Annotated in this window: 215 protein-coding genes, 1 tRNA gene, 2 other RNA genes and 8 pseudogenes (2 of these 226 running past the window's edge); 90 read left to right on the forward strand and 136 right to left on the reverse strand. The window is 37.5% G+C overall.

Features of this window, described 5'->3' with window-relative positions; all coding sequences use genetic code 11:
- The 12 genes and pseudogenes from rpmI to IPP64_07680 form a co-directional block, all read right to left on the reverse strand.
- Positions 1–65, reverse strand: partial view of a 50S ribosomal protein L35 gene (gene rpmI, locus IPP64_07625; protein ID MBL0329274.1) — the start only. Its footprint begins 136 nt before the window's first position; the window shows 65 of its 201 coding nt (coding positions 1–65); its start codon is at positions 63–65; its stop codon lies beyond the left edge, outside the window.
- Between the two features lie 53 nt (positions 66–118).
- Positions 119–610, reverse strand: a complete 492-nt coding sequence (locus tag IPP64_07630) for a translation initiation factor IF-3 (protein ID MBL0329275.1) — start codon at positions 608–610, stop codon at positions 119–121.
- A 191-nt stretch (positions 611–801) separates the two neighbouring features.
- Positions 802–2,740 (reverse strand): annotated as a pseudogene (gene thrS / locus IPP64_07635) (threonine--tRNA ligase).
- Positions 2,741–2,918: 178 nt separating this feature from the next.
- Entirely contained in the window at positions 2,919–3,368 is a 450-nt protein-coding gene (locus tag IPP64_07640) for a hypothetical protein (GenBank protein ID MBL0329276.1), read from the reverse strand.
- 4 nt (positions 3,369–3,372) lie between these two features.
- Positions 3,373–3,762: a hypothetical protein gene (locus IPP64_07645; GenBank protein MBL0329277.1), complete on the reverse strand. Its 390-nt coding sequence runs from the start codon at positions 3,760–3,762 to the stop codon at positions 3,373–3,375.
- A gap of 104 nt (positions 3,763–3,866) precedes the next feature.
- Positions 3,867–4,376, reverse strand: coding sequence for a hypothetical protein (locus IPP64_07650; GenBank protein ID MBL0329278.1), 510 nt, complete (start codon positions 4,374–4,376; stop codon positions 3,867–3,869).
- A 33-nt stretch (positions 4,377–4,409) separates the two neighbouring features.
- Positions 4,410–5,288 (reverse strand): hypothetical protein, encoded by an 879-nt coding sequence (locus tag IPP64_07655; GenBank protein MBL0329279.1) that lies wholly within the window; start codon positions 5,286–5,288, stop codon positions 4,410–4,412.
- A gap of 104 nt (positions 5,289–5,392) precedes the next feature.
- The gene (locus IPP64_07660; GenBank protein ID MBL0329280.1) at positions 5,393–6,175 is read right to left on the reverse strand and encodes an amidohydrolase family protein; all 783 of its coding nucleotides are present in this window, start codon (positions 6,173–6,175) and stop codon (positions 5,393–5,395) included.
- Complete coding sequence (locus IPP64_07665; GenBank protein MBL0329281.1) at positions 6,144–6,665, reverse strand: hypothetical protein; 522 nt, start codon at positions 6,663–6,665, stop codon at positions 6,144–6,146. Before IPP64_07665 ends, IPP64_07660 begins: the two co-directional genes overlap by 32 nt.
- A 35-nt stretch (positions 6,666–6,700) precedes the next feature.
- The gene (locus IPP64_07670) at positions 6,701–8,755 is read right to left on the reverse strand and encodes a BatA and WFA domain-containing protein (GenBank protein ID MBL0329282.1); all 2,055 of its coding nucleotides are present in this window, start codon (positions 8,753–8,755) and stop codon (positions 6,701–6,703) included.
- A gap of 38 nt (positions 8,756–8,793) precedes the next feature.
- Complete coding sequence (locus IPP64_07675) at positions 8,794–9,570, reverse strand: TIGR02757 family protein (protein MBL0329283.1); 777 nt, start codon at positions 9,568–9,570, stop codon at positions 8,794–8,796.
- Entirely contained in the window at positions 9,563–10,600 is a 1,038-nt protein-coding gene (locus IPP64_07680) for a helix-turn-helix transcriptional regulator (GenBank protein MBL0329284.1), read from the reverse strand. Before IPP64_07680 ends, IPP64_07675 begins: the two co-directional genes overlap by 8 nt.
- 223 nt (positions 10,601–10,823) lie before the next feature.
- On the opposite strand from IPP64_07680, the gene IPP64_07685 reads away from it, so the two are divergent.
- Genes IPP64_07685 through IPP64_07700 form a run of 4 tightly spaced genes read left to right on the forward strand, consistent with a single transcriptional unit; the run spans position 10,824 to position 13,319 of the window.
- Positions 10,824–11,144, forward strand: a complete 321-nt coding sequence (locus IPP64_07685) for a hypothetical protein (GenBank protein MBL0329285.1) — start codon at positions 10,824–10,826, stop codon at positions 11,142–11,144.
- An 18-nt stretch (positions 11,145–11,162) separates the two neighbouring features.
- Positions 11,163–11,303, forward strand: coding sequence for a hypothetical protein (locus IPP64_07690; protein MBL0329286.1), 141 nt, complete (start codon positions 11,163–11,165; stop codon positions 11,301–11,303).
- Between the two features lie 23 nt (positions 11,304–11,326).
- A complete protein-coding gene (locus IPP64_07695; GenBank protein MBL0329287.1) occupies positions 11,327–12,016 on the forward strand; it encodes a hypothetical protein in 690 nt (229 codons plus the stop codon).
- 34 nt (positions 12,017–12,050) lie between these two features.
- The gene (locus IPP64_07700; protein ID MBL0329288.1) at positions 12,051–13,319 is read left to right on the forward strand and encodes a hypothetical protein; all 1,269 of its coding nucleotides are present in this window, start codon (positions 12,051–12,053) and stop codon (positions 13,317–13,319) included.
- A gap of 48 nt (positions 13,320–13,367) precedes the next feature.
- Here the strand turns inward: IPP64_07700 and IPP64_07705 are convergent, their stop codons facing one another.
- A complete protein-coding gene (locus IPP64_07705; protein ID MBL0329289.1) occupies positions 13,368–14,618 on the reverse strand; it encodes an MFS transporter in 1,251 nt (416 codons plus the stop codon).
- 52 nt (positions 14,619–14,670) lie between these two features.
- Here IPP64_07705 and IPP64_07710 point away from each other — a divergent pair, with 52 nt between their 5' ends.
- Positions 14,671–15,189: a PepSY-like domain-containing protein gene (locus tag IPP64_07710; protein MBL0329290.1), complete on the forward strand. Its 519-nt coding sequence runs from the start codon at positions 14,671–14,673 to the stop codon at positions 15,187–15,189.
- On the opposite strand, the gene IPP64_07715 is transcribed toward IPP64_07710, so the two are convergent.
- Positions 15,179–15,775, reverse strand: coding sequence for a hypothetical protein (locus IPP64_07715; protein ID MBL0329291.1), 597 nt, complete (start codon positions 15,773–15,775; stop codon positions 15,179–15,181). The two genes, IPP64_07710 and IPP64_07715, sit on opposite strands and share 11 nt — an antisense overlap.
- A 146-nt stretch (positions 15,776–15,921) precedes the next feature.
- Entirely contained in the window at positions 15,922–18,456 is a 2,535-nt protein-coding gene (locus IPP64_07720; GenBank protein MBL0329292.1) for an ATP-dependent Clp protease ATP-binding subunit, read from the reverse strand.
- Positions 18,457–18,794: 338 nt separating this feature from the next.
- Between IPP64_07720 and gyrA the strand changes: the two genes are divergently transcribed.
- Positions 18,795–21,368, forward strand: coding sequence for a DNA gyrase subunit A (gyrA, locus tag IPP64_07725; GenBank protein ID MBL0329293.1), 2,574 nt, complete (start codon positions 18,795–18,797; stop codon positions 21,366–21,368).
- A gap of 66 nt (positions 21,369–21,434) precedes the next feature.
- Positions 21,435–22,694: a tetratricopeptide repeat protein gene (locus IPP64_07730; protein MBL0329294.1), complete on the forward strand. Its 1,260-nt coding sequence runs from the start codon at positions 21,435–21,437 to the stop codon at positions 22,692–22,694.
- Positions 22,695–22,929: 235 nt separating this feature from the next.
- Here IPP64_07730 and IPP64_07735 read toward each other — a convergent pair whose 3' ends face one another.
- The 3 genes from IPP64_07735 to IPP64_07745 all read right to left on the reverse strand — a co-directional run bounded on the left by IPP64_07735 (position 22,930) and on the right by IPP64_07745 (position 28,956).
- On the reverse strand, positions 22,930–24,465 hold the full coding sequence (locus tag IPP64_07735) for a DEAD/DEAH box helicase family protein (GenBank protein MBL0329295.1): 1,536 nt from the start codon (positions 24,463–24,465) through the stop codon (positions 22,930–22,932).
- Positions 24,466–24,636: 171 nt separating this feature from the next.
- Complete coding sequence (locus IPP64_07740) at positions 24,637–27,654, reverse strand: T9SS type A sorting domain-containing protein (protein ID MBL0329296.1); 3,018 nt, start codon at positions 27,652–27,654, stop codon at positions 24,637–24,639.
- Positions 27,655–27,690: 36 nt separating this feature from the next.
- Positions 27,691–28,956 (reverse strand): hypothetical protein, encoded by a 1,266-nt coding sequence (locus IPP64_07745; protein ID MBL0329297.1) that lies wholly within the window; start codon positions 28,954–28,956, stop codon positions 27,691–27,693.
- Between the two features lie 178 nt (positions 28,957–29,134).
- On the opposite strand from IPP64_07745, the gene IPP64_07750 reads away from it, so the two are divergent.
- The 3 genes from IPP64_07750 (at position 29,135) to IPP64_07760 (ending at position 32,943) form a co-directional block, all read left to right on the forward strand.
- A complete protein-coding gene (locus IPP64_07750) occupies positions 29,135–30,232 on the forward strand; it encodes a hypothetical protein (GenBank protein ID MBL0329298.1) in 1,098 nt (365 codons plus the stop codon).
- A gap of 128 nt (positions 30,233–30,360) precedes the next feature.
- Positions 30,361–32,055 carry a histidine kinase gene (locus tag IPP64_07755; protein MBL0329299.1) on the forward strand — a complete coding sequence of 565 codons (1,695 nt, stop codon included), beginning with the start codon at positions 30,361–30,363 and terminating at the stop codon, positions 32,053–32,055.
- Between the two features lie 141 nt (positions 32,056–32,196).
- Positions 32,197–32,943, forward strand: a complete 747-nt coding sequence (locus IPP64_07760; GenBank protein ID MBL0329300.1) for a response regulator transcription factor — start codon at positions 32,197–32,199, stop codon at positions 32,941–32,943.
- A 20-nt stretch (positions 32,944–32,963) separates the two neighbouring features.
- Here the strand turns inward: IPP64_07760 and IPP64_07765 are convergent, their stop codons facing one another.
- Both IPP64_07765 and IPP64_07770 read right to left on the reverse strand, forming a co-directional pair.
- Complete coding sequence (locus IPP64_07765; protein ID MBL0329301.1) at positions 32,964–33,836, reverse strand: T9SS type A sorting domain-containing protein; 873 nt, start codon at positions 33,834–33,836, stop codon at positions 32,964–32,966.
- Between the two features lie 46 nt (positions 33,837–33,882).
- Complete coding sequence (locus IPP64_07770) at positions 33,883–35,007, reverse strand: DEAD/DEAH box helicase (GenBank protein MBL0329302.1); 1,125 nt, start codon at positions 35,005–35,007, stop codon at positions 33,883–33,885.
- 186 nt (positions 35,008–35,193) lie between these two features.
- Between IPP64_07770 and IPP64_07775 the strand changes: the two genes are divergently transcribed.
- The gene (locus IPP64_07775; GenBank protein MBL0329303.1) at positions 35,194–37,887 is read left to right on the forward strand and encodes a T9SS type A sorting domain-containing protein; all 2,694 of its coding nucleotides are present in this window, start codon (positions 35,194–35,196) and stop codon (positions 37,885–37,887) included.
- 72 nt (positions 37,888–37,959) lie between these two features.
- On the opposite strand, the gene IPP64_07780 is transcribed toward IPP64_07775, so the two are convergent.
- The 5 genes from IPP64_07780 to IPP64_07800 form a co-directional block, all read right to left on the reverse strand.
- Positions 37,960–38,382 (reverse strand): hypothetical protein, encoded by a 423-nt coding sequence (locus IPP64_07780; protein MBL0329304.1) that lies wholly within the window; start codon positions 38,380–38,382, stop codon positions 37,960–37,962.
- 116 nt (positions 38,383–38,498) lie between these two features.
- Positions 38,499–38,954 (reverse strand): 3-oxoacyl-ACP synthase, encoded by a 456-nt coding sequence (locus IPP64_07785; GenBank protein ID MBL0329305.1) that lies wholly within the window; start codon positions 38,952–38,954, stop codon positions 38,499–38,501.
- A 7-nt stretch (positions 38,955–38,961) separates the two neighbouring features.
- Positions 38,962–39,690: a YfiR family protein gene (locus tag IPP64_07790; protein ID MBL0329306.1), complete on the reverse strand. Its 729-nt coding sequence runs from the start codon at positions 39,688–39,690 to the stop codon at positions 38,962–38,964.
- A 57-nt stretch (positions 39,691–39,747) separates the two neighbouring features.
- Entirely contained in the window at positions 39,748–40,458 is a 711-nt protein-coding gene (locus tag IPP64_07795) for a hypothetical protein (GenBank protein MBL0329307.1), read from the reverse strand.
- A 393-nt stretch (positions 40,459–40,851) separates the two neighbouring features.
- Positions 40,852–40,925 (reverse strand) — tRNA-Arg (locus tag IPP64_07800).
- 145 nt (positions 40,926–41,070) lie between these two features.
- Between IPP64_07800 and IPP64_07805 the strand changes: the two genes are divergently transcribed.
- From IPP64_07805 to IPP64_07815, 3 genes are all read left to right on the forward strand, one after another.
- Positions 41,071–42,012: an SPFH domain-containing protein gene (locus IPP64_07805; protein MBL0329308.1), complete on the forward strand. Its 942-nt coding sequence runs from the start codon at positions 41,071–41,073 to the stop codon at positions 42,010–42,012.
- A 448-nt stretch (positions 42,013–42,460) separates the two neighbouring features.
- On the forward strand, positions 42,461–43,015 hold the full coding sequence (locus IPP64_07810) for a hypothetical protein (protein ID MBL0329309.1): 555 nt from the start codon (positions 42,461–42,463) through the stop codon (positions 43,013–43,015).
- Positions 42,937–43,515, forward strand: coding sequence for a gliding motility-associated C-terminal domain-containing protein (locus tag IPP64_07815; protein MBL0329310.1), 579 nt, complete (start codon positions 42,937–42,939; stop codon positions 43,513–43,515). Before IPP64_07810 ends, IPP64_07815 begins: the two co-directional genes overlap by 79 nt.
- 101 nt (positions 43,516–43,616) lie before the next feature.
- Here the strand turns inward: IPP64_07815 and IPP64_07820 are convergent.
- The 4 genes and pseudogenes from IPP64_07820 to IPP64_07835 form a co-directional block, all read right to left on the reverse strand.
- Positions 43,617–45,576, reverse strand: a pseudogene (locus IPP64_07820) (DEAD/DEAH box helicase).
- A gap of 436 nt (positions 45,577–46,012) precedes the next feature.
- Complete coding sequence (locus IPP64_07825) at positions 46,013–46,570, reverse strand: hypothetical protein (GenBank protein MBL0329311.1); 558 nt, start codon at positions 46,568–46,570, stop codon at positions 46,013–46,015.
- Positions 46,571–46,592: 22 nt separating this feature from the next.
- Positions 46,593–46,939: RNase P RNA component class A (rnpB, locus tag IPP64_07830), an RNA gene on the reverse strand.
- 87 nt (positions 46,940–47,026) lie between these two features.
- Positions 47,027–47,584: a Smr/MutS family protein gene (locus tag IPP64_07835; protein ID MBL0329312.1), complete on the reverse strand. Its 558-nt coding sequence runs from the start codon at positions 47,582–47,584 to the stop codon at positions 47,027–47,029.
- Between the two features lie 49 nt (positions 47,585–47,633).
- On the opposite strand from IPP64_07835, the gene IPP64_07840 reads away from it, so the two are divergent.
- Positions 47,634–48,584, forward strand: a complete 951-nt coding sequence (locus IPP64_07840; GenBank protein ID MBL0329313.1) for a sulfatase-like hydrolase/transferase — start codon at positions 47,634–47,636, stop codon at positions 48,582–48,584.
- Here IPP64_07840 and IPP64_07845 read toward each other — a convergent pair.
- The gene (locus IPP64_07845; protein MBL0329314.1) at positions 48,574–50,712 is read right to left on the reverse strand and encodes a ComEC family competence protein; all 2,139 of its coding nucleotides are present in this window, start codon (positions 50,710–50,712) and stop codon (positions 48,574–48,576) included. The two genes, IPP64_07840 and IPP64_07845, sit on opposite strands and share 11 nt — an antisense overlap.
- Positions 50,713–50,911: 199 nt before the next feature.
- Between IPP64_07845 and IPP64_07850 the strand changes: the two genes are divergently transcribed.
- Entirely contained in the window at positions 50,912–51,343 is a 432-nt protein-coding gene (locus tag IPP64_07850; GenBank protein ID MBL0329315.1) for a YbjN domain-containing protein, read from the forward strand.
- 34 nt (positions 51,344–51,377) lie between these two features.
- Here the strand turns inward: IPP64_07850 and IPP64_07855 are convergent, their stop codons facing one another.
- The 11 genes from IPP64_07855 to IPP64_07905 form a co-directional block, all read right to left on the reverse strand.
- Positions 51,378–51,755, reverse strand: a complete 378-nt coding sequence (locus IPP64_07855) for a rhodanese-like domain-containing protein (GenBank protein MBL0329316.1) — start codon at positions 51,753–51,755, stop codon at positions 51,378–51,380.
- 22 nt (positions 51,756–51,777) lie between these two features.
- Positions 51,778–52,104: a hypothetical protein gene (locus tag IPP64_07860; GenBank protein ID MBL0329317.1), complete on the reverse strand. Its 327-nt coding sequence runs from the start codon at positions 52,102–52,104 to the stop codon at positions 51,778–51,780.
- Between the two features lie 88 nt (positions 52,105–52,192).
- A complete protein-coding gene (locus IPP64_07865) occupies positions 52,193–52,921 on the reverse strand; it encodes a hypothetical protein (GenBank protein ID MBL0329318.1) in 729 nt (242 codons plus the stop codon).
- A gap of 30 nt (positions 52,922–52,951) precedes the next feature.
- A complete protein-coding gene (gene plsY, locus IPP64_07870; protein MBL0329319.1) occupies positions 52,952–53,626 on the reverse strand; it encodes a glycerol-3-phosphate 1-O-acyltransferase PlsY in 675 nt (224 codons plus the stop codon).
- Positions 53,616–58,103, reverse strand: a complete 4,488-nt coding sequence (locus IPP64_07875) for a hypothetical protein (GenBank protein MBL0329320.1) — start codon at positions 58,101–58,103, stop codon at positions 53,616–53,618. The genes plsY and IPP64_07875 overlap by 11 nt, the downstream gene beginning before the upstream one ends.
- A 10-nt stretch (positions 58,104–58,113) precedes the next feature.
- On the reverse strand, positions 58,114–58,944 hold the full coding sequence (gene prmA / locus IPP64_07880; GenBank protein ID MBL0329321.1) for a 50S ribosomal protein L11 methyltransferase: 831 nt from the start codon (positions 58,942–58,944) through the stop codon (positions 58,114–58,116).
- 58 nt (positions 58,945–59,002) lie between these two features.
- On the reverse strand, positions 59,003–59,755 hold the full coding sequence (locus tag IPP64_07885) for a triose-phosphate isomerase (protein MBL0329322.1): 753 nt from the start codon (positions 59,753–59,755) through the stop codon (positions 59,003–59,005).
- Positions 59,756–59,779: 24 nt separating this feature from the next.
- Positions 59,780–60,754, reverse strand: a complete 975-nt coding sequence (locus tag IPP64_07890; protein ID MBL0329323.1) for a hypothetical protein — start codon at positions 60,752–60,754, stop codon at positions 59,780–59,782.
- A gap of 26 nt (positions 60,755–60,780) precedes the next feature.
- Positions 60,781–61,860, reverse strand: coding sequence for an ABC transporter permease (locus tag IPP64_07895; protein MBL0329324.1), 1,080 nt, complete (start codon positions 61,858–61,860; stop codon positions 60,781–60,783).
- A 4-nt stretch (positions 61,861–61,864) separates the two neighbouring features.
- The gene (locus tag IPP64_07900; GenBank protein MBL0329325.1) at positions 61,865–62,977 is read right to left on the reverse strand and encodes a DoxX family protein; all 1,113 of its coding nucleotides are present in this window, start codon (positions 62,975–62,977) and stop codon (positions 61,865–61,867) included.
- 97 nt (positions 62,978–63,074) lie between these two features.
- Positions 63,075–63,620, reverse strand: a complete 546-nt coding sequence (locus tag IPP64_07905; GenBank protein MBL0329326.1) for a DUF1599 domain-containing protein — start codon at positions 63,618–63,620, stop codon at positions 63,075–63,077.
- Positions 63,621–63,730: 110 nt separating this feature from the next.
- Between IPP64_07905 and folP the strand changes: the two genes are divergently transcribed.
- Positions 63,731–64,573 (forward strand): dihydropteroate synthase, encoded by an 843-nt coding sequence (folP, locus tag IPP64_07910; protein MBL0329327.1) that lies wholly within the window; start codon positions 63,731–63,733, stop codon positions 64,571–64,573.
- A gap of 9 nt (positions 64,574–64,582) precedes the next feature.
- Here the strand turns inward: folP and IPP64_07915 are convergent, their stop codons facing one another.
- The 23 genes from IPP64_07915 to IPP64_08025 form a co-directional block, all read right to left on the reverse strand.
- Entirely contained in the window at positions 64,583–64,888 is a 306-nt protein-coding gene (locus tag IPP64_07915; protein ID MBL0329328.1) for a helix-turn-helix transcriptional regulator, read from the reverse strand.
- Positions 64,872–65,228 carry a type II toxin-antitoxin system RelE/ParE family toxin gene (locus IPP64_07920; GenBank protein MBL0329329.1) on the reverse strand — a complete coding sequence of 119 codons (357 nt, stop codon included), beginning with the start codon at positions 65,226–65,228 and terminating at the stop codon, positions 64,872–64,874. Before IPP64_07920 ends, IPP64_07915 begins: the two co-directional genes overlap by 17 nt.
- Before the next feature lie 132 nt (positions 65,229–65,360).
- A complete protein-coding gene (locus tag IPP64_07925) occupies positions 65,361–65,792 on the reverse strand; it encodes a PH domain-containing protein (GenBank protein MBL0329330.1) in 432 nt (143 codons plus the stop codon).
- A 23-nt stretch (positions 65,793–65,815) separates the two neighbouring features.
- Positions 65,816–66,262 (reverse strand): hypothetical protein, encoded by a 447-nt coding sequence (locus IPP64_07930; GenBank protein MBL0329331.1) that lies wholly within the window; start codon positions 66,260–66,262, stop codon positions 65,816–65,818.
- Between the two features lie 64 nt (positions 66,263–66,326).
- Positions 66,327–66,836 (reverse strand): MepB family protein, encoded by a 510-nt coding sequence (locus IPP64_07935; GenBank protein MBL0329332.1) that lies wholly within the window; start codon positions 66,834–66,836, stop codon positions 66,327–66,329.
- 13 nt (positions 66,837–66,849) lie between these two features.
- On the reverse strand, positions 66,850–67,713 hold the full coding sequence (locus IPP64_07940; GenBank protein ID MBL0329333.1) for a hypothetical protein: 864 nt from the start codon (positions 67,711–67,713) through the stop codon (positions 66,850–66,852).
- Positions 67,714–67,735: 22 nt separating this feature from the next.
- A complete protein-coding gene (locus IPP64_07945; protein MBL0329334.1) occupies positions 67,736–68,299 on the reverse strand; it encodes a hypothetical protein in 564 nt (187 codons plus the stop codon).
- A gap of 42 nt (positions 68,300–68,341) precedes the next feature.
- On the reverse strand, positions 68,342–68,722 hold the full coding sequence (locus IPP64_07950) for a hypothetical protein (protein MBL0329335.1): 381 nt from the start codon (positions 68,720–68,722) through the stop codon (positions 68,342–68,344).
- 550 nt (positions 68,723–69,272) lie between these two features.
- Positions 69,273–69,770, reverse strand: a complete 498-nt coding sequence (locus IPP64_07955) for an SRPBCC domain-containing protein (protein ID MBL0329336.1) — start codon at positions 69,768–69,770, stop codon at positions 69,273–69,275.
- Complete coding sequence (locus tag IPP64_07960) at positions 69,767–70,093, reverse strand: winged helix-turn-helix transcriptional regulator (GenBank protein MBL0329337.1); 327 nt, start codon at positions 70,091–70,093, stop codon at positions 69,767–69,769. Before IPP64_07960 ends, IPP64_07955 begins: the two co-directional genes overlap by 4 nt.
- A 220-nt stretch (positions 70,094–70,313) precedes the next feature.
- Positions 70,314–70,721, reverse strand: a complete 408-nt coding sequence (locus IPP64_07965) for a lipocalin family protein (GenBank protein MBL0329338.1) — start codon at positions 70,719–70,721, stop codon at positions 70,314–70,316.
- A 74-nt stretch (positions 70,722–70,795) separates the two neighbouring features.
- Positions 70,796–72,196: a hypothetical protein gene (locus IPP64_07970; GenBank protein ID MBL0329339.1), complete on the reverse strand. Its 1,401-nt coding sequence runs from the start codon at positions 72,194–72,196 to the stop codon at positions 70,796–70,798.
- Positions 72,197–72,470: 274 nt separating this feature from the next.
- Positions 72,471–72,902, reverse strand: coding sequence for a hypothetical protein (locus IPP64_07975; GenBank protein MBL0329340.1), 432 nt, complete (start codon positions 72,900–72,902; stop codon positions 72,471–72,473).
- 45 nt (positions 72,903–72,947) lie between these two features.
- Positions 72,948–73,220, reverse strand: a complete 273-nt coding sequence (locus tag IPP64_07980) for a hypothetical protein (GenBank protein MBL0329341.1) — start codon at positions 73,218–73,220, stop codon at positions 72,948–72,950.
- 272 nt (positions 73,221–73,492) lie between these two features.
- Positions 73,493–75,757 carry a tetratricopeptide repeat protein gene (locus IPP64_07985; GenBank protein ID MBL0329342.1) on the reverse strand — a complete coding sequence of 755 codons (2,265 nt, stop codon included), beginning with the start codon at positions 75,755–75,757 and terminating at the stop codon, positions 73,493–73,495.
- A gap of 158 nt (positions 75,758–75,915) precedes the next feature.
- The gene (locus tag IPP64_07990) at positions 75,916–76,743 is read right to left on the reverse strand and encodes a tetratricopeptide repeat protein (GenBank protein MBL0329343.1); all 828 of its coding nucleotides are present in this window, start codon (positions 76,741–76,743) and stop codon (positions 75,916–75,918) included.
- A 124-nt stretch (positions 76,744–76,867) separates the two neighbouring features.
- Positions 76,868–77,404, reverse strand: a complete 537-nt coding sequence (locus IPP64_07995; protein ID MBL0329344.1) for a GNAT family N-acetyltransferase — start codon at positions 77,402–77,404, stop codon at positions 76,868–76,870.
- 119 nt (positions 77,405–77,523) lie between these two features.
- Entirely contained in the window at positions 77,524–78,024 is a 501-nt protein-coding gene (locus IPP64_08000) for a hypothetical protein (protein ID MBL0329345.1), read from the reverse strand.
- 600 nt (positions 78,025–78,624) lie between these two features.
- A complete protein-coding gene (locus tag IPP64_08005) occupies positions 78,625–81,168 on the reverse strand; it encodes a T9SS type A sorting domain-containing protein (protein MBL0329346.1) in 2,544 nt (847 codons plus the stop codon).
- 65 nt (positions 81,169–81,233) lie between these two features.
- A complete protein-coding gene (locus IPP64_08010; GenBank protein MBL0329347.1) occupies positions 81,234–81,614 on the reverse strand; it encodes a hypothetical protein in 381 nt (126 codons plus the stop codon).
- Positions 81,615–81,780: 166 nt separating this feature from the next.
- Positions 81,781–82,620, reverse strand: a complete 840-nt coding sequence (locus tag IPP64_08015) for a T9SS type A sorting domain-containing protein (protein ID MBL0329348.1) — start codon at positions 82,618–82,620, stop codon at positions 81,781–81,783.
- 68 nt (positions 82,621–82,688) lie between these two features.
- Entirely contained in the window at positions 82,689–83,558 is an 870-nt protein-coding gene (locus IPP64_08020) for a helix-turn-helix domain-containing protein (protein ID MBL0329349.1), read from the reverse strand.
- 1 nt (position 83,559) lies between these two features.
- Positions 83,560–84,321 carry an MBL fold metallo-hydrolase gene (locus tag IPP64_08025; protein MBL0329350.1) on the reverse strand — a complete coding sequence of 254 codons (762 nt, stop codon included), beginning with the start codon at positions 84,319–84,321 and terminating at the stop codon, positions 83,560–83,562.
- A 112-nt stretch (positions 84,322–84,433) separates the two neighbouring features.
- Between IPP64_08025 and IPP64_08030 the strand changes: the two genes are divergently transcribed.
- A complete protein-coding gene (locus IPP64_08030; protein ID MBL0329351.1) occupies positions 84,434–85,678 on the forward strand; it encodes an ATP-binding protein in 1,245 nt (414 codons plus the stop codon).
- Positions 85,679–85,731: 53 nt separating this feature from the next.
- Here the strand turns inward: IPP64_08030 and IPP64_08035 are convergent, their stop codons facing one another.
- Together IPP64_08035 and glmM are read right to left on the reverse strand one after the other, a co-directional pair.
- Positions 85,732–86,877: a cysteine desulfurase gene (locus tag IPP64_08035; protein ID MBL0329352.1), complete on the reverse strand. Its 1,146-nt coding sequence runs from the start codon at positions 86,875–86,877 to the stop codon at positions 85,732–85,734.
- A 72-nt stretch (positions 86,878–86,949) separates the two neighbouring features.
- Positions 86,950–88,383 (reverse strand): phosphoglucosamine mutase, encoded by a 1,434-nt coding sequence (glmM, locus tag IPP64_08040; GenBank protein ID MBL0329353.1) that lies wholly within the window; start codon positions 88,381–88,383, stop codon positions 86,950–86,952.
- Positions 88,384–88,577: 194 nt separating this feature from the next.
- Between glmM and IPP64_08045 the strand changes: the two genes are divergently transcribed.
- From IPP64_08045 to IPP64_08090, 10 genes and pseudogenes are all read left to right on the forward strand, one after another.
- Complete coding sequence (locus IPP64_08045) at positions 88,578–89,990, forward strand: DUF3808 domain-containing protein (GenBank protein ID MBL0329354.1); 1,413 nt, start codon at positions 88,578–88,580, stop codon at positions 89,988–89,990.
- A gap of 81 nt (positions 89,991–90,071) precedes the next feature.
- A complete protein-coding gene (locus IPP64_08050) occupies positions 90,072–90,854 on the forward strand; it encodes a phosphosulfolactate synthase (protein MBL0329355.1) in 783 nt (260 codons plus the stop codon).
- A gap of 22 nt (positions 90,855–90,876) precedes the next feature.
- A complete protein-coding gene (locus tag IPP64_08055; protein ID MBL0329356.1) occupies positions 90,877–91,191 on the forward strand; it encodes a rhodanese-like domain-containing protein in 315 nt (104 codons plus the stop codon).
- A complete protein-coding gene (locus IPP64_08060; GenBank protein MBL0329357.1) occupies positions 91,191–91,850 on the forward strand; it encodes a VTT domain-containing protein in 660 nt (219 codons plus the stop codon). Before IPP64_08055 ends, IPP64_08060 begins: the two co-directional genes overlap by 1 nt.
- Before the next feature lie 77 nt (positions 91,851–91,927).
- Positions 91,928–93,073, forward strand: coding sequence for an ATP-binding protein (locus IPP64_08065; protein MBL0329358.1), 1,146 nt, complete (start codon positions 91,928–91,930; stop codon positions 93,071–93,073).
- Positions 93,073–93,840: a shikimate dehydrogenase gene (locus IPP64_08070; GenBank protein MBL0329359.1), complete on the forward strand. Its 768-nt coding sequence runs from the start codon at positions 93,073–93,075 to the stop codon at positions 93,838–93,840. The genes IPP64_08065 and IPP64_08070 overlap by 1 nt, the downstream gene beginning before the upstream one ends.
- A gap of 140 nt (positions 93,841–93,980) precedes the next feature.
- A pseudogene (uvrB, locus tag IPP64_08075) lies at positions 93,981–96,004 on the forward strand (excinuclease ABC subunit UvrB).
- A gap of 95 nt (positions 96,005–96,099) precedes the next feature.
- Positions 96,100–96,558, forward strand: a complete 459-nt coding sequence (locus tag IPP64_08080) for a hypothetical protein (protein MBL0329360.1) — start codon at positions 96,100–96,102, stop codon at positions 96,556–96,558.
- A 77-nt stretch (positions 96,559–96,635) separates the two neighbouring features.
- A complete protein-coding gene (locus IPP64_08085; protein MBL0329361.1) occupies positions 96,636–98,543 on the forward strand; it encodes a RecQ family ATP-dependent DNA helicase in 1,908 nt (635 codons plus the stop codon).
- Between the two features lie 164 nt (positions 98,544–98,707).
- Positions 98,708–99,790: pseudogene (locus tag IPP64_08090) on the forward strand (class I SAM-dependent rRNA methyltransferase).
- 35 nt (positions 99,791–99,825) lie between these two features.
- Here the strand turns inward: IPP64_08090 and IPP64_08095 are convergent.
- From IPP64_08095 to IPP64_08135, 9 genes are all read right to left on the reverse strand, one after another.
- Positions 99,826–102,210, reverse strand: coding sequence for a TonB-dependent receptor (locus IPP64_08095; GenBank protein MBL0329362.1), 2,385 nt, complete (start codon positions 102,208–102,210; stop codon positions 99,826–99,828).
- A 55-nt stretch (positions 102,211–102,265) separates the two neighbouring features.
- On the reverse strand, positions 102,266–103,000 hold the full coding sequence (locus tag IPP64_08100) for a DUF1275 domain-containing protein (protein MBL0329363.1): 735 nt from the start codon (positions 102,998–103,000) through the stop codon (positions 102,266–102,268).
- A 52-nt stretch (positions 103,001–103,052) separates the two neighbouring features.
- Positions 103,053–104,459, reverse strand: a complete 1,407-nt coding sequence (locus tag IPP64_08105; GenBank protein ID MBL0329364.1) for a phosphoglucomutase/phosphomannomutase family protein — start codon at positions 104,457–104,459, stop codon at positions 103,053–103,055.
- Positions 104,460–104,535: 76 nt separating this feature from the next.
- Positions 104,536–105,591: an endolytic transglycosylase MltG gene (gene mltG / locus IPP64_08110; GenBank protein MBL0329365.1), complete on the reverse strand. Its 1,056-nt coding sequence runs from the start codon at positions 105,589–105,591 to the stop codon at positions 104,536–104,538.
- Positions 105,592–105,618: 27 nt separating this feature from the next.
- Positions 105,619–107,649 carry a tetratricopeptide repeat protein gene (locus tag IPP64_08115; GenBank protein ID MBL0329366.1) on the reverse strand — a complete coding sequence of 677 codons (2,031 nt, stop codon included), beginning with the start codon at positions 107,647–107,649 and terminating at the stop codon, positions 105,619–105,621.
- Between the two features lie 5 nt (positions 107,650–107,654).
- On the reverse strand, positions 107,655–108,179 hold the full coding sequence (locus IPP64_08120) for a GNAT family N-acetyltransferase (protein MBL0329367.1): 525 nt from the start codon (positions 108,177–108,179) through the stop codon (positions 107,655–107,657).
- Positions 108,176–108,733: a hypothetical protein gene (locus IPP64_08125; protein MBL0329368.1), complete on the reverse strand. Its 558-nt coding sequence runs from the start codon at positions 108,731–108,733 to the stop codon at positions 108,176–108,178. Before IPP64_08125 ends, IPP64_08120 begins: the two co-directional genes overlap by 4 nt.
- On the reverse strand, positions 108,730–109,515 hold the full coding sequence (locus tag IPP64_08130) for a diaminopimelate epimerase (protein MBL0329369.1): 786 nt from the start codon (positions 109,513–109,515) through the stop codon (positions 108,730–108,732). Before IPP64_08130 ends, IPP64_08125 begins: the two co-directional genes overlap by 4 nt.
- Position 109,516: 1 nt before the next feature.
- Positions 109,517–110,224: a hypothetical protein gene (locus tag IPP64_08135; GenBank protein MBL0329370.1), complete on the reverse strand. Its 708-nt coding sequence runs from the start codon at positions 110,222–110,224 to the stop codon at positions 109,517–109,519.
- Positions 110,225–110,406: 182 nt separating this feature from the next.
- Here IPP64_08135 and IPP64_08140 point away from each other — a divergent pair, with 182 nt between their 5' ends.
- From IPP64_08140 to IPP64_08160, 5 genes are all read left to right on the forward strand, one after another.
- A complete protein-coding gene (locus IPP64_08140; GenBank protein ID MBL0329371.1) occupies positions 110,407–111,864 on the forward strand; it encodes a trypsin-like peptidase domain-containing protein in 1,458 nt (485 codons plus the stop codon).
- A 349-nt stretch (positions 111,865–112,213) separates the two neighbouring features.
- Complete coding sequence (locus IPP64_08145) at positions 112,214–113,077, forward strand: RNA polymerase sigma factor RpoD/SigA (GenBank protein ID MBL0329372.1); 864 nt, start codon at positions 112,214–112,216, stop codon at positions 113,075–113,077.
- A gap of 283 nt (positions 113,078–113,360) precedes the next feature.
- Entirely contained in the window at positions 113,361–114,824 is a 1,464-nt protein-coding gene (locus IPP64_08150) for a glyceraldehyde-3-phosphate dehydrogenase (GenBank protein MBL0329373.1), read from the forward strand.
- Positions 114,825–115,289: 465 nt separating this feature from the next.
- Positions 115,290–116,321, forward strand: a complete 1,032-nt coding sequence (locus IPP64_08155; protein MBL0329374.1) for a gliding motility-associated C-terminal domain-containing protein — start codon at positions 115,290–115,292, stop codon at positions 116,319–116,321.
- A gap of 13 nt (positions 116,322–116,334) precedes the next feature.
- Positions 116,335–119,481: a tail fiber domain-containing protein gene (locus tag IPP64_08160; GenBank protein MBL0329375.1), complete on the forward strand. Its 3,147-nt coding sequence runs from the start codon at positions 116,335–116,337 to the stop codon at positions 119,479–119,481.
- A gap of 66 nt (positions 119,482–119,547) precedes the next feature.
- On the opposite strand, the gene IPP64_08165 is transcribed toward IPP64_08160, so the two are convergent.
- A complete protein-coding gene (locus IPP64_08165; protein ID MBL0329376.1) occupies positions 119,548–120,438 on the reverse strand; it encodes a 4-hydroxy-tetrahydrodipicolinate synthase in 891 nt (296 codons plus the stop codon).
- A 367-nt stretch (positions 120,439–120,805) separates the two neighbouring features.
- Between IPP64_08165 and IPP64_08170 the strand changes: the two genes are divergently transcribed.
- Genes IPP64_08170 through IPP64_08185 form a run of 4 tightly spaced genes read left to right on the forward strand, consistent with a single transcriptional unit; the run spans position 120,806 to position 124,628 of the window.
- Positions 120,806–122,446 carry a carbohydrate binding family 9 domain-containing protein gene (locus tag IPP64_08170; protein ID MBL0329377.1) on the forward strand — a complete coding sequence of 547 codons (1,641 nt, stop codon included), beginning with the start codon at positions 120,806–120,808 and terminating at the stop codon, positions 122,444–122,446.
- Positions 122,436–123,272: a hypothetical protein gene (locus IPP64_08175; protein MBL0329378.1), complete on the forward strand. Its 837-nt coding sequence runs from the start codon at positions 122,436–122,438 to the stop codon at positions 123,270–123,272. Before IPP64_08170 ends, IPP64_08175 begins: the two co-directional genes overlap by 11 nt.
- A gap of 1 nt (position 123,273) precedes the next feature.
- Positions 123,274–123,924 (forward strand): ABC transporter ATP-binding protein, encoded by a 651-nt coding sequence (locus IPP64_08180; GenBank protein MBL0329379.1) that lies wholly within the window; start codon positions 123,274–123,276, stop codon positions 123,922–123,924.
- A 32-nt stretch (positions 123,925–123,956) separates the two neighbouring features.
- On the forward strand, positions 123,957–124,628 hold the full coding sequence (locus IPP64_08185; protein ID MBL0329380.1) for a hypothetical protein: 672 nt from the start codon (positions 123,957–123,959) through the stop codon (positions 124,626–124,628).
- A 66-nt stretch (positions 124,629–124,694) separates the two neighbouring features.
- Here the strand turns inward: IPP64_08185 and IPP64_08190 are convergent, their stop codons facing one another.
- The 6 genes from IPP64_08190 to IPP64_08215 all read right to left on the reverse strand — a co-directional run bounded on the left by IPP64_08190 (position 124,695) and on the right by IPP64_08215 (position 128,875).
- Complete coding sequence (locus IPP64_08190) at positions 124,695–126,290, reverse strand: T9SS type A sorting domain-containing protein (GenBank protein ID MBL0329381.1); 1,596 nt, start codon at positions 126,288–126,290, stop codon at positions 124,695–124,697.
- A 149-nt stretch (positions 126,291–126,439) separates the two neighbouring features.
- Entirely contained in the window at positions 126,440–126,829 is a 390-nt protein-coding gene (locus tag IPP64_08195; GenBank protein ID MBL0329382.1) for an arsenate reductase ArsC, read from the reverse strand.
- A gap of 55 nt (positions 126,830–126,884) precedes the next feature.
- A complete protein-coding gene (locus IPP64_08200) occupies positions 126,885–127,514 on the reverse strand; it encodes an aquaporin (GenBank protein ID MBL0329383.1) in 630 nt (209 codons plus the stop codon).
- A gap of 25 nt (positions 127,515–127,539) precedes the next feature.
- Positions 127,540–128,019: a hypothetical protein gene (locus tag IPP64_08205; protein MBL0329384.1), complete on the reverse strand. Its 480-nt coding sequence runs from the start codon at positions 128,017–128,019 to the stop codon at positions 127,540–127,542.
- Between the two features lie 39 nt (positions 128,020–128,058).
- Positions 128,059–128,394, reverse strand: coding sequence for a winged helix-turn-helix transcriptional regulator (locus IPP64_08210; protein ID MBL0329385.1), 336 nt, complete (start codon positions 128,392–128,394; stop codon positions 128,059–128,061).
- Positions 128,395–128,470: 76 nt separating this feature from the next.
- A complete protein-coding gene (locus tag IPP64_08215; GenBank protein ID MBL0329386.1) occupies positions 128,471–128,875 on the reverse strand; it encodes an acyl-CoA thioesterase in 405 nt (134 codons plus the stop codon).
- Positions 128,876–129,004: 129 nt separating this feature from the next.
- On the opposite strand from IPP64_08215, the gene IPP64_08220 reads away from it, so the two are divergent.
- The 8 genes from IPP64_08220 (at position 129,005) to IPP64_08255 (ending at position 136,603) form a co-directional block, all read left to right on the forward strand.
- Entirely contained in the window at positions 129,005–129,799 is a 795-nt protein-coding gene (locus IPP64_08220; GenBank protein ID MBL0329387.1) for a 5'-nucleotidase C-terminal domain-containing protein, read from the forward strand.
- Positions 129,777–130,730: a metallophosphoesterase gene (locus IPP64_08225; protein MBL0329388.1), complete on the forward strand. Its 954-nt coding sequence runs from the start codon at positions 129,777–129,779 to the stop codon at positions 130,728–130,730. The genes IPP64_08220 and IPP64_08225 overlap by 23 nt, the downstream gene beginning before the upstream one ends.
- A 139-nt stretch (positions 130,731–130,869) precedes the next feature.
- The gene (gene dnaA / locus IPP64_08230; protein ID MBL0329389.1) at positions 130,870–132,303 is read left to right on the forward strand and encodes a chromosomal replication initiator protein DnaA; all 1,434 of its coding nucleotides are present in this window, start codon (positions 130,870–130,872) and stop codon (positions 132,301–132,303) included.
- An 82-nt stretch (positions 132,304–132,385) separates the two neighbouring features.
- Positions 132,386–133,048, forward strand: coding sequence for a hypothetical protein (locus IPP64_08235; GenBank protein MBL0329390.1), 663 nt, complete (start codon positions 132,386–132,388; stop codon positions 133,046–133,048).
- Between the two features lie 60 nt (positions 133,049–133,108).
- The gene (locus tag IPP64_08240) at positions 133,109–135,022 is read left to right on the forward strand and encodes a hypothetical protein (GenBank protein MBL0329391.1); all 1,914 of its coding nucleotides are present in this window, start codon (positions 133,109–133,111) and stop codon (positions 135,020–135,022) included.
- 2 nt (positions 135,023–135,024) lie between these two features.
- Positions 135,025–135,417, forward strand: a complete 393-nt coding sequence (locus IPP64_08245; protein MBL0329392.1) for a sensor histidine kinase — start codon at positions 135,025–135,027, stop codon at positions 135,415–135,417.
- Between the two features lie 6 nt (positions 135,418–135,423).
- Positions 135,424–135,888, forward strand: a complete 465-nt coding sequence (locus tag IPP64_08250; protein ID MBL0329393.1) for a low molecular weight phosphotyrosine protein phosphatase — start codon at positions 135,424–135,426, stop codon at positions 135,886–135,888.
- A 1-nt stretch (position 135,889) separates the two neighbouring features.
- A complete protein-coding gene (locus IPP64_08255) occupies positions 135,890–136,603 on the forward strand; it encodes an SAM-dependent methyltransferase (protein ID MBL0329394.1) in 714 nt (237 codons plus the stop codon).
- A gap of 1 nt (position 136,604) precedes the next feature.
- Here the strand turns inward: IPP64_08255 and IPP64_08260 are convergent, their stop codons facing one another.
- From IPP64_08260 to IPP64_08285, 6 genes are all read right to left on the reverse strand, one after another.
- Positions 136,605–137,849: a glycosyltransferase family 2 protein gene (locus IPP64_08260; protein ID MBL0329395.1), complete on the reverse strand. Its 1,245-nt coding sequence runs from the start codon at positions 137,847–137,849 to the stop codon at positions 136,605–136,607.
- 68 nt (positions 137,850–137,917) lie between these two features.
- A complete protein-coding gene (locus IPP64_08265) occupies positions 137,918–139,339 on the reverse strand; it encodes a hypothetical protein (protein MBL0329396.1) in 1,422 nt (473 codons plus the stop codon).
- A gap of 14 nt (positions 139,340–139,353) precedes the next feature.
- Positions 139,354–140,436 (reverse strand): hypothetical protein, encoded by a 1,083-nt coding sequence (locus tag IPP64_08270; protein MBL0329397.1) that lies wholly within the window; start codon positions 140,434–140,436, stop codon positions 139,354–139,356.
- A 12-nt stretch (positions 140,437–140,448) separates the two neighbouring features.
- Positions 140,449–142,002, reverse strand: a complete 1,554-nt coding sequence (locus IPP64_08275; GenBank protein MBL0329398.1) for a hypothetical protein — start codon at positions 142,000–142,002, stop codon at positions 140,449–140,451.
- A gap of 269 nt (positions 142,003–142,271) precedes the next feature.
- Entirely contained in the window at positions 142,272–142,508 is a 237-nt protein-coding gene (locus tag IPP64_08280; protein MBL0329399.1) for a hypothetical protein, read from the reverse strand.
- 146 nt (positions 142,509–142,654) lie between these two features.
- Entirely contained in the window at positions 142,655–143,617 is a 963-nt protein-coding gene (locus tag IPP64_08285; protein MBL0329400.1) for a glycosyltransferase family 2 protein, read from the reverse strand.
- Positions 143,618–143,821: 204 nt separating this feature from the next.
- On the opposite strand from IPP64_08285, the gene ffs reads away from it, so the two are divergent.
- The 5 genes and pseudogenes from ffs to IPP64_08310 all read left to right on the forward strand — a co-directional run bounded on the left by ffs (position 143,822) and on the right by IPP64_08310 (position 147,244).
- Positions 143,822–143,918: signal recognition particle sRNA small type (gene ffs, locus IPP64_08290), an RNA gene on the forward strand.
- Positions 143,919–144,088: 170 nt separating this feature from the next.
- Positions 144,089–144,735 (forward strand): annotated as a pseudogene (gene fsa / locus IPP64_08295) (fructose-6-phosphate aldolase).
- Between the two features lie 70 nt (positions 144,736–144,805).
- A complete protein-coding gene (locus tag IPP64_08300; GenBank protein MBL0329401.1) occupies positions 144,806–145,426 on the forward strand; it encodes a threonylcarbamoyl-AMP synthase in 621 nt (206 codons plus the stop codon).
- Between the two features lie 78 nt (positions 145,427–145,504).
- Positions 145,505–146,512, forward strand: coding sequence for a hypothetical protein (locus tag IPP64_08305; protein ID MBL0329402.1), 1,008 nt, complete (start codon positions 145,505–145,507; stop codon positions 146,510–146,512).
- 66 nt (positions 146,513–146,578) lie between these two features.
- Positions 146,579–147,244 carry a hypothetical protein gene (locus tag IPP64_08310; protein MBL0329403.1) on the forward strand — a complete coding sequence of 222 codons (666 nt, stop codon included), beginning with the start codon at positions 146,579–146,581 and terminating at the stop codon, positions 147,242–147,244.
- A gap of 6 nt (positions 147,245–147,250) precedes the next feature.
- Here the strand turns inward: IPP64_08310 and IPP64_08315 are convergent, their stop codons facing one another.
- The 4 genes from IPP64_08315 to bshC form a co-directional block, all read right to left on the reverse strand.
- Positions 147,251–147,676 carry a rhodanese-like domain-containing protein gene (locus tag IPP64_08315; protein ID MBL0329404.1) on the reverse strand — a complete coding sequence of 142 codons (426 nt, stop codon included), beginning with the start codon at positions 147,674–147,676 and terminating at the stop codon, positions 147,251–147,253.
- A 134-nt stretch (positions 147,677–147,810) separates the two neighbouring features.
- Complete coding sequence (locus tag IPP64_08320; GenBank protein ID MBL0329405.1) at positions 147,811–149,763, reverse strand: PD40 domain-containing protein; 1,953 nt, start codon at positions 149,761–149,763, stop codon at positions 147,811–147,813.
- A 60-nt stretch (positions 149,764–149,823) separates the two neighbouring features.
- A complete protein-coding gene (locus IPP64_08325; GenBank protein MBL0329406.1) occupies positions 149,824–150,405 on the reverse strand; it encodes a 7-carboxy-7-deazaguanine synthase QueE in 582 nt (193 codons plus the stop codon).
- 168 nt (positions 150,406–150,573) lie between these two features.
- Positions 150,574–152,115: a bacillithiol biosynthesis cysteine-adding enzyme BshC gene (gene bshC / locus IPP64_08330; GenBank protein ID MBL0329407.1), complete on the reverse strand. Its 1,542-nt coding sequence runs from the start codon at positions 152,113–152,115 to the stop codon at positions 150,574–150,576.
- A 115-nt stretch (positions 152,116–152,230) separates the two neighbouring features.
- On the opposite strand from bshC, the gene IPP64_08335 reads away from it, so the two are divergent.
- The gene (locus IPP64_08335; GenBank protein ID MBL0329408.1) at positions 152,231–152,791 is read left to right on the forward strand and encodes an NUDIX hydrolase; all 561 of its coding nucleotides are present in this window, start codon (positions 152,231–152,233) and stop codon (positions 152,789–152,791) included.
- On the opposite strand, the gene IPP64_08340 is transcribed toward IPP64_08335, so the two are convergent.
- From IPP64_08340 to IPP64_08420, 17 genes and pseudogenes are all read right to left on the reverse strand, one after another.
- On the reverse strand, positions 152,788–153,177 hold the full coding sequence (locus IPP64_08340) for a DUF1987 domain-containing protein (protein MBL0329409.1): 390 nt from the start codon (positions 153,175–153,177) through the stop codon (positions 152,788–152,790). The two genes, IPP64_08335 and IPP64_08340, sit on opposite strands and share 4 nt — an antisense overlap.
- Before the next feature lie 50 nt (positions 153,178–153,227).
- Positions 153,228–154,538 (reverse strand): 30S ribosomal protein S12 methylthiotransferase RimO, encoded by a 1,311-nt coding sequence (rimO, locus tag IPP64_08345; GenBank protein ID MBL0329410.1) that lies wholly within the window; start codon positions 154,536–154,538, stop codon positions 153,228–153,230.
- 210 nt (positions 154,539–154,748) lie between these two features.
- Complete coding sequence (locus IPP64_08350; GenBank protein ID MBL0329411.1) at positions 154,749–155,636, reverse strand: AI-2E family transporter; 888 nt, start codon at positions 155,634–155,636, stop codon at positions 154,749–154,751.
- Positions 155,637–155,685: 49 nt separating this feature from the next.
- Positions 155,686–156,639: a signal recognition particle-docking protein FtsY gene (gene ftsY, locus IPP64_08355; protein ID MBL0329412.1), complete on the reverse strand. Its 954-nt coding sequence runs from the start codon at positions 156,637–156,639 to the stop codon at positions 155,686–155,688.
- 118 nt (positions 156,640–156,757) lie between these two features.
- Positions 156,758–156,913, reverse strand: coding sequence for a DUF4295 domain-containing protein (locus IPP64_08360; protein MBL0329413.1), 156 nt, complete (start codon positions 156,911–156,913; stop codon positions 156,758–156,760).
- A gap of 72 nt (positions 156,914–156,985) precedes the next feature.
- Positions 156,986–157,168 (reverse strand): 50S ribosomal protein L33, encoded by a 183-nt coding sequence (rpmG, locus tag IPP64_08365; GenBank protein MBL0329414.1) that lies wholly within the window; start codon positions 157,166–157,168, stop codon positions 156,986–156,988.
- Positions 157,169–157,277: 109 nt separating this feature from the next.
- Positions 157,278–157,649 (reverse strand): M24 family metallopeptidase, encoded by a 372-nt coding sequence (locus tag IPP64_08370; GenBank protein MBL0329415.1) that lies wholly within the window; start codon positions 157,647–157,649, stop codon positions 157,278–157,280.
- A gap of 1,168 nt (positions 157,650–158,817) precedes the next feature.
- A complete protein-coding gene (locus IPP64_08375) occupies positions 158,818–159,057 on the reverse strand; it encodes a 50S ribosomal protein L28 (GenBank protein MBL0329416.1) in 240 nt (79 codons plus the stop codon).
- Positions 159,058–159,147: 90 nt separating this feature from the next.
- A complete protein-coding gene (locus tag IPP64_08380) occupies positions 159,148–160,626 on the reverse strand; it encodes an MBOAT family protein (protein MBL0329417.1) in 1,479 nt (492 codons plus the stop codon).
- A 3-nt stretch (positions 160,627–160,629) separates the two neighbouring features.
- Positions 160,630–161,898: a hypothetical protein gene (locus IPP64_08385; GenBank protein ID MBL0329418.1), complete on the reverse strand. Its 1,269-nt coding sequence runs from the start codon at positions 161,896–161,898 to the stop codon at positions 160,630–160,632.
- Entirely contained in the window at positions 161,895–163,343 is a 1,449-nt protein-coding gene (locus IPP64_08390; GenBank protein MBL0329419.1) for a hypothetical protein, read from the reverse strand. The genes IPP64_08385 and IPP64_08390 overlap by 4 nt, the downstream gene beginning before the upstream one ends.
- 125 nt (positions 163,344–163,468) lie before the next feature.
- Positions 163,469–164,692 (reverse strand): FKBP-type peptidyl-prolyl cis-trans isomerase, encoded by a 1,224-nt coding sequence (locus tag IPP64_08395; protein MBL0329420.1) that lies wholly within the window; start codon positions 164,690–164,692, stop codon positions 163,469–163,471.
- Between the two features lie 24 nt (positions 164,693–164,716).
- Positions 164,717–165,406: an FKBP-type peptidyl-prolyl cis-trans isomerase gene (locus tag IPP64_08400; protein MBL0329421.1), complete on the reverse strand. Its 690-nt coding sequence runs from the start codon at positions 165,404–165,406 to the stop codon at positions 164,717–164,719.
- 315 nt (positions 165,407–165,721) lie between these two features.
- On the reverse strand, positions 165,722–165,997 hold the full coding sequence (locus IPP64_08405; GenBank protein MBL0329422.1) for an FKBP-type peptidyl-prolyl cis-trans isomerase: 276 nt from the start codon (positions 165,995–165,997) through the stop codon (positions 165,722–165,724).
- Positions 165,990–166,616 carry a hypothetical protein gene (locus tag IPP64_08410; protein ID MBL0329423.1) on the reverse strand — a complete coding sequence of 209 codons (627 nt, stop codon included), beginning with the start codon at positions 166,614–166,616 and terminating at the stop codon, positions 165,990–165,992. The genes IPP64_08405 and IPP64_08410 overlap by 8 nt, the downstream gene beginning before the upstream one ends.
- A 4-nt stretch (positions 166,617–166,620) precedes the next feature.
- Positions 166,621–167,163: an FKBP-type peptidyl-prolyl cis-trans isomerase gene (locus tag IPP64_08415; protein MBL0329424.1), complete on the reverse strand. Its 543-nt coding sequence runs from the start codon at positions 167,161–167,163 to the stop codon at positions 166,621–166,623.
- 4 nt (positions 167,164–167,167) lie between these two features.
- A pseudogene (locus tag IPP64_08420) lies at positions 167,168–168,182 on the reverse strand (DHH family phosphoesterase).
- A gap of 245 nt (positions 168,183–168,427) precedes the next feature.
- On the opposite strand from IPP64_08420, the gene IPP64_08425 reads away from it, so the two are divergent.
- Positions 168,428–168,847, forward strand: a complete 420-nt coding sequence (locus IPP64_08425; protein MBL0329425.1) for a nucleoside-diphosphate kinase — start codon at positions 168,428–168,430, stop codon at positions 168,845–168,847.
- A gap of 53 nt (positions 168,848–168,900) precedes the next feature.
- Here IPP64_08425 and IPP64_08430 read toward each other — a convergent pair whose 3' ends face one another.
- Positions 168,901–169,479, reverse strand: coding sequence for a DUF2779 domain-containing protein (locus IPP64_08430; GenBank protein ID MBL0329426.1), 579 nt, complete (start codon positions 169,477–169,479; stop codon positions 168,901–168,903).
- Positions 169,394–170,380, reverse strand: coding sequence for a DUF2779 domain-containing protein (locus tag IPP64_08435; GenBank protein ID MBL0329427.1), 987 nt, complete (start codon positions 170,378–170,380; stop codon positions 169,394–169,396). The genes IPP64_08430 and IPP64_08435 overlap by 86 nt, the downstream gene beginning before the upstream one ends.
- Before the next feature lie 154 nt (positions 170,381–170,534).
- On the opposite strand from IPP64_08435, the gene IPP64_08440 reads away from it, so the two are divergent.
- Genes IPP64_08440 through IPP64_08450 form a run of 3 tightly spaced genes read left to right on the forward strand, consistent with a single transcriptional unit; the run spans position 170,535 to position 172,560 of the window.
- The gene (locus tag IPP64_08440) at positions 170,535–171,596 is read left to right on the forward strand and encodes a gliding motility-associated C-terminal domain-containing protein (GenBank protein MBL0329428.1); all 1,062 of its coding nucleotides are present in this window, start codon (positions 170,535–170,537) and stop codon (positions 171,594–171,596) included.
- A 2-nt stretch (positions 171,597–171,598) separates the two neighbouring features.
- Positions 171,599–172,384: a PorP/SprF family type IX secretion system membrane protein gene (locus tag IPP64_08445; protein MBL0329429.1), complete on the forward strand. Its 786-nt coding sequence runs from the start codon at positions 171,599–171,601 to the stop codon at positions 172,382–172,384.
- Positions 172,351–172,560, forward strand: coding sequence for a type IX secretion system membrane protein PorP/SprF (locus IPP64_08450; protein MBL0329430.1), 210 nt, complete (start codon positions 172,351–172,353; stop codon positions 172,558–172,560). The genes IPP64_08445 and IPP64_08450 overlap by 34 nt, the downstream gene beginning before the upstream one ends.
- Before the next feature lie 10 nt (positions 172,561–172,570).
- On the opposite strand, the gene IPP64_08455 is transcribed toward IPP64_08450, so the two are convergent.
- Positions 172,571–173,368: a M15 family metallopeptidase gene (locus tag IPP64_08455; GenBank protein ID MBL0329431.1), complete on the reverse strand. Its 798-nt coding sequence runs from the start codon at positions 173,366–173,368 to the stop codon at positions 172,571–172,573.
- Positions 173,369–173,415: 47 nt separating this feature from the next.
- Here IPP64_08455 and IPP64_08460 point away from each other — a divergent pair, with 47 nt between their 5' ends.
- Together IPP64_08460 and IPP64_08465 are read left to right on the forward strand one after the other, a co-directional pair.
- Positions 173,416–174,150, forward strand: coding sequence for an amidinotransferase (locus IPP64_08460; GenBank protein ID MBL0329432.1), 735 nt, complete (start codon positions 173,416–173,418; stop codon positions 174,148–174,150).
- A 66-nt stretch (positions 174,151–174,216) separates the two neighbouring features.
- Entirely contained in the window at positions 174,217–174,708 is a 492-nt protein-coding gene (locus tag IPP64_08465; protein MBL0329433.1) for a YajQ family cyclic di-GMP-binding protein, read from the forward strand.
- A 49-nt stretch (positions 174,709–174,757) separates the two neighbouring features.
- Here the strand turns inward: IPP64_08465 and IPP64_08470 are convergent, their stop codons facing one another.
- The 12 genes and pseudogenes from IPP64_08470 to IPP64_08525 all read right to left on the reverse strand — a co-directional run bounded on the left by IPP64_08470 (position 174,758) and on the right by IPP64_08525 (position 184,260).
- The gene (locus tag IPP64_08470) at positions 174,758–175,129 is read right to left on the reverse strand and encodes a hypothetical protein (protein MBL0329434.1); all 372 of its coding nucleotides are present in this window, start codon (positions 175,127–175,129) and stop codon (positions 174,758–174,760) included.
- Between the two features lie 30 nt (positions 175,130–175,159).
- Positions 175,160–175,531, reverse strand: coding sequence for a diacylglycerol kinase family protein (locus tag IPP64_08475; protein MBL0329435.1), 372 nt, complete (start codon positions 175,529–175,531; stop codon positions 175,160–175,162).
- Positions 175,518–176,171, reverse strand: coding sequence for a DUF1361 domain-containing protein (locus IPP64_08480; GenBank protein MBL0329436.1), 654 nt, complete (start codon positions 176,169–176,171; stop codon positions 175,518–175,520). The genes IPP64_08475 and IPP64_08480 overlap by 14 nt, the downstream gene beginning before the upstream one ends.
- 44 nt (positions 176,172–176,215) lie before the next feature.
- Positions 176,216–176,842, reverse strand: a complete 627-nt coding sequence (locus IPP64_08485; GenBank protein ID MBL0329437.1) for a hypothetical protein — start codon at positions 176,840–176,842, stop codon at positions 176,216–176,218.
- An 85-nt stretch (positions 176,843–176,927) separates the two neighbouring features.
- Positions 176,928–178,874 carry a DUF4173 domain-containing protein gene (locus IPP64_08490; GenBank protein ID MBL0329438.1) on the reverse strand — a complete coding sequence of 649 codons (1,947 nt, stop codon included), beginning with the start codon at positions 178,872–178,874 and terminating at the stop codon, positions 176,928–176,930.
- 47 nt (positions 178,875–178,921) lie between these two features.
- Positions 178,922–179,409 (reverse strand): annotated as a pseudogene (locus tag IPP64_08495) (hypothetical protein).
- Positions 179,403–179,768 (reverse strand): hypothetical protein, encoded by a 366-nt coding sequence (locus IPP64_08500; GenBank protein MBL0329439.1) that lies wholly within the window; start codon positions 179,766–179,768, stop codon positions 179,403–179,405. Before IPP64_08500 ends, IPP64_08495 begins: the two are co-directional and overlap by 7 nt.
- Before the next feature lie 103 nt (positions 179,769–179,871).
- The gene (locus tag IPP64_08505; GenBank protein MBL0329440.1) at positions 179,872–180,600 is read right to left on the reverse strand and encodes a hypothetical protein; all 729 of its coding nucleotides are present in this window, start codon (positions 180,598–180,600) and stop codon (positions 179,872–179,874) included.
- Positions 180,601–180,660: 60 nt separating this feature from the next.
- A complete protein-coding gene (locus IPP64_08510) occupies positions 180,661–181,233 on the reverse strand; it encodes a hypothetical protein (protein MBL0329441.1) in 573 nt (190 codons plus the stop codon).
- Positions 181,234–181,237: 4 nt separating this feature from the next.
- Entirely contained in the window at positions 181,238–181,537 is a 300-nt protein-coding gene (locus IPP64_08515) for a transcriptional regulator (GenBank protein MBL0329442.1), read from the reverse strand.
- A gap of 46 nt (positions 181,538–181,583) precedes the next feature.
- Positions 181,584–182,207 carry a hypothetical protein gene (locus tag IPP64_08520; protein ID MBL0329443.1) on the reverse strand — a complete coding sequence of 208 codons (624 nt, stop codon included), beginning with the start codon at positions 182,205–182,207 and terminating at the stop codon, positions 181,584–181,586.
- Between the two features lie 88 nt (positions 182,208–182,295).
- Positions 182,296–184,260: a tetratricopeptide repeat protein gene (locus tag IPP64_08525; GenBank protein ID MBL0329444.1), complete on the reverse strand. Its 1,965-nt coding sequence runs from the start codon at positions 184,258–184,260 to the stop codon at positions 182,296–182,298.
- 100 nt (positions 184,261–184,360) lie between these two features.
- Here IPP64_08525 and IPP64_08530 point away from each other — a divergent pair, with 100 nt between their 5' ends.
- Positions 184,361–184,693, forward strand: a complete 333-nt coding sequence (locus IPP64_08530) for a hypothetical protein (GenBank protein ID MBL0329445.1) — start codon at positions 184,361–184,363, stop codon at positions 184,691–184,693.
- A gap of 67 nt (positions 184,694–184,760) precedes the next feature.
- The gene (locus IPP64_08535) at positions 184,761–185,159 is read left to right on the forward strand and encodes a DNA integrity scanning protein DisA nucleotide-binding domain protein (GenBank protein MBL0329446.1); all 399 of its coding nucleotides are present in this window, start codon (positions 184,761–184,763) and stop codon (positions 185,157–185,159) included.
- Positions 185,160–185,161: 2 nt separating this feature from the next.
- On the opposite strand, the gene IPP64_08540 is transcribed toward IPP64_08535, so the two are convergent.
- The 3 genes from IPP64_08540 to ruvX all read right to left on the reverse strand — a co-directional run bounded on the left by IPP64_08540 (position 185,162) and on the right by ruvX (position 186,821).
- Complete coding sequence (locus IPP64_08540) at positions 185,162–185,719, reverse strand: tetratricopeptide repeat protein (GenBank protein MBL0329447.1); 558 nt, start codon at positions 185,717–185,719, stop codon at positions 185,162–185,164.
- Between the two features lie 4 nt (positions 185,720–185,723).
- Positions 185,724–186,323 (reverse strand): peptide deformylase, encoded by a 600-nt coding sequence (locus IPP64_08545; protein ID MBL0329448.1) that lies wholly within the window; start codon positions 186,321–186,323, stop codon positions 185,724–185,726.
- Positions 186,324–186,407: 84 nt separating this feature from the next.
- Positions 186,408–186,821, reverse strand: coding sequence for a Holliday junction resolvase RuvX (gene ruvX, locus IPP64_08550; protein MBL0329449.1), 414 nt, complete (start codon positions 186,819–186,821; stop codon positions 186,408–186,410).
- Between the two features lie 121 nt (positions 186,822–186,942).
- Here ruvX and IPP64_08555 point away from each other — a divergent pair, with 121 nt between their 5' ends.
- The 7 genes from IPP64_08555 (at position 186,943) to IPP64_08585 (ending at position 194,114) form a co-directional block, all read left to right on the forward strand.
- Positions 186,943–187,752 carry a 2,3,4,5-tetrahydropyridine-2,6-dicarboxylate N-succinyltransferase gene (locus IPP64_08555; protein ID MBL0329450.1) on the forward strand — a complete coding sequence of 270 codons (810 nt, stop codon included), beginning with the start codon at positions 186,943–186,945 and terminating at the stop codon, positions 187,750–187,752.
- Positions 187,753–187,818: 66 nt separating this feature from the next.
- Positions 187,819–188,805 carry a glycosyltransferase family 9 protein gene (locus IPP64_08560; protein ID MBL0329451.1) on the forward strand — a complete coding sequence of 329 codons (987 nt, stop codon included), beginning with the start codon at positions 187,819–187,821 and terminating at the stop codon, positions 188,803–188,805.
- 220 nt (positions 188,806–189,025) lie between these two features.
- Positions 189,026–189,589 carry a threonylcarbamoyl-AMP synthase gene (locus IPP64_08565; GenBank protein ID MBL0329452.1) on the forward strand — a complete coding sequence of 188 codons (564 nt, stop codon included), beginning with the start codon at positions 189,026–189,028 and terminating at the stop codon, positions 189,587–189,589.
- An 80-nt stretch (positions 189,590–189,669) separates the two neighbouring features.
- On the forward strand, positions 189,670–191,100 hold the full coding sequence (locus IPP64_08570; protein ID MBL0329453.1) for an HD domain-containing protein: 1,431 nt from the start codon (positions 189,670–189,672) through the stop codon (positions 191,098–191,100).
- Between the two features lie 148 nt (positions 191,101–191,248).
- Positions 191,249–191,899 (forward strand): hypothetical protein, encoded by a 651-nt coding sequence (locus IPP64_08575; GenBank protein ID MBL0329454.1) that lies wholly within the window; start codon positions 191,249–191,251, stop codon positions 191,897–191,899.
- A 9-nt stretch (positions 191,900–191,908) separates the two neighbouring features.
- Positions 191,909–192,820: a tRNA (adenosine(37)-N6)-dimethylallyltransferase MiaA gene (gene miaA / locus IPP64_08580; protein MBL0329455.1), complete on the forward strand. Its 912-nt coding sequence runs from the start codon at positions 191,909–191,911 to the stop codon at positions 192,818–192,820.
- 46 nt (positions 192,821–192,866) lie between these two features.
- Entirely contained in the window at positions 192,867–194,114 is a 1,248-nt protein-coding gene (locus tag IPP64_08585; GenBank protein ID MBL0329456.1) for an MFS transporter, read from the forward strand.
- Here IPP64_08585 and IPP64_08590 read toward each other — a convergent pair whose 3' ends face one another.
- On the reverse strand, positions 194,115–195,464 hold the full coding sequence (locus IPP64_08590) for a hypothetical protein (protein ID MBL0329457.1): 1,350 nt from the start codon (positions 195,462–195,464) through the stop codon (positions 194,115–194,117).
- 269 nt (positions 195,465–195,733) lie between these two features.
- On the opposite strand from IPP64_08590, the gene IPP64_08595 reads away from it, so the two are divergent.
- Positions 195,734–196,012, forward strand: coding sequence for a hypothetical protein (locus IPP64_08595; GenBank protein MBL0329458.1), 279 nt, complete (start codon positions 195,734–195,736; stop codon positions 196,010–196,012).
- A 671-nt stretch (positions 196,013–196,683) separates the two neighbouring features.
- Here IPP64_08595 and IPP64_08600 read toward each other — a convergent pair.
- Positions 196,684–197,754, reverse strand: coding sequence for an acyl-CoA reductase (locus tag IPP64_08600; protein ID MBL0329459.1), 1,071 nt, complete (start codon positions 197,752–197,754; stop codon positions 196,684–196,686).
- Positions 197,755–197,820: 66 nt separating this feature from the next.
- On the opposite strand from IPP64_08600, the gene IPP64_08605 reads away from it, so the two are divergent.
- From IPP64_08605 to serC, 4 genes and pseudogenes are all read left to right on the forward strand, one after another.
- Complete coding sequence (locus IPP64_08605; GenBank protein MBL0329460.1) at positions 197,821–198,168, forward strand: 4Fe-4S dicluster domain-containing protein; 348 nt, start codon at positions 197,821–197,823, stop codon at positions 198,166–198,168.
- Positions 198,169–198,359: 191 nt separating this feature from the next.
- Entirely contained in the window at positions 198,360–198,635 is a 276-nt protein-coding gene (locus tag IPP64_08610; protein ID MBL0329461.1) for a hypothetical protein, read from the forward strand.
- Between the two features lie 134 nt (positions 198,636–198,769).
- The gene (locus tag IPP64_08615) at positions 198,770–199,339 is read left to right on the forward strand and encodes a hypothetical protein (protein MBL0329462.1); all 570 of its coding nucleotides are present in this window, start codon (positions 198,770–198,772) and stop codon (positions 199,337–199,339) included.
- 167 nt (positions 199,340–199,506) lie between these two features.
- Positions 199,507–200,579, forward strand: a pseudogene (serC, locus tag IPP64_08620) (3-phosphoserine/phosphohydroxythreonine transaminase).
- Positions 200,580–200,770: 191 nt separating this feature from the next.
- Here serC and IPP64_08625 read toward each other — a convergent pair.
- Positions 200,771–201,292, reverse strand: coding sequence for an NAD(P)H-dependent oxidoreductase (locus IPP64_08625; protein MBL0329463.1), 522 nt, complete (start codon positions 201,290–201,292; stop codon positions 200,771–200,773).
- 123 nt (positions 201,293–201,415) lie between these two features.
- Here IPP64_08625 and IPP64_08630 point away from each other — a divergent pair, with 123 nt between their 5' ends.
- The 15 genes from IPP64_08630 (at position 201,416) to IPP64_08700 (ending at position 214,993) form a co-directional block, all read left to right on the forward strand.
- Entirely contained in the window at positions 201,416–202,102 is a 687-nt protein-coding gene (locus tag IPP64_08630) for a metal-dependent hydrolase (protein MBL0329464.1), read from the forward strand.
- A 112-nt stretch (positions 202,103–202,214) separates the two neighbouring features.
- A complete protein-coding gene (locus IPP64_08635; GenBank protein MBL0329465.1) occupies positions 202,215–203,030 on the forward strand; it encodes a ParA family protein in 816 nt (271 codons plus the stop codon).
- Positions 203,031–203,103: 73 nt separating this feature from the next.
- Positions 203,104–204,015 carry a ParB/RepB/Spo0J family partition protein gene (locus IPP64_08640; GenBank protein ID MBL0329466.1) on the forward strand — a complete coding sequence of 304 codons (912 nt, stop codon included), beginning with the start codon at positions 203,104–203,106 and terminating at the stop codon, positions 204,013–204,015.
- A 19-nt stretch (positions 204,016–204,034) separates the two neighbouring features.
- Positions 204,035–204,700, forward strand: a complete 666-nt coding sequence (locus IPP64_08645; GenBank protein MBL0329467.1) for a hypothetical protein — start codon at positions 204,035–204,037, stop codon at positions 204,698–204,700.
- Positions 204,701–204,851: 151 nt separating this feature from the next.
- Positions 204,852–205,574 (forward strand): 4-hydroxy-tetrahydrodipicolinate reductase, encoded by a 723-nt coding sequence (gene dapB / locus IPP64_08650; protein MBL0329468.1) that lies wholly within the window; start codon positions 204,852–204,854, stop codon positions 205,572–205,574.
- An 87-nt stretch (positions 205,575–205,661) separates the two neighbouring features.
- On the forward strand, positions 205,662–207,428 hold the full coding sequence (locus IPP64_08655; protein ID MBL0329469.1) for a S26 family signal peptidase: 1,767 nt from the start codon (positions 205,662–205,664) through the stop codon (positions 207,426–207,428).
- Positions 207,429–207,431: 3 nt separating this feature from the next.
- Positions 207,432–208,487: a signal peptidase I gene (gene lepB / locus IPP64_08660; GenBank protein ID MBL0329470.1), complete on the forward strand. Its 1,056-nt coding sequence runs from the start codon at positions 207,432–207,434 to the stop codon at positions 208,485–208,487.
- A gap of 610 nt (positions 208,488–209,097) precedes the next feature.
- Positions 209,098–209,715: a WbqC family protein gene (locus tag IPP64_08665; protein ID MBL0329471.1), complete on the forward strand. Its 618-nt coding sequence runs from the start codon at positions 209,098–209,100 to the stop codon at positions 209,713–209,715.
- A 201-nt stretch (positions 209,716–209,916) separates the two neighbouring features.
- Complete coding sequence (locus IPP64_08670) at positions 209,917–211,545, forward strand: acyl-CoA carboxylase subunit beta (GenBank protein ID MBL0329472.1); 1,629 nt, start codon at positions 209,917–209,919, stop codon at positions 211,543–211,545.
- Positions 211,546–211,621: 76 nt separating this feature from the next.
- Positions 211,622–212,158: a hypothetical protein gene (locus IPP64_08675; protein MBL0329473.1), complete on the forward strand. Its 537-nt coding sequence runs from the start codon at positions 211,622–211,624 to the stop codon at positions 212,156–212,158.
- Between the two features lie 266 nt (positions 212,159–212,424).
- Complete coding sequence (locus IPP64_08680; GenBank protein ID MBL0329474.1) at positions 212,425–213,000, forward strand: sigma-70 family RNA polymerase sigma factor; 576 nt, start codon at positions 212,425–212,427, stop codon at positions 212,998–213,000.
- 38 nt (positions 213,001–213,038) lie between these two features.
- Complete coding sequence (locus IPP64_08685; protein MBL0329475.1) at positions 213,039–213,419, forward strand: hypothetical protein; 381 nt, start codon at positions 213,039–213,041, stop codon at positions 213,417–213,419.
- A 21-nt stretch (positions 213,420–213,440) separates the two neighbouring features.
- Positions 213,441–213,659 carry a hypothetical protein gene (locus IPP64_08690; GenBank protein MBL0329476.1) on the forward strand — a complete coding sequence of 73 codons (219 nt, stop codon included), beginning with the start codon at positions 213,441–213,443 and terminating at the stop codon, positions 213,657–213,659.
- A gap of 107 nt (positions 213,660–213,766) precedes the next feature.
- A complete protein-coding gene (locus tag IPP64_08695) occupies positions 213,767–214,165 on the forward strand; it encodes a hypothetical protein (protein MBL0329477.1) in 399 nt (132 codons plus the stop codon).
- A gap of 12 nt (positions 214,166–214,177) precedes the next feature.
- Entirely contained in the window at positions 214,178–214,993 is an 816-nt protein-coding gene (locus IPP64_08700; GenBank protein MBL0329478.1) for a sterol desaturase family protein, read from the forward strand.
- 62 nt (positions 214,994–215,055) lie between these two features.
- Here IPP64_08700 and IPP64_08705 read toward each other — a convergent pair whose 3' ends face one another.
- Genes IPP64_08705 through IPP64_08725 form a run of 5 tightly spaced genes read right to left on the reverse strand, consistent with a single transcriptional unit; the run spans position 215,056 to position 222,644 of the window.
- A complete protein-coding gene (locus IPP64_08705) occupies positions 215,056–215,961 on the reverse strand; it encodes a DUF4846 domain-containing protein (protein MBL0329479.1) in 906 nt (301 codons plus the stop codon).
- Positions 215,962–216,612, reverse strand: coding sequence for a PorT family protein (locus IPP64_08710; protein ID MBL0329480.1), 651 nt, complete (start codon positions 216,610–216,612; stop codon positions 215,962–215,964).
- A 3-nt stretch (positions 216,613–216,615) separates the two neighbouring features.
- On the reverse strand, positions 216,616–217,623 hold the full coding sequence (locus IPP64_08715) for a hypothetical protein (protein ID MBL0329481.1): 1,008 nt from the start codon (positions 217,621–217,623) through the stop codon (positions 216,616–216,618).
- 9 nt (positions 217,624–217,632) lie between these two features.
- The gene (locus IPP64_08720) at positions 217,633–218,448 is read right to left on the reverse strand and encodes a hypothetical protein (protein MBL0329482.1); all 816 of its coding nucleotides are present in this window, start codon (positions 218,446–218,448) and stop codon (positions 217,633–217,635) included.
- Positions 218,449–218,495: 47 nt separating this feature from the next.
- Positions 218,496–222,644, reverse strand: coding sequence for a hypothetical protein (locus IPP64_08725; protein ID MBL0329483.1), 4,149 nt, complete (start codon positions 222,642–222,644; stop codon positions 218,496–218,498).
- Positions 222,645–222,856: 212 nt separating this feature from the next.
- Here IPP64_08725 and IPP64_08730 point away from each other — a divergent pair, with 212 nt between their 5' ends.
- Positions 222,857–223,990 (forward strand): FAD-binding oxidoreductase, encoded by a 1,134-nt coding sequence (locus tag IPP64_08730; GenBank protein MBL0329484.1) that lies wholly within the window; start codon positions 222,857–222,859, stop codon positions 223,988–223,990.
- 52 nt (positions 223,991–224,042) lie between these two features.
- Here IPP64_08730 and IPP64_08735 read toward each other — a convergent pair whose 3' ends face one another.
- Positions 224,043–227,207 carry a S8 family serine peptidase gene (locus tag IPP64_08735; GenBank protein ID MBL0329485.1) on the reverse strand — a complete coding sequence of 1,055 codons (3,165 nt, stop codon included), beginning with the start codon at positions 227,205–227,207 and terminating at the stop codon, positions 224,043–224,045.
- Between the two features lie 168 nt (positions 227,208–227,375).
- Between IPP64_08735 and IPP64_08740 the strand changes: the two genes are divergently transcribed.
- The 3 genes in view from IPP64_08740 to IPP64_08750 are tightly spaced (at most 4 nt apart) and all read left to right on the forward strand, a layout consistent with a single transcriptional unit that may run on beyond the window.
- Entirely contained in the window at positions 227,376–229,904 is a 2,529-nt protein-coding gene (locus IPP64_08740; protein MBL0329486.1) for a gliding motility-associated C-terminal domain-containing protein, read from the forward strand.
- Between the two features lie 4 nt (positions 229,905–229,908).
- Positions 229,909–230,202 carry a type IX secretion system membrane protein PorP/SprF gene (locus IPP64_08745; GenBank protein MBL0329487.1) on the forward strand — a complete coding sequence of 98 codons (294 nt, stop codon included), beginning with the start codon at positions 229,909–229,911 and terminating at the stop codon, positions 230,200–230,202.
- On the forward strand, positions 230,166–230,686 hold the 5' portion of the coding sequence (locus IPP64_08750; protein MBL0329488.1) for a type IX secretion system membrane protein PorP/SprF. The gene runs 304 nt beyond the window's last position; 521 of the gene's 825 nt are visible here — the first part of the coding sequence; it begins with the start codon at positions 230,166–230,168; the stop codon falls past the right edge of the window. The genes IPP64_08745 and IPP64_08750 overlap by 37 nt, the downstream gene beginning before the upstream one ends.

Here is a 230,686-nt window from a genome sequence, read left to right on the forward strand (position 1 = left end):
ACTTTTCCTGTTCCAGTCATCGAAAATCTTTTTTTCGCTCCGGAATGCGTTTTCATTTTTGGCATCGTACTGATTATTTATTTTAATTTATTGTTTGTTCTTTTTAATTTCCTTTTGTCTACTTTTTCTTAGGCGCAATCACCATAATCATTTTCTTTCCTTCTAACACAGGCATTTGCTCTGGTTTTCCGTACTCATCCAATTCGTTCACAAAGCGTAACAATAAAATTTCACCTTGTTCTTTAAATAAGATAGAGCGACCTTTGAAAAATACAAATGCTTTTACTTTTGAACCTTCTTGTAAAAACTTAATGGCATGATTCTTTTTAAAATTAAAATCGTGCTCATCTGTTTGAGGACCGAAGCGAATTTCTTTGATAACTGTTTTAGCAGCTTTCGCTTTTAGTTCCTTTTGTTTTTTCTTTTGATCGTATAAAAATTTCTTATAATCTACTACTTTACAAACCGGTGGAACTGCTGTTGGAGAAATCTCAACTAAGTCTAATCCCGCTTCTCTCGCTATTTCTAACGCTTTTTCAATAGGATAAACGCCAGGCTCAATTCCTTCAAATACAACACGTACTTCTTTAGCTCTAATGCGTTCGTTGATCGCATGAAGCTCTTCTTTTCTTCTTTGTCCGCCTCTTCCAAAGCGTCTGTCAACGTTTGCCGCAGGAGCTGTTCCTGTTGCCGAAGTTCCCGGCTTTACAAATTTTCCTGGTGCAGGCTTATTAAATTTATTGCCTGAATTGTTGTTAAATGGAGCTGCTATAGCTTGTTCCTCCTAATTTTATTAATACTCTATTTATTAAATCTGTTTTCAATTTCGGTGTTGATAATCTTCGCAAACGCTTCTAAATCAAAGGTTCCTAAATCACCATCGCCTTGTTTTCGAACTGCAACTTTGTTCTCCGCTTCTTCCTTTTCCCCTACAATCAGCATGTACGGCACTTTTTGCAATTCGGTATCTCGTATTTTCTTCCCTATTTTTTCGTTCCTGTCGTCTACGAGCCCGCGAATATCGTAATTTTTTAACAATTCTAAAACTTTTTTTGCGTAATCGTTGTATTTTTCACTGATTGGAAGCACAGCAACCTGGTCGGGAGTCAACCACAATGGGAATTTCCCGGCACAATGCTCTATCAAAACAGCGATAAAACGCTCTAAAGACCCAAAAGGAGCACGGTGAATCATTACCGGACGGTGTTTTAGGTTATCACTACCGGTATATTCCAGCTCAAAACGCTCCGGAAGGTTATAATCTACCTGAATTGTACCTAATTGCCATTTTACGACCGATAGCATCTTTGACCATAAAATCGAGTTTCGGGCCATAAAAAGCCGCTTCACCCAATTCAACAACTGTTTTTAAGCCTTTTTCAGCTGCCGATTCAATGATAGCCGCTTCTGCCAACGCCCAATTTTCATCTGAACCGATGTATTTGGTTTTGTTTTCCGGATCACGCAACGAAATCTGTGCAGTATAATCCTTAAAATCTAAAGCGTTGAATACATACAACACCAAGTCAATTACTTTGCAAAACTCTTCTTTTACTTGGTCAGGGCGACAAAACAAATGGGCGTCATCTTGTGTAAATCCACGCACACGAGTTAAACCGTGTAATTCTCCGGCTTGCTCATAACGATAAACTGTTCCAAATTCGGCAAAACGAATAGGTAAGTCTTTGTAGGAGCGGGGAGAAGTTTTATAAATTTCGCAGTGATGCGGACAGTTCATTGGTTTTAAGAAAAACTCTTCTCCTTCGTGTGGAGTGCGGATGGGCTGAAATGAATCTGCTCCATATTTTTCGTAGTGACCGGATGTAATGTACAAATTTTTATTTCCAATGTGCGGAGTTGCAACAGGGAGATAACCGCTCTTCAATTGTTGCTTTTGCAAGAATTGAATCAAACGTTCGCGCAATGCAGCACCTTTTGGAAGCCACAATGGTAAACCCATTCCAACTTTTTCAGAAAAAGCAAACAGCTCTAATTCTTTTCCTAGCTTCCGATGATCACGTTTTTTTGCTTCTTCTAACAGCACTAAATAATCTGCTAAATCCTTTTGTTTCGTAAATGTTATGGCATAAACGCGGGTTAACATTTTATTTTTTTCATCACCTCTCCAGTATGCTCCTGCAACATTCATCAGCTTTGCAGCTTTGATGAAGCTGGTGTTTGGAATATGTGGACCGCGACATAAATCGGTAAAATTTCCTTGCTGATAAAAAGTGATTTGTCCATCCTCCAAACCTTCTAACAGGTCGAGTTTATACTCATCATTTTTCTCTTTGAAGTATTTAATAGCATCCGCTTTTGACACTTCGGTACGCTTGAATTCATTCCCTAAACGGGCCAATTCAAGCATTTTATCTTCGATTTTTTTGAAATCTTCTTGTGAAATGGTTTTTCCGCCAAGATCAATATCATAATAGAATCCATTGTCGATTGGAGGTCCAATTCCGAATTTCGTTCCAGGATAGATTGCTTCCAATGCTTCCGCCATCAAATGGGCAGAGGAGTGCCAAAGTGTTGATTTACCTTCCGCATCGTTCATGGTGAGTAACACCAATTTGGAATCCTGATGAATTGGTCGGGTAGCATCCCATACTTCGCCATTTACTTTGGCTGCTAAAACGTTTCTCGCTAAACCTTCGGAGATGGATAACGCAACTTGGTGCGCTGTAGTTCCTTTTTCGTATTCACGAATAGAACCATCGGGTAGTGTAATTTTAATCATTTTTTTTAGTTTGCCAAACATCCAAACAAACGGACGCAGGAATTAATAAGGCTGCAAAGATAATTGATTCTATGATTAAACAATGGAAAAATTTCAGATTGAAACAATATTCTTATCGACAACCATTTAACAGTCACGAGCGTCATTGCGAGGAACGAAGCAATCTCGAAATAGGCGATTATTTTCCCGTAAAGCCAATAAGCATCACCAAACAGGCTTTGTGTTCGACATCGGTATTGCTGGGAGGAATTTCATACACGATAGAGTAGGTGCCCGATTTTTCGAGCTCGATTGTCCAGTTTTTAACTGTACCACCCACTATTTTTTCTCCGATTTTTTCGGAAGGATTGTTTTTATTGTAGATGGTGATTTTCACTTCTTCCTCGAATGTTGATGCACAAAAAAGCAACTGATATTTCTGATTCTTAAATGCAACAAACTCAATATTCATATCTTTATTAATGAGTTCAAAGGCAAATTCTTTCATAATAAAGCCATCGTATTTGTATGGCGGAAGAATTTGAATTTTGTTCTCATCAATCAGCTGAGAAATTTTATATTGAGCAGAAACTGCATTGCTGGTGCAGGAAAAAATCAATAAAAAGAAAAAAACACGGATTGATTTCATACGATTAATCTACAATATCTTCTTGGCCGGTATAACCTATCAACAAAACTACACAGCCGGTTTTTACTTTTTCATTGATACTTTTTGGAACATCGTATTCAATGTAATAATTTCCGGCTTTGGCAGGTTGAAACGACCAAAAATTATTGTCAATACCTTGTGAGTTCTCAAATACCTTCGTTCGTCCTTTTTTAACTCTATTGCTTTTATCGTAGATATTCATTTTTACAGGTTCATCAAAGCCGGAGGAGCAAAAAATCAACCGATATTTCATTCCCCGAAAAGCAGTAAACAAGACCTCTTGTTTTTTTGCTTTGTCGTCAAATGTAAATTCTGTAACCACATATGCATCATATTTGTATGGCTTGGGCACATTTGGCTTGCAGTTTTTCATGATCTGCTTGGCTTTGCATTGCCCAAAAATATTATGGTTAGTACACAGGAGTGCACTAACCATAATCAATAATGTAAAAAAGGATTTACTTTTTCTCATTTAATTTATTTATATCCTACCATAAATATCATGCAACCAGTAAGTTTTGCGTTAGTACTATCAGCAGGAACATCATAATCTACAAACATTTTACGAGCACGAGGCACATCGAAAATTAATTCTTTGTCATCTGCTTTCGCATCTTTGTTAGAGAAAATTGGTTCTCTCTTTTTAGCTTCTTTATCTTTTGTATACACGTTAATTTTAATTCCTTTCGGTAATCCGGAAGTGTTAAATACTAAACGGTATTTTTCACCAATAAAGATAGGCACTTCAACTTCTAATTGTTGTGGCTTTTTAGTGAAATTAATTTTAGTGAATTTTTGGCTATCGTATTTATACGGATCCAATTTTTTCTTACAACTTGTTGTAAGTGCTTTTTTATCACAATTATCAGCTGTTTGAATAGTGGTGAATCCAAAAACGAATACTAAACCAACTAAACTTATGTAAAATGCTTTTTTACTCATTTTCAAGGGCTTTTTTAAGGAATTCGTGAATACTTCGTATTTCATCTTCTTTCGTTTAATTTTTTATACTTTTATGAATTAACCATTAATAAATTTAACTCGCAACGCTTCAATTTTAGTTGTTAATTGCGCTACTTCATCATCCGTTAAAGTCAATTCTTTCTCCATATCATCCGCTGCATCCGGGTTTCCTTTTACAGAAGGTAATCCATCATAAATATCTTTGATAACTACTAAGTCTGCAATCAAACCAGTGATAGCAGGATCCTTTTTCTCCTCAGCTTGCAATGCTTTGATGATGCTTGATAGAATAGTCATTTGCTCCGCTAATTTGCTGTTCAATGATTTATCTTTCCCTTTTTCATACACTTTAGAACCAATGTACATACTTTCTACCCAAGCTCCAGAGAACACAATAGATGTGATTTGTTGTTGATCGTTTTCATCTAAATACATGTCGGTTACCATTTGCAATTCAGCAATGATATATGCTAAAGAATCTTCGTTGTTTAAGTTTTTCTCAAAACGCTTTGACAAATTTCCTTGATCAAACACTGTTCCCATACCCAAATTATCCGCTAACTGACGGCTAAGTTTCATATAGTTCATTGCTTCCTGATTTTGTTTGTTCAATACAGCATAAGATAAATCAGCACTGTATACACCCAAATTCAAGGCTTTGGAAAGATTCGAAGTATATTTAGCAGGGTCTTTCAATTCACTGGTAATACCTGCTTTGTATTTTAAACCGGATTTTTTGAAAATGGATGCAATTTGTAAAGGAGAAGGGAGTGAATACGTCACTTCTTCTGTTTCTACTTCAGCAACAACTACAGAGTCTTGAGGAGGAGTAACGGTCTCTTCAGTTTGGGTATCGCCCCCGCAAGCTACCAAAACGATACTAGCTGCTGCAAACAATACACCTTTTAATGCGAGTGAGTTTTTCTTTAAAAGCATTTTTTCTTAATTAGGAGTTAATAACGATTATTTAAAATTCGAAGGCTAAACTACAAAAAATTATCAATCTGCAAAAATCTAAATTATTAGCAAAAAACATCCTACTACAATTTATTCCAATGCGACTGTTTATTATTAATGATTCCAATCACTTTACCCGTAAATGTGGTTCCAATAAATGGCGTATTTGCTGATTTCGAGTGGATGTGTTTTTTTTCGAATGTCCAGGTTACATCCGGGTTAAACACTGTTAAATTAGCCACTTCCCCTTCTTCAACTTTCACCTCTTTGAGTTTTAGCAGTTGGCGTGGCTGGTGGGTGATTGCATCAATTAAAGTGTTCAGTTTAATTTTGCCTTTATTACTATTTATCAAGCCAAATGCACTTTCTAAGCCAATCATCCCATTCGATGCCTGATCAAATTCAACATCCTTTGATTCAATATCCTGTGGGCGGTGATCACAGGTAAGGACATCGATTGTGCCATCTGCAACAGCTTTTTTAAGCCCTTCTACATCTGCTTTTGTGCGAAGTGGGGGATTTAACTTGTAATTGCTATCAAATCCTTTTAGTAAAGTATCGTCCAGCACCAGATTATAAATCGTAGCAGAAGCTGTCACATTTAACCCTTTTGCTTTTGCCTGCTTGATTAAATCAGCTGATTTTTGTGTCGAGATGTTTGAAATATGAATAGGAGCATCGGCATATTCTGCTAAAAAGATATTACGAGCCACCATTAATTCTTCTGCGAGTGCGGGTATTCCTTTTAAACCAAGTTGAGTAGACACAATCCCTTCATTCATTTTACCATCATGAGAAATGGTTTTCTCATCGCAGTGTGTAAGAATTAATCCGTCAAAATTCTGCGCATAGAGGAGGGCACGCATCAATAAACCTGAATTGTTTACCGGTTTTTTTATCATCTGAAAAAGCCACCGCTCCGGCCATTTTCATATCATACATTTCTGAAATATCCTGTCCTTCTTGTTTGTTGGACAATGTACCAATTGGGTAAACATCTACAATCGAATCGGCTGTTTTGTTTTTAATATATAATACTTCCGCTTTTGAATGAATGGTTGGGTTGGTAGAGGAGACCATTCCAACTCCGGTAAATCCACCGGCTGCTGCGGCTTTTATTCCGCTTTCCAAATCTTCTTTGTGCTCTAATCCTGGGTCACAAAAACTTACTTGCATATCCAGCCAACCTGCAGAAAGGTGAAGATTTTCTGCTTCAATTAATTTCACATTTTTCTCCGGAACAATCTTCGATTTAATGGATTTAATCATCCCATTTTCAATGAGAACATCCATTACTTTCCCATTGTGAATCGACTTGGAGTCGACAATGAGTGCTGATTTAATTAATATATTCATGATTCAATTTTTTTTATTTTTCAAATCCCCAAACATCATTTCATGAAGCGTAACAAAGCCACTTCAGTTGCCAAAAAAAGCAGTGCTAAAATAATACAAAGTTTCCATAATTTTTTGCCTTGCTCTAATTCCATTAATGATTCAGATAAGTTTTGCGCACTCAGTTCCATTACGCTAACATTACTCCAATTTAACGAATTTAATTTTTCAGTTAATTCTGCGGCCGTATAACACGTCAAATCCGATTCGTTTCGATTAAAATTATAGGAAATCCCTCCAATTAAGTCCACATTGGCCAATAAATCGTAGTTGTTCGCTTCTTTGATCTGATTGTGAACGAGTATCGTTGTTTTGGAATCTACTAATTTATGTTCAGGAATAATATCAAATTTCTTTGCTACATTTTTTATATGAAATACATTTTCACCACTAATCACTTTATTACTTTCAATTGCATCGTCTTTTCCAATGGTATAAAAAAGTGGCTGTGCTATCTGGCTATGCATCGCAATTTTAAAGAGTGTAGGAACAAAAATGGCATGACGGGATAGGTTACTAAAATTGTCGGAAATTCCCACCGTAGCAATGTATAGCTTTCCTTTTTCTACCGGATAGGTGCTTAAAAACACATCTCCGTTTTGAAGTTTCAATAAATACTCTTCATTACTTCTCGTGGTTTTCGAAAGCACAAAATGTTCGTTCACCTTCGGCAAGTCCAAGTTGGTAGCACTGAATGTTTTTTTATCAAACACATCTTTGTAGACGATATGTTCCATATTTATCTTATCCACTTTTGTGTTGGCTGTATCCAAACGTTCAAAGTAGTTTGCTCGCAACGAAACCATAAACTCTTTATAGGAGTTCAAATCTGAATCTTTGTTTGGAAAAACAAGGACACTTCCTCCGTTCTCCATGAATTTCTTCAAGGATTGACCAAGTCCGGAGGAAATGGTTTTTAATTCATTAATCACAATCAACTTGTTTTTATTCAGGAATGAATAATCAATTTTGTTTTCTGCTACTTCCGAATACACAAAAAGTGAATCGGAACCGAATAGCTTCGTGAATGGCGATAAAGAAGCATCTAACCCAATTCCATTGATGGTCATCACGGGAATGTTTTTTTCTACTTCAAAAGTGAAATAAAATTTATCATCAAAGGTCACCGGATAATCATTTAATTCAATACGGCAATCTTGAATTCCAGTTTCTTTGGAAGAAAACGAAAGCACAACTTCTGTTTGACTGTTCTTATCTATATCAAAACTGGCCGGTGTTTTTTGAATATTATTTATAAATAGCTTAATGGAATTTTTTTCCAATACTTTTTCCGATACATTTTTTATGCGAACATGCAATTTTTCCACTTGATTGTATTGGCGAATAGGGCTTTCAAACCAGCACGTATCAATGAATACGTTGCTTTTTTCAGCAGCTAACAAGGGGATGAATTTAAACTGAATGGATGTATCGTTTTTCACCTGGTTCCAATCCATCATTGTTTTTTGAAAATCGGAGAGAAGAAAAGCTGTTTTATTTTTATTGACTTCATTCAATACATCCGTTTGTCGCAAGCTAATTTCGGAGAAACTGCGGGTAACCGGACTAATTTTCACTTCATCCAACAATTCAATAAACTCTTCTTTGTTGACCAACCGTTGATGTTTGCCTTCAAAATCGTTGGTCAATAATTGAAAACGATCGGTTGGTTTATAAGCGGCTACAATTTCGAGTGCGCGTTTTTTTGCTTCATCCAGGAGAGTACCATTCTTATTGATGGTTTCCATACTGAAAGAGTTGTCGATAAAAATACTAACCGTTTTATCACCAACCGGCTTTTTATTGTTTTCGGATGCAATATAGGGTTGAGAAAAGGCCAATACTAAAAAGACAATCGCCAGAATACGCGCGGCTAAAACCAATAAATGCTTAAGTTTGGATTTTGCTTGGGTTTCCTGCTTTACCTCTTTTAAAAAGCGAACATTGCTAAAGTAAACGGTCTTAAATTTTCGGAAATTGAATAAATGAATGATGATTGGTATTGCTACTGCTGAAAGGGCGAACAGAAAGGCAGGGTAGGTAAAGCTCATCAAAGGACAAATATAATGAATTTTCTAATAGCTTGTAACTAAAACTTCTCAAACGCCCCGAGGCCAAACAATGCAAAATCGTATTTAACAGGATCTTTTGCATCCAACTTGCGCAAATTCCCTGTGAGTTCTTCCACCACTTTCCAGTCGTTTTGAGTCCGTTTCAATACTCCCAACTTACGAGCAACATTTCCTGAATGCACATCAAGCGGACACATCAATGCAGAAACAGGCAGTGCATCCTTCCATATTCCGAAATCGACTCCTCGTTTATCGTTTCTTACCATCCATCGCAAATACATGCATAACCTTTTTGCTGATGAATTTTCTTCCGGATTGGATACATGTTTTTTTGTGCGGGAAGGATAATCAATCGAGAAGAAAAGGTTTCTGAATTTACTTATTGCTTGAAGTGCTTGTTCAGGAATAGGGTTAGAAAGAGTAGGAGCGAATGCTCCTTCCAGCCCATTGTGGTTTTTGTAGATATTTTGTAGCGATTTCATGAAAAACACTGCATCCACACCGTTAAATGTGCGATGAACAAAAGAATCAAAACGTGCAAAATCCTTTTGTTTGGCGGACATCACAAAATCGAATGGACTGTTGCCCATCAATTTCATCATCTTATTGGCATTGTTGATAATGGTCACCCGTTGTCCCCAAGCAATGGTAGCCGCTAAAAAACCAGCAATCTCGATATCTTCTTTTTGCGTGAACTGATGCGGAATGGATATCGGATCCGTTTCGATGAAATTAAAACGATTGTATTGATCGTATTTCTCATTTAAAAAGTCGCGCAATTCGCTTTTAGTCATTTTCAATTTTGGTAACAAGTCTTTTTAAAGCTTCATCTACTTGCTTAAAGTATCGATACCGTTGTTTCTCTGCAACACCACTGATTAAGTTTGACTTACGAATTAAATTTTTAAGCCATAAATCTGTTTCGTTACAAAAACCGTGGTTCATTGTCAGCATCACATTAAAGGTATGATAAGAGATATAAGAACCTTTTATATTTCCCATTTGCGACATCACGCAGTTGTTTCCAATCATCACATCGCTTTGGTAAAGGGCATAATTGTTTTCGGAAGAGGCCGGTTTATTATTCGAATCAAATTTCACATTCATCTCTGCCTGTTTGCTGATTCTTGAAAACAACAAACTGAGTTCTCCGCAAACCTTTAAAGCATCTTCTTTACTTTTAAAAGCACCGGCTTCCCAATAAAACTCAACTTGCTTTAAGGTACTGTTTACGGTATCATCCGACCAAATTTCAATGGAGGAGATTTTAGCATACGCATCATAAATATCTCTGGCGATTTCAACCAAGTCGGTATCCACATGCAATGTGTCGAACTTTTTATCTTCAAATCCGGGTGCATTTAAAATCGACTTATTCCAATAAAATATTTTGAAGGCTGTTAAAAAAGGATGAGCAAAGTGCTGAAATACAGGAATATCCTCAGCTGCATAAATCACCGAGCGCTCATTTTCCGGAAACTTCAGAAGGGTATAAATATCCCTTTTCATGTTTTCGAGGTATTCACGAAATGTATTCACATGACCACTCAACTGATAGTAGGTGAAGTTAACTTGATTTAGGTTGCCCGCTGTTTCTTTATTGTTACTGATAAAAGCATCGAAAGAGATTTTGAAATGATTGCAGATTAAAGCAATCTCTTCAATACTCAATGTCGTTTCTCCTCTAATCCTTCTGTAAGCACTATCATTACTAACACCCAGCAAATCGGCCATTTCATCAACCAAGGAAATGTTTCCAGGCAAACCGGATTTTATCCGCTGCATTAATTTGCTTTGTGCAGATTCTTGCTCTTTTTTAGCCATTTTTCTTTTGTGTTTTTGCAAATCAGTGATTTAACATTTGCAATTTTTACTAAAAGTAAGAAATCGATTTGCAAAAATTGCAAATTTTCCAAAGTTTTTGATTTTTATCCATCCTTTTTTGCGACAAACCCTTCCAAACAGTTTGTCCATAGCGGAAAGCCGTTTTCCTACCTCTTTTTCTCGACCTAGATTTGCTCCAGAAATAATTCAAAAAGCATCGACCATGAAAAAATCAATTTTAATATTCATACACATCCTAATCTGCTTGAATATGCTAGGACAAACGAAAGCAAAACCTGCTTTTATCAGACATTTCTCCTCTGTGAATCAAGCTAAAGATGGAATAAAGACACTTTCTCTAAAAAGCTATTTGGTGGCGAGAAAAGAATATAAAAAAACAACCAGCGAAAAATACATTCCAAAGTTTTCATTCGACCTATTAGACGGAAAAGGAATTCATCTTTTTAGCACTTCTAAAATGGGGCCGATACCATCCATGAATATTGGAGCAAGAGTGAATGCCGGAATTAAAATTATGCTTTAATCTTTTAAAACTAATAACATGAAAACAGAAATCCAAATCATCACAAAAAAGGCGACTATTCTTAAATGCAGTCTTTTTCTATTTATGCTTTCAATGGTTTTATGTGCAATTGAAAACATTGAATGGTCAATGATAGCAAAAAACATCTTTCACATTTAAACTAAAATTTAACCCCCTAAACCATGAAAAAAAACAATTTTTTAGCAACCATGACTCTCTCATTGATAGCACTTTCCGGAGCAATCCGAATGAATGCTCAAGATACAATTGAGTTAAGAAATGGAATACAGGTAATCGGTTCTGTTATGGAAATATCAGCAACGGAAGTTAAATATAAAAAAGCGGTCAATCCGGATGGCCCAATCTATTCTGAATTAAAAAACAACATTACTCGGATTGCATACAAAAATGGGACTAAGGAAGAGTTTCAATTTGAAAAACCATGGCTACAGGCAGAAGAAAAAAATGAATTTAAACCTGTTGCGCAGAAAAAATTCATTGAAATGAAACAAATTGGTTCAAAGTATTGGTATGGAGAAAAAACATTGAATGAAAGTGAAATGCAAGATGTATTGCTATTGATGAATAATCCCAAAATAACGAGTCATGTTAAGCTTGCAAAAAAACAAAGAGGGTGGCAGCACATTGGATTTGCCGCATTCCCGTTTGGCATTGCCTCCTTGTATTTTCTAAGTGAAAGTAGTGGTGGGTTATTTAGCCATTACAATACACCCTACGACAAACAATATGAGAATAATGCGAAACTAACCGCATTGTTAGGATTAGCTTGCCTTACAACGTCTATTACTCTTAAAGTGAAACGCACAAAAAACAACAAACAAGCTTTAAAACTTTATCAAGAAAACTATTAAAAAGATATTTTTTTAACCCCTAAATTAAAAAACCATGAAAACAAAAAATCAGATTCAAAAAATAAATGAACAGACAACTGATTCGTTCAAAGCAATAAAAATCTCAACAGAAAATCTATTACTATTCCTAAATCTTAATCAATTGGAAAAGTATAGCAAACAAACCTTCGAACTCTATTCAAGTGTAATGGGAATCAAAAAATGGTCCTTACTGCTATTACTCGCGCTTCTTAGTTTCGGAACGTTTGCACAAGAGTCGAAAACAAAAACCAAACCGAGTATCACCGTATTAAATATTGATACCAAAGGTTTAAATCTAGATCCGAATCAAATGGGAAACATGGTGCGTATTGAATTGGAAAAACTCGACACCTTTGAAGTGATGGATCGGTACGATGTATCGTATGTTGTTGAAAAGAACAAATTGAATATCAACAATTGTTATGGAAAAATTTGTTTGCTGGAAGTCGGGTCCATCATTAACTCCGAAAAGATGTTTACAGGAAGTGTTGAATTGATTGGGGAAATTGTTGTGGCCAACTTCCGACTCATCGATGTAAAAACGGGAACGATCGAAAAAACACAAGTTGATGAATACCTGAACTTGCCGAAAGAGTTGCAATCGATGGTAAAAATATCGATTCGAAAAATGTTTAAAAAAGAAGTGGATGAACCCCTCGTAACCTATCTTACAAAGAAGAATAGCTTTGAGAGTTCAACAAGTAATCCGAATCAAACAAGTGTTAATTTATCCGGGCCAAGAAGTGGATTTGCCTATTTTACTGGAGATGCAGGTGCACGCTTGCAAGCACCCAGAAGTGAAGGAGGGTATGGTTCTTATCCGCTGATGTTTCAATTTGGGTATCAATTTGAGGTGCAATATTTAAATGAAGGAAATTATCAAGCCTTGTTTGAATTTCTTCCAACCATTACCGGCTTTAATCAAAACGTTTTTATTCCAAGCTTAACCATCATGAATGGATTCAGAAATAATAAACGAGGATGGGAATTGGCTTTCGGACCAACATTCGGTTTGGTGAATAAAGCCAATGGATATTATGATACAGAACGGATGTGGCATTTGGAATCAGAATGGACGGATACAACCATGGTGAATCCTTACCGAATAGAGAAACGAATAGATAGCAGAGGAGGGTATGAGTTACAAGCTGGATTTATTGTTGCCGTGGGAAAAACCTTTAAATCAGGGAAATTAAATATACCGGTAAACATTTATGTTGTTCCGAATAAAGATGGAATTCGAATGGGGGCCTCTTTTGGCTTTAATGCAAAGAGGAGATAAAAAGCGAATCGCTTTTTTGGTCTCTGCGCTTATGTGCAGAGACCTTTTTTATTCAATTTCTTTCAGATTTAATTTTCTCAATTTCGGTGCAACTTTATACGTTCCGGCAACAATTAAAATGGTCATTACACCACCAAATACAACCGAACGCACCAGTCCCATTGCGGCAGCAGCAATCCCTGATTCAAAGGCCCCTATTTCGTTGGATGAACCAATAAAGATGCTGTTCACAGCCGAAACCCTGCCACGCATTTCATCCGGGGTGGCCAATTGTAAAATGGTATGACGAATCACCACACTTACGTTATCAAAAGCTCCGGTAAGGAATAAAAAGAAAAGTGATAAATAATAATTGGTAGAAACAGCAAACAAAATAGTTGCTACTCCAAACAATCCGACATTGATAAACAGATTCATGCCTGCATTTTTTGTAATTGGCTTATATGCTAATATGATTGCCGTAACAATGGCGCCAACGGCAGGCATTGCACGTAAAAAACCAAATTCCATTTCCCCAACATGCAAAATTTTATCGGCAAAAGCCGGTAACATTGCCACCGCTCCGCCAAACAAAACAGCAAACAAATCAAGCGAAAGAGCTCCTAAAATCAATTGGTTGCTGAAAACAAACTTTATTCCACCCGATAAACTTTGCTTTAAGGTTTCTTTCTTTGTTTTTACAGGTATTGGCTTGGAGGCAATAAATACAAAGGAGAAAATGGAGATCACGATAAAAAATAGATTTACCGTGTAGGCAGCAGAAATACTGATTGCACAAATAATTCCCGCCACAGTAGGTCCGACTACTGCACCCACATGCCAAATACTGCTGTTCCAAGTGGCTGAGTTGGCGTAATGCTCACGCGGAACAATCTGCGACATAAATGCCGGAAAAGCTGCTGATATAAATCCTCTCACGATACCGATAAAACCAAAAACCAAATAAATCGGTAATGTGCCATATCGTTGGATTATAGTGGAGGTATCCAATGAAAAGTAGAGTAGGGAAGCAGTAGAAAATAAGAGTAAGGATACCGATACAATAATAATCAACTTCCGATTTACCGTATCCGCCACATGGCCGGAGAAAAATGAAACAATAATAAAGGGAATCGCCTCAGCCAAACCAATCATACCCAGCGCCAACTCATCGTTGGTGATCTTGTAGATTTGCAACCCCACAATGACACTTTGCATTTGAACAGCCAAGGTTAAAAAAAAGCGGGTATTCAAAAAAAACAAGAACTCTTTTATTCTTAAAGCAGCATAGGGATCGTGGGTGGATTTTTTTAGTGACATAGATATTGCAAATTTATTATAATTTTGTCCAAACAAAATCTAATTCTATAAAATGAAAAAATTATTCGTATTACTTGTTTCTGTAATGACTGCAACAGCAGCAAATGCGCAAAAAATCGCAACAGAAAACGTTCCTACTCCGGTTACGACTGCTTTTAAAGCTAAATTTTCAATAGCCGAAAAAACGGCTTGGGAAATGGATTATGACAATTATGTAGCTGATTTTTCGGTGGGTAAAACCAATTTTTCGGCTAAATTCGACAAAGAAGGAAAATGGATTGAAACCGTTACCTATGTTAAATCTTCAGAGCTTCCGAAAGCCATCAAAGAATCACTTTCTAAAAAGTATGGTGAATTGAGTGCGTATAAAATTGAAGACGCAAGAAAAATAGAGAAAGAAAAAGAAACCATTTATGAAATGGAAATCATCAAGGTGAAAACACGTTTGATGTGGAGTTTGACAATGAAGGGGAAATGGTTAAAGAAGAAAAAAAGACAGAAGGCAAAAAAGACTAAGACTACAACTAAAAAGCCTCGCTCCATTCAGAGCGAGGCTTTTTTTATTTCTTAACGCCTTTCTTGGGCTTAGGAACAATGGCGTTGTACTTCATCAGATATTTCAACTGCTTATTGATAAACTCTCCATAATTATCGCGATCACCTTGATATTCTTTCAAAATCGCCTTTTCATCTGCGATTAACTTTTCAAAAGGCGCTTCTGTAGAAGGGTCTAGGTCTTTCAGATAATATAAATTAATTTTTCCATCAGCGGCTTTGTAAAACCAATATTTCCCTTCCGCATCAATTTTGTAAGTGGCTTTCGGACTGATTAACAAATCTATCCGGCCAACAATCACAATCTTGGCATAAAATCCATCCATATACATGTAATCGCAGCTATCAATGTATCGAAAGCCCCAGTATTTTTCTTTTATACAATTCACCTTATGCTCAACATTTTTACTGTCTTTATACATTAAAATCCCAACATTATAGTTTTCACTTTCCTGCATGTTTCCAATAATCGTTAATTTCTTCTGAAGGTAATCTTCTTTGGTAAGATAGTATCCAAATTGATTATTGCGGTCTGCCTGAGCTTGAAATGCAAATAGAAAGAAGAGGCAAAAAATGCGGAAGTGAGTTAGGATGATTTTCATAAATATACTTTTAATAGTTGGGACGTATTCAAATGTGCAAAATAAATACGGAGCAATGTATACAAACTTTTAAGTGGCGGGAATTGGTTATTAAGTGGTCGATATCAAAAAAAATCGCCTCCGAATGATTCCGGAGGCGATGTGTTTTATTCTTCTTTTTTACTTTTCTTCGGTTTTGATTCTTTTGGTTTATTGATTTTAATTTTGATTTCATCTTTCGTTTTATCAAAATCAACCTCAATCGTATCACCTTCGCTCAAGTTCGATTTGATGATTTCTTCTGCCAATGGATCTTCCAAATACTTTTGAATCGCGCGTTTTAATGGGCGAGCTCCAAACTGAACATCGTATCCTTTATCAGAGATATAATCTTTGGCTTCATCTGATACTTTGATTGAGTATCCCAATCCGTTGATTCTACCATAAAGACTGTTTAATTCAATGTCAATGATCTTGTGAATATCCTCACGGGTCAAGGAATTAAACATCACCACATCATCAATACGATTTAAGAATTCAGGAGCAAATGCCTTTTTCAAAGCACCTTCGATGATTCCTTTTGAGTTTTCATCTTCCACCTCTTTTTTAGCGCTGGTGCTAAATCCAACACCTTGTCCGAAGTCTTTCAACTGACGTGCACCAATGTTTGAAGTCATGATGATGATCGTGTTTTTGAAATCAATTTTACGACCCAAACTATCTGTCATCATTCCATCATCCAAAGCTTGTAATAACAAGTTGAATACATCCGGATGTGCTTTTTCAATTTCATCTAATAATACAACTGCGTAAGGTCTTCTACGAACTTTCTCCGTTAATTGTCCACCTTCTTCATAACCCACATATCCCGGAGGCGCCCCAACCAAACGCGATACAGAGAATTTCTCCATGTATTCACTCATGTCGATACGAATCAATGCATCATCATTATCGAATAAATATTTAGATAAAATTTTCGCCAATTGTGTTTTACCAACACCGGTAGGGCCAAGGAAGATGAATGAACCGATTGGTTTATTCGGATCTTTTAATCCGGCACGGTTACGTTGAATAGCTTTAACCACTTTTCTCACGGCATCGTCTTGTCCGATTACCTTGCCTTGAAGCAATTCTGCCATCTTCACCAATTTGTCGCCTTCATTTTGAGCAACACGTTGAACAGGAACACCGGTCATCATTGCAACTACTTCTGCAACATTGTCTTCACTCACCATTTCACGGTGTGTTTTACTTTCTTCTTCCCATGCTTTTTTAGCAGCATCTAATTGCTCTAACAAGGTGCGCTCTGTATCGCGCAAACGAGCAGCTTCTTCATACTTTTGAGAACGAACAACTTTGTTCTTTTCTTCTTTAATATCTTCTAATTTTTTCTCAATTTCAACGATGTTCTTTGGAACATTGATGTTGGTAATATGAACACGAGAACCCGCTTCATCCAATGCATCAATTGCTTTATCCGGCAAGTGACGATCGGTGATATAACGAGCAGTTAAGGTAACACATGCTTTAATAGCTTCATCGGTATACGTTACATTGTGATGATCTTCGTATTTCGATTTGATGTTGTTTAAGATTTGAATCGTTTCTTCCGGAGTAGCTGGTTCAACAATTACTTTTTGGAATCGTCTTTCTAAGGCGCCATCTTTTTCAATATATTGACGATATTCATCTAATGTTGTAGCACCAATACATTGGATTTCTCCACGTGCCAAGGCCGGTTTAAACATGTTGGAAGCATCCAAAGATCCGGAAGCACCACCAGCACCAATAATGGTATGAATCTCATCAATGAATAAAATTACATCCGGTGATTTTTCAAGTTCGTTCATTACGGCTTTCATACGCTCTTCAAACTGTCCACGATACTTAGTACCAGCAACAAGAGAAGCCAAATCAAGGGTAACAACACGTTTACCAAACAAAACACGAGAAACTTTACGTTGTACGATGCGCAATGCCAAACCTTCGGCAATCGCAGATTTACCAACACCTGGTTCACCTATTAAGATGGGGTTATTTTTCTTTCTACGTGATAAAATTTGAGAAACGCGTTCGATTTCTTTTTCACGACCAACAATCGGGTCTAATTTACCTTCCTCGGCAGCTTTGGTTAAATCGCGACCGAAGTTATCCAGAACAGGGGTTTTGGATTTACTGTCAACAGGTTTCTTAGTACTGCTAGCACTAAACTGATCCTCATCTGCATCATCGTCAGAAGGAGTTCCCGGAAATTCCGCTTTCGGATCCGATTTTGATAATTCCAATTCGCTTTTCATAACGTCATAGTCTACTTTAAATTTTTGTAATGATTTTGTAGCAACGTTATCTTCATCTTTTAAGATGGACAAAATAAGATGCTCGGTACCAATCACGGCACTTTTAAACAGTTTTGCTTCCAAATAAGTGATTTTTAAAGCTCTTTCAGCTTGTTTCATCAACGGGATATTTGCCAAATTGCTTACCTTGTGATTGCCTGTTCCAATAGACTGCTCAACGGTTTTACGCAATTCTTGTAAATCCACATTTAATGACTTTAATAAACGAACAGCAGTACCTTCACCTTCGCGAATAATCCCTAATAATAAATGCTCTGTTCCAATGTAATCGTGCCCCAAACGTAATGCTTCCTCTCTGCTGTAGGTGATTACATCCTTAACTCTTGGTGAAAATTTTGCTTCCATAATGCAGTATTTTTAAATTGTTACTTTAACGTTTTAAATTATTCAAGAGTTACTTTTGCCACGAATAATAATAGTTTCGTGTACTTTACCAAAAGTAATTACTCCTTTTTAAGATGTCCTATCTCTACCCTTAATTTTATCAACAAAAAAGTGTCAATAATGTTGATAATTTAAAGGTAAAAATCGGTTTTGTGTCCTACGAAATAAGTATTTTCGAACCTCCTTAAAACACAAGGAAATTATCAATTATTGTGCTAAAAATAAATCATGACAATCCCGCACGTGTGGGACTGAAAAAAAGGCAACATATTAAAACAATAAAATAGAAAAACGAAATTATGGCAGACGGAGAAAAAATTATTCCAATTAACATTGAAGAGGAAATGAAATCGGCTTACATCGATTATTCGATGTCGGTTATTGTATCGCGTGCATTACCTGATGTTAGAGATGGTTTAAAACCGGTTCATAGACGTGTATTGTACGGAATGCTGGATTTGGGTGTCATGTCAAATCGACCACATAAAAAATCAGCGCGTATCGTTGGGGAAGTACTTGGTAAGTACCATCCGCATGGCGACACGTCTGTATACGATGCCATGGTGCGTATGGCGCAAGATTGGAGTTTACGTTATCCATTGGTTGACGGACAAGGTAACTACGGTTCGATTGATGGGGATAGTCCGGCTGCAATGCGTTATACCGAAGCACGTTTGAAAAAAATTGCGGAGGAAATGTTGGCAGACATCGAAAAAGATACTGTTGATTTTCGTCCGAATTTCGATGATTCATTAGAAGAACCAACTGTTCTTCCTACTAAAATACCAAACCTATTAATTAACGGTGCATCCGGAATTGCGGTGGGGATGGCAACGAATATGCCACCACATAACTTAACCGAAATTATCAATGCTACCGTTGCGTATATCGACAACAGAGAAATTGATATTGCGGGCTTGATGCAATTTGTAAAAGCACCGGATTTCCCTACAGGCGGAATCATTTATGGTTACGAAGGTGTAAAAGATGCTTTTGAAACCGGCAGAGGTCGTATTGTAATGCGTGCAAAAACAACCATGGAAACTACAGATTCCGGAAGAGAGCGCATTATTGTAAACGAAATCCCTTACCAGGTAAATAAAGCGGAGATGATTCGCAAAACAGCGGATTTAATCAACGATAAAAAAATTGAAGGCATTTCCGATATCCGTGATGAATCGGATAGAGATGGGATGCGTATTGTGTATGAAATTAAACGCGATGCCATTACCAATGTCGTTTTAAACAACCTTTTCAAATATACAGAGCTTCAAACCTCTTTTAGCGTTAACAACATTGCTTTGGTGGGTGGTCGCCCGATGATGCTCAACCTAAAAGACATGATTGTGCATTTTGTGGCACATCGTCATGAAGTAATCGTTCGCAGAACCAAATACGAATTGGCACAAGCTGAAAAGCGTGCGCATATCTTACAAGGTTATTTAATTGCCTTGGATCATTTGGATGAAGTTATCAAATTAATCCGTGCTGCAGCAACACCTCAAGAAGCGCAAGACGGCTTAATGAGCAACTTTGGTTTGAGCGAAATTCAAGCTAAAGCGATACTTGAAATGAGATTACGTGTACTTACTGGTTTAGAGAGAGATAAGATCAAGGAAGAGTACAATACATTAATGGAATTAATCAAGCATTTAAAAGAAGTATTAGAAGACGAAGGTTTACGTATGGCCATCATCAAAGATGAGTTAAACGAAATGAAAGAGAAATACGGTGATGAGCGCAAAACAGAGCTAGTATATGCTTCAGGTGACTTCCGTATGGAAGATATGATTGCGGATGAAGGTGTGGTGATTACCATTTCTCATATGGGTTATATTAAACGTACGCCTTTAACCGAATACCGCACGCAAGGCAGAGGTGGTAAAGGAGCGAAAGGCAGCACCACACGTGATGATGACTTTATTGAACATTTATTCATTGCGTCTACCCACAACTATTTATTGTTATTTACAGAACAAGGAAGATGTTTCTGGATGCGTGCGTTTGAAGTGCCGGAAGGAACACGCGTATCAAAAGGACGTGCCATCCAAAACATGATCAATATCCCAAGTGATGATAAGGTGAAAGCCTATATCAATGTAAAAGACCTGACCAACGAGGAATACATTGCAAACAATTACATTATAATGTGTACCAAAAATGGTATCATCAAGAAAACGACTTTGGAAGCTTATTCCCGTCCGCGTCAAAATGGTATCAATGCAATTACAGTAAGAGAAGGCGATACATTGCTAGAAGTATTGTTAACCAACGGAACCAACGAAATCATGTTGGCTTCAAAAGCCGGAAAAGTGGTTCGTTTCAACGAAGCAAACGTTCGTCCAATGGGTAGAAATGCTTCCGGTGTTAGAGGTATCAATTTAGGTGAAGAAAAAGACAATGAAGTTGTAGGTATGATTGCGATGCCGGACCAAAACAGCAATGTAATGGTGGTTTCACAAAAAGGATATGGAAAACGTTCTGAAATTGAAGAATACCGTGTTACAAAACGTGGTGGAAAAGGTGTAAAAACCATCAACATCACTGAAAAGACCGGTAATTTGATTGCCATTAAAGATGTTACCGATAAAGATGGCTTGATGATTATCAACAGATCAGGAATCATCATCCGTTTGGCAATTTCTGAATTACGTGTAATAGGCCGTGCAACACAAGGTGTACGCTTGATTAACATGAAAGAAGGAGAGGAAATTGCTGCTGTAAGTAAAGTAGAAGTAGAGGAGGAGGTAGAAACTGCTGAAGGCATAGCAACAGAAACTCCAACTGCTGAATATGGAAATGAGGGCACCGATGCGTCTTCAGAGAACACTGAAAATGATGGCAAGGAACTTGATACGCCACCAACTGAATAAATAAGCCTTGCCCCTTCTCAATAAATAGAGGAGGGGCATTAGGTAAAAAACAAATAAAAATAACTTATGAAAAAAATAGCAATCTTGTTTGTCGCGACAACCCTTGTTATCAATGGCTTTGCGCAAAATGTAAAAATCGTGAACGCAAAAAACTACTTGCGTGATTTTAGTGAATCAAAAGACATTGAATCCTTAAATAAAGCAAAAGAAAACATCGACTTAGCAGCAGCACATGTGGATACAAAGGATTTACCTAAAACACAAACGCTCAAAGCACAGGTGTATTTAACCATTTTTGAGAATACCTTGCGTTTAGAAACCGAAAAGTTAACCGCAACAGTAACGGATCCCAACAAACGCAACTTGGCAGCATACCAAGCAGCAAACTCTTCCTCATTGGCAGATGCATTTGCGGGATGTACAGCTTCTAAAGCAAACGACCCGAAAGGAAATTACACATCTGAAGTGAATTCCTATATCGCTAAAATTGCTTCACACTATGAAAACAAAGCCATCGCTGATTATAATGCAAAGAAATATGCAGATGCATTGCCATCTTTTGAAAAAGCATATGAAATCAATGGTTCAAAAGACACCACCACTTTAGGAAACTGCGCTTTGGTAGCAGATAGAGCTGGTATCTACGATAAAGCAAAGTTGTATTATCAAAAAATGATTGATAACAAACAAGGCTTTGGAAATACGTATTCTTCTCTGGTGAATGTGTATTTGAATATGAAAGACAGTGTTGGAGCAATGGAAGTATTGAAAAAAGGTCGTACAACCTATCCAAACGACATCAACTTGGTAATTACAGAAACCAACTATTTCTTAAAAACCAACAACAGTAAGGAAGCGTTAAACAACTTAAACATTGCCTTGACTGCAAAACCGAAGGATGCTAACCTTTACTTGGTAAGAGGAAACATCTATGATAACTTGGCGAATCCGAAGGATGCAACCAACAAAGACATGGCGAAACCTAAGGATTACGAAACGTTGATTGGGCAAGCTGAGGCGGATTATAAAAAAGCGATTGAATTGAAACCCGACTATTTTGATGCATTGTACAACTTAGGAGTATTGTATAACAACCATGGTGTCGCGTTGAGTAAAATTGCCGACCAAATTACGGACAATGCGAAATACAAAGCAGCAAACGACTTGGCGACAGAAGAATTCAAAAAAGCATTACCGGTGTTGGAAAAAGCATTGGAAGTTAGTCCGAAGGACAAAAACACGATGTATGCGTTAAAGCAAATTTATGCGAGAACACAGCAACCAGAAAAGGTAAAAGAGATCAATGAGAAATTGAAGAACAACTAAGGCTTCCACCTAGTTGCAATTCATAAAAGCGGGGAGCAGAAATGCTTCTCGCTTTTTTTGTTTCTTATTACTTGTCAAGGAAAGACAGAAAGTAGTACTTTAATTAAATGATAGGTATTCAGCTAAATACTACTTAACATAATATTAATTATAAGACTACAATATACATATAAAACTGATTAATAATGACTTATAAAGATTGATTAATTTTAAAGGATTATAGCAATATTGGACATTATTCTTCCACCGTTGCCGCAAGAAAACGTTTGCTCAAGCTCAAACCTAATTTTCGTTTGTATTCATCTTTTAACCATTTTACATAGTTATCGGTGCTGGCACAAATGCAATACGAATATTTTTTAACACGCCCTTCAATATCCTGTTCTAACAATTTTACCAAGTCCATGGCTTCTGAAAAATCGGAACTGTTTTCAAAACAAATCCGCGAATGATGCTCAATGGCTCTATCCACAGCAGTCATTGGTCGCAATCCTTCTTTCGATACCAATGCATATTCCTCCTTCATATTAAAATCAATATTCTCGGATTTGCTGAATTTGGCTCTGAGCTCAGCAGGCATCTTATAGGTAAAATTGCGCTCAATGTCGCGGTCATTCCACAAACTCTCCAAATAAAAATCAGGAGAACGGAAGATGTCGTGCCAGTTGACATACGAATCCCACAAGCCGAAACGAGCGGCATTGTTTCCTAAATCAATCACCGTAAAGGTGGATTTATTCGGTAAGATACGCGAACCTCTGCCAATCATTTGATGATACAGGGTTAAAGATTTGGTCGCTCTGTTGATGATAATGGATTCAACCGTTGGCTCATCGAATCCGGTCGTTAAAATTCCTACGGATGTTAAAATCGCATCCGGTTTGTTTTTAAACCAAGTAAGAATATCTCTTCGTTCTTGCTCGGAGTTGGTATTGTCTAAATGACGAATATCGTATCCAGCGTTGGTAAACAAAGAATGTACATGGATGGATGTATTGATTCCGTTGTTAAAAATGAGCGTCTTTTTACCTTTCGATTGTTCTTCATAAGCAGCCACCAACTTCTCCTGCATCAAATAATTGGTATACAAGCGATCGGATGAGCTCACGGTATAATCACCATCAATTCCTACTTTCAAAGAACCTAAGTTCACATCATAACTATGGGTGGTTGCTTTCGATAAAAAACCTTTTTCAATAAGTGCAGCAATGGAATGACCAACAATGAGTTCATCATAGGTTTCTTTCATTGGCAATTTAATATTGGAACTTAAAGGTGTAGCTGTTACACCAAGAATGACACTCTTTTCTAAAAACTTGAATAATTTCTTAAAGGAGTTGTAATGCGCTTCATCAATAATCACCAGTCCAACTTTTTCTACTTCTAGTTTTTCGTCCTGTAAGCGGTTGTTGAGTGTTTCCACCATGGCTACAAAGCACATAAAATCTTCCTGGTCTGGGAGTGTTTTTACTTTGCTGTCGATGATTTTATTTCGAACACCGAACTCGTTAAGCATGTTGGACGTTTGGGCGCACAATTCGATGCGATGTGTAAGGATCAACACTTTTTTGCCGGTTTCGCTGATGTAGCGCTTAGCGATTTCAGAGAAAATAACGGTTTTACCACCACCGGTGGGAAGTTGAAAAAGGAGGTTATACTTCTCGGTATGGTTGTTTATTTTTTTGAATATATCATCAATTGCCTCTTGCTGGTAGTCGTACAGCTCCTTCCCTATTTTTTTTTCTTCAATATCAGCAGACTCTAATGGCATAATTTTCTCGATTTCGAAATCTTGCAAAAGTAGTCAATTGTAAGGTTGTATGGAAATAAAAATGGTCAAATAGCAAAAATTAAAAGCATTCCTATCTGATGACATACTTCAAAAAGAAAAATCCCTTGTAGTATTCATCTACAAGGGATCTTTCAAAAGACAAAAACAAGCTTATTCGATAATTATTTTTTTAATCACCACTTTATCTTCGATTACAATATGAACAAGGTATAAACCTTTATTATAACCTGTCAAATTTAAACTAGTTTGTATACCTTCTTGGCGAAGCACTTTTACTTCTTTTCCCATGGCATCATACACTTTTATTACAGCATTGGATTCGCTTTCCAATTCGATTGTAAAAAGTCCACTTCCCGGATTAGGGAAAATTTTAGCGTCAAGCGTTTCATTTTTAAGAGAAGATGTATGATTACTCATCAAATCGTCTTCTTGATTTTCTTCTTCTCTTAATCCCGGACTATTTCCATAGTAGCTGCAAGGATGGATAAAAGCTTGGAAATAACTTGGATTTACCGATGCCGCACTAAAACCGGGGTTCAAATCGACATATGTTCCACCTCGATAAGTAACCGTAGCTGAAGAACCGATAACAACGGTTGAGGTGATTTCATTCACCGCTTCCTGAAAAATACTGGAGTTTTGGACACCGGTTAAATTCAAGTTCAGATTTCCCGGACAATATAAATCATGTTCCCAAACACCGCGGCCGGCAGTAGAAACTCTTAATTTATTTACCACATAATTTATTTCCATACTGTTTAAAGGAATGTGTGGCAAATTGCTCCCAAGTTTTATCCATTGTGATGTATTGCTGGATGGAGGATTTACAAAATCAAGCATTGAGTTATTTGAATAATAAACGCCTAAATCGTTGGAGACATAAATTCCACCATTACTTCCTTTTTCGGTAATTAAATTGATGACACCAATTGGCAAACCACCTGCGTTTACGTTACCTGCAATGTTTTGAAAAACCGGGAATCCGGGAATGGTATAATCCACTCGGTATAATTCCGGTGCAATCCAAAAAGCAACATTATAACCGATGTAAACAATATTCGGATTTGATACGTCTACAGCAAAATAACTAAAGCTGTTCTTTCCTGGAGGCAATGGCATTTCCACCCAGCTGTTTTTAACCGTTGTGCTATTCGGATTCAAAACATTGTTGTTGCGATACAACTTTCCATACCAAGGTGCACCGTTAATACCAATACTTGAATACATTGTATTGCCATCTATTGTTGGATAGATGCCCGCGAATATCCAATGATTTCTAACCACATTATCCAGCCAAGGATTTACAACCAAATTGATGTTTGCAAAATCAGAAATCTGTTCAGGTGTTCCTAAGCCTCTGTTATCAGCTCTGAATATTTCTTCATAGGTATACATTCCAGAGACTACTTTTGAAGCAGCATAGGTAATTTCAGGGTATACTTGATTTTGAAAAATGAATGGAGCAAATGCATTATTTGCGGCAAAGCTGGTTGGCGTATAACCGCTCGATCCACCATTTGAGGATAGCTGATGAGGCGCCATTTGAGCTGCAGCCCAAGCAAAACTCGGATTTGAATAATCAATTAATGGAGGCATACCATCACCACCATAAACGGTTTCCCAAGCCAATGAAGGAGTGCTCGAATAGCTTCCACTACTCAAAACTGTTCCATCGTGGTCTAATCCAATCATCATTTTTTCAGGATTTGTCGCTGAATTTGAAGCTGAACCATTTCCTAATGCTAACCCGTTGCTTCGAGTAACCATTGTTAAACAATTATCATTTGAATAACTTACTCCACCGTGAGTTCCCAAATAAACTTCGGAAGCACACATTGTGCAGGAAGCAGGTGGTGTAATTATTTTATCGACATCCACATGGTATTTAAAATTGGTAGGATTATAATAATGATAGGTAAACGTAACACCACCATCGGTAGATCGTTTAAAATTAATTCCTGCACTCAAATAGATAATGTTGGGATTAAAATTGGAAACACAAAAACCGATTCCTCCTGTTTGACCTGTATTGGTGCTGATGGAAGATGACCAAGCAAAAGAAGGAAAATCAAAAGAAAACAATTGGTGATTGTAATAATTTGTTGTTTTATGAAGCATATAAAGTGTATTCGGAGCTGCATCCGAAACTTCAATCGCTAATAAATCTGTTGGATCGCCTACCGCAGGTGGTGTTGGTAAAACTGTCCACGATGCTCCATTATCTGTTGTATACTCAATGGTCCAAACATTTGACACTTTCTTAGAAATAATAAGTGTTCCGGTATTATCGGTTTTGAATTCCATATCTTCTACCCAACCGGAGTTGATGAGTGTCCATGTAATCAAAGAGATATTTGAATTATCCACGTTGTCACCTCTAAACAATCCATCACGTGTTGAAACATATGCAATGGATGGATTGGTCGGATCAATAAGCAATTTCGTAACAATGGCAAACTGATTTGAAGGAGGAAAACTACTTGTTTGTCCGATTGTTTGCCATGTTGCACCGGCATCTGTTGTTCTAAGAATTCCACCCATTGTTCCCAAACTATTGGAATAATAGGATCCGCCAACATTGGAAGCTGCATACCAGGTTGTTTGGTTGTTCGGTGCAAATGCTGCATAACTGCAACCCGATCTGTTCCAATTATCAGAACCTGCGTTTACCCAGCTGACACCTTTGTTATTGGTATAAAACAAACCGCCTGCTAAAGACCAACCTAAAATTTTGTCCGCATTTTGTCTGTTGAATACCATGTCATGAATAATTCCAACGCCCAGTTCTCCACCACCTAGGTAATAGATTCCATGGTTGGGTTCATTGAAGGGGCCTAATTCTTTCCATGGATCAATGTTTCCGAAAGTACGCCCTGCGCCACCATCAGACATTCTTGCATAGTAGTCGTCAATTGCATTTGCATAATCGGCATAGGATCCATTTGGCGAAATACGAGGTTCCCAAAATTTTAACCATCGTTGGTATTCGTGGTATTCGCTCCCTTCCCCTTCTAATGCTTCCGGACCTTCCAGAAGTACTTTTTCTCTGAAATACGCTTCTTTCTCCTCTTTGAGTTGATAAAAAGGTTTCGAGACATCGGTTTCCTGTGCAGAAATTTTAGAAACTAAAATTAAAAGCAGGAAATAGTATAAGATTATTTTTTTCATTACAATAGTTTTAAGAATGAATAGTTACAATGAAAATTATTTTTGTTCTTGTTTGCTCTTAAGCAATTCAATTTCTTTGTTCAATGCAATGATGTATAAAGTCAATTCTTCCACTTTACCCAATAATTTTGCATCCATTGCTCCTAAATCGATTCCATCTTTAACAACCTCTTCTGCAGAAGGAATATTTGGTAAATGTTTGTTTGTTTTTAAAAATGCTTCAACTTCTGATAATTTCGCTAATTGATAGTCATCAGCAAAAACATAATCGGACCAGTTCGCAGTATTTTTTATAGCCACTCGTACTTTCTCTGTTAGAATTCCAGTTTCAACAAATAATTTATAGTTTGCATTCGGAATCGTAACTACTCCCGGGTCACCAATCAACATATTCCCATTTACAGTAAGTTTTGCAGTTGTGTTGTCAGTTCCAATACCTACATTTCCATTATTTCCAAGAAATAAAAAGTTATTCCCACCAACGCCAGTTGCACCAGCTGGACGCCAGAAATTCATACCTTCTTTTCCGGGAGTTGCAACCGTGTATTCTAAGGCCCATTCACCATTCGGAGCGCTAACAGAAGTTCCACCAAAAATCAATTGTGGTCCACCATAACCAGCAACCGTACCGGTTAATCGCAATGCTCCATCGTGCACATTTAAAAGCGCAGACGGAGTAATTGTTCCAATCCCGATTTTTCCGGTAGCGCCTTGAATAAAGAATCGGTCTGCAGCAGCAGTATAATCATAGATACTAAAATTTCCAGCTCCTTGACCATTTCCACTACCTGTAGAAAAAAGAGCCCAATTGCGCGCACCTGCACTTGTATTAAACAACCCCAACGCTGAAGCAGTTGTCCCTGTTTGAATAATTCTGATTCCATCATTCATTGTAGATGCTTGAACCGTCAATGCAGTTACTGGAGATGTTGTACCAATACCCACCTTTGAATTTGATTTGATAACCATTCCAAATGATGTTGGCGTTGGCATAAACAAAATATCAGAATTTACGCTCGTATTCTGAAAAATGGAAGAACCGGAGCCAACTGTGATTCCGGCAGCAGGATTACTCGTAAAAAAAAGTTTCAATCCGTTAATTTGTCCGGAAGTACGCTGAACAAAAAACGGCAATGCTCCTGAATTAGCAATATTTAGAGCTGCAGTGGGTGTTGTTGTTCCGATTCCAACATTTCCGGTTCGGTACGTATCCCCTGTTTGTACAGCACTTCCACCCCATGTTTGAGCTGACGCAGTATACGTCATCATGGAAAATAAGATAATTTTAATTGAATTTTTCATCTGTTTTAGGTTTTAAGTTTCTTATGCAAAAAAAGAAGTTTCGCTTCGCTTGGGTATTACCACCGGATAGCTTTTTGACACTCAGCACTTATTTAAATACCGTTGGATAAGTTTTTTGCACAACTATTTTTTTTCGGTTCACAAGTGACTTTAAAAAACTAATTTTGCCGATCTACAGATGCGCCATTTCATTTCCATAAAAATTCTAATCCTTTTTGCTTTAAACTACCTACCTAGCATTATTAAAGGACAAGGATTAAACTTCGAACATTTAAGTACCATCGATGGATTGCCGGCAACGGAATGTTACAAAGTAATTCAGGACAAAAAAGGATATATATGGGTGTTTACTGAATATGGAATTGTAAAACACAATGGTGAACGGTTTATTCCTGTCTGCACCAACATCTTATTAAAAGATCAAAATGCCTATGCAGTTTTTCAAACAGAGGAAGGTGAACTTTATTTTTCAAACTCATTTAATAAGGTATTTAAAATCAGAAACGACTCAGCTTTTGTGATTCAAGCAATTGCAGACTTCACCATCGATTTTACAGAATCGGAAGACATTGTTTTTCAGTTAATACTTGATGAAAAGAAGAACATTTACTTTTCCTGTTATAAAGGCTCTTTCTGTTGGGATGCAACAACCAATAAAATAAACACTGTCTCCTACCCTAGCGAAAATAGCGCAGATACCTTATTCTATAAACCAATAAGTGACCAGTTCTTTTCTTTCCGTTCTGAATACTTTAGCAAAATTGAATCGTTTGTAAGCATACAAGAAGGAAAAACCGCAATTAATTTTAAAATATTTCCTAGAAATTATTATGAAATACGTACCGTAGAAAAAATCGATGATGCCTACTTTTTAGCAACTTCTGATCTAATTTATAAAACATCCAAATCAGGAACTTCTTTCACACAAAAGCTGGATGGAATAATTGATTTTAAAGTTGATCGAAATAAGCAACTGTGGATTTCGACCAAAAACGGACTCGTTTTACTTGATAAAAACTTAACGATTATTGCAAGGTACTTGCAAGGTAAAATCATTACAAACACTTGTTTTGACGACAAAGGAGGGGTTTGGGCAACCACCATTGGGGAAGGAGTTTATTACTGCCGAAACAAGGATGAGGTGGTATATTCGAATAATGATTTAAAACAAAATGAAGTTTATTTTATAAAAAAAGAAGGCTCTAAATTGTTTTTGTCAACAATTGACGGAAACTGCTACAACCTCAGCGCAGGAAAAACACAGATATTGAACTGATACAACATTTTGACAACAAACTCTTTTGTGGTGATTTTTCAGAATACCGCGATGGATATATTTTTAGCACCAAAAACGGTATTTTTTTAAAATCTAAAAATGCACCTGCCATAGAACTTGAAGGCCCTTTGGGACTAAAAGGAACGTATTCGAATTTTGTACAAACAATCAATGATCACGAATTTTTAATATTTGGTGGCACCTCGGTTCATCATTTTAAAAACGATTCATTTTATAATTCCTATCAGCTGAAAAACAAATTATATTGTGTAGCGTATTATGACGAAGACAATTTCATTATTGGAACAAAAAACGGAATCTACCTCTACAATCATAAAAAAAATACGGCCACCCCTTTCAGCGATTTTTTTTCAAACAAGTTCATAATGAAATTAATCTTTGATCACTCCGGCAATTTATGGGTGGCTACAAGAGGAGATGGCTTGTTTATACTTACCAAAGACAAACAACTTATAAAATATACCGACTTACCATTTTTTGTGGTGAAGGACATTGATTTCTTTAACGATAGCGGAGTGATTCTCTCCACAAACTTGGGAATTTATGTCAATAATTACTCCGGTACCACTCTTCAAAAGGAGTGGATCAACATTTTTGATAGCGAAGTAAATGCATTGGAGTTGGTTGATAATAAATTATGGATTGCCTCCAGAAAAGGATTGTATTCTATGGATTTTCTGCTCATCAGCAAAAATGATTTCTACCCGATTCTTTTAAACTCTGTCTACTCCGGCACCCAACGAGTATTGACTAATTCTTCCGAATTAAAGTACAATCAAAATGACTTACGGTTTAATTTTGATTTTCTGAACTATCAATCAAAGATTAAAAATTTCTACTTCAAATTGGAAGGCCCTACTCAATTATCAGGAACAATTACCGGAACGGTGTTACAAATACAAAATCTGGAACCCGGTCAATACAAACTTGCCATTTTTCCCTACCATGGCCCGGCTTACAGCAAAAACCATTATTTATCGCAAACATTTACTATCAAACCTGCATTCTGGCAAACGGTATGGTTCAAACTCTTCCTGTTCTTGCTCATTATCTTAATTTCAGGATTTACAGTTAGTTTGTATTATGGTATTAAACGGAAGCGGGATAAAAAACACAATGAAATGCAAAAACTTCTTGCTGAATACAAACTAACCACTCTTAAGGCACAAATTAACCCCCACTTTATATCCAATTCATTAGCTGCCATTCAACTCCTGATTGATTCAGGAAAAATAGATCAAGCCAATCAATACATTGCTAAATTCAGTTTGTTCATTCGTTATGTATTGAAGTATAGCGACAAAAGTGTTAGTAAGTTGAAGGACGAACTTAAAATTATTGAACTGAATGTGGAATTGGAACAACTTCGTTTTGTCAATAGTTTTAAGTTTTCAATGCAGATTGCAGAGAACATAGACGTTTCAGAAATTTATGTTCCCCCTCTCATTACTCAACCTTTTATTGAAAATGCCATTTGGCATGGGTTAATTCCTTTAAAGTCGGAAAAACGATTTCCTGAACTTATTCTAAAGGTTGAGAAGCACGGAGATATTCTTTGTTTATCAATCATCGATAATGGCGTTGGAAGAAAAAAAGCAGCAAATGTTCATTCGCTGTCGAACAGCGGAGTAAAAGAAAGTGTTGGCACCATTCTTATTCAAAACAGGATCGACAATTTAAATCAAATGTATGATACAACTACTGCTGAGGTAACCATTGTTGATTTGGTTGATTCTGAATCAAATTCAACAGGAACTTGCGTCAACATTTTTCTGCCAATTTCATTGCTCAGAAAATTTTAATGTTTTTTTAAAATGAAAATTAAAAAAATTACATACTTTAGCACCCAGCTACTCCAGTGTTCAATTAATTGAATTTTTTATTCATAAAAAACATCAGCGTTTTTATGGGGGTAGCTGAGTAAATTCCCCTCTCTTAATACAATGAAAGCACTACTTATTGATGATGAGTATAGCAATCGATCATTGTTAGCTAACATGCTGGCAAAACATTGTCCGGATGTAGAAGTGATTGGTTATGCAGAAATGGCGGATAGTGCCTACGAAATGATTCTGGATTTAAAACCTGACTTAATATTTTTGGATATTAAAATGCCGGGGAAAAATGGATTTGACTTACTCCGCCAATTCACTGAAATTAATTTCTCTATCATCTTTGTTACAGGATTTGATGAATATGCCATCAAAGCATTTGAATTTAATGCGGTTGACTACCTTTTAAAACCTTTAGACCATAGCAAATTAATAACCGCTGTTCAAAAAGCAACTTCAAAATTATATTCCACTCGGAACAATATCATTCATTTTGTTCATTCGATGGAAGAAAAAACAAACTATATAAAAAAGATTACCTTTCATCACAAAGACAAAGTGCAGATAATCGACATCAATGATATCATTAACATTTCTGCGATTCGGGGTTATTGTGAAATTCTTGATATCCATAATAATCGATATGTTTCAGCGAAACCACTTATCGATTACGAAGAGTTGCTGGAGCCTTACAAAAATTTTATCCGAGTAAATAAAAGTTATATTATCAACTCCAATCATCTCCGCTCCTATACCAAAGGTGCCGATTGTATTATTTCTTTAAAAGGATGTGACCAAGAGATTGAAGTGAGTCGCAGAAAAAAAACAGAAATTTTGATGCAACTCAAAGAAAAATAAAACAGAAATTGATTTGCTTACTATTGCACTATCACTTTTTGAAATGTGACCATTTCATTCGCTGTTAAACGTAGAAAATAAATTCCTTTGGAAACTGCAGCATCTAAATTTATATTTATCTTTTGCTCACCCGGATTTTGGTTACCAGTAAAAACAGTGGATACGATTTTCCCTTCGATGGAAATTAATTCTGCTTTAACAGCAGCTTTTTCGGTTAGCGTATAAAAAACAGAAAACGATTCGGAAACCGGGTTTGGAAATAAATGAACATTATAAACGGTATTCTCAGCATCTACAATCGCATTTGCACCTGCACATTCTCCTTTAAACGAAAAGTCATCTAAACCAAAATCATTTCCGGCTGGATTGGTTTCTACATTGATAACACGAATTGTTACAGTTGTATTGGCACCCGAATGCCAAACAGGAATTGAATATTGATCCCAGGTCCATGTTCCTGTATACAAAATATCGTATAAATAACCCACTATATCGTCACCCGTTACGTCCCCAATCATGTGAATTTCAAAAACAGGTGCAATATAATCGGCACGTGTTGCCCAAAACGAAAAATTATAATTACAATTGGTTTGAATTACCGGAACGGATTGTTCCCACAAAATGGTAGCCGGTGAACAGCCATCAACCGACATATACATTCCATCGGATGTGGGTGTGTGATCAATCAATGTTGTGTCAGGATGGGTAAAAAAAGTGGGCGCTACATAATAATAGCAAGGAGAATAATACGGCCCATAAATCTGCCCGCTGGTAAAACCAATATTTCCCATACTGAAATCACCATTAACAAGTAAATTTGTTTGAGCGTTTACACTAAAGGTGATACTGAGCAGAGCACCTACAATTCCCGAAAAGATGTATGATTTATTCATACATAGTAGATGCCTGTCACTGATGATAAGTTGCATCCGGCTCTCCTTATTCTCTCCGAATTTTTTGAATTGTGATTTTCAATTCATTTTCAATCGTTTTCAGTCGGCCCATTTCAGAGCTCGTCACCAAACTGATAGACATTCCTTTTTTGCCGGCACGGCCCGTTCGTCCACTTCTATGTGTATAATATTCCAGTTGCTCCGGAAGTTGATAATGCACCACATATTGCAAATTATCCACATCAATCCCTCGTGCAGCCATATCTGTTGCAATCAGAATTTGTACACGTTCATTTTTAAACGCACGCATCACTTTTTCACGATCGCGTTGCTGTAAATCACCATGTATCGCTTCTGCAGCATGATTGCGCGCAATCAATTGCTTGGATAACGATTGCGTTCCGTCTTTCGTTTTACAAAAAACAATGCCTCTCCCCTTTCCTTGCGTTTTCAAAAATTCTAAAAGTGTATTCAGTTTGTCTTTTGTATCAATGCATTGCACATATTGATGTTCGATGTTTCGATTCACTACATTCTTCACATCCACCGTCACCCGAAACGCATCTTCATCCATGTATTCACGAATGATCTGATTCAACGATTCAGGGATGGTCGCAGAAAACAGCCACGTGAAACGCTGACCATTTGTTTGTTCTAAGATGGTATCAATACTTCCTTTAAAGCCCATGCTTAACATTTCATCTGCTTCATCCAATACAATCGTTTTTACATCAGCTAAGCTGATGGCTTTACGTTCCAACAAATCAATTAATCTACCAGGAGTGGCTACCACAATATGGGTTGGACGGCTTAGATTCCGAATCTGAATTTCGATGGGCTCACCACCATACACTGCTTCTACAAAAATGCGGGAAGGATTATACCTCGCCACACGAAACAATTGTTTCGCAATCTGCTGTCCGAGTTCACGAGTCGGACATAATACCAAGGCCTGCACATTTGGATTTGTGGTGTCGATCTTTTGCAACAAGGGCAATCCAAATGCAACGGTTTTTCCTGTTCCGGTTTGCGCCTGACCAATAAAATCGAATCCTTCTTTTATCAAAAAAGGAATCGATTTGGTTTGAATTTCTGTAGGATCAAAAATATTGTTTTCAACTAACCCTTTGATAAGTTCGCTGGTAACGCCTAATTCGGAAAAAGTGGACACGATGGAAATGGTATTGATGAAGTGCAAAGATAGTTTTAAATATCGAACATATTCGCGAGTTCTGAATGATAACAGAAACCAGTTCCAAATATTAAAGATTGCTTCGTACCTCGCAATGACGCCTACTCCATCTACTTTTTTTAACGTTCTAAATTTTGTATATTTACTTCACAAAAATCACTAGAAATGAAAGTCATCAAAATCAATTTTATTTTCGCCCTCTTACTTTTGAGTGCTACACTTTTAAACGCTCAATCCTTCATCCGAAAGAAACCGGGCAAAGCATTAACATTTGTAGAAATGCAACGCCAGTTTTCGGAGTTCAAAAAAACACATGACCTGGCAAAAACAAAACATTGGAAATATTATAAACGCTGGGAATACGATATGCAATTCAAAACCAACGGAAATGGTGAATTGGCTAATCCTTCAATTTTTATTGACGAGGCAGTAAATGCGGCTAATGCAAAAAATGCAATCCCTTCCTCTTCTGCTTTTGCTGCTGGAGCATGGTCGCCTTTCGGCCCCTACAACCTTCCCGGAAATCTTACCGGATATATGGAAAATGGAATGGGACGCATTAACTGCATTGCTTTTCATCCAACAGTTGCAACCACTTATTATGTGGGCGTTGCTCAAGGTGGTGTTTGGAAAACAACCAACGATGGCAACACGTGGACTCCCTTAACTGATAATTTACCTATTACTCGTATCAGCGATATTGTGATTGACCCTGTTAATCCCAATACCATGTATATTTCTGTTTGTGATTTTGAATACATCGATGTTGCTTTAAATATTGATGGACGTAAACGAAACACGCATTATGGATTGGGAGTTTATAAAACTACGGATGGCGGTTTAACTTGGTCGCCTACCGGTTTGAGTTTTCAAATGACCGATGGTGATGCTTCTTTAATTCGTAAGATTTTAATTAACCCAACCAACAGCAATAGTTTAGTTGCCTGTGGCGTAAGTGGGATGTATACTTCTTCTAATGCAGGAACCACCTGGACACAAGTAATGGATTCGCTTTGCTGGGACTTGGTTCAAGATCCTGTTTTACCCAATACATTGTATGCTACTTCCGGCTGGTTAGCGGGCTCCGGACAAGGATATGCGGCCATTTATAAATCAACCAACTTTGGTGCAAGCTGGACGATGTTGTCGAGCGGGATTCCATCAACAGGTGTTGTGCAAAGAATAAAATTGGCCATTGCTCCTACCGATAATAATTTTATTTATGCCATGACCGTAGGTGTGGATGAAGGTTCTGCAGGAATTTACAAATCTACGAATGCAGGTGCCAGCTGGACCTTCATCGATCCGGGTGTAAACATGCTGGAATACGATGGCGGATTTAATTCGGGCGGACAAGGTACTTACGATTTAGGCTTTACTGTAAATCGTACCGACAAAAACATTGTGTATGTTGGTGGTGTAAACGTTTGGGCATCCACCGATGGTGCAAACACCTTTAATCCGGTGAGTCATTGGACCCTGTTTTATGGTGCAACACTTCATGGTGATATTCACTTTATTGAAACGAATCCCTTAACCAACGATATTTTTGTTTGCAGCGATGGTGGTGTTTATAAAACAGATGTGATTACCCCACAACCGTGGACAACCGCAACAGGCGGTTCTCCTTGGCCAACAGCTTGGACAAACATTACCAATGGAATGAACATCACTTCGTTTTATCGTTTATCCAGCTCCCGAAATTCAACCGGAAGGATTGCTGCCGGTGCGCAAGACAATGCAACCTTCTATTACGATGGTTCTTCTTGGAATACGATTTTTGGTGGTGATGGAATGGATAATTATTTGGATCCTGCGGATGATAACTACATTATTGGTTCGAGTCAGTATGGTGGATTTTATTTTTCAATTGACGGTGGTTTTTCAACCATGGGCACAACCGTAAATGTAAATGGAGAACTTGGTGAATGGGTTTCCCCGGTAGTGGCAGATTACAACAATCCCGGAACCATTTATGCAGGTTTTCAAAATGTGGTAAAATCAACTGATGCCGGATTTACGTGGTCGGCTTTAAGTCCGATGCCTACCCATCCGATAAACGACAATGAACTATGTGCGTTAGCCGTTTCAAATTCAAATAGCAATGTATTGTATGCCGCTCGAAGAATCCGTTTTGAGTTTGGTGCAAATTCCACCATGTATACAACCACAAATGGCGGTAGCAGCTGGACCGACATCACCGCAGGATTACCCGACACCTTATACTTTACAAGTGTGGATGTGAGTCAAACCGATGCCAACACAGCTTATGTTACCTTATCCGGATTTGTTGCCGGAGAAAAAATTTACAAAACAACAAATGGTGGAACAACCTGGACAAATATCTCTTACAACTTACCGAACATTCCGGTAAACTGTATTAAAACCGTTCCGGGCAGTACTGTAAAAATGATTGCAACCGACTTAGGAATTTATGTTTTGGATGAAACCAGCAGCTTGTGGGTAAGTCAGAGCTCAGGATTACCGAATGTAATTACCACCGACATTGATTTTAATCCGGTGTTGAACAAAATATATGTTTCTACTTTCGGACGAGGCATTTGGGAAAATACGTTGTCGTCATTTGTAGGTGTTAACGACATCAGCAATACGTCCATTGGTATTGAATTGTATCCATCGGTAAACGATGGTGCATTTACGATTCAACTCACCAATGCGGCATTAGCGACAGAAGTATTGAATTTAGAAGTGGTCGACATCACCGGAAGATTGGTGCATCAGTCGAAGTTAAACGGACAAAACAACTATCCACAAAAATTGGATTTGCCTTCCGGAATGTATTTCGCGAGAATAAACGGAAAAAAGGTGAATGGTGTGAAGAGCTTTATCGTCAAGTAACATCACGATTCGTATAAATAAAAAAGTCTCCCAAAAAACTCGGGAGACTTTTTTTATTCAAAAAAGAATTTTTTATTTGAATTGGAAGAAGAAGAAACAAACGGCTGCTTTTTCTTTTGAAACACCTTTTGCACTTCCGATGCTGCTTCCAGAGCTGTTTCTTACAGTTCCATCTGCATCAATTTTTCCAACACTACTTCCTGAGCTATTTCTAACAGTTCCGTCTTTATCTACTTTTCCGATGCTGCTACCAGAACCGTTGCGGATGGTTCCATCCGAATCAATCTTTCCGATGCTGCTTCCTGAACCATTACGGATGGTTCCGTCAGAATCAATTTTTCCACAGCTGCTTCCAGAGCTATTTCTGATGGTTCCGTCAGAATCAATTTTTCCGGTGCTGCTTCCGCTGGAGCTTCTTAATTCCTGAGCGTTTAAGTTAGATGCACCAATGAACATGCACAATGCAAGTCCTAAACCAAGCGTGATTTTTTTCATATGTTTTTGAGTTTTATCCGCCCTCTTTTAAAATAGGCGGGTGAGTTTAATGTTTATGCTAACAAATATAACTTTAAAAGTTTGCTTTGTCAAGAACTAAAAAATGAACGAACCGCTTATAAAATTGATTTGATTTTATAGTGCATCCCGTTCATCTCAAACGAATCACCTGGACGCAAGTTCTTTATTTTAGAACCGATGGGTGAAGTGATAGAAATTGCAAAATACGTTACTGAATCAAGTACCAATTTCCCTACCGGTATCGCAATAAAAAAATGACCTTTATCGGTGAGAACCACACTGCCCAGTTGAACCGAGTCGGCTTTGAAATCTGGATTGATTTTTTCAAGTATTTTTTTTAGTTCCAGCGCTTCGTTTAACTGATGGGCACTTTTCTCCTGCTCCAATTGTGCCATCGCTCTTCCGGTTTCATGCTTATCCCCTGCACTGCTCTTGGTATCATCGTTTGCTGATTCCTGCGCCACGGCAATGGCTGCTTGTGCATTTTGAATACGTTGTTCAACGGCAGCCAAACACAAAGAATGTAATTGCTCTTTCAGATTTTTTTTCATGGACTCCTTATTCGGAAAAACGCATGAGTTCGTGGCCTACCTTTAGTCCGATTTTTTCGATTGCAGGTTTGTTGATGGTGTATTTAATTTTATCACCATCCATCGAAAAGGAAATGTGCGCACCCAACGAGAATAAAGCATAATCATCACTCACCAATACGGTTTTATTCTTCTTCACATCGTTCTTAATGGCTACAAACGCATTGTAAGAAGAAGGAATCACAAAAAGCACATGGTATTTCGTGGTTTTGTTGTATTTCTCAACTTTTATCTTTTTGCTGCTTACTTTTTTATTCGACAAAGTGGATTGAACACGCTGCACCAATTCGTCATCGCCCGCTACACCAATAATAAAATCTGTTCCATTGTATACAATCGGCCATTCAATATAAGAAGCAAAATTGTAAATAAATTGCGCCTTACGATCGTATTCTTCTTCCTTGGTGATGGTTTTCGGCTTTTTAGATGCAGTCGTTTTCGGCTTATCACGTTTCGATTGAATGTCTACAATCACCCCACTCAACGAATCGATGATGGAATCTTTTTTTACAAGCTCTGCAGTTAATGAATCGTTGACAGCTAGTTTTTTAGTCATCACGGTCATTAAACTATCTTTTTGCGTAAGGGTGGTTTTCTTTTCCGTTTCCAATTGCGCATACTTTTTCTTGCTCACACAAGATGCGAGTGTAAAAATCAGAACAATATAAAAAGCACATTGGAGTATGCGGGGTTTCATTCGAATAAATTAGGGTGCAAATATAAACAACAATCGTGTAAAATAATGATTGTTTTTTTAGCGTGCGGCAGACTTCTTTTTCTTTATAAAACTGTAGTAAAATCCAAAGCCAAAGCTTAAATATTGGGTAGAAACCGCATTGTTGGAATCAAACTTCGCATATTCATTCAATGCCAAATCAAAGGGATCGAAATGTGCATCGTACACGGTATAGGCAAGCGTTGCTCCGATACCGAAATTGGATTCAATTAAAAAGAAAATATTCATTTCCGGTTCCCAGAAATTGGTTGTAAAACCGTTGATTTTAGGTGGATTTTTCGGGTCTTTGTACAAAATCCCAGAGTAGGTTGTCCAGTTTTTACCATACGACAATGCCATCGAAAAAATCGTTGTGTTTTTTTCCCCGACATAGGTATCAAAACCAAACTTGGCTGCTGCACTGCTAAAACGCATGCTGGCATTGTAATCGGTGATTTTATTTTCCGTAATTTTCATCAATCCATTTTTACCGGAAGCACCAATAAACAAACCTTTGTGGAGCATGATGTTCATCCCACCGGTAACTTCATAAATGCCAACAAAACTCTTTTTAAAGGATTTGTTTCCCATGGGATGAGGAACAGTAACGGAAATACGCGGACTCAATAAATAATATTGTTTTTTTACCGGACCGGAAGCTGCCGGAGTTGGTGGCAAGGGTAGTTCCTCATCTTGTGAGAAAGCAATGGATGCTATAAAAAGTAAGAATATAGTTAAATGCGTTTTCAAGCTGAAGTAGTTATTCATTCAATACTAAGACTCCAAATTTAAGATTTAGTTGCTTTTCCAAAAAAATATAAATCCAACTTCACTGTTTCCTCAAAAATAGACAAAGAATTGCATAAAAAAAAGAGGTTAAAGTTAAAGTAGGCCTGTGAGAATTTGTAGGAATTATATGGGGAAAGTCCATTCTTCGTGGAAGAAATAAACCTTTTGAAGCAAACAGCCAAGGGATTTTTTCCTTCGGAAAAGAGCCCTTCTTCCAGAATTGCAATAACAAAAGTCCATTCTTCTGCGAAGAATCGCTTTTTATTACCAAAAAAATTCTCAAAACAACGTTTTGGAATTTTTTTGGGAAATAAAAAGACCTCGCTAAAAAGCGAGGTCTTTTGTTCTCATCCGTGGTCGCGAAGGGATTCAAACCCCTAGCCTTCTGATCCGTAGTCAGACGCTCTATTCAGTTGAGCTACGCAACCATTCTGCTTAAAAAAAGCGATGCAAATATACATAAAATTGTAGTATGCAAAAGGCTTTTGACAAATTTTATTTTAATATTAACAATTTCTATTCCCGTATCTTTTTATAATACATTTGTAATCAAACCAATAAAACCCTATCAAAATGCCCGTTTTTCAAATTATTTTAGCCGTTTTTGCTTTACTGTTACTCTTTCTATCCTTTGTAACTGTAGCACAAGGAACCATTGCAGTTGTAACTGTTTTCGGTAAATACCGAAGAGTATTGAGCCCCGGCTTAAACATGAAAATCCCGTTTATTGAAGTAGTCTTTAAGCGTGTTTCCATTCAAAACCGCTCGGTAGAATTGGAATTCCAAGCCATCACCGTGGATCAGGCGAACGTATACTTTAAAGCCATGTTATTGTATTCGGTAATTAATACCAACGAAGAAAGCATTAAAAATGTAGCCTTCAAATTTATTGACGACCGCAACTTTATGCAAGCCTTGGTGCGTACCATCGAAGGTTCTATCCGTGGATTTGTAGCAACAAAAAAACAAGCAGAAGTGCTTTCATTGCGAAAAGAAATTGTGGAAGATGTGAAAGGACAAATTGACCAAAGCCTTGAAGAATGGGGATATCACTTAATCGATTTACAATTAAATGACATTACGTTTGACGAAGCGATTATTAAATCGATGGCACAAGTGGTTGCATCCAGCAACTTAAAAGCGGCTGCTGAAAACGAAGGACAAGCATTGTTGATTACCAAAACAAAAGCAGCGGAAGCAGATGGTAATGCAACAAAAATTGCAGCAGAAGCAGAACGTTTAGCGGCTCAGTTGCGTGGACAAGGTGTTGCGTTGTTCCGTGAAGAGGTAGCAAAAGGGATGAGTCAAGCTGCGAAAGAAATGGAACAAGCGAATTTAGATACGTCTGTTATCCTTTTCAGTATGTGGACAGAAGCGATTAAAAACTTTGCAGAATATGGAAAAGGAAATGTTATTTTCTTGGATGGTTCCAGCGAAGGCATGGATCGCACGATGCGTGAAATGATGGCGATGAATAAATTGATGGAGCCGAAAGGCCCTAGTGTTAAGAAATAAATACCACTCTTTTTTGTAAAAAAACCTTCAGGTGCCGAACCCGAAGGTTTTTTTATTTTAGAGGCTTTTCATTTGTTTTTCTCCTTCGTTTTATTAAATTAGCTCAATAATTAGATAACTAAACACGCATACATACATCTTGTGCCAATTGTTCTACTCCCTTGAGGCACAGAAAATACGAACTGGATTCATTGCATCCCCGATTCTATCGTATTGAAATTTTCATCAACAAAAAACGAATGTTTCACTAAAAAGAAAGGAAATCATTTTTTATAAAAACAAAAAAACAAGGTCTTACTTTCTTTCGCATTAAAGCTCAATTTTAATGCAACTTAAAGCGTTATTTGGAGTACAAATTATAGTAAATTTGTTAAAGACAAAGGTGTATGGATCAGCATCTTAAAATACAAATGATTTAAAATTTATTTAAAAATCAAATTTTATACAATTGCTGAACTTCAAAAACATATTTTTATGTGTTCAGTCCCGCTTACCTGCGGGGAATAAACCTTTTTATATACTATTATTAGTTATTTCGCTTGTTTTTCAATCTCAATCTTCTTTTGCTCAAACCAACCTTATTTACAACGGAGATTTTGAAATGTATGATACATGTCCTGTAACAATATCATCTCCGTCTACATATCAAATCGAAACCTGTTTAGGTTGGAAATCGCCAACATATGCAACAAGTGATTATTATAATAGTTGTGCAAGCTGGCCTGTAAGTGTTCCCAATAATGGTTTTGGCTTTCAAGTACCGTATTCTGTTAATGCGTATTGTGGAATTCTTTTTGAATATTCTGCCCCTCCTGTTGGAAACTACGGTTATTGGTTTGAATATATTCAGGGAAATTTAAATTCACAACTAAAGTCTGGTTATGAATATGAATTCTCGTGCCAAGTAGTATTAAGCGATAGAGGATGGGATTATGCCTTATGGAAGTTTGGGGCTGTTTTTCTCAATCAGCTATTTCAAGGCCAGATGGAAAACCATTCATAGGTATTACCCCTCAGGTGCTGAATGCAACGAACAATTTTATCACTGATACACTTAACTGGGTTGAAATCAAAGGAAAATTTATTGCTCAAGGTAACGAACAATTTGTTACTCTTGGTTTTTTTTCCGACACATCTAACTTAGATACCTTAAGGTTAAATAACCCATTTCCACCTTCACCTACCCTTTTTCAAAGCTATTATTTTATTGATGACTGCCACTTAACAGAAACTGGACAGGTCTATCAATATCCTAATGTTTTCAGTCCAAATGGTGATGGTGTAAATGACGAATGGAATCCATCTCTTTTTAATGGGGAGTCGGTGAAAATTTTTAATCGATGGGGAATTGAAGTTTTTGAGATTACTGGAAATAATCAAAAATGGGATGGCAGAACAACTTCTGGAACTGAATGTGTTGATGGCATCTATTTCTATGTTATCAATAATGGTTCAAAGGAGACAAACACTATAAAAAAAGGATTTATTCAATTAGTAAGATAAAACTGATTTTTTTTATCTTAGTCAAAACGATTTAAGATTAAACTAAAAAAAGGTCAACCCTATGGTTGACCTTTTTTATTTAGAAGTTTTAAAACGAAGTCTTAAAACTGTTTTCTCGGGCGTCTTTCTCTGGAGAAATTACTTTTTCTATCTCCTCCTCCACTCGATTCGCTTTTTGAATAGCTTTTCTCTGAAGATGAATTTTCGCTTTTTGAATATGATTTTTCACGGTCGCTATACGATTTGCGTTCTGATGAACCTCCTCTGTCGGAACGATCGCTGTAGGACTTACGTTCTGAGTTTCCTCCGTAAGACTTTCCGCCACCGTATGATTTTCCGGAGCCACCTTTGTAGCCACCTCTATCCGAACGATTTCCTCCACCGTATCCGCCTTTGCGCTCGCCACCACCAAATGATCTTCTGTTTCCGCCACCTTCGTAGCCTCCACGGGAAGATGATCTACCTTCACTTGCACCACGTGATTCAATACGTACATTACGGTTGTTGTAACGTGCATTTTTGAATGTTCCTTGAATGATTTCTGCAGCTTCTGTTTTCACTTCAATGAATGAGAAACTCGATTTAATTTCTGCAGAAACAATCGATGCCATATCCACACCTGAAACTTCAGCAATGTATTCTTTCATCGATGTGCTATCCAAACTATCCAATTCACCTAAGTTGATGAATAATTTAGTAATACCCGGTGTAGAACGTTGTTCTCTGTCTCTTCCTCCTGCATTTAAGTCCGGAGCATTTTTATAATAATCTAAGAAACGGTTGAACTCTGTTGAAACAAAACGTTTGATGATATCTTCTCTCGTTAAATCTTTCAATTCTTCGTAGATACCAGGCAAATACGCTTCAATCGCTGCTTCGTTTACTTCCACATTGTGGATTTTTTTCACCAAGCTGAACAATTGTTTTTCACATGCTTCAAATCCGGTAGGAATGGTTCCTTGAATGAATTTCTTTTTGATGATGCGTTCAATGATTCTGATTTTTCCAACTTCTTTCATGTTGATGATACAGATGGAAACACCTGTTTTACCTGCACGGGCAGTACGACCGGAACGGTGCGTATAGTTTTCAATTTCGTCAGGTAAGTTGTAGTTGATTACGTGTGTTACATCATTCACGTCAATACCACGTGCTGCAACGTCTGTTGCAACCAACATTTGTAAGGAGCGAGAGCGGTAGCGTTTCATTACATGATCACGTTGTTGTTGAGATAAATCACCGTGCAATGAATCTGCACCATAACCATCTTTAATCAATGCATCCGCAATCTCTTGTGTTTCGATACGTGTACGGCAAAATACAATTGCAAAAATATCTGGGTTTGAATCCGCAATACGTTTTAATGCAGCGTATTTATCGCGTGCTTGAACCACATAATAAATGTGTTCGATGTTATCGTTACCGGAGTTTTTTGTTCCGGCAGTAATTTCAACCGGTTTCTCCATGTAGTTTTTAGAGATGCGCAATACTTCATCCGGCATGGTTGCAGAAAACAACCACGTGTTTTTTTCTTCCGGTGTTTGAGATAAAATGGTATCCAAATCTTCTTTGAATCCCATGTTTAACATTTCATCTGCTTCGTCCAATACGGCATAACGCACGTTACTGAAGTTTACACGTCTACGGTCAATCATATCGCATAAACGACCCGGAGTGGCAACCACAATTTGTGCACCTTTCTTAATGTCGCGGGATTGATTGTCGATACTTGCTCCACCATATACAGCAACAATGTTTGCACCATCAATGTATTTGGTATAGCTCTGTAAGTCGCGGGTAATTTGCATACACAATTCGCGTGTCGGACAGATGATGACTGCTTGTGTATCACGTGAGGTGAAATCCACAAGGTGAGTTAAAGGCAAACCAAAGGCTGCCGTTTTTCCGGTTCCCGTTTGTGCCAAAGCAACTAAATCGGTATTACCGGTTAATAATACAGGAATTACTTTTTTCCTGGATAGGAGTTGGATTTTCAAAACCCAATTCCGTTACCGCTTTAACAATAGCATTGCTAAAGCCTAACGCTTCAAATTTGTTCATTAAATGTTTATTAAGTTAATTTATACAGTCGTCACTTACAAGGAAGTACATGTGAGTTGAATCCGACAACTGTGTTATAAGGAGCCCACCATCATTGGCTTTTAGGCTTTTTCGTTCCCGATAGCAATCGGGATTCTACAGTCGTAAATTCGTCTCAGCAAAAATCCTATTTTGACTAAAACTTTGGCAAAGATACTACAATTAATTGAATTCCCGCTATTTCCATGAAAATAAAAATAAATCGCATAATTAAATAGCTTTGAATAGGCTTATTTCAGGGCGTTGTAGATGAGTAACTAAGTGACTAGGTGACTAGGTGACTGAGTGATTAGGTAACTAGGTGACTAGGTGACTAGGTGACTAGGTGACTGGGTATGTTTTTGTTGTAAAAAAGTAATCTCGTTTTCCAATTCTCGGAGTTACTTCGTCACTCCAATTATTTACCATAAAACTCATTCAAATTCCCGTTTAGGATTACTACAATTTTTTCGTAGGATCGCGTGCCAACAAGCATTTCATTTTGTTTCACTAAAAATGGGAACGGGCGTTTGAGTTGCACATAATTTTTGTCTTTGATATAAAACGCATCCAACTGGGTGGTGGTGCTTTCATCAAACTCACCGATTAAATAATTCGGACCCGTAAATGAAGAATCGATTTCCATATTGACATTCATTAAGCAGCCATTATAATTTCCTGCTTTCACTTGATTGGAATAGTTGGAATAGAAAAAATACACTTTACTAAATGAATACTTTTCTTTAAAAGCAGCCACAATCATCTTGTTTGTATTTTCCTGATTCACCCGCACTTCTTCCGCTTCTTTCGCCATTCCATTTTTCTTCAAGGCCGATATTTTTAGTTCGGATGTTTTTAAACGAACAAACAACGCTCCGTTTTTAAGCATTAAAATGTTTGCACGTGCATCATCTTTTTTTTGAACAAACGCGAATGTTGTCAATAAAATCAATAAAAGAAGGAGTTGTTTTTTCATACGAATAATTTGTAAAGAGAAAAAAAAAAGCAGGCCTATAAGCCGGGTTCTGTCGAGTTCTATCATTTATCTAGATTTTACATCGCTGTAAAACTCAAGCAACCTACCCTCCGAAATAGAGCGAGCAGCTCTTAAGCTTCGGTTTATTTGGTCTTTCAACTCCCAAGGTTTACCCGTTACAACTATTGCTAATTATAACCGTGAGCTCTTACCTCACATTTTCACTATCACCTTCCGAAGAAGGCTACCATTTTCTGTGGCACTTGCTGTCTTTCTATTGCTAGAAATCCTTCCTGTTAGGAAGTGGGATGCTCTGTGTTGCCCGGACTTTCCTCTTCGATTGCTCGAAGCGATAGAACGGCCTGCTTTGCAAAGATAGGGAAATAAGTGACCCAGTCACCTAATCACTCAGTCACTCAGTCACCTAGTCACTCAGTCACCTAGTTACCTAGTTACTTATATATGGACTTCCGTGGCTCCGTAACCATACTTCGCATACGAGCCATCGTAGTAAGGCATATTTTCACTGTCGAGGATGGATCTTACTTCTTGTTTGAGTCGCCCATTCCCTACTCCATGTATCACCACTAATTTTCGGTAGCGACCGGTAATGGCTTTGTCTAAGGCTTTTTGAAAATAACGCAATTGCACATTGATAATTTCTGCATTGCTCATGCCGGTGTAATTGTCCAACAACTCTTCGATGTGTAAATTGATTTCCATTTCCAGCATGCCGTTGTTTTGTGCATGTGGCTTCGATTTTTTTGGTTTATCGGAATGATGTAATTTTTGAGTGAAGAGTTTCGAAACATCTACTTTCTCTTCTTCTTTTTCAGGAATCGGTTCGGGTGAACGTTCCGCAGCTTTAATCATCACCAGCTCGGCAACCGCATACGGAAACACAAAGCCATCGTCAATGGTTACTTCCACCATCTTTTTATTGATGACTTTGGTAATCACGCCTCCACCCTTTTCATTTAAGAAACTTACTATATCTCCTAATCCGAATTTCATCCTACAAAAGTAAAAAAGATTAACAGTAATTTTAGTATATTTGTTATGGATGAAATTTAAATATTCTTTTTTACTCTTTATCATCGGCTTACCACTGCTGTTGATGTATTGTGGCTGCAGCAAAGACGTGCCTGCTACCTTCTACAAAACACAAAATGTAATCATTGTGGTGGTTGATGGTCCGCGTTTTACCGAAACCTGGGGATTTACCTCGAAACAATTTATTCCCTACCGTTCCGCTCTCTTATCCGAAGGTGTTTTTTGCTCTCAGTTTTATAATAATGGCGTAACCTCTACAAACCCCGGCCATACAGCTATTTGTACCGGTGTGTATCAAAACATTAACAATGCCGGTGCTGAATATCCTGCCAACCCTTCCATCTTTCAATATTGGTTAAAAACATTTAAGCGTCCTAAAAAAGAAGCTTGGGTAATTGCCAGTAAAGATAAATTGGAAGTGCTTTCTGATTGCACCAACCCGGAATGGAAAGGCTATTATCGCCCTTCTACCGATTGCGGACATTTAGGTTTAGGAACAGGCTATCGCGAAGACATTACCACATTTAATAGCGTAACCACCAAGTTGAAAGAAAATCATATCCGATTGGCCTTGATTAACTTTAAGCAACCCGATGCAGCCGGACATGCCAACGATACAGCCGCATACATTCAAGGAATTGTGGATACCGATAATTACATCCATCAGTTTTGGGAACAATTGCAAAAGGATGCATTTTATAAAGACCGCACTACACTCATTGTAACGAATGATCATGGTAGACATACGGCAGGACATCTGGATGGATTTATTTCGCATGGCGACAATTGCGATGGCTGCCGTCACATTGAATTTTTTGCATTGGGACCGGATTTTAAACAAAATTATACGAGCAATACTCCTTACGAACAAATTGATATTTCAGCAACCATTGCCGAGTTGATGGGCTTTTCTATGCCGACTTCGAATGGGAAAATCATGAAGGATATTTTTAGAAAATAAGTTTTCTTTTTGTTTGGATATCTCCATCATTCAACACAACCTCAAATGCTCCTTCGTCTGCTATCGAATAGTATTCCTGATGAAGCACTTCACATTCTTTTTTCCATTGCTTTATTTTGTATGCGGAATTTGAAAGGTCAAACACAAGAGTTTTCACCTGAAACACTCGCCTGATTTCTTCAATGCTCATCTTCACATTTTTCGAAACTACGATATAATCTACTGTTGGTTTTTCGGTAGTCGATTCTTTCCATTGAATCGCTTGTGATAACACATATATTCGTGTATTAAAAAATTGAATCCATGGACCGTGAATTTTTAAACCCTCCCGCTCCACATCTCCCGAAACCACTTCCGAAGTAGTTAGTCCTAAGTCCCACCAATTATGCTTTACACGAAACAACAACCCGCTTTTGTTTTCTGCAAATGCTGTATCTGTCAACAAAACATTTTCCCTCGAATGAATAAAATCAATGGCTGTTGTTTTCGGAATGCTGTAAATCACCATCTTTTTTTGTTGGCTCTGCTTCTGTTGTTCGATGACCTGACTGATTAAAATTAGAATGACGGCAGACAACGCAAGCATCAGAAATTTGTAGTTACGGTTGTTCAGATAAAACAGAATCAAAACAATCAAACCATAGAGTAACCACGTTTCAGCTACTGAAATAGAAATGCCTTGTAATAATGAAAAGGGCAAGGACTCCATCCATTTTACCGAAGCATTTAAAAACCAAATCAGCCAAGCAAAAGCCATGGCAAGGTAATTCACCACCACCGAAATTTCAGAAAACACAAACACCGCAATCCCAACATATAAAATAAGCGTAGAAAGTGGAATCACTATCAAATTGGAGATGAAAAAGTAATTGGGAAATTGATGAAAATAATGCAAGCCTAACGGAAATGTTGCCAGCTGTGCAGCCATGGAAACAGCGGTAATCATCCAAATTTGATCCAACAACCAATTGTCGAATGTGAACCACTCATAAATTTTTGGTTGTATATAAACAATTCCGATAACCGCCAAATACGACAATTGAAAACCGACTTCCATTAGCAAATAGGGATTGATGAGTAATAGAAATAGTGCCGAAGCAGCCAATGTATTGTAAATATTGGTATGCTTGTTTGTTGCTTTTGCCACCACAATAAAACTAAACATGGTGGCTGCTCTTAATACGGAAGGCGACAAACCGGTGAGTGCGGCATAAAACCAAAGAAACAATAAGAGCAAAACGGTTTTTAGAAACCGAGTTTTTTTATGTTTATCCAAGAGGAACAACAACCAATTCATAACCATATAAACTATGGCCACATGCAATCCAGAGACCGACAACACATGCAAGGCACCGGTGCTGGAATAAGCGGAAATCAGTTCAGCATCCAACTTATCGGTATAGCCCAACAACAGTGCTGCACCTACTGCGAGTTCATCACCGGTTAATTGATTGTTTTTTAAAACCCCTAGCAGTTTACTTCGTAAGCCGATGCAATACTTTAAAATGGTATTTCCTGAATTAGTGCTCAGCGGTTTCCAATCGCTTGTGTTCGCATACGCTTGGTGATAAATGTTGTGGAACGACAAAAATCGTTTGTAATTAAACTCCCCCGGATTTTGAGGTGGTGAAACTTCTTTAAAATCAAAATGCATCAAGAGTTCATCACCATACGTTAATGCTGTTGCATTGGAATCGGTTTTAAAATACACCACTGCTTTTCCGGAAGTCGACCGCCAACCTCCCTCCGCTTTTATTGCAATGATTTCCAGAATGGCTTTTACCGATTTTTCTTTCCGGATTGTTTCTTCACAAACGCGTGCTTGCACCAAGATTTTTGAATGGGTAAAATGGGAAAAATGATGTACAGCAAATTTCTCTGTTTTATAAAGTGTGAGTTGATACGCAAACAAAAACAAGAGGATATTGATGAGTCCTCCAAACCAAAACGAATGCCGATACGAAAGATTGAATTTTGGAATAAGTACAAGGGCTGCTATTGCAATAAAAACGAAGCATGAAACGAGCAAGAGGAGATTAAAATGATGCGGTGCATAAACCGCTGCGACAATCCCGACTAAAAACGGAAGTAACAAACGAACTAAAGGTGCCTGGTTCCAGATTTTCATACCCTACTTTGGAGAAGGAGCCAAAATAACAAAGACCGCTAAGGCAAAACAGGTATAAACGTTTATAGTCGGGTAAACCGACTAATGAAAATTACCTAAAATTCAAGATAATTTCATGTGGAGATAATTTCCAAAATTCAAGAATTATTTTATATTTGTTATGTAGATAAACAATAATATTAACCCTAACATTTTTATTATGGAAAACTTACAGTATTACTATGACATGGTGGATAAATGCATCAGCGATTTAGGTGTAGATCCGGCATTGTGCCGCGGTGAAAAAGCAGGACAATGGAGTTTAAAAAAAGGTTCAGCATCCGTTTGGATTGATGTATGGCACATCGAAGCAGAAAACAGAGGCTATTTTCAAGTGTTGGCGCCCGTAATGGAAGTGCCGGCTAATAACCAACAAGCATTTTTTCAAGAATTATTAGAACTAAACTATACCTTGTATGGTGTAGCTTTCGTAAAATTCCAAAACTGGATTTATGTAAAATTGATTCGTGAAGTGGATGGGTTGGAGCAAAAAGAAGCTGCTGCTACCATCAACCGTGTGGGCTGGTATGCAGATGAATACGATGATAAATTAAAAGTTAAATATGGTGTCGTTGTCGGAGGACGAGGATAACAACAAAAAACGAGCAGTTTACCACTGCTCGTTTTTACTTTATAATCGGTAATTTATTTTTTTCCCATTTCATAAATCCCCCCGATAAATCAATGATACGGGTAAATCCCTTTTTCTTCATCAGTTTGGATGCCAAAGGACTTCGATGCTGGGTTTGACAATACATAAAAATCAATTTGTCTTTTGGCAATGCGTCTACTTTTGCACTAAAATCACTACCAAAATAACTGATGTTCACCGCATTTTGAATATGCCCTTTCTCATATTCTTTCGGAGTGCGCACATCAATCAAAATATAATCGGTAGTTGCTGCGAGCTTTTGCTCAAACTCCTTCGCGCGCAATTCCTCGTAACTGAAAACTGCCGAGTGCTTCCACGCATTGCATGCCGGAAACAAAACTGCAATCAGCATCAAGCTTATAAACGCAATAACCTTATGCCGGAACTTTTTCAATTAACTTTACGATTGAATCTTTGTGTGCTTTGATTGTTTTTTCAGTCGCTTCCTCATCCTTTTGAAACTCATCCTTTAATTCTGTCAACGATTTTTTAATAACATCCATTTTCTCTTCTGCCACATGTTCAAAATGTTCTGCTGATTGAATGTACTTGTGTAAATAATCATGCAGCTGCTTCTTTTGCTTGGCATACTCATCTTTTGCTTCCATCTTTCCCAACGAAAGTTGCAATTGAAAATGATCTAATTGGTTCATCCAACTATTAATCTTTTCGTGAATTTTGTCGTTTAGATTTTTCTCCATGGCGTTTGTTTTTTATTCAAAGTTAGACCACAATCCAGGGAGAAGCTGTGATGACCATCATTGGGAATGATGATTATTGTCAGTTTTATTATTTCCAGCGGTATTTAAAACTCTCGTACTTCCCTTTAATTGCCATTACCAGCTCAAATTGGGTAGCCGACTTAATAAAGTCATCGTTGAGGTTTAAATATTTGATAAAGGCATCAAACTCTTCGTCTTTTAAATCAATCACATCGTATTTTACATACAAGTGAAACAAATCTTTTAATACATCACGTTTGAGATCTTCGTTCTCCCACTCCGCTACTTTACGTTTTGATTTTTCAAACTTGCTGAACCGCTCGTATAATGCGGTAATCGGACTTTCAAACGCATTGGCTCCAGAAGTGGAATAGGATTTATCAACACCCAATTTATCAATATCGTTTTGAATTTCGTTTAAGCTGCGGTTGGCAAACACACTCACTTCTTTGAGCTCGTAGTGCAATTTCGACAAGGCAATATTAAAACTTGCATTTCCATTGCTCAACGAATCTTTGAAGCAGATGTTCCGCACTTTGAATCCGATGGCAGAAAACACAATGGTGTCGGTAGGAAAAATGGTTAGTACAAATTTACCTTCGGCATCTGCAAAGGAACCGTTGTTGGTGCGTTTATTAATGATCATCAAACGGGTTAAGGGCAATTTGCTGTTTTCTTTATCAAATACCTTTACTGCAATTTTAACGGGCGATTGCGCAAATACGGGAATAACAGAAAGCACTAGGAGAACGACAGCTGTGTAACGTATTAAAGAAAAATAGAGTCCTTTTTTCATCAGAGAAGAAACGTCAATTAATGCAATTTATTATGATTTTGTTTCTACCTCTAAGGTTTCTACATCTTCTTCTTTTTTCTTCTTTTTAATGAGCTTGGCCTTCGATTCTTCCTTCCGAATCAAACGCTCAATATTCTTTTGATGAGTAATTAATACCATGATTGCAATCAAAATAGAAAAAATGATTAAAGAAGGAACGGTGGTTTGAAAAACACAAATCACAATCACCGGGAAACACAAGGCTGAAATCATGGATCCGAGCGATACATATCCAGAAATTAATAAAATGATGATGAAGATGCCCATGCAAATTAATGCACCATACAAATGCACTCCGAGCACAATACCAAGCAGTGTGGCAATTCCCTTTCCACCTCTAAACGATGCAAACAATGGGAAAATATGTCCGACTAACGAAGCAATGCCCAAAACCAATTCCAAGTTGATGAATTGATTTCCGCCAATGGTGTACGGACTAAAATAAGCGAGGTTGACAGCAGCAAAACCTTTTAAAACATCAATCCGCAAAACTGGGATGCCGGCTCTTTTGCCAAGCACCCGAAAGGTGTTGGTAGCACCCGCATTTCCACTTCCATATTCACGCACATCAATCTTATAGAAAAACTTCCCAATCCAAACCGCGGTAGGAATTGAGCCTAAAAGATAGCCGCCTAAAAGCAGTAGTATGTTTAAACTATTTATCACTATCCTCTTTGCTTTCGGTTTTACGCAAGAACTGTGTTTTCTTTGCCGGTGTGGTAATATTAAAGTTGTAGTTCGGCTCTTTCTTCTCTTTGTCGCCTTCTTTTGCGCGTTTCTCCGGCTTCAATTCCTTGATTGCGGTATTGAATGCTTCGTTGGATGAAATCGCCAACATGGTGCCTCGTGTATAGTTAAAGTAATACCAGTTGTTGGCATCCAATTCCAAATAAATGTTCAGGATGTCGCCACCTCGTTTTTTAATCAACTCCACTCTACCGTCCACATATTTGTTAATCTGTGTTTTGTTTATGTTTCCGATACCGATTTTTCCATACGAAGTATAAGAGCGCGTTTCCTTGTTCCATTTCATTTTCATATCGGTGATGAATAATGTTTTCTTTAATTCATCTGGGAATTTTTTATACGAACCATATAAGTTCAATTGAGAAAGCAATTTATCTGCTTGCTCCTTGCCCATCATTTCACGCAATCCTTTTTCGAATACAGGACGGGAGAAATCGGTTGGTTTTAAATCGACATTGGACACCATTGCATCCGCCATTTTATCAATTGCACCATCATCAAAGAAGAAGTCGATGGTTGCAATCATATCAAAAATGGTTGAATCCGGAATCAATAGATGTACTGCACTACCATACGATTCCACTTTTAATTGTCCGAAATCTCCACCTAAATCCACTTTTCCTTCACCATATACCTTACACTGTGTCGTATTTAAACTTAAGTAATTTCCGGGTAACGAACGTTCCACCAATTTTTCTTTATTCGAAATACGGTATTCGCGTGAACCTTTATCAAAGAACAGGAATCCATCGGCCGGCAATACATGTGGGTCGTTGGTCGATTCTTTCGGAGATAAGAACGCAGAATAAAAATGTGTGGAATCGGTGGTCACCATCAAAGAAGCTGCAATTGGCTTACCAAAGACATCCACAGGATTTTTTGAAATCGGGATATAAATACTGTTTGGATTGATTTCCGACTCAAACTTAAACCATGTTTTAGGAATCGCAGCACAATCGTGAGAGATACGCGCAGCACCATCAAATACCAAGAAGTTGGCCGTTGCTTTCAATTTCACTTTTCCTTTGTATTCGAAATTCGGACTCAATCTAAATTTGGATGAATCCGGAATGTCTGTTTCCGCATACGTTTGGAAAGTAGTATCTACACTCACATTGCTGAAGTAAAACGTTTGTTTCGTTTTAATCTCATCCACATAATCATAGAATCCAGAGCCTTGGTATTTTTTTCTCGCTGAAACCGTTACCGTACAATTGTACAAATTGTGGTATTTGGTGATGGCGTTGGCTACAATTTTTGCATTGGTGAACGTGCGCATCACAGCATCTTTTTCAATAATCACATCGCCTTTATCCGGATAGATTCGCGCATCGGCAACGTTAATGTATTTAACTTCTTTGGCTGTGATGACATATTTTTTCAAATCGTATTTCGCTGCAGGTGATTGGAATCGCAGGGAATCCTGACTTGGATGCACGGAGATGAATTCCGGCCCGACCAAATCCAAATCTTCGTTCGCTGCTTTTTTTACCGCATTTTTGCTCGCACCTAATTCAATCTGACTGTCATCCATGTACCATTTAAAGTTATCCATAAAACAGATGTACTGGTTCACCGGGAAGGATACCACCGACCCTTTACCATTGGATTTGAATTCTCCCATTCGCTTAGTAAAATCGATGTGTGAGTTAACGTTATCTGTTTTAAAAGCAAGCGCGGCAATGTCTAAGGCTTTTAAACTGAAGTTTGATGTATCCGAATCAAAGGCATTGGATTTGAATTTCACCAATTTTCCATCCAGTTTCGCATTCGAAAAATCTGCAGTGCCGCTACCATAAAGTTGTCCGGGTGTCATTGATAAACTACCGTTAAACTGTGCTTGTCCGTTATAACTCTGAAACTTTTTATCCTTGTTGTTCCAAACATTCATCACATCTTTTTTCGGAACCCAAAGCACTTTGGCATCTTCGCCATGTATTTGTGGAAACTCCGGTTTTATCTTTTGTTCGGTCACATCGTAATTCTGGGCGATGCACCTCGTTGAATCCGGGAAAAAGAGGAAGTCGTTGGACTTGGTGATAGACGTTACATACTTTAATGTTCCATCGCCATGCAAACCTTGGTTGCTGAGTTTAATCGCGGCAGTATATGTTCCTTTGCCACCATACATCGGATAACCGGCTGCCGGAGTTTGTGTGATAAAACCAAGCGAATAATCCTGCTGCAACGTTAAAGACTCTTTAAACGTAGGAAAGATCCCTGCCGATTCCATCGTGCCTTTAAACGTTAAACCTTCATTCGAGAAGTTGTCCAAACTATCAATCGTAAACGGATCGAGCTTAAAGTAAAAATTTTCCTTTTTGTACCTTCCGTTCTGGATGGATTTTTTATTGTAATAGGTAAACGATTCTTTGAAACTATTAAAGATTGGATAGACGGGGAATGGCTTTCGACCCGACTTATTGGCGGGGTTATCAATTTCCAAATCACCGTTAATATTTTCGATTACGGTTCTTACTTTCACCAATGGATATTCACCATAGGCATCGGGCTCGCGCGATTTCACCATGATACGCAGTGAATCCACATTCTTTAAATCGATTTTAAATTTATCGTAGTTGAATGAAAATTCTTTCCCGAAGAAATCAAAACGACCGGCATGTACAATTCCGGCAAAGGTGAAGTCGCGGTTTTTCTTTAAAATGATTTTTTGCTCGTACGGATAAATCACCACATTTTGAGAGTCACTCATGTAGATTTTCTGCACACCCATGATGGTCATGTCGAAGTTCAACAAATTCACAGAAGCATTGCTGGCGCCACGAACGGATGAAGGAAACTGAATCACATCGTAATCAATATGTGCTGCGCGGGCAGCGATATACGTATATAATTTTTCGTTCACCACTACTTCATCGTCTACCGGGTCGTAAGAAATAAAACCTAAGGAAGACAAACGCACTAAATTCGGACGAACATCATTCGGTGAAAACTTCAGGTATTTGGCGTATTGATCACCATAGAACTCTCTCACATCGCCATTCTTTTTAACAAAGTCGCGCATCTGAATCAAAGGATTGATTTGATCGATTCCTTGAATACGGTCGTAGCGATCGGTTCTGAAATAATTCGAAGATTCAAACATCGCGTCTTCTTGGGAGTTGCCGACCAACATTCCCAAATCAATTTTCGGATCATCAATTTTCCAGGTCAACTCTTCAAAATACATATCCACATTGTGGAAAGAATTTAAAAATGGTGATTTCGAAACACCATCCGTTGTACGAATTAAAGAAAGCTTGCGGTCGTTCACGGCAAACTTCATGTTCAAACTCGGGTGTGTGATGGAATCTTTATTGAAATAAAATTTTATGTTTGCCGATTCTGCAGTTAGCTTATCCTTGGTAATAGCAATTAACTTTGCACCAATAATCAAAAATACTTTTCCTTCACGTTTAAAAATCAATTGCGCATCTTCGTCTTTATTTCCGGAACCCAATACTTTCGGACCACGTTGTGTAAATCCACCGTTGTAATCCACATCTTTTGCGATGTTCGGAATGGGCATCCGTTTGTTATACGAATCAAAACGCGGATAGGAAATATTGCCTTCCTTTTCAGAAACAATTTTTTCATTCAACTGACCAATCAATGGTTTTTCAAAATAGTTCTTGTTGTAAAATACTACTGAATCCGCTGTAAATCCACTTGTTTTAAGTGTGATCTGATATTTTTTTAATTCAGCCCATACCACATTGTCTTCAAACCCGGCACGTTTCCAGTTCACCTTTCCTCCTTCTCCCACAAAAATTCCTTTGTAAGGATAGTACACGCCTTTTGTATTGTAAACAATACCGGTATCATTTTGATTGTTGGCTATCCGCAAGTTCATACTCGGGAAAATTACTTTCGGAACACTGTCGTATTCAAAAATATATTTGTTGTTGTTGGAACTGTATCGGATAACAGCCGAATTGTAAAACGAGTTGGTGGAAAAGAGGTTATCACTCATCTCAAGGTAATCGGAGAAATTTTTGATGGTTTTTCCACTCAATATTTTGTTAATACATTCTTGCCAGGTCAGGAAATTATCTTCACTGTGGGTTGAATTAATAAAATTCATCACCGATGATAAATAGCTTTTGTATTCGGGAAGAATACGGAGCTTCTTTTTAATCATCATGTTGCAGGAGCTAACAATGGATTTTTTAAGTTTTTCGTTGCACTTCGGACTGTTCCAAGCCAATGTAAACGCTTCCATGAATTCTTTGATTTCAGTTTTGTCCATGTTGGTGGCTTCAAACATGGTTTTCACTTCCCCTAAAAAGAGCAGCGGGTCTTCCGAAAATTGTTTGATAGGATTTAATTGTGCAAAAGAGGTGTTCATTCCCAATGAGAATGCCATCAATAAGAAAATCAGTTTCAATCGTTTCATGCGTAGTGTTCTAATTTGTGAAATGAAGCGCAGCCCACTGGTTGCTGATGTAGCGCTCTTCATATTTTAAGCCAACTTTTCCTGCATGTGCTTTCAACTCCTCGATATCTGTTTCAAAAAAACCACTCAGCAATAAATTTCCGCCTTTTTCGAGTGATTTTTTGAACTGATCCATGTCCTTCAACAGCACATTCTTATTAATATTAGCCAAGATAGTATGAAAAATTTTTCCTTCCAAAATTTGAGCATCTCCTTTATGAACAAGCACGTTGTTGATATTATTTTTGGCCAAATTTTCGATACTATTTTCAACACTCCAATCGTCAATATCCACCGCCTCAATAGGGTTTGCGCCCAGTTTGGAGGCAACAATTGCCAACACCCCAGTTCCACATCCCATGTCCATCAGCGATTTGTTTTTAACATTTAATAACATTAACACTTGAATCATTAACTGAGTGGTATCGTGGTGGCCGGTGCCAAACGACATTTTTGGTTCGATAATCACATCCAACGCATACCCTTCCTTTTTTTCATGAAACGGTGCACGGATATAACATTTCCCAACCACATCAATCGGTTGAAAACTACTCTCCCACTCTTTGTTCCAGTTTTGTTGTGGAATCGTTTTCGCAACAAATTGAATTTTATAAATGTCATCAAAATCACCCAACGCCAATGCTACTTCTTCTTCGCTGTATTCTTCTTCTTTGATATAAGCATTAAAACCTGTTTCTGTTTCGGTAAAACTTTCGAATGCAAATTCGGAAAGGGTTGCAATTAATACATCCGAACCTTCTTGTTTGGGTTCTACGGTTACTGCAACTTCTACGTAATTCATTTTTGTAAGTGATTAAGTGACTAGGTGACTAAGTGACTAGGTAACTAGGTGATTTTTGTTAGAATGAATTGGTGATGGCTGTAAAATCCACCGCCTTTAACGAAGCGCCACCAATCAGTCCGCCATCAATATCTACGCAAGCAAACAGCTCTTTTGCATTTTGAGCATTGCAGCTGCCACCATATAAAATAATCGTGTTTTCTGAAATGCCTTTGCCGTATTTTTTATTGATCTCGGTGCGGATAAAATCATGCACTCCTTGTGCTTGATAGCTGGTTGCCGTCACACCTGTACCAATCGCCCAAACCGGCTCGTACGCAATCACCACTTTGCTGAAATCGGTTGCGGAAAGGTGAAACAAGCCTTCTTTCAATTGTGCACGAATGGCTTCTAAATGGGTATTCGCATTGCGTTGCTCCAAATTTTCTCCCATACAAAAGATAGGTGTTAAGTTGGCCGCGAGCGCACGGGTAATTTTTTGTGTTAATACATCGTTGGTTTCGTTGCGGTACAAGCGTCTTTCGGAATGCCCGATAATCACATACGTTGCTCCGGTGGAAGCAATCATCTCTGCCGACACTTCTCCGGTATACGCTCCAACTTCCAAGTGATGACAATCTTGTGCTGCCAAGGCAAAATCGGTTCGTGCTTTTAATTTTTCTGCTACAGCCGATAAATGAATGAAGGGCGGTGCAATAATTTTCAATACCTGAGCTGACGCATCTGCTGCCAACAACTCATCCACCAATTGCAAGCCCTGAGCCAGCGATTTATTCATTTTCCAGTTACCAGCGACAATCTTTCTTCTCATAGCGTATAATTTTCAAAAAACCGATTAATAGTCTATTGTTTCCTTTTCTAAAAGTACTAAATCTTTCTTATATTTATTCACATCCCATTTCATTCCCCAGCTCTGTAAATACTCGTTCATCGACTTTAATCCCAAGTCGGATCTCCGCTTGTTTAAATTGTCTAAATCCTCTATCGGAGCCACATAATTTTTACCATTCACCGTTACGATGGCAGTTCCAAAAATTTGTTTTTTGTTTTTCTTCAACGCCACTTTATCTTCCAACACTGCTAAATCCTGTGCTTCTGTATTTTTTGCGCGATAGGCTTCGCGCATCTTTGGTAAATATTTTTCCTGTACCGATAGTTCGGCTTGCTGAATAATCAATGCCAGTGAATAGTTGCCTATGAATCCTACCGAGCCTCTGCCCAGCCAACCATACGTATCAATCACCTCGGTAACTATTTTAAGATTTATTGCATCTCGTTGTTGAATGGTGGCTTTCATCGTTTTTAATTCTTCCGACTCTGCACCAAACTCATTTTTGATGCCCACTTCTTTTAAACGGTTGGAATGGTAATCGCGGTAAACACTATCGAGCAAAAGCACCAATGCTTTATTCAAATTGCCATCCGATTTGGCAATGTTGAGCTTTACCCGTTCATCCACTTCTTTCCAACGCTTGTCATCGTAAAGTGTGGCAAATGCTTTGTCCGTGGATAGTTCCGAATAATTGATATAATCGTAAAGGGTTACTACTTTGAACAATTGCACAAAAGCAGAATCTTTCATTCCGGCTAAGGTCCAGGCACGTGCCGCATGGTAGCGATCTTCCATATACGCTTTGCCACCATTCGACTTAAATGCAGCCGCGTAGGCTTGTCCGGATTTTTTATATTCTTTCGCAGTAAAACTACTTTTTGCTTTGTTGATGAGTTCAAAATAGTTGGCACCCGGCTGTGCGCGAACAACCTGAATAAACAGCAACAATGCAGTGAGTATGAAATACGATTTTTTCATTGGAAATGGGTCAAAAGGAAATACGATTATTGAACTCTAACACGTGGATCGAGGATACCGTAAACGATGTCGACACCGATATTGATCACAACGAAAATCATTGCAAAAATCAAGGTGGCACCCATTACAACAGGTAAATCGTTTTTGTTCAATGCATCTACTACTTCGTAGCCAATGCCTTTCCAGTTAAAGATAATTTCAACAAATACCGCTCCGGCCATCAAGCCTGCAAACCAACCGGAAATAGCAGTAATAACAGGATTCAATGCATTTTTCAACGCATGTTTAAAAACCACCCGGTAGAAACTCAATCCTTTTGCAGTAGCTGTACGGATATAATCTTGCGACAAGACATCCAACAGCGAGCTACGGGTTAACTGAATGATAATTGCTAACGGACGCAAGCCGAGTGTGATGGTTGGTAAAATCAAATTTTTCAAATCGAGGTGTTCGTCTCCAAAATCATCAATCGAATACAGCGACCCCACATTGTTTAATCCGGTATAATCGCGCAACACAAAGCCGAAGAACCATGCGATTAAAAGTCCCATAAAGAACGAAGGCAAGGCCATTCCGAAGATGGCAAAGATCAAGGAGCTTTTATCGAACCAGGAATTCTTTTTGATGGCGGAAAAGATACCGAGCAAAATACCGAAGATGGCGCCAAACGTGATGGATGAAAATGCGAGGATGGCCGTTTCCGGAAGTGTTTCAATCACAATGTCCGATACTTTCCGCTTGGTGATGTACGACCTGCGCAGATACGGATATTTTAATACTGCTACTTTGGTGCTTGAAATCGGGAAAAGTTTTACGTAGGAAGAATATTTTTCCGGACTCAAATACAAATAATGTTCTTTGTTTTTTTCATCGTGAAACGACAAAGGAGAAAGGTCGTTCAGGTACATTAAAAATTGAGTGGTCATGGGTTTATCACGACCTAAATCTTTGTTGATGGCATCAATTGAAGCTTGATCGGCACGTTGCCCCAACATCATTCGCGCAGGATCTCCCGGCAATACATTGAACAACAAAAACACCACCGTGATCACACCCAGCAAAACTAGGAAACCGTAGAATAAACGTTTAACAATAAATTTTATCACAAGCTTAGTTCTTTAAATATTTTTGTTTTACATCGTTGTAAGATGGAAACGAATGATAATGCCACATATCAATCACAGTACCGCCTTTCAACAACATCAACCCCGGGTTGGAGCGAATCATTGTTTTTAAAACGGTTCCATCTGTATTGTAAAATGCAACATTCGTTTTTAAATCCGACTTAAATTTCTCAATCGTTTCTTTACCGGACGAAGTTAACGCCACAAACGTTACACTGTCCTGTTTACAAAGTGCTTCAAAATCATTGATTTTTCCAAAAGCATCGGTATCGGCTTTGTCTAAATCATAACAAATCAACAAAAAGTTGTATTCCGGATTTTCAATAATGTCTTGTGTATAATCCGATCCCTCCAAATTGGAAATGCTAAAATCTTTTATCTTCGGCTCCACGCCTTTTTTGGTAACTTCGGTGCGACTGTCTACATAGTCGTACGTAACATCCCAGCCATCCGGCCATTTGTCAAACTCTTTGGTTTCGCCTGTCTTTTTATCTTTCAGCTTGTAAAAATATTTTAACTCATCTGGAATGCCTTTGGTTTGCTCTGGAATGTTTTTTCCAATGGCATACGGGCGGAAATCGATGATGGGTAAATAGTTGTAGGTATAAATCGGGAAAGCGGTGGATGCCAATAAAACCACCACCAGCAAGAACTTTTCAAAACGTTCGCCCACCAAAGGATTGATGTGTTGTTTGCCAACAAACAATAAAATGATGAGTACCAATAAAATTAAATCTTTGTAAAACGATTGCCAAGGTGTTAATGGAATGGCATCACCGAAACAGCCACAGCTCAATACTTTTTGGAAATAGGCCGAATAAAATGTGAGGAAGGTAAAAAACACAATCATCAGCAAGGAGAGCCAGAGTGTGAGTTTCAGCTTAGCGCCCAACAACAAGGTAAATCCTAAAACGATTTCGAAAATACAGATGAACATGGCCAATGGCAAGGCAATAGGCACGAGGAAGTGTGTTCCGAATACTTCGAAATACTCTACCAGCTTATAGCCAAACCCAACAGCATCGTTGGCTTTGATGAAACCCGAGAAAATAAACAACAAGCCGACCAATACGCGCGCTATGTTTGTGATTATTCTCATGTTTTTGTTTTTACTTTTTTATTTTTAAATGTCTACTTCTCGATACAATTCTCTTCCTGTCATCGAAATCTCCCGACCGCTATCGGGACGAAGTGACCTATTGTCCTTCTTCTTCAATCTTTATCAAGGCAAACACAGCATAGTTAATCATGTCGTGAAAGTTGGCATCAATGCCTTCCGAGATAATGGTTTCGCCTTTGTTGTCTTCAATTTGCTTGATGCGCAAAAGTTTCATCAGGATTAAATCCGTTAATGAGCTCACGCGCATGTCGCGCCATGCTTCGCCATAATCATGGTTTTTATTTTCCATCAAGCCGCGTGCTTCATTCGAATGTTTGTCGAAAAGCTTACTTACTTCATCTGCCGGCAATTCCATGCGGGAGTCGTTTTTCAGCTCCAGCTGAATCAAACCGATAATCGAATAGTTGATGATGCCGATGTATTCGAAACGTACATCTTCATTTATTTTTTGAGTACCTTTGTCCTCGATATTGCGGATACGTTGTGCTTTGATAAAGATTTGATCGGTGATGGAGCTGGTGCGAAGGATGCGCCAAGCGGTTCCATAATCCTTCATCTTTTTAATAAAAATATCTTTGCAAGTCGTTATCGCAGAATTATATTGAGTAAACGTTTTTGTCATATACAAACCAATTTTAGAATTTTGAATGAGCGATTTAAAGCAGGCAAAAAAAATCAACCCTATTTAAACCTTAAATCCTAACTCAAAAAATCTTCAATCCTTATTAATTAATGGCACAAGATACTGATTTTTCTCAAAAAATACAGGGGATTTTTGACCAAAGGTCTATGCCCCTGATAATGGGCATTTTAAATGTCACCCCCGACTCCTTTTTTGATGGTGGAAACTATACGGAGGAGGGCGCTTGGCTTGCTCAAACGGAGAAAATGGTTCGTGAAGGTGCTACCATCATTGACATTGGCGCCTGCTCCACCCGTCCGGGTTCGCCCCAGCCGAGTTTGCAGGAGGAGTCGAACCGACTCATTCCCGTGATTCGTTCCCTCCGAAAAAACTACCCAGAAGTACTGCTTTCGGTGGATACGTATCGGTCCGAAATTGCACGTCAAGCCATCACTGCCGGAGCCCATATCATCAACGATATTTCGGGTGGAACGCTGGACCCGAACATGTTTGAAACGGTAGCGCAATTAAATGTTCCTTACATCCTCATGCATATTCAGGGAAACCCGCAAACCATGCAGGAAAACCCAGTATATACTGATGTGGTAAAAGAGGTGCACGACTATTTTTCGGACAACCTCAAAAAGCTGAACACGTTGGGTGCAACAAAGGTGATTTTAGACCCCGGATTTGGGTTTGGAAAAACGGTGGAACACAACTATCAATTGCTCCAAAATCTGGAAAAATTTCAAGCATTCGGACTTCCCGTTTTAGCAGGCTTGTCGCGAAAATCAATGATTAATAAGTTATTGAATATCAGTTCAAAAAATGCACTTAACGGAACAACTGTTTTAAATACCATTGCCCTACAAAAAGGTGCAAAATTGCTGCGTGTCCACGATGTAAAAGAAGCAATGGAAGTGGTAACGATTTTGGAGAAAATGAAGTGTTAGTTTTTACTTTTAAAATTGAACTTTAAACGTTAAATGACCTCCTAATCCTTTTTGAATAATTCTCATTAAAGTAGAAAAACGAATATCCGAAGCATCGTTTTCTATTCGGGAAATATATGTTTTAGTAGTGCCACACTTTTCTGCGAGCTGCTCTTGTGTCATTCCTTGCTCTTTTCTTAACTCTTGGAGCATTACTCCAAGTTTAAATGCTTCAAATCCTTCTTCATATTCCTCCCGTTTTTTAGTACCACGCTTGCCATATTGCTTATCAAGGTGATCGCTAAATGATGTTAAATTCTTATTTTTCTTTTTCATTGAAATATTCTTTTTTTAATTTCTCTGCTAAATATATTTCTTGTTTGGGCGTCTTTTCTGTCTTCTTTTGAAACCCGTTAATTAATATTATCAGTTGTCCTTTATCAAAAAACGAAAACACCCGATAAATATCACTTCCCACTTCAACTCTAATTTCATATAAACCAGCTGTTCCTGTTAAATGCTTTAAATACTTCTCAGGCACTTTCTCCTGTGAAGAAATAAGATGCAAAGTCCAGTTGAATTTTTTCTTGACCTCTGGTTTTAATTTTTCAAAAAAAGTTAAATAATATCTTTTGTAGTAAAAGACTTCCCTGACAGTGTTTTTATCTTTTGACAAAGTTAGCTAATTAGGTAACATCCAACAAATTTTTTATTGGTTTTGCGACAAAATTATCTCAAAAAAATACTGCTATCCGTTTATAAACGAGTAAAAACGGATAAAAGCGAAGGCAATTAGAAGAGGATACACTTATTTTTTCGAAAGCAGTTCTTTCATCGTTTCTGCAAAAAAGCGGAAATCTGCTTTTCCAATTTGAGAAATTTGGATAGCAGAACCTGCTGCTATTAGATTTACTTCTCCAAAAAACCAACCGGTTTTTGGAGTATAGGTAGTAATGCTTTCCAAGGGAAACGAAAAATGATTCACACCAGATACCAATCCTTTTTTAACAAACAGCACCCGAAGATTGGTACAGACCACCAGCCACACACCTGAAGGAGTTTGAACCTGACGTTGGTCAACTAACCCCAAACAATAGCCTTTGATCACTTCCCCGTCCTGCATCAATTCCGGCAACGCGTTGAACGTATTCACAGTGATAAACAATAAATCGATACTCACCGATGGACGGTTTGCCAAAACGACTTTGAGCTGTTGTTTGATGTCTTCGAGTGTTTGCATGGCTTGAAGCGTAAATTCCGTTTCTATTTCACCGGTGTAAATTCATCATCAAAACTATCGTCCCATTTAAACCCATTTAAAATCCAACCTTTTTCGTTTTTATAATAGGTATACATCAAGCGAATGGCGGAGTTTTCAAATTTTAAAATATAGGTTTCTCTTAGGGCAAAATCTTTAATGGTTTCTTCATTTACTTTGATCACACTTTCCATTTTCCCAAAACGACCGCGTAAAATTTTCATATACCCGTCCGTTTTTTCTTCCAAAGAGTTGATCTCTTCGGCCGGCAATGGCCAATACTGTGCTATTTCCTTAAAAAACCGAGTCATCTCTTTGTCTAAAAAATAATTGCTTGCTTTTTGCGACAAGGCTCTGGCTTCTTCTGCCGATTTTAAAAATTTATCTTGTGCCGTTGCTGTTGAAAACGCAAACGCTAAAAAGACAAGGATACTTATTTTTATAGTTTTCATAAAGTTGGTTGTTTCTGTAAAGGAAGAGATTATTGTTGAATTATCATAACGAAAGTAATCCCCATCACCCTAACAGCTTTTTCGCGCTCTCCATCGCTTCCGCAAGCTCCATGTCCATTCTCAGAAAATACTTTGTTTGCCAACTTTGCGTGGCAGCTGCTTGTTTGCTTTCTGCTACATCCCATGGTGGATACACGCGAATCCCGCGCTTCCCTCCTTTTCCGTTTTGTGAGACAATTCCTTTGGCCACCAATACAGCCTTTGGAAATATAAACTGTCCATATTTATTGCCGCTTCGTGCAGTAATTACCAGAAAATCGAAAGTATCCGAAACGCTATATGGCTCGGTTATTCCGTCCTCGTTTCGTTTCCAGATGGTCACAAACTGTCCGGTTTTGGTTGGGGTAATTTTTGAAAAACGAGCATGTATGTTCTTTCCATTCAAAACAAAGGAACAGGCTTCGTATTCATTGCTTTCTGCATTCAATTTCAAATCCGACAATTGAAAACCGCAAGCATCGTAAAGGACTTCTTTGATTGTATTTAATTCCGGAGGAACAATTGCTGTGCTCATTTTACATCACCCCTCATTCTTCCTTGCTCTCAAACCCTTTCACCAAAGCCTTTTTCTCAGGATCAGTTAATGGTTTGTTATTAATTTCTTCCCAAAGCTTAACAGCTTTTTTTGACGATTTTATCCCCAGTAATTTTACTTTTTTGCCCCATAAAAAAATGGCAAAATCTTTTTTATTGTACATGATTGCATCATACAGAAAGTACGCTTGCGTCTCTTTTTCCAAAACCTTGTTAAAGTCGAGTTTACCGCCAATTGTTTCTGCTTTGATATATTCAACCGTATCTTTCGTTTGAGCTTTGTTTCCACCGGCTACTATTTCAGTCGCAATTTTTATCACTTCTGCTTTTACTTTATCGAAAGGCTGAATCCTGTATCCAATTCCATTAAACACATACATGCTTCCATTGGGTAAATCTACAATACTTGCGGCTGTATCCGGTTTCAGCTTCTCCAACTCCGCTACCCGTTTTTCTGAAATCTCACCCCAAGCCGAACAAGGTACTTCCACACTTTTTCCATTATTGGGATTAACAATGTTGTAGGTTAGCGTTGTTTTGCTCCCTTCGTTTTTCTGCATCAGCATTATCATAACTGCAACACTTGACCCGTTGTGAACGATAAAAAAATACGAAGGCAAATCTCTTGAAAACTTAAGATAGTCAGGAATGGTGGGCGCATCGCTCACATAAACAGAAGACTGCTTATTCGAGATATTGTCTTTAATGGTATAATAATTCGAAGTAAGTTCAAAACCGTCCAGCTTTTCCTCACTAATCAATTCGCTTTTAAATACAGGATTTCCATGCTTGTCGGTTTGAGCAAACGCATGCGCTAATATAAAAACGGAAAGCAGAATTGATACTATTTTCTTCATTGTTTGATTGAATTTAGCTTAATTATTTCTTTTCCGTTCGTGTATTGGTAAACACATAAAATGGTTTAAGCTTATCGTTTGTATAATATGTAAAAACTTCATTAATAACTTTAACAGATTCTTTTATCCCCAGCGAAGCATTATTTCCAGCAACTTCCTCTACTTGCCTGAATATACTTTTCTCATACGACTTTTGTACAGTATTATAAACAGCGTAATTCCCTTTGTTCAATGTTACATTCAAATACTCAATAAACAATAACATAAATGCTTGTTGACTCTTGCCAGGTATCGTATTAATTGTTGAACTCAACGTATCGTGTTCGTTAAAATAGTCTTTCAAATACTTTTTTAATGCTTTTTTATCTTCAGAAGAAACGGCTAGTTTTATTAGGTCACTGGAAATCTTATCGATTGAGTTTATGAAATCAGTGGGATCAATCAGAACCAAATAATTGTCTGCTTCCCGAGTAATTACCTTTTTAGGAGATGTTGTTAAAACAATAACTTCAGTAGTTTTTTGAGCCGTTGTGCTTAAAAAATTTAATGCTAAAAAAGCAAACAAGGTAATTTTTAATGTTTTCATAAGGGTTGGTCGTTTGATTAAAAGGGATTCCATCACCCAATCTTATTTCAAATTATACAGCTCTTCATACTTGATGAACTCATCTCTGCTGATTGCAAATACCAGAACATTATTCTCATCCTTCAGCAAAGCCACCTTTGGATTGCTGGGGATTGGAAACAGAATTTCATATTTTCTACCGTCCGACAATTGAATTCCATACGAAGAAACACCATTGTTGATGTTCACCGAATTCTGACTGTATTTAAAATCATCCTTTTTCCCGGTGCTGTCCGTCACCGAAAACAATTTGGCATCAAATACCAATTCAAACTTCCCTCCTTGTGCATCAGTTGCTTTCCAAGCTCCTCTGTAAACATCGGAACCACTACAAGCAATTAAAAGGAAAGATAAAGTACTAAAGAATAGAAAGAGTTTTTTCATGGGGATTTATATTTGAGTTAGAGATTTAGGAGTGGCTATACGCAACTTATATACAAAAACATTCTGAAATACAACTACACTTAGCTGGCTTGGCGCAATATAATTGATAACATTTACTTTCATGTCTCGGCTTTCATTCTTTCACTTATTCAATCTCAGACCCAAGGGCTTCATGCAATAGACAGCAATTATTGCCACAATTGGTAAGAGAAAACCAAATGCGCCCCAGCCTAATGCATTCCGTTTTAGACTTCTTGCTTTATTTACACAAACGATAATTCCTATAACACGCAATGCAAGTTGCACAAGTGTCATTGATCCATTTTCCATTTTATCATTTTTTTTTGCATCGTTCAAGTGAGAGGTGTTTTTCTTGCTAACAGCAACTAATATACAAAACATTCCACACTCCCACTAACCAAAATTGACCAATAAATTATTCGTTTCTACACGGGTATACACATTTACAAACGTTTCTACTTATTTAAAAAAGGATAAAAAAACGCCTCCAAAAAGGAGGCGTTAGTTAATTTGAATTTAGCATGAGAAATTATCGTTTCGCAAGCATCATATCCAGGTTTTCCATAGCCATGGTTAAGCCTTCTTTGAAGCCCATGGCAATGTTTTGTTCCAGTTGTGCCAGGTCGGGGAATTGCATTTGTCCGTATACCAAAGTATTTTTTCCCATATCGCTAAACTCCATTTTCCATTTGGACATGGGCATGTTGGGGTTGATGGTTCCGTTGGCATCGCAGAAACCATTGTTTGCCAAAAACATTTTCTCCACTTCTATTTTCACATAGCTGGTGATGGACCAATGTTCTTCACCGGTCGGACTAACTGCTGCATAATGCCAATTGCCACCTTCGCGGAAGTCCATGTTTTTGGTGCGTGCTTTCCACGGCTTGGGCATCCACCATTGGTCGAGGATTTCGGATTTGGTATAGCAGTCCCACACGGTGGGACGGTCGGCAGCAAATTCGCGTTTGATGTGGATGGTGTTGGTTTGTTTGTCGACAGTGAATTCGTTGAATAAGGTCGTGCTCATTTTTTCTTTTTTTTAAGGGTTAGTAATACATTATCCAATTGGTTGAACTTGGTTTCCCAGATCTGTTTGAATTGTTCAATCCATTTATCAATTTCTTTCATTTTATGAGTATCGATGTGGTAATAGATTTCTCGTCCTTTTTGTTCTTGTTTCACCAATTCACATTCGGTTAATATGCGGATGTGTTTTGAAACGGCTTGTCGGCTGGTATTAAATTCTTCTGCCAGGGCGTTGGGGGTCATGGCTTGTGAAGCAAGCAAAAGGAGGATTGCTCTGCGTGTAGGGTCGGCAATCGCCTGAAATACATCTCGTCTGGTTTCCATTTTATTAATATTTCAAGTATAAAGTTGTTCTGTTGGAATCAATTTCGCGACAAATATATGTGCAACCATTTGATTGCGCAAATTATTTTGGAATTATATTTAGAAAAGTGAAAATTTGACTCCTCACCTGCTCTGCTAAAAAGAAGTTGAGTGCTCTGGGTAAGAAAAGTTTTGCCTAATAAAAATTTTAATTGGAGGATACCTAGTGTTTCTAGCTACTTTATTCCAGTCGCAACAAGACCAAGGTATCGGGAGTAAGCAGCAAGATTTTATTTTTTGGACGGTCTAAATAAATGGGAACGGTGGTGATAATTATCATTTCATTTTTGTCGAGTGTCCACTTTCCTTTGGTATGGTGGCTTCTATCATCGTTTCCACAAGGGGCAGAATAAGCGTCCATAAATTCTCCGTTTTCTGAAAATTCAATTCTGTCACCATAATTATTGGGTGCTCTTGATACCCTTTTAAAAACCAAGGTATCTTTGGTGGCTGGCCAACCGTTTACTACATACCATGTTCCTTTCAGCTGTTGAGTGATGGTGTCAGTAGTTGTTGGGGTCACTTGTCCGAATACACTTAAGATTGGCAACAAGCAAACTAAAACAATAAACAATCGAATGGTTTTCATGGGTTAAGGTTTATGTTAAATTTGGATAAGCGTAAAACGTTTTGCAAATTGTCTGTTATGTACCATCCTTATTTTTATTTTTTCGCTTCACTAAACTTCACAATAAAAATGTCTGAGTCACCCGTATTTGTTAAAGTATAGTTGTCAATTTTAAGTGCTTTTTCGTCAAAAGAACCCGTTAAAAAGATGTTTCCGTTTTTATCCGTTGTGATGCCTCGTCCAGCATTTCTGCCAGAACCGCCATAATCTAAACCCCAAAGCTCATTGCCATCTTTGTCGTATTTTAAAAGGAAAATATCTTCCGAACCAGCAACGGGTTTAATTGATTTGCCAGCAAATGTAAATTCACTCCAATTTGAACCTGTGCAATAAACATTCCCATTATCATCCACATAAAATTCGCGGGTAGCGGTTGCGGGTGCTTCTCCATTATTTCCTCCTGCAGATTTTGTCCAGATTAATTTTCCGTTGTTATCATATTTTGCAACAAAAGCGTTCATTACTCCATTGTTTGTCAACGAAAAATTTTCAGCGTTGACGGTTTTACTAAAGAACATACCACCCAGATAAACGTTTCCTGAGGCGTCAGTTTCGCAGGAAGCAATTTCCTGACCGGTTCCACCGAAATTTCTTCCCCAGATTGCATTGCCTTCGGGTGAATATTTCGCAACAAAAGCATCACCACTTTCTTCAGAATTAGAATTGAGAGTAATATCGTCAAAGGCAATAGTCGGACGAAAGAAACCGCCAATAAACACATTTCCTTTTGCGTCCGTGCCAACACCTTGTGCTTCTCCGCTTCCAACCGGTGATTTAGCCCAGAGCAATTTTCCGTCCGTTGAATATTTTGCAACATAAATACCACTTTTTTCATTGGTAAATTTCACGCCATTCCCAAAGTCCATTACTTTACCAGCAATTCCTGCTACAACAACATTGTTTTGTTGGTCGAGCGATACAGTGCTGTAATCCCCATTGCCACCTTCACCACCGGCATTATTCGCCCATAGACAAATTCCATCAGGTGAAAATTTAGCTACATACATATCAGAACCTTTTACGGTTTTATTGGTAAGAATAATATTTCTGAACTTTAGTGTTTTACTTTCAAACCAACCGACTACATAGATATTGCCATCTTTATCAGTCACGCAGCTGGTAGCGTGGTCGTCACCTTTTCCGCCTGCTGTCACTGCCCAAATAGCTTTTCCGGTTTTGTCTAGCTTGATGATAAATATGTCTGCGACATCTGCATTGTCTTCTGTATTTTTTTTCAAGGTGATGCCGTCAATTAAAATTGTCGGGCTTTGGAAACGACCAGCCAAAATGATATTCCCGTTCAAGTCGGTTTCCACACTATTTGTACGTTCATTCCCAATCCCACCGATAGCTTTTACCCATTCCACGTGAGGTGTTTGAGCGTTCATAAAAGTTGCAATACCAATTGCGACTAAGGTTGTTAAATTTTTTTTCATTTCTTATTCGTTCTTATTTTTGAATTAGATTGTTGAAGCCTTGTCTACAACATCTTGCTCTTAGCAACGAAAATACAAAACTTTCTCCGATTTAATTATCTGTGTATAATTGAGGAGAAACGTTTCTACACGTTTAAAAACGGGTAATAAATGCTTCGAAACACAATTTAGAATTGGGAAAGTGATGTGTGCATCTAAATTGCCTTTTTCCTTTTTTGCTTGATCAAAAAAGGAAGAACCTGCCTACCGGCTGGAATTCCCCATGCCCCATTCCCTATTTTCGTTCATTACTGAGGTCTCTGTTTATCTTCTCAGTAGCATTAAATTTTATTTTCAACGAATCTTTTAAAGCTTGAATAAACAGTTTATGTGGCGGTCGTTTGCGAGAGCCATTAAATCCAAAGTAGTGGAAATGAATATTCGTTGTTTGATTAGTTTCTGTTATTTTAAACGACAACTTATGATAATCGGGTCCATAAAAATACAAGCTATCATAGGTGCTGGTCGCAAAACGCTCGTAAAACGAATGTTGCTCCTTAAATTTGATGATATATTGTCCGACTGTATATCTTAGATTTGTGTCCGCAGTTTGATTCGGGATAGAAATGTCGCTATCGTATTCACATCGAAAATTATAAAATAGAAAACCACATGACGGTAGGAGAAGTCCGATGATAAAAAATAAAAAGAGTTTTTTTCTGATCATAAAATTTGTGGGATTCAAAATGGCTTCGAATGTGATGCCCTGTGTTTATTGATTCACATTATTCACGACTCTTACCGGAGTCATTTCAATTTTCATATACGGGTAATACGGCAAGGCAGAAAGTTTTGAATGCACATCATCCGCATCAGTGCCCATCACCACCATGAAAATACCGGACATATCCAGTTTAATGAAATTGTCTACAATCGTTCCATTTTGTTCCAATTCTTTTACCACCTCTTGTTCTTTTGGAAGTAGTTTCATTCTGGTTTCTGTGTCCAATCCTTCTAATCGGATATCAAGCATAAATTTTTTCATTTTTTTAGTGTTTAGAGTTTAAGGGTTGGATTACGATTTTCAGGTGTAGGCCATTCTTTACATTGGTAATAACCTCTTGCAATCAACCCCGAAGATACTAAACATTCTCCGATTTAATTATCCGTGTATAATTGAGTAGAAACGTTTCTACACGTTTAAAAACGGGTTATAAATGGTTACGCAACGTAACTTAGAATTGGGAAAGTAATGTGGTGCAGTCCTCACCCGTCCTCCTAAAATGGATGAGACGGCCTTAAGATTAAGGGGTTGAATTACATTTTTATACCAATTACACAAATATCATCCACCTGCTCCAGGTTCCCTTTCCAGTTGTTCAATTCCAAATCAATGATTGCCAGCTGTTCTTGCATTGGCTTTTCATGAATCGACAAGAGCAATTCTTCGAATTTTTTGTATTTGAATTTTTTTCCTTTCGGACCACCAAACTGGTCAGCAAGACCGTCAGTGAAAAGATAAAAGGTGGTTGCTTCCTTCAATTCAATCACATGCGTTGTAAAAGGTTTTGGAGCATCTGTTTTTCCAATCGGCTGCTTATCGGCTTTTATTGAAATAAGTGCATTGTTTTGAATGTACCACAAGGGGTTATTGGCACCACTCCAACAAATGGTTTTGTTTTTTAAATCGATACAAAGGAGAGAAATATCCATTCCATCTTTTACATCGCTGGCACTTTTTTCGAACGTTTCAACAACCAATTCCCGTGTTTTATCAAGAATTTTTCCGGTTTCTTTCAAGTTAAATTCTTTCATCGCTCTGTTTAAAGCGTTGGAGCAGACAATGGAAACCAATGCACCGGGAACACCATGTCCGGTGCTATCCGCTGCCGCAATAAAAAACAAATCATTCATTTTTTCCGCCCAATAAAAGTCACCGGCTACAATGTCTTTCGGTCGATAAAAAATAAAATTATTCGTTAAATGAGCACTTACAAATTCTTGTGGTGGTAAAATAGCATGTTGCAAGCGTTTGGCATAGGCAATGCTATCCAAAATTTCATTTTGTTTTTCTTCAATCAAATGTTTTTGTTCCAGTATCTCGTTGTTTTTAATGACAAGCTCCGTGCTGTGTTTTTTCTTAATAAAATAATTCCGAAGAATAATTGCTGCCAACAGAAGTAATAGCACCACACCAATTAATAAACTATTTCGGATTAATTTCTGCTGTTTAAACTCCTGCGCCACTTCCGCTTCCTTGCGCTGCAGCAGAATTTGCTCCTTTTCCTTTTCTTGTTCAAACTTCTTGTTTAGGTCATCTTTTATAGAAGATTTTTGAACTTCATCAAGATTTAATTTATTTTGAAGCTTAGTAAACTCAATGTAATGCAGCAATGCGCTCTGATGATTGCCAAGAGCCGAATCAATTTTATAACATAATTTTTCGGTACCCATAATTTGTTCAACGCTGGCAATACTTTTTTTCACGGCCAATGCTTTTTCAGCATATTTTTTGGCATCAGCGAATTTTTTCAGTCGGAACAAATCTTTTGCCAGTTCATGACTAGAAACCGCAATTCCTCCGGGGAAACCACTATTTTCACAATCAGCGAGTGCCTTTTGATGGTAGTGAAAGGCGGCAGTATAATTACCAAATTGATACTCGAGTCTTCCTATCTCAACAATAACTTCTAAATAAAAAGCATTCTTGCCTCTGGAACTATCCACAAGCGACAATGCTTGTTTTAAATATCGGTTAGCTTCATCATAATTATTGATTTTTGCATAGGTTGTTCCTAAGCCAAAATATACATATACATTTTGTGAGCTATCATTATTTTTACGATACTCCTCCAATGATTTATGATAAAATTCAATTGCCTTTTGCTCCTGTTTAATTCTTGCGAATAAATCACCAGCAAGTTCATACCCTTTTGCAAGTCTTTTGGGGTCATTAATTTGTTTTTCCAAGGCGACTCCTTCTTCGGCATATTGCATTGCTTTTGCAAAATCACCCAAGCGAGCATAAAACGTAGCTAACCGATAGATATACCTTGCTACAAAAATTTTATTGTTATTCGATTTTCCAAATTCAATAGCACTTTTATAGGTGAGCAATTGCAAATAACTATTTCCTGTGCGCACGTGCAGGTTATCAATGAAGCCATAAGCATCATTAATTTTATTCCACAATTTGAGTTGTTGATAGATTTGTAATGATTTTGTATAATACGCTACGGATTTTTCGGAGTTATAAAATTTATTATTATCATAATAATTATTTTCTCCATAATATGCTCCAATAAAGCTGTAAGCACCCGCTTCTTGCGCTAAAAGATGGTTGTAAAGGCTTGTGTCTTTAGTCGTTTTTTTTAGTTTATGAATAAGACTCAAACTACTAGAGGCATACTTAAGATTATCAATCAGCTCACATTGTTCGGATAATTGAGCAAGGATATCCACTTTTTTAAAGTCGTCCTGCTCCAGACTCAGAGCATGATTGAGAGAATCAACTTTTGATTTTTCGCCAAAGCAGAAGTTTGTTAGGAAAAGAAATGAGATTGCAAAAATTAATCTATTCATTTATTAAAATTAACTTTTTTGTTTATAGCAGATGCATTCATGTTTCTTTTGAATTCAAAAGCATCACTACTCAAATTTAGTACAAATCGAATAGAAAGTACAAAAGTACAGCGAAGTTATTTCTTCTCCTTTTTAACAAAAACATGTTGGCAGTTGCATTATTCTTTATAATTGGGGATGGTCCATTTAGCCATATACCAATTTACTTTGTAGGGATAGGATTCATACATCGCATCATCTTCATTGATTGTATATCCTTGTTCGAAATTTGTTTTGGCTTCCCGCATCAGGATTTCGGCATTTGTTTTATCACCTTTTTGCAGCAGGCATAATCCTTTGTAATATTTTGCATCCGAAAAATTATTGTACGTGCTGATTGTTTTGTCAAAATAGGTTATTGCTTTGTCGTAATTCCTTAACTCATACTGAATAATTCCCATATAGAATACATCCAAAAAATGAATCCAATCTTCACCATGTTCTTCCGTTGCTTTATCAAAGTCTTTTTGTAGGATCCGTTCAGCGGTTTCAAATTCATTTAACTGCAAATGACAGAGTGCGAGGTAAAAGGAATACGAATGATCATTTTGAAATCCATATCCAAATTCCTTAACCGCTGCTTCCATATCCGAAATGGCACTTCGATAATCTTTTTGAAAAATGCATTTTAAATAACCTCTTCGTCCAAGATAATTGGCTCTATCATACCGTACAGCTTTGTTATAACACTCCACCGCTAGATCGTATTTTTTTGTTTTCCAATAAGGCAATGCTTTCAGTTGCCAAAGCATGGCGAAGGTTGAATCTTGTTTCAGCGCCAGGTTAATATGGTCGTCCCAACCTTGTTGTGTATAATGATAGTTGTAGGCGCCTTTTTTTAAGTACTTCTCAATGATGGTATCTTGTTGAGCGGTATTGCCGGTGGTTTGTGCAATGGTGTAATTACTTAAAAGAAGAAGAAGAAAGAGCGGGAAGCATTTTTTCATTTTATTTGAATGAGGCGTTAGGCTCCTCTTTCATCAAAATTTGAGCCAACGTTTAGCAATGTAGCGCAATATGGATAAGTAACGAAATTGTATCCAATCTCTGCGCTAGATTTAGGTTGCTCGTTTAATGTCTTTTTAGTTCCCACTTCCATATCAGTCCCTCATCAGGGTCATTTAGTTCATCAACCTTTTCAAAGCCGCATTTTTGTAAAACTTTTGTTGAAGGAGAGGGCTGTCCGAGTGTATGTGCAATAATGGATGTTACACGTTCGTCTCTCAATGCGTTCTCAATTAATCCATTTGTCATTTCAGTGGCAAGTCCGCGATTTCGATACGCGGGTGCTATTTCATATCCAATTTCCACAATCCCGTCAGCTGTCGGCTGACCATTATAACCGCCACTTCCAATAAGTGTATTGTCTTGCTTATGAATTGGAAAGTAAGTCCACCAATTTTTTTCTTCTTTATTTTCTGATAATTTATTACGTGAATACTGCAATGCACCTACTCCAAATTCTGTCCAATTTTCTTGAACACTCACATTCAATTTTTTTGCTAGAATTTCATTCCCTTCTATTGCGGACGTCAATAGTTCAATGTCGCAAGCAACCAGCTTTAAATTTTTTGTTTCTAGTATTTTATTTTTGACTGAATCTTTCATTCTTTCTGTATAGACTAATTTTCTCAAATTTACTGCAACTTCTTACTATCAGCAACCAAAACACGTGTATACACGGGTAGAAACGTTTATACGCGTTTAAAACTTGTAACGTACAACTCTTATTGTTCCAGTTTCTTTATACATTGTTCTCTGATTGCCCAAACCTTTTCAAAGTCCATTTGAATCTTGTTTTCTTTCATCCAATTTTGCAAGTAGTGTTTGTGAAGATCCACTTTAAAAACATTCACCTGTTCCGGTTCTATTTCAATTTCTTCAAGAATGTCGTCCATCAAATTTTCAATACTAGAAGTGCTGCTGGTGATGTCGATTCGTTGGTTATTCAACTTTAGATAGCAATGAGCTTCTGGAAGGTATTCTAACCCATTTTCCAAAATGGCATTTCCAATTTTGGGTGTATTCAAATGGTTCATGCGATACATTCCTAAAATCAGCCGTATGTTATCGAACGTATTGAGCGCAGCCACCTTTTTTAAGAAAGCATGTTTTGAGCTACACGTCCCTTTGTTTTCCGTAAGCACAAGTGAAAAATCTTCTCGATTTAAGTTTCGTCCATAGGGTAAGTTTTTTGTAAAATCAATGAGTTCGCTCCAATTTTCAATTCCTTTACTTTTCACCAATGTGGTTAATGAGTCGGATGAAGTAAAAGGAAGCGGTCGAACAGAGAACATAATTTTATAACCATCCGGGTCAGAAATCTGTATTCCATTTTCTTTCCAATATGGATTTTTAGGTGTTTCGAGCGGTATGTTTTTTCGACTGAGTCTTTGTTTGATGTTCGCAAGTTCGATGTTGGCATTTACATAAAAAACCAGGATATCGTCTTCGTCAAATTTGCTTTGAGGAAGTTCTGTTGATGTAGTGAATTCTAAATGCCAATCGGAGTATTTATGTCCTAAAAATAATCCATCATAGGAGTTATGATTTTCGAAACCACCTAATTTTTCAAGCCCGACAATTTCTGTATAAAAACGTTCAATTGCTTTCAGGTTGGTGGTATGTCTGGCGTATCTGAATGTCATTTTTTTATTCTTCGGTTCTGCGTGTATTCAAGGTTTGGCATTGAGCAACTAAAATACAAAACTTTCTCCAATCCATTATCCGTGTAAACATGAGTAGAAGCGTTTCTACTCGTTTTAAAACGGATAAAAAAAACGCCTCCGAGAGGGAGGCGTTTTTAAATTTCAAACAGCAATCAACATTTATTTCATCACTGCTACTTTCTGTACATGATCTTTTTTGCCGGTTTTGATGTTCAATTGATAGATACCAGCAGCAAACAAATCGGTGTCAATTTTAAGTGTATGACGACCTAAATTGTTTTCCTTCACTGCTTGCGTATAAATCACTTGTCCGATTGCATTCGTAATCACAATGCTTACATCTTCCGCATTCATCAATTCATACGATACATTGATTACATTGCTTGCTGGGTTCGGGAATACACTTACAGCAGTTACTACTGCATTTTCATCCACTCCTACTCCTGATGCTTCATACAAATAATAATCATCCAATGCGCCTTCTACTAAACTACCACCATTCAATTCGGCTCCGACAATTAAACTATCCGAACACATAAAACGCATTTGCACTGTTGAACTCAACGAAACATAATCCGTAATTCTGAATGCAAATCGTCTCCAGCTCTTGTCTGATACTTTTGTTTGTTCTACATCCACCCACGTTGCGCCACCATCGTTGGTGATTTGTGCTTGCCAATAATCTTGTCCGGGATTCGCTCCCGAATTATTGCTCCACCAACGGTTATACGTCAATATTGGATTGGTATATGTACTCAAATTATAAATCGGTGATTCCAACGTGGTTACTCCTGCATCCACATCGTTGGTTCCAATGCCCGAAGTAATGCTCGGAGCATTTCCGGTTACCGCACACATGCTTCCACCTGAAGTGGTTTGCACACCCGGTTGTACAATTGTAGAAGGTGTTCCCGGAGTTCCATAAGACGCTACCGGCACATCTACCACCCACATTCCTGTGGTTGCATTGTCGGATGCAACACCCTGACTCCATGCTCCAAAATTGATATCGAAATCTTCTTCGGCCATCAACGATACTCCATTCAAAATAAAATAAGGAATGTTCGGATTCGCTTCATCCGCTGCAATCGGTTCAACTAAACTTAATGAACCTGCAGTTCCCATCAATCCTAAATAATAACCAATCACCGTTCCATTCGGTTGTGCCGGAATGGTTGCCGTGTAACTGATACCGCTGGTATTGGTCATTGGCATATTCGTCCATGCACCCAAACGGTTTATTTTATAATACAATTCTACGGAAGCCAATGCCCAAGGATACGTAACACTTACTGTTGCATTGATTGGAATACCAATAGATGCAGTAGATGCCAACACCGGTGTATGGGTGATGACTGCATTCGACAACAAAGTAATTCCATGCAAATCAAATGCATCAATAATGTCGTTGTCTCTTGGTGTTCCATTGGTAATATCGTTATCACCACCATTGATTGGTAAATCATCGGTGGTCAATGCTTCAATTAAAATATCAACATAAACTTGTCCTTCTGTTCCATCCGGACCGGTTACAGTCGCAAAAAATGTTTCTTTGTACAAATCCATCATTTGTTGTAAATCACCAAAATTTAAATTGGTATCCCACCATGCTCCGGCAATGATTTCACCATCAGCATGTACTTCACCAACTAAATCCTGAGGATATACTTTTTTGTTGATGTCGTAACGTCTTACTACTACTGTTGGATCCGTATCATCAAAACCAATTCCTAAAATCGGACTTTGAGTAATTCCCAATGCCCAAATATCGGCATACCCTTCACCCATTGCTCCATTGTCGAACGATGCGCCTTGCGACTGATAAAATTTATCATTGATACCATGACCGTATTCGTGATAAACCACATCGCCTACTTGCGCCAATGAATTACATCCGCCACCGGCAGCATAAAAATTAATGGATACACCATTGTAAAAAGCGTTACATGTTCCGGTTTCATCCACATTGGTAGGCAATGGACTGTCCATATCGGTAAATGCAGGAAACTTTGTTTTCATATAATCGTGAACAATGTTCACGTGGTAATAAGCAGATAATTCGCGGATGTTCGCATCCGTATTAAAGGAATACGTGTTTGTTCCAGGATTTGCAGTTGCAGTAAATGTGGGTGTAACACCACTTGTTTCAACTTTCGACCAAAGGCCTTCCAACGAAAACGTAACAGTTGTAGGCGTTACACTTGGTAAACCAATATATCCAACCGCATCGGTATTATAGGTTGTTGCACCTTCCACAATTTTTAAATTGCGCAATGGATGTGTCGCACTTGGATCGTATGGATTTGTTGGATACACCGTTCCGGTAATGGTAATGTCGGTTGCCGCAGCCGGAGTTGGTGCTGGAGTCGGTGTATGTTTTGGATCGTAATGCAATACTTTGTTGGTACGAGAAAGTACGGTTCCGTTTTCAGCATCTACCAACGTAAGGTATTTTGCAGGAACGCCTGCTGCATCTTTTGTTTCAACAGTTACTTCATATACCAACTTATAAATGTTCTTTTTGTATTCAGGAATCGGTAAAATAAACAAGTCACTTTTAATAGAAGTGCTTACAATCAAATCACCCAATCCGGTTTGTGCAAATGTAATTGCATCACTTGGAGAAATGGTTGGTGTGGTTGAAAGTGTGATGTCGTTATACACATCACAACCAAAAGTAACCACCTTACCGGAAGGCGTCATTTTTACATATACATCGCTGTTACAATACTTTTAATCCGGAGTGAATCTGATTAAAATGTACATAATTAAAATTTTGAATTTCCACCGCTTGCATAGGCCAATTCAGAAACCGGAATATTGAATCCGGATAATTTACTGGTAATAAAATTCATGGCTTTGGTTTGCGGATCCATACCAAATACAGTGATGGGCGCACCAAAAGCACGATGTGGTTTTGCATTTTCTTCATTAAAAATTACATACCAGGTACCGTTTGCAGCAACAAAGTTTTGCCACTCTGCACTTTCGCGCAAAGCTTTTTGAAAAGCAACATCGGGTAAACGCTTGGTGTTTTTGATAAAACGAACATCGTTTTTGTTGGCATTAGAAATAATACCGCCTTCGGATGCTGTTGCGCTAAATGATGCAAGCATCAGGATAGCCAGTGTAAATTTTTTAATTGTCATGTAGCATTGGGGTTTTGATTGTGATTATTGAATGATAAGTAAAGAAAGGAAAAAATTATCTAAAACACAAATTATTTTGCCCGATTTATTAGGTGCGTTATTTGTGCAGTCAACTCAAAAATTCTTCCCACTGTTAGTTCGACCAGCGTGGAGAAATCTACCTCTATTAGTTCTTTACAAATTTTTTCGTAATCGTATTTTTATCGGAAGTAATTTCTAATACATACATACCGCTTGACAAATCAGCGATATCCAGGATCTGAGTTTGCGAAAAGGTTTCATAGCGAATGGTTTTAATGCGTTTGCCTGTAATGTCGTAAATCGTTAGTTGCTCCAATGTTGCTGTTGCATCCAACGTTTCAATCGTCAATTTTTCTGTTGCCGGATTTGGATAAACACTCCATACATCTGCTTTTGCAGCGACATCAAAAATTCCTGCGGAAAGATTTTCTTGTACCAACAGGCTGGATAAAAACACTTGATCTCCTGTTGTGGTTCCATTGCCATTGGCCGCTAAAAATGCGCCATAAAAAATAGCATCTCCACTCCCTGCTGCCGGTGCAATCCATTCGAATGTCCATGTTTTGGTTCCTGTTCCGGATGTTCCTCCGGCATTGTGGGTGATGTATTTTCCGCCTATCCCCACCAACTTTGTTTGAACACCATCGATTACCACCATGGTTCCTTTTTTTACGCCTGTTGTACTTTGTGGTGAAACTTCAAAACCATATTTGTTAATCCCGCCAACCGAAATGGTGGCTGTTATTGTATAGGTATCTCCAGGAATATAACCTGTTAACGGCACATCGCTGGTAATTAATCCGGCTGTTGTGGTAGCTGTTCCGGAATGACAACCGGTACAATTCGCACCATCTCCGGGTGAACCGGTTCTTGCTGCCGGAGCACCAAAGCCATTGCTATGCGCATTGGATGTAAAATCACTGATACAGATGACTGCAATGGATAATCCCAATACCGATACAATTGTTTTTTTATAAATGTTCATACGCTTTAATTATAAATGATTCAACAAAGTTAAGACAGCTTTGTTCGATGGTAAAGGGACAAAAAATGCTAATGCTGGTACTTTTCACGGATTTCTTTCCGAAAGGCTTCAGGCGATAAACCGGTATTGGTTTTAAAAAAACGGCTAAAATAGGAAGGGTCGTTAAAATTTAATTCATACGCTAACTCTTTTGCGGTGATGGACGAATGCAACAATCTCCGTTTGGCTTCCAGTATCAATCGTTCGTGAATACTGTCTCCTGCGGTTTTACCGGTTACCTTTTTAATTGTTTCACTCAAATGATTGGGTGTTACGTTTAAAAGATCGGCATAGTCGTTCACCTTATGAAATTCTATAAAATGTTGTTCCACCAGGTTGTTGAACTTTTGCAACAACTCTTGTGAAGCACTGTCGGTTCGTTTGTATTCGGACATTTCCGAAATAATGGTTTTACATTTTAACAACAAGATGGAAATGTATGAACCTAATATATTTTCTTTGTATGGATTACTTTTCCCATATTCCGAAATCATCATCAACAGCATGTTTTCAAGGTCGGCCACCATTTCCTGATCAGGATTCAAGATTGGTGCAACACTTTTATTAAATACCGGAAAATCATTGAAAATAAATTTATCGGCACTATTCAAAATCACAATTTCCTTGGTAAATAAAATCACATAACCCTCTGTGCCTTCCACCGAGTTCAACGCATGTACTTGTCCTTCTGAAACAAAATGCAAACTATTGTCTTCAATCGGATAATAGTTAAAATCAATCATGTGCTCTCCTCCACCCTTCTTAAACAGAAACACTTGAAAACAGTTGTGACGGTGCGCATCATCCATTCCATGTCCGCCAGAAAAGTTCAAGCGTGTTGCCTTACACGGCATCACATTGGTTTGAATTAATTGATGAGATGGAATTTCGTTCGACATCTTAAACTGTAATTTTTAATCCGTCAAACGCAAGCTCGATGTTTTCAGGAAGTTCTTTTTGCACGTCTGCATGCAATCCTAATTGATGACTGATATGCGTGAAATACGCTTTTTCGGGTTGTAACTCTTTTACCAATTCAATGGCTTGTTCGAGTGTAAAGTGTGAGATGTGCGGTTCTCTGCGCAGTGCATTCAACACCAACACTTTTGAATTTTTTAACTTTTCTTTTTCAATATCCGAAATATAATTCGCATCGGTGATGTCAGAAAAGTCGCCAATACGAAAACCGAACACTTCCAATTTATAATGCATCACTTCGATTGGCAGTACATCTACTCCTTCGATGGTGAATTTTTTATTTTCTATTAAGTGTAAATTTATTTCTGGTATTCCCGGATATTTAAAGTCGCTGAAGATATAAGCGTATTCTCTGCGGATGGCTTCCTGCACACGTGCGGAAGCATAAACTTCCATTTTCTTCTTGTTGACAAAATTAAAAGCACGAATGTCATCAAAGCCGGCTGTATGATCTTTGTGTTCATGCGTAAAAATAATCGCGTCCATTTGTTTTACGTTTTCACGCAACATCTGTTGACGGAAATCCGGGCCGGTATCAATCACAAATGTTTTTCCATTGGTCTCAATCAACATCGAAGTACGCAATCGTTTATCGTGCGAATCGGTGGAAGCGCAAACGTCACATGGACAAGCAATGATGGGTACACCTTGAGAAGTTCCTGTTCCTAAAAAAGTAATTTGCACAGCTTGAAATCGTTTTTAATAGTCGAAAAAATTTGAAATGCTAAGTTAACCATAAAAAAACTTATTTTTTATAATATTTTCTGTAAGTTTAAACCGAATTAGAATTAGGAACATGGGATTTTGGAGTTTTATTTCGGAAACGGGCATTCGCCCCGAGTATGATGATAAGCTGGTGAAGCGAATACGATTAACGAATCAGTTTGGTTTTGTTGCACTCATTGTATTTGTTTTAAGTGGTGTCAACAATTTTATTCTTGGCGATACCTTTTCTGCTATCCTTATTGAAATATTGGCCATTCCGAGTTTGTCGGTTTTTTTCTTTAACAAATATGGCATTCATAAATTCCCCACGTCACTCGTATTATTAACCACCACCATTGCCATTTTTTATTTCGATTCGTATTCGGGTTTGGCTTCCGGGACCTTCCTCTACCATTTCCCAATGATCTTGGCCATCGCATTTGTTTTTGATTATCACGAAGAAAAAGCCTTGATGCTGTTTCACTTTTTTCTTCCACTCACCTTATTATTGGTAAACGTTGCCACCAAGTATTCGTTGTTTAGTAGTCAATATCTGACTGCCGAAGACAAAGAGTTAATGTTTATGTTCAATTTAATTTTCAGTTGCTCTTCCATTGGTTTTTTTATGTACCTCACGGTTTCCAACAACATCAAGGAAAGTGGAATATTTCAACAACGTATTGATGAGCGCAGAGCTTCCGAACAAGCCATTCAAGCAGCCCTAAATGAAAAGGAAATTCTATTGGCGGAAATTCATCACCGAGTAAAAAACAACTTGGCCGTGATTGCGAGCCTTTTCAATTTACAAATTCACTCGATTGAAAACGAAGAAGCAAAATCGATTTTAACCGACAGCCGAAATCGTGTTAAATCCATGGCCCTGATCCATGATAGTTTATACAACAGTGAAAAATTATCTGAAATTGATTTTGCGAAATACACCACAGAACTAATTGCGGAGATTCATTCTTCTTATCCTTCGTTGGCCAACAACATTAAATTAACCACTTCCATTTCGGATGTGACATTGAATGTAAACAGTGCAATTCCATGCGGACTGATTCTCAATGAATTGTTAACCAATTGTTACAAGCATGCATTCAAAGGACGCACACAAGGAAACATTGAGGTCTTTCTTTCGAAAAACGAAGAGCAGTTGATTAATTTAAAAGTAAAAGATGATGGTGTAGGATTAAAAGCAGATTATGATAAAAACGATTCGTTGGGCATGGTAGTGATTAATTCCTTGTGTGATCAGTTGGATGGAAATTGTAAATACAGTGTCGACAATGGAACAACGTTTACAATGGAATTCAAACAAAAAATTACGGCATAAAAAAAGCCTGCAACAAGGTTCTCTCATCGCAGGCTTTATGCATTTCAATATAATTAATTGGTCACAGGAACCTTTACGCCATAAATTTCTTTCAAGGCATTTACCGCTACATCCACTTCTGCTTTTGTATTGTATTTGCTAAATGAAAAACGAACCGATGGACGTGTTACATCGGCACCAATGCCGCGCAATACATGAGATCCAACATCGCTACCGGAGGTGCAAGCACTTCCACCTGAAGCAGAAATTCCTTTAATATCCAAGTCAAACAGCAACATTTCTGCTTTATCCGTATGCGGCAAACGCACATTTAAAACGGTATATAAACAATTGTCCAAACAAGACCCATTAAATTCAACACCGGGAATGCTTGCTTTGAGTTGTTCTACAAAATAGGTTTTTAATTCAGTGATGTGTTGTTGGTGTGCATGCAAATCACGCATTGCAATTTCCATTGCTTTGCCTAATCCTACAATGCCGTATAAATTTTCGGTTCCACCACGCATGTTGCGTTCTTGCGCACCACCATAAATCAATGGATTGATTTTTATTTTGCTGTTGACATACAAAAAGCCAACACCTTTGGGTCCGTGAAACTTATGAGCCGCACAGGTTACAAAATGAACATTTACTTTTTGTAAATCCATTTCATAATGTCCCATGGTTTGAACAGTATCCGAATGAAAAATAGCATCGTATTTTGCGCAAATCTCACCCACTTTTTCCAAAGAAATCAGGTTCCCGATTTCATTGTTTGCATGCATCAACGAAACGAATGTTCGTTCATTTTGACTTAGCAATTGGTCGAGGTGATTTAAGTCGATATGACCATTGGGAGTCGTATTCACAAAGCTCAATTTAATTAAGCCTTCATGCTCTAATGTTTCCAAGGTATGCAAAACGGCATGGTGCTCAATTTTACTAGTTATGGCATGTTTAATTCCAAGATCATGAATGCTGCAACGAATGGCCATGTTATCGGCTTCGGTTCCTCCGGAAGTAAAAAAGATTTCAGAAGGCGAAACATTTAATGATTTGGCTACAATTTTACGAGCGCCTTCAATGGCAGCACGAGTTTTTCTTCCAAAAGAATGGATGGAAGAAGGATTCCCGAAATGCTCGGTCATGTATGGCAGCATCGCATCCAACACTTCTTTATCAAGTGCAGTAGTAGCGGCATTGTCGAAATAAATTTTCATCTCTTTAAGTGTATACTTTAGTTTTTGTTCATTTTCTATGCAAACACAATATTATCATTAAAACGCATACGTCTAAGCAGTAATTTGCTGCATTTTTATGAATTCACGGATATCTGCCATTATTTTTTTCGCCAGATTATCTGCAGTGGTTTCACTTTCACTTTCCGAATAAATTCGAATAATTGCTTCTGTATTTGATCTGCGCAAATGCACCCATTCTTTATCAAACTCAATCTTCACACCATCAATCGTATTGATTGGTTGTTTGGCGTATTTCTTTTGAATGTTTTCCAAAATCGCATCCACATCTATGTCCGGTGTCAGCTCAATTTTATTTTTTGAGATGTGATAATCCGGATAGGTGGAACGGAGCATCGAACAGCTTTTTCCGTATTTCGCCAAATGTGACAAAAACAAAGCAATGCCCACCAAGGCATCTCTTCCATAATGCAATTCCGGTAAAATGATTCCTCCATTTCCTTCACCACCAATGATGGCATCGGTTTCTTTCATCATTTTCACCACATTCACTTCCCCTACTGCCGAAGCACTGTATTTGCCGTTGTGCTTCTCTGTCACATCGCGCAAAGCACGAGTGGATGATAAATTCGAAACGGTATTTCCTTTTTTGCCGGAAGCTTTTTCTGACGGACTTCTTTTATTTAATACATATTCGGCACAAGCCACCAAAGTATATTCTTCGCCAAACATTTCACCGTCTTCACAAACCAAGGCCAAACGGTCAACATCCGGGTCGACAACAATTCCAACATCTGCACCTTCTTTTTTAACAGCTTTGGCAATGTCTCTTAAATTTTCAGGCAAAGGTTCCGGGTTATGCGGAAATTCTCCTGTTGGGTCGCAGTACAATTCCACAATCTGATTCACGCCCAACGCTTTTAACAATTGAGGAAGCACAATTCCACCGGTTGAATTCACACAATCAATCACCACTTTGAAATCCGCTTTTTTAATCGCTTCCACATCCACTATGGATAAGGCTAAAATTTTATCGATGTGTTTTTGAAAATAGGTATCATTCTTCGTTACTTTCCCCAAAGCATTCACATCCACAAAGGTGTATCCTTCTGTATCAGCAATTTGCAGAACCTCTTCTCCATCCTGCTCATTGATGAATTCACCTTTGGCATTCAATAGTTTTAACGCATTCCATTGTTTGGGATTATGACTGGCTGTTAAAATAATTCCTCCATCAGCAGCTTCTTCAGGTACAGCAATTTCAACGGTAGGTGTTGTGGACAAACCAATGTCAACCACATCAACGCCCATTCCTTGCAAAGTCCCCAATACCAGATTGTTAACCATTTCACCGGAAATGCGGGCATCTCTTCCAACCACAATTTTTATGGTTTTCTTTTTTGCGTTTTTCGCAATAAAAGTAGCATATGCGGCTGTAAATTTCACTATATCAATCGGACTTAATCCTTCACCGGGTTTACCGCCAATGGTTCCTCTGATTCCTGAAATTGATTTAATTAATGTCATAGGGTTCTGTCTCTAATTTTTAAGCCCACAAAGATACAGGTTTGGCTATTGATTTTAAATAATTAATTCTAAACAATCAACCATTATCTGTTCAAAACTATAGTTCATTTTTGAGCATTTTTTAGTACTTTCGCTTTAATTTTAAAAATGCCCGATAATAAGGGCATTTTATACACCATTTAAATTATAGATCGATGAGTGAAGAATTTGGAGAAAACGAGAATAAAGGCGCACAATATACCCTCATATTGGTGGATCGCTTTGAGGAAATGATTACCAACAACAAACAATATTTTTTTGATGCGGAAGAATTAGAAGAGGTGATTGATTATTATTTTGAAAAAAACAATTCCAAACGGGCTTTAGCTGCTATTGAGTTTGCAATTGGACAATATCCCTTTTCAACCGTTTTCTTGTTGAGAAAAGCTCAAATTCTGGCAGCTACCAACCAAAGCCAAAAAGCCTTAGAAATATTATCGTACGTTGAAAGCATTGAACCTTCCAACACGGAACTATATATGACCAAAGGTTCTATATATAGTCAAATGGGATTAACCGACCAGGCCATCGAAAATTATAAAAAAGCTGCCGAAAATTCGGAAGAGCTTGATGAAATCTATTTGGCAATGGCTTTCGAATTCGAAAATACCGCTAAGTTTGATGATGCCATCTACTATCTCAAAAAAGCTTTGGCTGCCAATCCTGAAAATGAAGTGGCTTTGTATGAACTTGCTTTTTGCTACGAGTTAAACGGCCAATCGGAAGAAAGCGTAAAATATTATTCCGATTTTGTTGACAAACATCCATATACTGCTACAGCCTGGTTCAACCTGGGCGTTTCGTACAACCGCTTGGGTATGTATGAAAAAGCAATTGATGCCTACGATTATTGCATTGCTATACAAGATGATTTTGCATCGGCTTATTTTAACAAAGCCAATTCTCTTGCAAATTTAAACCGTTTGGATGAAGCCATTGAAGTGTATAAAGACACACTTAAAGTGGAAGATCCGGATGCCATCACCTTTTATTACATTGGCGAATGTTATGAGAAAAAAGAAGATTTTGATCATGCATTGGTTTATTATAACAAAGCCATTAAATTGAACCCACAACTGGCTGATGCTTGGTTGGGGATTGCCATTGTATTAGACTCGCAAAGCAACAGTGCGGAAGCTTTACACTATGCTAAAAAAGCAATTGAGCTGGATAAAACAAATGCAGAATATTGGTACATCTATGGGGAATTGCAACAAAAAATGCAGTTTTATGAAGATGCGGAAAACTCCTTCAAAAAAGTAATTGAACTGGATCCCGACAATGCTGAAATCTGGTTGGATTATGCCAACTTGTTGTTTGAGCAAGAAAATAAAAACGGCTCGCTGGAAATTTTGGCGGAAGGAATTAAACACCATCCTCAAAATGCAGAATTGCATTACCGCATCTCTGCCTGCTTAATGAGCATCGGACAAAAACAAGAAGCATTGAGCTTTTTGCAAAATGCATTAAAATTAAATTACGAAAAACACAACGAATTGTTCGACTACTTGCCGCAATTAAAAGAGAACTCAAGTATTACCGATTTGATTGAATCGTATAAGAAGTAACTAGGTAACTAGGTAACTAGGTAACTAGGTGACTCGGTGATTAAGAATAGAAAAAAATACCATAATTAAGACATTAAAAATATGAACTTTGATTTACCATACATTCCCGAACGTCAATCGAAACCCCGCAGCAAAGGGTTAACCATGATGATGGACAAAGGTTTGAGCATCCGACAAGCAGAAGATTTTTTGTCGGTTAGCGGACATTTAACTGACATCATCAAACTGGGGTTTGGTACTTCGTATGTGACTCCAAACTTGGAACAAAAAATAAAAATGTACCGCGATGCTGGAATGAAAGTATATGTTGGCGGAACGTTGTTCGAAGCATTTATTGTACGCAACATGTTTGATGATTACATGAAACTGCTCGACAAATTAAAACTGGATTGTGCTGAAGTATCGGATGGTTCCATCGTAATGGCGCACGATAAAAAATGCGAATACATCAACAAACTTTCTAAAAACTTTACGGTCTTTTCGGAAGTAGGTTCCAAAGAAGCAGGCATCATCATTCATCCTGCGATGTGGATTTCGATGATGAACAAAGAATTGCAAGCCGGCTCCTGGAAAGTGATTGCTGAAGCCCGCGAAAGCGGAAACGTTGGTATTTATCGTGCCAATGGAAGCGCACACACCTTATTGATCAATAAAATTTTAGCAAAAGTAGACCGCGACAGCATTTTATGGGAAGCACCCATCAAAGCACAACAGGTATGGTTTTTAAAATTATTAGGCTCCAATGTAAACTTGGGAAACATTTCCTACGATGATGTGATTCCATTAGAAACATTGCGCTTAGGCTTACGTGGCGACACCTTTTTTAGCCACTTACCTGCTGAATTGAAACAAACGAATGAATAATTAAAAGATTTAAAATAGAATTATGAAAGAAATAACTGTATCCGAATTAAAGAAATTAAAAGACAGCAATGCCGATTTTCAATTGATTGATGTTCGTGAAGAACATGAATTGGAAATTTGTGAAATCGGAGGAACACACATTGCAATGGGCGAAGTGATGGATAATTTAGATAAGATTTCGAAAGACAAACAAGTGATTATTCATTGCAGAAGCGGTGCTCGTTCCGGAGCAATTTGCCAAGCGCTTGAAGCCAGTGGATTTAACAATGTGTATAACCTAAAAGGCGGAATCATCGCCTGGTCAACGGAAATTGATCCTTCTATCACGAAATACTAATGGTTGAATTATTCAAGCACATCCTTCATCTTGATTTTGAATGGTTGTTTCAAAATTACAGTGATGTCGTGTACATCATTTTATTCCTGGTTATTTTTATTGAAACCGGATTGGTAATCATGCCTTTTTTACCGGGCGACTCCCTCCTATTTACTGCAGGATTGTTTGCCAACCAAATCAATTCGGTAACAGGTGAACCGTTTTTAAACATTTTCTTTTTATTAGGCCTTCTTTTTGCTGCCGCTGTTCTGGGCGACAATACCAATTATTGGATTGGTCGAAAAATCGGACTCAAGGCATTGCAAATTAAAATCCGTGGCAAAAAACTGGTGAAGGAAGAATACTTAACCAAAACACATGCATTCTTTGATAAATACGGACCTAAAACAATTATCATGGCACGTTTTGTTCCTATCGTTAGAACATTCGCACCGTTTGTTGCCGGCATCGCTGAAATGCAGTATAAAAAGTTTTTGTCGTTTGACGTCTTGGGCGGTATCATCTGGATTGGCAGCTTAACCCTTGCCGGTTACTTTCTTGGAGAAATTCCTTGGATTAAAAACAACATCGAAAAAGTGGCCATCGGCATTGTGTTTATCTCTGTACTTCCGATTGTTTTTGAAGTACTAAAAGCTAAACTGAGCAAAACAAAATCCTAAAATCATTTTGAGGAATCAAATTATTTTATACCTTTGAGTATAATACCATTTAGTATAATACCATTCAGTATAAAAAAATGAACGCATCTCCTTTTACTTACGGAACAACTGTCAGCACCGATTCCTTCACCAACCGTGAACAGGAAGCAGAAAAATTGCGCAGCAATTTAATGCATGGCATCAACACCACACTCATTTCTCCTAGACGCTGGGGGAAATCCTCCTTGGTTGAAAAAGTAATTGTCGACATCCGAAAAAAAGAAAAAAACGTCAAAACCATTATCATCGACCTTTTTTCTGTAAGCACCGAAGAAGAATTTCTGGAACTCTATGCCCGTGAAGTCATCAAAGCTTCCTCCAACAAATGGCAGGAATGGATGGGAACCGGTAAAGAATTCTTTAAAAAACTAATTCCGAAATTTAATGTAGGCTTTGATGAAGCCGATTTTAGTCTGAGCTTTGACGTAAAAGAACTCAAAAAACACAGTCATGAAATCCTCGACCTGCCTGAGCTCATCGCAAAAAAGAAAGGCATTAAGTTTATCATCTGCCTCGATGAATTTCAAAACTTATCCAATTTTTCCGACTACCAAGATTTTGAAAAGAAAATGCGCGCCTCGTGGCAGCGACAAAAAAATGTAACGTATTGCCTCTACGGCAGCAAACGACACATGATGAATGATATCTTTAATAGCCCGTCAAAACCGTTTTACCGCTTTGGGGATATCCTCTTATTACCCAAAATAGAAACTGCGAAATGGGTGAAATTCATTTGCAAAAGTTTTGAATCCTCCGGCAAACAAATTCCCGAAACCGTTGCCATCCTCATTCCTCAATTGATGAAAAATCATTCCTGGTATGTACAACAGCTGGCACATTATACCTGGAACATTACATCAAAAAAAGCTACCGCAACGGAAGTAAATGCTGCGTTAAAAGAACTCATACAAGCAAACACTCCGTTGTACCAAAAAGAAGTAGAAAGCATCAGCAACACCCAATTGAATCTTTTGAAAGCAGTTGCCAAAGAAGAAACAAAATTCACCAGTACCACGGTGATGCAACACTACAATTTGGGAACACCAAATAATGTGAGTAAAAACAAAGACATCCTCATCAACAACGATTTGATTCATGAACAAAATGGGGTGTATGAATTCCTTGATCCCGCTTTTGAGTTGTGGTTCAAAAAACAATTTTTTAATCAATCGTATTTAAAATGATACAATCATACGGACTGATCGGCTATCCGCTCTCCCACTCGTTTTCAAAAAAATATTTCACTGAAAAATTTCAAAAAGAAAACATTCTGAATTCGGAATACCACGCATTTCCAATTGATAAAATTGAATTATTCCCCCTATTGATCAAAGACAATCCGACATTAAAAGGATTAAGCGTAACCATTCCGTATAAAGAAACAGTGATCCCTTTTTTGGATGAACTGGATGCTACTGCAAAAAAAATTGGCGCGGTGAATTGCATTAAAATTTCAGAAGGGAAACTTATAGGATACAATACCGATGCGTTTGGCTTTAGACAATCCATCAAACCTTTTTTAGAATCACAACATGAAAGAGCGTTGATATTAGGCACAGGCGGTGCTTCAAAAGCAGTGGAATATGTTTTAAAAGAGATTGGAATTGATTGCTACTTTGTGACACGCAATAAATCAACTAACAAACAACCAACAACCAATAACCAATTTACCTACGATGAAGTAAACGAACACATGCTCAACGCATTTAAACTCATCGTCAATGCAACGCCTTTGGGAATGTTTCCAAATGTGGATGCTTGTCCGGATATCCCCTACCAATTCCTTTCACCAACTCATTTATTGTACGACCTGGTTTACAATCCTGCGGAGACCGAATTTTTAAAACGCGGAAAAGCAAAAGGTGCAGCCACTGTAAACGGCTACTCCATGCTTCAACACCAAGCCGAGGAAGCTTGGAGAATTTGGAATACGCATTCGAATCCCCAGTAACAAGTCAAATAGCAATTAGAACGGTCATCTCGACCAACGTGGAGAGATCTTCATTTTCGTAATTCGCATTATAAGAGAGTCCTATCCTTCTACTAAACTCCATATGACAGATAGAAATTATTCCGTAAATTTACACCTCTATGGAATTCAAAATTATCTCAGACTTTCAACCCACCGGTGATCAACCGACTGCAATCAAACAATTAGTAGATGGTGTAAACGGAAATGTGCCTGCACAAACCTTGTTAGGTGTAACCGGCTCCGGAAAAACATTTACAATTGCTAACGTGATTCAACAAACCGGAAAGCCTACGTTAATTTTAAGCCATAACAAAACCTTAGCGGCTCAATTGTACGGTGAATTCAAACAGTTTTTTCCAAACAATGCAGTGGAGTATTTTGTCAGCTATTACGACTATTACCAACCTGAAGCTTTTATTCCCAGCACAAATACCTACATCGAAAAAGATTTAGCCATCAACGATGAAATTGAAAAATTACGTTTGAGCACAACCTCTTCCCTCCTTTCCGGAAGAAGAGATGTGATTGTGGTTTCATCCGTTTCTTGTATTTATGGTATTGGAAATCCGGTAGAATTCAGAAGCAATGTCATCAACATCAAAAAGGAGAAATTATTTCTAGAAATAAATTCCTGCACAGATTAGTAGAAAGTTTATACTCCCGCACAACCGAAGATTTTCTACGCGGTAACTTCCGAGTAAAAGGAGATACTGTAGATATTAATTTGGCGTATGCCGATGTTTCGCTTCGTGTTTCATTTTGGGACGATGAAATTGAAGAAATCGAATACTTCGAAACCAGCACAGGTAAAAGCACAGAGAAACTCGACAGTGTTACCATCTACCCGGCCAATATCTTTGTGACAAGTCCGGAAACCATGAAAAGTGCCATTCATCAAATACAAGATGATATGGTGAAACAAGTAGATTACTTTAAAGAAATCGGGAAACACCTGGAAGCAAAACGCTTGGAGGACAGAGTTACCTACGACCTTGAGATGATGCGTGAATTGGGCTATTGCTCCGGCATCGAAAATTATTCCCGCTATTTTGATAACCGATTACCGGGTTCACGACCATTCTGTCTCTTGGATTATTTCCCCGATGATTTTTTAATGGTGATTGATGAAAGCCATGTGACCTTGCCACAAATTAAAGCCATGTATGGTGGCGACCGCTCCCGAAAAGTAAACTTAGTGGACTTCGGTTTCCGCTTACCGGCTGCAATGGACAACCGACCGCTAAAATTTGAAGAGTTTGAATCCTTGATCCATCAACTCATTTACGTAAGTGCAACACCGGCTGAATATGAATTAACAAAATCCGAAGGCATTGTTGCAGAGCAAGTGATTCGACCAACTGGATTACTCGACCCGATTATTGAAGTAAGACCAAGCATCAATCAGATTGATGATTTGCTGGAAGAAATTGATAAAGTGGCAAAGCGTGACGAACGCATCCTCGTAACCACCCTCACCAAACGAATGGCTGAAGAACTGCAAAAGTACATGCTAAACATCGGTATCCGTTGCCGATACATCCATTCCGAAGTAGATACGTTAGAACGTGTGGAAATTTTACGCGACTTACGCTTAGGGAAATTTGATGTATTGATTGGAATCAATTTATTGAGAGAAGGATTGGATTTACCGGAAGTGTCGTTAGTCGCAATTTTAGATGCCGACAAAGAAGGCTTTTTACGCTCCGACAGAGCATTGACACAAACTGCCGGAAGAGCGGCCCGTAACATCAACGGTAAAGTAATTATGTATGCCGATAAAATTACGGATTCAATGAAAAGAACCATTGATGAAACCGAACGAAGAAGACAAAAACAAATTGCCTATAACCTTGAACATAATTTGGTGCCAACCGCATTAAATAAATCGAAAGCATCCATCATGGGACAAACATCCGTGATTGTCGACTCAAAAGGAAATTTAGCCCGACCGTATGTTGAAACCGGAGAAATCAATTATGCAGCCGATCCTGTTGTTCAATACATGAGTAAGGAAGAACTTCAGAAAGCCATTAACCGAACACGCAAAGCTATGGATGTGGCTGCCAAAGCATTTGATTTTGCGGAAGCTGCGCGCTTAAGAGATGAAATGTTTGCCCTTGAGAAACTATTTTCTAACAAATAATTGTCATTAAGTTTTCATTTTTCTCTTGATATGCTCTAAAATAACTCCTATGTTCGTGCTGGATAAAATGAACAGCTAAGCATACCCATAACAGAATGGCATTAAAGCAGGACGATATTGTGCAAACAATATCTTTAACGAGCATGAACATCACACTTGATACACAAGGGATTGTTCATGTGCGCTATCTGGAAGGACAAACCATTGATGTTAAAGAAAAAATCGAGGAAAAAAGAGCCTTACTCGAAATTACAAAAGGTGAAAAACATCCCATTTTAATCTCCTTCGACCATTTTGTAACCATCACCAAGGAAGCCAAAGAATACAGCATTTTAATTGAACCGGAACAACCGTTCTTAGCTGTTGCAATCATTGTAGATAACTTAGCCTATCAGCTGATGGCCGATTTCTATTTCAAATTTTACAAACCGAAAGTAGCATATAAAGTTTTTAAGTCGTACGATAAATCCATTGAATGGCTTATCGAAATTCGTAAAAATCCTCCTCCTCCAAAACCAAAATACAAAGGAAAAATTACCATCTGGAGTTTTTAGTTTCGTCCTTTTTTAAATGCTTTTTATCAGCATCATCTGCGTTCCATCATGCCATATTTTCGTAAATTCGTATGCAAATGCCAACCGCACACGAGGTCTTAGAAAAATATTGGGGCTACCGCTCCTTTCGTCCTTCGCAGGAAGAAATCATCCAATCCGTTTTAGATGGAAAGGATACACTTGCCCTTCTACCAACGGGTGGCGGAAAATCCATTTGCTTTCAAGTACCCGCATTGTGCCAAGACGGCATCTGCATCGTGATTTCACCATTGATTGCTTTGATGAAAGATCAGGTTGAAAACCTTGTCAAAAAAGGAATCAAAGCCATTGCTATCACATCTGCCATGCACAAACGCGAAATAGATATTGCATTGGACAATTGCGTTCATGGCAACATCAAATTTCTTTACCTCTCTCCCGAACGACTGGAAACGGAAATTGTAAAAGTGCGTTTGCAAAAAATGAATGTGAATCTCATAGCCATTGATGAATCACATTGCATCTCTCAATGGGGCTATGATTTCCGTCCGAGTTATTTAAAGATTGAATTGCTTCGCCAAATTTTACCGAAAGTCCCAGTACTGGCGTTAACCGCAACAGCTACTAAAGAAGTGGTAAAAGACATTCAAGAGAAATTACAATTCAAAAAAAACAATGTCATTCAAATTAGTTTTGAACGTAAAAATGTAGCTTACATCTTATTGAATCAAGAAGATAAATTGGCACGCTTAGTAAAGATTGCCAATAATGTAAAGGGAACAGGAATTGTTTATGTTCGCAACAGAAAAAAAACACAGGACATCGCCAGTTATTTGCGAAGTCATAAAATTGAAGCTGACTTCTACCATGCTGGATTAGATGCCAAAACCCGCGACATCAAACAAAGCAATTGGATCAATAATAAATCAAGAGTAATTGTTTGCACCAACGCCTTCGGAATGGGAATCGATAAACCCGATGTGCGATTTGTGGTTCACATCGATTTACCCGACTCATTGGAAGCTTATTTCCAGGAAGCCGGCCGCGCAGGAAGAGATGAACAAAAAGCATTTGCGATTTTATTGTACAACAACGGTGATAAAATAGAATTGCAACGAAATGTGGAAACCAGCTTTCCGGAAATGGATGAAATTCGTCAGACCTACCAGGCATTGGCCAATTTCTATCAAATGCCTACCGGTTCTGGATTAGGGAACACCTTTAATTTTGATATTTCAACGTTTTGCGACAACTATAAACTCCAACCCATCACGGTATTTAATTGTTTGAAATTTATTGAACGGGAAGGTTATATCTCGCTCTCGGATGCATTCTTTCAACCTGCTCGCATCAAACTGGAATTAAACCGTGAAGATTTGTACAAGTTTCAAATCTCTAATCCTGCTTTCGATACCTTTATCAAAATGCTGTTGCGCAATTATGCCGGACTGTTTGATAATTTTGAAAAAATCAACGAATTTGATTTGGCTAAAAAATTAAACATCAAACTGGATGATGTTGTTAAACGACTCAACTACCTCCATCAAAATAAAATTATTACCTATGCTCCACAAACGGAGTTGCCCCAATTAACCTTCACCATGCCTCGCGTGGATACAAAAGATTTATCTCTTTCGAAAGAAAATTTCTCATCACTAAAAAAACGTGCCATCCAACGCATGGAAGCCGTTTTGAATTATACCGAAAGCACCCATAAATGCAGAAGTCAACTCCTACTCGCCTACTTTGGTGAAATTGAAACGGCACCGTGCGGACAATGTGATATCTGTTTAGAGGAGAAAAGAAAAGTATTGCATACAGATGAATTCGAACGCATCAGCACACAGATAAAAGAATTGTTGACCCTTCATCCTATGGAATTAAAAATGCTCATCAATTCCATCACCGATGTGCATGAAGATAAAATCATTCATACCATCCAAGTAATGATTGATAATGATGCATTAAAATACAACGAGCAGAATTTACTTTACTTAACTACCTAATAGTTTTCGTATTTTCGCACAAACAACCCATTTATGACCGACCAATTTATCAAAGTAATATTAGCCAACGGCAAAGATCATAGTATCAAACGTTTTCATCCTGGGTATTTTCTGGCGCGATCAAAAAAATCAGTCTGCCTCCCGATTACGAAGGCGATGATGTAAAAGAAGGCGATGTTGTTGCCGTGTATTCTGTGCAGGAAGAATTTCTGGGAATGGGTCATTATCAAATTGGTTCCATTGCTGTGCGCATGTTCTCGTTCACGGAAGTGAACCCAAACTATGAATTTTGGAAAAGCAAAATTCAAAAAGCCTACGATTTCAGAACACAATTAAATCTAACAAAAAATCCAGCTACCAATTGTTACCGTTTGTGTTTTGGTGAAGGAGATGGATTACCGGGTTTTATCATTGATTATTACAACGGGACAGCCGTATTGCAATCCCACTCGATTGGTTTGCACTTAATCAAACATGAATTTGTGAAAGCACTGCAAGAAATTTACGGAGACGAATTAAATGCCGTTTATGATAAGAGTGAAGAAACGATGCCAAAGAATGCTCCTATTAAAGCACCAAACGGCTATTTATGGAAACGTGAGAACGCTACCAATGAAACCATCGCTTTGGAAAACGGACATCAATTTTCAGTGGATTGGGAAGGCGGACAAAAAACCGGATTCTTTATCGATCAACGAGAAAACAGAGAATTGCTCGCACATTATTCAAAAGATAAAGTGGTGTTGAACACTTTCTGTTATACAGGAGGATTTTCAATTTATGCAGCTGCTGCCGGAGCAAAAGAAGTACACTCAACCGATATTTCGAAAAAAGCAATTGAGCTGACCGATAAAAATGCAGCATTGAATCAATTGAAGAATCATACTTCTTTTGTTGCTGATACGTTTGAGTTTTTAAAGAATCGCGAAAATACGTACGATATCATTGTGTTGGATCCTCCTGCATTTGCAAAACATCAAAATGTGAAGCACAATGCCATTATGGGTTATAAACGATTGAATTATGAAGCCATCAAACAAATTAAACCGGGTGGATTGTTATTTACATTCTCTTGCTCTCAGGTAGTAGACAAAAACACGTTTAACAGTACCGTGATGGCAGCAGCGATTGAAGCAGGAAGAAATGTGAGAATCTTGCATCACCTTTCACAACCACCCGACCACTGTGTGAATATTTTTCATCCCGAAGGTGAATATCTAAAAGGATTGGTTGTCCATGTAGAATAAACAAAAAGCCACTGAGATTCAGTGGCTTTTTTGTTTTAGAATTCAATGATGATTCCTAAGGTTGAAAGTGAAGTTCCCGAAGAATTATCAATCAACTTTGTTTTGTAAGCGGCCGGATTAGCCGGATCGGTTTGTGCATTCCCATCGGCATCTCTATCCAACACTAAGATGGCAGGTTGATCGGATTTCGCGCGGTAAACATTCTGCAAATCATAATAGATGTCCAACGACCATTTTTTAAAGAAGAACTTTTTATCAATACGCATGTCCAACTGATGAAATGCTCTCAAACGATTTTCATTCAATTTAGAATAATCGGTCAACCCTCTTCCATTTAAATCCCAAACCGACTTCAGTGAGGATGTTTGAACATCAATCGGAGTATATGGTGTACCGCCCTGATAACGCCATTTAAATCCTGCCTCCCAATTGCGTTTGAATTTTTTACCGAACGTTGCTGAAACAATGTTCCCATTATCCCAAGCGGAAGGCTTGTCGTCTCCGTTTTTATCTTGAAACTGACTCTTCACCCAGGTATACGCAACAATACCATAAAATCCTTTAAACAACTTTTGCTGAACCAAAAACTCTATTCCGTAGGCTTGTCCATCCGAAAGAGAAACAACCGGTTCATTGCCAATCACTCCAAAATCACCTCCCAGGTTAGCTAAACACAACGAATCACGAAGTGAAAACGGATAATTGGAATATTTTTTATAAAACCCTTCAACTGAAATCTTAGTATTAATTTTTGTATTGTATTCGAAGCCCGCCACCAAATGATCGTTGGTAATATAGGTAACTGAATTTGCTTTATTTGTTAATACATCTGCCGAATCACGATAACCTAAAATGGTGTAGGCCGGCAACTGATAATACCTGCCTGCATTAAAATTGAAACTGAAAGCATCAGTAATATTGAATGCCAAAGAAAAACGAGGAGATAGTTGATTCAACGGATTGCTCATCGCTGTTGAGTAATCCGAAAAATCGGTCCGCACACCCAATGAAACCAACATCCGTTGATTAAACAATACTTTACTGATTTGTCCGAATGCCGAATATTTATTAAAATTCAATTTGGAGTCGAAATCAATGAGAACCGTTCCTCCAGGTGTGGTGATCTTATTAAAGGTCGAATTGGTATATGTTACATTTTCAAAACCTGCACCCACATTTATTTTAAATCCATTGTTACGATAGGTGTTTTCGATACGTACTTTGTTTTCGATTTCCTGAGAAACATAATCGAGCACTTTATTCGTGTCGATGCTTTCATCGTTGTTAAGGTATTTATACGAACGATTGTTTAGGTGATTTCGACTCACAACCAATGTCAAATAACTCTTTTCGAAGTAATGTTTATAGTTCGTTCCCAAAGCATAATTCCATTGTTTGTTCACCGGCAAATAACCCAAAATGTATTTCTGCTGTTCGGTTTCATTCGCATCCAAATTCAATTTAAAATCATCATAAGCACCCAAGCCGATAAAGGAAATTTCGTTTTTATCGTTTAATCGGATTTTTGCTTTGAATTGAGCATCATTATAGATGGGCAAAAAAGGTAATTCCAAAAGTTTAAATAGCCAACCCAAATAAGATCTTCGGGCGGAAACAATAAAGGTTGTTTTTTTACCAATCGGACCATCCAAGGTCAAACCTATATCGGAAGAACCTAATGTTGCTGTTGTAACAAGCTTTTCAGAATTACCATCCTTCATTTTAAAATCAAATACGGAGCTCAAGGCATTGCCACGGTTTACAGGAAAAGCGCCTGCATAAAAATCCACTTCACGAATAAAATTAACATTGATCATCCCAACGGGTCCACCGGAACCACCTTGCGTAGCAAAGTGATTGATATTCGGCACTTCAATCCCATCCAGATAAAATCGATTTTCATTGGGCGCGCCACCACGAATGATAATATCGTTACGGAAAGAAACGGTAGAGGCTACTCCGGGCAGCGACTGAATCACTTTGGAGATATCTCTGTTTCCTCCGGGATTCCGGTCGATTTCAGAAGAACCAATGGTGCGGAGGGAAACTGGACTTTCTTCTGTTTTGTTAAAAGGGGAAGCGGTGACTTCTACAACAGCTAAACTATCCGTTTTCTCATCCAAGCCAATGTTTAAAACCGTTGGGGTAAAATTATTTACTTGAATTTCAAAAATTGTTTTTTTGCTGAAACCCACAAAAGAAGCTGTAATATTATACAAACCAGGTGTTAAGTTTTTCAATTCATAATTTCCATCCAAATCGGTTGTCGCTGCAATTGACAAGGAAGTGATGCCTACTGAAGCAAATGGAATGGCTTCGTTGTTAATGGTATTAAATACTTTTCCTTTTATAACTCCATTCTGAGCAACAGCAGAAAGAGAAAGACATAAAAGGAGAACAAAAAATAAATTCTTTTTCATAAACAAATACGGTTTGGTAATAAACAAAATAGGGAAAGGTTTGTTCGGGTTGTTGTTAAAATTTTTTTCGTCTTTTTCGATACAATTTGTAATAGTTAAAAAGTAATACATCATATAAAATTGCCACCGCCAGAAAGGCGGAAGCCAAGATAAGAATCCCTAATGACAGATAAGAATATAAAAAGCCACCGAGCACACAACCGAGAAAAAAACAGCTGATAATCGCCAATCGCAGCTCAATACTTTGCGTTAATTTTTCACGTTGCTCTTTACGTTTGTAAAAAAAGAGTTGCGACAATTCAATCCCCAAATCGGTGAACAAGCCCGTTAAATGAGTCGTTCTAACGGTTGAGCTTGAAATTTGTGTCACCAGAGAATTTTGAACACCCATTGCAAACAAAAGAATACTCGCAACAATCGTATCTGAGAAACCTTTTTCAATCAGCATCGTTCCGCAGGTACCGATAATGAAGAGCAAACTAATTTCTAAAAGCATCGGATATTTATGAGCCGATGTTTTCCCTTTTTTAAGAAAGTATTCCGTCAGAAAATTCGAAGAAAATGAGCCCAAAAGAAATGCAAAAATCAACAACAAAAAGCTCATCGCAAGACTATAATGTTTCAACACCAACTCTTCAGCAAAAAATGCAAAATGACCTGTCACATTTGTTGTTAATACTTTTAACTGCAAAACACCGGTTATGTTAACAATACCGGCAATAAACGAAAGCAAGGCCGCCAACCGCAGGTTGTGTTTAAACGTTCTTGTTTTTCCTTTGTGACGAAACATATGAATTTGAAATAAAAAAAAGCCACTTCATCAGTGGCTTTTTGGTTTAAACTTATCCTAAGAGTGTTTTTTCAACCGCTTTTAAAATAGCAAATGCTTTTTCGGTGGTTGCTGATTCTGCATAATTTCGCAATACCGGTTCTGTTCCGGACGCACGAATCATCATCCATTCATCATTCGCAAAGAAGTATTTCCAGCCATCCACCGTTTCAATGCGTTCTACTTTATACGGACCGAAAGAGGTATAGGTATTGTTTTTGCAATTTTCTACAATGGCTTGTTTCACTTCTTCTTTTAAGTGCATATCGCTGCGTTCAAACTTGAAAGCACCCACAATTTTATAAATCTCTTCAATCAATTGATCCAACGTTTTTCCAGATTTTACCATGTATTCCCAAATGGTTAAACCCATCCAAATTCCATCGCGCTCCGGAATATGTCCTTTGATGGCAATCCCACCACTCTCTTCTCCACCCAACAAAACATCTTCCGAAACCATGATTCCTGCAATGTATTTGAATCCGATTTTTGTCACTTGATATTCCAAGCCATAATGCTCACACATCTTTTTTACACGTGGTGTAACTGAGAATGCATTCACCACTTTTCCTGTCATTTTTTTCTGAGTAACCAAATAGTTAATCAATAACAAGATGATGTGATGTGAATCCACAAATTCGCCTTTGCCATTGTACAAACCAATCCGATCCGCATCACCATCTGTTGCCAAACCGCAATCAATATCTCCACTCTCTGAAATTAACGTAGAAAAAGGAATCAAGTTCTTGTGGATTGGTTCCGGTGCTTGTCCTTCAAATCCTGGATTGTAATCACAATGCAAAAAGGTGATATCCGGCAACAACCTGCGCATCACATTTTGCCCTGCACCATACATTGCATCGTAGGCAAAATTCATTTTTGTTTTACGAATCGCATCCATGTCGAAGTTTTTCTCCACATGGTTCACATACATCGTTTCTAAATCCACGTATTCAATCATTCCTGATTTTACAAAATCAGCAACCGAAAGATTTTCTACATCCACATTATTAGTGGCTGGAATAATGTCTTCTATTTTTTGAATATCATCCGGTAATAATGGTCCGCCAAAATGACCTTTTAACTTATAACCATTGTAAGAAGGAGGATTATGAGATGCCGTTATAATGATTCCTAAGGAAGTTCCAAGGGTTTTTGCACCCAATGAAATCATAGGAGTTGAAACAAAGTCTTTTGCCAAATACACCTTAATTCCCGCATTCGCCAGAACTTTTGCTGTTGTTTCAGCAAATAGTTCACCGGCAAATCGACAATCATGGCCGACTACCACACTTGGTTTACCAAAATTACTTTTCACCCATTCTGCAGTTGCAATTGTAACACGAGCAACATTGTCAACTGTAAAATCTTTCGCGATGATGGCTCTCCATCCGTCTGTTCCAAATTTAATTTTTGTCATAATCTCTATTTTAAAGGGCAAATATAATATTAATAATTCTTTCTAAAATGTCAACTGAAGATTTAAACTCCTACGATTAATGGATATTCTTCGCATTCAACGCATCTCTGTATTTTTTTGCATAGACACAATGCTGCTCATACGTTTTCGCAAAATAATGTTTTCCGGATAAATCTTCTTTGGCACACATATACATATAATCGCTTTTTTCATAATTCAAAACAGCATCAATGGACGATTGCTGAGCAAACCCAATCGGTCCGGGAGGTAATCCTTTATTCACATAGGTATTGTAGGGAGAATTCACTCGGGTTTGTTCGAAGGAAACACGCTGAATCGTGAAATCGCCAATCGCATAAATTACAGTAGGGTCCGATTGTAAAGCCATTCCATCATTTAAACGATTCAGGTACAAACCGGCAATGATTTTTTTCTCGTCATTGTCGCAGCATTGTTCACCTTGCACAATGGAGGCTAACGTAGTAATGTCTGTTTGCGAATACCCAATCGCTTTCGCCTTTTTCTTCCGCTCCTCGTTCCAGAAAAATTTATATTCTTTGGCCATGCGATCAAAAAATTCCTCCACAGAAGTATTCCAGTAGAATTCATAATTTTCAGGAATAAACAGCGCTTGCACATTGTCCTGATTGAAACCATATTTACTCAAAAAGCCATTGTCGCGAATCGCTTGATGCAATGCATTTGAATCTGCTTCAATGCGTCTTCCTACTCTTAATAACAATTCATCCACCGTATGCAATCCGTTGAAATTAATTTTGATGGGTTCCTGAATTCCGGCTTTTAACAGATTCACCAATGCATTGTTGCTCATATTTGCCAGAATCCGATATTTACCGGGCTTCACAGCATTTTTATACTTTTTCTTTTCTGCCAATAGCTCAAAAGTCGAACGGTTCTTAAGAATGTTATTTTCTCCCAATATGCGAATCACATCATCAAACGTTGAACCGGTTGGAATGTAAATGATCTCCGATTTTTTATCTCCTAAATTAACATTCGATTGATAAATGGTTTTATAGGCATAATAACCTCCTACTCCACCAACCACAATAATAATGAGGAGTGTCGCAATGATGATTTTTTTTAAAAATGAGGATTTTCCTTTTGCCATTCTGCTTAAAATAAAGACCTAAAGATATTATTTTAGTGCTTTCAATTGACTTAAAACCCGTTTTGCTTGCTCATTTTTCGGGTTCTTTTTTAAAATAGTATTCAACTGTTCTTCTGCTTCCTTATATTTTTTCTGATAAATTTTTAATCCAGCTATATTCATCAATAATGATTCATAATCGGGATCTAACTTTCGTGCTCTGTTATAAAGTTCTTCTGCCTTCAAAACATTTCCTTTAAGGAGATTGGCATAGCCTAAATTGTTCAGTGCAGGTGTATAATTCGGATTCTCAATCACCACATAATTCAAAACACTAATTGCTGCATCATAACGTTCCATCGCCATCATCACACCGGCCAATTTATTTCTGAATTCCGGATTTTTAGGTGATAAATCAATGGCTCTGCTGTAAAAGCTAAATGCCGATGATAAATCCCCAAGTGAGGCATACGCCTCTCCTATTCTATAGGCTGTCCAAGCATTTGAATTGTCCCACGACTTTTTATTCAACGGTTTTTTCAGTCGATCGATATTACCTACTTGATTGAGGTACCCAATAATTTTTTTGTAATCCTGTTTGATGAAATTCAAATGCACGAGTAATTCGAAATTTTGCTCCACATCCTCCTTTGTTTTATCCGACAAATAAAACGCAGCTGAATCAAGGTATTGCGTCTTGTATTCGAACTTATCGTATTGCTGAATATAGGCTTTTGCCTTGGTATAATTACTTGGATTTTTTTCGTTTATGGCATACAATCCTATAAACTCTTTTACTTTTTGTATTTCCTCTTTTTTCATCGGTTTGCGAATGTAATGATCGTGCACCGTCACATGCGGTATATCAATTGAACCTGAATTGGGCATATGGCAACTCACACAATTGTCCTGCACCTTCGCTCTTACCACTTCCTTTTCTGAACATAAGCCATTCTTGGTTGAAGTGCTATGACAATTTTTACATGCCGTATTAAATATTTCCTTTCCGGTCGCTTTCACACTCACATGCGGATTGTGGCAGGTAACACAGGTCAATGAATTTTTATACGGTCGTAAAGATGTTTTATCCGTTTCTTCTTTGTAGCTATTGATAAAACATTTGCTTTGTTTCAATCGATCCGCATGCGAAGCCATGATAAATTCATCATCCGCATTTTTATACCGCGGCAAAAAGGTGGTCATATAATCCGATAATTTTTTACCAGGTTTAAAATCCAAAAAGGATTTCCCTTCTTTCAAAACAGTATTTCCTTGTAAGTGGCAACGCTGACAAACGTCAAATTGCAAATCAATCGGAAGTTTGCCGGGATTCACAATGGAATAATCAATGTATTTAGATGTATCAATTTTAGAACCGGTGGAACGCTGCTGCACATGAATGCTGCCTGGTCCATGACAGCGCTCACAACTCACCCCTTCCGGCAATGCATTAAATTTATTTTCGGAGCCTTCTGCAAAGTCGGGAAGTGAATTATGACAACTCATACATTCCAATCCGATTTTGCGGGAGAAACGCGTATTAAATCCATCTTCAAATCCGGGAGGAAAATCCCATTTTTGTTTTTGGGTATAAAAAGTCATTGGCATTTGATGCAAATAACCGTTGGAGTTTGTAATGTGCGAATTGGTATGATGTCCCGAACCGATAATATAATCAACGCGTTCAATGCGTTTATGAATGGTGTCTTTCCCTTTTAAGCGAAACTCCATAATTTTCAAACTATCGCCTTCCCAAAATGGATGGTAATAAAAATCTTGATACTTATCGTAAATGACGGTATGTGCTGAAAATTTTGCTGCGCTTTTTGTTTTGCTCGCATGCTCAAAACTTTTCCCCATTCCAGTTTGAATGTAAGAATTATAAATGTCTTGGTGACAAAGTTTACACTGACTCATCCCCACATATTTGGCTGAATCATGGTGATTTAAATAACCAGTAGCTGTCGGCAAAGATTCCTTTAAGGCTTCCTTTGGAGAAGGATCACCGCAATACACGATGGTAAGAATTACAATCGAAAAAAGGATGAAGGAAAGAATATTGCGGGTGGAGAAACTCATGAATTTTACCCTTTTATCTTCTGAAGCAATAATTCATCTTTATAGACATCTCCATCGCGCACCCATTGTTTTTTAATTCCTGTCACCTGAAAACCTTGCTTTTGAAACAACAAAATACTGGCTTCATTATCGATGGTGATGTTGCAATAGAGTTGGTGAAGATTTAAAATGGAAAAACAATAATCCACTAAAACGTTCAATGCATCAAACGCATATCCTTTTTTTCTGTCGGATTTATCGGCAACCAATATTCCGATACCGGCACGTAAATGATTGGGATCAAAATCAAACAAATCAATACTTCCTACAGCACGCTCTTCTTCATTACAAATCATCAATCGCAATTGTTTTACCGAATAAATATCCTGGTGTGCGCTGGCAATGTATTGTTCCAAAACAAAACACAAATACGGTGTTTGTGTATTGCTCACATTCCAGGTTTCGGTATCGTTTTCCCATTGATATAAAACATCAATATCGGAAGGCTCGATGGCCCGAAGTGAAACAATTTTTCCTTTTAACTTCATTATGATTGCGGGTTAAATTCTTTTCTCACTTGTTCGATTCCGGCATTGATTTCTTTATTGGTATATACCGGCAATTGATACGAAGCAATGTCAACATGGATGGCACTCACCGATTCAATCAATCCGTTGGCTTCCAATACAGGAAGCAATTCATAAAGATAGTTGACATTGTGCATCGGCAGATGATACACTTCTTCAAAAAACAATTTAATCGGACTTAAGCAAGTTGCAACTCCAATATCTACTCGTTCGAACTGCTGAATGTTTGTAATAAAATGTTCGCGTAAATACACATCACTAAAAGTTGGATGTGATTTTATTTTTATAAACAGGGAAGGAATTTTTCGGATGTTTGAATTTTTGATAATCGCTGCTACAGGTGTATTGATATCTTGTCCTTTAATCGAAAGCGAATGATAGGATTTATCCACAATCATTCCAATGTGCGGAGGAATGCGCGTAGCATGAATCACAGCAATAAAAACGCCTTTTAACAAGTCGTTCTCATCAAACGATGGATTCACTTTAAGTTGATAGGTTGTTTTTTCCTGAATCATTTAACTGAAATTTCACCTTTAAAAACAAAAGTAGCAGGACCTTCCAACCAGATATCCGTAAAGGAATGGTCATCGTGCATTTTAAATTTCACTTTCAAATTCCCACCCAATGTTTTTACATCACAATAATCTTGTCCGGTAGAAACATTTTTTAATGCTGCCACCAAAGCCGCTGCTGTGACCCCTGTTCCACACGAATAGGTTTCACCTTCTACTCCTCGCTCATACGTTCTTACAAACAAATCGTTCAAGTCCTTTTCAATAAAATTCACATTTGTTCCTTTTTCTGAAAAGCGTTCGTTATATCTTATTTTTTTGCCCTCTTCAAAAACATTGTAATTTTTTACATCATTTACAAAAGCAACGTAATGAGGCGAGCCGGTATTCAAAAAGGAAAAGGCTGCATTCATTTCTACTTTGCTAACATTGTTCATTTTCAAACTGATGAACCCGGGTTTTACAACCGCTTCGTGTTCGCCATCTGTGGCTAAAAAATGTGCTTTCTCTTTTACCAATCCTAAGGTTCTTGCAAATTCAACAATACAACGTCCACCATTTCCACACATACTGCTTTCGTTACCATCGGAATTGTAATACACCATCTCAAAATCGTAACCGATTTTCGATTGCAACAACATCAAACCATCGGCACCAATCCCGAAACGTCTGTCGCATAGCCTTACCACCAATGCATTGTCGGCACGATTAAATTTCATGTCGCGATTATCAACAATGATAAAATCGTTTCCTGTTCCCTGATATTTAGAAAAAGTAATTGTCATTTTATTTTAATCTGCTGATGACGGATTCATCCGTTATCCGTTCATAGGGTTTAAATTCACCTGTCGCGTCCACTCGGTAAACCAAGGAAGCACTCTTGATATAGACTACATCATCCAATCGGTATATTTTTAATCCTTCCGGAGAGGCAATGCCATACATAATGAGTTTGTACTTACTCATTTTATAACCTTTGTAATTTAACGGAGAGGACCATAATTCCAAATTCATGTATTGCTTCGCAGCGGGTTTATCGTCTTTAATACCGCTTACTTTCTGAAGCAATGAATCTTTACCATTCATTTTTGCAACCGGATCTAAATTAAAAACCTCCAATGTTTTTGTCAAGAGTAGTTCATCCTTCCGCACCACCATCACATCGTCACCACCGGGATTTTCAAGTGTAAGCGTATCTTTGGCGATGCTGTTTGTATCCACTTTCACCACCTTCTCTTCATTGATTGCTTCTTGGTTTTTAGAAAAATCGGCTACTTTCGTTTTGGACTTTTTTGTTTTCTCAACCGGTGTTGTTTCTTTTGACGGAACGTCTTCCGATTTGCTTTCAGAGGAGAAGGTATTGGAGACAGATTTATAGAAACTTAATTCTTTAAAATAATCGTCCAGTTTAAAAATAAAAAAGCCACCGGCTATAATCAACCCGACTAAAATTCCGATAATAAAACCGTATGATTTTTCTTTAAAACTACTCATCAATACTTTGTAACTATTTTGGTGCTTTTAAATATTTGTGTAAAGTTACACAACCTTTGCAAACCGCTGTTAAAGTATGTTAAAAATAAATGACAAAAATAATATAGGAATAAAATTTGTGTTAGAATTTTCAGTTAAATTTCAGTACATTCAAACATAAAAAAAACAGAAGATATGAAAAGATTTTAGGAGTATTTGCAATTGCAGGAATTGGTGGTTTTACCGCTCTTGGTCTTAATCACTTATTAAATAAAGAGTCCATTGAGTCAACATCGCAATTGGCATATCAAACACCAGTAAAGTATGTAAAACTGCCAGGAGCCAGCGCTCCGGAATTAGCTGTTGATTTTACCAATGCTGCTGCCACTTCAGTTCATTCGGTGGTGAACGTAAAAACAACCTATCCGCTGGAAACACAAAATCCATATTTATATGACCCTTTCCGCGATTTCTTCGGATTGCATGGTCAGCGACAACCACAGCAAGCGCCACAATCAACCGGTTCGGGAGTAATCATCTCACAAGATGGGTATATCGTAACCAATAACCACGTAGTGGATGGAGCTGATAAAGTTGAAATCACCTTGAATGATAAAAGAAGTTATACAGCAGAAGTGATTGGGAAAGATCCTTCCACCGACTTGGCATTATTGAAGATTAAAGAGGAAGGTTTGGAGTTTATTAATTATGGAAACTCCGACAATGTAAAAGTGGGCGAATGGGTATTGGCTGTTGGAAATCCATTTAACTTAAATTCTACGGTAACAGCAGGAATTATCAGCGCGAAAGGCCGAAACATTAATATTTTGGCAAACGACAGAGAAAAAGGTCAATTTCCGGTAGAAGCCTATTTACAAACAGATGCCGCTGTAAATCCCGGCAACAGCGGTGGAGCCTTGGTAAATGCAAAAGGTGAATTGGTGGGAATCAACTCTGCCATTGCATCCAATACTGGTTCGTATACCGGTTATTCATTCGCCATTCCGGTTAACTTAGCCCGAAAAGTGGTTGCCGATTTATTGGAATTTGGTGAAGTACAGCGCGCCTTTATTGGATTGGCCATTCAGGATTTGGATGGCAAATTAGCAAAAGAGAAAAGCATCAATGTCATTAAAGGTGTTTATATAAATGGTGTTGTTGAAGGCGGAGCCGGTGCAGAAGCAGGAATTAAAGAAGGTGATGTGATTACCAAAATTGGTGATGCGGAAGTAAACAACCAACCGGAATTGTTGGAGCAAATCAGCAGATATCGCCCGGGCAACAAAGTGAATATAACCTTGAACCGTAACAACCAGGAAAAAGTAATGTCTGTTGTTTTGAAAAACAAGAACGGAAATACAGATGTGGTTTTAAAACCAAAAGTTGAAATTATTTCTGCCCTAGGAGCTTCGTTTGAAGATGTGAGCAAGGAAGAAATGAAAAAACTCAGCATCGAACATGGGTTAAAAGTTGCAAAACTGGGTGCCGGTAAATTATTAAGCGCTGGAATCAAAGAAGGATTTATTATCACCAGCGTTGATAAAAAGAAAATCACCACGATTGACGATATTAAAATGACCCTTGAAAACAAAAAAGGTGGTGTACTCATTGAAGGTGTTTACCCAAATGGCATGAGAGCATATTATGGGTTTGGGATGTAGCTCCAATGTTATCGGGAATCAGCATTCAGCTGATTCCTGATTTACAGTGGAGCTATACCGAAGAAAAAGAATGAAAATGCACCTCGATCTGAAACAACACTATACTTTTTCATTCGGTATCTCACGAATGAAATGAAAACCCAAACTATTTTTATCCACACCAATATTCCATTTTATCGACAATAAAAGCCTCTTTATAGACCCTTTTCAGCAATAAGTCTAATTTATTGTAAGTTGCTAACAATCAACAAGTTCCAAATGTTATTTTAAGATGAAATATTTGTAAAAACCACTCGTTTTAGACTACCTTTGTACCAGAATTAACCCCTATTTAAACTCAAAAAAGTCTATGAGACAACTCAAAATAACCAAATCGATTACCAACCGCGAGAGTGCTTCCTTAGATAAATATCTTCAGGAAATCGGTCGTGAGGAATTGATTACCGCAGACGAAGAAGTAATTTTAGCAAAAAAAATCAGAGATGGAGATCAGGTAGCGTTAGAGAAATTAACCAAATCCAATTTACGTTTCGTGGTTTCTGTTGCAAAACAATATCAAAACCAAGGTTTAAGTTTACCGGATTTAATCAATGAAGGAAATTTAGGTTTGATTAAAGCAGCAAAACGTTTTGATGAAACACGTGGATTTAAATTTATCTCTTATGCTGTATGGTGGATTCGTCAATCCATTCTTCAGGCATTAGCAGAGCAATCCCGTATCGTTCGTTTACCATTGAACCAAGTTGGTTCTTTAAATAAAATCAACAAAGCTTATTCTCGCTTAGAACAACAGTTTGAGCGTGAACCAAGTGCTGAAGAATTATCTGACATCCTAGAACTTCCACAAGATAAAGTTGCTGACACCATGCGTGTTTCTGGCCGTCACGTATCCATGGATGCTCCGTTTGTAAATGGTGAAGAAAACAGCTTATTGGATGTATTGGTGAACCACGATTCTCCAAGAGCCGATAACTTATTGATGAACGAATCGTTGCAAAGAGAAATTGAACGTTCTTTATCAACATTAACAGAAAGAGAACGTGATGTGGTAAAATTGTTTTTCGGTATCGGAATTAACCATGGTTTGACCTTGGAAGAAATCGGTGCAAAATTCGATTTAACCCGCGAACGTGTTCGTCAAATTAAAGAAAAAGCAATCCGCAGATTGCGTCATAACTCCAGAAGTAAATTACTTAAGACCTATTTAGGCTAGATAATCCCTTCGAATCTCAATGAAACCACACAAAATCAGTTGAAAACTAAGAATAAGTTTAACTGATGTTTGTGTGGTTATTTTTTTATTTTTATTCCTCGGCTACGCTCGGAATGACAAAAAAGGACGATCGAAATGACAGAACAACGAAAACTCAATCAATACTAACAACTTATAACTCATAACCCATAACTTATAACTCATAACCCATAACTTATAACTCATAACCCATAACTTATAACTAATAACATCAACCAATAACTACATTATGACACTCGAAACAATGGAGCCAACTGAAGGAAAAGCAAAAGGAACCTATGAATCTGAATTAAATGATTGGATCAATCATGAAAAAGCAGCAATCGATCTGATTGGAATTATCGGAAAACTATGGTTTGAAAAATCAATCGAATTGATTTTATTCAGAAACCAATTGGTGGATAGAAGCGCAAGTGAAATCATGAACTTGCACCATTATGCAAAAAACATCGTTAAAAAAGTAATTACGGTTGAAGAGACATTAGCCATCGCAGCACAAATTTCTCAAATGGATGTTTGCCCTTCTCGTGTGGATATCGGAAAGCTTGCTTTCGAATGGCAACAAGAAGGAACAAAATTTAAAAGTGTTGAAGATTTCTTAAAAAACAAATTGGTTGAATTCATCGGAACCAAACACAACATCACTCCAAAAGATGTTGTATTGTTCGGTTTCGGTCGTATTGGCCGTTTAGCTGCACGTGAACTTATCGCTCAAGCTGGTAAAGGTGAACAATTGCGCTTAAAAGCAATCGTTACACGTGGAAGCAGCGATGCTGAAATTATCAAACGTGCCGATTTATTGCGCACCGATTCTGTTCATGGTGTTTTTCCCGGAACCATCATCGAAGATTTAGAGAAAAAAGCATTGATCATCAACGGACATACCGTTCACATGATTGATGCTAAAAATCCGGAAGATGTGGATTATACAAAATACGGAATCAACAATGCATTATTAATTGACAACACCGGTGTGTTTAGAGATAAAGCGGAATTGAGCCGTCACTTACAAGCAAAAGGAATTACAAAAGTATTGTTGACTGCTCCTGCAAAAGACATCCCGAATGTCGTTCACGGTGTCAATCATCAAACCATCGATATTAAAACAGACAATATTCTTTCTGCTGCTTCTTGTACAACCAACGCCATTATGCCGGTTTTACAAGTGGTGCATAATAAATTGGGAATTGCACGTGGACATATTGAAACGGTTCACTCCTACACCAACGATCAAAACTTGTTGGACAACTACCATAAAAAATACAGAAGAGGTCGCTCTGCTGCTTTAAACATGGTAATCACAGAAACTGGTGCTGAAAGTGCATTGAAAAAAGTATTGCCTCAATTGTCCGGTAAATTCACTGCTAACTCGGTGCGTGTCCCAACACCAAACGTTTCTTTGGCAATCTTAAGTATGACCATTGACCGTGAAGTAACAAAAGAAGAAGTAAATGATATTTTGAAAGATGCTGCTTTAAACGGAGCATTGGTAGAACAAATCCAATACATGAATTCCAACGAATTGGTTTCAACCGATGTAATCGGAAATCCATGTCCTTCGGTATTCGACAGCCAAGCAACGATTGTTGGTCCGGATAAAAAGAACATTGTATTATATGTATGGTATGATAACGAATATGGATATACCCGCCAAGTAATCCGCTTCTCTAAGTTCATTGCAGAAGTGAGAAGAATGGTATATTACTAAGTCAAAAATTTTTAAGTTAAAAGTCAAAAAAGCCTTTCCGCTATGGAAAGGCTTTTTTTATTATTAATTTGATTTACCCAATTAATAAACTATATTAGCTAAAATAAAATCTAAAAAAGCAAAAAGAAACTAAACAACTATTTTATAATATTCTGTGCGAAATGTTCTACTCCCTTTGAAGCACAGGAAATACGACTGGATATTAACACATCCCAGATTCTATCGTATTAAATATTTCCCAAAGAATGAAAAATACATTTAAACTAAAAAAGAAAGGAAAATCATTTTTATAAAAACAAAAAGACAAAGTCTATCTTTCTTTACTAAGAAAGCTCAACATTAATGCAACTTAAAGCGTTATTTGGAGTACAAATTATGGTAAATTTGTTAGAGACAAAGGTGCATGGATCAGCATCTTAAAATACAAATGATTTATAACGTATTAAAAAATCAAATCTTAAACAATTGCTGAACTTCAAAAACATATTTTTATGTGTTCAGTCCCGCTTACCTGCGGGGAATAAACCTTTTTATATACTATTATTTGTTTTCACTTCTGTATTTTGTAGTGCTCAAATAAATTTTGTTTCTAATCCAAGTTTTGAATTATATGATACATGCCCCGTTTCATATTCTACCCCAAGTGATTTCCAACTTGAAACGGCATTGAATTGGAAAATTCCAACTATGGGAACTAGTGATTATTTTAATCAATGTGCAACTTCAGCATCTTTTGTAGATGTTCCTTTAAATGCGTTCGGTTTTCAAAACGCTTATGATGGGGGCGCTTATGCAGGATTTTTTGTCTATGAGGAAAATTTTAATTACAGGGAGTATTTGCAAACTAAATTTGTGCAACCTATGGTTGCTGGTAATAGTTATGACATTAGTTTTTATGTTTGCTTATCAGACTATTCAGAATTTGCTTCCTCTCAAATAGGTGCATATATTTCCAACTATCCAATATCAAGTACCAACCCATTTGGTAATCCATTAAATGTTGTTCCTCAAATTGAAAATCCTATGGGGAATTTCATTACAGATACCTCTAACTGGACTTTAATAAAGGGTACTTACGTTTCTACTGGAAATGAGCAATATATAACAATTGGCAATTTTCATGATTCAATAAATAATGATACGATCGAAGTCCCTTTCAATATTAGTGTAGGAAAAGTCTCATATTATTATATTGATGGCATTTCTGTAAGTCCATTATTTCAGGAATTAATACTGCCAAATATTATCACACCTAACAATGATGGAGTAAATGATTATTTTTCATTTGAAGGACATGGACTTGAAGAAGTTAATTGTATTATTTATAACCGTTGGGGAAATATTATTTATACTATTAAAGAGGTTAATAGCGAATGGAATGGCTTGAATCAAAATGGGCAAAACTGCAATGATGGTATATACTATTATGTTTTAGATGCAAAAGGCGAGGACAAAAAAGAATATAAACAAAAGGGATTTATTCAATTGTTGAGGTAAATATCTTAACAAAATGAAAATAAAATTAAAATTTCCCTTGGCATTATTAGCCATTGGAATCAGTCTTTACAACGAGGCATTCGCACAGCAAATACAAACTGGTGCTGCTGGCGTCTCATCTGAATGGAGAAGAGGAGGAAATTTTTTAGCAGGAAGTGCTCCTCCAGCGGCTAATATTTTTGGAACAATGTGGAATTCACCTATCTACACAAAAACATTTGCCATACTTCGCGAAAAACTAAATGGTACAGTTGCATACAATGTTAACGGTTTTGTAGCAGCAAGAGATGGCTACATGCTATTAGGTCCTGATGCACCGGTAGGTGGTGGTACATTGTATAACTCAAAAGGAGCGTTCAGTTTGCTTCATTTGAATGGCACTACAACTCTTGCTGCGATTGAACTTGGTTACCGTCCTTGGATGAAAACAGGAATTACTTTTACTGAAAACAGTGATTTGATGTATGTTGGTCGTAAAAGTGAAGGAATACCAGGATCTCCAACTGCAGATCAAACAGACGCTGTAATTGCTTGGGCAGACGATGGTTCAGGGCCTCCATTTTTTGGTCCAGATAATTTGCGTTTTATGTTCACTTTCGGAAATGCTGCAGGAACAAGCGCTCCAAATGGAGATTTAACTGGTGGTGGAATGGATGGACGTGAAGTTATGCGAATGACTCCCCAAGGAAATGTGGGTGTTGGTCCTCGTTTTGATAATTCAAACCAACCTCAAAGCACTTATCATCAACATCAAGAAAACAACTTGAGCAGTTGGATGCAGGTAACAAACCAAATCGTTTCAAGTACAGGTCCTACATTTGTTGGACCAAACGATGGATTTAGATTTGGAATTTTAGGCGCGCCAACTGCAATTCAAAATGGTAATGCTTTTATTTATAACCAAGAGCAACGTCATATTATATTTTCTACTGGAAATGCAACTCCAACAAGTATAGCTACAACCAATGAACGGGTTCGAATAACAGCTATTGAAAATCCAACAACAACAACTTCTGGTTATGGAATAAATAATCCAGGAGGGTTACCAACAAACTTAACTCGCGTTTCAATTAGTGATGATCCAACAACTCCTGTAACTCGTCCTTTAAGCTTGTTACATATTGGTTACAACACAATACTTGGGAATGATGGATGGAGATCATGGATGGATGTAGGAATGTTCGCAAGTAAATCAAGCGACAATGTTTATCTCGGATTAAAAGCGGAACCTGGAATTGCAGGAATTCCAGGTTTGGATCGACAAGATGCTGTTTTAAATTGGGGTGATAGTCCAACCTCATCTATACCAACCAATGGTCCAGACAATTTGAGATTTATTTTCACTTCTCCGTTAGGATCTGGTTTGTCACCAGCAAGTGGAGCCAACGGACTTGAAGGAATGAGAATGACACCTTCTACAAATGTTGCAGCTACAGTAACACATGTTTGGACAGGTATTGGTGGAGACCCAACGGTTAATCTTTATGGCCCAACTGGAGCAAGTATTAATCCAACCCAAACGCTAGAAGTAAATTCTTCAGAAGCTACTACAGTAGTTGGTGGAAGTAGTGGTTTGCGCTTTACAAATTTAAATACAACATCGCCAACAATTGCAAATCCAGGAGCTGGAGTTTTAGCTGTGGATGCAGATGGTGATGTTATTTATGTACAAGGAACAGCAGGAACTGGAATTGGAAATTATTGTGCTGCAACGCCAAACCCTATTGTTGGAAATGATTATGAAATCCCTTTAAACACTTTTAACTATCGTTTTACTGGGCAATCTATTCCTTTATTATCAGGTGTAAATACTGATGTAGTTGGAATTGGATATGCTTGCACTTCGGTAATGCCAGCAAAATTTAACGTTTTAGAACAAGCTACAGGGCCTATAGCTGTTAACACAACTGCGACAAGCTCTATTAATAGCGATGTTTCTACTTCTACAATACCAAGAATTTACAGAGCTGTAGTTGGGATAACTAATGGCGTTCAGCCAATAAATTTTCTACATACGAATATTGGAGGTGATTTTTTAGCAAGAGATGCCGACAATACTATTGGAGTTAGAGGGACAGCAAATTATTTTAGCCAAGCAGCAAAAAATGCAACCGGAGGATATTTTCAAGCAATCGGACCAAACGATGACAATACTGGTGTATATGGTATTGCAAATAGTTCAAATGGAGCAAATTATGCCGTAAGAGGAGCTGCCATAGGTTCTGTAGGGACAAATTATGGTGGATTTTTCAGCGCAGCAAATGGTACATTTAATTATGCCGTGTATGCTTCTGCCTCCACTTCAGGCGCACCTGGAGCAGGAACACCTGTTGGCCCTAATTATGCTGGGTACTTTAATGGTGATGTTTATATTTCTGGAACTTATGGGCCTTCTGATATCAATTTAAAGGATAGCATCCATGGCATAACAAATGCAATGGATATCATCAACCAATTGAATGCAAAAACATTTGCATTCAAACACAGTTCATATCCATCTATGAATTTGCCAAAGGGTCTTCAGTATGGTTTAATTGCTCAAGAAGTTGAAACGGTTTTGCCTGCATTAATCACAAACAATGTTCAGCCAGCAGTTTTAGATTCTTTAGGCGCAGTTGTTACACCAGCTGTAAACTTTAAAGGCCTGGAATATCAGCAGTTGATTCCGATCTTAATAGAAGGAATGAAAGAACAACAATCAAAAATTGACAGTTTAAATGAGGAAAACAATTTGCAAGATTCAATCAATACATATCTGCAACAAAAAGATTCTATTTTAGATGAGAGAATGACTGCTTTAGAAAATGCACTAAACGCATGTTGCAACAATCATTCAATGCAACAAAGCAATTCAAACAATTCAATTGTATCACAAGATGTTGAATTGAAAGATGGACAAGCAATTGTTTTGGAACAAAACGTTCCAAATCCTTTTGCTGAACAAACAACTATCAATTATTTTTTACCAGACAATGTGGTAAAAGCACAAATGCTTTTTTATAATGTTTCAGGTAAATTAATTCAATCGGTAGATTTGAATGAAAGAGGAAAAGGAAGTTTAAATGTATTTGCTAGTGATTTAAGCAATGGAATTTACACTTACACACTTGTTGTTGATGGAAAAATTGTTGAGACTAAGAAAATGGTTAAACAACAATAGATTATTTTATAATAAAAAAAGCCTCTCAAAAATAATCTGAGAGGCTTTTTATTTAATATCAATTTCTTATTTATACATCTCCACCATTTCTTTCAAGGCATTGTGTGTGGCTTTGTTCACATTTACCAATGGCAAGCGTACATGAGCAGGAGAAATTTTCATCATCTCCAATACTGCTTTTATTCCTGCAGGATTTCCATCCGCAAATAATTGCTCAATAATATCGGTTAATTTATAATGCAGCTTTTGAGCCTCTTTTACATTTCCTGCTAAAATCTGGCGGGTCATTTCTGAAAAGTCTTTTGGAAATGCATTTGCAACAACCGAAATAACACCATCCGCACCTGCAGCAATCATTGGCAATGTCAACATATCATCACCGGAAATAACTAAGAAGTCTTTGGGACGGTGTTTGATAATTTTCATACACTGCTCTAAATTTCCGGATGCTTCCTTTACCGCAATGATATTTTTAAAATCGGTTGCCAACTTAATGGTGGTATCCGCTGTTACATTAGATGAAGTTCTTCCCGGAACATTGTACAAAATAATCGGCAACGGTGATGCTTCTGCAATCGCTTTGTAATGCTGATAAATTCCACGTTGATTCGGTTTGTTATAATACGGTGATACAGAAAGTATCGCATCGATATTATTGAAGTCAGATGTTTTTTTGAAGGCACTTAAAATCTCTTGTGTATTGTTTCCGCCTAATCCCAATACAATTGGAACGCGTTTATTTACATTTTCAATCACATGGGTTACAACCGATTGTTTTTCTTCTTTGCTCAACGTTACCGATTCTCCGGTTGTTCCAAGCACCACAATATATTCAACACCACCCTTGATGATAAAATCAACCAACTTGTTTAAGGATTTATAATCTACTGTATGGTCTTTGTTAAAAGGAGTTACAATTGCAACACCTGTACCTTTGAATTTTAAATTTTTACTCATGGGGAATTAGAAATTAATTGTAGTTTTTGGTAAAGATAAATTGATTTTACATAAAAGAGGCAAAAAACTAACCGCAGATTTACAGATTTTACGAATGGGTTGATTATATCGGATTTCAATACCATTAATCACCAATTCAAATACCAAATCAGCTTACATGAATACTCTATATCTGTGAATCTGTGGCATTTGTTATTCATCAATTTAAATAAGCTGTATCTTTTTTGTAAAATCGCAGTTATGGATTAGCAACCTTTATGAATAGTCTCGTCTAACCATAAATGTTAAAAGCCGTTAAAATAGTACATTTACCGCTTATTAAATTTACATTTGCCTTGTAACAATAAAAGAGTATTTTTATTATCGAATGAAGAACCCTGTATTATTAAGCATTGCTCTGCTATTGTTCATCAGCCAATTCACCTTTGCTGACAACGACTCCATTCCCAAACGAAAAGAGTATTTCACCTCCCGTGCTACAAAAACACCCAAGATTGATGGGTTGCTGGATGACGAAACGTGGAAGACCGCTCCAATCATTTCCGACTTCAAACAAAACTTTCCGAATTATGGCGTTGACCCTACTCAAACCACAAACGTTCAGATTGTTTACGACAATACAGCCATTTACATTGCTGCTTTTCTTTACGACTCGTGTTCGGATAGCATTTGCAAACAATTGGGAAACCGAGATGACTACCTGAATGCCGATAATTTCAGAGTGGTTTTTGATACGTATAATACCGAACAAGATGCATTCGACTTCAGCGTGACGGCTTCCGGAGTGCAATCCGATAGCCGTTTCTCCGACTATTTATACAATGCCGTTTGGGAAAGTGCCGTAAAACTGCATCCCGAAGGATGGAGCGTGGAAATTAAAATTCCCTATTCTGCCTTACGTTTCCCAAGCACCAAAACTCAAAAATGGGGAATGCAGATTACACGAAGCTTGACAAGAAACGGAGAATTCGACCAATGGGGATTGTTGCCACGAGGTGTTCCTAATCCGTTCAAATACTGGGGCTATTTAATGGGCATGGAAAACATCAAACAACCCATCCGTTTATCACTTACGCCATACATTACGGCCTATACTTCACACTATCCCGCTAACATCGAAGGAGAAAGTAATTATTCTTCCAACATTACAGGAGGAATGGATTTAAAATACGGCTTAAATGAAAGCTTTACCGTGGATGCCACACTCCTACCCGATTTTACGCAAGTACAAAGTGATAATGTTGTAAAGAATCTAAGCGCCTTCGAACAACAATTTGAAGAGCAACGTCCGTTCTTTCAGGAAAGCACCGACTTGTTCCAAAAAGGAGATTTGTTTTATTCCAGAAGAATCGGGAGACGACCTTCTGCCTATTATGATGTGTATGATCAAACACAAGAAAAAGAAATCATCGTTAAAAATCCTGATCAGGCCAAACTATTGAATGCAACAAAAGTATCCGGGCGAACACCCAATGGTTTAGGAATAGGATTATTAAATGCTGTAATGGACAATACCTATGCCATCGCAAAAGATAGCTTGGGGAACGAGCGCAAGATTTTAACCGAACCGTTTTCGAATTATAACATTGTTGTATTTGATCAGCAGATGAAGAACAGCTCTTCTGCTTACTTGATTAATACTAACGTAAAAAGAAACAACAATGGAAGAAATGCGGATGTTACCGGTGGCGGATTTAATGTGAACAATAAAAAGAACACCTACTTTCTAACTGCACGAGGTGCAATGAGTAATGTGTTTACCAAAACGGATACGATCACCAACCAGTATACCGACTTATTCGGATTTCAATATTTATTAAGCGGAGGGAAAAATTCCGGCTGGTTTCAATTTGAATTGTATCAGGTGGCAATTAACCCAACATTCAATATCAATGATTTAGGAATCACACGCGAAACCAACTTTATCAATCGTGGAATCAATTTCGGTTTTAATCGCTTTCAACCCTGGAGAAGCTTTTTAAAATGCGAATTTAAATTTGTCGTTTAACCAAAATGAAAATTTCACAACACATGTTACCAATGCATTCGGTATGAATTTAAATGCCAATGCCACCTTTAAAAACTTCTACAATATCTATCTGGGTGGTTCTTATGAACCCATTCAATCCATTGATTATTACGAAGCACGTGTTCCCGGAAGAATTTTTATTCGTCCGACCAATCAAACCATCTGGACAGGTGTGAACAGCGATACGCGTAAAAAAATCAGTTTTAACTTTAATTTGTACGCAGGAACAACCGGTTTAATTTCTCCAACCATCGGTTACAATCCGTATTTCGGAATCACACTTTCTCCGAACATCCGAGTGAATGATAAATTGTCGTTCAACATTTCATCCAACTACAACCAGGATGATGGAGATCGAGGATTTGTGAACTTTGACCACAACGACAACATCATCATCGGATTACGCTTTATCAAAACCATTGAGAATATTGTTTCTGCAAGATATTTGTTTAGAAACAACTTATCGCTTAGCTTGAGAGCACGGCATTATTGGACTGGTGGACATTATTCCAGTTTTTACAACCTTTCGGAAGATGGTTATCTGATTGATAACATCAGCTATAATCAAGTACACGACTTTAACTTCAATGCGTTTAATGTGGACATGGTATTCCAATGGCAGTTTGCACCGGGCAGTTCTTTAAACCTGGTTTGGAAAAATTCGATTTACAATGAAAACTCCGTTGTGGTTCCCAACTATTCACAAAACTTCACCAACACCTTAGAAGCAAATCAATTGAATACTGTTTCTTTAAAAGTATTGTATTATTTCGATTATCTTTACCTCAGAAAAAAACGAGGTTAAAATGATAACAGCAACCGCTATCTCTAAATCTTACGGAACATTAGATGTGCTAAAAGGTGTTTCTCTCAATATTCAAAAAGGAGAAATCATTTCTATTGTGGGTGCATCCGGAGCAGGTAAAACAACCTTACTGCATATTTTAGGAACCCTGGATAAATCCAACAAAGGTGAATTAAAAATCAACGATGTGGTTGTTTCGAGTTTAAGCGATAAAAAATTAGCTGAATTCAGAAATAAGAACATCGGATTTGTTTTTCAATTCCACCATTTACTTCCTGAATTTACAGCATTGGAAAATGTTTGCATTCCGGCTTACATTGCAGGAACGTCTAAATCAGAAGCGGAAGCAAGAGCAAAAGAATTGTTGGCTTTTTTAGGTGTGAGCGAACGAATGAATCATAAACCCAGCGAATTATCGGGTGGAGAGCAACAACGTGTAGCAGTTGCTCGTGCATTGATTAATAATCCTGCAGTGGTGTTAGCGGATGAGCCTTCCGGAAATTTAGATTCCAATACTGCTAAAGATTTACATCAATTATTCTTTACGCTAAGAGAAAAATTCAACCAAACATTTGTGATTGTCACCCATAATGAAGAACTTGCAAACATGGCCGATCGGAAATTGGTGATGAAGGATGGGAATATTATCTAGTCAAATATTTTAAGGATTTATATTCCATCAAAATGAAAAACCTGTTTTATGCACTGCTTTTTTTCATTTTGAATTTTTCGCATCTGTCTGCAAAAAACATACCCGATTCACTTCTAAAACACAAATTTGGTTTCGGTTACAACCTATTTCCCGGTCTAACAAATGCAGAGGCGGGACTAAATTTCGAATTCCGATTACATAAAAACATTTTTTTAGAGGCATCCTATTATCACACCTATTATGGATTTAAAATAGTTGTAGCAGGAGCCAGCAATGCTTTTGAATACAATCCTACATTTGGAGATAAATTTCAAATAGGTCTACGTTTTTATAATAAACACAAAAAATCATCCAAAATATTTTTCTATGAGTATAGAATTGGTTACAAGAATTTAACCACCCCAACATATACGAATAGAGATGGTTCTAATGGATTAAATGGCACTCCAAGAGAAGTACTTTCAATATATAGAGATTTTTACAGGGTTAGCTTTGCTGTAGGTGAAAAACAATTTATTGGAAAGCATTTTTATTTAGAAGAAATTGGAGGAATCGGATTGCAATACATTTATAAAAAGGAGCATCTTTATAGTCACGGGCAAGGTAATCAATATCAATATGTTTACCCGCCCAACACCTATCGCAAGTCAAGGTATTTCTTCCCTATGCTGGAAATATCAATACGATTTGGCATGTTATTTTAAAATAACAAATTTTATTGATCTATAATTTCCAACGTTACTCTTTCAATCGTCTCGTTGATTCAACAATTATTGAACAATTATTTTTTTAGTCCCTTTTTGTCCTGTGCTATTTTGAACAGTAATAAAATAGAATCCTGCTTTAACATCTAAATGAAGTTCAGTAATTGAATTCACCATTCTTTCAGTATGGATCAATTCTCCAAGTAAATTGAAAACATTAAGTGTATAGGCTTCTGAATTATTTTTCAGTTCAATAGTCATCCTTCCGTTGTTGGGATTCGGATAAACATCCAATAAAATTGGAGAACCTGCATTGTCATTGATACTGCTTAAACTTGAACAATTTGCCTTAAAAACGGCCTTTTCTGCACTTGTTGTTGGCAAAGGACTACCAATTAAAACAATTCCATTTTCAATTTTTCTGATAGAGGGTTGCGTTGATGGAAGTCCGTATGGGTAAGTTGTTACAGCATTCGTACTCCCATTTACATAAATTAGTCGATCAGCCGGACTGCCGCCAAAACCTTTAAAATATAAATCATCACCACAATGTTCTGCATCACCAGGAAACTGAGTTGATAAACCATCCGCGGAAAAAGTAGTTGGTGTTCCTCCAATAATTTTTTTCGTTCCTGCTAATGTTCCATCTGTTACCCACAAGGCGTTATTGCTGGAGCTGACAGTATAAAGAGTGTCCAATGCTCTGAAATAGACCAACGAATTTGTCGTTCTGGATGTTCCCACTCCTACACTCCCACATGGACGAGAATTGGCAACCGTATTAAAATTTAAAGGAGTAACAACTCCACCCGATACGGAAACATATTCTGTTCCTACACTAACGGTTGTCATCAATGCAATCACGCCATTTGGAGTGACTCCGACAATTCTTTGAAAATGTTTGTTTAAAACCGTTTCAGTATACAAAACAGTCTTCACACCTGCATCACTTATTTTATAAATAGAACTATTTCCTGCTGAAGCTGGGCCATAGGGTGTGCAATAATAATATTCATCATTCCATACGGTTCCATAATCATACGTTCCAGTTATAGAGGAATCTATTTTCGAAATTGTTCCCGTTATCAAATCAATTCTTTTTATGCAAGAAGGAACGGAGGAGGATATAACAACATCTGAGAATAAGATTGAATTCGTTGTATGTTGCATCTCTGTCGTCCCAACAGAATAGTCAACACTCGCTAATGTTACAATACTTGCCGGTGAAGAATAATCCGTTTTATAAATTTTATTGTTTGTTCTGAAATAGGTCACATTCCCTTTATGAAAATAATCAGGCGCAATTACTTTATCACCGGTGAAACCAGCAAGAGGTAATTGTCCACCGCTTATATCTATCTGACTTGTACCATCAAAGAGTTTAAAGGGAGCACCATTCGAAACGGGAAAAATTCCTTTTCCATTATTAAATATCATGGTTTGAAATGGATCAACAGTTAAAGTCGTTACAAGAGTTGCAACGTTGCTGGGATCAATTTTCATAAGCGTGAGTGCGGGGTAATTCACAACATAATAGTTCAAGGAGTCGGAAGCTACTTTGCCGAAATTTGTTGTACTACCATTGGGTTGGTAAATATTTGTCACTTGAGCAAAACCGGCTAAACTTAACCAAGCAGCTATTACTGTAAATACTTTTTTCATTTTAATAATTTAGGATTAATTCACTGTTTTGTATTGTTTTACTCGAAGGATATTTTCGGTAAAACTAAAACACCATAACTATTAAAACTATCCGCGAAAGGAGGTATTTATGTGTCCGTATCAGTACTGATAAACAAAAAGAAGCAAACCTATAATTTCTCAATCAATTCTTTCACTCTTCGTTCAATTTCGTCTCTTACTTTATTAAACTCAACAACATCCATATGTTTTGGGTCGTCTAATTTCCAGTCGTCACGATGCTCTGCAATCACAAACGGACATTCATCTCCGCAACCCATCGTAATGGCGTAATCGTATTTTATTTTTGGAATTTCATCCAACGACTTTGAATCGTGGGTGGTTAAATCGTATCCCAATTCCTTCATGGCAGCAATTGCTTTGGGATTAATGATGCCGGATGGACGCGATCCCGAACTGTATACGTCTACTTTCCCTTTTCCATGCATTTTTGCGAATGCTTCTGCCATTTGGCTTCGGTTGGAATTTTCTACACAAACGAATAATATTTTCTTACTCATGACACTTTAATTTTTTTGCGAATTTATGAATGCGAAGCGATAGCTACTTCGCATTTCATTTCTTAAATCGATTAAAAATAAATACTGCTAACAATGCTCCGATAAACGGACCAGTTAAAAAGATCCATACTTCTTTTAAATTGTAATTTAGAACAGCAGGAGATAAAGAACGAATTGGATTCATAGAACCTCCTGAATAATTTCCTGCAACAAAAATTCCAATGGCAACCGCCAAACCAATAATCCATGGTGTAAATGCATTTGCCTTTACAGATGCAAATAGAATAACGAGCATCAAAAATAAAGTGATTGCAATTTCAATGATAAAGGCAATATATGTATTCACGGAAGGCAGCGTTTCTCCTAAGGAAGTACTTTGAGAAAAAATAACTTTGAGAAGAAAGCTACCTAAAAAAGCACCAATCGCTTGAGCAAAAAGATATAAGAAAATATCTTGTTTATTAACATCGCCTTTCTTAGCCAAAGCAATCGTTACAGCAGGATTCATATGGGCTCCGCTCCAGGAACCAAACAATAGAATCATGAGCGCAACTACAATTCCGGTAATAATTGAAATACCGGCTAAGGTAACCACTCCATGATACAGGTGGTTAATGATGATAGATCCGGTTCCAATAAACACCAGAAAGAATGTACCAACTAGTTCTCCAATTACTTTTTTCATCAAATTAATTTATGAATACAAAAAATTAATTGCAACATCCGCTGTTAGGTGTGCAACATCCGGTTGATTCGACAGTTTGCAAATCAGATAATTTTACTTTTAATTTTTCTGTCGGAATGCCACATTTGTCTTTCGCCAAACAGTCCGTTACCTTATTCGTTAAAATGAATCGTTTGCCATCAAACGCAACACCATATCTTCCGATTGTTTCCGTCTGGTATTCAATTTCTACATCATAATCACCCAAATTTAAGGTGCGTTCAGAAAGGTCAATAATACCCAATAGTTTAGAACCAGCTAATCGATGGTCAAAATCATTGGCTTCCCATAATTGAAAATTCACCACTTTTTCTTCACGAACGGTTCCACCGCAATCAATAAAATTCTTGGTGGTTAACCCAACCTCTGTAATGTGGAAATGAGATGGAACATTTTTTCCATTGGGTTGTACAAATGTTAAGGTATCTAATACGCCTAACTCTTTTTTAAAATCTGATAGTTTCATAGTTCTGTTTTTTTATATTCGTTTTATTCTAAATCTATACTAACAACATTTCGTTTTCATCGCTTCGAACTTCATACTAAAAAGTTCTCCAAAAATCTCTTTCGCTTTTTTCCAATTTTCTTTATCGATGCAATAGCAAACACGTGGACCGTCAATTTCACCGGTAATCAGTCCGGCATTTTTTAATTCTTTTAAATGCTGTGAAACGGTGGATTGCGATAAAGGCAAATGTTCAACAATGTCGTTGCAGATGCAGGATTTTTGAACGGAAAGAAATTTAATGATAGCTACACGAGCAGGATGCGACAAAGCTTTCGCAATTTCACTCGCTTTTATCTCATCATTCTCGAATGCTTGTTTTTTACTGTAGGCCATGGTTTCATATTCTATATCGCAAATATACGATTAATAAGATTACAAAAGCAAGTTTTTTAACATTTATTTTTTCTGGTTAGAAAAATTTCTTGATTTTATCGATGAACGAATCCGGAGCCGGGCGTGGTTTATTGGTTTTCATATCCACAAAAACCAAGGTAGTGGTCCCTTCGTTCAGAAGTTCATTTTTTTGATTATAGATTTCATAATCAAACGTAATGCGAGCGGTAGGTAATTCTTTAATGGTTGTTTTGATGGAAAGTAAATCGTCATACAAAGCAGGCTTCTTGTATTTCAAACTACAGGTATGCACCGGAAGCATGATTCCATTATCTTCCATCTCCTTATAACTCGTTCCTAATTGACGCAATGCTTCTACCCTTCCAACTTCATAATATTGTGTATAGTTTCCATAATATACATACCCCATTTTATCGGTTTCGGAATAGCGTACTCGAACAGTTGTCTCGGAAACGTACATAGAATTTACATTAATTTAAACTTCATGAAGATAGTGTTTTTTTTCAATAAAAAACATATAAAATAAAAATATTTTTTTATTTTTTTTCATGCTATTTATCCCTTTAAAATAAGTATAATTGCATGACTTTTGAATGAAACACAAAAGTTCAATTTGAATGAAAACATCCCTACTCTCTTTCATACAATCCTTGCGCTTACCTGGCTTTTAGCAGCATGTACTTCCACACCAAAAATTCAAAAGGTGGAAACGTCTATGCTCGAATTGAATGCAAAAACAACAGAGCCCACCGATTCAAGTTTTATAAAAACGGTTCTTCCATACAAAACAAAAATGGATTCAATTATGAATGCCGTTTTGGGAACTTCCGAACAAGCATTATTAAAAGGATTACCGGAAGGAACATTAGGAGATTTTGTGGCAGATGCTGTGCTCAAAAAAACAAATGATGCTTATCATCCTGCAGACAAATTGCCAGCCGACATTTGTTTGCTAAATAATGGCGGATTAAGAAGTCAGCTTCCAAAAGGAAAAATTACCCTCGGCAATGTGTTTGAATTAATGCCATTTGAAAACGAAATTGTAATACTAACCTTAAGCGGAGAAAAAACAAAACAACTCTTCGAATCATTAATAGAAAATAATGGCGCACCTTTTTCCGGAGCAACCGTAAAAGGAAAAGGAAAAAAAATGACTGAATTAAAAATTGGCGGAAAAGATTTCGACATCACCAAAAACTACAAAGTAGTTACCTCCGATTATTTAGCTGGTGGCGGTGATAAATATTCTTTTTTTTCTGCTCCGATAAAAGTGGATACATTAAGTTATAAATTACGTGATGCCATTGTTGATTATATTAAAGATGAAACAAAAAAAGGCAACACCATAAAAGTAGCAATAGATGGAAGAATCAAGTATGAATAGCAGAAGAGAATTTCTCAAAAAAACGGCATTGGCCGGAGCCGGACTCGTTGCATTCAATTCAATTCCGAACACTGTTCTTGCAAAATCCGAAATGGTAAAAATCACCATTTTGCATACCAATGATGTACACAGTCATGTCGATCCGTTTCCTGATAATGACCCAAAATATGCAGGATTAGGAGGCGCTGTAAGAAGAGCCGCATTGATTAAAAAAATTCGTAGCGAAGAAAAAAATGTTTTGTTGTTTGATGTCGGAGATATTTTTCAGGGAACTCCTTACTTTAATATGTATGGCGGAGAATTGGAATTTAAATTAATGAGCATGATGCAATACGATGCATCTACAATCGGGAATCATGATTTTGACAATGGCTTGGATGGTTTGGTAAAACAACTTCCACATGCCAACTTTCCGTTCATCACTTGCAACTATGATTTCTCGGATACGCCTATGGCCGGCAAAACCATTCCACATAAAATCTACGAAAAAGATGGAATTAAAATTGGGGTATTCGGTCTAGGTATCGAATTGGCGGGCTTAGTCGACAAACGCATGTCGGGAAATACAAAATATTTAGATCCTTTGGTAAAAGCTGCCGAGGCAACACATTACTTAAAAAACGATCAAAAATGCGATTTGGTAATTTGTCTTTCTCACCTTGGCTATAAGTATGAAAATAAAAAAGTTAGCGATGTAGAACTCGCGAAACAATCAAAAAATATTGATATCATTTTAGGAGCCCATACCCATACATTCCTTGATACGCCTGTATCTTACAAGAACAGTGATGGCAAAGAAGTATTGGTAGCGCAAGTAGGTTGGGCCGGAATTCGTCTCGGAAGAGTGGACTATATTTTCGAAAGAAAAAGCAAAAAAAAGGCTGTAGAAGGGTACTCTATAAAAATTTCGAATAAGTCAATAGCTATCTGAAAATATTTTTAACTTTTTTTTCAAAATAAATGAGGTAACTTAGGTAAAGTTATTTATATTTACATCGCAATACCTGAAAACAGGGGTTTTAAAGGATAACACAAAGAAGTTCAACATATATATAATTAGGGATTTAAGAATGGAGAAAGCATTTACAAAAGTATGGGAGAGTTGTCTGGGGATAATCAAGGACAATGTAAGTTCACAAAGTTTTAAAACATGGTTCGAGCCGATTAAACCAATTAAATTAAGTTCTAATGTATTAACGATACAAGTACCTAGTCAGTTTTTTTACGAATGGTTAGAAGAACATTATATTACCTTATTAAAGAAAACAATCAAAAAAGAATTAGGAGCTGAGGGGCGTTTAGAGTACAGCATTATTATGGAGAACAACTATAATAATAGCTCAAAACCGTATACCGTAAAAATACCAACCAACAATAAAAAGGAATTAAAAAACCCTTCTGTTTCAATGCCGATTGATTTAAATCAAAATAGCATTCGTAACCCATTCATTATCCCGGGATTAAAAAAGGTAAATGTTGAATCACAATTAAATTCAAACTACTCTTTCGAAAATTTAGTGGAAGGTGACTGTAACCGTTTGGCGCGCTCAGCAGGTTTTGCTGTTGCAAACAAACCAGGTGGAACAGCATTCAACCCATTGTTGATTTATGGTGGTGTTGGTTTAGGAAAAACACATTTAGCACATGCAATTGGAATTCAAATTAAAAATGAATTCCCGAACAAAACAGTTCTTTATGTTTCATCTGAGAAATTCACACAACAATATATTGACTCTGTAAGAAACAATAATCAAAACGATTTCGTTCATTTTTACCAAATGATTGATGTCTTGATTATTGATGATGTTCAGTATTTTGCGGGGAAAGAAAAAACACAAGATGTATTCTTCCACATTTTCAATCACTTACACCAAACAGGTAAACAATTGGTTTTAACAGCTGATAAAGCACCTGTTGAATTACAAGGATTTGAACAACGCTTATTGTCTCGTTTCAAATGGGGATTAGCTGCAGATTTGCAAACTCCAGGTTTAGAAACTCGTATTGCAATCCTTGAGAAAAAAGTATACGCTGACGGATTAGACCTTCCAAAAGAAGTAATCGAGTATTTAGCATATAGCATTACAACCAATGTTCGTGAATTAGAAGGTGCACTTATTTCATTGTTGGCACAATCTTCCATGAATAAAAAGGCAATTACCTTGGAACTTGCGAAACAAATGATCGATAAGTTCGTAAAAAATACTGCACGCGAAGTTTCTATTGATTATATCCAAAAAGTAGTTTGCGATTATTTTGATTTACCTATTGAATTGTTAAAATCAAAAACTCGTAAACGTGAAGTGGTTCAAGCTCGTCAAATTGCAATGTATTTTGCTAAGAGTATGACTAAATCCTCTTTGGCAACCATCGGATTGCATTGCGGTGGAAAAGATCACGCTACCGTTTTACATGCTTGTCGCACTGTAAACAACTTAATGGATACGGATAAACGCTTTAAAAACTACATTGAAGAACTAAACAAAAAGATTAGTATTCAATAAAAAACATAAAAATCTCTCTAAACAAAAAAATAGGAATCAGTAAAATTATCTGATTCCTATTTTTGTTTAAACCCGATTTACTATGAAAATAAAACTACTACTACTAAAGCAGCTATCCTATAGTTTGCTTTTCTGTCTACTCCTACTCTCTGCACTACCTGCTAAATCACAATTATTCAACTTTAGAAATTATTCCCTCGAAGATGGCTTGTCTCAATCGGAAATCAACTGCATCTACGAAGATACAAGAGGCTACTTGTGGATTGGAACAGCCGGTGGCGGATTGTGCCGCTTTGATGGAAAAGAATTTAAAACCTACGAAGAAAAAGATGGGTTATGTGGACAAATCATCACTGCCATATCCGAAGACGCTTCTCATAGTATCATTATTGGAAATCAAAATAGCGACCTCTGCAAATACGATGGTCAATCTTTTTCTCCTATTGTTGTCAAAAAAGAAAAAAGCTTTACCGGTGGTACCATCAAATTTATCATCACTGATGATAACAACAATACGATTATCTGTAGCGACAACCAAATTGTCAAATACAATGGAAAACAATTTATTGAATTACCGATAAAAAGTGATACACTTAAATCATTTGTTGTAAACTGCTATAAAAAAGACAGTCGGAATATTCTATGGATTGGAACAAACAAAGGATTATTGGTGTTGAAAAATGAAACCTTATTACGGGTTTTCGATATGAATACATTAGTAATGCAAACATCACCTCCTTTCTGAAGATGTAAACGGTAATATTTAAGTATCACCGATCGTTATAATTTTTATAAAATAAAAATTGTGGGTCCATCCCACTATCAAGTAAAATCAAGCAAATTCGATTCCATTCCACTTCCTGGTGATACAAAAATCAATGCGATTCATTTCGACTTAAAAAACCAATTGTGGATTGCTACACAAAACAAAGGTGTTTATAAATTTCACAACCTTCAACTCACCAATTTTAATCAAACCAATGGTATGTCAGTTGACAATGCAAGTACCATTTTTGAAGACAAATCAGAAAATCTTTGGTTTGGCACCAGTGGCGGTGGATTGGTGAAGTTTACCAACCAAGCGTTTACCTATTTCGAAAATCTGGAAGGACTAAAAGAGAAAGATATTTTTGCAATTTGTGCGGATAAAAAAGGGAATATCTGGGTAGGAACCAGCTTACATGGCATTTTTAAATACGATGGAAAGTCCGTTGAAAACATTTCTAAAACCAGCAACATTACAGAATTAGAAGCCCGTTTTATTTATTCTGATTCCAAAGGAAATGTATGGATTGGAACAACGAAGGGTTTAATAAAATACAATGGAAGCAACTTCCAACAAATGAATGTTCCTAACTGCGAAAATATTCGTGCCATCTTCGAAGATAAAAATGGAAATATCTGGATTGGCACAAGAGGACATTTTGCATTTGTATACGATGGAAAAACATTCAAACCCTTTGGATCTGCTGAGGGTTTAGGAAATGAAAATGTATACTCTTTTGTGCAAGATAAAAATGATGCAATTTGGATTGGAACTGGTGCAGGAGTTTTTGTTGCAAACAAAGGAAAAGTAACAAAAAGGTATGGAATCCAAGATGGACTTTGTAACTCCTACGCAGGAAGTATGGTCATTGATAAATTCGGAACCATTTGGGTGGGAACAGATAATTGTGTCGCTCGATTTGATGGCAACAAATTTATTAGCATCACCACCAAAGAAGGACTCGCCTCCGGAACGGTATATTTATTAAATACCGATCGTTTGGGAAATATCTGGGTGGGTACCAATAAAGGATTGGATAAAATCATTTTGAATGAAAAAGGCGAAATTGATTTCATTCGTAATTACGGAAAAGAAGAAGGCTTTAAAGGCATTGAATGTAATTCAAGGGCAACCTGCATCGATTGGAATGGCGCCCTTTGGTTCGGAACCATTAAAGGTGCGATTAAGTTTGATCCTCAAGAAGAGCTTATCCGAAAACCGGAAATACCAACCTTAAACATTACTAAAATAAAATTATTTTATGATGAAGTAGATTGGAAAAACTATTCCGATACTTTATCCGAATGGTTTCAACTTCCAATCAATCTGGTGCTTGCTCACAATGAGAACCACGTCACATTCGACTTTGCCGCATTGAGCAAAACATCTCCTGAAAATATACGCTACAGTTTTAAGCTGGAAGGCTTTGATAAAGAATGGAGCCCGTTAAATAAATTAAGCTCTACCACCTACTCCAACTTGCCTCCGGGCAAATATAAATTCATGGTAACCGCTGAAACCAAAGCGGGTATAAAAACAGAAAAAGCTCAAGAATTTACATTTGAGATCAAAGCTCCCTTCTGGACCACTTGGTGGTTCATCGTTTTTTGCGTCCTCGGTTTAGCAGGTGCAATCTACCTATACAACGAATACAGAAAGCACAAACACGAATTGTATTTGGAACGATTAGAAAAAATTATTGCTCAACGAACTGCAGAAATTATTAAGCAACGGGATGAAAATGAAATTCTTTTAAAAGAAGTACACCACCGTGTAAAAAATAATTTACAAATCATCAATAGCTTAATTAATATTCAGTCGGATTATGTGAATGATCCGAAATCAGCGGAGCTCTTCCGTGAAATCAGAAACCGAATCAGAACCATTTCCTTGGTGCACGAAAAGCTATACAAATCAACCGACTACGGCAATATCAACGTAAAGAATACTTGAACATGCTGGTTGAAAATTTAATTGATACCTACAGCATCGACAAAGAAATTAAACTTAAACTGGATTTAGAGGTTCAACATTTTAATCTCAATACGATTATCCCACTAGGATTATTATTAAATGAAATTATTTCCAATTCATTTAAATACGCGTTTAAAGATGTTGAAAACGGACAAATTGAAATCATTCTTCACAAATCTCCTAAAACAGAAGAATACTCCATTACCATTGGTGATAATGGTAAAGGATATGATTTAAGTTTATTAGAATCCAGCAATTCAACACTCGGATTAGAATTGATTAAAATTTTAGCGAACCAGCTAAATGGTACCATCGAACGTATTGATCAACCCGGAACCTATTATCTCTTAAAATTCACACCTTTAAAAGACTAATTGTTTATGCAAAAAATTTTAATGGTATGCCTTGGAAACATTTGCAGATCTCCTCTTGCAGAAGGCATACTTCGAGAAAAAACAAATCAACTTGGCATTTCTGTTTTTATTGATTCTGCGGGGACTTCAAATTATCATATTGGTGAGCACCCCGACAAACGAACTGTTGCCAACGCCTTCAAACATGGTGTCGACATTTCTAAATTAAAAGGCCGGCAATTCACCCAAGAAGATTTTGATCAATTTGATACCATTTTTGTAATGGATAGCTCCAACTATACAAACGTAATTGCATTGGCTAGAGATGAAAAGGATATTAAAAAAGTAGAACTCATCTTAAATCGATTGTATCCAAACGAAAACAGGGCTGTTCCCGATCCTTATTTTGGAGGCGAACAAGGCTTTGAAGATGTTTTTGTACTTTTAGACCGTGTATGCACACAAATTGCATCCACTTTAATTAAATCATAAAATGATTTCAAAAGGTATCCTTTATCTTATCCCAACAACGCTGGGCGAAAATGCTGAAACGGCAGAGGTTATTCCGACCAAAATCTACGAACTCATCAACACCATTGATGAATACATCGTTGAAAATGAAAAAACAGCCCGACATTATCTCAAACGTTTAGGAATAAAAAAGCCTTTGCAAGAAATTGTTTTACATACCCTCAATCAACATACTCAGCCTGTTGAAATATCCGCCTATTTAAATTCCATTCAAGAAGGCAAAAACATTGGTGTAATTTCCGAAGCTGGTTGTCCAGGTGTTGCCGACCCAGGTTCTGAAGTGGTTCGTCTCGCGCATTTAAATAATATCAAAGTGGTTCCCCTCGTTGGCCCCTCTTCCATCCTACTTGCATTAATGGCTTCAGGATTTAACGGACAAAGCTTTGCATTCAATGGATACTTACCCAAAGAAAGAGGTGAACGAATCAAGAAGATAAAAGAATTAGAAAAATTGGTTTACAATAAAAGTCAAACACAATTATTTATCGAAACGCCTTATCGCAACATGCATATTCTTGAAGATGTTCTTGCCTCATGCGAACCGAAAACACGATTGTGCATTGCCTGCGATATAACACTTCCAACGGAATTTATCAAAACAAAAAGTATTGGGGAATGGAAAAAACAAATTCCGGAAATCGCTAAACGACCTACACTCTTCTTAATATATAAGTAAGTTAAAGCTTTAATGCTTTTGCATGTGCTGACGACTTCGCAGGATTCCAATTATCCTTATACGATGCTTTGAAGAATAACTCCTGTACATAGGCGGTGGTTCTAACAATACGCAAGAAATAACCAAAATAGAATACCATCAACGGAAGGTAAATCATAAAATAAGAAACCGTTTCGTTCTTACGATCACGGAATGGAGAAAACACCAAAAATTTAATGATGTTGTTGACCGTATATAACAAGATGTTCATCGGAAGAATAAAAAACAATTGAGATCCGAAATTAATAATCATATCGAAAATATAAAAATACCATTTTACATTCAGGATTAAATTATAAGTAATGTTTTCTACGAAGGATATAAAGTTGGACCAACGGAAGGAATCGTTCGGATAAAACACATCGCGGTGTTTACGCAAACGAAAACGAATCAGTGATTTATCCCAACGCAAACGCTGTTTGATCAGTTTCTTAAACGTATCCGGAACGCTTGTTTGACAAACAGCTGAAGGTTCAAAATGGATTTTATAACCCAGCTTTCTGATTTTTACGGTGATGTCGCCATCTAAACCCGGACCAATGTCCCAACCACCCAAACGGTCAAGTGCCTCTTTTTTAAATGCTCCGAATGCACCGGAAATAACACGGTAAATTCCTAATTCGCTGGAGGCAATCCTACCCACCGAAATGGTATCCATGTACTCGATGGCTTGCAACGTAGCACATAAACTATCTTTATAATTTCGCACTTGCACATTTCCACCAATCGCGCCAATGTTCAAATCGTAATAAAAAGGAACCAAAATATTCTCAATGGCATCACGATCATACGAACAATCGGCATCCAGATGGATGATGTATTGACCACGTGAATAGCGCAAGCCCAGATTGGCTGCAGAGGCCTTCCCTCCTCTTACATCATTCCTTAAATAGGTATCGATATACCCCGATTTTTTTAAACTTCTGCAAATTTCTGGAGTCGCATCATCTGAACCATCATCAATGACAATCAATTCGAAATTCTGATAGGTTTGCTCTTTTAAGGAGTTCGCTAGTTTATAAATATGTTTCCCTTCATTTTTTCCGGGAACAATGATTGACACAAACGGATTTTTTTCGAGAAGTGTTAATCGTGCATCGGCAATTCGCGTCTTGCGAAAGAAACTGGTGAACTTCCAAAGTACAAGGGTAGTGATTTCAATAAGGAAGAATCGGAAAAATTCAAAGACAAAGAAGAACCAGAACATCCGGAACAGCTTGGCGCCATCGACCGAAGTTGCATAGTTGTAAAACTCATCTATGAAACGCATTAACATTAGTCGAACAAATCAGTTGTTAATTCCTGCAATTGAATCTCTGCCTTGGAATGGGTATGCAATATGCGACCTTTGTGCAACACTTTTACATCAAAACCATTGAAATTAGTTTTGATTACTTTTTCGATTAAAATGCTGAGTTGCATCAATTGCTGCTCTGCTTTCATCGAATCCGAATTGATCAAACCTAAATACAAGGTTGAAGAGTTTTCAAAGGCAATAAAATCAGCAGCATTAATATTTTCACGAATCATATTCACCAAATCTTCTAGCAAGGTTTTTTCTGCCTTCTTTCCAATTTTATTATACAATTCGAAAATATTTTCCAGGTTAATCAATGCGATGCTGGTTTTCTGCGAAGGATTCGCTTTGATACGTTCCAATTCATAATGCAACATAATTTTAAATGTTGCCATATTAATCGTTCCAAAAATATCTTCAATCTCTTGTCCGGATGACAAGAAACCATTCGTTGCAGCAGCTCTGCCTTTTTTAGTCAACTTATAAACGTTAATTGACTTCGGAATTAAATATTGAACTTCGATATCTTGCGTACAAGAAATACACTTAGCCTTCACGAGGAAATCCTGGAAGTTATTGTCGCAACTGTTGCAATGGTGAATAATAGACGGCTTATCGTAATCTACACCAATGTGACGAAGTCCTTTGTTACATTTCGGACATGTTAATGTATTATCAATCGGGTTTTTAAAGTCTGAAATCGGACCAATAAATGCGCAAGGAAAATGATGCACCAAATCTTCGGATTTAGAGTTGGAAGAGTTGCAATGCGGACAAACTTCACGGTAACTTAAAAAACCACTGCTGCATTGGTTGCATAAGTAAATGCGTTCGTGAAAATCCGGCCAAATCAAGCCTTCACGCTCTGCCCAATCAAAAATCTCCAATACCTGTGCTTCTTCTGCATTATCAAAATGAACAGATATTTCAGGAAAGGTATACCCGATAATGGAGTTCAGATCCACATACGGTTTTAAGGTTTTTAACTCCCGAGTATACATATAATTCAACACCTTCTTCATTGTTTGCGCCTCAAATGACGGAATCAATTGATAATCGAGCTGTGTTGTTTTGAAGAAAATTTGTTTGACAATTTCAGCAAAATCCTTGATTTGATCATACGAATACACCAATCCATCGTGTAAATAATTTAAAAATGGATCTTTCGACTCTTTATAATTGATTAAAAAGATTGGTTTTAAGTAAAACTCAGGATTGTAATGGGTACGAATTTTTTTAATGATGTAGCGCGCAAAATCGTGGTCGCGGGCGTCCACAATCAATGCATCGTATCCCATTAAATGTTCAATTTTTAAACTAGAACCACTATCAACGGTATAAAACAATAAATTCTCAAACTCAATTTTATTGTCAACTATTTCTATTTTATCAAATTTCATCTTGACTTCTAGTTTTAGTATTTAAACTTAGTAACTGAAACACCCATTTTAAAAAATGCTCTCCAATGCTCGTATTCACTATCGCTCACAGGGTAAATATCTGCAGCAATCGTACGTGTTGTAGGTTCATACCGTTTTTGAAACTCATCCGGCAATGGATAGGTTGAATAATAGAATCGTTTGATGATTCCTTTACTTTCTGTTCCATCGGGAAATTCAATATTCACCAAATCACCTTCATGAAAGTAATTTAAATCCGCTTGTTCAAAGAAGCCTTTCACATACATCGGTGTGTTTTTGTGGATGGCCATAATTTGCTCCGACTTAAGCGCTACTTCAAATTGACGTGTATAGATTCGAGTTACTGTTCCATCAATGGGGGAATAAAAAACACGAATCCCATTTTCATCGGCATCCCCATTTCCACCACCACCAATAGAAGCTGTTTTTGTACTTTTCACACGTGCCGTTTTCACCATGCTATTCAACTGTTTCAGTAAACCGTACAATTGATTGTTCTCGCTGTTCAGTTTTGCTATGGCTGTATTCAGACGTAATATTTCGTTTTGTACATATTCCAAGCGATTTTTGGGTAATACATCCAATACGATTTCATTTTGTAAACGTTGAATTTCGCTTTTATAACTACCAATTAATGCGGTTGATTCGGTGATATCAATTTTGTTTAAAGCCACCTTTTTCATCAAGGCATATTTCTCTTTTTCAATCCAGTCCCATTCATTGTCGTAGCTGGTAGCACTGATGTTGCCATTCAATGCCATATTTCCCCATAAATTATCTTTATCCAACGTATAGGTAAATAAGGAGTCACCTACTTTTACGGTATCGCCTTCATCTTTCTGATATGCCAAAATCCGGCAATCATCAGTTAAACGAATGCTCACATTTTCAAAAAGCACTTGTCCGTCTGCCTGAATAAAAAAGATTTTACTGATGGCATAGTAGCCGATAAAAAATGCTACCAACGATAAGAAAACGATATAGATCACCCGATCCCAATTTCGTTTGGGTTTCTTAAAATCCTCGTTTACAACTCTGATAACGGAATCTTTCCGTTTAAAATCTACACTTTTCAAAATAGTTTGTTTTTACTTTTCCTGTATAACACTTAATTCATCCAGCTTTACAAATGTCTCCAAATCGTGCAATGCAAATTTGGAGGTTCGAAGCGTTAAGCTTAATTCATTAATTAATTTCTCACATTCTGTTCTGTTCTTGAAATCTTTCGCGCGCAAAGCAATCACCGTTTTGGATGCATCCAACGAAAATTCTTCTTTTATTTTACGGATGATAAACTCTGCATCCGGATGCTCATAAGCCATCAGATACACTAAATCCGCTTGCGCATAAATATCTTTTAAAATGTTTTCAGGATAGAAAACAGGAATAGATACCGTTAACTTAATTCCTTTTTGAGTACAATAGATTTTTGCCTTTTTCAACAATTCCACATACTGATTCAAATACTTTTCTTTGTTGGTATCATAATCGCTTAATACATGCGGCTCCACATCCAAATGAAGTGCAGAAATTAATTTCAAATCAATTCCGGAAGTAATCGAATCCAAATAAACAGAAGGATCTTTGGCAGTAAGTAATTTATTATTTCCAACCAACAATTCTGATTGAACACCTTTCGATTTCAATTTCAAAAACAGGTTCAAGGCCTCTGCTTTGTTAGCTTGGTCTTTTCTCAAGGAAATGATTGCTGTAGAAACTTTATTCAAACGAATGTATTCTTCAATGTATTCAGCTGTGTATTTTGTTTGTGCCTCCGACCAGATATACAAGGCTTTGTCCGTTTTTTCGTGAACGATTTTTAAAGTATCTACTTTGTAAGGTTGAATGAAAGAAGCTACATCTGAACCAGGAACTTTTGCGTTGATATCCAGCAACTGTAAATACATTTCTTGCTGTAAATCCAAGAGTTCAATATCTACTGCCAATACTTCGTCCAGCAAATTCAAAGCAGCAAGCGGATTAAATTCAAAATTTCCGAATTTTTCTTTTACGCGTTCTACACGAATTAACTCTTCATACTTTTTACGTTTTTCAAAAAAGTTATTGTATTGCTTCAATTTATATCTGAATTCATAAAACGAATTCAACAAATCGGTTTCATTTGTTGAAGCAGCCTCCTGTTGCTGGTATTCCAATAATTTCGCTTGTGCAGAAACAACATTTTTATTTGCTTTAATGCCCAATGGAATAGGAACAGAAACACCAATGCCGGCCGACATAAAACTTCTGTTTGCAACCGAATTGGTTACCAAATCATAATAGTTGTAACGCAACTGAGTATTCAAACGAATATCGCTCAACGGCTTGTTTGCCAATTCTAAATTTTCAATTTGTAATTTGAGGATGCTGTCGTTTGCAACTTTGTTCTCACTGTAGGTAAACGTTTTGGAAATATCCACATCAAACAATGGCAGCACATTTTGAGGCAATGTTTTGGGGTCGATTTGCATCGCCAACTGATCGTTATAGCTTTTGTAGATTTGGTTCATGCTCCCAATATCTACTTGCTGTTGCATAATGTTTAACAATTCAATACGAGGTAAATGCTTTAACAAATACAATTCATTTGCGATTGCAATTTTATCATCGATAATTTGCTGACGTTTTTCCAATAATTTCAACTTATGGATATTGAATGCATAAATGATTTTATGAGAAATGGCAATGTAATCGTCACCGGCAATTTTCGTTTTCGGCTTTAACGAATTGATGGCATTTTCGTTTTTAAGAATTTGTTGTTTGTAACGATTGCTGATAATTCCATCAGAAAGGATGTTCCAATCTACACCGGCCTGAAACCTTCTGTGTATAAGCTAAATTATCATCTGCATTAAATCAGGATTAAAATTTTCCAGGTAGCTGGCGTTGGCATCCAAACCAAAATCCTGTTTCACAATGGCATTTTTGCATCGTTTACTTTTTTCTGATAATCGGTCATAGAAACTGAATCAACTGCTTTGATGGCATACAAATCAGGGATAACCGCATAACTTTCAAAAGTCGGACGCGCATTGGAAATATCGTTGTATTTTTTCCAGAAAGTAGTTAAATCAGCTATTTTGACGCTAATCAGGGAATCTTTATTGTAAGAAGATTGAGAAAATGAATAAACAGCAATCAGACACAAGAAGTGTCAAAAATCTTTTATTGCTTTGTTTTCATAGAGAGTAGTTTTCCTTTTTTAAATTGGGGATGCGAAATTAGAATATTTGTCTGCTAAACAAAAGAATTTAACCAATAAATTAAGGAGTTTAGCGAAACTTGTTGAATGAATTAACCTACTATTAAAGCTTTTTTCGATTTGGTACTTGTTTCTGTCCGAAGAACTGCGGAAATAAGTTCTCCAATAAAGCCTGCCAAGAACAATTGAGTACCAATAATCATGGCTACCAAAGCCAAATAAAATAAAGGTTTATCAGTCACATCACGAGTTGGAATAGCGTATGCCGATTTATACATCTTTTCGATAATCAAATACAGGGAAAGTCCACCACCTAAAAGGAATGACAAGGTTCCCCAGAAACCAAAAATGTGCATTGGTCGTTTTCCGAATTTTGAAATAAAAGTGATCGACATTAAATCCAGGAACCCATTGATAAAGCGCTCCAAACCAAATTTGGTTACTCCATATTTGCGTTCACGGTGTTGAACCACCTTCTCCTCTATTCTTGTAAAGCCTGCCCATTTTGCAATAACAGGGATGTAACGGTGCATTTCACCATAAACTTCAATATTTTTGACAACATCTTTGCTATAGGCTTTTAATCCACAGTTAAAATCGTGCAAATTATTGATTCCACTGGCTTTTCTGGTTGCCCAGTTGAATAATTTTGTTGGAATTGTTTTGGAAAGAGGATCGTAGCGCTTTTGCTTCCAGCCGGAAACCAAATCCAATCCATCATCCGCAATCATCTTATACAATTCAGGAATTTCATCTGGTGAATCTTGCAAATCGGCATCCATAGTGATAACCACATCGCCTTGTACCGCTTCAAAACCAACGTTTAGAGCAGCTGACTTACCATAATTTCTACGGAATTTTATTCCTCTAATATTAGGATTTTTAGCAGAAATAGCCTCAATCACAGTCCAAGATTTGTCTCTAGAGCCATCATCAATTAAGATAACTTCGTAGGAATAAGAAAAGGTAGTCATTACCCGCTCAATCCATTCGCACAATTCCGGTAAGGACTCTTCTTCGTTATATAAAGGAATTACAACTGAAATGTTCCCAATATAGACAAATTGCGAATATAGATCTGTTAGATTTTGCTTATCTCAATGAGAGAATTAAGGATTTTTAACATGGGAACGAATTACTCTTTGTTGGTAAAACGATTCCAATCCTGAGAGATTGCCACAACACGCTAAAAGCGACTCGCAATGACGTTCTTAAAAAAATTCCTTTTCAAATTAAATAAAATTCGTACTTTCGTGCCGGGGTAAGTCCTTTACAAGCAGCTCCCTTTAACCCTCCAGGTGCGGAAGCAAGCAAAGGTACCAGGTTGAGCGCTGTGCTAGAGGTAGCTTACCCCTTCTTTTTTACCCCTCATCTACTTATCAAGACTTTTCCATATTTCTTTTTCTGTATAGTTTCCAATATATTTGCGAAGAATATAACCTCGCCATTTCGATGCGAAGCCTTAGTAATTTTTTCTAATATCTAAAAGATTTTTACTATTCAGTCAATTAACAAATCAAAAACATATGAAATTTTTTATTGATACAGCAAACCTTGCACAAATTAAAGAAGCACAAGACTTAGGTGTTTTGGATGGCGTAACCACCAACCCATCATTGATGGCGAAAGAAGGAATCAAAGGAGAAAAAAACATCCTGAAACATTATGTCGACATCTGTAAAATTGTTACCGGTGACGTAAGTGCAGAAGTTATTTCAACTGACTTTGCTGGAATGGTAAAGGAAGGCGAAGCATTGGCAAAATTGCACAAACAAATTGTTGTAAAAATTCCAATGATTAAAGATGGTGTGAAAGCCATTAAATATTTTCTAAAAAAGGAATTCGTACCAATTGCACATTGGTGTTTTCTGCCGGACAAGCTTTGTTAGCAGCTAAAGCTGGTGCATCGTATGTTTCTCCATTTATCGGACGATTGGATGATGTTTCTACAGACGGATTACGTTTGATTGAAGACATCCGTTTGATTTATGATAACTATGCTTATGAAACAGAAATTTTAGCAGCATCTGTTCGTCACCCAATGCACATCATCAACTGTGCACAAATTGGTGCCGATGTTGTTACTTGCCCGTTAAGCGCAATTACAGCTTTGCTTAAACACCCTTTAACGGATAGCGGATTAGCACAGTTTTTGGCTGACGCGAAGAAATAAAACCTCACCCCATCCCCTCTCCAAACGGAGAGGGGTTTTTATCCAAACAAGCATTCGAAACAATAAAACAATGCTTCTACGAATCAATCCTGAAAAACCGAATTACGATGAGATTGCACAAGTAGTAAAATGCTTGCGTGATGGTGGAGTTGTCATTTATCCTACTGATACGGTTTATGGAATTGGTTGTGACATTAACAAACAACGTGCTGTGGAACGTGTTTGTAAAATAAAAGGCATTGATCCCGAAAAAGCCAATTTCTCATTCATCTGCTCCGATTTAAGTCACCTTGCCGACTTCACCAAACCCATCAGCACCGCTACTTACAAAGTAATGAAAAAAGCTTTGCCGGGCCCGTTTACTTTTATCCTGGAAGCCAATAACAATGTTCCCAAATTATTTAAAAGCAAAAAAAAGACCGTAGGAATTCGAATACCAAACAATACCATTTGTTTGGAAATTGTAAAACAATTGGGCAATCCCATCATGAGCACGTCCGTTCACGATGATGATGAAATTGTTGAATACACCACCGACCCCGAATTGATTCACGAAAAGTATAAAGACATTGTCGACATTGTAATTGCCGGTGGCTATGGAAACAATGAAGCATCCACCGTTGTGGATTGCAGCGAAGGTGAATTTGAAATCATCCGACAAGGATTAGGTGTGTTGGAGGAGTTTTTGTAAATTGATGAGCAATTGATTTATAAGTAGTATAAAAATGTTATCTACTAAAAGTCGTATCACACTAAATTTCCAGTTAGAATGTCCTTTCGAGCGAAGTCGAGAAATCTTTATCAACAGAAAGCCGTATCATTCAAGGCTCAAAAAGTCATACTCCTACTCCTATTATTTTTTCCACTCCTCTCCTATTCTCAAAAAATAAATCGTTTTAAAAACAAAGAGCGACAAGGGAAATGGATCATCTATTCCGATTCTACAAAAACACAAATTGACAATACCGGTCGCTACCGAAAAGGCATCCCAAAAGGCACTTGGAAGTACTACGATAAAAACGGAGCACTCAACAAAAAAGAAAAATACCACTGGTCGAAAATCTACACCACCTATTACCATACTAACGGTAAAATAAAAAAACAAGGCAAAGCAAAAATTGTTCAGGAAGAAAAAGTATTGCATTTTTTCTACTATGGCGACTGGCTGGTATACGACAGCACCGGAACACTTGTAAAGAAGCAAGTGTATGAAAATGGAACAAAAATTTCGGAAATCGATTTCAACCCCAAACCCGGAATCAACGATTCGTTGGTGGCTGTTTTAAAAAAAATGAATGTGGATATTTATAAATACCACGACAGCGTTCGATTGGCAGAAACCAATTTCGGAAAAAACTCCCCGCAGCTTCAACGCGCTAAATCCTTGAATGCCTTGCATACCTCCCAAATATTGGATGAATTAAACAACCTGATTTCTATGTTTGGATATCCCGGAAAAACTTTGGTAGGAAATGACTATGCCATTGCTTTCTCCATCATTAGCTCCGCAAACCTTGAGTACAAAGAGAAATACTACAAACTAATAATTGATGCTGCCGATGAAGGCGAACTCGATTGGACCGATGTAGCCTTTTTTGTGGACAAAATAAAAGTGGCTAAAAAGGAAAAACAAGTGTATGGAACGCAATTCAAAATCGATGAAGCACAACGGAAATTCCTTTATTACCCGATTGAAGATCCAACGAAGCTTAATGAACGAAGAAAAAAAGTTGGCTTGGAGGAGATGAATGTTTCGGAGCTGAGTTTTATTGAATAGGAAATAGATATCTCGTAATTCGCTATCTTTACCATTACATCTTTTTATATTTGAATACCAATCTCTATGAAAAAAATTCTATTCCTCTTTTTAATCGTTTTTAATTTTCATGCATTCGCACAAACCATGGAGCAAAAAGATTCGTTGGTGAATGAAATTTGCAAAACCATTATTGCTTCCAACAATTATCCCGATTCATTACAATTGGGGATCGCCTTTCAAAAACACCTTTTTCCCTTCATGGCGAAATACCCGGAAGATAAAAAAAAGGAAATCTGGGAAAGTGTTTACTTTCGCCTGCAACGCAACTGCAAAGAGTTTAAAGCCATTATTGATAAAATGGAACCCCAACAAGGAGATTGGAAACAACTCAAGAAAATTCCAAAAACAAAATTAAAAGATCCTGTATGTAAACAAATTACGACCTACAAACGATTAGCCTATCTTGAACACAATGGTGACAGCGTAATCGTTGAAATTAAAGATGGCTTTTGGATTGATCATTTTAAAGATGGCACCTATTCCAAATTATACTTCAAATGGATCAACGACTGTGAATTTGAAATTGAATTTGTTGAAAGTAACAACGGCACCCGCAAAAACTTCAGCAAACCGGGCGAAAAATATAAATACCTGATAGCCGACAAACACAAAAACTATTACGACATGGTAGTAGAACCTTCCGAAAAAGAATCGAAAGTCATCATGTCATTCAAAATATATTTTGAATAGAAATTGTTATTTTTCTATCGGGAAACCTTTTTGAACCCAGTCTTCTTTAATTCCAACCGGAATGTTCAACACCTTGGCTTTTTTATAACCATTGTCGTTTAGGTGCTTGATAGCAGGACGAATATTCGGACAATTATCAGAAGAGCAACAGCCACAATACACTACAATTTCTTTGTCGGTAGCAATTTTACTTGTTTCGAACTTTAGTTTTTTCATTCCTTCTTCCGAATTCACTGCACCAATATTGATTGCACCTTTGATTTGATCCACCGGCCCAACATTAAAAATAACCGGCTTTACAGCTTTTGGATTATTAATCATGTTTGCCAACTCTTGTGGCTGAATCAATTGCTCCTTTTTTAAGGGCTCCTGTTTGATAAAAGAAAATAAAAGTATAGAGATTGGTAGTAGGATGTAAATGTATTTTTTCATAGATCTGTTTTTTTCGAATTATAGGAGCAAATTTTATACCAAAATAACACTTCGAAAGAATATTCTTGAATGAAGATGCTGGCTCCAAAGCCGCACCCTTTCCATTTTTCAAGGAGAGGGATCGAGGTTGATGTTTATTTTCCCAATACTTTAAACTCTGTTCTTCTGTTCATTTGACGGTGTTCATCGGTATCATTGGCTACTTTTGGCTTGGTGTCACCATAACCTTTGTAGGTTAATCGCTTGGCATCAATTCCATGGGCAATCAAATAATCATACACCGCCTTTGCACGATTTTGCGAAAGCACCTGATTCATTTTTTTATCACCTACATTGTCTGTATGTCCACTCAACTCCCCGCTAATGGTTTTGTTTTTATTTAGGAATGCAACCACTTTATCTAACTCTGCTTTTGACTGAGGTTTTAAATCAAATTTTGCTGTTTCGAAAAACACATTTTTTAACTCCATAATGTTTTCCAGTTCGATGGGCTGCATCGGCACATCCAAAACAATTGGTTTCATTTGATCTGCTAACTCTTTCAGCGCATAATTCTCCGAAAAGAATAAATACCCATCGATGGAGGCATTCAACATATAATTTTTATCAATCGGCAAACACATTAAAAACTCACCGTTGCCGCTGTTGGCATTGGATTCCATCATCACCAATCCTGTTTCCAAATCAATCAATTCAAAGTGAGCACCCAGCGGTTTTTTTGTTTTGATATCATACACTTTCCCTTTCGCATACGTTACTTTACCCGGACGAGCACCTTCGTACAAATCAAATTGATACAAATCCAATCCACCTTGTCCGCCTACCCTATTCGAAGCGAAATACGCTACGTTTCCGGAAGCAGCAACAAGAATACTATTTTCATCACCATACGTATTGATTGGATAGCCCAAATTCACAGGCGTTTGCCATTGCCCTTTCTCATCCATTCGAGAAACATATAAATCCAAATTCCCCATTCCTACATGTCCGTTTGAACCGAAATACAAGGTTTTTCCATCGGGATGAATAAATACGGACTCTTCTTTGCCGGGCGTGTTAATCATTGGACCGAGGTTACGAGCGGCACTCCATACACCATTTACGTTGAGTGTCGATACATAAATATCAGTTTCACCAATTCCACCCGGTCGTCTGCTCACAAAATAAAGTGTTTTTCCATCTGCAGAAAAAGAAGGTTGTGTTTCATATTGATTGGTATTGATGGAACTACCAATATTAAAAGGTGTTGCCCATTTTTCACCTACTTTTTCAGAATAAAAAATATCACAACTACCAAGTCCTCTTCTACCACCTGCATAAGTTCCATCAGCCTTTTCTTGGCAGGCTACAAAAAATAACAATTGACCGTCAACCGACAAGCAAGGAGCACCTTCGTTTCCTTCTGTATTAATTCCATTCCCGATCAATGTGGAAGTTTGCCAAACATTATCAGCCTTTTTACTGATTAAAAAATCTTCCTGCAAAGGTTTCGCTTCATTCCGATTGTTTCGTGTGTACAACAAGGTTTGTTCGTCTGCAGTAACAGCAGGAAAATATTCATCCAAATTGGTATTGATGGCCAAACCCATATTTTTAGGATCAAACGGAACCGGATTTTTCATGGCATTGATGGCAAAATTGCAATTCGCCAAACTACGCTCTGCCGATTCTCTTGCATCGGGATTGATGTGTTGTTTTTTCAAAAAACGTTCATAATCCTTTTTTGCATCCTCATAACGACCAATGCTGACTTCCAAATTAGCAAGGTTATAAAAATTGCTTAAATTAAAAGTCGGGTTGATAGAAATGGCTTTTACATATTCGTCAATGGCTTTTTCGGTTTGACGTTTCACCTGAAGAATTTCAGCATACAACAAATGAGGCTCAATAAAATTGGGATCTTTTTCAATGGCTTTTAACACTTCCTTTTCAGCTTCTGCATCTTTTCCGGCCTGATAATACTTTATGGCGCTTTCAAAAGCAGAAATCGCCTTTTTATTGGTAGATGTATATTCACCTGGAGGCAATTGCGCTTTACAGGAAACAATGGCAATGGATGCAAAAAATAAAAAAATAATTTTCTTCATAGTATATGTCTTAAAATAACACTTAGAAAAGTGAATTGAATGTTCCAATTATCATTCCAACTATGGAATGTTCATGTATTTATGTGTTTGCAACGAAACATTCCATTTCGGATTCGCCATAACATAATCAACAATAAATGGCATCATCTCCTTGCTTTTGCTCCATTCGGGTTGTAAAAACAATTTACAATCGGGTGAAACAAGGGCTGCATTTTTTTCTGCCCATTCAAAATCATGCTTATTGTGAATGATCATTTTTAATTCATTCGCTTTCTTAAAATTTTCAGGCAAGGGAGCACTTGTTTTCTTGGGCGACAAACAGACCCAATCCCAATTCCCGGTCAATAAATATGCACCAGATGTTTCGATAAACGTTTGAATTCCTTTTGCTTTCAAAGCATTGGTAATGTATTCCATATTGTACATGCTGGGTTCACCACCGGTAACCACCACTGCTTTACCCGGAAACTTACTGGCATTTTCTACAATCACATCCACATGTGTTAAGGGATGCAAGGAGGCGTCCCAACTTTCTTTCACATCACACCAATGACAACCCACATCACATCCTCCAACACGGATAAAATAGGCAGGTTTACCCGAATGAAAGCCTTCCCCTTGAATGGTATAAAATTCTTCCATCAATGGCAATTCAATTCCTTGTTCTAATAATGTTTGTTGTTGTGTTTCCAAAATAATCCTCTTTATTTGCCGCAAAGTCGCTAAGGCGCCAAGCTTTTTTTTATTTTCTTTGTTTTGTTAATTCTAAAATATTTCTTAGCGTCTTTCCGCCTTCGTGGCAGACATCGACTATTCTAATATCATTAATTTAAAATCAAACGGATCAAATGCTGCTTTTAAGTCGGGGATAAACTGTTTGCCTGCTTTCAAATAATAGGGGGCAAAATTATCGTATCGTTCTTGCAAAATTCCTTCCGGCAAAAATTTATCTTTCAATTTTTTGATCTGATTGATATTTATTTCCTGCTTTTGTTTTTCCGACTTCAGTAATTTATTCTCAATATTTTTCAACCCGGCCAATGCTTTTTGCGCTTCCGCTTCCACACTTGCTTTTAATGTAGGATCAAGAACACTCACTTTCTCTGCTAATTCTTTGTAAAACTTCACCAACTGTGCTTCCTGCTCTTTCAATGATACATCGGATGATGCATTTTTACTCACAAACTCTTTTGTAAGAGCATCCAAATCTTTAAACAAATCTTGAGGAATTAATCCTAATTTCTGTAATTGCTGACTCGCTTTTTCATCGCTTAACAAAGCAAAATTACGAGGCATCAAAATCGGGAAATTTATTCCATGATGATCGAACATGGCTTTGTATTCAAACCAATATGCCAATTCACCGGGACCACCAACATACGCAATGTTGGGTAATATTTTTTGTTGATAGAGCGGACGTAAAACGACATTCGGGCTATAAACTTCAGGAGAAAGATTTAACACTTCAGAAGTGGCGGATTCAATACGTTCACGACTATTGTCCGACAATTTAAACACATTGATTTCACGAGGATTCACTTGTGCTTTATGACCGATTTTTTCTAATTCGGCAATAGTTTTATTGACGATTTTAAAATTGGTATTATTTGAAATATCGTCTTTGATAATGTCAACAAATTCTGATTTTAAACGGGCATCATCCGCATCCAAAATAACCAATCCATAAGCTGCAAAAAGATGATGCACCAAAGAGCGTGTTGCTTCCGCCAAGCTGTTATTTTTCAAATACGCTTCCGAAAACAATTCTCCTAAATCTTTTGCATTTTCGGAGGTGCCTAAAATTTGATTCAATTCGGCAACCAATGGGCTTAAAGAAACAGTATTTAGTCGGCCAACCGCTCCACCGGCATTTGTTTCCCATGTTAATGTTTTGCCAAACAAGTGAATGGAGGCAATTTCATCAAAATCATGGTCTTCCGAAGTCATCCAATACACCGGAACAAAATTATGCTCCGGATATTTCTTTTTTAATGCTTCCGCTAAGTTAATCGTGGAGATAATTTTATAAATGAAGTATAACGGACCGGTAAACAAACATAATTGATGGCCAGTGCAAACTGTAAATGTTTTCGAGTCCCTCAATAATTGAATGTTTTGAATGGACAGAGCATTGTTGCTCAAGCTCTTATGCTGTTCCAAAAGAACTTCCACTAACAATTGTCGGTTGGTGTTCTCTTTTCCTTTATCTGCGATTGCTTGTTTGAACGAATCAATTTCAGGAGCATACGCATAAAAAGAACGGAGTTTAGTTTCTCCGCTTATATAATCTAAAAACAGTTTCGAAAACTGTTTTGTTTCTTCGAAGGAAATCGTGTGTTTTTTAAGCGTCATAATTGAATAACAAAGGTAAGGAAATGAGGATTATAAATGCTATAAAATGTAAATACACCTGATTCAACAATCCAAATGCAATTAATCCTTTAAATTTGTAAAAAAATCTTTTTGTATGAGCAACGAACACATCAACCCTTGGAAAACCTTAACATCAGAAAAAGTGTACGATTCACCATGGATTGGACTTACCAAGCATGATGTTTTAAATCCGAATGGCAACCCGGGAACCTATTCCGTGATTCATTTCAAAAACATGGCGTTGGGTGTGTTGGCTTTGGATAAAGATTATAATACCTGGATAGTCGGACAATACCGTTATCCGATTAATCAATATTCTTGGGAAATACCTGAAGGTGGCGGCAAATGGGATGTTGACCAATTGGATTCGGCAAAACGAGAATTATTGGAAGAAACTGGAATAACAGCTACCAAATGGACAAAAATACAAGAGATGCATTTGAGCAATTCGGCAAGCGATGAGTTTTGCATTTTATACATTGCACAAGACTTGAGTTTTGGAGAAGCACAACCGGAGGACAATGAACAATTAGAAGTAAAAAAAATTCATTTTAATGAATTGTATCAACTGGTGGAAGAAGGTGAAATTACGGATAGTTTAACCGTAGCTGCTGTTTTAAAAGTAAAGTTGATGCTATTAGAAGGAAAAGTTTAATGACTAACAGCATCAAACACTTCCTTGAATTGGAATGGAATATCTACCATGTGCTGAAAGTCCTCCCCTGCTTCACGAATATCTTCATCATCGTACGACCAGATGACAACAACAGAGTTTCCTGCATCATACAGCTCTTTCAGTTTATAAAGCATAAACAAAAACATTTTGGAAGAGGAAATATTAAAGTACTTCAGATTAAAAACAAACAAGGTGACTTTATTGGGTGCTTGCACGTATTCGTCCAAGAAGTCGAGTACCGGCATGTATAAATCTTTGCCATCCAAGGGTAGTGAAACTCCTTTAATTTCAAACACACCACTTTCCTTGTCCATGATAATGGTAGGATACAAATCGGTTTGATTTATTTTAACAAGCTTTTTCATGCTTGTCGAATGTAGTTACTTTTTAGATAGGTAAGAAAAGAAATCGATGATTAAACGACTTCACCATACAAATCGTAATCTTCGGCAGACGTAATTTTCACGTTCGCAAAATCTCCTACCCGAACATAATCGGTATCCGCTTTCACCAATACTTCGTTATCTACTTCAGGAGAGTCGAATTCGGTGCGACCGATAAAATAATCACCTTCTTTTTTATCAAATAACACTTTGTACGTATTTCCAATTTTCTTTTGGTTCAAGTCGTAGGAGATTCCCATCTGCAAAGCCATTACCGCTTCTGTTCGCGCTTGTTTTGTTTTTGCAGAAACATCATCTTTTAACAAATAGGCATGTGTATTTTCTTCGTGTGAATAGGCGAATATTCCTAAACGTTCGAATCGAGATTGTTCCACCCACTCCAACATTTCTTCGTGGTCTTTTTTCGTTTCACCCAGATATCCAGCAATCAAAGTCGTTCGAATAGCGATTCCCGGCACTTTATCACGAATTTGATTCACCAAATCGATTGTTTTTTGTTTGGTCGTTCCTCTGCGCATACTCTTCAGCATATTGTCGCTGATGTGTTGCAAAGGCATATCCAGGTAATTACAAATATTTTTACGTTCGTTCATCACATCCAATACATCCATCGGAAAACCGGCAGGAAAGGCATAATGCAAACGAATCCAATCAATCCCATCGACATCCGAAAGTTGTTTTAACAATTCCGAAAGATTTCGCTTTTTATAGAGATCCAATCCGTAATAGGTTAAATCCTGAGCGATTAACATTAATTCTTTTGTTCCATTTTTTGCTAAATGCTTTGCTTCCTTTACCAATTCTTCAATCGGTTTTGAAATGTGGTTTCCGCGCATCAAGGGAATGGCGCAAAAAGAACAAGGTCGATCGCAACCTTCGGAAATTTTAAAGTATGAAAAATGGTGGGGAGTAGTGAGTAAACGTTCTCCAACCAATTCGTGTTTATAATCAGCTTTTAATGTTTTTAATAAACGAGGCAATTCACGTGTACCAAAATAACCATCCACATTTGGGATTTCTTTTTGAAGCTCCGGTTTATAGCGTTCGCTCAAACAGCCTGTCACATATACTTTATCCACCAATCCTGCAGTTTTTGCATCCGCATAACGGATAATGGTATCAATGCTTTCTTGTTTGGCGTTGTCGATAAATCCGCAGGTATTGATAATCACAATACTGGAATCATCGTCTGTACTTTCGTGATGCACATCAAAGTTATTGGCTTTTAATTGCCCCATCAACACTTCACTGTCTACAATATTTTTAGAACAGCCAAGTGTAACAACGTTCACTTTATTTTTTTTTAATGTTTTTGTTTTCAATTTTTTTGTTTTAATCTTTTACAAAGATAGTTTATTCAAAGCTGACGAACGAATACTAGTGAGCTATTGACTTTATTCAAGTGTATTTAGCTTTCCTTCTCCGCTGATTTATAGAAGTCATCGCCATATTCTAAACGATACACTTTAATCATAATCAACAAATAAGAAATCAATAAGGGGCCAAAAATAAATCCGGGAATACCAAACCATTTAAAGCCAACAATGACACCAAAAACGGTCGTAAGTGGGTGCACATTCGCGATTTTTTTGAAAGACCAATCGAAAAAGATTATCAATGTTTGTGATGACCACAATTCCATAAATCAAAATGGCACCACCTTGCCAGTATGCACCTTGCGACAATTGAATTAATCCGGCAGGAAGCCAAATGATACCCGAACCAACAAATGGAATAAACGAGAGGAAACCACAAATCATTCCCCAGAAAAAGGGTTCTTGCAATCCAAATATCCAAAAACCGAAAGCTGCAGCACAACCTTGAATCATCGCCAATAAAGGAGAACCCAAAACATTTGAATAGGTTTGGGAAACTAATTCTTTGGCAAACAGTTTGGCATTTTCTTTTTTATAAGGCAATAAACGTTCGATTGAATTTTCGATATCTGCATCAGTAAACAGCAAATAAAACAAAATGATATACATAATGGCGATGTCCGCCAAAATGCTCAATGTTTGTCCTAATATGTTCGGAATAAAATTGGTAATGCTATTTTGTAGATACACCAGATTGTCTTGCGTGAGCAAATTGAAATTATATTTTGCGCTGAGCAAGTTATTCAATTCCTGAATCTGCAAATAAAAATCAGCGGAACCGGCAAACAAGCTGGCAACCTTAGCGGTAAGAAGATAGGTGACTGAAAAAACAGGAATTAAAATAACCAAAAAAGAAAGCACCAACACGATCATGGCTGCAAGTCCGCGTTTCAATTTTGTTTTTTTAGTTAAATAATTCATGAAGGGAGCACAGATAATATAAAAATAACCGCTCCTAAAAATGCGGGCACAAAACCAAACAGCGCAACCAATAAAAAAACTGCTAGTAGCAAAATGCCTGACAGTGCGATGGTATGCTTTAATTTATCCGGTTCAAAAAATGCCATTTGTATTGACAGTAAAAAATGATTTATTATTGTTTAAAGAGACTATCCACAAACTCATGTTTGTTGAATACTTGCAAATCTTCCATTCCTTCCCCCACTCCGATGTATTTTACAGGAATTTTAAACGAATCGGAAATACCGATGGCTACGCCACCTTTAGCGGTACCATCTAATTTAGTTATCGCCAATGCATTGACATCGGTAGCAGCCGTAAACTGCTTACACTGCTCAATTGCATTTTGTCCGGTTGAACCATCCAACACCAATAAAATTTCATGAGGAGCATCGGGAATGATTTTCTTCATGACGTTTTTTATTTTGGTCAATTCCGTCATCAAATTAATTTTGTTGTGCAAACGACCAGCGGTATCAATGATCACCACATCAGCACCTTTTGCAACAGCAGACGTTAATGTATCAAAAGCAACAGAAGCAGGATCTGCATTCATACCTTGTGAAACTAAAATTGCATCCGTACGTTCGGCCCAAATCTTTATTTGATCCACGGCAGCAGCACGGAAGGTGTCAGCAGCGCCAATCACCACTTTTTTTCCTGCATTCCGAAATTGATGTGAAAGTTTTCCGATGGTGGTTGTTTTTCCAACACCATTAACGCCAACAACCATAATTACATAAGGTTTTTTGCCTTCAGGTGTTGAAAAATCGGCTTTATCTTCTTGTCCGTTGGATACCAATAAATCTGCAATCACTTCTCTTAAAAGATCATTCAGCTTCTCTGTTTCTACTTTTCGTTCTTTCGAAACACGTTCTTTAATTTTATCGATGATGCGCAAAGAGGTGTCTACTCCCACATCAGAGGTCATTAATATTTCTTCTAAATTTTCAAGTACCTCATCATCAATCGTAGCTTTTCCCATAATCGCGTTGGCGATTTTGCTGAAAAAACTTTGTTTGGTAACGAAGAGTCCTTTATTCAGACTTTCCTTTTTTTCCTTACTAAAAAAACTAAATATTCCCATAACGATTAAATCTCCTGTATCCGATCTTTTGGGTGAATGCCGAAAAGAGGGAAATGTATAAACAATAAAAGCTTCCCCTTGTTTGGAGAAGCCTTTAGATAAAACGAATCAATGAAGATTATTTATTTTTCAAAAAATCTTGGATATGATCATTGTGAATGATCTCTTCTTTAAAAGAGTAAGCACCTGTTTTAGGTGATTTTACCATTTTAATCACTTTAGTAAAGTTATTTCCTTTACCAGATTTAAGTGTTGCGACAACCTTTTTAGCCATTTTGTATAAGTTTAAAGTTTAAAAGTTTAAAGTCCAAAGTTCCACGGAACCTGTCTTTACACAATAAACGAATTATTTAATTTCTTTGTGAACAGTTACTTTTTTCAAGATCGGGTTGTATTTTTTCAACTCTAATCTTTCGGTGGTGTTCTTTTTGTTCTTAGTTGTAATGTAACGAGACGTTCCCGGCATACCGCTGTCTTTGTGCTCAGTACATTCCATAATCACCTGAATTCTGCTGCCTTTTTTTGCCATTTTATTTATTGTTTTTCAAAATTGGAGTGCAAATGTAAAATTTTTAATTGAAATCCACAATATATTTTGTGAAATTATGGGTGTATGCTCCTATTTTTAGATGTATCCCCTATTTTATTTTGTTAAACAGGCTTTCTTCCTTCATCAGCGCCTCTATTTCCTCCGCTTTTTTGGGTACTTTATCGGATAATACTTCCGGTGCTCCGGTGGTTATCAAGATATCGTCTTCAATCCGAACACCAATATTCCACCATTTCGGGTCGCATTTGGATCCTGCAGGGATATAAATGCCCGGTTCAACCGTTATCACGTTCCCGGGAGTCAGTTTACCATAATTTCCGGGATCGTGTACATCCAAGCCCAGGTAATGTGAGGTTCCGTGGAAAAGTAGTCTAAAAAATCGTTTGCATTCGCAATAATTCCATATTCCAGCAAGCGTTTTTGAATCACAGCAACGGCAGCCTTGTGGGGGGCACGAAATTCAGCTCCGGGAACACAGGCTTTGATTCCTGCTTCTTGGGCTTCCAGCACAATGTTATAAATGATTTTTTCTTCCGGGGAAAATGTTCCATCCACCGGAAAGGTGCGGGTCACATCAGCGGTATATCCGTGGTATTCGGCTCCGGCATCTACCACCAGCAGGTCGCCCCCACTCAGCTTCTTCCGGTTGGTTTCATAATGCAAAATGCAGGAGTTTTCACCACCACCCACAATGGATGGATAGCCCACATATTCAGAACCTTGATTCTTAAACATATATTCCACCACTGCCTGAGCCTGATATTCTTTCATCTCCGGCACCAATGCTCGGCCTACTTCATTGTGTGCCATACAGGTCATTTCAATGGCTTTGCGAAGCAACACCATTTCTTCAGATTGTTTGATTTCACGAAGGGTGGCTAACCAATCAGCCAGCCTCAAATAATCAACGTTTTTGTTGGAATAGGTTGTTTTTGCTCGAAAATGCTTGATTAAACTATATAAATCGCCCTTATCATTTTTATTATCACGTACATCGTCAATAAAATCCAGATGATATACTTTATCAAAACGATCGAAATCTGTTTTAAAATCGGCAAATTGACTGTTTAGCAGCACTGCTGCAAAGCCCAATTGTGTTATAACACCATCTCTTCCCAATATTTTACCAATCCAGGCTTCCTTGGCCGGATCGCGGTCTTGCACAAAAATCAATTCATTGGTTTTGATGGTATCATAAAAGGTCTGCTCTTCCTTAAAAATGATAAGCATCGCATTGGGTTCATTTAATCCGGTTAAATAGTAAAAATTGGGATCTTGATGATAAATAAACTTGGTATCGTTTGCACGCTGGCGCTCAGCTCCCGCAAAAACGACCGCACAGGTATTGGCAGGCAGGAAATTGCGAAGCGCTTCTCTTCTCCCCTTGTGGAAGTCTTTGGTAAGCAAATCGCTATCATAGTTTTGTGAAAAACCGGTGATTGAAATGCAAAGGAGAAAAAGTGTATTCGCTAATTTCATGGTTTTAGGTATCTATAAAAATTCCCGCATTTAGCAGGATTAATGAAACCAAAATATTTGATTACAAAAGTCAAGTTTCATCAAATAAAAAAACGTTACTACAAAAGTAGTAACGTTTTTAAATATAATTTATACCGTTGGTGTAATAATTACTTTTTCAAGAAACCAGCAGCTCTTGCTTCTTTTACAACAGCAGAAATACCGTTTTTGTTGATTGTTTTAAGAGCAGATGTTGAAATTTTAAGCGTCAACCACTTATCTTCTTCAGGTAAATAGAATTTTTTCACTTGCAAGTTCACATTGAACTTACGTTTCGTTTTTGTATTCGAGTGAGATACTTTGTTACCTACAATCGCTTTTTTTCCTGTGATTTCGCAAACTCTTGACATTGTATTTTGTATTAAATATGTTCTATTTTTTAATTTCGGACTGCAAATATAGGAATTTGTATTTAAATGACAAAAATATTCTGAATATTGTTAAAACTGCAAATAAATCGGCATTACCTGGTCGGATTGTTTTACTTGAATCATAATCCAGATAAATACCAGCATAATGGCTACACGCCCCGCTATGGAGATGTTTGATAACACTTTAACCGACAACGTTTCGTAAGCTTTCGGGATAAAATGGATAATATACCCCAATAACATTACGCCAAATACCACCCCATAGGCTTCCAACATCGGTTTCCAAGCGGAACCATTAAAATTGGTAAAGATTTGCGATAAAATCACTTGTGCATCCTGAAAAGAGCTGGCTTTGAAGAAAATCCAACAGAAACAAACAAAGTGGAAGGTGATAATCACGCCAAGTAATTTAAAGATTTTGGATTTAGGGTTTAGGATTTTAACAGATAATCTTATTTTGTCGATTGCCAAGGCAATCCCGTGCATGGCTCCCCAAACGATAAAATTAAACGAGGCACCATGCCATAAACCACCCAGAACCATAGTAATCATTAAATTCAAATACTGACGGAACTTCCCCACTCTGTTTCCACCCAAGGAAATGTATAAATAATCTTTTAACCAGGATGAAAGCGACATGTGCCACCTGCGCCAAAATTCGGTAATGCTGCTGGATTGATAAGGGGAATCAAAATTCTCATTAATAGTAAACCCCATCCAGCGGGCCATCCCAATCGCCATATCGGAATAACCGGAGAAATCACAATAAATCACCATGGCATAACCATAAACGCCTAATAAACATTCGATGCCGGAATGCCGAGAAGGATCATCAAAAATGTATTGCACATAATTTACATAGATATAATCGGAGATGACGACCTTTTTAAACAAACCACCCAAGATTAAATACATTCCTTTTGAAATGTCTTCCTGCGTAATGTGTATGTCTTTTCGAATTTGCGGAATAAAATCAGATGCCCTTACAATCGGCCCCATCACCAACTTTGGAAAGAAAGAAAGGAAAAAACAATAATCCAAAAAGCTGGATACCGGCTTAAATTTTCCACGATACACATCGATGGTATAACTCAAATTTTCGAATGTATAAAAAGAAATACCGATGGGCAGAATCAGCTTCAATGGTTTGATTTCACCTAGTTTCAGGTCATTGATGATTTCAATAAAAAAATCGGTGTACTTAAAATAAAACAACAGACCCAAATTGATAATAATGCTAAAAATCAGAATCGCATTTTTTCTTCCTTTTGTTTTGGCCGTATAAATCCAGTTGGAAAGATTAAAATCCACGACTGCAGAAAGTAAAATAAATCCAAAATAAAATCCGCAAGCTTTGTAAAAGAAATAAAGTGAGAAGATAGTGAAGTATACTACGCGTGTTAATTTGCGTTTATACAAAAATTGATATCCCAATAAAAATACAGAAAAGAAAAACAGGAAGAAGCCACTATTAAACAATAGTGGATCTTTCGCATTGTAGGTCAACTGCGAAATCAGTTTATCGATATCGAAATGAAAGTCGAACATCCTCTACTTTAACTTTTGTTTTTTATATTCTTCAAACCCTTCCATCAAGGCATTGTAAAACAAATCGCCTTGAATCTGATAACCTTTGCCAGTAAAATGAACACGGTCTTTTGCTGTCAACTTCATGGCATACCATTTCCCCATAGCACCGTAACCGCCCATTATTTCATATAAATCCCAATAAGCAATGTTGTTCTTTAAACAATATTCCACAACCGTTACGCGTGCCACTTTCATGTCCGGATTTTTCACTCTTCCGTTGCGTGTTCTACGATACGAATCCGGAGGTGTGGTAATCACGATGGAAGTATTCGGATTAGTAAGCTTTACACTCATCACCAACGAATCAATGCTTCTATAAAAGAAATCTTTATCAAAACCTGCCGAATACGCTTCATTTGTTCCCAATGAAATAATCATTAAGTCGGAGCTCAAATATGTAAGCTGTTGTGTAAAGTATTTCGACATTACATAATGACGGTATTCTGCGCCATTCACGCCAATCATGTTATACAAAACTCCGGCTGAATCATTTTCCAACAACATCCCATAAATTCGTGTTGCACGTTGATGTGCCGTATCGGAATTTTTATTGCGCAAATAAATTTGACGAACAGGTTTATCAAATTTCAATTCGGAAACAAACGGGTTGGTTGATTTATCGGTTGATTTAAACAAACCACGTTCACAATTCAATTCATCACAAATGCTTATATCAAAATTGTTCAAGCCTTTTTCATGAAACAAAGTAAACTTTGTAAAGCTATATCCCAACTTCGGTTGATCTTTCACCATTAAATTAATTTCCGCCAACGAATCATTTGTTTCAATTGTAAATCCGCTAATTCCGATGGGCAAAGGTTTATCGTAAAATACGTTTCGTTTATAATCCCAAGGTACATTAGTAATTGTTTTGTAAGAGGATGGTTCGTTGCTTTTTGCGGAACGGTAAGGAAACACCAATCCCCTTCCGGCATTACCGAATTTCAGTTGTAATTTTTGTCGCACTAAACCCGAAAAATGATCGGCCTGAATATGAGAATCACCAATATGTGTTATGTTTAAGCGAGTAATCTTTTTTTGTTCTAACTGATCTAATTTTTCATAAAACGAGTTGAGTGAGGTGCTGTCGTTTTCAATATGATTCAACTGGTGTTTTATAAAAACATATTGCTTATATGCAGTAGAATCCAGTGTTTGTGCCTTTGCTGAAGCAAGACACAAGACGCAAGAAACAAGACCTGTTAGTATATTAAGGATTCGTTTTCTCATTTTAATTTTTTAGATGTATCAATTCCAACAGCAACATTCTTTTGGGGGACATCTGATTTTAAATTCATTTTTTTATTGTAATCGTTGTATTCACTGATGATTTTACTGAACAAGAGTTTACCAACTTTATGTGCACCTTTAAAATTGAAATGCGTATAATCTCTGTTTGCAAAAGCGGTATCACCTTCTACCCACTTCACCATCGAACCGTTTCCGCCCATGGCATCATACAAGCTCCAAAAGGCCAATTTATTGTCTTTCGCCATTCGTTTTTGTGCTTCCACCAAAATCGGCACACTTGGATCGGTTTGATACACTCCGTCTTTACGGTAACTCTTATCTCCTACACTAATCAATAGAATGCTAGCATTCGGGAAACTGGCTTGCATGTGTTTAATCACCACATTCATCCCTCTTTCGTACCAGGAAAAGTCGGTAACACTTGGATTCACAGCATTTAATCCATATTCTAAAATAATTAAATCATAATCCAAACATTGGTTAGTAGATGAATAAATGGCTTGTTTTACTTTTTGGATGGGCAATCCGGAGTTTCCGCGAAATGAAAAATTGTCGACAAATACACCACTATCACTTTCTAAACTAAATCCATAAACATCGATGGGCGACTTACATTGAAAACGTGCATTTACTTGTTGCGAAAACGTATTCACCACCAATTCGTTTACAGGATTAGTACCGGATAATTTATATCTACTTCCATTGATTACCACAAAATTTTCGCCTTCACTTTTTCCGTAAATCAATTTTGTTTGCATAAACTTATCTAAGTGTTTACGCTTTACTGCTGTGTATTTCACATAACTTCCTGAAGTAGTATTGGTGGTATCAACCACATTAATCGTATTGGGTACAAAGCAATATCCTGCTATTCCGAGTGAATGTCCGGCAGGAATGTTTTCTAATAAGTTATAGGTGGTCCATCCGTCAAACGAATGAAACACACTGGTTCTAAATCCTGATACGATGGATGTGATAGGTACATAGCCCACTCCGCTACCGCCAAAATAATCTTGTAAACATTCGCGGAAGTCTTGTGTAATCAAATCGCCTTCAATCATGGAATCACCAAAATAAGCGATGCGTGTTTTGTGTTTTTTCTTTTTAATAAGATTAAGTGATTGAAAAAAATGCGATAAGGCAGAAGTGGAATCTTCTTCGAAATCAAAAATATTGCTGGAGTCGGTTTGTCGCAATGCAAAGGCCACACTGTCTTTTGCAATGATGGAATCATTAATGGCTTTGTATGAGATAGCCGCTTTTTTAAACACTCCATTTTGAAGGATGTCGCCAAGCGGAGAAACTTTTTTTGTTTTGTATCCGAATACGGTAAACTCGGTATTGAATTGTGAAAGAATGAGCAACAAGATGGTGATGCTAAACACCATGATGAACGGTTGTGAATTCCTGTTGTGGTTGCTCATAGAAACTAAAAAATTGAATCAAAGATACTCTTTGATCTCTTGCAAAAGCGTGCTTAAAAAAAATATAATAAAAAACGCTCTGTTAATAAAAACAGAGCGTTCAATAATTTTAGGAGAACTATCTCTTAGTGATTATGACCGTCACCAGGACCATGTTGTTCACCATCGGTTACTTCTACCAATTCCACATCGAATGTTAACTCAGCTTTTGAAGGGATCATTGGAGGGCGACCTTGTTCACCGTATGCTAATTGATAAGGAATCACCAATCTCAATTTATCTCCCACATTCATCAAGGCAATACCTTCATCCCAACCTGGGATAACTTGTCCTTGTCCTAATGGGAATTGAATAGGCTCACCTCTTTCAACGGAAGAGTCGAACATGCTACCATCCGCTAAATAACCGGAGTAATGCACTTTCACAACTTTTCCAGCCATAGCTTTTACAGTTGAACCGGATCTTTTCACTTCATAATATTTCAAACCAGAAGCTGTTGTTTTTTGCTCTAATCCTTTAATATCATACAATACAGGAGGAACAATAACAGTTACATTTAACATTTCAATGTCCATCACTAAATCCGTATTGGGTGGAATCAATGGTGGATATCCTTTTTCACCTAATGCTAAATGCGAAGGAATGATTAATCTTGCTTTTTCACCTTTACGCAAAAGCGCAACGCCTTCTTCCCAACCCGGCATCAATTGTTTTTGACCCATTTTGGTTTTTAGAGGTTGGTTGCGGTCGAATGAATTATCGAATGTTTTTCCATCCAAGAAATAACCGGCATAGTGAAACTCAGCAATGGTTCCATTAACGGCTTGTTCACCTGTTTTGTTTTCCACCACTTTGATACATTTCACACCGCTAGCAGTTTTGATGGTATCTTTCCCTTTAACATTGTAGGGGCGAATACCTTCTTTTACGTCCAACAATTCAACATCAAAAATAAGTGTTGAGTTGGCAGGAATTTTTCCGGTAGCATTTGCACCGTAACCCAATTCCGGTCCGAATTTAATGGTTGCTTTATCACCTACTTGTAGCAATAAAAAAGCTTCATCCCAACCTTTGATAACGTTACCTGCACCTAATTTAAATTCGAAAGGCTGACCGCGTTTAAGGGAAGAATCAAAAACCGTATCATTGGTAAGCTTACCGGTATAATGCACAATTACTTTATCCCCTGCTTGTGGTTTAATACCGTTTCCTTTTTCTGTAATGGTGTATTCTAATCCTGATGCTGTTTTCACTGTTTTCGGTTTTTTAACTTTTACGCTTTTCGGCTTTTCTTGTGCGCTTACCGCGATGGTAGCGAACGCTAAAAGTACGGTTGCTAATTTCTTCATTTTAAAACAAATTTAAAATTTCGTTTAATTCACTTTTTGTCCTTGAATTACTTTTCCTTGAGGAGCAGGAGGAGCATCTTTTACATCCACCAATTCCACATCAAATACCAATGGAGAGAATGGAGGAATTGGTCCACCACCTTGTGCTCCGTAAGCAATTGCAGAAGGCAAAATCAATTGTCCTTTTGAACCAATGCTCATCAACATAATTCCTTCGTCCCAACCTGGGATAACTTGTCCTTGTCCTACAGGAAACTCGATTGGTTCGTATGGTCTGCGTTCGTCAAATAAACCTGCTGCTTTCGCTGCTGCTTCATCGCTTGTATCAAACACTGTTCCATCTAATAAACGACCGGTATATTTTACTTTTACCAATTGTCCTGCTTTTGGTTTTTTACCGTTTCCTTTTTTGCTTTCAATGTAATACAAACCGCTTGCAGTTGGTGTTCCTGTAATTTTATTGTCCGCTAAATATTTTGCAAATGTACCCGCTTCTTCGCTTTGACGTTGTGCCATCATTGCTTGTTGCGCTTCCATTTGTTTCTTTTGTTCTGCTTCAGCTTCAGCTTTTGTGGTGATTTTCTCCAACTTCGCTACGAAGGTTAACATACTTCCTTTTTCAATGTATTCAGGCAATTTAGCCGCTTTAAAAGTGGTTAAATACACTGAATCTGCACTAATGATAAAGCCGGCACTGTCGCCAACGCCCATCATAGAAATCGCTTCTTCAAAACTTCCTTTGAAAGTTGATTTTTGTAAAGGGAATTCGATGAAGTTTGTTCCGCTAGGGTTTCCAACTTTTGAATCGAATAAAACAGAATCCTTACTGTTTTTATATGACATTACTAAACGAACGATATCACCTTCTTGTGGTTTAACTGCATTTTCATCTTGCTTAAAAAACTGATAATACAATCCGTTTTCGGTTGCCTCGTATCCCGGATAAGGAGAGTTTGAACAAGACGCCAATGTTAGCGCTACAGCAACTGCTGCCATTGATTGAGAAAAAGTAATTTTCATTTTAAATTATTATTTTTTGGTTAAATTAAGTAATTCTATTTCGTAAATAACTGTTGTATATGGTGGAATAATTCCTGTGGAAGAACCATCTTCTCCATAAGCAAGGTGCGAAGGTATAATAAATTTTGCTTTTGCACCTTCATTCATTAAACTTATTGCTGTTTCTAATCCCTTAATTACTTGTCCTTGTTCCCCATAAATATATTCCATGGGTTGCCCTCGGTCGTAGGTAGATTCGAATACTTTTCCGGTAATAAAACTTCCGGTATAATTGATTTTAACCACATTTCCCTTTTCGGGAGGTGTTCCTGCGCCTTGCGTGATGGGCAAATAATACATTCCATTTCGCTAATTTTGAGTACGACACCTTACTGGTATCCACAAACAATTGGAGTTTTCGTTGCTCTTCAATATCGCGGTCTTCGATTAATGTTTCGTAGCGCTTCAACTCGGCTTCGTACTCCGATTGGTTGAATATTTTATGCAGTTTTACATCCATCTTCACCACGCTGCCCGGTTTTAGAAACAAGGGTAAATCCGACTTAAAAAACTGTGTGAACAGGTTGTTGGCGTCCACAATAAACGAAACGCTATCGCCCTCATTCATGGTGGTTAAACCTTCTTCGAAACTGCCTTTGAACGAGGAATGGTTAAAGGGAAGAATCACCATCCCGATATCGTTGCTGGAATAAGTATCCATAAAAACAGAATCCTTCTCCGTTTTATAGGTGATGTTGAGTTGCAGGTAATCACCGATGGACGGTTTTCGTTTTCCATCCCCAATCATTTGCAGCTTGTAATACAATCCGGTATCAGTTTCAGAAAACCCTTTATAGGGCGAATTATTGCCACAAGATGCAAAAACAATCGCTCCAACTAATATGTATAATCTATTGATTTTCAAGAGCCTATTTTACAGAAAGTAATTCTAATTCATACAATACGGATGCTCTTGGGGGAATCCGTTTTTCATCGCCAATCAAACCATAAGCTAAATGGGAAGGAAGAATCATGGTGGCCTTTTCACCCACATGCATCAATTTCACACCTTCGTGCAAACCGGTTTCTACACTACTCTTATCCACCATAAATTCATATACTCCGGTAGAGTCGGATGAATAACAAAGGGTACCATCCAGCAATTTCACTTTAAAATTAAGTCGCACCACCTGCTCCGTTGCCGGCATCACACCTGTTCCTTTTTGCGTCATCATGTATCGCAAGCCACTTCCAGTAGTAATCATATCCCAACCTTTATGCTTTACATATTGGTCGATTTCATCACTTTCTTTCTTCACATAAATTTTATTGGCGTCCACCAACTTTTCCTTAAACTCTTTGCTTTCGACATCGGTTTTAGGACCATGCTCGTTTTTTTGATTGCCGCATGAGAGCTGCAACAAGGTGGCAGCATAAACGATGGCGATAAATAAACTGTTTTTAAAGGCCATAACTCTATTTACGATTTAATGCGGTTTTATATTGCGGCAATAAGGCTTCAAATTTCTGAAGTGTTTTTTCCATACTCAGTTCACTCATTCCTCCAGCAGCATTAGCATGTCCGCCTCCACTAAAATGTTTTCGGGCAAACACATTCACATCAAAACTTCCTTGCGAACGGAATGATGTTTTGATGATGCCATCGTTCTACAAAAAAAGCGGCAAAACGAATTCCTTCAATCGACAAAGCATAATTGACAACGCCTTCTGTATCGCCTTTTTGGTATTTGTAATGATCCAATTCCTTTTGAGTTAAGCTGAAATAAGCCGCTTTATATTCTTTAAACACTTTTAGTTTTTCACTTAAACTATATCCCAACAATTTTATTTTATTCTCGGTACTGCCATCATAAATACGGTTGTGGATATCGGCATTTTCAGCACCTGCTTCAATCAAGGCTGCAATAATTTTATGTGTTTTAGCGGTAGTAGATGGGAATCGGAAGGAGCCGGTATCGGTCATGATGCCCGTATACAAGCAATTACCGATGTCTTTATTCATTAATTTTTTATGTCCCATCATCTGAATCAACTCAAACACCAATTCGCAGGTAGAACATGCTTTGATGGTGTGCAACATGTATTTTGCAAAATCTTCGGGTTGCAAATGATGATCGATCATGAACTTAATACCTTTCGACTTCCCAACTTCGTCCCCTAATTTATCGATGCGTTTCAATGAATTAAAATCCAGGCAGAAAATAATGTCTGCTTTGGCAACAAGTGTTTTGGCCGGTTTCGGCTTTTTGGTAAAATCAATTACCTTATTGTTACCGGGCAACCAGTTTAAAAATGCGGGATAATCATTGGGCGTAATCACATTCACTTTGTGCTTCAATTGTATCAGGTAATTATACAAGCCCAGCGAAGAACCCATGGCATCACCATCAGGCGACCAATGGGTGACAATTACAATATTTTTTGGCTTTGATAAAAGCGACTTTACTTCTTTCAGTTGTTTTGCGTTCATAGAAGTACAAATTTACAATAAAATTGCCAGTAAGATGCTATGGATTTTGCCACAGATTCACAGATTAAAAAAATTGTTGCAGATTCTGTATTTGATAGGTAATCGCATCTGCCAAAATGAACAGGGATAGAAATTTGCGAATCGGTGGATGATTATTTTGAGTTATATTTCAATGGTTTCTCTTTCAATCAAGATATTTTTTCTAATTTCGCATCCGAATTTTAAAAACCTCAATACTTAAAGAAATGGCAACAAACAGAACATTTACAATGATTAAACCGGATGCAGTTGAGAACAACTACATTGGCGGGATATTAAAGATGATTAACGAAGCAGGGTTTCGCATTGTAGCAATGAAATACACGAAATTATCGGCAGAGGCTGCCGGTAAATTTTATGAAGTACACAAAGAGCGTCCTTTTTATGGCGAGTTAGTAAGTTATATGTCGTCCGGACCAATTGTAGCGGCTATCTTAGAAAAAGAAAATGCAGTTGCGGATTTCAGAACATTGATTGGTGCAACAGATCCAACAAAAGCTGACGAAGGCACTATTCGTAAAATTTATGCAAAATCAATTGCTGCAAATGCAGTACATGGCTCTGATAGCGATGAAAATGCTCAAATTGAAGGCGATTTTTATTTTTCTAAATTGGAAAGATTTTAATTCTGCTAAAAAAACTATAAAAAGAAAGCCCTGAGTTTTGCTCAGGGCTTTTTTTATGTTACGGTCTCCAACACTTCAAAAATCTTCACCATTGCCAGGGTATCCAGCTTACAATATTCCAATAATTGCTCGCGGGTTTCCAGAATTCGGAACATGTCCGTTTCTTTTCTAAGATTTTCGAAGGCAATCATCGCCACACTTCCACTGCCAATTTTCAAGTTGGAATAACTCAGTTCGGGAACCAGTGCGGGCAATACATTTTTGATAGAAAAAGAATTTTTCATGTCGGGATGATAAAAGGCTCGCTCCTGAAATGGTTGCGCTAAATCCACAATCCTGCTCAAGCGTTCATCAATCTGAGCCGTATATTCCGGAAAATCTTTTTTTAATCCGTTCAAGACATTACGCTCCATCAAGATATCATACACCAATATTGTTCCTGCCGATTCGGTATCTTTCAACAACGCATCCACAAATGCTTTTCGAGGGTCGGTATGTTGATCTGCTAAAAACTCGACATGTTCCAGCGGAGCATTCTTCTCTTTTTTATAATGCAAGGAATATTGAAAAAGGGATGTGCTGATACGGCTTTGTTTGCTGATAGATGGGCACTGCAGGCATAAATGTTTCAAAATCCATAAAATAAACAGGATAGGTTACTTTCTGTAAAAATGCAGCCACAGCGGGTTTATCTATCAATGCTTCTTTTCTTTTGATGGCTTGAATATGAATGTTTACATTTTTATCCAGTTCATTTACTTCAGGAATTTGTTCAATCGTTTTGTATCCTTTATGGTAGAGTTCAAACAAATCCGCTTTTTTAATTCCTGTGATTTCAAAAATGGAATTGATGGGTACATTCTTCCAGCAATTGCCCATAAAATCGCAGTTGTAAGGACTAAAACACTGCTCTCCGATTTTCACATCCGGTTCGGTGGCGGAAGTTGCAACAGCCATCGAGCGATTGATGTTGTCTTCCACAAGTGTTTGATTTTCCAAAACGTTTTTCAAAACCGATTTGATGGAAAACAAACCATTTAGATTCACATCCCCATTGCGGATGTATTGATTATTGATGATGATCAATGAAATATCTTTTAAAGGAATGCCAGAATTGGTGATTACCCAATATTGCAGGGAGGCATCCAACAAATAGGTAGGAGAAATTTTGGTAGAACTTTTTACTTCATACGCATACCATTCATTGTCTTTTTTAACTAGAATATCCAAAATGGCCAATACCTGATTGTGCTGAAAAGCGGCTTCGTAAATGACTCCCACCCCACTTTCAATGAGTTTTTTGGTATTGGCAACTGCTTCCAGATTGTTGGAGCGTTTGGCAGGGGTAGCATCTGTTCCACCCGGGAACAGCTTTTGAGCGAGCACACCTACATGGTTTCCTCGGTTAAAAACCGCTTGTTGCTCGGCAGAAACAGCATCTCTTTTTTGAATGAAATTTTTATAGAGGTACAACGACTTTGGGCATTGGAGTCCACGCAAAAAGGTTGATTTACTTAAAATATGCTTTTCCACACGTTTATTATTTACAATTGGAAAACTACAGAATTTTTTTTGATTTTAAACGTTTTTATTGAATATAGACCGAAACCTAATTTCCGGAGGCAAATGTGCTTTTGATTTCTGATTTATATCGTTACATTTGTTTTCCAGATTACTTTTAAAAACTATGATTCGAATAAAAGGATTGGCATTTTTTGTATTTGTCATTTCACAGTTGCTATCTATCCATTCATTTGCTCAGTTATCGGTAAATGCCGGCCCCGACAAAACCATTTGTCCGGGAACAAGCACCATCATTGGCAACGCAGCACCTGCAACAGGTGGCTTAGCACCGTATACATATTCATGGAATCCATCTGCTTTTTTAAGCAGCTCCACCATCCCAAATCCTGTTTGTACACCCTCTGCGTATGTTACCTATACACTAACTGTAACTGATGATACAGGAGCTGTAGCAACCGATGAGGTAATTGTCGGCTTTTTTTACACAGGGTATGTTGATGCCGGAAACGATACCAGCATCTGTGAAAACAGCTTTGCTTTATTGGGTGGAGATTTAAATATTTCAGGAGCAGGTGTAACGTATACCTGGTTCCCAACCACTTTTTTAAATGACAATACGCTACCTCGTCCAACATCGATACCAACCACCAGCATCACCTATACCTTAACAGCAACACATGCTTCTTGTCCACCTAAAACCGATCAGGTAACTGTTACGATTATTCCAACACCTGTGATTGATGCCGGACCGGATGTTTACATTCAAGAAGGACAAGTTGCCACCTTACAAGCTACGGGCGGTTATTTTTATGCGTGGTCATACATGCCGATAATGTATCAATATACAAGCAATCCGGATGTGGAGCCGTTTGTTACAACTACCTATTATTTATATGGAGCCGACATGAGTAATACTTGTCCGGCATACGATTCGGTTATAGTGCATGTTACACCAAGTGAAGAGCTTGTGTTTTACAATACGTTTACCCCAAATGGCGATGGAAATAATGATACCTGGTACATCGGAAACATTTATAAATATCCGAACAACAAATTGGAAATTTACAACCGTTATGGGAAAGTAGTATATAAAGCAAGCGGTTATTTGAATACATGGGATGGTCAAGCATTTGGTGAACCATTGCCGGAAGGAACTTATTTTTATGTATTGGATTTAGGGGATGGTAAAGGAAAAAAACACGGTGATGTCACCATTATTGATTAAGCATGTTGCGTAAAAAAATTCTATATAGTCTTGTTTTTTGTTTTGTCGCACTTTTAAGTGAAGCACAGCAGTTGCCGTATTATACACAAAACAAAAACAATGCATTCATGATTAATCCTGGAATTACAGGCACCAAACGATTGCTGGATGCGCGCTTGAATTACCGCAAACAATGGGTAGGATATGATGGCGCACCAACCACCATCAGCCTTGGTTTACATTCCCGATTTTTAAAAGGAAAAATGGGAGCTGGATTGTATTTGATGCAAGATAAAATCGGGCCATCGAAACAAACGAATATTGGTGCGGCTTATGCATATCACCTTCGTTTTCCGGATTGTGAATTATCTGCAGGGTTAGCGGGTAATTTTACGAAGTATACGTTGAATGGAAATTACATGTCGTTGCACAACAATCAAGATCCATCCATTGATCAACTGATAACAAACAGTACGTGGGTGGCGGATGCAAACTTTGGTATTTATGTTTACAACGATCGTTTTCATGTGGGCGCCAGCGCTTTGCATTTAATGCAATCCACTGCCGAATTTTACAAAGAAGACACTACAAAAAAAGGAACCATTAAATACATTACACAAGCCAACTTTACATTGGGTTATAACTTTTCACAAAACCCTGATTACGTTTGGGAAAGCACCTTGATGGGTCAATATGTAAAAGGTGCGCCAATGATGCTGGATTATACCTTGCGTGTTCACTTTTTGAAAAAGCATTTACTGGTGTATCGATTCGTTTGCGTGATGCAATTGCGATTCATGCCGGAGTAACGATTCTTGAAAATTATCAGATCAGTTATTCGTACGATATTCAGATTGGCGGATTAAAAAGGTATAATAGCGGTACACATGAAATCATGTTGTCGGTGAGCCACAATATTTTTAAAATCAAACGCGGAAGAGATAACAGTAAATTCCTGAATCAGAAATACGGTTATTTGTTTTAGCAAACCTCCTCTACTCTATTATTGTATATTTTTCATAGGCTTCCGTTCGGTAGCAGGAATTAAAATGCCACCATTCGGTGGTGATACCCATAAATCCGGCCGATTCCATCACTTCACGTAATAACGAACGATTGAGCAGTTGAATATGCGTTAATTTTCCTTCATCCAGCATTCGCTCTTCTTCTCTTGGATACGCCAATTCGCCAAAATAATCGTAAGGGGTTCCCATGTCTAATTCAATGCCATGTTCATCAATGATGCTGATGTCTACTGCAGCGCCAAAGTTATGCAATGAACCATTATTGGGATTGGAGACATATTTAGAACGTTCGGAATACGGCACGCTGATGGTGTCCCACATTTTACGCTGCACACTTCTTGCACGCACAGCATCATAAACTATTAAATTGTAAAATGGGAACTTTGATTTTAAAATTTCCTGCGCACAACTCAGCTTGGCAGCTACATCCGGTTGTAAATAACATTTATTAAAATCACCATACATGTCCAAACCTAAAAAATTATTGCAGGTGGAATATTTTAAATCCACTACAATAGAAGTATCCATCGTTCGAACATCTACCAACCCGGCACCCATCATCGACTTTTCCATTTCACAAACAACCAATGGAACAGGGATGTATATTGAATTGGCAACGGAATCCAACCTTATCTTGGGTGCTAAAGATAATGAGTCAGCAATACGCTCATGCGCCATTTCCTGTGTGGACTGCGCAAAATAATCGCAGGCCTCAAAGGTGCAAACAATGGCGATAAATGGTAGAAGTATAAATATGACTTTTTTCATTTCCGAACAACAAAGTTAATCAATATTCTTCCTTACTTTTGCAAGGTATGCTTAACAGTACCTCTAAAATCTTAATGATTCGTCCGGTTAATTTCGGATTCAATCAACAAACAGCAGAAAGCAATTCCTTTCAGCAACGCGCTGACATGGATGCACCTGAAAGCATCCAAAAGAAAGCGCTGGAAGAGTTTGATGCCTTTGCAAACAAATTGATTGCTGCAGGAATAGAGGTTGTTATTTTTGATGACACCACTGATGTGCATACCCCCGACTCTATTTTTCCCAACAACTGGATTTCATTTCATGAAAACAATGAATTGGTTTTGTATCCAATGTTGGCAGAGAACAGACGCTTGGAACGCAGAGAAGATATCATTTCCGGCTTTAAGAAAAAGAATAGTACAGTGATTGACTTAAGTAAATTCGAAAGCAAAAAAATGTACTTGGAAGGAACGGGCAGCATTGTATTTGATTACGATTATAAAATTGCATATGCCAACAGTTCGCCACGCACCAACAAAATGCTGTTTGAACAATTGTGTAAACAACTCAATTTTGAAAGCATTTATTTCAAGGCTGTAGATAAAAATGGAAACGACATTTTATTGTATAATTTTAAAGGTGAACGTTATATTGTGATGAGTGAACAAGCTTACAAATCATTAACGTTTGAACAAATAAAAAAACTGGAACAATACGGCAACTTATTGCATAGTCCGCTTTACACCATTGAAAAATATGGTGGTGGCAGCGCAAGATGTATGATTGCGGAAATAAAATAATAAGCAGTTGCAGATAAAATAAATTAAAAAAATTCGCAAATTCGTTAAAATTCGTAATTCGTTACTATGGCTTCATTTGATATTGTAAACAAAGTAGATATTCAATTGCTCGATAATGCAATTAATGTTGCGCGCAAAGAAATCGTTAACCGTTTTGATTTTCATGGTTCTAAGAGTGAAATTACGCTCGATAAAAAAGGACTATTTATAAATATCATTACAGAAAATGACATGCGGTTGGAATCCATCATTGATATAATTCGTCAAAGAATGATCAAACAACATTTAAATCCACTTTGTCTGGATGCCAGCAAAGAGCATTATGGCTCAGGTGTAATGATTAAAAAGGATATTAAAGTGAAAGAAGGCGTTGATAAGGATGTTGCCCGTAAAATTATGAAGGATATAAAAGATTCCAAACTAAAAGTACAAGCACAAATGCAAGATGATCAAGTACGTGTTAGTGGTAAAAAAATAGACGATTTACAGGCAGTGATTGCGTTAATGCGACAAGGCAGTTATGATTTACCATTACAGTTTATCAATATGAAATCTTAGTTCAATCGAAAGAAGAAAAAGAAAACAGCAGCTGCTGCCTCCGTGCTATTTACTCCTTTTGCATAACCAATTGTAGAATAGTTGCTATTCTGCATCGTTCCATCCGATTTAATATACCCGATTGTGGAGTAATTTTGATTTTGAATTGTCCCATCCGATTTAATATACCCAATGGTTGAATAATTTTGGTTTTGGATGGTGCCGTCACTTTTAATATACCCAATTGTGGAATAATTCCCATTTTGAACCGTTCCATCATCTTTATATATCCAATGGTTGAATAATTTTCATTTTGAACGGTTCCATCTTCTTTGATATAACCAACAGTGGAATAATTACTATTTTGAATGGTTTGAGCAATTGACTGATTTGATATCAATAATGCAAAGACAAATGCAAAGACAAAGATGTATTTTTTCATTTTATAGATAATTTAATCAAATATAATTAATTAAAACAATTTTGGCAAAAACACAATCAACCCAATAGCAACAGCCATTATAGCTGCCACCAAAACTGCTCCGGCTGCAACATCTTTTACTTTTTTTGCCAAGGGATGAAATTGCGGTGATACCAAATCGGTTAGAAATTCAATCGCAGTATTAAACATTTCAGCAGCAAATACAAATCCAATAGCAACAATCAGCCAACACCATTCGACAGCAGTTACATGATAAATAAAACCCAAAACAATCACCACAATTGCCGAAAGTAAATGAATCCAAGCATTGTGTTGTGTTTTAAAAAATGTAATCAATCCTTGAAAAGCAAATCCAAAACTCAAAAGTCGATCGCCAATACTAAATGATTTATTTTCCTTCATGTTGTTTGTGATTGATTAATGTATTCAATGTCCAATAACTTACCATCAAAAATACGGAAAAGAAAAAGGTGACTCCAACCATTCGGGTATTATTCATCGGATTCATCACCATATTTATGATATCGGAGAACAAAGTGATTGGGTTGGTGATGATGTCCCAACTGTTATATCTCGGATAGCGACCCAAGTAAATGCCAAAACTACACAATACCAGCAGCCCTCCAATAAATACATTGACCACAGGAGCAGATAAACGTGATCGTAATACTTTTTGAATTTCCATCAAGGATGAATAGCCTAGCAATAAACCATTCCAAGCAAATGAAAGTATTAATACCAAATCGAACCACAGCGGGATTTCGGAACGTAAACGCAGATGAAACAAATCGGTTAAAATGTAAGGCGAATTAGGGAAAAACAAAAGCCAAGCAGAAAATACTCCCAGCTTTTTTATTCTGGATGTATCCGTTTTGTTCATTTCTGAAAGAGCAAAGGCCAAAAGGAATGGTATCCAGGCTAAAAATAAATTCCAAGTAAGAAACACAAACATGATGTTGCCACTCCATTGAATGCGGAAATACAATAAGATGACACTCATTGCCGATGAAACGGCCATTACTTTGATAAATCGTTTATTCATTTTTTCAATCAGTTAATTTAAAATTTGATTCAATTCTTTTTGTGTTATGATTTTTTTAATCGGTTGTACATCATCCAGATTGCTAAGCAAATAATGACTTGTCCCATTCCAAACAACCACCAATTAAATTCTTGCGGAACATAATTTTTTACTTCATCAAACATGTTCTCGTTGCTCGATAAGGTCCAGATTCCGCGATCTGCTCCGTAATTAGAAATATAAATTAGATAATCCCACATGAATGAAAGAATAGCGGTGATACTTCCCACAATCAAGAGTATCCATTCTTTAAAAGCGATGTGAACATGTTTTTCTTTTTCCTGAAAATAAACCACTACAAACATTAAAACAATCATCGACAAAGAAACAAGGCAAGGAGCGATTACCGGTCCGACCCATGGAACAGGTACTAAGAATAAAATATCCCAGGTAAAGAAAGATTCCGGCCAGTTGAGGATTACTTTTAAAAACACATAATAAAAAATATCCCAAATGGCAAAGCTGTAAAGAAAAAACACAAACCGTTGTACCGTATTTTTTCCTGCCATCACTCCTGCTCCAATCAACATGATGATGGTTGCGATCTCACGAAAAAACTCGGTTGTAGCGATGTCTCGTGTGACAGGGATCAGCGGAAACTTAAATCCTTCCGGATAATAGAGTTTTCTCAAATACACCACAACGGAGGTTTCTAAAAACCCATGGCTATGCTAAATACGGTAAGCCATACAATTGTTTTTACGATTGGCTTCATGTTTATCGGGTATAATCAATGGCTACTTGGTTGGCTTCTATCTGAACATTTGGAAATGTTTTTTGCAACACTGCAAAACCTTCCGGAGTGATGCTTCCAATGCGAAGTTTTTTCAATTTCTTCAAAGCCAATAACGGAGCATAACTTTTAATGCGATTGTATTCTCCTGAAAGATCCAACACTTCAATGTTTCTTAATCGCTGTAGCGGATAAATGTCTTTGATGTTATTGCCACTCAAATCCAATTCTCTTAATGATTTAAACGCAGGCAGCTTATCCAGGCTATCCAATTGTCCGTTCTTAATTTTCAGAACTTCCAGTCTTGGGAATAGCTTTAACTCCGATAAATCGTATAGTTGGTTGTTCAATAGCACCAAGGAGCGAAGGTGATCAAAAGGCTTTAATGGTTTTAACGATTGAAAATAATTGTATTGAAACTCGAGCGTATCCACCTGATCCTTGATGGCAAGGATGTCGTTGTAGGTTCTTGTTTTTTCCATACAATGTGATTCCCACTCCATTTGCTCGTAATCACGCATAAAGGTTAATAGTTTATTGGCCAAACCTGATTTAAAATCATAGTAATACGTTCCTCTCGAAAAATTATAATAATCACGTGCCTCAAAATCATCTGCATTGGCAGCAGCATCTGGCAAAGTGAGTAATTGTGGTAAGTTTTTATAACTCAAATCGAGCAACAAGTATTTTTCAAGTTTCTTATGTTCATCCGTATATTTTTTAATATTAAAATTAGTGATGATAATATCCCAATTAAAAAAGCAAGACACCACCAGGAAATAATAATAAACGGCTGCATTCACACGAAACAGGTACCAGTTGGTTTTTAACTTCACCACTTTAATAAAGGTGGTTATCAAGCCAATTAAGGCTAAAATCAGATACACGTATACTCCGATTTTTTTATAGGAAATTCCGGATTCTTCGATGTATAAATTATTGCGGTAAGCGGTTGAGAAGATCATGAACGCATTTTGCAAAATCCACAACAACGCCATTATTTTCAACCATTTGCTTGGTTTATGATAATTCAATTCTCCTCTGAAGTAAAACAAAATAATACAAATAGCTACAATGATGGACGTAATCAATGTTCCTATTCCATCGTGAACAAATCCTTTGTGATTGACACCTTTGGGCAAGGTTCCATCAAACAAGAAATAGTTAATATCCAACACATTTAAAATTAAGAGCAAGCTGTTCAGCATCACAAACAAAATTATTCCGGATAAATTTTCGTTATCGATGCGCATCAACCCATTCAGAAAATTTTTGCGGGAAGCAATTTCTGGTGTTAATTCTAAGGATACACTCTTGTCCCAATTGTAAAAACCCGGCATAATTTTATTGTGAAAGAATCCATAAAGCAAGAACAAACCACCCAACGTAAAAAACATCCAGCCAATGGAAATAAAATCCAAATTGATGTTTTTTGTAAAATCATAAAACAATGGATTAGATGTTTGGTAAAAGAAAAAGAACAATACAGCGATTAAAAATGGGATCACAAACAGAAACAATTTGACATAAAACGGTCTGCGGTAGACGCCAGCAACTTGTTGCTTTTTACGATTTACCCAATCGACAAACATAAATACGCAGGATGTACTTATCGAACATATGGTTAAAAAAATGCTTGTCAGAAAAGAGGTTTGTGGTTGAATGCTTAAAGCTGATAAAATAAACAATGAGAATAAATTGGCCCATATCGCTAAGGCACTTCCATACATAAAAATGAAGAAAGAAGAAGCCAATGTTCCGATGGCAACCGACAACCAAACTTTATTCTTTATCAAATCGGGTTGTCTGAATACCAGTAATCCAACAATTAATGCATTAAAAAGTAAGAAATTGATTCCTGCGGATTGGTCGTAAAACAACGCACCATACACAAATACAGAAATTAGAATTGCCCAATCATTTTTTTTCATGTTTTATTTTTTTAGAGGTTATGAATTCTGCCGGATAAAAACGAGCTTTAAGCGTATTTATTTTGTTGTTCTAACAATCGAATATTCTTGTAGGTAAGGAACAAGGGAATAAAACCAAATACACCAAACGAACAATCAATTAATTGCCAGAAGAAAGGAATTTGTCGAATTGGTCCAGCGATGAAAGCCAAAGGAAATACCATCACGCAGGCAATCATTCCAAATTGAATTACCCAAATGTTTTTACCGGGTCGATGAGCGGACCGATAAATACAGTAGCAATCACAATGTGCGCAAAAGCCAACCAATCCGTTCCATAAGAAAGATGCGGATAAAGTGTAGTTACAGAACTTACTTCATTGTAAATGGTCGTTAACCAACCTTGCATGAATTCCGGAAAAGCGGAGATGTGTTTCATTAAAAATGCAAGCTCTGTTTGGATTGGAAATGCGGTAACTCCGCTCAGAATCAACAGAAGGATAAATAATACAATCCAGGTTTTAATTTTGGTTTTGAGTTGTTTGGCTGTTAACATGGCTGGTAGATTTTACGTAAGTAATTAGTTTGTAAATGGACAATGGCATTGTAATCAATTTCTTCAAAGGGTTTACCCGTTTTACCTTTTTGATAATCGGCATAAAATTGTTTCCAATATTCCGGCATCAGAAAAAAGCAAATGATGCACGTGCTGATAACAGGAATGGAATAATGTTTATTCCCTAAAAAATAAAACTGCATTCGCGCCTCCCCTGCTTCATCCATTTCATATTGAAGGATGATGTGTTTGCAATCATGTTGTTCGTAGTTGGGCAACAAAACAAAATTCATTTTATTGAGATATAGTGCTAAATCCTTACCCAAAGTACCTTCTTCGAATTGCAGTAACTCAGACATTGAATAATTAAACTTTGGCTTTTTACGACACTTGCCGATTAAGGGCAATGCGATTTTGTGCGTTAAAAACTCTAACAATTTCGAACGGAGGTATTTTATTTTCTTAATCATGGATAGGAAATTTATGTGAAAAAACAAATCCAACAGAATCGGTAAAGGCTTTTAGAATGGCATCCAGTTCTTGTCCACAACCGAATGTCAGCAGCATTTGTAAAAAGACAAAAGGTAATAGTAGAATCAGATAAATGACTATTCTTTGTAGAAAAGGGGTTTGTAAAATTTTAAGCGGAATAGGAATCATTCCAAATTCCTGTCGGTACGGCAAAGCATCTTCCAGATCAAATTCCTTTTTGTTATAAACATAAAATTCGCGTGATAAGATAAGAAGTGCGAAGAGAGGCGACAACAATTCAAATCCCATAAATGGATACATCATGCCTAGCGGAATAAATTCTAAAAAGTGAATGGTGGTGATGGCACATAATAGGATTCCTTGCAACATGCCAGCGGAAACGATGATTCTTAAAATTGGGTTTTCTGTTTTGGAATACAGTCGAGCTACCCAAAAGGAAGCAGAAGCTACGATTACTAAAAGGATGATGATGAGCACATGATTTTTTGCAAATGGAATTTCGGGACCGTACATATCAAACCGAGCAAACCCGATGATGGGGCCAATAATGGTGTAAATAATTTCGGAGAAGAGTAAGACTGCGGTTGAGAATTTACTTTTCGTTTGTTGATCATTTTTAGAGATGCCGATAAAGAAGAAGACTAAAAAGAAGACCATAAAAAAAGCGTAGAGAAGTGCTGCAAGAATCATAATTTCCATTGTTTTAAAATTTAGTATTTAAAAGTACTTTGTATTTCAAAGTATATGTGCAAAAAAATATCAGTTCGTTATATAAAATTCAGTCGAGTTCTCAGGTATATTGTTATTAATATCAAGTTGATATATTTTATCTTGTTTAACAATCAATTTATTTGAAGGAAATGAATTTCCATAAAATGAAATTTGATTATCTAGCACAAACGTGTCACCAATAGATATAAATTTACCTTGATAGGATTCACTATCAAAGATGCTACTATGAATAATTTCATATGTACTATCTTTTCTAAGCAATATTCTGATTCCGCCAAAATCATCATTATTATTAGCGAAAATTAAAATATCTGCCTTAAAATAATCAGAATTGCGAATTCCTAGCACCCCTATTAATGCAGAATAAAAAAAGATTAGCCAAACAGAATTATAAAATGGTTTTTTCCTGCCCTTTTTATCGAGTAAATAATCAAGAGAATACACAAAAGACCACAAGCAGGCAAAAAACATAAACATTTCCCACATTGATGGAATAATAGACGATGTTACATGTGAAGTTACAGCTAAGTCAATTACTCCAGAAATTCCAAAGAACGATATAATTATTACTATAATAATATTTTTGATTTTGCTGTTCAAAATATCAGTCTCTGTTTTTTAATAAATTTTCAAGTGCATCCAAATGTTCGTTAAATGCTTTCTTTCCCAGTTTTGTAACGGCATAGGTTGTATTTGGCTTTTTACCCACAAATTGTTTTTTGATTTGGATGTATTCAATTTTTTCCAATGCAGAGATATGCGATGCAAGGTTCCCATCGGTAATGTCGAGCATTTCTTTTAATGTGCTAAACTCTACCCAATCGTTCACCATCAAAACCGACATGATGCCTAATCGGATTCGATTTTCAAATGCTTTGTTTAAATACTGTATATAATTTTTCAATTTTTCGGATTACAAATGATTACTTTTCAATCGTAAAGGATTCAAATTATTTTCTCTCATATTTAAAGTACATCACAGCGCCATAAATAATATGCAGCACACCAAAACCGATGGCCCAAAATATTAAACCATAACCAATAAAAAGAGAGCCCAATAAACCCAATACAATTTCACAAATACCTAAATAACGAATATCGTTAAACGTGTATTTGCTGGCATTCAACAAAGCCAAACCATAAAAGATTAATGTTGCCGGAGCTACCAAACCGATTATTCCATGATACAACAATACCAAACAGAACAAACCACCAGCCACTAAGGGAATACCTAAATTGATTAACAAACGTTTTGCAGAATGATCCCAAACCGGAATGCCTTTGCGTTTAGAATTCCGAATGGTTAAAAGTGTTCCCACCAACAAAGAAGCAATCAACACCCCTCCCGCTATTTCCAAAAAATAGATGGTCATGGTTACCGAATCCAAATAAGAAATTGATGCATAATCTTCATAAACCGAACCCATTGCCACATACGCTAGATACGCACCTATCAATGCAAAAATACCGGCAAACACTCCCGATAAACCACTTAATGAAATACAACGAGAAGAACGTTCCATCATGGAACGAATGTCTGTGATTGCTTGTAAATGCTCTTTTTGATCTGTCATCTTGCTAGAGTTAAAAGTACTTTGTGATGCAAAGTTAAATTATATTTTAATACCACCAAGACCTTTTATGAAAAAAAATGTTAAAAATTTATACACGCACTCCAATAATCAGAATATCATCCACTTGATCGTGATCTCCTTGCCAGGAATAAAGAGCATTTGAGAGTGCATTTAATTGATTCTGCATCGACTTCTGAGAAACGGAGATTAATATTTCTTTTAGTGGTCGGTACATAAATTTCTTCCCCTTCTTTCCTCCGAATTGATCCGCAAAGCCATCTGTAAATAGGTAAATGCAATCACCTTTTTCTAATTGAATTGTATGATTTTTATAAACCCCTTCTTCTCCAGATGAATTGGCACCAATTGGTTTTTTATCCGCTTTTATTTCAATCATTTCATTTGTGCCCGATTTTACAATCCAAACTGGGTTATAAGCGCCTGAATACTGTAATTCATGGGTTTTTAAATTCAATGCGCATAAGGACAAGTCCATTCCATCTTTCATCGCATTTTCCTCGGAAGTTTTACGTAGCGACTGATAAATTCCAACATCCAAATGTTTTAATATTGCCGCTGGTTGTATAAGTCCTTTTTCATTAACAGCTTGGGATAACAAATTCAATCCCAGCATACTCATCATCGCCCCAGGTACACCATGACCTGTGCAATCTACAGCTGCAAACAAAACCACATCATCCTTTTTCTCTAACCAATAAAAATCACCGCTTACTATATCTTTCGGCTTATATAAAACAAACCGATCCGTCAATGCTTCGGCAACCATTTGCTCTGAAGGCAATATTGCATTTTGGATTTTTTTAGCGTAGTTAATACTATCGGTCATTTCTTTTTTCTGAAATGTAATTTCCATGTTTTTTTGCTCCAACTCTTTATTGTCTTTCTTTTTGATCTGATATCGATTAAATAAAAGCAATGCCGAAACAGCAATTAACGCTAATCCTAAAAAAAGAATAATTATCCATGTTTTATTTTTACTTAATTGTAAGTTTTTAATTTCAGTTTCTTGTTTTAGCAAATGATTTTCAGCATCTTTCTTTTCTGTATCATATTTCGTTTGCATTTCAGCAATACTGGAAGCCGACTCTTCTGAAAAAATTGAATCCTTTATATTTGCATACAATTCATGATAATCAAGCGCCTTCTCAAATTGCTTTAGGTCTTTATAGGATTCGGACAAAACTTGATATGCCTGTTTTAACTGTGGCTTAAAATCCATTTTTTTTGAAATCTGAATACATTCCTCAGAAATTTTTATCGCATTTTTATAATCCTTTAATTGAAAATATACTTCTCCAATATTGCTGAGTGTTAATGCAACGTTTCTGTCATTTCCTAAAATCCTTTCTATCTCCAAACTCTGCAAATAATAGTTAAGCGATTTTTCTGCATGGTTCATTCCTAAATAGATATTGCCAATATTCATTAAACTAGTCGCAATACCGGAAGAATCGTTTAAGTCGTTCCGAATCTTTAACGCTTTGTACTGATAAGCAAGTGCATCCGAGTATTTATTTAAATTAGAATAAATGGTAGCAATATTGTTGATGGCATTGGCGATACTCCTTTTATCACCGGCACCAGATTCATACAATTTAAGTGCTTGTTTATAGTGTTTTAGTGACAAATCATACATACCTCTGTCAGCATAAACAATTCCAATATTCAAATTTGTAGAGGCCACACCTTTAGGTTCTTTTTTTTCTTCAAACTCTTTCAACGCTTTTAAATAAAAAGAAAGTGCTAATTCATACTTCCCTTGAATATGGTTGGCAATACCAATGCAGTTAAAAGAATTACCTACTTCCACACTATCTCCACAAAAACGAGCCTGAGCCAATGCTTTTTCTCCGTAGGTCAACGACAAATATGGATCTGCAAATCGGTATTCAATAGAAATATCTTCCAATACCTGCGCTTTCTTAACGCCTTCAGTTTGATTTGCATACAAAATCAAGCTGTCGGCATAAGAATTTTGACCGATTGAATGGGTTGTAAAAAACAACAGCAAAAAGGGAATTAGTATTTTCATAGAATAAAATTATAGAAAAAAGGAAAACAAACAGAACTGTTTATAAAGTGCTTACAATTTTTTGCTTTTTAACTAAATAGAAAATCCCTATACTTGTGGTATGATTCAACTCTTTCTATCGGCTTTCATTACTGTACGCTGGATTGATGTGCTGGACATTGTGTTGGTGGCCATTCTCATTTATCAACTCTACTATTTAGTAAAAGGAACCGTTGCTATCAACATCTTTGTGGGCATCCTGCTCATCTATTTGTTATGGATAGTGGTTCGTGTTGCCAATATGCAATTATTCGGCAGTATACTTAGTAAATTTATTGATGTTGGATTTATTGCCTTATTAATTGTATTCCAACCCGAACTCAGACGATTCCTCCTGTTCATTGGAACATCTGATATTTTCACCAAAGGAAAAATCGGGAAAAGGATTATTTGATTTTAAATGGAATGTAAATACGGCTCAAGTACTCGACATCAACTCCATTGTAAAAGCTTGCAAAAATATGAGTGAACAAAAAACAGGTGCGATTCTTATTTTGACGAAAGAAAATGATTTAAAATTTTATGCCAATACAGGAGATTCGATCGATGCGAAAGTATCGGTGCGAATGATTGAAAGTATTTTTTATAAAAACTCCCCGCTGCATGACGGAGCCATTATCATTTCCAACAACATTATTGTGGCGGCACGCTGTGTATTGCCGGTAACGGAACATGCCGACTTCCCAGCACACTTGGGGATGCGCCACAGAGCTGCTGTTGGAATCACCGAAAACACTGATGCCATTGCAATTGTGGTATCCGAGCAAACAGGTGAAATTTCGTATTCGATTGCAGGAGAATTAAAACATGCCGTTTCGCATGAACGCTTGAGAGAGCTATTGGAAAAGGAATTTAACTAATTCTATTTTCCTCCGTTTTTTTTCTGAAATTCTTTAATCAACTCTTCATCCGATTTTCCCAAATTGTTTATGGCTGCTTTTGCATCATTTACATACTTACTATTCGGAAACAAATTAATTAATTGGGTATAGACTTTTCTTGCCTTCTCATCCTCATTTAAATAATTATCCAAAACGGATGCTTGCAAAAAATAGCTTTCCTCAATCAATTTATAGGATGGATGTTTTTCACAAATGGTTTTATAATAACTATACGCCTGAGGATATTGTTGAATGGCTGTAGCTATTTCACCCGACTTAAATAAATAATCCGGAGTAGCTGGATCCGTTGGATAATTCGTGGTATACTCAAAATACAGCTGCAGAGCTTGCCCGGCAATAATATTATCAATCTGAGGAGAACTGTGCATTTTTTTCTCAATGCCGGCAATGCTCGTCAACAAGTGTGATTTTGGATCAACAATTTTTGCATCTTCTAATTTTGAAGCAGCCTCATCATTGCCACAAGAAACAGCAAGAACAGCAATAAATGTAACAACAAAAAAATGAATTTTCTTCATACACTTATTTGTTAGGGAAACGCATCTTATAGGTAACACTTACTTTTCCTTTTGAAATATCATTCAATTTTCCTTTTAATAATCTTCTTCTAAGCGGACTGATACGATCAGTGAATAATTTGCCTTCAATGTGATCGTATTCATGTTGAATGACTCTCGCAGCAATCCCTTCGAATGTTTCTTCAATCGGGTTAAACTGCTCATCCACATATTTGATAAGAATTTTCGGTTTACGATACACATCCTCACGGATTTTAGGAATACTCAAACACCCTTCGTTAAACGACCATTCTTCACCTTCTTCAGAAACAATAACCGGATTGATAAATGCTCTTGAAAGATTTCCTAATTGTTCGCGTTCCTCCGGTGTAAATTCATCCTCTTCATCTTCATCACGCTCGCCATTCACAAAGGGAGTGGTGTCAACCAAAAATAATCGGATGGCTTTGCCAACTTGAGGAGCGGCAATACCAACGCCTGAAGAAGCATGCATGGTTTCAAACATATCTTTGATCAATTGATCCAATCCGGGATAGTCTTTTGTAATCTCTACCCCTACTTTTCGTAAAACAGGATCTCCGTATGCTACAATCGGTAAAATCATTTTTTTAATGGTTAATCGTTTTTCGTTAATGGTTAATTACAAAATTACCTAGTTACCTAGTCACTTAGTTACTTAGTTACTTAGTTACTTTACACTATTCATATAGCTCTGTAAAATAATGGTAGCACTAATCTCGTCTACCAACTCCTTATTTTGTCGTGCTTTCTTTTTTAAGCCACTGTCAATCATAGTTTGAAACGCCATTTTAGATGTAAATCGTTCATCCATGCGTTCTATTTTTATCTCAGGAAACGTACGTTTTAAATGGACCACAAAAGGGTCAATAAATCGTGCGGAATCCGATGGCTCGTTGTTCATTCGTTTCGGTTCGCCTACAACAATACATTCTACAGCTTCCTTAGCGATATATGTTTTTAAAAATTCAATTACATCCTGTGAATGAACGGTTGTTAAGCCGGTAGCAATAATCTGCAAGGGATCTGTTACTGCAATCCCTACTCTTTTACTTCCGTAATCAATTGCCATCAACCTAGCCATACTACAAAAGTAATAAAAAAAGTGACTAGGTAGGTAACGAAGTGACGAAGTAACGAGGTGATTTTAGCGCAAAAAAAGAATATATTTGCGAAGAATATTGTATAAGGAAATAATTAAAACTATGATGCAAACTATTATTGAAGCTGCTTGGGAAAACCGAGAATTATTAAAGGAAGAAAAAACTCAAGCCACCATTCGCGAAGTGATCGAACTACTTGACAAAGGCAAACTACGTGTGGCTGAGCCCAAAGGAAACGAGTGGCAAGTAAACGAATGGATTAAAAAAGCAGTGATTATGTATTTCCCGATTCAAAAAATGGAAACCATTGAAGTAGGCATCTTCGAATACCATGATAAAATGAAATTAAAAACCAATTATGCCGAATTGGGCATTCGTGTGGTTCCCAATGCTGTTGCCCGTTACGGAGCATATTTGGCGAAAGGCGTTATTATGATGCCAAGTTATGTGAACATTGGTGCTTACGTTGATAGCGGAACCATGGTGGATACTTGGGCAACCGTTGGCTCTTGTGCACAAATCGGAAAAGATGTGCATTTGAGTGGTGGTGTTGGTATTGGTGGTGTGTTGGAACCTGTTCAGGCAGCACCTGTAATTATCGAAGACGGATGTTTTATCGGTTCGCGATGCATTGTTGTTGAAGGTGTACACGTTCAAAAAGAAGCTGTTCTTGGCGCCAATGTGGTATTGACAAAATCCACAAAAATTATTGATGTTACCGGAACCGAACCCATAGAATACAAAGGCTTTGTTCCTACTCGTTCGGTGGTGATTCCTGGTTCATACACTAAAAAATTTCCTGCCGGAGATTATCAAGTGCCCTGTGCAATTATCATTGGAACGCGCAAAGAAAGTACCGATTTAAAAACATCGCTGAACAATGCGTTGAGAGAATATGATGTAGCTGTATAAACCTCACCCCTTTATCCCCTCTCCACAAGGAGAGGGCCAGAACCCATTCTAAACTCTAAAAATTAATTGCAAAAATTTTTAATCATACAAACTGCCTTTATTGGTGATGTGATTTTAGCAACTGCTGTGGCTGAAAAATTACATCTTCGTTTTCCGGATGCGCAGATTGATTTTCTCTTGCGCAAAGGAAATGAAGCATTGCTGGCCAATCACCCGTTTATTAAAACGGTAATTGTATGGGATAAAAAACAAGGGAAACTTAAAAACCTTTTTGCGATTACCAAACAGGTACGTGCCAGCCAATACGACCACATCATTAACCTGCACCGTTTTGCCAGCTCCGGAATCATTGCAGGATTTTCCGGTGCAAAGGAAATAGTAGGATTCGACAAAAACCCACTCTCTTTTCTATTTACGAAAAAGATAAAACATGAAATCGGAAACCGTAAACATGAAGTGGAACGCAATCAACAATTGATTGAACATTTAACAGATATTCAACCGGCATTGCCAAAATTGTATCCGACTCCATCGAATTTTGAAACGATAAAGAACTACCAAAACACAGCTTACGTTTGCCTCGCTCCTACTTCGGTTTGGTTCACCAAACAATATCCAAAAGAAAGATGGATTGAATTGTGCGACCAATTACCTAACGACTTAACGATTTATTTACTTGGCGCACCAAGTGATGCAAGTGCTTGCGAAGCAATCAAGTTAAGTTCAAAAAACACAAACATCAGTAACCTTTCAGGTAAATTAAATTTCCTCGAATCGGCTGCATTGATGCAAGGTGCCGCCATGAATTATGTGAACGATTCAGCTCCTATGCACATTGCTTCTGCCATGAATGCAAAAACTACTGCCATTTATTGCTCTACCGTTCCTGCTTTCGGATTCGGTCCGCTGGCCGACAACGCTCAAATCGTTGAAACAAAACTGGCCTTGGACTGCCGCCCTTGCGGTTTACACGGACACAAAGCCTGCCCCAAAGGCCATTTTAAGTGCGGTTTTTCGATCGAAACGAGTGAGTTGTTGAAAACATTATCTTAAATCAATGCAACTTAGGACGTCATTGCGAGCGAAGAGAAGCAATCTTTCTCCGTTTCACGCAAGATTGCTTCGTACCTCGCAATGACGCCCTGCAATAATCATTGAACTCAAAACACTTTAGCAATTGCATAAATTTGTATCTTCGTTGTCATCCCGAGCATTCTGCGTTGAAGCAGACACTATCGAGGGACCTAAATTCGCCTTATTCGTTATCTGTAACATGGAAGAAGAAATAAAAAACGCATTAGCTGTATTACACAAAGGTGGAACGATTCTCTATCCTACCGATACCGTTTGGGGAATCGGTTGTGATGCGCGCAACAAAGAAGCGGTAAATAAAATTTTCAAAATAAAACAACGTGCTGAATACAAAAGCATGGTGGTGTTAGTTTCCGATGAAAAAATGATTAACCGCTATGTGAAAGAAGTTCCAGCCATTGCCTGGGATTTAATTGAAACAGCGGAAGAACCCTTAACTATCATTTATCCGGATGGAAGAATGTTGGCTGAAAATATTATTGCAGCAGATGGTAGCGTAGGTATTCGTATTGTAAAAGATGAATTTTGTAAAAACCTCATTCATAAATTCGGGAAACCCATCGTCTCTACTTCCGCGAATGTCAGCGGTGAACCTTCTCCTAACTCTTTCAATGATATTAAATTGGATATCATGAACAAAGTAGATTATATCGTGAACCTGCGACAAAAAGAAACCAACAACACAAAACCATCGACCATCATTAAAGTGGCGATGAATGGTGAGATAAAGATAATTAGGAAGTAACTAGGTGACTAAGTAACTAGGTAACTAAGTAAAAGTGATAGAGGAATAAATAAAATCTGCTAGAATCGGCAAGCAAAAAAGTGAAAACCCAATTAACCCATCCTATTTTTAAAATCATTTCAGAAGCAGCCGATGAAATGAATCTTTCCGCATACGTGATTGGTGGCTGGGTTAGGGATTTGCATCTCAACCGTCCCTGCAAAGACATTGATGTGGTTGCTATCGGACCGGAAGATGCGGAACGCAAAATCGGAATTGAATTAGCCCAGGCAGTTGCAAAAAAACTCGGCAATAAATTTCATGTGAACGTTTACAAAAATTTTGGCACCGCGCAAATTGTGTATGAAGATTACGACATAGAATTTGTTGGCGCAAGAAAAGAATCCTATCGCTCCGAAAGTCGTAACCCGATTGTTGAAAACGGAACACTCGAAGATGATCAAAACCGCAGAGACTTTACAATCAATGCACTCGCTATATCGTTGAATTCAAAAACGTATGGTGACCTGTTGGATCCGTTTGACGGCCTGAAAGACATGGAAGCGAAAATCATCCGTACTCCGCTAAACCCGGACATCACCTACTCAGATGATCCGTTACGCATGATGCGCGCCATTCGTTTCGCTACGCAATTAAATTATACGATTGAAGAAAAATCATTGGTGAGTATTTCGAAAAATAAAGAACGTATCAAGATCATTTCGAAAGAACGCATCACCGATGAACTCAACAAAATTATTCTTGCCAAAACACCGTCCATCGGTTTTAAAATTTTGTTTGACACCGGACTCTTACATTTCATTTTTCCTGAAATGGTAGCTTTGCAAGGCGTAGAAATTCGCAACGGCAAAGGACATAAAGATAATTTTTATCATACGCTGGAAGTGTTGGATAATATTTGCAAAACAACAGACGACCTTTGGTTGCGTTGGGCTGCCATTTTGCACGACATCGCCAAACCTCCTACCAAACGCTTCGAACCGGAGCATGGCTGGACGTTTCATGGACATGAAGACAAAGGTTCACGGATGGTTCCGAAGATCTTTGAAAAACTGAAGTTGCCGCTAAACGAAAAAATGAAGTATGTGCAAAAATTAGTTTTGCTCCACCTTCGCCCGATTGTATTAGCAAAAAGTGATATTACCGACAGTGCTGTGCGCAGATTATTGTTTGAAGCCGGTGATGATATTGACGATTTAATGAAATTATGTGAAGCAGATATCACTTCTAAAAACGAATACAAAGTTCAGAAATACATGAAGAACTTTGAGGTCGTTCGACAAAAATTAAAAGAAGTAGAAGAGAAAGACAATGTTCGCAACTGGCAACCACCCATCAGTGGAGAAGATATCATGAAAACATTTAATATTCCTGCCGGCAAAGAAGTTGGGATTATCAAATTAGCCATACGAGAAGCGATTTTAGATGGTCTCATCAAAAATGACATCGAGGAAGCAACCGCCTTTATGATTGCTGAAGGAGCAAAACTCGGTTTGAAGGTCCAAAGTTAGAAGGTTAAAATGTTAAGAAAACCGACTGCACACCTAACAACCTTCCAACTTTAAAACTTTCCAACTTTTAAACTATCCTAAAGCAATATTTTGTATTTTTATAACCTGATAGGTCTACTCATATTTCATAACTGATAATTAATTTAGCATGGCTGTTTACCGCTTTCGAGTAACATTTGAAGATAACGAAGAAGTTTATCGCGAGATAGAAATAAAATCCACACAACATTTTGAGGATTTCCACAATTGTATTGTTCAATCTATCGGATTCGATAACTTGCACGATGCCTCATTTTTTATTAGCGATGACCTTTGGAGAAAAGGCGATGAGATTGGCTTGCGTCCGCTAGATGAAGAGGAAGTTGAACGTAGAAAAAGAAGAGATTTACCGATTAAAAAACAAATGAATAAGTGCAAAATGGCTTCATTGATTGATGACCCGCACCAAAAATTTGTTTATGTATACGACCCAAAAACTGCATGGACATTCATGGTTGAACTGGTTAAAATTTTGCTGGACGACCCGAAAGGAACTTTTCCGAAAATAACCAAATCGGCCGGAGAATCACCAAAACAACACTTAAACACTGCCGTTGCTCCTCCTGTGGATGAAGATGATTTTGATGAGGATGAACCACACCACGATGATGATGCGTATGCAAACGCACATAGCGAAGATGAAACCGCTTTATTAGAAGGCGAAGAAGGTGAAGAGGAAGAAACAGAAGAAGAAGCACACGAAGAAGATGAAATGGGTGATGACGATATGCACGAAGATGTTGCTGGTGACGAAGATTAATTAAAATCAATGCCTACTAAATCGCTTATTGTACTTGTTGGTCCGACTGCCATTGGCAAGACTGCCGCTAGTATCCATATTGCCGAAGCATTCCATTGCCCGATTGTTTCTGCCGACTCCCGACAATTTTTCAAAGAAATGAGCATCGGTACCGCCAAACCTACGGCTGAAGAAATGCAAGGCATTCCGCATTATCTCATCGATTCTCATTCCATTTCCGATGATTACAACGTTGGAAAATATGAAGTAGAAACCATCGCACTCCTCGATAAACTTTTCAAATCAAATGATACCGTAATTTTAGTAGGTGGCTCCGGACTCTATATTGACGCCATTTGTAAAGGCTTTGATGAATTGCCCGAAGCAGATGCTGAAGTCAGAACGAAAATCAATACGCTGCTGGAAGAAAAAGGTATTGAAGCCTTGCAACAACTTTTAAAAGAACTCGATCCTGACTATTACGCAAAAGTAGATTTGCAAAATCCGCAACGGATGAGTCGTGCACTCGAAGTTTGTTTAACCACCGGCACACCCTACTCTGCTTTGCGAAAAGGAAACATCAAAAAACGTGATTTCAATATCATCAAAATCGGATTGAATACAGAGAGGGAAGTTTTATACGAACGCATCAACAAACGTGTGGATAGCATGATGCAACATGGACTGTTGGATGAGGTAAAAAAGCTACATCCAAAGAAACACTTGAATGCATTACAAACAGTTGGTTATAGCGAGCTGTTTGATTATCTCGACAACAAAACCGATTTAAACACAGCTGTGGATGCCATCAAACAGAACACCCGTAAATTTGCAAAGCGGCAATTAACGTGGTTCCGCAGAGACACAGACATCAAGTGGTTCGAGCCGAACCAATCAGAAGAAATCATAAAATTTATTCGTAACACACTAAAAAAATCTTAACAAATCATACGAATCATAAAGATCTGCGTTCCTATTCTTTTCTTCAATGTTAACCACACTCAAACAATACACCACCATCAACAAAACGCTCCTCAACCTGGTAACGGTGGAGTTCTTTGTGCAATTGGTAAACGTATTGTTCATCGCCATTCTCCCACTCTACATGAAATCCGAAGGGTATAGCGATTCCGAATATGCACACTTTACTTCGTACCGTTATTTCGGTATGTTGGCCTTAGCCTTGTTTTTAGGAATGTATATCAAAGGCAGAAAAATATTACCCCTCATTTATATTTCTTCCTTTTGCGTTCCGTTTTTTGCCCTACTCATCATCATTGGTGTGCACCTTCATTCCACTCCACTCCTACTCATTTCTCATTTGTTATGGGGAACAGCGTATACCTTTATTCAAATTCCGATTTTACCATACATCATGCGCAATGCACCCAAGGAACAACAAACCAGAGCCATCACCTTCAACTTCGCAACCTGGAGCTTGGCAACGATTTTAGGGAGTTTTTTAGTTGCGGTATTCAATGGCATTAGTCCGGAGATTTTTACGGAGCGGAATTTATTGTATGGTATTTCCCTCTTGAGTTTTGCAGGCGTTTATTTTGCGATGAAAATGGACAAGAACGAACATGTTCCCATACTCAAAGAAAAAAGCAGAACCAATTTAAAACATTACGATTGGATCATCATCATGAAAGCCCTTGTTCCAACCGCCATTATTGCAACCGGAGCAGGCTTCACGATTCCGTTCATGAGTTTATTTTTCTCCAATGTACACAACATGAGTACAGCAACATTTTCGGCATTGAACATGACCACTGCGATTGCAGTTACCATTGTTGCAATTTATATTCCTCGTATAAAAGAAAAATACGGTTATCACAAAGCCATACCAACCACACAATCGTTTGCCATTGTTGCATTGATCATTATGGCCACCACACAATATTACAGTCAATATAGTTTTGCCATCACCATTGCAGCGGTCTTTTATTTGTTGCGTCAACCGTTAATGAGTGCAGCAGTTCCCATGACTTCCGAAATTACTATGAAGTATGTAGGAGAAAACAACCGTGAAATGGTGAGTGCATTAACATCTGCCATCTGGTCCGGTACCGCTTATTTCGCGGCAGTAGGATTTGGAATTTTACGCCACCTGGAAGTTGAATACGTCAACATCTTTTGGATTACTTCAGGAATGTATAGCATTGGTGTTGTATTGTATGTTATGCTAATTAGAGATTATAATTTGAGAGAAAAAGAAGGGTTGATTACCCATTAACTACCGCTCCAAACTCACATTCTCATCTCCCATCTGATAAGGCAAATACGTTACAATAAATTGGAACATTTCATCGGAAGTACGCATACTTCCCTCCCGCTCCGCAACTAGCTGTGGTGGGGAAAAGGGGTTGTTCGGGTTGTTACGGGTATTGTCGAAAACACCAACCGTATGAATGGTTGCTCCTTTTGGAATCTTCACCATTTTTTTAAACGTATAAAAATACTGCCATCTGAAATCCCAGTTGTTGATTTTAATCAATGGAATCGTATCACCTTGCATCGTTATCGCATAAGCCCAAAAACTTTTCCCCAACAAATGCATGTGTGGATTAATCGTCAGCAGCGAAATATCAAACGGAACAGTGTATTCAGATGTAAATGTTTTTACTTCGGTTGGAGGAATCACCAACTTAGGAACTGTTGGAGAAATGCCAAAAGTGCCCATTTGAAATTCCTGTGTTGGGCGCTTGGGTGGCGACTTTGCATAAAACACATTGAAGGTCGTTTGGTCGGTAGTATCTACACGTGACGGACCATAATGAATGTCTTTTAAAAACAACGCACCTTTTCGAGTCAACTTAAATCCTCCTATCCCATCCGGATAAATGGGTGGCGTTACGCCCGGCAAATAATTGGTCACCGATTGTGTCATCATCGGAAAGGTATTCCCATCATCGTTTGCAAGTCCTAGTTCTTTGTAAGCAACTAATAAGTCGGGAAAGGAATCAATGTTTACAACTACGTTTCCGGCAAACACATCGGTACGTTTATCAAATTCATAACTCAACAATTGTGCATTCAAGTGATGCAATAATTTTCTGTTGTCGGGTACTACTTCAATGGTGGTGATAAATTTATCTTCCGGAATTTGATACGGCACACGCATCAACAAAAAGCGGTCTTGTGCATCGCCTTTGATTTTATAAGCTTCTTTGAACTTAATCACTAAATCAGGTGTTCCTAATTGAGAGCCTTTCGGGAAAACAGGAACCGGAGGTAATTTGGTGGAATCACCTAGGGCACAACCTTCGTCTACCCAACGCACAATCAAATCAATTTCTTCTTGGGTCAATACTTTTTCATCAATGAAATGCGTATAGCTTGCATCGGCCGGCCATGGAGGCATAAAGCGAGTTTTGATTACAAACTTCATCAACGCACTTCTGGATTTTGCATCCTGGTAAGTAATTAAACTGAATGGTCCGGCTTCTCCGGGGCGGTGGCAGCTGGTACAATTTTTATAGATGATGGGTGCAATGTGTTCGGAGAAGGTCACAGGTAGTTGCTCCGCACCGCAGGATGCGAGGAGGAGTGTGATGAGAATGTAGAAATAGTTTTTAAAATTCATATTAAGTACTAATTAATCTCGCCCCACTATGTCCTCTCGGCTTTCTCTTCCTGTCATTTCGACCGTAGCGGAGAAATCGAACCAATTATCAATTTGACTAGAAACAATGTTAGTTTCCTCCACTTCGGTCGGAAGGACATGCTAAAGAAAATTTTCATTAGCTGCGTATCTTTTCCAACCCGCTCCGTTATATCCCCGAAACATTCAAACAAAATTAAGAGAATGTTTTGATGCCGATGCAATTTTATACAAAAAGTAGATTCTTTTTATTGATTTCAATCATAGGACTATCGATGTTCTATTCCTGTAAATCTAAAACACCTTATAATCCTTACCTGTCGGCCAAAGAAAAGCCAAGTGATAAACAGCGGAAAGAAGAACAGAAACAAATTAAAAGCGGAACAAAAGCTTGGAAGCAGTTGAAGAAAGACAATAAAAAAGGAATCAAAGAAAACAACGATCGCTTTTTTAACAAGAAACCACAGTACAAACAAACCACAAAAATCAAAAAGAGAAACAGAAAAAAGAAAAAGAGATGGAATTTGTAGGCTAGGAACTCAAATGTCAGTTCGAGTAATTCTGGTTCGAGTAGCAGAATCACTCGAACTGACAAAAAGAATTTCATTATCTTTGTTTGGATGTCAAAAGCATTTAAAATAATCTCCCTGCTCTTCCTTTGCTTATTACTAAGCACAAGTTACTCCTGCAAATCAAAAGGCGCGTATAACAAATACAGAAATGCAAAAGTACGTCCGAGCGAAAAGCAACTTCGAGCCGACAAAAAAGCGATTGCAAGAGGAAATAAAAATTACAAGAAGAATTTACTATCGAATAGAAAACGATTGTTCGGTAGTAAAAGAGATCCAGGAAGACCGAGAAACTAACTATTGCCGCTGATTCACGGATTATTTTATTTCCTTCACAACTCCATAAAATCACCACAGAAAAACACAGTCTAATTCACTTGGGAATTAAATTCTATCAATTAATTTCTAATATTAAAATCTGCGACTCTCTGGCAACAAACTCCTCAGAAATAAATCCTAACAATTAATTTTAAAACAACAATCTGTGAATCTGTGGCAACTAACTACTCACAATTCAATCCTATCATTTAATTTCTAATATTAAAATCTGTGACTCTCTGGCAACAAACTCCTCAGAAATAAATCCTAACAATTAATTTTAAAACAACAATCTGTGAATCTGTGGCAACTAACTAAATCCCAATCAAAAACTTCATCGTATCTACACTATCCGCATAATCGTGGAGTTGCGGACATTGTGCCACACCAAACGGAACTGCATTTTTAATAGCGATGCTGGAAGAAACAATGCATTGTAGTTGCTCCTGCTCTTTTTCCAATCGTTTGTTTAATTCCTGAATATCTTCATAATACTCATAAAACAATACACCGATGGGTGATGCATAGGATGCGTCTTCTTTGAGCAATAAAAAATTATTATCGAGCAAGGAAGGATTGCTGCTCATCAGATAAACCGTTTTATTATAATCGTAGTTGTTTGCGTATTTATTGTTGTTCACCACATTCTGAAAATCAAAAATCGATTCATAAAACGTATCAAACACATAGCCTTTCGGGACAAACAATTTAGATACATTGCGACACCCCAATCCAAAATACTGAAACACATCGTTCCCCAATTGTTTTAATTCTTCCGTTGTTTCAGCGCCTGAGAGCACCGCTACTGAATTTCTGTTTTTACGAATGATGTTTGGATATTTTCCAAAATAATACTCGAAATAGCGAGCAGAATTATTACTTCCGGTAGCAATCACAGCATCCATGTTTTTTAATTGGTCTTCGGTAAATTCAATCAAATCGTTAAACCCCGGCTCAATTGCTTTCAATACTTTGGCAATGAATGGCAATAAAAATTTATCGTCAGACGAGAGTTTTCCAACAAATGTATTTCCGGAAATCAACACACATAACATATCGTGAAAGCCGACCATCGGCACATTACCGGCCATTATCACTGCAACACGTTTGGGTGGTTTAACGGTTTGTAAATCGTTGATATAAGTGGCAATCCAATCTAAAAAGGAGTTTTCTTGCAGACTATCGGCCAAGGCGCCCATGGCATTTCTCACATTGGCTTCGGTAAACCATTGATTGTGGATATGAACAGATTGGATTAATTCTTCCATATCGCTGTAAAACGAGGCATTCAACGCATTGGATTCGTCCTTTTTTCCATTCGGAGCGAACTGATTTAGGAAACCACCTAAACGTATAAATGCTTTTATTCGATTATCCAGGGTCATATTTTTATGTAATTCGATAAAATCTAAGTAATTTTGCAGAAATATTTTACAAAACTAACAATAATTATGGCAATTAAAATTACTGAAGAGTGCATTAATTGTGGAGCTTGCGAGCCGGAATGTCCAAACAATGCAATCTATGAAGGTGGTAACGAATGGCGTTTTGCCGATGGAACCTCTTTAAAAGGAGCATTTACATCAAAAAGTGGATTGGCAGCTGATGCTGAAGCACCACAAACACCCGTAGCAATGGATGTGTATTATATCGTATCTGACAAGTGTACAGAATGCGTTGGGTTTCATGATGAACCACAATGTGCAGCTGTTTGTCCGGTTGACTGTTGTGTAGATGACGAAAACTGGCGCGAGAGCAAAGAAGATTTATTAGCTAAAAAAGCAAGTCTTCACTTGTAATCAAATACTTTAACAAATAGTAAAAGCGCCATTCTAAACAGAGTGGCGCTTTTTTTGTTGGGTTATTTAATGGAGATTGCTTCTCCCGAATACTCGGGATCGCAATGACGCTCCTGAAGAATGCACTGGCTAATAAAAACCATACAATATCCCATTTCACTTTCCGTTTTTAAATACGTACTTTTGTTAGGATGAAAAAATGGTTGTCATTCGTAGTTTTACTCTTTTCGGTGAATGCTTTTTCCCAAAGTACGTCCATCGAAAAAGTTCAAGCGCAAGCGGATGAACAAGAACTAATGAACATCTGTCAAAAGCTTTACCATCCGGCTAACCGCACCAAACAAACCGATTCAGAGAAAAAAGAACTCAATAGCCGATTGGTGAAAAAGTTCGATTCCATTTTAGAATTGACCAACTCATTTGAAAACTATTCCTTCGACTCGTTAAAAAGGACATTGGAATTTTAGTATCACCGGATAATAAATTTCGCATCATCCACTGGAATATCCCTAAAACAGATGGCACCCACGAATATTATGGTTTTATTCAATCGAAGTTCACCACAAAAAAAAATAAAGTAGAAAGTATTCAATTGTATACATTGACTGATAAATCTGCTGAAATCAGAAACCCGGACAATGCGATTACCGACCACAACAAATGGTATGGGGCCTTGTACAACAAAATCATTGTTAAAAAAACAAAAGCAAAAACCTACTATACCTTATTAGGTTGGGATGGGAATGATCCATTTTCGCAGAAAAAAATCATTGAAGTGTTGACGTTCGACCCGAACAATGGAACTCCAAAATTCGGAGCCGATATTTTTAATTACGATCGCAAATATCCGAAACGCATCATCTTTGAATATTCGGCAACATGCAGCATGTCGCTACGATACAGCACAAAAAAGGATTCCATTGTATTCGGACACCTTGCTCCTACTTCACCACAGCTGGAAGGGCAATTTCAATACTATTGCAGCGATATGAGTTTTGATGGATTCGGCTTTAAAAAAGGCAAATGGAACTATGGGACAGATGTGAATGCCTTGAATGAAAAGGATGAAAAAGATAAACTGTATGGCGACCCGAAAGACAAGTCGGAAGGACATAGCTTGAGCAACGAATACAAAGACCCGAATAAAAAGAAAAAGAAGAAACAGAAATAGTTGTGGGTTGTTGGTTGTTCGTTGTTGGCCTTTTGTTTTAAATATTATTCTATTATTTTAAACCTCACGTTTGATTATTTTCTAATTTTGTATTAAACAAAGTTTATTGTTTTCTCTCAGCGAACAACCAACAACTAGCAACAAACAACTATAAGTTTACAAAAGAAATGACAAAAGTTCACAATTTTAGCGCTGGTCCAGGTATATTGCCGGCCGAAGTATTAAAACAAGCAGCAGAAGCTTGTATCAATTTCGATAATTTAAACCTTTCACTTTTAGAAATTTCTCACCGTAGCAAGAACTACGAAAAAGTAATGGAAGAAGCACGTGCTTTGGTAAAAGAATTATTGGGATTGAACGACAACTACAAAGTTTTATTTTTAGGTGGTGGTGCAAGTTTACAATTTGCAATGGTTCCCATGAATTTATTGCGTACCGAAGGAACTGCAGGCTATGTAAACACAGGCGTTTGGGCAAGCAAAGCCATCAAAGAAGCAAAATTGATTGGCAACACACAAGTGATTGCATCATCAGAGGATAAAAACTTCAACTACATTCCGAAAGGATATGACATCCCTTCTACATTGGATTATTTACACATCACTTCTAACAATACCATTTACGGAACACAAATGAAGAGCTTCCCTAAAACTTCCGTTCCGGTGGTTTGTGACATGAGCAGTGATATTTTCAGCAGAAAAGTAAACGGAAATGATTTCGCTTTAATTTATGCCGGAGCACAAAAAATATGGGTCCTGCAGGTGCAACAATGATTGCAGTTGATGAAACCAAACTTGGAAAAACGGGCCGTAAATTATTATCGATGATGGATTACCAAGTACACATCAAGGGAGACAGTATGTACAATACACCACCGGTATTCCCGATTTATGTGTCGATGTTGACATTAAAATGGTTAAAAAACAATGGAGGTATTCCTTGGATTGAAAAAATTAACGAGGAAAAAGCAAAAACCTTATATACAGAGATTGATCGTAACTCCTTATTCAAAGGCACTACAGCAGTTGAAGACCGTTCGAATATGAATGCAACATTTGTAATGACAAAACCGGAATTAGAGCCGGAGTTTGACAAACTTGCAAAAGAAGCAAACTTGAGTGGTTTACGCGGACACCGTGATGTGGGTGGTTACAGAGCTTCTTTGTACAATGCATTGCCTTTAGAAAGTGTAAATGCATTGGTTGAAGTAATGCAAGCTTTTGAGAAGAAATTCGCTTAGAAAATTTATCACACATACAATAAGAAAAAAGGAACCAATGTGGTTCCTTTTTTTGTTAGAAATAAAATGCTTCTTAGAATCGTCATTGCGAGGAACGAAGCAATCTTTGCTAATAATACTATTTTTACTCAATTTGAGAGATTGCTTCGTGCCTCGCAATGACGTACTCAATAAAAATTAGTTGTAGAAACCTACCACTTCACAAACTCCCCGATTTGTTTTTCAAGCGCTTTGATGGTGTTTTCATCTTTTAGACTTCCATCGGCATTCAGAAGTGCTAACACGCTGGAAATCGGTTGTTTATTTGGCAAAATATGCATTCCTAAATAATGTAAAATGCCGGTTAGATGGTCCATTCCGCGTAAATTTCCGGCTCTGCCGGTAGCAACACCCACCAATGCCACTTTTTTACCCCTGTTAGTATCCGGATGAACCGCATCCAAAAAGGTTTTCAGCACTCCGGGAAAGCTGCCGTTGTATTCCGGAACGACAAACACAAATTTCTCTACCGGGATAATAAATTCGTTCAATAATTGTTGAAAATTTTCTGACCGTTTATTGTATAAGTCGGTTATGATAAAATCAGCGGGTAGCTGTTCCAAGGAAAATAATTTTGTTTCAACCCCCTGTTTTTCTATCAGTTGCGCATAGTTTTGAGCGATTTTTAGGGTATTACTTTGGGGTCGATTGGTGGCGGAAATAATAGTAATCATAGTAAATATTATTAACAAAATAATTGTTTAAAAATGTGTTATAAGTTTTAAAGAGCTTATCGACCCAAAATCTGTATTTTTAAGACTTGTTAAAGCACAAAGTAAAGCATTTTCAGTCAATTTATGAATATAACATATTACGGTCATTCTTGTTTTGGAGTTGAGGTAAATAGTAAGCATATTTTATTCGATCCGTTCATTACAGACAATGAATTGGCGGTAAACATTGATGTAAATACTGTAAAAGCAGATTACATCTTAGTTTCACACGGGCACAATGATCATGTGGCTGATTTGGTAAGCATCGCAAAGCGTACCAATGCGAAAGTGGTTTGTAATTGGGAGATTCACGTTTGGTTAAACAAACAAGGCATTACCAATACGCATCCCATGAACATTGGTGGAAAATGGAAGTTTGATTTTGGAGATGTAAAATGTGTGGTAGCGGTCCATTCCAGCAGTTTGCCGGATGGAACCTATGGCGGAAACCCAATGGGATTCATTATTGAATCCAGCAAAGGGAATTTTTATTATGCCGGAGATACCGCCCTAACAAACGATATGAAGTTGATTGGTGATTACAGAAGAGTCGATTTTGCGTTTTTACCGATTGGAGATAATTTTACAATGGGAGTTGACAATGCCATCATCGCTTCGGAATTTATCAAGTGTAATAAAATCATTGGTATGCATTACGATACCTTCGGATATATCGCCATTAACAAAGAACAGGCAGTGAAAAAATTTGACAATGCAGGCAATGAGTTACTCTTGTTCAACGTTGGAGAAACAAAAGTGGTGACGAATTAGATAAGTGACTAGGTAACTAAGTAACTAGGTAACTAAGTAACTAGGTGACTAGGTGACTAGTTAAAAGAAAATAGAAAATTAAAACATACAATTCAATAAATTAAAAACAGGGATGGGAAAAATAATAGCAATAGCAAATCAGAAAGGTGGAGTTGGAAAAACAACAACAGCTATTAATTTGGCGGCAAGTTTAGCCGTGTTGGAATTTAAAACACTTTTGATTGATGCAGATCCGCAGGCGAATTCAACTTCTGGAGTTGGGTTTGATCCCCGTAACATCAAAACAGGGATTTACGAATGTATCATTGACGGCATCGACCCGAAAGACATCATTCTGCAGACGGAAACACCTAACTTGTTTCTACTTCCTGCACACATCGATTTAGTAGGTGCAGAAATTGAAATGATCAATCTTCCGAACCGCGAAAAAATGATGAAGATGGCATTGGATAAAATCAAAAATGATTACGATTTTATCATCATCGATTGTTCTCCTTCTTTGGGCTTAATCACAGTAAATGCTTTGTCGGCTGCCGACTCCGTATTAATACCGGTACAATGTGAGTACTTTGCATTGGAAGGATTGGGAAAACTATTAAACACGATTAAGATTGTACAGTCGCGTTTAAATACCGACTTAGCCATCGAAGGAATTTTGTTAACGATGTACGACATGCGTTTGCGCTTGAGCAATCAAGTAGTGGAAGAAGTGAAAACACATTTCCAACAAATGGTGTTTGATACCATCATTCAACGGAATACAAAATTAGGAGAAGCACCAAGCTTCGGACAAAGCATCATCATGCACGATGCGAGCGGAAAAGGTGCTGTCAACTATTTAAATTTAGCACGAGAAATTTTACAAAAAAACGGTATGACCCGCTTGAATGATTCTGAAAAATTTATCAATGTGGAAGAAGAAAACTAATCCCAATAACCATCGGGACGAAGAATAACGAAATTGCGAATAAGAAAATTTTTAAATGTCAACAACTAAAACGATGTCAACAAAAAGAAACGCATTAGGAAGAGGATTAAGTGCATTACTAGAAAATGCTAATACAGATATCACCAGCAATAAGCTGGAAGGTGAAGGAAAAGTAGTAGGTGCTGTTGCCAATATCGAAATAGCACAAATTGAAACCAACCCGTTTCAACCTCGTACGCATTTCGAAGAGGATGCATTAAATGAATTGTCGGCATCCATCAAAGAACATGGCATCATTCAACCCATCACTGTTCGTAAATTGGGTTATGATAAATATCAATTAATTTCAGGTGAAAGACGTTTCCGTGCTTCTCAGTTAGCGGGATTAACCAGCGTTCCTGCATACATTCGTATTGCGAATGACCAAGCGATGTTGGAAATGGCATTGGTTGAAAACATTCAACGTGAAAATTTAGATGCCATTGAAGTAGCCATCAGCTACAAACGTTTGATAGACGAATGTTCTTTGACACAAGAACAACTTTCACAAAAAGTGAGCAAACAACGTTCTACCATTACCAACTATTTACGTTTATTAAAATTGCCGGTGGAAATTCAATTGGCAATCCGTAACGGAGACATTTCAATGGGACATGCACGTGCATTGATTAGCATTGAAAATGAAGACAAACAATTAGACATCTACAATCAAATTGTATTGAATGATTTATCGGTGCGTGATGTGGAAGATTTAGCACGTGGTGTTAAAACAGAAGTTGCACCTAAATCAGGTAAATCCACCACAGATAAAAAAGAAACTAAAGCTGCTTTGTCGGTTGAACAAATGAATGCGTTAGAAGATTTACGCGCAGTGTTTAACACAAAAGTGCTCATCAGCAAAGAAACAAACGGTAAAGGTAAAATTGTCATTCCTTTTAAATCGGATAACGACCTGAAACGTATTTTGGATTTGTTGGATGCCTAAATCAATCATCCATAACTGTATGGCAAGCAGGTTATTTCAATTTTTTATTGGAATAACCTTTTTGCTTTTTTTTACTTCGTCTGTTTCAGCGCAAGTAGGCGATACCCTTATTAAAAATGATTCGTTAACTGTTATCAAAACAACTACCATCACCAGCGATTCCATTCCTTCGGTAACGCTCAATAAAAAACCATATCATTCGCCCAGAAAAGCGGCTTTGTTGTCTGCTATTTTGCCGGGAGCCGGACAAGTTTACAATAAAAAATATTGGAAATTACCCATCATCTATGCTGGTGCTGCTGGATTAACGTACTCTTTTCAATTCAATCATTCACGTTATGTAAAATATCGTAATGCGTACAAATATCGCATTGATGATGATGCTTCCACAACGGATGATTACATTGGCGTTTACACCGATGACAATTTAAATACACTTCAAAAATATTATCATCGTTACCGCGATTTAACAGTAATCGGCTTTGCAGCACTCTATGCGTTAAACATTATTGATGCCAGCGTTGATGCACATTTGTTTACCTTTGATGTGAGTGATGATTTAACAATGAACGTGGCACCAACATTCATCAACACAACCGGAATGAATCACTATACAACAGGAATAAATTTCAGCTTGTCATTTAAAACTGAATCAAGAAATCTAAACCGTTTAAGATTGGAATAGATTTCTCCGCGTTGGTCGAAATGACAAAAGAAGTATGGTCGAAATGACAAAAAGGAAAATATTGAAAGGACATAGAAGGAAATGGTGAAAGGACATAGAGGGAAATGGTAAAAGGACAAATAACAAACATTTAGTTTAAGAAAATAGAAGTATGAATATTGCACTTATCGGATATGGGAAAATGGGAAAAGAGATTGAGCAAATTGCTATCTCTCGCGGACACTCCATTGTTTTGAAAGTAACCAGCAGTAATGCCAACACCTACTCCATTGACGAATTAAAAAAAGCGGATGTTGCGATCGAATTCAGTACACCGGAAGTTGTCATCAACAACATCAACAAATGCTTTGAAGCAACTGTTCCTGTTGTGGTTGGAACAACCGGATGGTTAAAACACTTGGAGGAAGTGAAGCAAAACTGTTCTGATAAAAAACAAACCTTGTTTTATGCTTCCAATTATAGCATTGGTGTGAATTTGTTTTTTAAATTGAATGCCTATTTGGCAAAACTCATGAACGCTTATCCCGAATACAACGTGACAATGGAAGAAATTCACCACGTGCATAAATTGGATGCTCCCAGCGGCACCGCCATTTCATTAGCAAATCAAATTATTGAAAATAATAGCTCAAAACAAAAATGGGTAAATGCGCTTACTGAAAACAAAAACGAATTAGCCATCATTTCAAAACGCATTGATGAAGTTCCGGGAACACATACTGTAACTTATAGTTCAGCTGTTGATGAAATTTCCATGACACACATTGCACACAATCGCAAAGGATTTGCATTGGGGTCGGTTATTGCAGCCGAATGGGTAAAAGGGAAAAAAGGTATTTTTGGGATGAATGACTTGTTGGACAATTCACATTAATTAACACTTATAAAACAATAAATCAATAGATACTCGTTACTGCTAGCGAAACTTTGAACATTGAACTCTAAAAATTTAAACTAACGTATGGACATTTCTTATATTTTTTTAATCCTCGCTTCTATCACAACAATCATCGGTTTATGGAAATTGTTTCCATTGGCCGGACAAGAAAGTTGGAAAGCAGTTGTTCCTGTCTACAATTTTATTGTTTGGCTCAAAGTGATTCAAAAGCCATGGTGGTGGATTTTCTTAATCATCACTCCAGGTATCAATTTTTTGATGGTTGCCATTATGTATTTGTTAACAGCGAAAGCATTTAACAAACGTACCAATCAAGATAAAATAGTCGCCTTTTTATTCGGTTATGTGTATCTCCCCTACTTAGGTTTTCAAAAAGGCACAGCCTATGTTGGTCCGGAAGACATGAGTAAAAAGAAACCGTCTATGGCTCGCGAATGGACAGAAGCAATTGTTTTTGCAGTGATTGCAGCAACCGTTATCCGAACATTCTTTTTCGAAGCCTTTACCATTCCTACATCTTCATTAGAAAAATCGATGATGGTGGGTGATTATTTATTTGTGAGTAAAGTAAGTTACGGAGCGAAAATCCCGAACACTCCCCTCTCCTTCCCATTTGTTCATCATACATTGCCGGGTAGCGCAACCACAAAATCATATTTAGAATGGTTTAAACTACCTTATTTCCGTTTACCTGGATTTGGTTCTGTAAAAAATAACGATATCGTAGTATTCAACTATCCCGATGGCGATACCGTTGCATTAAATTTCCAAAATCAAAGTTACTATCAGATTTGCAGAGATGCCAATCGAAAAAGTTTATACAAAAAACCAAACACACAAATTTCTGTTGATACAGAAAATGGCCCGGTGATGACTCCCATTGGTGATGTGGTTGCACGGCCGGTCGACAAACGCGAAAACTACGTAAAGCGTTGTGTTGCCATTGCCGGAGATAAATTTGAAATCAGAGATGCTGAAGTTTTTATTAATGATAAAAAAGTAGAAACACCCGAGCATGCACAATTTCATTATTATGTAAAAACGTTAGGATATACCTTCGGAGAATACGATCGAGTAGCCGGAAGATTTATTCCCAATGTTCGTTTATTGGATAAATATGATATTTATGTAGATGAAATGGGCATCATCAACATTGCTCCTACTGGTGATACCATCACCTATTTAATTAACATGCCACTTTCCACCGTAAACAAAGTGAAAGGATTATCCACCGTTATTTCCTGCACCAAAGAAATTACTCCGAAAGGACAATATTCAAGTAGAATATTTCCACATTCTTCTTCTATTCCATGGAACAATGATAATTTCGGTCCGTTTGTCATTCCGAAAGCAAACACCTCCGTTAATTTAGATACAACCAATATCAAGTTGTACGACCGCATCATTGTCAACTACGAATTAAATACCTTGGAGATAAAAGGTGATAAAATTTTCATCAATGGTACTGAAACAAAAAGCTACACTTTGAAAATGGATTATTTCTTCATGATGGGAGACAATCGCCAAAATTCAGCCGATTCGCGCTATTGGGGAGTTGTGCCGGAAGATCACATTGTTGGAAAACCTGTTTTTGTGTGGATGAGTATTAAAGATCCGGCAAAAAATCCGGTTTCAGGAAGTGTCGGCTTAATTAAATCCTTCACCGAAGATTCAAAAGAAGGACGATTCAGATGGGATCGCTTCTTCTGTTTTGTTGGTGAAGATGGATTATCCCGCTCCTATCGAATTCATTTCATAATAATTGTATTAGGCATATCTGGTTTCGTGTACTTCAAAAATAAACGCGCGGCAAAAAAAGCAAAGAAATAAAAATTGAAGAATAAAAACGTCATACTGGATTGGGGAAAAGCAATACTCTTTGCTTTTTTTACCATTTTATTATTCAGAATTTTCTTTTTTGAGGCCTTTACCATTCCATCGCCTTCGATGGAAAAGTCTTTGTTAACAGGTGATTACATCATCGTAAGCAAATTGAGTTATGGTCCACGGATTCCGAACACTCCGTTGTCGTTTCCATTTGCACATCAGATTTTACCCTTTACCGAAAACACCAATTCATATTTAGATTGGATTCAAATCCCTTACATGCGTTTGTTCGGCTCACCCGATTTAGAAAGAAATGATGTGGTGGTTTTTAATTGGCCGGTAGAAGATGAACGACCTGTCGACCAACGCACTTTCTATATCAAACGCTGTGTGGCCATTTCGGGAGATACATTGGAATTGCGCGATGGACAAGTATACATCAATAGAACGTATAGCGACAATCCTGAAAAATTACAATTCGATTATAAAATAAAAGCCGATGTGGATTCTCTGAACAATGATTCGTTAAAGCTGCTTGGAATTACGGAAGGCGATCACATGCAAAACAAAGGAGAATTTTGGTTTACACTCACACTTGAAAATGTGGAGAAAATGAAAAAATTTCCGCATGTTACCTCAGTTGAACCCTTGATTGATAGAAAAGGTGCCTATAACGATTATATGTTTCCTGAGAACGAACATTTTTTATGGAACGTTGATTTCTTCGGTCCGATTTACATCCCGAAAGCAGGAGACTCCGTTAAACTTACCAAAGACTCCCTCCCACTCTACGAACGGATTATAAAAGTGTATGAAAAAAACGACTTGCGTGTCAGCAACGATTCTATTTTCATCAACGAAGTATATTCAACTTCGTATACGTTTAAAATGAATTACTATTTTATGATGGGTGATAACCGTCACAACTCGGCTGATTCACGCTTCTGGGGCTTTGTTCCCGAAGACCACATTGTAGGAAAAACCGTTCTAATTTTAATGTCGATAGATAAATCGGATGATGGTGGAATTCGAGGAAATCGTTGGTTTAAGTCGGTGGACTAAGTGACTAGGTAACTAGGTGACTAAGTAACTAAGTAACTAAGTAACTAAGTGACCAGGTACCTAGGTAATAAAGTAATTGAGTAATTAAATATGTTTAAAAACATAAAAAAAACATTACTTCTCAACAGGCAAAACTTTGATCATATTGAAGGGACCAGATTTTATTATAGTTCTCAAATTACTTGGCTAACTTTTATTGTTCTAATTATATTTTTAGGGCTCTACCTCTATTATTTTATAACCGATCCTGATCCTGAATTCAAACTATTTTGGATTGTAGCTTTATTCTTGTTTATGATTCCTTTGATACGTATGTTTCATAAGTTTATCTTCAAGAACCCTATCTTTATTATAAATAAAAATCACTTATTTTATACTAAAAAAGAAAAATGGTATAATTTAATGGAATGCAAAGTAGCTGAAGTCATGATTGACCGCTCAAATTTTTCAGGTTCCTTATCTGTTAAATGTAAAGAAGAAACCGACTCATTTTTAGAAAACTATTGGTATATTGAATACGATTCGGACCTAAAAAAAATAATAAAAAATTATATAACCAAATAACTTTAAAACATAGAACGGGCAAGCCGTATAATGAACTATTGAAACAATGAACCAATTATCAATTTTATCTTCCGCATACCTCGCTCCCATTCAATATTATTCCAAGCTGAAAAATTATTCAGAATGCATCATTGAGCATCACGAACATTTTCCGAAGCAAACTTATAGAAGTCGATGTGACGTGTATTCTCCCAATGGCATATTAACCTTGAGCATTCCCTTGGTAAAACGTAATCACCGCCAAGCAACCAAAGACATCAAAATATCATACGAATACGATTGGCAAAAATTACATTGGCGAAGTTTGGAATCGTGTTATAGACGTTCGCCTTTTTTTGAATATTTCGAAGATGATTTTTTGCCATTTTATACCGATAAGAAATTTGATTTTTTAGTAGATTTAAACGAAGAACTGAATCAGGAAATTCTAAAACTCTTAAAATTAAAACCAACTTATTCATTCAGCAAAGAGTATCTAAAAACATATTCCAACGCGGATGATTTCCGCGACATTATTTCTCCAAAAGAAGCGCTGAGTTTGGATACCCAATTCACGCCCCAGCCCTATATGCAGGTTTTTGAACCCCGCCACGGTTTTTTACCAAACTTAAGCATTGTCGACCTCTTATTCAACGAGGGTTCCAAAGCCTTGGAAACCATCTGATTTTTCTTTAAAAAACCACCTATTTTTTGAACCAAAAACAGGTATTTGTTGTTATATTTGGCAGTCTGTTATTGCTAACTGTCATCCCGTGCCGCGACACGGGATCTTATAATTGAGGCAGCGATATCTAACAGGTAGATGCCATGTCGTAGCACGGCATGACGATTACAATTAGGAATACTTTACAACTACTAAATATTTATGGATATAGAATTCAACAAAAACGAAGATGTAATGAAACAACTGATTTCCGGAATGGAACGTAGGTTGGAGAAAATATATTTAGGAGGCGGCAAAACCAGAATAGATAAATTGCATGAGCAAGGTAAAATGACCGCTCGTGAACGAATCGCTTACCTTATCGACAAGGATTCGGAGACCTTAGAAATTGCAGCATTTGCCGGTGAAGACATGTACAAAGAACATGGTGGTTGTCCGGCCGGAGGTGTTGTTATTGTAATTGGATATGTGAGTGGCAGACAATGTATTATTGTTGCCAACGATGCCACAGTAAAAGCAGGTGCATGGTTCCCAATCACCGGAAAAAAGAATTTACGTGCACAGGAAATTGCGATGGAAAATCGTTTACCCATTATTTATTTGGTGGATAGCGCAGGCGTTTATTTACCAATGCAGGATGAAATTTTCCCTGACAAAGAACATTTTGGAAGAATCTTTCGCAACAATGCCGTAATGAGCAGTATGGGGATTTTACAAATCTCTGCTGTAATGGGAAGCTGTGTGGCCGGTGGCGCTTACCTTCCCATCATGAGTGATGAAGCGATGATCGTTGATAAAACGGGAAGTATTTTCTTAGCAGGTTCCTATTTAGTGAAAGCAGCAATTGGTGAAAACATTGACAACGAAACATTGGGCGGTGCAACAACACATTGTGAAATATCCGGTGTAACCGACTATAAATGCAAAGACGATAAAGATGCATTGGATCGTATTCGCAACATCATGAGTAAAGTAGGCGATTTTGATAAAGCTGGCTTTAATCGCGTGGCAGCAAAAGCACCGAAAAAAGAACCGAAAGATATTTTGGGTATCATTCCGGATATGCGCGACAAACAATACGACATGCAGGAAGTGATTGATCGTTTGATTGATGAATCGGATTTTGAAGAATACAAAGAAGGATATGGACAAAGCATTTTATGTGGATTGGCACGTGTGGATGGATGGGCTGTTGGAATTGTTGCCAATCAACGCAAAGTGGTGAAAAGCAAAAAAGGCGAAATGCAATTTGGTGGTGTTATCTATAGTGATAGTGCCGACAAAGCAGCTCGTTTCATTATGAATTGTAATCAGAAAAAAATACCATTGGTGTTTTTACAAGATGCAACAGGATTTATGGTAGGTTCTCGCTCCGAACATGGTGGCATCATCAAAGACGGTGCAAAGTTAGTGAACGCAATGGCAAATTCGGTTGTACCCAAATTTACCATCATCATTGGAAACAGTTATGGCGCTGCTAACTACGCAATGTGCGGAAAAGCGTATGATCCGCGATTAATTGTGGGATGGCCAACAGCACAAGTAGCTGTAATGGGTGGAGCTCAAGCTGCAAAAGTATTGGTACAAATTGAAGTGGCCTCACTGAAAGCAAAAGGAGAAGTCATTACCCCTGAGAAAGAAGCTGAATTGTATAACAAAACAAAAGATCGCTACGATCAGCAAACAACACCGTATTATGCAGCATCACGTATTTGGCTGGATGCAATTATTAATCCGTTAGATACTCGCAAATGGATTTCGATGGGAATAGAAATGGCCAACCATGCTCCTATCTTGAAACCTTATAATGTTGGCGTGATTCAAACTTAAGTGACTCGGTAATAAAGTAACTAAATGACTAAGAAAACTTTTTATTATCTTTGATGCATCAAAAAAAACAAGAACTATGAATTCTAAATTATTTACACCACGTTTTATATTCATCACATCCGCTATTTTATTGGCTGCATTGAGCCGTGTATTCCCTCATTTCAACAACTTCACTCCTATTGCTGCAATGGCTTTGTTTGGTGGTGTTTATTTTTCCGATAAACGTTTGGCATTCATTGTGCCTTTATTGGCGATGATGCTTTCAGATATTATCTTAGAATTCACTACCGGCTGGGGATTCCACAACACCATCGTTTATGTTTATGTAGCTTTCATCATCACATCGGCAATCGGATTATATGTGAGACGTAACACTACCGTTCAAACCGTATTAGCTGCATCCGTTCTTTCATCGGTATTGTTCTTCATCATTACCAATTTTGGTGTATGGGCTGCTAGTGGAATGGCTGGAGGTGCTGCAGGATTAGGAACAACGTATGTATTAGGTATTCCGTTTTTTGCTCCAACTCTTTTAGGTGATGTATTTTACAATGCGATTTTATTCGGAGCATTTTATTTGGCACAACGCAGAATTCCTGCTTTGATTAAATAAAGCTTTTGATTCCGATTTATTTGAATGGCGAAGCGTTAGTTTCGCCATTTTTGTTGGAATTTAATGCTAATTCTGAACGTCATTGCGAGGTACGAAGCAATCACAGCTACAATGAGATTGCTTCACTCCGCTCGCAATGACGGTACTATTTAGCATTAAAAATGAAAGTAAAATCTGCACTTCAGTCTATCAATTGATCAGCACATCAAAAAAAATACGTAATTCTTTAAAGTATTCCTCTTTTCCATTCGTCTTTATAATCAAACATGGCTGAACAAACGCTAAATACTGTCGAAAGTCAAGCAAAAGACGAAGCTCTTTCCGAGACCATCAACAAAGAAAGAGGAAAGCTTTTATCTTTCATCAGCAACCGTACACCTACTATAGAGGATGCCGAAGATATCCTGCAGGATGTCTTCTACGAGCTGGTGCAAAGTGAGACCATAGAAAATACTGCAGCTTGGCTTTACAGAGTAGCGAGGAACAAAATTACCGACTGGTATCGCAAAATGAAACCTGACCGGTTGGATGATATATCATTCAAAGGCTCGGATGAAGATGAAGCTCTTTTACTTTCAGACATTATTCCTTCAATGGAAACTTCGGCCGACAAACAATTATTGTTAAAGCTGATATCAGAAGTATTAGCGGACACATTAGACGAATTGCCGGAGAACCAACGAGAAGTGTTTGTACTTCACGAAATAGATGGAAAGAGCCTGAAAGAAATTGCTGAATTAACAGATACAAATATAAAAACGGTCATCTCTCGTAAAAGATATGCTGTATTGTATTTACAAGAGCGTTTGAGAAACCTTTACATTGAATTGTTAAACAACTAAACCGCTTTTTAATAACTGCGGATAAAAAACTTAAAAACATGAATAAGAAACATAAAATTTTAATGGCAGTCAAGATTATTGCCGGAATCGTATTCCTTGTTCCACTCTTCATCTTTGGAACCATGTATCTCTGGAACTGGCTGGTGCCGGAACTCTTTCACGGACCTATAATTAATTTCTGGCAAACATTAGGCTTGCTCGTATTATCTAAAATTCTTTTCGGAGGATTTGGTAAAAAAATGGGCGGCCATCACAACCGTCACCACAATTGGAAACAGCGGATGCACGACAAGATGAGCAACATGACTGAAGAGGAGAAAGAACAGTTTAAACTACGTTTAAAAGATAAGTGCAGAAGTAAATTCTGGCCACAAGAAGAAGTAAAATCAAATTCCAACGACAACAGTCATTTAGGCTAATCACTAATAATCAAACAAACGATGCAAACAGCGATTCATATTTTCAAGACCAACATCAATTCCGTAGAACAAATTAAAAATGCGGATTCCTTTTTATCAACACATGCTAAAATTGAAAAATGGAACATTGATTTGGACGATTGTGATAAAGTATTGAGGATAGAAAGCTGTCCCCTTGTAATCAACGATGTTATTGAAAGCTTAGAACCCTTTAACATTTATTGTGAAGCCCTTGAATAACGAAACCATGGCGTGGTAGAGAGTCCCTTTATTGAGAAATCGATAAGGGGATTTTTTATTGACAGAGTATTTTTGTAAGTTTGGTATACAAAATTAAAACTACTGCCATGAGCAAAACTCCAACTACTACCATCAAAGTGATTACGGTTTCCGTTTTTACGCTGTTGATTATTTGTTTTGTTTCTTATCGCGTAGGCGCATTCGACAATTTCTCATTTTCAACGAACAGCACAACTGCTTACAATTCCAACACAACAGAAAATCAGATAGCTCTTGATACGCCAATTGTCGCAAAAGATTCAATTATCATCGACCAGGAAATGATGTCGAGTTCGAAATCCATGGTGATTCCCAAAAACTTTAAAATAGAACCGATTAAAACTGCTCCTGCTAAGGATACCACTCCCAAAAAGCCTTTAAAGAAATCAAGTACCATGAGCAGTTCTAAGTCGGGTATCATATTCGAACCCCAATCGGATAAAGACACAACAAAAAAGCCAAAGTAATCAGCTCTAGTAATGGAATTTTATAAATCAACGGAAGCTGCCATCATCAGTTTATGCTTTTTATTTTTGGTGTTTTTACCAATGGAAAAAGTATTTCCAGCTAAGTTGAAACAAAAAATAATTCGCCCATCTTGGCTATTAGACCTCTGCTATTTTTTCGGACAATACTTACTTTGGGGAACATTGGTATTATGGGCCATGAATTATTTCCGTTTCTGGCTGGATGATATTATTCCAACAACTTTTCGATCAAACGTATCCAATCAACCTTGGTGGCTGCAAGCAATCGAAGTGGTATTGCTGAGTGATTTTTTAATTTATTGGGGACATCGTCTTCAGCATAAAGTAGATTTTTTATGGCGGTTTCATAAAGTTCATCATTCGGCCGAACACTTGGATTGGTTGGCAGCACACCGAGAACATCCGCTCGATACCATTTACACCGTTGGATTAATTAATCTTCCGGCATTTCTTTTGGGATTTCCTTTGGAAACAATTGCTGGATTGATCGCTTTCAGAGGAATTTGGGCCATCTACATTCATTCGAATGTTCGATTGCCAATTGGTAAACTTCGAATCTTAATTGGCGCCCCAGAATTGCATCATTGGCACCATGATTTAGAAAGAGACAGAGGAAATTACGCGAACATCTCTCCCATTATGGATGTTCTTTTCGGTACCTATGTTTGTCCGAATCATGAACCAGAACAATTTGGGATTAAAGAAGCATTTCCAAAACATTATGTCGGGCAAATGCTACATCCAATGCTGCCAAAGGTGATCTCTCATAAATTATATAGAAGGAAATCGGAGGAGTCAAATAAGTGATGAGATTCGCAACAGTCAATCATACAATTACCTAATCACCTAGTTACTAGTCACCCAATAACCTACCAACGCATCAGCTGTTCTATGGTAAACGTCCATTCAGGTGTTTCCAAATCACCTGAAAAATTTACGCTGTACCATGGACTGATCTCGGAATTATTTAAATTTTTGAGCACATGAATTTCTTGTGCAGGCATGTAACTTTGTTGAATCAAAAACAATTTCTCTCCGGTACTTTTGTTTTCACAAACATCCACAACCAATACAGCATGCCCAGGGAAACCACCTAAAATAAAGACATCCCCGATTTGAATCGTTTTAATATCTGTTACTTTTTTTAATTCTTTGCTCAAGGAAGAGGTTCCTGCATAATTAAAAATGGTCGTACAATAACTCTTAAAGGTTTTGTAAGAATCGCTCGCAGCAGCATTTTTTGACCACGTAACAGAATTTCCTTTGATAACTGTTCGATAACCTTCACTCCATTTTTTAAATCCCACTGTATGCCCGCTTGTGAAATTAAAATGCAAAGAGGAGTAGTCTTTTTTCGAATACAAATATTCAGCACGCATCCGCATGACAGCATCTGCACATTGCTGTAAATCAGTTGTTCCAACATCAATATCCAACACCGCTGCATGTCCGCTTTGATAACGCTTTAGTTCTCCATTATACAAATGCACATCCGGATTTCCGGGTTTTAAAGGAAGGTAACGCAACCAGTCGGCAAACGAATTTGGCTCAACCTCTATCCTGGTAAATCCTTTCGGAACAGTAATTCTGTTCACCAATGCGTTTTTAACATCGTAATTGCTCAGCCACGAATAGGTATTTGTTGTAGGCATAAAATCTTCATCCGGTAAAACAGCTTCTACTACTAAATGATTTCGCTCAACAGCATTGGATGAATTGCATGCATCTAAAAGCAGACAAACAAATAAGATACTACAAAAGCGAACGATTGCCATTTATTCTTTTTCTTTATGACGATTTAAAAACTGTTTGTAAGAGCGATACACCGAATAGTTAAACGACAATTGAAAGACACCAAAATTCACTTGATTTTTACTCAAAAATGTAGATGCAGACAAAGTATATCGAGCAGTCAATGCTAAGTTTTTTGTAAGGTCAATTTCTGTCCCGAACAACACACCCACATCAGCCGGCTTAATATTATTATAGGGCTTGACATTAACACCATTCGCATTTGCCGGATCTAACACAACCACTTGCGAATTGATAAAAGTAGAATATTGCGCACCTAAATTGAATCGAATGTTCTCGCCCAATTTATATTGAGCATAAAGCGGAATATCTAAATAAAAGTAGCGGTATTTAATAATGGGTTGATCATTTTTAAAAGCTTTTCCGGTATACAATAATTCTGCGCCAACATTAAAATTATCAGACAAAACAATTGTATAGATAAAACCACCGGTAAAAGAAATGCCCGACTTATACTTTACAGAATCGTAAATTAAATTCGAGCTGGTCATCCCTGCTGTAAATGAAAAGGTAGATGACTCTTTATTAGAATAAACTTGAGAAAAGGCATTAAACGAAAACAAGCATAAGACCATGGTCGTTATGCTTGTTTTAAAAATTGAATGTAGACGCATAGATTATTTTAATGAAATCTTAACGGTATAGCTTCCTGTGTTGCTGGCATTGTAAACCGTTTCATAAATCGAAATGTACAACATACCAGAAGTAGCAGCCACACCATTAAATTTAGCACCCGCTTTTAACACTTGTGTAGACGTTTCTCCAATTTTATACACCACATTTCCATAAGCGGGATATGTGCTTCCTGAACCATAATCGCCTTCATAATCTGCAATTGGGGCAGTTGTTGTTCCGGCAATCGAACCATCTGGTTTGTATTTACTTCCTGATAAACTTGCAAAAGTTACTTCACCACTTGCAGTAATGCTAAACTTTTGTCCTTGCTTTAGCATAATACCCGTTTTTAAAAAGCCACCACTTGTATTCGAACTGATGTGTTTTGTTGCTAACAATTTAAAGGTCATGTCTCCACTTCCACTATCACCGGTATACATCACATCAATGTGTTTGATTTTTTCTTTTGGAATGCTCAACGTTCCGTACTCGGTTTTCAAATCAATTTTTGCAAATTCATAAATCCCACCCATTGAATATTCATAATCGATGGAGACCACATCTTTATCCGAAATATTATCCAACACATTGAATTTGGATTGTAGTTCGCCAATTGCTGCATCGGCAGTATAATCGGTATAGGTAGAGGGTTCGTATTTAGAAGAGTAAATAAAATCAGAAATCGCAGGTATGGCTTTAATATCCATTTTCACCAATTCATCATACGCTGTTTTACGCATTTGTTCATTTGAATTGGATAATTGTTTTATCAAATTTCCAACTTTATCAGTTGTTGCTTTATCACTTACGATACCTAAATCCAATGCAGTAACATTTTTAATAGGCACTTCCAATTTACCATAGGCGGTAGTTAATGAAACACTTGCAATTTTGGAAGTACCGCTTACTACGTTTCCATCGCGTAGCGTTAATTTTAACTCCACATCATTTTGCGCATTCATTCCAAGAGCTCCAAACGCAACAAGAGCAATTCCGATGATTTTTTTCATATAATTTATTTATTGTGATTGAACTTCAGTATCTCTTAAATATTCTGTTTCCGTGATAGGCACATTGTCTTTAAAGTAATAAATCGGACCAAATGAAGTTTCCTTTTTCAAATACAAGTGACCTTCCGATCCTTTTACAACAATGCGTCTGGTTACTTTCGCATTATTTTCTCTTGCACTCTCTTCAGTTATTCCTTCCGGATATTTTTTTGCCAACTCACTTTTGAACTGATCATTGTTTGCTGTTGTAGTTGTGGTAGTTGTTGTATTTTTCTTTTTTAGCAATACATCAATCTCTGCCACTCTATCTTTCGGATATTTTTCAGTTGGTTTTACCAATGATGCGTCCAGGTACTTATTTTTCGCTGATTTATAATCTTTCAGCTCAAACAATTTATCACCTTTTGCAATAATTTCTTGGTATTCAGCATCTTTTGCTTTCGCTTTTGCCAAGCCATCAACAATTGAATTTATTTCAGAAATTTTATTTCCAGGATAAGGTTCATTTGGTTTGATTGCTTGTGCTTCTTTATATGCTAAAATAGCATTGTTATAATCTTTCTTTGCGAGAATGCCGTCTGCCTTCACAACCGCTGCATCGTATTTCGCTTGAACAGCTTGTGTTTTTGCAATGTCACCCAATGCTGCGTTTACTTTTACAAGTTGATCTTTCGGATATTGTTCCGAAGGTTTTAAAGTACTTGCTTCCGAGTAAGCTGTTTTTGCTGCTGCGTAATCTTTTGCAGTAAAATCAGCATCCCCTTTGGTAACTGCAGCTTTATATTTTTCTTCCAACTCTTTTGCTCCAGCTTCTTTGGCAAGCATTGCATCGATAGACGCAATCTTATCTTTCGGATATTTTTCTGCTGATTTTAATCCAAGCGCTTCGTTGTAGGCGGACTTTGCTCCATCATAATCTTTGAGGCCAATGCTGCATCCCCTTTTGCAACTGCTGCCAAATATTTTTCATTCAATTGTTTGCCGGCTGCATCTTTGTTTGCTAATTCGGCTAATATTTTTTCAATTTCAGCCAATTTATCTTTAGGATATTGTTCAGAAGATTTAATTCCCAAAGCATCGTTATACGCTGTTTTTGCAGCTTCATACGTTTTTGCTTTCATCGCAGCATCACCTTTCGCAATGGCTGATTTATATTTTGCATCCACTGCTTGACGATCTTTTTCAGACGCAGCAGCATCCATCAATGCGTCAATCTCCGATAGTTTATCTGTAGGATATTGTTCCCCGGGCTTAACTGCTAATGCTTCGTTATAGGCTGTTTTTGCGGCAGCATAGGTTTTTGCTTTCAATGCGGCATCGCCCTTCGCAATGGCAGATTTATATTTTGCCTCCACCGCTTGGCGATCTTTTTCAGACGCAGCAGCATCCATCAATGAATCAATCTCTGATAGTTTATCTGTAGGATATTGCTCACCAGGCTTAACTGCTAACGCTTCGTTATAAGCTGTTTTTGCGGCAGCATAGGTTTTTGCTTTCAATGCGGCATCACCTTTTGCGATTGCAGCATTGTATTTTGCTTGTAATTCTTTTTCTTTTGCTAAACGTGCTTTTTCTGCAGCATCACCTGCCAACAATGTTTCAATTTCAGCAACTTTATCCTTCGGATATTGTTCAGAAGGTTTATATGTTAATGCTTCGTTGTAGGCTGTTTTTGCGGCAGCGTATGTTTTTGCAGTAAATGCAGCATCGCCTTTTGCTATGGCTGCAGTGTATTTCGCTTCCAATTCTTTTCCTTTGTTCGCTGCTGCAATTTCTGCTAACGCTTTTTCCACTTCTGCCAATTTATCTTTCGGATATTGTTCCGATGGTTTAAGAGCTAAGGCAGCAGTATATTGTGTTTTTGCAACGGCATACTCTTTTGCACTCAAACCGGCATCTCCTTTAGAAATAGCATCCGCATATTTTTTCTCCAACTCTTTTGCACCCATCTCTTTGGCAAGAATGGCGTTTATTTCCGCGATTTTATCTTTCGGGTATTTCTCAGTTGCTTTTAATGCAAGCGCTTCATTGTAACCGGTTTTTGCAGCTTCGTAATCTTTAGTTGCCAAAGCAGCATCACCTTTGGCAATAGCGGCAGCATATTTTTCTGCTAATTCTTTTTCTTTTGCCAAGCGCGCTTGATCAGCAGCATCTTTTGCCGCTGCATCCGCAATTGCTTTGTCGATAGCAGCTAGTTGTGATTTCGGGTAGGCTTCTGCAGGTTTAAATCCTAACGCCTCATTGTATCCTGATTTTGCATCCTCATAGGCTTTTGTTTTAAAAGCCGCATCTCCTTTGGCAACCGCTGCTTTGTATTTTTCATCTAACTCTTTTGCACCCATTTCTTTAGCGATGAGCGCATCAATTTCTGCAATTTTATCTTTTGGATATTGCTCTGCGCTTTTTAAGGTCAATGCTTCATTGTAAGCTGTTTTTGCAGCAGCATACGTTTTCGCTTTTAAAGCAGCATCTCCTTTTGCAACAGCAGCTTTGTATTTTGTTTCCAGTTCTTTTTCTTTTGCCAAACGATCTTTTTCGGCTGCTTCATCTGCCAATGCTTTTTCTACTTCCGCCAATTTATCTTTCGGATATTGTTCGCTCGGTTTGTAGCCGATTGCTTCATTGAATGCTATTTTTGCAGCGGCATAGGTCTTCGCAGTAATGGCTGCATCACCTTTTGCAATGGCAGCTTTGTATTTTTCTTCCAATGCCTTTGCCCCCATTTCTTTGGCAAGTATCGCATCGATTTCGGCAATTTTATCTTTCGGATACTTCTCCGTTGCCTTATAGGTCAATGCTTCGCTATAAGCTGTTTTTGCTGCAGGGTAGTCCTTGGTTCCCAAAGCAGCATCCGCTTTGGCTATTGCAGCTGCATACTTTTCTGCCAATTCTTTTTCTTTTGCCAAACGAGCTTTGTCGGCCGCATCCTTCGCAGCAGCATCAGCAATTGCTTTATCAATTGCTGCTAATTGTGCCTTTGGATAAGCTTCAGCAGGTTTATATCCCAATGCTTCATTGTATGCTGCTTTTGCCTCTTCGTATTGCTTCGCATCAAACGTTTTATTTCCTTTAGCGATAGCTAAATTGTATTTTTCGTTTTGCTCTTTTGATGCAGCATCTTTCGCTAAGAAAGCATCAATCTCCGCAATTTTATCTTTTGGATATTGTTCTGATCCTTTAATTGCTAATGCTTCATTGTATCCTGCTTTCGCAGCCTCGAAATTTTTAGCTTTTGCAGCAGCATCTGCTTTTGCAATGGCTGCTTTGTATTTAGTCTCCGCTTCTGCTCCTTTTGCAGCATCCGCTAAAGCCTTTTCTACTTCGGCTAACTTATCTTTCGGGTATTGTTCAGCCGATTTCAATCCTGTTGCCTCTGTATAACCTGCTTTCGCAGTTGCATAATCTTTCTTTGCTAATGCTGCATCTCCTTTTGCAATGGCTGCATTGTATTTATCATTCAACGCTTTTTCTTTCGCTAAACGATCTTTCTCTGCCGCATCTTTTGCTGCAGCGTCAGCAAGTGCTTTGTCAATTTCCGCAATCTTATCTTTTGGATATTGTTCTGTTGGTTTAACCGATAATGCTTCATTGTAAGCCGACTTTGCACCAGCATAATCCTTCCCTGCCAACGCTTTATCTCCTTTTGCAATCGCTGCATCGTATTTCTCTTTTTGAGCTTTTTCTGCGCCTTCTTTTGCAGCAAGGTCAGCTAAGATTTTATCAATTTCTGCAATCTTCGTTTTTGGATAGGCCTCATTCGGTTTTAATTTCAAGGCTTCTTCATACCCCGGCTTCGCAAATGTGTAAAGTTTTGAAGCAAACGATTTATCTGCATTTGCAATTGCAGTTTTGTATTTATCATCCAGTTCTTTATCTGCTTTTTCTTTTGCCAGAATATCTGCAAGAATTTTATCAATCTCTGCAATTTTATCTTTCGGATATTTCTCAGCAGGTTTTAATCCTGAAGCTTCTGCATAAGCAGCTTTTGCACTTTCATAGGTTTTCGCACTCAGTGCTGCATCTCCTTTTTGGATAGCGGATTTGTATTTATTTTCAAGCTCTGCATTTTTTGCTGCATCTGCCAAAAGCTTAGTAATCTCATCCAATTTCCCTTTGGGGTAAGCTTCTGCGGGTTTTAATTTCAACGCATCGGTATAGGAAATTTTTGCGGCATCATAATTTTTCGCAGTAAATGCAGCATCCGCTTTTGCAATGGCTGCTTTGTAATCCGCTTCCAAAGCTGCATTTTTAGCTGCATCTGCAATCAACTTCTCAATTTCAACAATTTTATTTTTGGGATACGCTTCTCCCGGTTTAATACTCAATGCATCGGTATACGCTGCGCGGGCAGTGGTATAATCTTTTTTTGCAAAAGCAGCATCACCTTTTATAATTGCTGCTTCGTATTTACTGGCTGCTGCACTTTCTGCTGCTGATTTATTTTTTGCTTCTTCCTCGGCTTTTTTAATTGCCTCTTGCTCTACTTGATTCAACTTCGCAAGTGCATCTTGCATGGATTGTGAATAGGCTTTATCAAAATCAACCTCTTTTATTTTGTCATCGTAATAAAATTTAGCAATGGGCTGACTTAATATCTGATTGATTTGCGACACAACACCTGGATCTTTCGGCATCTCAAAAATACTTACTTCAATATCCTGCCCACCAAAATCTTCTTTGGCACGTTCATCCGGAATTCCTTTAAAATTGAAATAGAATTTTTTAGTTATATGTCCCGCCTTGGTAATTGTTAAGGTATACTCTGCATCCAAATCCATGTTCACATCAAAACGACCACTCGATGTAGTTGTTTGCTGAGACACTTGCTGTGAGCCTTTATATAAGGTAACAATAGCCCCTTCGGTCTTTTTTCTGCTCTTTTTTACTGTTCCTTTTACGTTGTATTGATTTTGTGCCTGCACCTGCTCGGAGGTTGCAATCGAAAAAACACAAAAAAACAGAACCCCTAAAAGAAAGGTTATTGATTTATTTATAACGGAATTTAATGGAGTAAAAATCATATTTAATACTTAATTTTCAATAACTTATATCACACAACGCGAGTAATTAGCAAATATCGTAAATTTTGGCAAAAAACCACATTTTTATTCCAATTACTTTGCCATTATTTTTTCGTAAAATTTACGCTCTCAATCCCACTTTCCAATGTGCTGTTTTAATTTTACTATTTTTTGCATACATTTATAAAAAAAGCCTGTAAATCGCCATATCCATGAGTTTAAGTTATTGGGAAAAAACAACGTATTTTAACAACCTTGATGTTGCAATTATTGGAAGCGGCATTGTGGGATTAAATGCGGCACTCAACCTCAAAAAAAAGCACAAACATTTAAATATCATCGTGTTGGAAAGAGGACCATTGCCAAGCGGTGCGAGCTCAAAAAATGCAGGATTTGCTTGTTTTGGAAGTGCCAGTGAATTGTTGAGTGATATACAAAACACCTCCGAAAGTGAAACATTCACATTGGTTGAAAAACGTTGGAAAGGACTCCTCCGACTTCGAAAAAATTTGGGAGACAAAGCAATCGATTTGCATAATTGGGGTGGATATGAAGTATTTGACAGCAAAAAAAAATTTGCACAATGCGAATCTAAAATCGACTACCTCAACAAAAACGTTTTTCCTATTCTCGGCAAAAAAAATATTTATCAAATCGCTGATTCAAAAATCAAAACCTTCGGCTTTCAGAATGTCAAACACATGATTGTAAATTCAGCTGAAGCTCAAATTGATACAGGAAAAATGATTCAAGCCCTGATCAATAAGGTTAGAAAACTGGGTGTTGAAATCATCAACGGTTACGAAGTTGAAAAAATTGAGGACGATGGGAACACGGTATCAATAAGCACTTCTGATGGAACAATGATAAAGAGCAAACGCGTAATCATTGCTACTAATGGCTTTGCAAAACAACTTTTACCCGGCTATCCGGTTGAGCCTGCACGTGCGCAAGTAATCATTACTCAACCTATAAAAAATTTGAAACTAAAAGGGACATTTCATTTTGAGGATGGATATTACTATTTCCGAAATATCAACAACAGGGTGCTTTTAGGTGGTGGAAGAAATTTAGATTTTAAAACAGAGGAAACCACCGAATTCGGTTTAACTCAACTTGTTCAAAATAAATTAGAAACGCTTTTAAAAACAATGATTCTTCCAACGACTAATTATACAATCGATATGCGTTGGAGCGGAATCATGGGCGTTGGTCCTCATAAAAAAAGCATCGTAAAAGCAACTAGTCAAAATGTTTTTTGTGCCGTCAGAATGGGCGGAATGGGTGTCGCCATTGGCAGTCTCGTTGGCGAAGAAGTTGCACAACTTGTTGAAGAATCCTTATAAAAAAAATCCCGCTTTGATTTCTCAGAGCGGGATTTTTATCTTTTTACTCTATTTATGGTTTCACGAATCGTTTGTTATAATTTGTTTGATTTCCTTCTAAATGCAGAATATATAAACCTGAATTAATTTCAGCCAAACTAATTTGTTTTTCCATATCATTTGCTGACATATTCCTTTTCAGAACAACCTTTCCTTGTGCATCAAAAATAATAATCGTTAAATTTTCTTTGTTCAAATTATTGGCAACAAGAATATTTAAATAGGAATTATCCATATTAAAATAAGAAGAAATATTTCCATTATTTGATTCATCAATACCAACACAACCGGCAGAAACATTCTGAGAAAACGAACTGTCTGCCCCGCATGTATTACTCACCGCCAATGTTGCAGTAAATGAACCGGGAGTTGCATACGTAATTACCGGACTGGATGCTGTTGAAGAGCTGGGTGTTCCACCCGGAAAACTCCAAGCAAAACTTGTGACATTCGTACTTAAAGAACCATCAAACGAAATGGTTTGTCCGATACAAATTGTACTATCCGAAACCGTTACAGCTGCGACCGGTGGTTGATCTACATCAATAGTAATTGTTGAGTTCGTCATACAACCATTACTACCCGTTCCTAAAACATTGTAGGTGATTGTAGATGTTGGATTTGCAATCACTGATGCTCCAGTAGTTGCACTTAAAGCAGTAGGCGGACTCCAAACATAAGATACTGAACCACCACTTGCAGTAAGTGTTGTGGATACACCCGGACAAATTACAGAACTGGATGCAGCAATTGATACAGCAGGATTTGCTAAAATAGTAATCAATACTTCGGCAGAATCCAAATCACTGCAACCGCCTCCAATCACATACAATTTACTCACATAAGTTCCCGGAGTATTGTAAAGAACGGTTGGAGTTACGCTGTTCGAATAACTTGGAGAACCACCAGGAAATACCCAAAGCAACGTATCTTCAAAAGTAGAACCCGTTGCGTTGTAAGAAATATTATTTCCTTGACAAACCGATATCGAAGATTGAGTAAATGTTGCCACAGTTGGAGCATTCGTCAAATAAGGATGAACAAATAAACTTGCACTTAAATTCCAAGAGCCTGCCGTAGTATATTGTTTCCACGAATTATCTGCTTGTTGCTCCCAAATTGCAGATGGCACTGTTTGCAAATGCACATTACTTACAATCGATAACGTATCCTTTGGAACCCCTGTCCAACTTAAGTTTGTCAAGTCAATACTGACAAAAAATCTTTTTGAAGCCGGCAATGAAACCGGAGTTGGAAATTCAATGCGTGTATAATAACCACTTGCCTCATCACTCATGATTTGTCCCATGGTTGTATTTTGTGTTGCAAGCAATGCACCCGGACTTCCGCTTGTACCATCGTATACACGAATGGGAACAATTTTTCCGGGTGTTGCAGAATATGCTTTTCCAAATGCAATAAATGTTCCGGTGACATACGTAAACGGAGTAGATGATGCATCAAAATACGCAGCTTTTTGTTTGTCGCCATACACATTCAACCCATTAATCCAGCCATCGGCACCAACAGTTGCTCCTGTATAATAATTGGTTCCTGTCCAACCCGCTGGCACAGGATAGTTTAAGGTATCGCAACTTCCTGCAGGGTTAACAGTGATGTATGCGGTTTTTGTTTCTCCATCTGTTCCATTCACATTTGAAACCGTTAATACAACATTGTAAGTACCGGGAGTATTGTAGGTGATTTGTGGTGGCGTTGATCCGATGTAGGATGCAGGTGTTCCTCCCGGAAAACTCCACGTCCAAGATGTTGGAGCATACAATGATAAATCTGTAAATGAAATTTGTCCACCGGCACTCACAGTGGTTACATTCGCAACAAAATCAGCAACAGGTGCCCAAGCCAATGTTGTACTTACACATTGCATCGCAGCATTGGCATCAATTCTACCAGAACCCAAATCACCAATATAGGTTGGATTCATGGCATCAATATTATCCGCAGTAGATAATAAACAATTAGTAATATCGGCTTGGGTTAAACTTGGGTTCAACGACAACATCAATCCACAAAGTCCGGCTACCATTGGAGAAGCCATAGATGTTCCGGATTTATTTCCATAAGTACCCAATACAGTTGTGCTGTAAATATTATTTCCTGGAGCGGAAACATCTACCCAATTTCCATAGTTAGAAAAACTCGCCTTAGTATCCGAACTTGTTGTAGCAGCAACACTGATCACATTATTATAGGCAGCAGGATAAAAAGGAGTATTCACATCACTATTTCCGGCAGCAGCAACTAAAATACAACCTTGTGCATACGCGAAATCAATAACATTTTGTGCGGTGATGGATGATCCTGTACCACCCCACGACATATTAATAACATTTGCTCGATTTACTGCAGCATACACCACACCATCGTATCCATTTGTAACAGAACTCGAACTGGATGTTGATTTTACACACATTAATTTTACACTGAATCCGATAGAAGCTACACCAATAGAATTGTTTGAACGTGCGCCAACAATGCCGGCAACATGCGTTCCATGGTCATAAGCTGAAGTCGTTGGATTTGGATTGTTATCGTTACTTCCAACATCGTATCCGTTGATGTCATCGATATAACCGTTTCCATCATCATCAATTCCATTTGTATTATTATCTCCGGTGTTGATCCATAAACTTGCTGCTAAATCCGGATGTGTACGTTCAATGGCATCGTCAACAATCGCAACAGAAATAGTACTTCCCGATGAAAAATAATTCCAGGCTGTAGATGCATTAATCATTGATAATCCCCACTGAGAAGAATAGCTGGGATCATTGGGTGTTAAACAATGTTTATCCATGGGAACCTTTTCAGCGTATTCCACAGCACCCGACAAACGCAAATCACTTAATATTTGATTTACATTCGCAAAATCAGAAAACTCCAGCAAATACGTACGTTGTAATATTTTAGAATTTTTAGCAGCCGCAAAGGGAAGCGATAATGCCTTTAATTGATACGCCTTTTCAATCTTTTTAATAAACGGCAATGCCTCAAAAGGAACAAAATTATCTTTCGCATTTAATGGACTAGCTGAAAAACGATAGCTGTCTTTTAGTTTAAACCAAATTTTTCCATCTTGATAATTGGCATCATTCGTTTGTGCTACAATCATGACGGAAAATAAAAATGCTGTAAAAAAAGTAAGTAGTTTTTTCATTGCTTCTGTTTTTGAGTGGAGTTTTGTCTACGCAATATGGTGCATAATTTTTTGAAAAACAAGTGAATCAATATTATTTTTATTCCTGCTACGAATCTTTTATTTACCAAATATTTTCTATTCTTTTCTCGATTTTTTATTGTAAATTTGAAATACTACTTTAAAAGGATGAAACAATTTTACAAACTACTAATCATTGTCATTTCATTCCATTTTTCATTTATCAAAAATGGATCGGCTCAAACATTTTTAAATGGTGATTTTGAAATCAACACGGCCGGAGTGGATCAAATCAACTTAGGTAATGCTGCATTCAATGGATTTATGTCCAACACCGTTGCCTTTGGATCCTTTGGCGATATGGATATTATTTCATCTGCCACTTATTGTGGCTTGGCTCAAAACGGATTATGGTATGTTGCATTTACAGGTTCGGGTACTGATGCGATTACAATGCAATTGTCTGCACCACTTACTGTAGGAACAAGTTATACCATTTCATATTGGGACAGAGGTTGTTTCGGAACATTTGCTACCACATCACCTGCCGTTGAAATTGGTGTAAGCAATACTGCAGGTACATTCGGGACTCCAGTGTATGTGGCCCCTCTTCCTACAAATGGTGTTTGGGTAAACCGCACCTTCACTTTTACTGCACCTGTTGCAGGAGCATTTATAACTGTACAGCTTCCTGCAGGTGGCTTGGGTGATTGGACACAAGTAGATAATTTCACATTTGTCACCACCACCCTTACTCCACCAGTTGTTAACTTTTCGACATCCGATAATAATATCTGTGTAGGTGATTGTATTTCATTTACAGATTTAACAACCAACTCACCTACTGCTTGGAGTTGGTCATTTCCTGGAGGAACTCCTGCCTCATCTTCCGTTCAAAATCCAAGTTCTATTTGTTATGCGACTGCAGGAACCTATCCCGTAACCTTAACTGCAATAAATGCTTCCGGATCCGATACCTTAACTCAAACCAGTTTTATAACCGTGAATGCAGCGGATAATGCAGCATTCAATTATAGTGCAACAGCCTATTGCCAAAGTGGACCCAACCCAACACCTACCATTACCGGCACTCCTGGTGGCACATTTACATCTTCTGGAGGATTATCCATCACCGGAAGTACTGGAACCATTAACTTATTAGGAAGCACTCCGGGAACCTATACCGTAACGTATACTACTTCCGGAGCTTGTCCTGCTACTTCAACCGCATCTGTCACCATCGACCCATCCTCATTAGCGACATTCAGCTATGCAGGTCCATATTGTCAAAATGCTACCGACCCTTCTCCTACTTTAGGTGCAGGAGCAGTAGCGGGAACATTTACCTCCGCACCAGGTTTAGTTATCAATGCAAGTAACGGAGTTGTTGATGTCAGTGCAAGCACTGCAGGAACCTACACGGTTACAAATACGACTGCCACATCTGGAAGTTGTCCTGCTGCCACGGCAACAGCAACCATTACAATCAATTCAGTTCCCATTCCGGTTGTTACTGGAAATTCACCAATTTGTTCTGGTGCTTTCAGCATCTTAACGGCTGCTGGGGGATCAACTTATCTTTGGAATACCGGAGCTACTACTTCCAGCATTACTGTAAGTCCGTTAATCACTACAAGCTATACCGTTACAGCCAACAGTGCCGGTTGTACAGCAACATCAACGATTACCATTGTTGTAAATCCACCTGTTACAACTACTGCAAACCCGATCATCTGTCAAGGTTCTACGTATACACTTCCTTCCGGAACAACAGTTTCTACTGCCGGTGTTTATAGCGATACCTTAAATACGATTGCTGGATGCGACAGTGTCATCAATACAACTTTAACGGTTACACCACCTCCTGTTGGAACAATCAATGCAACCATTTGCAGCGGTCAAACTTATACACTTCCTTCCGGAACGACTACTGGAACAGCAGGAACGTATAACAGCACAGTGACTACTTCCGGTGGTTGCGATAGCATTGTGACAACCATATTAACTGTAACTCCGCCTCCAGTTGGAATTGTTGCGGATACCATTTGTGCTGGACAAAGTTATACGTTACCAGACGGCTCTTCGGTTGGAAATTCGGGTACATACACGGATACAATTAGTGCAGCAGGTGGATGCGACAGCATTGTTGTAACCAACTTAACTGTGAATACGGCTACCGTATCAGCAGGTGCAGATGTTGTGATCGAATATGGTAGCAGTACACTTTTAACGGCATCCGGAGGTATTACTTATTCTTGGTCGCCTGCTGTTGGATTAACAACTACTTCCGGAGCCAACACAACTGCTTCACCTACGCAGACAACCGTATATACGGTTACAGCTACGAATGCAAATGGTTGTACAGCAACGGATGTTGTAACTGTTTTTGTTGATCTTCCGCCATGTGAAGGTGCTGCGGTAGATTTAAAAACACTCATTCCGAATGCATTTTCACCGAATGATGATGGTTTAAATGACCAACTATGTATCCCTGAAAATCCATGTATTGTAAGTTTGACATTAGTCATCTACGATCGCTGGGGAGAAAAAGTATACGAAGGAACAATGGATGAATGTTGGGATAGCACTTATAGAGGTAAAAAATTAGACACCGCTGTTTTTGCATATCACTTTACAGTTGTGTTTGCAGATGGTACAAAAGGAAATGGAAAAGGAAACATTTCATTAATTAAATAAGAGAATGAAAAAATATATCGGATTTTCTTTCATAGCACTAATCTTTGGCAGTTCATTAACGGCTCAGGATAGTCATTTCTCACAATATGACCATTCTCCATTAACCATCAATCCTGCATTAACTGCGGTGGATAAAAACTTGCACGTTGTGTTGCATCATAAAGACCAATGGAAAACGTTGAACGGATATCGAACAGATGAGTTATCATTTGAAATGCGATTCGATCCAACTAGTTGGATAAAAATTAAAAACCGTACAGCATTATACAAAAGAAAACACAAAAAGGATTTGCCTTAGGAGTAAGTTTATTTTCAGATAAAGCAGGTGATGGAAACATGCAAAAACTTTGCGGCACATTTTCATTAGCGTATCATTTAATGTTAGACCCGAATAATCGAATATCAGCAGGACTTTTAGCATCTGTAAAACAACGGAGCATTAATCCGGGTGGACTTCGCTACAACAGTCAGTATGGCTCTACCGGTGCGTATGACGCTACAATGCTATCCGGAGAAATATATAGAACCAGCAGTGCAACATATTCCGATTATTCTGCCGGTATCTGCTATAGCTTTGGTGAAGAGAATAAATACATGGAATCGAACGACAATAAATCGTTTAAGTTAGGTGTAGCATTTGATCACCTTTCGCGCCCATCGCAAGTGTATATTGCGGATGCCTCTTCGAAAAGCTTCATGAAATATACGTTGCATGCACAAACCTTACTTGGTATTAAAAACTCTTCCTATAGTGTTGGAGCCTCTGTTATCTCAATGTTTCA

The sequence above is a fragment of the Bacteroidota bacterium genome (assembly GCA_016722565.1).
Classification (GTDB): domain Bacteria; phylum Bacteroidota; class Bacteroidia; order 2-12-FULL-35-15; family 2-12-FULL-35-15; genus 2-12-FULL-35-15.

Bases quoted from the DNA above. Each gene is read 5' to 3' on its own strand.
- rpmG (MBL0329414.1), bottom strand. From the start codon at position 157,168: ATGGCAAAAAAAGGCAGCAGAATTCAGGTGATTATGGAATGTACTGAG.
- IPP64_08730 (MBL0329484.1), top strand. From the start codon at position 222,857: ATGAGTTTAAGTTATTGGGAAAAAACAACGTATTTTAACAACCTTGAT.
- IPP64_07790 (MBL0329306.1), bottom strand. From the start codon at position 39,690: ATGAAACCCCGCATACTCCAATGTGCTTTTTATATTGTTCTGATTTTT.
- IPP64_08315 (MBL0329404.1), bottom strand. From the start codon at position 147,676: ATGAAAAAATACATTTACATCCTACTACCAATCTCTATACTTTTATTT.
- IPP64_08490 (MBL0329438.1), bottom strand. From the start codon at position 178,874: ATGAAAAAAAATGATTGGGCAATTCTAATTTCTGTATTTGTGTATGGT.
- IPP64_08250 (MBL0329393.1), top strand. From the start codon at position 135,424: ATGCAAAAAATTTTAATGGTATGCCTTGGAAACATTTGCAGATCTCCT.
- IPP64_08200 (MBL0329383.1), bottom strand. From the start codon at position 127,514: ATGAAAAAAGTAATTGGAGAACTAGTTGGTACATTCTTTCTGGTGTTT.
- IPP64_07825 (MBL0329311.1), bottom strand. From the start codon at position 46,570: ATGAAAAAACAACTCCTTCTTTTATTGATTTTATTGACAACATTCGCG.
- IPP64_08210 (MBL0329385.1), bottom strand. From the start codon at position 128,394: ATGGCCTACAGTAAAAAACAAGCATTCGAGAATGATGAGATAAAAGCG.
- IPP64_08500 (MBL0329439.1), bottom strand. From the start codon at position 179,768: ATGTCTGAGTTACTGCAATTCGAAGAAGGTACTTTGGGTAAGGATTTA.
- IPP64_08095 (MBL0329362.1), bottom strand. From the start codon at position 102,210: ATGAAAAAGAATTTATTTTTTGTTCTCCTTTTATGTCTTTCTCTTTCT.
- IPP64_07685 (MBL0329285.1), top strand. From the start codon at position 10,824: ATGAAAAAATCAATTTTAATATTCATACACATCCTAATCTGCTTGAAT.
- IPP64_07975 (MBL0329340.1), bottom strand. From the start codon at position 72,902: ATGATCAGAAAAAAACTCTTTTTATTTTTTATCATCGGACTTCTCCTA.
- IPP64_08710 (MBL0329480.1), bottom strand. From the start codon at position 216,612: ATGCGTCTACATTCAATTTTTAAAACAAGCATAACGACCATGGTCTTA.
- IPP64_08325 (MBL0329406.1), bottom strand. From the start codon at position 150,405: ATGGAAGAATTTTATACCATTCAAGGGGAAGGCTTTCATTCGGGTAAA.
- IPP64_07940 (MBL0329333.1), bottom strand. From the start codon at position 67,713: ATGAAGAAAATAGTATCAATTCTGCTTTCCGTTTTTATATTAGCGCAT.
- IPP64_08065 (MBL0329358.1), top strand. From the start codon at position 91,928: ATGAACGCATCTCCTTTTACTTACGGAACAACTGTCAGCACCGATTCC.
- IPP64_08300 (MBL0329401.1), top strand. From the start codon at position 144,806: ATGCTTCTACGAATCAATCCTGAAAAACCGAATTACGATGAGATTGCA.
- IPP64_08005 (MBL0329346.1), bottom strand. From the start codon at position 81,168: ATGACGCCTTCCGGTAAGGTGGTTACTTTTGGTTGTGATGTGTATAAC.
- IPP64_07705 (MBL0329289.1), bottom strand. From the start codon at position 14,618: ATGTCACTAAAAAAATCCACCCACGATCCCTATGCTGCTTTAAGAATA.
- IPP64_07925 (MBL0329330.1), bottom strand. From the start codon at position 65,792: ATGCAAACACTCGAAGACATCAAACAACAGCTCAAAGTCGTTTTGGCA.
- IPP64_08700 (MBL0329478.1), top strand. From the start codon at position 214,178: ATGGAATTTTATAAATCAACGGAAGCTGCCATCATCAGTTTATGCTTT.
- IPP64_08685 (MBL0329475.1), top strand. From the start codon at position 213,039: ATGAATAAGAAACATAAAATTTTAATGGCAGTCAAGATTATTGCCGGA.
- IPP64_08525 (MBL0329444.1), bottom strand. From the start codon at position 184,260: ATGAAAATACTAATTCCCTTTTTGCTGTTGTTTTTTACAACCCATTCA.
- IPP64_08575 (MBL0329454.1), top strand. From the start codon at position 191,249: ATGGCTGTTTACCGCTTTCGAGTAACATTTGAAGATAACGAAGAAGTT.
- IPP64_07815 (MBL0329310.1), top strand. From the start codon at position 42,937: ATGGGATTATGCCTTATGGAAGTTTGGGGCTGTTTTTCTCAATCAGCT.
- IPP64_08050 (MBL0329355.1), top strand. From the start codon at position 90,072: ATGAACTTTGATTTACCATACATTCCCGAACGTCAATCGAAACCCCGC.
- IPP64_08385 (MBL0329418.1), bottom strand. From the start codon at position 161,898: ATGAGAAAACGAATCCTTAATATACTAACAGGTCTTGTTTCTTGCGTC.
- IPP64_07640 (MBL0329276.1), bottom strand. From the start codon at position 3,368: ATGAAATCAATCCGTGTTTTTTTCTTTTTATTGATTTTTTCCTGCACC.
- IPP64_08590 (MBL0329457.1), bottom strand. From the start codon at position 195,464: ATGAATTTTAAAAACTATTTCTACATTCTCATCACACTCCTCCTCGCA.
- IPP64_07995 (MBL0329344.1), bottom strand. From the start codon at position 77,404: ATGAAAGATTCAGTCAAAAATAAAATACTAGAAACAAAAAATTTAAAG.
- IPP64_07860 (MBL0329317.1), bottom strand. From the start codon at position 52,104: ATGGAGAAAAATCTAAACGACAAAATTCACGAAAAGATTAATAGTTGG.
- IPP64_08725 (MBL0329483.1), bottom strand. From the start codon at position 222,644: ATGATTTTTACTCCATTAAATTCCGTTATAAATAAATCAATAACCTTT.
- IPP64_07750 (MBL0329298.1), top strand. From the start codon at position 29,135: ATGCGCCATTTCATTTCCATAAAAATTCTAATCCTTTTTGCTTTAAAC.
- IPP64_08115 (MBL0329366.1), bottom strand. From the start codon at position 107,649: ATGAGTTTCTCCACCCGCAATATTCTTTCCTTCATCCTTTTTTCGATT.
- IPP64_08255 (MBL0329394.1), top strand. From the start codon at position 135,890: ATGATTTCAAAAGGTATCCTTTATCTTATCCCAACAACGCTGGGCGAA.
- IPP64_08695 (MBL0329477.1), top strand. From the start codon at position 213,767: ATGAGCAAAACTCCAACTACTACCATCAAAGTGATTACGGTTTCCGTT.
- IPP64_08185 (MBL0329380.1), top strand. From the start codon at position 123,957: ATGAAAAACCTGTTTTATGCACTGCTTTTTTTCATTTTGAATTTTTCG.
- IPP64_08460 (MBL0329432.1), top strand. From the start codon at position 173,416: ATGCTTAACAGTACCTCTAAAATCTTAATGATTCGTCCGGTTAATTTC.
- ruvX (MBL0329449.1), bottom strand. From the start codon at position 186,821: ATGGCTAGGTTGATGGCAATTGATTACGGAAGTAAAAGAGTAGGGATT.
- IPP64_07865 (MBL0329318.1), bottom strand. From the start codon at position 52,921: ATGAAAAAAGGACTCTATTTTTCTTTAATACGTTACACAGCTGTCGTT.
- IPP64_08125 (MBL0329368.1), bottom strand. From the start codon at position 108,733: ATGATTCAGGAAAAAACAACCTATCAACTTAAAGTGAATCCATCGTTT.
- IPP64_07775 (MBL0329303.1), top strand. From the start codon at position 35,194: ATGAAAGTCATCAAAATCAATTTTATTTTCGCCCTCTTACTTTTGAGT.
- IPP64_07955 (MBL0329336.1), bottom strand. From the start codon at position 69,770: ATGAGCACGACCTTATTCAACGAATTCACTGTCGACAAACAAACCAAC.
- IPP64_08735 (MBL0329485.1), bottom strand. From the start codon at position 227,207: ATGAAAAAACTACTTACTTTTTTTACAGCATTTTTATTTTCCGTCATG.
- bshC (MBL0329407.1), bottom strand. From the start codon at position 152,115: ATGACGCTTAAAAAACACACGATTTCCTTCGAAGAAACAAAACAGTTT.
- IPP64_08675 (MBL0329473.1), top strand. From the start codon at position 211,622: ATGAATTCTAAATTATTTACACCACGTTTTATATTCATCACATCCGCT.
- folP (MBL0329327.1), top strand. From the start codon at position 63,731: ATGGCACAAGATACTGATTTTTCTCAAAAAATACAGGGGATTTTTGAC.
- IPP64_08020 (MBL0329349.1), bottom strand. From the start codon at position 83,558: ATGTCGAACGAAATTCCATCTCATCAATTAATTCAAACCAATGTGATG.
- IPP64_08030 (MBL0329351.1), top strand. From the start codon at position 84,434: ATGGGATTTTGGAGTTTTATTTCGGAAACGGGCATTCGCCCCGAGTAT.
- IPP64_08440 (MBL0329428.1), top strand. From the start codon at position 170,535: ATGATTCGAATAAAAGGATTGGCATTTTTTGTATTTGTCATTTCACAG.
- IPP64_07950 (MBL0329335.1), bottom strand. From the start codon at position 68,722: ATGAAAAAACTCTTTCTATTCTTTAGTACTTTATCTTTCCTTTTAATT.
- IPP64_08195 (MBL0329382.1), bottom strand. From the start codon at position 126,829: ATGAGTAAGAAAATATTATTCGTTTGTGTAGAAAATTCCAACCGAAGC.
- IPP64_07785 (MBL0329305.1), bottom strand. From the start codon at position 38,954: ATGAAAAAAAATCTGAAAGAGCAATTACATTCTTTGTGTTTGGCTGCC.
- IPP64_08340 (MBL0329409.1), bottom strand. From the start codon at position 153,177: ATGAAAAAGCTTGTTAAAATAAATCAAACCGATTTGTATCCTACCATT.
- IPP64_07730 (MBL0329294.1), top strand. From the start codon at position 21,435: ATGAAAAAAATAGCAATCTTGTTTGTCGCGACAACCCTTGTTATCAAT.
- IPP64_07970 (MBL0329339.1), bottom strand. From the start codon at position 72,196: ATGAAAAAAAATTTAACAACCTTAGTCGCAATTGGTATTGCAACTTTT.
- IPP64_08375 (MBL0329416.1), bottom strand. From the start codon at position 159,057: ATGTCAAGAGTTTGCGAAATCACAGGAAAAAAAGCGATTGTAGGTAAC.
- IPP64_08260 (MBL0329395.1), bottom strand. From the start codon at position 137,849: ATGTTCTGGTTCTTCTTTGTCTTTGAATTTTTCCGATTCTTCCTTATT.
- IPP64_07735 (MBL0329295.1), bottom strand. From the start codon at position 24,465: ATGCCATTAGAGTCTGCTGATATTGAAGAAAAAAAAATAGGGAAGGAG.
- IPP64_08165 (MBL0329376.1), bottom strand. From the start codon at position 120,438: ATGAGTAAAAATTTAAAATTCAAAGGTACAGGTGTTGCAATTGTAACT.
- IPP64_08665 (MBL0329471.1), top strand. From the start codon at position 209,098: ATGAACCAATTATCAATTTTATCTTCCGCATACCTCGCTCCCATTCAA.
- dapB (MBL0329468.1), top strand. From the start codon at position 204,852: ATGAATATTGCACTTATCGGATATGGGAAAATGGGAAAAGAGATTGAG.
- IPP64_08215 (MBL0329386.1), bottom strand. From the start codon at position 128,875: ATGTACGTTTCCGAGACAACTGTTCGAGTACGCTATTCCGAAACCGAT.
- IPP64_08610 (MBL0329461.1), top strand. From the start codon at position 198,360: ATGAAAAAATGGTTGTCATTCGTAGTTTTACTCTTTTCGGTGAATGCT.
- IPP64_08145 (MBL0329372.1), top strand. From the start codon at position 112,214: ATGAGACAACTCAAAATAACCAAATCGATTACCAACCGCGAGAGTGCT.
- IPP64_07890 (MBL0329323.1), bottom strand. From the start codon at position 60,754: ATGAAAAAATCGTATTTCATACTCACTGCATTGTTGCTGTTTATTCAG.
- IPP64_08105 (MBL0329364.1), bottom strand. From the start codon at position 104,459: ATGACAAAAATTAAATTTGGAACAGACGGATGGAGAGCCATCATCGCG.
- IPP64_08535 (MBL0329446.1), top strand. From the start codon at position 184,761: ATGAGTGAACAAAAAACAGGTGCGATTCTTATTTTGACGAAAGAAAAT.
- IPP64_08655 (MBL0329469.1), top strand. From the start codon at position 205,662: ATGGACATTTCTTATATTTTTTTAATCCTCGCTTCTATCACAACAATC.
- IPP64_08600 (MBL0329459.1), bottom strand. From the start codon at position 197,754: ATGACCCTGGATAATCGAATAAAAGCATTTATACGTTTAGGTGGTTTC.
- miaA (MBL0329455.1), top strand. From the start codon at position 191,909: ATGCCTACTAAATCGCTTATTGTACTTGTTGGTCCGACTGCCATTGGC.
- IPP64_08470 (MBL0329434.1), bottom strand. From the start codon at position 175,129: ATGAAAAAATACATCTTTGTCTTTGCATTTGTCTTTGCATTATTGATA.
- IPP64_08690 (MBL0329476.1), top strand. From the start codon at position 213,441: ATGCAAACAGCGATTCATATTTTCAAGACCAACATCAATTCCGTAGAA.
- IPP64_07675 (MBL0329283.1), bottom strand. From the start codon at position 9,570: ATGACTAAAAGCGAATTGCGCGACTTTTTAAATGAGAAATACGATCAA.
- IPP64_08555 (MBL0329450.1), top strand. From the start codon at position 186,943: ATGATGCAAACTATTATTGAAGCTGCTTGGGAAAACCGAGAATTATTA.
- IPP64_08225 (MBL0329388.1), top strand. From the start codon at position 129,777: ATGGAAGAATCAAGTATGAATAGCAGAAGAGAATTTCTCAAAAAAACG.
- ftsY (MBL0329412.1), bottom strand. From the start codon at position 156,639: ATGGGAATATTTAGTTTTTTTAGTAAGGAAAAAAAGGAAAGTCTGAAT.
- IPP64_08480 (MBL0329436.1), bottom strand. From the start codon at position 176,171: ATGAATAAACGATTTATCAAAGTAATGGCCGTTTCATCGGCAATGAGT.
- IPP64_07935 (MBL0329332.1), bottom strand. From the start codon at position 66,836: ATGAGCACAGCAATTGTTCCTCCGGAATTAAATACAATCAAAGAAGTC.
- IPP64_08605 (MBL0329460.1), top strand. From the start codon at position 197,821: ATGGCAATTAAAATTACTGAAGAGTGCATTAATTGTGGAGCTTGCGAG.
- IPP64_08320 (MBL0329405.1), bottom strand. From the start codon at position 149,763: ATGAAGAAAATTATTTTTTTATTTTTTGCATCCATTGCCATTGTTTCC.
- IPP64_07900 (MBL0329325.1), bottom strand. From the start codon at position 62,977: ATGAGAATAATCACAAACATAGCGCGCGTATTGGTCGGCTTGTTGTTT.
- IPP64_08425 (MBL0329425.1), top strand. From the start codon at position 168,428: ATGGCAACAAACAGAACATTTACAATGATTAAACCGGATGCAGTTGAG.
- IPP64_08100 (MBL0329363.1), bottom strand. From the start codon at position 103,000: ATGTTTCGTCACAAAGGAAAAACAAGAACGTTTAAACACAACCTGCGG.
- IPP64_08715 (MBL0329481.1), bottom strand. From the start codon at position 217,623: ATGAAAAAAATCATCGGAATTGCTCTTGTTGCGTTTGGAGCTCTTGGA.
- IPP64_07930 (MBL0329331.1), bottom strand. From the start codon at position 66,262: ATGAAAACTATAAAAATAAGTATCCTTGTCTTTTTAGCGTTTGCGTTT.
- IPP64_08670 (MBL0329472.1), top strand. From the start codon at position 209,917: ATGGATATAGAATTCAACAAAAACGAAGATGTAATGAAACAACTGATT.
- IPP64_08310 (MBL0329403.1), top strand. From the start codon at position 146,579: ATGAAAAAAATTCTATTCCTCTTTTTAATCGTTTTTAATTTTCATGCA.
- IPP64_08705 (MBL0329479.1), bottom strand. From the start codon at position 215,961: ATGGCAATCGTTCGCTTTTGTAGTATCTTATTTGTTTGTCTGCTTTTA.
- IPP64_07655 (MBL0329279.1), bottom strand. From the start codon at position 5,288: ATGCTTTTAAAGAAAAACTCACTCGCATTAAAAGGTGTATTGTTTGCA.
- glmM (MBL0329353.1), bottom strand. From the start codon at position 88,383: ATGACATTAATTAAATCAATTTCAGGAATCAGAGGAACCATTGGCGGT.
- IPP64_07710 (MBL0329290.1), top strand. From the start codon at position 14,671: ATGAAAAAATTATTCGTATTACTTGTTTCTGTAATGACTGCAACAGCA.
- IPP64_07690 (MBL0329286.1), top strand. From the start codon at position 11,163: ATGAAAACAGAAATCCAAATCATCACAAAAAAGGCGACTATTCTTAAA.
- IPP64_08400 (MBL0329421.1), bottom strand. From the start codon at position 165,406: ATGATGGGCGTTGGCGACAGTGCCGGCTTTATCATTAGTGCAGATTCA.
- IPP64_08035 (MBL0329352.1), bottom strand. From the start codon at position 86,877: ATGAAAATTTATTTCGACAATGCCGCTACTACTGCACTTGATAAAGAA.
- IPP64_08180 (MBL0329379.1), top strand. From the start codon at position 123,274: ATGATAACAGCAACCGCTATCTCTAAATCTTACGGAACATTAGATGTG.
- IPP64_07905 (MBL0329326.1), bottom strand. From the start codon at position 63,620: ATGACAAAAACGTTTACTCAATATAATTCTGCGATAACGACTTGCAAA.
- IPP64_08160 (MBL0329375.1), top strand. From the start codon at position 116,335: ATGAAAATAAAATTAAAATTTCCCTTGGCATTATTAGCCATTGGAATC.
- IPP64_08530 (MBL0329445.1), top strand. From the start codon at position 184,361: ATGATTCAACTCTTTCTATCGGCTTTCATTACTGTACGCTGGATTGAT.
- IPP64_07665 (MBL0329281.1), bottom strand. From the start codon at position 6,665: ATGAATATATTAATTAAATCAGCACTCATTGTCGACTCCAAGTCGATT.
- IPP64_08015 (MBL0329348.1), bottom strand. From the start codon at position 82,620: ATGAACATTTATAAAAAAACAATTGTATCGGTATTGGGATTATCCATT.
- IPP64_08475 (MBL0329435.1), bottom strand. From the start codon at position 175,531: ATGAAGGAAAATAAATCATTTAGTATTGGCGATCGACTTTTGAGTTTT.
- IPP64_08390 (MBL0329419.1), bottom strand. From the start codon at position 163,343: ATGAGCAACCACAACAGGAATTCACAACCGTTCATCATGGTGTTTAGC.
- IPP64_08265 (MBL0329396.1), bottom strand. From the start codon at position 139,339: ATGAAATTTGATAAAATAGAAATAGTTGACAATAAAATTGAGTTTGAG.
- IPP64_08380 (MBL0329417.1), bottom strand. From the start codon at position 160,626: ATGTTCGACTTTCATTTCGATATCGATAAACTGATTTCGCAGTTGACC.
- IPP64_08630 (MBL0329464.1), top strand. From the start codon at position 201,416: ATGAATATAACATATTACGGTCATTCTTGTTTTGGAGTTGAGGTAAAT.
- IPP64_07985 (MBL0329342.1), bottom strand. From the start codon at position 75,757: ATGAATAGATTAATTTTTGCAATCTCATTTCTTTTCCTAACAAACTTC.
- IPP64_08305 (MBL0329402.1), top strand. From the start codon at position 145,505: ATGTCCTTTCGAGCGAAGTCGAGAAATCTTTATCAACAGAAAGCCGTA.
- IPP64_07745 (MBL0329297.1), bottom strand. From the start codon at position 28,956: ATGAAAAATTCAATTAAAATTATCTTATTTTCCATGATGACGTATACT.
- IPP64_08505 (MBL0329440.1), bottom strand. From the start codon at position 180,600: ATGGAAATTATGATTCTTGCAGCACTTCTCTACGCTTTTTTTATGGTC.
- IPP64_08720 (MBL0329482.1), bottom strand. From the start codon at position 218,448: ATGCTTGCCAAAGAAGCTGGAGCAAAAGAGTTGGAAGAAAAATATAAA.
- IPP64_08465 (MBL0329433.1), top strand. From the start codon at position 174,217: ATGGCTTCATTTGATATTGTAAACAAAGTAGATATTCAATTGCTCGAT.
- IPP64_07885 (MBL0329322.1), bottom strand. From the start codon at position 59,755: ATGAGAAGAAAGATTGTCGCTGGTAACTGGAAAATGAATAAATCGCTG.
- IPP64_08445 (MBL0329429.1), top strand. From the start codon at position 171,599: ATGTTGCGTAAAAAAATTCTATATAGTCTTGTTTTTTGTTTTGTCGCA.
- IPP64_08625 (MBL0329463.1), bottom strand. From the start codon at position 201,292: ATGATTACTATTATTTCCGCCACCAATCGACCCCAAAGTAATACCCTA.
- IPP64_07720 (MBL0329292.1), bottom strand. From the start codon at position 18,456: ATGGAAGCAAAATTTTCACCAAGAGTTAAGGATGTAATCACCTACAGC.
- IPP64_08235 (MBL0329390.1), top strand. From the start codon at position 132,386: ATGAAAATAAAACTACTACTACTAAAGCAGCTATCCTATAGTTTGCTT.
- IPP64_07980 (MBL0329341.1), bottom strand. From the start codon at position 73,220: ATGAAAAAATTTATGCTTGATATCCGATTAGAAGGATTGGACACAGAA.
- IPP64_08645 (MBL0329467.1), top strand. From the start codon at position 204,035: ATGGCAAGCAGGTTATTTCAATTTTTTATTGGAATAACCTTTTTGCTT.
- IPP64_08010 (MBL0329347.1), bottom strand. From the start codon at position 81,614: ATGACAATTAAAAAATTTACACTGGCTATCCTGATGCTTGCATCATTT.
- IPP64_07695 (MBL0329287.1), top strand. From the start codon at position 11,327: ATGAAAAAAAACAATTTTTTAGCAACCATGACTCTCTCATTGATAGCA.
- IPP64_08585 (MBL0329456.1), top strand. From the start codon at position 192,867: ATGTTAACCACACTCAAACAATACACCACCATCAACAAAACGCTCCTC.
- dnaA (MBL0329389.1), top strand. From the start codon at position 130,870: ATGGAGAAAGCATTTACAAAAGTATGGGAGAGTTGTCTGGGGATAATC.
- IPP64_08415 (MBL0329424.1), bottom strand. From the start codon at position 167,163: ATGGCCTTTAAAAACAGTTTATTTATCGCCATCGTTTATGCTGCCACC.
- IPP64_08170 (MBL0329377.1), top strand. From the start codon at position 120,806: ATGAAGAACCCTGTATTATTAAGCATTGCTCTGCTATTGTTCATCAGC.
- IPP64_07700 (MBL0329288.1), top strand. From the start codon at position 12,051: ATGAAAACAAAAAATCAGATTCAAAAAATAAATGAACAGACAACTGAT.
- IPP64_08680 (MBL0329474.1), top strand. From the start codon at position 212,425: ATGGCTGAACAAACGCTAAATACTGTCGAAAGTCAAGCAAAAGACGAA.
- IPP64_08205 (MBL0329384.1), bottom strand. From the start codon at position 128,019: ATGAAACTATCAGATTTTAAAAAAGAGTTAGGCGTATTAGATACCTTA.
- IPP64_08395 (MBL0329420.1), bottom strand. From the start codon at position 164,692: ATGAAGAAATTAGCAACCGTACTTTTAGCGTTCGCTACCATCGCGGTA.
- IPP64_07780 (MBL0329304.1), bottom strand. From the start codon at position 38,382: ATGAAAAAAATCACGCTTGGTTTAGGACTTGCATTGTGCATGTTCATT.
- IPP64_08190 (MBL0329381.1), bottom strand. From the start codon at position 126,290: ATGAAAAAAGTATTTACAGTAATAGCTGCTTGGTTAAGTTTAGCCGGT.
- IPP64_07850 (MBL0329315.1), top strand. From the start codon at position 50,912: ATGGAAAACTTACAGTATTACTATGACATGGTGGATAAATGCATCAGC.
- IPP64_07945 (MBL0329334.1), bottom strand. From the start codon at position 68,299: ATGAAAACATTAAAAATTACCTTGTTTGCTTTTTTAGCATTAAATTTT.
- IPP64_08360 (MBL0329413.1), bottom strand. From the start codon at position 156,913: ATGGCTAAAAAGGTTGTCGCAACACTTAAATCTGGTAAAGGAAATAAC.
- gyrA (MBL0329293.1), top strand. From the start codon at position 18,795: ATGGCAGACGGAGAAAAAATTATTCCAATTAACATTGAAGAGGAAATG.
- IPP64_08640 (MBL0329466.1), top strand. From the start codon at position 203,104: ATGTCAACAAAAAGAAACGCATTAGGAAGAGGATTAAGTGCATTACTA.
- IPP64_07740 (MBL0329296.1), bottom strand. From the start codon at position 27,654: ATGAAAAAAATAATCTTATACTATTTCCTGCTTTTAATTTTAGTTTCT.
- IPP64_08635 (MBL0329465.1), top strand. From the start codon at position 202,215: ATGGGAAAAATAATAGCAATAGCAAATCAGAAAGGTGGAGTTGGAAAA.
- IPP64_08135 (MBL0329370.1), bottom strand. From the start codon at position 110,224: ATGAGTAGTTTTAAAGAAAAATCATACGGTTTTATTATCGGAATTTTA.
- IPP64_07915 (MBL0329328.1), bottom strand. From the start codon at position 64,888: ATGAAAAAGAAAAATAAGAATTTAACATCATTTAGCGATCACCTTGAT.
- IPP64_08130 (MBL0329369.1), bottom strand. From the start codon at position 109,515: ATGACAATTACTTTTTCTAAATATCAGGGAACAGGAAACGATTTTATC.
- IPP64_08055 (MBL0329356.1), top strand. From the start codon at position 90,877: ATGAAAGAAATAACTGTATCCGAATTAAAGAAATTAAAAGACAGCAAT.
- IPP64_08080 (MBL0329360.1), top strand. From the start codon at position 96,100: ATGGCATTAAAGCAGGACGATATTGTGCAAACAATATCTTTAACGAGC.
- IPP64_08520 (MBL0329443.1), bottom strand. From the start codon at position 182,207: ATGACAGATCAAAAAGAGCATTTACAAGCAATCACAGACATTCGTTCC.
- IPP64_07680 (MBL0329284.1), bottom strand. From the start codon at position 10,600: ATGGCTAAAAAAGAGCAAGAATCTGCACAAAGCAAATTAATGCAGCGG.
- IPP64_07875 (MBL0329320.1), bottom strand. From the start codon at position 58,103: ATGAAACGATTGAAACTGATTTTCTTATTGATGGCATTCTCATTGGGA.
- IPP64_08745 (MBL0329487.1), top strand. From the start codon at position 229,909: ATGAAAAAATATATCGGATTTTCTTTCATAGCACTAATCTTTGGCAGT.
- IPP64_07660 (MBL0329280.1), bottom strand. From the start codon at position 6,175: ATGCGTGCCCTCCTCTATGCGCAGAATTTTGACGGATTAATTCTTACA.
- IPP64_07760 (MBL0329300.1), top strand. From the start codon at position 32,197: ATGAAAGCACTACTTATTGATGATGAGTATAGCAATCGATCATTGTTA.
- IPP64_08740 (MBL0329486.1), top strand. From the start codon at position 227,376: ATGAAACAATTTTACAAACTACTAATCATTGTCATTTCATTCCATTTT.
- IPP64_08085 (MBL0329361.1), top strand. From the start codon at position 96,636: ATGCCAACCGCACACGAGGTCTTAGAAAAATATTGGGGCTACCGCTCC.
- IPP64_08335 (MBL0329408.1), top strand. From the start codon at position 152,231: ATGAGCAACGAACACATCAACCCTTGGAAAACCTTAACATCAGAAAAA.
- IPP64_08540 (MBL0329447.1), bottom strand. From the start codon at position 185,719: ATGAAGAAAATTCATTTTTTTGTTGTTACATTTATTGCTGTTCTTGCT.
- IPP64_07765 (MBL0329301.1), bottom strand. From the start codon at position 33,836: ATGAATAAATCATACATCTTTTCGGGAATTGTAGGTGCTCTGCTCAGT.
- IPP64_07715 (MBL0329291.1), bottom strand. From the start codon at position 15,775: ATGAAAATCATCCTAACTCACTTCCGCATTTTTTGCCTCTTCTTTCTA.
- IPP64_07835 (MBL0329312.1), bottom strand. From the start codon at position 47,584: ATGAAATTCGGATTAGGAGATATAGTAAGTTTCTTAAATGAAAAGGGT.
- IPP64_08545 (MBL0329448.1), bottom strand. From the start codon at position 186,323: ATGATTTTACCGATTGTAGCATACGGAGATCCTGTTTTACGAAAAGTA.
- IPP64_07965 (MBL0329338.1), bottom strand. From the start codon at position 70,721: ATGAAAACCATTCGATTGTTTATTGTTTTAGTTTGCTTGTTGCCAATC.
- IPP64_07670 (MBL0329282.1), bottom strand. From the start codon at position 8,755: ATGAGCTTTACCTACCCTGCCTTTCTGTTCGCCCTTTCAGCAGTAGCA.
- IPP64_08060 (MBL0329357.1), top strand. From the start codon at position 91,191: ATGGTTGAATTATTCAAGCACATCCTTCATCTTGATTTTGAATGGTTG.
- IPP64_07805 (MBL0329308.1), top strand. From the start codon at position 41,071: ATGCCCGTTTTTCAAATTATTTTAGCCGTTTTTGCTTTACTGTTACTC.
- IPP64_08455 (MBL0329431.1), bottom strand. From the start codon at position 173,368: ATGAAAAAAGTCATATTTATACTTCTACCATTTATCGCCATTGTTTGC.
- IPP64_07960 (MBL0329337.1), bottom strand. From the start codon at position 70,093: ATGGAAACCAGACGAGATGTATTTCAGGCGATTGCCGACCCTACACGC.
- IPP64_08045 (MBL0329354.1), top strand. From the start codon at position 88,578: ATGAGTGAAGAATTTGGAGAAAACGAGAATAAAGGCGCACAATATACC.
- IPP64_07845 (MBL0329314.1), bottom strand. From the start codon at position 50,712: ATGAAAATCTGGAACCAGGCACCTTTAGTTCGTTTGTTACTTCCGTTT.
- IPP64_07855 (MBL0329316.1), bottom strand. From the start codon at position 51,755: ATGCTGATTGCAGTTTTGTTTCCGGCATGCAATGCGTGGAAGCACTCG.
- IPP64_08565 (MBL0329452.1), top strand. From the start codon at position 189,026: ATGGAAGAAGAAATAAAAAACGCATTAGCTGTATTACACAAAGGTGGA.
- IPP64_07645 (MBL0329277.1), bottom strand. From the start codon at position 3,762: ATGAAAAACTGCAAGCCAAATGTGCCCAAGCCATACAAATATGATGCA.
- prmA (MBL0329321.1), bottom strand. From the start codon at position 58,944: ATGAATTACGTAGAAGTTGCAGTAACCGTAGAACCCAAACAAGAAGGT.
- IPP64_07990 (MBL0329343.1), bottom strand. From the start codon at position 76,743: ATGAAAAAATGCTTCCCGCTCTTTCTTCTTCTTCTTTTAAGTAATTAC.
- IPP64_07840 (MBL0329313.1), top strand. From the start codon at position 47,634: ATGAAATTTAAATATTCTTTTTTACTCTTTATCATCGGCTTACCACTG.
- IPP64_08150 (MBL0329373.1), top strand. From the start codon at position 113,361: ATGGAGCCAACTGAAGGAAAAGCAAAAGGAACCTATGAATCTGAATTA.
- mltG (MBL0329365.1), bottom strand. From the start codon at position 105,591: ATGGCAAAAGGAAAATCCTCATTTTTAAAAAAAATCATCATTGCGACA.
- IPP64_08245 (MBL0329392.1), top strand. From the start codon at position 135,025: ATGCTGGTTGAAAATTTAATTGATACCTACAGCATCGACAAAGAAATT.
- IPP64_07650 (MBL0329278.1), bottom strand. From the start codon at position 4,376: ATGAAATACGAAGTATTCACGAATTCCTTAAAAAAGCCCTTGAAAATG.